The organism is Arcticibacter sp. (assembly GCF_053551015.1).
In genome coordinates, this window is the sequence record NZ_JBMQOB010000003.1 from 115344 (window position 1) to 309293 (window position 193950).

A 193950-nucleotide genomic window follows, 5' to 3' on the forward strand; every position below is an offset into this window, starting at 1 on the left:
TGCCTAAGAGGTTTTCAAAGATCCACCCTAAGTACAACACACCCGGCTTTGCAACGATTATTACAGGTGTCGTGGTTGCGGTACCTGCCCTGTTCATGAACTTAACTGAAGTTACGGACCTGACGAGTATAGGCACCCTATTTGCCTTCGTCCTGGTATGCGGAGGGGTGCTGGTCATGGAAGAAGACATAGAACACCGTCCCGGCAGATTTAAGATCCCCTATATCAATTCACGTTATATTGTTCCCGGACTGTTTATCGCAGGGATAGCTGTTTTTCACAATGATATTTTTGAATTATTCAGATATACCGGCGACTGGCATACCTATAAGGACAACATCCCTTATTTCCTGTTCTTCGTCCTGGCCCTCGTGATCTCTGTGTTCTCTTTCCTGAGACAATTTTCATTGATCCCCGTGCTTGGTCTTCTCAGCTGTTTTTATCTGATGACGGAGTTGGGTTGGGTAAACTGGCTCCGGTTCCTGATCTGGCTAGGGATTGGACTGGTGATCTACTTCTCTTACAGCTATAAGAACAGTAAGCTGCATCAGGATCCTGCTGAGTAAATAGTAGTGATTTTGGATAAGCAGTGGTCTGCTTAAAATAAGGAAAGCCGGGATTCCGCTCTTAGTTTCTAGAGCGGAATCCCGGCTTTCCTTATTTGGATGTGCAGTGACTTAGTCTACGCGGGTAAGGTGTACTGTATCGGTGTTGGTGACAATCAGCGGAACCTGTTCAACAGTTACAAAGCTCAGATCCAGGCCGAAGCCCTTCTCTTCTGATAGTCCAAAACGCTTCAGGATAAAGTAGTAGGCCATAGTAAGACGCTCGAGCAGGCTCAGGCGGTTGGACCGTGACAAGACTTTTTCGAGAACAACAAACCGGAAGTCGCCCACAATATGGTGCTTGTTCAATGAAGGGTACTTACTGGTGATATCAATCTCTCCGTTTCTGACCAACTCTTCAACAACGAGCCTGAACAGCACGTTGATACGTTGCTCAACTCGGAAACCAAGTCGGAAGTCGATGCGGATCAGCTTTTCAGGGATCAGAAAGTCCACCTTATATTCCAGTGTGTATGGTTCATCCGTCACATCCACGTGAACGAGCCAGTAGACGTCAGCCCTTTTGGGTTGCTTCTGCAGGATGGAATACATGATTTTAGCTTCAATCTCCGACTTAAAGTTGGCGCTGGTAAGATAAATTAGCTGTGAAGAATATTTAGGAACGCTGGAATCTTCGCTCAGATCGCTGATGATCTCATAGTAATCTTCAATCTCCACGAACTTCACGTAACGGTTCTTGATCCGTCGTGCTGCGGCCCATGACCACATCACGGAGAAGATGACCATAGACAGCATGATGGTAAACCATCCTCCATGGAAGAACTTGGCCATATTCCCCACAAGGAAGACCAGTTCCAGAAGCCCATATATCAAGGCGAAAATAACGATGAAATACATCGGAAATCGCTTTCTCATGAGATAGACCGACATGAGAATTGTGGTCATGATGAAGGTGATGGTGATAGCAAGTCCGTATGCACCTTCCATGGCAGCAGATTTCTTAAACAGGAGGATCACCACGATACATCCCGCCCACAGGATCCAGTTCATCGAGGGTACATAAAGCTGACCTTTCTGTATGGAGGGATAGTTGATTCGCACTTTTGGCCATAGATTGAGACGTACCGCCTCGGAAATAAGCGTGAAAGATCCGGTGATCATCGCCTGGCTGGCTATACACGCAGCAAGGGTAGCGATTCCGATACCATAGGGAATAAACCAAACGGGCATAATGAGGAAGAAAGGGTTGCTACCCTCTCCCAACGTTGCACCCTGATGCTGCCAGAGCCATGCGCCTTGTCCGAAATAGTTCAGTAAGAGACAGGTTTTAACAAAAACCCAGCTGACACGAATATTTGCACGGCCGCAGTGACCCAAATCCGAGTACAGCGCTTCAGCCCCTGTAGTACACAGGAACACCGCACCGATGATCAGTAATGCGCTCGGATTATCGTAGAGGATATGCCATGCATAGTAGGGGTTTATCGCTTTCAGGATAAACGGCGAATCGAACACATAAATAGCTCCGAGTACCGCCATGGATCCAAACCAGAGAAACATGATCGGTCCGAATGCCCTACCCAAATGTGAAGTACCGAACTGCTGAATGATAAAGAGCAGCGTAATAATCACCATCACGATCGGCACCGTAGGGAGGTCTTTTGAAAAGATCTGCAACCCTTCGACAGCTGAAGAGATGGTAATTGGTGGGGTGATCATACCGTCTGCCAGAAGAGAGGCTCCTCCAATCATCGCGGGGAACACGAGCCAGCGTGCTCTCCTCTTGACGAGGGAGTACAGCGAAAAAATACCACCTTCACCTTTATTATCAGCTCGTAATGTAATGATTACGTACTTGATAGTGGTTTGAAGGGTAAGCGTCCAGAAAATGCAGGATAGCCCGCCGAGAATAAGATCTGTACTGATAATTCGGTCTCCAATGATCGCTTTGAAAACGTAGAGAGGCGATGTTCCGATGTCGCCGTAGATTATGCCTAAGCTAATAAGCAATCCGGCGGCGGACAGTCTGTGTAGGTCCTTGTGATTTGCCACTTAAATGATTTAAAATGGATGCAAAAGTACAAATGATATTCATTTAAACAATGTTGATTTAGAATGGTTTATTTTATAATTTTCTACTGTAAATCAGACCTTTGTTAAATAGTGTTAAAAAATATTTTCCATAGCCTGCATTATGTTTAAATTATTAGTTTTGTTAAAGGATATATCATATGAAAAAAATCTACCAAGTCTCTATACTTTTTTACTTTATGTTACTGGGGGCCAACGCCTTCGGATCACATAAATTCTATATACGAATGACCGAGCAATCTGACTCCGTAAAACGTGCGCAGCAGAAAAGCTCTTCGAAGATCACTGACACGCGTCCGAACCGCCCGTCGAGAAGTGATATCAAACTAAGCATGACACCTTTTAAGCCAGCCTCTGCTTCTTCCAAGACAGGCTCTGACTTTAAGCTATTGAATAATGTTAAGGTTTCTCCGAATCCTGCGGAGGATCAGATCACGATATCGTATTCGCTTTCCAAGGAAACCACCGTGACCATTAAGATTATGGATGTTTTGGGAAATGAAATCGCCACACTATTGTCTCAGCGACTTCCTTCAGGTGATCAGAACCATAACTTCAACATCGCTTCGCGACTGAACAGCGGGTATTATTTTATACGCCTGATTGCGGGTAGTGAAACGGTCATTAAGAGGATTTCCATCCTTTAAATAGGTAGCTGCAGACCGCGGCTCATGATTATTTTCTTAATTTCGGCTCAAGATCATCATTGAGCATATCCTGCATGCGATTTTGAATATGCTCATGAAATCGTCATGACATTCACAAACAGATATATCCATGAAAATTATTGCTGTAGGTAGAAATTACGCAGAACACGCGAAAGAGCTTAATAATCCTGTTCCGGGCGTGCCCGTTATCTTCATGAAGCCGGAAACGGCGATTTTAAAAGACAATAAGCCTTTCTACCACCCTGAGTTTTCAAATGATATCCACTACGAGCTGGAGATCGTGCTTAAGGTTTGTAAAGAGGGTAAATACATCAGCGAGAAATTTGCATCAAATTATTATGACGAGATTGGCTTAGGCGTTGATTTCACGGCACGTGATATCCAGTCGGCACATAAGGAGAAGGGACTACCGTGGGAGCTGGCGAAAGCCTTCGATAACTCGGCGCCCATCAGTCGCTTTATCCCTAAGAGTTCTTTTGCGGATCTGTATGATCTTCATTTCCATTTAAACCTAAACGAAAAAACTGTCCAATCTGGTCACACAAAAGACCTCCTGTTTTCGTTTGAAAGGCTGATAGCGTTTATATCGCAGTATATCACGCTTAAAAAGGGCGACCTTATCTTTACCGGCACTCCAAAGGGCGTGGGGAAGATAAACGTAGGTGACCGCCTTACAGGGTATTTGGAAAATGAAAAGCTTCTTGATTTTGAGATTAAGTAACACACACAGGAGAAAAATAGTATTTGGATTTCTTTCTATCATTCTATCGGTTCCGTGTTTAGCACAAACACCGACAACCCTCTATCCGAAGACGGATTTCAGGATGCCATTAGACCTCGCCCCCTCCCTATCGGGATCGTTCGGCGAGATCAGGCCCAATCACTTTCATTCAGGTTCTGACTTCCGCACAAACCAGCGCGAAGGCTATCCGGTATATGCTGTCTCCGATGGATACGTATCGAGGTTACGGGTGCAGGTTGGTGGATTCGGAAACGCCGTTTATCTGAGGCACCCAAATGGCTATACGACTGTGTATGCACACTTGCAGCGTTTCAATCCACAGATGGAAAGGACGCTTCTTGCTCATCAGTACCGTACAAAAACGTATGGTGTAGACATCCCTCTGATGCCGATCGAGATACCGGTTAAAAAAGGCGACATCATTGCCTGGTCTGGAAATACAGGCGGGTCGGCAGGGCCACACCTGCATTTTGAGGTGCGGGACAGCAAAACGGAGGAGACAGTGAATCCTGAACTCTTCGGCATTCATGTTCCTGATAATATCCGGCCAACCATCGCCGGCCTTTATATGTACAGGCTTAATGGAAGGCCCTTTGATGAAAATTCGGTCCGACAGTACTTTTCGCTCGTTAAAAATGGCAGCCGCTATACGCTGAACAAAACGCCGGTAATCAACTTCAGCGGTGATATAGGATTTGGAATCAGTGCATATGACATTCAGGCTGCAGGGAATAAGAACGGGGTTTACTCCGTAGAGCTGCAGATGGACGGGCAGACTATCTACCTGTCGGAGATGGAGCGCTTTGCATTTGAAAACAGCCGTGCTGTGAACTCGCACATGGATTACCCCTTCCGGATGAAATCAGGCACGACCGTGATCAAGGGCTTTGTGGAACCCGGTAATCCGCTGCGGATATACAAAACCCTGGTGAACAACGGCATCATCAATGTGACCGATGACGGCATCCACGACATGAAATATATTGTGAAAGATGTTTCAGGTAATACCAGTACGCTGGACTTTCGCATCCAGTACAATGCAAAGTCGGTGATCAAAGGAGATGAACCGAAATCAGTACAACTGTTTCGATACAACCAGGAGAATACTTACTCTACCCCCAGGATGAGTATCCGGATTCCAAAAGGCGTGTTATACAACGACCTGAATTTCCGCTATACAGAAGGATCAAAATCCGTCTATTCCTCGGTCCATCAGGTACACAGCCCACTCATTCCCTTGCATAGCAATTATGAATTATCGATCAAAGCAGACTCTTCTATGCCGGCACGTCTTCGAAACTTCGCAGTAATCGTGGATGCCAGGGGCATTTATCAGGGCGGGACCTTTGAGAATGGATTCGTGAAAGCCAATCCAAGGGTATTCGGCAATTTCCGCATTACGGTAGACACGGTGGCTCCTGTGATTACGTCGCTGAATCTGAAAAATGGAATGTCTGTAGCAGACTTGTCTAAGTTCAGCTTCAAAATCTCGGATAATTTGTCGGGAATCCGTAGCTTTAATGCTACTATTGACGGGCAGTGGGTCTTAATGGAATACGACCCTAAACGCGCCCTGACCTGGCATACGCTTGACAAGTCGCTGGCAAAAGGGAAGCATCATTTCCAATATGTGGTGATTGACATGAAAGGTAACTCGAAGACATTTAACGCAACGTTTTATAAATAAGATTATGGCAGAATTGAAAGAGGGCGATGCAGCTCCACAGTTTACAGCAAAAGATCAGCATGGTAACTCCGTGTCACTAAGCGATTTCGCCGGCAAGACAGTCATCTTGTATTTTTACCCAAAAGATGATACCCCCGGCTGTACGGCAGAGGCCTGCAATTTCCGGGATAACTACCACCGGCTGCAACAGGAAGGTTATGTTGTGTTGGGTGTCAGCACGGACGATGAAAAGTCGCACAAGAAATTTTCCACCAAGTATGAACTGCCTTTTACTCTGCTTTCGGATGACGATAAACAGATTGTTGAAGCATACGGTGTTTGGGTGGAGAAGAATATGTACGGAAAGAAGTCAATGGGAACAGCACGCAAGACATTTGTGATATCAGCGGATCAAACTATCAGCAAGATTATCAACAAAGTAAACAGCGCAGATGCGTCACAACAGGTTCTGGATCTGATTAGTGAGAGTTAACATTTAATCCTCTTTTTTAACGATCTGATACATAATATCTGATACGTAATTCCTATTTTAGGCGCTTTCAAAATAGATATGAAAGCAGATATTGAAAAACTAACCGGCATTGCTACTCAAGTCCGTCGGGATATTGTTAGAATGGTACATCAGTGCCAATCAGGCCATCCTGGCGGTTCATTAGGTTGCACCGACTACTTCGTTGCTCTTTATTTCCATGTATTGAAGCACAATCCTGACTTCAATATGGATGGCAAAGGAGAAGACCTATTCTTCTTATCAAACGGACACATTTCACCAGTTTGGTACAGTGTACTTGCACGTTCAGGATACTTTGATCCTGCAGAACTTGCTACCTTCCGTAAAATAAATTCACGTGTTCAGGGTCACCCTGCAACTCACGAGCACCTTCCGGGAATTCGTGTAGCTTCAGGTTCTCTGGGTCAGGGACTCTCAGTAGCGATTGGAGCTGCTCTTGCTAAAAAGCTTAACAATGATGACACCCTGGTTTATACGCTCCATGGCGACGGCGAACTTCAGGAAGGTCAGATCTGGGAAGCTGCATTGTTTGCTCCTCACAACAAAGTGGATAACCTGATCTCTGCAATTGACGTAAATGGTCAGCAGATTGACGGACCTACTGATAAAGTTCTTTCACTTGGCAACTTACGCGCGAAGTGGGAAGCTTTCGGCTGGGATGTTTTAGAGACGAACGGTAACGATATGACTGAGCTGATCTCTACTCTTGAGTTAGCGAAGAGCAGAGCCTTCCAGGGTAAACCGATCATGATCCTGATGCACACCAATATGGGTCACGGTGTTGATTTCATGATGGGCTCTCATAAATGGCATGGTGTTGCCCCTAATGATGAGCAGCTGGCTCAGGCACTTGCACAACTTGGAGATTCTACCAACGACTACTAGTCATATATTAGAGATACTGAAATGAAGAAATATACTTTTACAGATAAAAAAGATACACGTTCTGGTTTTGGTGCCGGACTTTTAGAAGCTGGTAAGAAAAACCCTAATGTTGTTGCCTTATGTGCGGATCTAGTGGGATCTCTCAAGATGGAAGCTTTCATCAAAGAATTCCCTGAGCGCTTTGTTCAGGTGGGTATTTCAGAAGCCAACATGATGGGTATGGCGGCTGGTCTGACCATCGGAGGAAAGATTCCTTTCACTGGTACATTTGCGAACTTCTCTACAGGTCGCGTTTATGACCAAATTCGTCAGTCTATCGCGTACTCGGATAAAAATGTTAAAATCTGTGCATCTCACGCTGGTTTAACACTGGGTGAAGATGGTGCTACTCACCAGATTCTGGAGGATATCGGCATGATGAAAATGCTTCCTGGTATGACCGTTATCAATCCTTGCGATTATAACCAAACCAAGGCTGCTACTGAAGCTATAGCTGAGTATGAGGGTCCTGTTTATTTAAGATTTGGCCGCCCGGTTATTCCTGTGTTTACTGATCCTGATCAGAAGTTCGAAATTGGCAAAGCATGGATGGTTAACGAAGGTGCAGATGTTAGTATTTTTGCTACCGGACATTTGGTATGGGAAGCGATCTTAGCAGGAGAAAAACTGGCTGAGATGGGCATCGATGCTGAGATCATCAATATCCACACCATTAAACCGCTTGATGAAGAGGCTGTACTGAAGTCTGTTGAAAAAACAGGCTGTGTAGTTACTGCTGAAGAACACAACCGTTTGGGTGGATTAGGCGATAGCATTGCTCAATTGCTTGCGCAGAACAACCCTACTCCTCAGGAGTATGTTGCGGTGAACGATTCTTTCGGAGAAAGTGGTAAGCCTGCTGAACTGATGGCTAAGTACGGACTGGATGCAGATGCAATTGTAGCTGCTGTTCAGAAAGTAATTGCAAGAAAGAAAAAATAATCACTTAGTTCTGCGGCTGCTCTGCTGCCCGGGATAAGGATATAAAAAAGGCTGCCAGGATAATTCCAGGCAGCCTTTTTCTTGTTTATACAGGTAGCCTACTCTGGCTGGTCGATCCAGATACCGTCTGCTTTGATAATTTCTATTAACTCGTCGAGGGCATTTTCCTTGTTCACGCTCTTCTTTACTACTTCTTTTCCCCGGTATAATGTAATCTTACCAGGGCCCATTCCTACATAGCCATAGTCAGCATCTGCCATTTCTCCGGGGCCGTTAACGATACATCCCATAATGCCGATCTTCACTCCTTTCAGGTGACTTGTACGGCTGCGAATCATCTGCGTGGTTTCCTGCAGGTCGAATAGCGTACGCCCGCAGCTCGGACAGGAAATATACTCCGTTTTCGAGATCCTGGAGCGGGTTGCCTGAAGGATACCGAAGGCTGTGCTCACAATGACTTTAGGAGACACCTGATCAGACTCCAGCCATATACCGTCGCCAAAGCCATCAATTAACAGAGCTCCAAGATCCGTAGACGCATATAGCTGGAAGTCTGATTCCAGCTTACTCATCTCCTCTGTTGAGTCGAAAGAAGACAGGTATGAACGTTTTGTAATAACAGGCGTCCTGATATTCAGGTTCTCCAGACCAAAGAAGAATTGCCGCTGATCTGCCATTCCGTGTTGCTGATCTGTCACAAGGACAAATACCAGTGTATTATCTTCGGAAATCAGCTTCAGCACTTCAGGACTTAGGGCCAGATCTTTGTAGCTCACATATACCAGGTTGAGCGCGGCATCGCGCTGTGAAGCTTGCTGATATTCTTCCAGCGTATATAGAGGATGACAGTTTTTCTTCTGTGCAAGCGTGATCCAGGTGGTATAGTTATACAGCTGCTTTAAATTGCCCGGCATGGTAAAAGATGGAAGTTTATCTGCCAGATAAACAAAGTCAACAGACTGCTCGGCCATATTGTACTTGTCGAGCAGAGGCGAATACAGATAGCCGGCTGCCTGCAGAACCTGCGGATCCATGAGGCTCTGTTGCGACAGATCCAGAATGACGCGGGGAACCTGATGACCACCGATAAAGGTATTCAGTTCTTCTGATTGACGTTTGTTGTACTCATAAGGACTGAAACCGATTGGCGCAATGGATACTGGCAGCTCTGAGGAGCTCTGCACAGTTCCTTTCTTGTACCTGTTAGCAAGAGCGATGGCAACAGGCGCTTCCAGCTCAGGATCTTCAGTTAGAGAGACACGGATCGTATCGCCCAGACCATCTTCAAGCAAAGTACCGATTCCTACAGATGATTTGATCCGGCCATCTTCGCCATCACCAGCCTCAGTTACTCCGAGGTGGAGCGGATAGTTCATACCCTCTTTGGTCATGGTCTCTACGAGAAGCCTGTATGCCTGAACCATTACCTGAGGGTTGCTGGCCTTCATGGAGATAACGAGGTTGTAATAGTTGAGACTTTCGCACATCCTCATAAACTCCATAGCGGATTCAACCATCCCTCGTGGAGTGTCGCCATAATAGCTCATGATGCGGTCAGACAAAGAGCCGTGATTGGTACCGATGCGCATGGCCGTTCCATATTCTTTGCAGACTTTTACAAGCGGTGCGAATTTCTTATAAATACGCTCCAGCTCTTCCTGGTATTGGGAAGCAGTATATTCAAGCTGATCGAAACGTTTCTTGTCTGCATAGTTTCCGGGGTTAATTCGTACTTTCTCTACGATTCTAGCGGCAGCCTCGGCTGCATTAGGCGTAAAATGGATATCAGCAACAAGAGGAACGTTATAGCCGCGATTGCGAAGTTCTTTCTTGATCTCGGCAAGATTGTTAGCTTCCTTAATGCTCGGCGCAGTAATGCGAACGTACTCACAGCCGGCGTCAACCATGCGAATGGTTTGCTCCACAGTACCCAGGGTATCCATCGTGTCGGTGGTGGTCATACTCTGGATCCTGATGGGATTGTCCCCTCCCATAGGTATGTCACCGATCGATACTTCCCGTGTAATGAACCTCGAATAAGAGGTTTGCGAGTTACAATAGAGGCCGTTAAGTAAAATCTTGCTTTCTGTAGAATTCATATAAGTAAAATCACACAAAAGTAATGAATTATCTTCTTGTATGCAGCCCAATTAAGATACCATGAGATCTCGCTGACTTAGGTATAATTTGTGTAAAGAACTTATGCAACAATATTGCATTATGCTTATTATTTATACATTTGCGACATGGGAACAGAAACGCTTACGAACAGACTTGACCGGATCGGGATGACAGCTTCCACTTTTTGCGCCATCCATTGTGCCGTCGTTCCATTTGCGTTATCTACATTACCGCTTTGGGGACTTGGCTTCCTGGCGGAAGAGTGGGTCGAACTGAGCATGATCGGTGTGGCACTCGTAATAGGTGTCTGGTCTTTAGGTCTTTCCTGGAGGAAGCACAGGAAGGCTGCAGCGCTGATAATTTTCATCTTTGGGCTGGGCTTTATCGCTTCAGGGCATGCATTTGGACATGGGAGTACAGAACATCTTTTCCTTCCGGCAGGAGGATTGCTTATGGCGTTGGCCCATTATCTCAACTGGCGATTTACACTGGGCCTCCTGAGAGATCTGAATTCTGAAAAGAACAGCAATATTACGAGCTAAGTGACTAAAAGTGCATATTTGTTGCTATATTAACAATATGCATGGCTTTCGTCTGCATTGAACGAAAATAATCAATACGTAATGATCATCGCTCAATCTGTTTCGCACTCCTATTCTCCGGACCATACCCTCTCCTTCAAAGACTGGCACATTTCAGAAACAGAACAATGGTTGCTTCTGGGTGATTCGGGCAGCGGCAAGACGACACTTATCAATATCATATCCGGTTTACTTAAGCCCACAGGAGGAAAAGTGATTATCAAAGAAACTGACCTCTATCTACTGAAGGATAAGGATCGGGATCATTTCCGGGGGCAACATATCGGCATCATCTTCCAAAAGCCACATCTGATAAAGAGCCTGACCGTGATGGAGAACTTATTCATTGCGCAAAGCTTTGCCCTTCTGAAGGAAGACAAACCAAGGGTTGAGGAGGTACTCAATTCACTGGGTATAGTACACAAGAAAAATGCGTATCCTTCCGAGTTGAGTTACGGCCAGTTGCAGCGTGTCTCAATAGCGCGGGCAGTTATCAACAAACCCACACTGCTGATCGCAGATGAACCTACGTCAAGCCTTGACGATCGTAACGCGGGGACTGTTATCCAGCTATTGGCTGAGCAATCCCGCATAAATGGCTCCACACTCGTAGTTTCGACGCACGACCAACGGGTAAAAGACAGTTTTGACAAGAAGTATATACTATAATGAGTCCTTTAAAGATTAGCTGTAAAAGCCTGGCATCGAACCCGATGACCTCTTTGCTGAACATTCTGCTTATTGCCTTCGGGACCGGAATTTTGACTATTTTATTGTTGGCTTCCAATCAGATCAGCAATAAGCTGGAAAGCAACTCAAAAGATATAGATCTCGTAGTAGGAGCTAAAGGAAGTCCGCTTCAATTGATCCTAAGCAGTATCTTCTACGTTGATTTTCCTACGGGTAATGTGCCGCTGAAGGATGCTAATGCGCTAGCCAGTCATCCCATGGTCAAGAGAGCAGTACCTTTGGCACTAGGCGACAGCTATAACGGATTTAGAATTGTAGGAACGGATACCAGTTTCATCAACCTGTATTCCCTGCAACTGGAAAGCGGAAAGTTCTGGAACGGAAATTTTAGCGTAACGATCGGCTCCGAGGTTGCAAGAGCCCTGAATATAAAAGTAGGAGATACCTTTCACGGCGCTCACGGCCTCACCTCCGGTGGTGATACGCATGCTGAACATGCGTATGTAGTAGCCGGGGTTCTAAAAAAACAACAAAACGTATCCGACAACCTGATCCTGACCGACATTCCCAGTATCTGGAATATGCACGGGTCAGAGGAAGCACACAGCGATGAAGCCCATCATGATGAGGGTGACCATGATCATACCGCCCATGAAATGACAGGCAGGCGCCCCGGTACCCAGCGGGAACTGGTTGCTGGAGAGCACGCCGACGATAAGGAAATCACATCATTGCTCATTCAGTACCATTCTCCGATGGCAGTAGTGATGTTCCCCCGCCTGGTGAACCAGTCGACGAATATGCAGGCTGCCTCTCCTGCTCTGGAGACGGCGAGATTATTTTCCCTTATCGGTGTTGGTGTGGATACCCTTCAATGGTTTGCTATCCTTATTATGCTCATTGCGGCAATCAGTGTCTTCGTCAGCCTCTTCAATTCGCTCAAGGAAAGGAAATATGATATCGCTGTGATGCGCGTCATGGGTGCATCAAGATACAGGATCTTCCTTATTGTTATTCTTGAGGGAGTGATCCTGAGCCTACTCGGAGCCATAATCGGCATTGCTATCGGACATATCGTCCTTCATCTGATAGGCAGCTTTCAGGAGACCAGTCAAGCGAGGTTATCGGGAATGATCTTCATCTATAAGGAGGCGTATATTATGTTGGCAGGACTAATTATTGGAATTATCGCCTCGATACTACCGGCAATTCAGGCGTATCGACAAGACATCGCAGCCATTTTATCAAGAGGATAAGGGTGGAGCTATCCAGAAAACAGGCTTTTCGTTACTTGCGCGACTTAGGCGCTTTATACCTGGCGATCATGAATACAGGCGCCTCACTCCTATCAGGCCGAATCTCGATACGTTGACCCGATGAATTAGCTCTTATGCTCATCGAAATCGCGGTAATTATTGATCATGACGATCTTGATGAGGTCTGCGGCTGAACCTTCGGGGGATGGTCAGGACGGAAGAAATGTGTACACCTCCTAAGTGAAACTCGAAGCCTAGGAATAGAAGGAAAATATTTGGTAATTTTACATCGAAGGAAAACCAACCATGCAGGGAAAATTCGATCAGTTACTGGAAAAACATAAGTTGAAAAAGACGGCCCCACGGTTCAGTGTACTCGAGGTGCTATCTAGCAGGGATGTAGCCACTTCGCAGCCTAATCTGGAAGAAATTCTGGGGAAGGAAGTTGACCGGGTTACCCTCTACCGTATACTGAAGACCTTCGAAGAAAAGGGAATTATCCATAAAATCATCGATACAAACGGGACGGCGAATTACGCAGTATGCCACTCTTCCTGTACAGAACATCAACACCGGGATGAGCACCTGCACTTCAACTGTACCGTGTGCAAAAAGGTGTATTGCTTAAACGATGTTCATATTCCCGCGTTCAATTTACCTGAGGGCTTTGAAGCCAGCACCATTAATCTGGTAGCCAGCGGAGTTTGTCAGGCCTGCAAGACCCAGCTACAATAAGCGATCTTTCACAACAAGCGTTTTAGCCAGGCGATCGTGCCAGCATTGTTGTTTCCTGTTGAAAAATCCAGCTATATAACCTATTCCCAGGCTGAGGGTGGACAACAGCTTGTAAACATTTCGCAGAAAACTCTGCGACAGGCTGATTTTCCCCGCGTCTTCCCGGATCACCTTTATTCCAAGAAGCGACTTTCCGAACGTTCCTCTCCTGTTTGAGGCCTCCATGAAGACATTCATCAGAAACTTGGCAAAAGGGATTACCGGCAGAAAGCTAAGCGTTATAGCCACCTTCAGGTATTGCGTCTCGACAAACGACACAACAGTAAGCACAATGACGAGATAGAATGTAAGTATGATGCCATAATCGATCAATGCAGCTAACAAACGTACGTCAGGAGAAGCAAAATATTGGGCCTCTGCTTTCGTTAGCTGGAATCCGAGCAACTCGCACAGCTCCGGAATTTCATGCGCCTCTTTGTAGTCACTCATTCCGCCTTTCTTTACGAACGTGTCTTCAGTGAGATTCATGCTCTTCATCTCCGTGAGACTAAACGGCCCCTGCGGCTTACCCTGGATTACAACAATGTAGGCATCTTCCATGCTAATACCTTTCGACCCTGAATTTTGACAATCCCCCTTCCAGGTTGATCATGATCTTCTGTTGCGCAGAAGTAAAATTGGTTGTTTGATACACGTTTTCGGATACTTTTTTGAATCCTGCAAAGTCATGGGAAGAGAGACCTGACTCCGTTTTAATTTCACAGCCAGCAGATTCAGGAACTGCAATCGTGATCTTGGAAACGCCAGATTCCACATCTACTGTAGTGCTTTTGTTCAAACTCCCGAGCTTAATATCAAATTTGGCAACTCCACCTTCGAGCTTAATCTTGCGGATCTTGTAATGAGTGAGGTCAAAGTTAGACTTCCCTGCTCCTGTCTCGAGGTTGATATCCCATATCGGCTCGGGATTCAGGGTCATGCGCACTTCGTTGGAGGCTGATTTATTCATGTCCCACTCAGTTTTTCCAGTCATCTTGAAGTCGACTGTTTCAGTACTATCTGTAGAGAATTTGAAAAGTGAATAGTTCCCGACCTTCTTTTTCACCTTAGCTGTAAAGAGCTCAGAAGAGGTGTCCCTGAGGATGAAATGCGTCGCTCCGCCTTCAATGTTTAAGGTAGCATTCCGGGTGCCTGCTATAAAGGGCTCCCTGAAAAAATTTGTTTTCTGAGTATCCGCCGATGAATCAGAGGCGTCATCATCTGCCGTCCAACTGCTTGCGTCCTCACCTTGATCATTAATACCTTTATAGCCTATAAATCCAAGCAGAACAATCGTGATTAATACAGTAACCATTCCTCCCGCAACGGAGCGCGAGCTGGCAAAGAGCATATTTACACCGATTAAAATAAATATCGCAGGCCAGAACCGCCAGATGACGGACCATTCGAAGTTAATAACGTTGAAGTTCTCAAGAAGCAGGAGGCCGCCCAGAAAGAGTAATACAATACCCCAGATAATTCGTTCAGTTTTCATATATCCTTAAACTAGAGGCTGATCGCCCGGCTGATCATTCGATTTAAAAGTTTCATTCTTTCGGGTAGAACGTCTGCCCGGATTTGCCAAAAATACAACACCAATGATAATGAATACAAGTGGCCATAATTTGCTCAGGTCGAACCAATCCGGCACAAAGCCAAATTCTTCAAACAGGAAGTATATTCCGAGTGCAACGAAGACCATTCCCAGTACAGGGGTAGCCTTCGACTTTGGCTTGGTACGCGGCAATCCCGGATCGCTGTCCAGAGGGGCCTGCTCGTCAACTCTATAGTCGGTATGGAAGGTTTGAAAATAAGGCTTTGCAGGAACCACAATCCAAAGTATCAAATACACTAACACACCAGAGAGACCCATTATTACCATCAGTAAAAAAATCAGTCTGATCCAGATAACATCTATTTCGAAATACTCGGCGAGTCCTGCGGCCACACCGGCCAGCACTTTGTTACTTTCGTCCCGCTGCAATTTCTTTTCCATATTCGTCAGTCTTTACGTTTATCTATTAGAGTGAGGGACGGAAAATTTGTTACAGCGTAACTACTATAATTCCAAAACTCCAGGCTGATCAACAACCCTGAAGGCCATTAAAGCCTTCGCCACCACCCCGTCGCAATTATTTAAAACATCAATTAGAAGTGCGTGTTGTAGCATAAGCCGAAAATGCAGCGGGAAGCATGCCGCAAATTGCTACATTAGCTGGTATATTGAACTAAATAAATACACTAACACTATATGTTCACAGACTTCGGAAGATATATCCTTCTCCTTAAAGCCGTATTCAAGCGTCCAGAACAATGGAAGATCTACTGGAAAAACATATTTCACGAGATGGTTTATATCGGGGTTAACTCTATTTACCTCATCGGCATCATCTCTATCTTCGTTGGTGCCGTTATGACTCTCCAAATCGCTTTCCAGCTTCAGAGCGACCTGATCCCAAAAACTATTATCGGATCCGTAAACCGTGACTCTGCCATTCTCGAACTTAGCCCAACGATCAGTGCCCTGGTGCTGGCAGGCAAGATCGGATCGGCTATTTCCTCAGAAATCGGAACAATGAGAGTTACCGAACAAATCGACGCACTCGAAATCATGGGGATAAACACGCCCGGATATCTCATTATGCCCAAGATTATTGCCGGTGTAACCATGATCCCCCTGTTGGTGATCATTTCTATTGCATTGAACATCATCGGAGGATATATTGGAGGGACATTCTCAGGAGCGATCACTGGAGCTGACTACTACCGGGGTATCACAGAAGGTTTTAATCCATATACCATCGTAGTGTCTCTGGTAAAAGCATTTGTTTTCGGTTTTATCATCACCTCCGTTTCTGCATATCAGGGCTTCTACGTTAAAGGAAGTGCGCTGGAAGTTGGCCGTGCCAGCACCAGCACAGTTGTAATCAGCTGTATTTCCATCCTGTGTGCAGATTATGTGATTACTGATTTGTTATTATGATTGAGATAAAGGACATCCACAAGTCATTCGGCGACAACTACGTACTTAAAGGAATATCAGGAAAGTTCAACGATGGCCGCAATAACCTGATCATCGGGGGTTCCGGCTCCGGAAAAACCACCCTGCTCAAGTGTATGGTAGGCTTGCATGAACCAGACGAAGGCTCCGTTCTTTATGACGGACGCGACTTTACGCGCCTATCCAATCAGGAACGTATCGAAATCCGAAAAGAAATAGGAATGCTCTTCCAGAATTCTGCCTTGTTCGATTCCATGACGGTAGAAGAGAACATCATGTTTCCGCTGAATATGTTTACTTCTCAAACGAGGGAAGAAAAGCTTGAACGGGTAAACTTCTGCCTGAGTCGCGTAAACCTGGAAGACAAAAACCAACTCTATCCATCAGAACTCTCCGGAGGGATGAAAAAGCGTGTGGGTATCGCCCGGGCCATATCCATGCAGCCCAAGTATCTTTTCGTGGATGAGCCTAACTCCGGACTGGATCCTCTTACGTCCATTGTTATCGATGAACTCATCAATGAAATTACCGAAGAATATAACATGACAACGGTCGTTGTAACTCACGATATGAACTCGGTAATGGGCATTGGCGAACACATCCTGTTTCTTGCGGACGGGCGAAAAGAGTGGGAAGGATCCAATAAAGAGATCGCTCATACCGATAATCCCAAGGTCAACGACTTCGTCTTTGCCAGCAAATTTGCGCAATCAGCGAAAGATAAGCTTTGAGTCGCCCTCCTTGGAGCAGTACAGGCTGGTTATGAAAGGAGCAGTCGCGATGATGTGCTGATTATAAGTTTAGGTATGCCACCGATAATTAGTAATTTCGCGGAATAAATATTCCCAAACATCAGCATGATCTCATTACTTACGCCTGCGCACTGGAAAGATTACGAACTTATTGACTGCGGAGACTTCGAAAAACTAGAAAGATTCGGCAACATAGTCCTTATTCGTCCCGAGCCACAGGCCGTTTGGTCAAAACAACTTCCGGAATCCGAGTGGCAGAAAAGGCATGATATACGCTTCAAAGGGCGCTCAGCAACTTCCGGTGAGTGGGTCAGAAAGAACACCAAAGCTCCCGACCGCTGGCATATCACTTACAAAAACACAGACATTGAGATTAAATTCCGGCTGGGCCTGACATCATTCAAGCATGTCGGTATATTCCCAGAGCAGGCTGTAAACTGGGATTACATTTCAGAAACTATTAGAAAATTCAGTACTCCACAACCTAAGGTCTTGAACCTTTTTGCCTATACGGGCGGTGCTTCTTTAGCAGCACGGGCAGCAGGTGCCGATATCACCCACGTAGATTCCATCAAGCAGGTGGTTACCTGGGCGAACGAGAACCAGGAGATATCTGGACTGAAAGACATCCGTTGGGTAGTTGAAGACGCCCTCAAGTTTGTTAAACGCGAGATTAAGAGAGGCCGGAAATATAACGGCATCATCCTCGACCCGCCTGCATACGGTCATGGCCCTAACGGAGAGAAATGGAAGCTCGAAGATCATATCCTGGAGATGATGAAAGACGTAGCTAACCTGCTTGACGAAGAAGAGCACTTCATGATCCTCAATACCTACTCGCTGGGCTTCTCCTCTGTGATAGTCGAAAACCTGATCAGAGACGTCGTAAAAAAACCTGCTAACCTCGAGACAGGAGAGCTCTATCTGCAGGCAACTGCCGGAAGCAAGCTTCCTCTCGGCGTTTTTGGTAAACTTCGTCAGTTCAAGGGCTAAGCTAAACCCGGGCCGGCTGTTTTAATTGAAATCTTTTGAGTAATTTGGTGAAATTTATTATTTATCTAATGATCAAGAGGTACTCCGTTTTACTACTACTTACAACAGGAATTTTCACACTGGGATGCAGTGAAACTAAAAGCAACGGCAACAATAAACAGTCGGCCACCAAATCAACAACCGAAGCAACATCAGAAGAAACAGCTGAAGCAGCACCTACCAGCTCTTCACTCGATACGGCAGCTTACAACCGGAAGAATAAAGAGCTTGCCAATGGCGATACATCAGGATACTGGCCGGTTAAGAACCAACCCTATCCGGTTGACGGAGCCATTCTTCCATTCAAACGTGTGATTGCCTACTATGGCAACCTCTATTCAAAAAGAATGGGTGCTCTCGGTGAATATGCACCGAAAGAAATGCTTTCACGCCTGAATGCAGAAGTTAAAAAATGGGAAAAAGCAGATCCAAAGACACCTGTACAACCGGCATTACACTATATTGCCGTTGTTGCGCAGGGAGATCCAGGTAAAGATGGAAAGCACCGCTTCCGCATGCCTGAAAAACATATAGACTCCGTTATCAACATGGCGAAGTCGATCAATGCCATTGTATTCCTTGATATTCAGGTGTCCCTGAGCACGATTCGTGAAGAGCTGCCTCTGTTCGAAAAATATTTAAAGCTACCCAATGTACATTTAGGTATCGACCCTGAGTTCTCTATGAAGGCCGGTGCGAAGCCGGGTTCAAGGATCGGAACCTACGATGCCGCAGATATTAACTATTGCTCTGACTATTTGGCCAAACTGGTAAAAGCAGACAAGCTACCTCCAAAAATTCTGGTTGTGCACCGCTTTACACGTAAGATGGTCACTAATACACAGAACATCAAACTTCGTCCCGAAGTACAAGTTGTTATGCACATGGATGGATGGGGAGAGCCTGAACTTAAGAAAGGCACTTATCGTCACTTCATCTTCCCAGAACCTGTTCAGTTTACCGGCTTTAAGTTGTTCTATAAGAATGACCTGAAAAAAGCACCTAACAGACTGATGACTCCTGAAGAGCTGCTGAAGCTGAAACCACAGCCTGTTTACATTCAGTACCAATAAAGATACAAAGGTTTTAAACCTTGTAAGATCAGAACTGTTTAAACTATTATGGCACTAGAACAAGCAACATTTGGCGCCGGGTGTTTTTGGTGTACCGAGGCGGTGTTCCAGGGACTTAAAGGCGTAAGTACATGCACTTCCGGCTACATGGGAGGGCATACTGACAATCCCACATATAACGATATTTGCGGGGGGGATACTGGTCACGCTGAAGTGATACAGGTAGACTTTGATCCTGAACAGATCAGCTATGAAGAGCTTCTGCTGATCTTCTTCAAGACGCATAACCCAACCACGCTGAACCGTCAGGGAAATGATGTAGGCACGCAGTACCGCTCCGTGATATTCTATCACACGCAGGAGCAGAAAAGAGCAGCTGAAAATATGATGGATCAGCTTACCAAACAGAATGTATTTGACAGGCCTATCGTCACTGAGGTAGTTCCCGTATCTGAATTCTATAAAGCTGAAGATTACCATCAGAACTTTTTCGCAACGAACCCTTCCAAGGCATACTGCGTATTCGTAATACAGCCGAAGCTGGATAAGTTCACAAAAGAGTTCAAGGAGAAACTAAAAGAACAGTCCTCCTAGCAAAAAAAGCAAAAAGCCGGTGTCTAACGAAACCGGCTTTTTTTGTTATCAGAACAGTCCCAGCTGTCCCTTATCATCTATATCGTCGGGATTGGTAATCTCCAGCTTGATGTCCTTTGCACCCTTCTTCGTGTCATCTGCTTTCGGCTCGCCGTCTTCCACAGCATCCTCATCCGGGCTATGCTGCGCAACTTCTTTCTCCGCAGCATCGTCAATCTTCTCTGCCTTGATTACCTCCTGAAGCGTCGTATCCGGCACAGGGTCCGGAACATCCTCCTCATCATCGTGCTCCGCAATCAGTTGGATATCCTTAATGTCGTAAGGTGAAAGCTTATTTCCCTGAGCTTTCATCCCCTTCACATCGATCACGTCAGCGAGGTTTACTTCAAGATGCTCAGAAGTCTGACTCTTTCCTTTCAGCACTTCCAGCGTAACGACAGGCTGTGCAGCTCCCGAAATAAGACGAAGCTTCGATCCCGGCTCTTCGCTGATGATGCTAACGGTCTTACCAACCGAAATATCATCAAACGTGAATCGCTTCACATAATAGTTCTTCGATTTTCCATCATAATGTACAACCGTATAAACTTTATCTGCATCATATTTTTCAATCAGCAGCATTTTATCGTCAAAGTGATTCGTCAGGTCAAATGAGCTTAATTCATACACACCCGATGCCATAACCGTCAGGATCTTATCCGGACCGTCAAACTCACCGAGATATTGCCCTCTTCCATCAACATTCAGTCGTTTCAGAATATCGTCATACCAAATCTTACGACCAGAGAGTGTTGATATCCCCTTCGATTTCAATAAGACTTTCTTGATCGGGTATCGGGTCACAATATTCCCCATAGAACTGCGGCCCTTTATAGCGATATCCGCGAAGTTAACCTCCAACTGTAACTTCTTCAGTTTGGAATGTGGCCGCAGCTGAATAGTAACCACCTCCGCTTCTCCATTTGGATTTGCGGTGAAATAAAGCATCTTCGAGCCCTTCGTGCCTTTTGTCAGATCGTACTCTTTGTCGCGCGTCACACCCAGCACCGCAAAGCGCTTGATGTAAGACGTACCCGATTCGCCATCCTTGTAAATCATGTTGTATATCGTACGCTCATCCCCTTTTTTGAAAACGGCTACATGCACGATACCTTTACCAACAAACACTTTATCCTGAACTTTAGTCACCAGGAAGCCGCCCGCCTCTCTGAACACGATGATCTCATCCAGATCAGAACAGTCGCACACAAATTCATCCTTTTTCAAACCGGTACCGATGAAGCCATCTTCCTTGTTCACATACAGCTTCACGTTCGCCAGAGCAACCTGCGCAGCCTCCACACGATCGAAAGTCCGCAGCTCCGTTTTCCGCTCCCTTCCCTTACCATACTTCTCCCTGATTCGTTCAAACCAGGCAATCGCATAGTCCGTCAGATGCTTCAGGTGGTGGTTCACTTCCTTGATGCCTGCGTTTAACGTCTTCAGTTGCTCGTCGGCCTTCTTCACGTCAAAACGCGTAATGCTGCTCATCGGCTTATCGATCAGTCGCTTGTAATCATCCGGCAGGATCTCCCGGTAAAACTGCGGGAAGAAAGGTTCGAAAAGTTCGTTCAATACCTGAACAACTCCTTCGAAGGTCCCTGAGTTCTCATATTTAGGATGCTTGTACATCCCCTCCTGAATAAAGATCTTCAGCAGTGATCCAAAAAATATCTTCTCCTTCAGTTCCAGCAAGCGGATTTCAAGCTCCCGCTTCAAAAGATTCTTTGTGTTCTCCGTATTCTCAATCAGTATATCGTTTACACTGAGGAAATGGGGTTTATCGTCACGTATAACACAGGTATTCGGCGATATAGAAACTTCGCAGTCTGTAAAAGCATAAAGTGCATCAATGGTCACATCGGGAGAAATACCCGGCGCCAGCTGCACAATGATCTCTACGTTCTGCGCAGTGTTATCTTCAATACGCTTGATCTTGATCTTGCCCTTATCGTTGGCAGATATGATGCTGTCGATCAGGCTACCCGTAGTCGTCGTAAACGGAATTTCGGTAATCGCCAGTGTCTTCTTGTCACGCTCCTCTATTTTAGCGCGGACGCGGACCTTGCCACCACGCTGCCCCTCATTATAGTTGGAGCAGTCGGCCATACCCGCAGTCGGAAAGTCAGGCATCAGATCAGGCCGCTGACCCTTCAGAACCCCTATGGAGGCATCTATCAGCTCAATAAAATTATGCGGAAGGATCTTTGTTGCCAGACCCACGGCAATACCTTCGGCTCCCTGCGCAAGCAAGAGCGGAAACTTCACCGGAAGGGTAATAGGCTCCTGATTTCGTCCATCATAGCTCGCCTGCCACTCTGTGGTATCCGGATTAAAGAGAACCTCGTTGGCAAACTTGGAGAGCCGGCCCTCGATATACCGGGGGGCAGCAGCAGAGTCTCCCGTCATCGGATCGCCCCAGTTACCCTGCATGTCAATCAGCAGGTTCTTCTGGCCGATCTGCACCATGGCGTCCCCAATCGAGGCGTCACCATGCGGGTGGTACTTCATCGTATTTCCGATCACGTTAGCCGCCTTATTGAAGCGGCCATCATCCATTTCCTTAAGTGAATGCATGATCCGCCTTTGAACAGGCTTCAATCCGTCATTTATATGCGGTACAGCGCGGTCTAGAATAACATAGGATGCGTAGTCAAGAAACCAATTTTCATACAAGCCGTTAATGAGTGTAGCATTTTGTAACTTATCTTCATTCTCATTCGTGTTAATTGATTCGTCGCTCATTCTATTAATAAAGATCTCTGGAATGCCGTAAAGATAGCAGTTTTAAATGAAAGACCCAGCCCACAGCGGCCTGGCGAACCGCCTATAAACAAAAAAACCCGGCGCAGGCGCCGGGTTTTTTATACGTATTTGAACTACTCTTGCGTAGTATCCTTGTTGCCCTCAGGCAACTGCGGTTCTTTCTTCTTTTTCGAATGCTCAGCCTTCGGTGAGATCGTGATCGCGTCTGTTTCCTTGTTGTAGTCCACTTCCATAACCTGACCCTCTGCAAGCTCTCCCTTCAGAATTTCTTCTGCAATCGGATCTTCCAGATGCTTCTGGATGGCTCTTTTAAGCGGACGCGCACCAAACTGCGAGTCGTAACCTTTCTCGGAGATAAACTCCTTGGCTCCGTCAGTAAGAGCGATTTCAAATCCTAAAGAGTTGATTCTGGAGAATAGTGATGAAAGTTCAATATCAATGATCTTAAAGATGTTCTCTTTAGACAGTGAGTTAAACACAATCACATCATCAATACGGTTCAGGAACTCAGGCGCGAAAGCACGCTTCAGCGCGTTTTCAATCACTCCTCTGGAGTGCGTATCTGCCTGCGACGACTTGGCGGTTGTAGTGAAACCTACACCTTGTCCGAAGTCTTTCAGCTGCCTTGCACCGATATTCGATGTCATGATAATGATCGTATTACGGAAGTCCACCTTGCGGCCCAGACTGTCTGTTAACTGACCTTCATCAAGCACCTGTAGCAGGATGTTGAATACATCCGGATGTGCCTTCTCGATCTCGTCAAGCAACACAACCGAATATGGCTTGCGGCGAACTTTCTCCGTCAGCTGACCACCTTCTTCATAACCTACGTATCCCGGAGGCGCACCCACTAAACGGGATACCGCGAATTTCTCCATGTACTCACTCATGTCGATCTGAATCAGTGAATCTTCACTATCGAACATAAAGCGTGCAAGCTCCTTAGCTAATTCTGTTTTACCCACCCCGGTCGGACCGAGGAAGATGAATGAACCGATAGGCTTGCGTGGATCTTTCAATCCAGCTCTCGTACGCTGAATAGCCTTCGTCAGCTTTTTGATCGCGTCGTCCTGTCCGATGATCCTTCCGGCCATCAGCTCAGGCATTGCCAGTAATTTCTGACTGTCGGTCTGTCCCACACGTTGAACAGGAATACCTGTCATCATGGATACTACCTCAGCCACGTTATCTTCCGATACGGTATATCGCTTGGTTTTTGTTTCTGCCTCCCATGCAGTTTTTGCACGGTCAAGCTCCTCCAGTAAATGCTTTTCGGTATCACGAAGCTTCGCCGCTTCCTCATACTTCTGACTACGTACCACGCGGTTCTTTTCCAGCTTGATCTCTTCGATCTTCTGCTCAATATCGATGATATCCTGAGGCACATGAATATTAGTCAGGTGCACCCTTGAACCGGCTTCATCCAAAGCATCGATCGCCTTGTCCGGCAGGAACCGGTCTGTAATATATCTCGATGTCAGACTAACGCAGGCGTTGATCGCTTCCGGAGTATACGTTACACCGTGGTGCTCTTCGTATTTCTCCTTGATCCTGTTCAGGATTTCGATGGTCTCATCCGGAGTAGCCGGCTCAACCATTACCTTCTGGAAACGACGATCCAATGCGCCATCTTTCTCAATGTACTGACGGTACTCATCGAGTGTGGTTGCTCCCACACATTGAATTTCGCCACGCGCCAGTGCCGGTTTAAACATATTGGATGCGTCAAGCGAACCTGAAGCACCACCTGCACCAACAATTGTATGAATCTCGTCAATAAACAGGATCACGTCTGGCGACTTCTCCAGTTCATTCATGACAGCCTTCATGCGCTCTTCAAACTGACCACGGTACTTGGTACCCGCAACCAGAGATGCCAGATCCAGCGTAACCACACGTTTGTTAAACAACACACGCGAAACTTTACGCTGTACAATCCGCAGGGCAAGACCTTCTGCAATAGCAGACTTACCTACCCCTGGCTCCCCTATCAGAATAGGGTTGTTTTTCTTTCTACGTGATAAGATCTGCGAAACGCGTTCGATCTCTTTCTCTCTTCCAACGATCGGGTCGAGCTTTCCTTCTTCAGCGGCCTTAGTCAGGTCACGTCCAAAGTTATCAAGTACCGGTGTCTTGGATTTGATGTCTGATACCTTTTTAGGCTGACTGAAAGAAGATTCTTCCTCGCGGAAATCATCATCTCCCGCAGCAGAGCCAGAAGCCTCATCTCTGAAACCATCCCTGTTTTGCTCTACCTCTGCCTTAAATATATCGTAGTTGATGTTGTATTGCATCAGGATCTGCGAAGCGATATTATCATCATCGCGCAAAATTGACAGCAATAAATGCTCTGTACCAATCACATCACTCTTGAAGATTTTCGCCTCCAGGTAAGTAATCTTTAAAACTTTTTCAGCCTGCTTGGTTAAGGGAATGTTTCCCAGATTTGCAGTAGTGCCAGAAGTTCCTTTAACCGCATCCTCAATAGTTCTCCGCAAACGCGCAGTATCTACAGCGAGTGATTTCAAAACTTTTATAGCCATACCATCTCCCTCACGGATTAGCCCAAGCAACAAGTGCTCTGTACCGATGTAATCGTGCCCTAAGCGAAGAGCTTCCTCTCTGCTATACGAAATAACGTCTTTGACACGGGGTGAAAATTTAGCTTCCATTTAATAACCTTTCTACGTGTTGAACGTCCTAATGTATCAATTTGTTTCATCAATACAACCGACGTGTTTGTAATAATTTAATCAACAATTAAGCCAATTTTTTGAAATTGCCGGGGATACTTACAAGATAATAAAAAATTAGAGCAAAACACCCGGATTAACGATATTCGCAGATTATTAAGCAATAATGGCAGACGAAAAAATAATCTTTTCAATGGCTGGGGTGAATAAGATTTACCCTCCCCAAAAACAGGTTCTCAAGAATATATATTTGTCCTTTTTCTACGGCGCCAAGATCGGCGTAATAGGTCTGAACGGATCGGGAAAATCTTCCCTCCTGAAGATCATCGCGGGACTGGAGAAATCGTATCAGGGAGAGGTTGTATTCTCACCCGGTTACAGTGTAGGCTACCTGGCCCAGGAGCCTCAGCTTGATCCTGAAAAGACTGTGAAGGAAGTAGTAATGGAAGGTGTGTCCCAAATTACCGCAATCCTGAACGAATACGAAGAAATCAACGAGAAATTTGGCCTCCCTGAAGTCTATGAGGATGCCGATGCTATGGATAAACTGATGGCCCGTCAGGGTGAACTTCAGGATCAGATTGATGCACTGGGTGCATGGGAACTGGATTCTAAACTCGAGCGTGCGATGGATGCACTGCGAACTCCTGACCCTGAAGCAAAAATAGCCAATTTGTCAGGAGGTGAACGCAGACGTGTAGCACTTTGTCGCCTTTTACTCCAGGAACCGGATGTTCTCCTTCTGGATGAGCCTACTAACCACCTGGATGCTGAGTCGATCGACTGGCTGGAGCAACACCTGAAAAACTACAAAGGAACCGTCATCGCTGTAACGCACGACCGTTACTTCCTCGACAACGTTGCCGGCTGGATTCTCGAACTTGACCGTGGTGAAGGTATTCCATGGAAAGGAAATTACTCGTCATGGCTGGAGCAGAAATCCAAACGCCTGGCACAGGAGGAAAAAACCGAGAGCAAGCGTCAGAAGACCCTCGAAAGAGAGCTGGAGTGGGCAAGAATGGCTCCTAAAGCACGTCACGCAAAATCAAAAGCCCGTTTGGCCAATTATGAAAAACTGGCTTCTGAAGAATCAAGGGAGAAAGAAGAAAAGCTGGAGCTCTTTATTCCGCCGGGACCTCGCTTGGGTAACATCGTTATCGAAGCGCAGAATGTTAGTAAGGCTTATGGCGACAAAATTCTGTTCGATAACCTGAGCTTCTCCCTGCCGCCAGCAGGTATTGTAGGGATTATTGGACCAAATGGTGCAGGAAAAACTACGCTTTTCCGTCTCATTACAGGACAGGAGACTCCCGACAGCGGAACCTTCCGCGTAGGAGAAACTGTTGCTCTCGGATATGTCGACCAGATGCACAATGACCTGGATCCTGAAAAATCTGTTTGGGAGAACATCACCAACGGTCAGGAAACCATTTTATTGGGCAACCGCCCGGTCAACTCACGTGCTTACGTGTCGAAGTTCAACTTCAACGGAGCTGACCAGCAGAAAAAAGTCGGCGTTCTTTCCGGAGGAGAGCGTAACCGCGTGCACCTCTCTATCACCCTGAAGAAAGATTCCAACGTACTGCTGCTCGATGAGCCGACCAACGACATTGACGTGAACACGCTTCGCGCACTGGAAGAAGGTCTCGAAGGCTTCGCAGGATGTGCAGTAATCATCTCCCACGACAGATGGTTCCTGGATAGAATCTGTACACATATCCTGGCCTTTGAAGGCGACTCGCTGGTCTACTTCTTCGAAGGAAACTACAGCGACTATGAAGAAAACAGAAAGAAACGTCTCGGCGATACAGGTCCGAAACGTATCAAATACAAAAAGCTGACTGCTTAACAGCAAGAGGGCCGGTTGATCAACCGGCCCTCTTCTTTTTTATATGATCTGGCTTTCATAAAGCAGCCTGCCCTTCTCGAGCCGTCCGCTGGTATCCAAAGCCCAAGCGGTAAGATAAACGGAGCCGTCCGTCTCAAAGCGCATCTTGAAAAAGCCCTTACTTTTTTCCCCGAACCTCAGGTGCTTTCCGGACTGCACCACGTACTTCACCTTCGATCCCGAACCACTCACAATGAAGTGATTCTTATCTTTCCGGATATACTGGAGATTGTGCTCATGCCCCGCCGCATAGATCAGGTTGCTATACCTGGCCAGAATCTCCTTCAGCTTTCCGCGTAGTTTCCGGTATCGCGGATGCGCAATGTCTTCCCTTGCCCCCAGGAACCTCCGGTAAAGCGGAATCAGCGATCCCAGTCCAGGCAGCGGAATCCAGGCATCCTGATCGTAAATGGTCAGCGGGAAGATATGATGCTTCAGCTTGAACTTGCCACCGTGAATGGCATAACTGTACACGGGATGATGTCCAATGACCAGCAGATGCTTGCGGATATTGGCGTCCAGAATAGAAATCAGTCTCTCGAAAAAATCATCTTCCGAGGAAATACCGTCGTAGCACTCTGAATCAAGAGAGCGCACCCCGCGTTGCATCCACCACTGCGTATCGATGGCCACTACCGTAATATTATCGTTCAGATCGAATGTCTCCGGTCCCGGACACCCACCTTTCGGAAACAGTACCTTCTTACCAAAAAGCTTCTTCAGGTACTCATCCTGCCTCTCGATATACTCGAGACCATTATCCCTTCCCTTGTTCCAGTCGTGGTTGCCCGCGATAAATGCCACATCCCCATGATAGTCTTTTAATGCATCGAAATGGCGGTTCAGGACACCCTCAGCATTCTTTCTCAGAATATTTCCCTGAGGAGGCAGTCCGCGGGGATAAATATTATCCCCCAGGAAGATCACGGCAGAAGGCTGCTGAGGACTCAGGTGTGCATTTAACATCTGAAATACAGGATCAGGACGGGATAGCGAGATATCGCCCGTATCGCCGATCAGGATAATTTCGTAAGGGGTAGCAGAGGAGGTTTGAAGCAGCATGCTTTTGTAACAGTCATTACAGCCTATTTGTTGCGCTTAAAACGCATACAGCGCAGCCCCTTGATCCCAAACAAACATCAACAGAAACTTGCCGAAACCAAAAAAGGGCTTAGATTTGAAGAAAATATAAACCATACGTTGTAAGTTAAGTTAACATACGTAGGTCATCCTGACAACAGCGTGCAGGATGTAAAAATGCAAACAAGTACACGATTACAAATTCAACATGTTAAACTTATACCGCCAGATAATAAGTAATAACCTGAACAATACTATCTTTGAGGAGCTGCCGGAAGAATGGCTGGAGAGGATCTCTCCGGACGTAAAAACTGAGCTGGTTCATGGCTTCTATAATGCGGGAATACTCACCATCAACCTTTCTGATTTCAACCGCAACAACTTCTACCAACATACTATCAGGCCTCAGTTTCAACATTACTGCGAAAGTCTTTATCTTCAGCTTGCCCCTATCTTACAGCGGTGCCTGCGTCGTATGTTCCTCGGCTTTAATGAAAATCTTGCTGAATATAAGGTGGTTCTTTTTATGGAAGGCGATGACGAAGATCAGCTTGAACCCGTGAAGTTCAATATCGACATTTTCTGATCAGGAAACATGCTTGCAGGTGAAGAAGAACTCTGCACCCTGTTCCAGCTTTGAGTGCGCCCAAATGCGCCCCCCATTTGCCTGAACGAATTCTTTGCAAAGCATGAGGCCAATTCCCGTCCCTTTTTCGCCGTTTGTTCCGTCATTTCTAAGGTTGAATGTCTCGAACAGCTGTTCGGCGTCCGATTCCTCCATTCCCTTACCATAATCTTTTACGGAGATACAAACCATTCCATCGTTTACTGTCGACTTAAGCTCGATCAGACTGTCCGGATAAGAAAATTTAATGGCGTTGCTGATCAGGTTCCGAAGAACAAATCCAAAATGATCGGGGTCTGCAGATACCTGTAACGTTTCCGGAATTTCACTCACCAGCGTTAACTTCTTTGCTGCACAGGCCGCAAAGAAAAAATCCCTGTTCTGTTGTACAACTCCGGCTACTTCAAAAACCTTTCCCTTCACCCGTACACCCTGAATCTGCGTCTTTCCCCATTCAAGCAAGGAATCGAGTGTAGATAAAGAAACTTCAGTATGCTTCTTTAGTATCTGAGCGATCTCTTTCAGCTCGTTGGGTTTAAGCACGTCGTTCTCCATCAGGGTCAACATCTGTACAACTGATCCCATCGGCCCCCTCAGATCATGGCCGATGATAGAGAAAAGCTTGTCTTTAACTTGATTGGATACTTTCAGGCGCTTATTAAGTCTTTGCATGTTATACAAAGAGAAATAAACCACCATCAGCATCACGATCACCAGCACGGCTACAGTAACACCGACATTACGTTGCAGTGTTGTCTTTCCGCTCAGTGTTTCGAGTGTTTTTATCTTCGCCTTGCTCCTCTCCTTGTCATACTCTACCTGCAACCTTTCAGCAGCACGCTTTCTGTCCTTGTTAAACAAAGAATCATCAAGTGCACGTTGCTTCTGCGAGATCAAAAAGGCGTCTTTGTAGTTCCCCTGTTCCTCGTATATTCCGATGTAAGCTTCGTATATTTCAGATAATAAGAAAGCGTGACCGATTGATTCTGCAATTTTTCGCGATTTGTCCAGAAGACGCAGTGCTTCGGTAAAATTCTTTCTATCTACATAGATAGCCGCAATGTTGATGAGTACCTGCGATTCTTTCTCGGGAAGTCTGAATTGCCTGGCTTTCGCTAAAGACCTTTGATGAAAACTCAATGCTGTATCCGGAGATCCGAGATGCTGATACGCATTACCTGCATTCGTCAGCGAAGAGATATAAAGATCGGCATGAACAAGGCTGTCGGCATGCTGAACGCCCGCGATGAAATACTTCAGCGCCTCTCTCATATTCCCTTTTTTTGCATATACCACGCCGATATTATTCTGAAGAGATAATGAAGAACTTACCGAGGGTGCTGCTTTCAGCAAAGCTTTCCCCTTCGTGTAGTATTCAAGCGCCTGATCCAGATTTCCACTTTGCTCATTGATCAGCCCAAGTTTGATATAGGCATCGAACATACCCTTCTTGTTGCGCGTTTTTTCGAAGATCCTCAAAGCCTGCAGAATATAGGAAGTCGCCTCAGGAAAGTGTCCGCCTTTTCCGGTAATCGTCCCCAGAGTGAGGTAGCTTAAAGCAATACCTTCCTGATCTCTGATCCTTTCAAATCCGGTCAAAGCTTCCTGGGCAAACTCTTTCGACAAAGTTAAATTTCCATGAGCGTGGTACACGGAGGCCAGGCGGTTCAGCAAGGTGTATTCTCCCTTATGATTTCTGGTTGCACGCGCAAGCGCAAGTGCCTGAGATGCATAGTGAACTGAGGAATCATAATCTGACGACATGTAGTAGTCAGTCAGCTCAGTATAGACCTTGATTCTGGACGTATCCGATCGTGCCTCCTCTAGCTCCCGAAGTAAGCCGGTGGGCGTCTTACTTGCTATGGCTAAGGCACTTAGAAGCGAAAAACATACCAGAAAAAATAGCCTCATGAATCAGATTGCCAATTGATTAACTCAAACAATAATTGACACTCAAGTATAATAGTTTATCCCGCAATATCCTACAAAAAATCGAACTAAAATGATAATATTTAACAGTCTCGTAAAGTTTATGACTTCAATCATGCCCAATCACGCGGTTGGATCATTTTTTCCCAGGTAAAAAGCCGCGATGTTTGTATCAATGATTGTTGCTACCCCAAGCAACTTTTTTCATAGGTAGATGTAGGGTCAGGCGATAACATATTGCCTGACTTTTTTTATGCCCATATTTTACAAGCGATTGACGGCCTGAATACATCTTTACTTTATCTTTGCCGCATATTATGAGCAAGCACGGAAGAATATTAGTAGCAATGAGTGGCGGAGTGGATAGTTCCGTAGCTGCTGTCATGCTACATGAGCAGGGATACGAAGTGATAGGTCTTACCATGAAAACGTGGGACTATGCCTCGTCGGGCTCTTCATCTAAAGAAACAGGCTGCTGCAGTCTGGACTCCATTAACGACGCCCGGTCTCTGGCTGTAGGCTACGGGTTCCCTCACTATATTCTGGACATCAGAAATGAGTTCGGTGACTTTGTGATCGACAACTTCGTTGACGAATACCTGGCTGGCAGAACACCCAACCCTTGCGTGCTATGCAATACGCACATCAAATGGGAAGCGCTCCTGAAGCGTGCCGATAAACTCGATTGCGAATTTATCGCCACCGGCCACTATGCTAATATTCGCTTACAGGACAGCGGACGCTATGTGATTTCCAAAGGTAAAGACGAAAACAAAGATCAGTCTTACGTCCTCTGGGGTGTATCTCAGAAAAACCTTGCCCGTACACAGTTCCCACTCGGAAGTTTCACCAAAGCAGAGATCCGGCAGATGGCCCTTGATATGGGACAAACGGAACTCGCAAAAAAAGGAGAGAGCTACGAGATTTGCTTCGTACCGGATAACGACTACCGTTCATTCCTGCGTCATCGTGTAGATGGCCTTGAGCAAAAAGTAGCCGGTGGAAATTTCGCCCTTAGCGATGGCACCATCGTTGGTCAGCATCAGGGATACCCTTTCTATACCATCGGTCAGCGTAAGGGCCTCGGCATTGCCTTCGGTCACCCGATGTTTGTTACCGAGATATTGCCGGAAAGCAATACGGTTGTTCTAGGCACTCAGGAAGAACTGAAGAAAAGCGTTGCTCTGGTAAGAGGTCTTAACTTGATCAAATATGAAAGCATCCAGCAACCTTTGGAAGCCATCACCAAGATCAGATATAAGGATGCAGGTGCTAACAGTACCATCGTGCAGGAAGACGGACTGATGAAAGTGGAGTTTCACCATGCAGTATCGGGAATTGCACCCGGACAGTCTGCGGTGTTCTACGAAGGCAATGACTTGCTAGGCGGAGGATTTTTGCTGTAAGGCAATTAATTCGCAAAGTATCAGTCAAAAATCGCCCAATTTCATCATCAAAACGGCCTTTCTCAACTACCCAAAAGATAATTCTATTTTGCATTGGGTTGATTAATGTCTTTCTTTGCAGAAAAACCAATCTTCTGAATGGCAAAAAATTTACTAATCGTTGAGTCCCCTGCTAAGGCAAAAACCATTGAAGGTTATTTGGGTAGCGACTTCATGGTAAAATCCAGTTACGGGCATATCCGTGACCTGGTGAAGACCGATGATGCAATAGATACTGAAAATAACTTCACACAAAAATACGAAGTACCGGCCGACAAAAAGGCCGTTGTAAGCGAATTAAAGAAGCTTGCAAAGGACGCCGAAATGGTCTGGCTCGCATCCGATGAGGACCGCGAGGGAGAGGCTATTTCGTGGCACCTGTTCGAGACCCTGGGTTTGAAGGACGAAAAAACGAAAAGAATTGTGTTTCATGAGATCACGAAGCCTGCCATATTAAAGGCTATCGAATCGCCCCGTACTATCGATTATAACCTGGTTCATGCTCAGCAGGCCAGACGCGTACTCGACAGACTGGTTGGTTTTGAGCTCTCACCCGTTCTATGGAAGAAGGTCAAACCCTCTTTGTCAGCCGGCCGCGTACAATCCGTTGCCGTGCGCCTCATAGTAGAACGTGAAAGAGAGATCAACAAGTTCAATCCCACCGCAGCATACAAGATCACTGCGATCTTCAATACCGGGAAAGTAAGAGAATTCTTCAAGGCAGAACTCCCGGAACGCTTTGAAACAGAGCAGGAAGCCACGGCGTTCCTCCAGGCTTGCAAAGATGCCGACTTCAAGGTCAGCAGTGTAGAAAGCAGGCCGACAAAAAGAAACCCCGCCCCCCCGTTTACTACCTCTACCCTTCAGCAGGAAGCAAGCAGGAAGCTGGGTTTTTCGGTTTCAAGGACTATGACCGTCGCGCAGCGTCTGTACGAGTCGGGAAAGATCACCTACATGAGAACAGACTCGGTGAACTTATCTGATACCGCACTCGAAGCCGCAACACAAGAGATTAAAAGCGCTTATGGTGACAAATACCATCAGCACCGCAAATACAAAACGAAGGCCGCGGGAGCGCAGGAAGCACACGAAGCGATCCGTCCTACTTACTTCGATCAGCATACCATCGATGGTGACCATTCTGAGAAACGCCTTTACGAATTGATCTGGAAGCGTGCAATCGCTTCACAGATGAGTGAGGCCCAATTTGAGAAAACTACCGCTAAAATCACCATATCGAACCGCAAAGAAAACTTTGTAGCCAACGGAGAGGTGATGAAGTTTGACGGATTCCTCAAAGTATATATGGAATCCCAGGACGATGATCAGGAAGTGAACCTGGATGAGGAAGCAGGAAATGCGATCCTCCCTCCTCTCACAAAAGAACAGTCAGTCATTCGCCACGAGATTAAAGCAACGGAGCGTTATACCCGCCCTCCTGCCCGCTATACCGAGGCAAGCCTGGTAAAGAAACTCGAAGAGCTGGGAATCGGACGACCATCCACTTACGCACCGACCATCTCCACGGTTCAAAACAGGGGTTATGTAGTGAAGGAAGACCGGGAAGGAAAGTCGAGAGACTTCTGTGTATTTACCCTAAACGGCCCCGAGTTGGTTAAAGAAACCAAAACGGAGATTACAGGTGCCGAGAAGTCGAAACTTTTTCCGACTGATATTGGCGCTGTAGTAAACGATTTTCTGGTGCAGCACTTCAATGGCATCGTCGACTTCCACTTTACAGCAAGCGTTGAAAAGGAATTCGATGAGATAGCCAACGGACTGAAAAACTGGACTGAAATGCTCAAGTCGTTCTACAATCCCTTCCACAAGGAAGTGGAGAACACGATCCTGAACGCAGAAAAAGCCAGAGGAGAACGCGACTTGGGTCTTGATCCGGAAACCGGCAAAAAGGTTTCTGTTCGCATCGGCCGCTTTGGTCCATTCGTACAGATCGGCGAAACAGAGGGTGAAGAAAAACCGCGTTATGCCAGTCTGAGATCCGGACAAATGATCGAATCGATCACCCTGGAAGAAGCGATGGAACTCTTTAAACTTCCTAAAAAAGTCGGTGAGTTTGAAGAAAAAGACATGACCGTAGCAATAGGTCGTTTCGGACCATACGTCAGACATAACAGTGCCTTCTACTCCTTACCTAAAGGTGTTGATCCGCACTCCGTAACCGAAGAAGCATGTATCGAGATCATTCTCGAGAAGCGCAAGAAGGACGCCGAAAAGCTGATCAAAACCTTCGAGGAAGACCCTACCGTGAAGATCCTGAACGGAAGATGGGGCCCCTACATCGAGTACGGTAAGGCAAACGTCAAGATCCCGAAAGATAAAGAAGCTGCATCACTTACATTTGAAGAGGTGAAGGCCCTTGCAGAAGCTGCAGAAAAAGAGCCTAAAAAGACCACCAAAAAATTCGCGAAAAAGAAATAGGAAATAGCTCAGTCTAAATCTGAAAAGAATATGAAGAAAGATCTTCCCGAAAACCTTGTTCAGGACATCGGCATAGCCGTTGTCCTGGAAAGCGATAGTCCGCAGGGCCGGTCCTGGAATGTCTATTTGATCAATCTGAAAGACACACCCCTGCAAACGGTGCTGATATCTTCCAAAGGATATGGGCTCAAAGACGGGGTCGACGTGAAGACATCGGTTCTGAGGCATTCAATAGGCGATATTCCCGCGAAGACTACCGCGCGCGTGGAAGCCATCGATGAGCAGGTTTTCGGACTCACTAACGAGTACCTGCTCAGCTTCTACATCGGGAATGAGATCTATGATAAGAAATATATCTTTGTTCCTGAGAGTATTGTTGAAACCAACATGGTAAGAATTCCCCTGCTGAATAAACCGGGTATCCTTATCCTCTAAGATATACCATCATATGCCCTGGCTGCTGCCAGGCAGCACTTTTCAAGTATCTGGCGGGAGAGTTCCCTGCAGTTCAACGGATCAGCGTCGAATCAGGCACCTGCCAGTTACAAAACCATGGCGACCCGAAGAGCCTTTTGTCCTTCAGCAAATAGAACCCTTTCCAAAGCGAAACATAGATCAAAATCCTTAACTTGCTACCGAAAGGTCTCACAGCTTAAATAACCATGAACTTTATGGTATATCCATACGTTGTGATTACATAACACATTTACAAAATGGCGAAGAAAAAATCCAACCATCTGATAGTTGTTTTCACGCAGCTTATCACTGATATATTGGAAAAAGGGGGCAACGCTCCCATGAATTATAAACAAATTGCAGCAAAGCTTAACCTGACCGATCCCGAGTCGCGGGAAACAATACTGGTGGTTTTGAAAGAAGAAACCCGGAAAGGGATCTTCATCGAGCCGCAGAAAGGTAAATTTCAATTAAAAGAGCTCAAGACAATCATCACCGGAAAAGTATCGATGACCAGCGATGGTTCGGCCTTTATTACCCCTGATGATGAGTTTGAAGAAGACATCTATATCGCACCACGAAAAGTGGGCATCGCACTGAACGGCGATAAGGTTAGGGCCTACGTGTTCTCTAATCGTAAGGGAAAGCGTAAAGAAGGAGAAATCATCGAGATCCTCGAGAGAGCGAAAATGGAGTTCACCGGAATCGTTAAGATAAGCGGCGCTTTTGCATTTTTTATTCCCGACGACCGTAAGATGCTCCGCGATATCTTTATCCCGCTGGAGAACCTCAATGGCGCTGAACATGGCGTAAAAGCAGTGGCCAAAATCACGGACTGGCCCGATGGCGCCAAGAATCCTGTCGGTACGATCACTACGGTTCTGGGTGTGCAGGGCGAAAATAACACCGAAATGAGCGCCATCCTGGCGGAATACGGTTTTCCACTCTCTTTTCCAGATGATGTGGAAAAAGAAGCAGAGGCTATACCCGACGAGATATCGGAAGAAGAAATTGCAAAACGCCGCGATTTCAGGGATGTCCTTACCTTCACCATCGACCCCGCCGACGCGAAGGACTTTGATGATGCTATCTCCTACCGGGTGCTGGAGAACGGAAATTACGAGATCGGCGTCCATATCGCCGATGTGTCGCACTATGTGCGTCCGGATACAGCGCTTGACAAAGAAGCATTTGAGCGCGGAACTTCGGTTTATCTGGTAGACCGGGTTATCCCGATGCTGCCTGAGCGCTTATCGAACGGCGTTTGCTCACTGCGGCCCAATGAAGACAAGCTTTGCTTCTCTGCCGTGTTTGAAATGGATGAGAAGGCCAACGTAATCGAACAGTGGTTTGGTAAAACCATCATTCATTCCAACAGGCGTTTCAGCTATGAAGAAGCACAGGAGGTCATTGAGGGAAACTCAGACGAGCTGAAGGACGAAATACTGAAGCTGAATGAGCTGGCATACATCCTTCGGGAGCGCAAGTTTAAGCAGGGTGCCATTAGCTTTGAGACTTCAGAGGTGAAGTTTCAGCTGGATGAACAGGGCAAGCCTATCGGTGTCTATGTCAAGGAGCGCAAGGATGCTCATAAGCTGATTGAAGACTATATGTTGCTGGCCAATAGGAAAGTGGCAGAGTTCATTGCCAAAAAAGGCAAGGGCAAAAAGAAATACACCTTTGTTTACCGCGCCCACGATGCGCCGAACGAGCAGACGCTTATGGGCTTTGTTCAGTTTGCCGCACAGTTTGGTTATAAAATCAGCATGAAGTCTGACCGGGATATTGCCCGTTCGCTAAACCACCTGATGGCCGACGTGGAAGGTAAAAAGGAGCAGAACGTACTGACACATCTGGCGATACGCTCGATGGCTAAGGCGATCTATACCACTAAGAAATCGGGGCACTATGGTCTGGCCTTCGACTATTATACACACTTCACCTCCCCCATCCGCCGCTTGCCTGACGTATTGGTGCACCGCTTGCTGGAACGCTACCTGGAGGGCGGCAATTCTGCCAACGAAGAGGAGTATGAAAAGATGTGTGTGCATGCTTCGCAGATGGAAAAAAAGGCGGCCGACGCTGAGCGGGCGTCCGTGAAGTACAAGCAGGCTGAATATCTGCAGGAAAATATCGGCAAGGAGTTCACCGGTATTATCTCGGGAGTAACCGAATGGGGTATGTTCGTAGAGATTGAAGAGAACAAATGCGAAGGTATGGTGCGCCTGCGCGACATCGCCGACGACTTTTATGTACTCGACGAGAAGAACTACTGTATCATCGGCCAGCGCAAAAAGAAAAAGTACCAGCTGGGTGATGAAGTGAGGATTCTGGTAAAGAAGGTGGATCTGGCCAAAAGGCAAATTGACTTTAAATTACTTCAATAAATTATACATGTATTCTATTACACAACTTCAGGACCTGATCAACAAACAGATTGTTGAAAAGAAGTATCCTGTTACGCCTGCGGAACTGTATGATCCAATCACCTATATCATGTCTCTGGGGGGCAAGAGAATGCGCCCTGTGATGACAATGATGGCTTGTGACATGTTCGGCGGACACATTACTGCAGCGCTTGAGCCTGCCCTGGCTGTTGAGCTTTTTCACAACTTCACCCTCATGCATGATGATATCATGGATAAGGCTCCTTTACGACGCGGAAAATCCACTGTACATTCTAAGTGGAATGACAATGTAGCGATCCTCTCGGGGGATGTGATGCTGGTGGAAGCTTATAAGACACTGGTGAATTCGGTAGACGGCGCCATTCTGAAGGATGTGCTGACGGTGTTTAACGATACAGCAGCAGGTGTGTGTGAGGGTCAGCAGACGGATATGAACTTCGAGCTGATGGGAGACGTGAGCGTTGCACAGTATCTGGATATGATCAGGCTGAAAACAGCAGTATTGCTGGGTTGCAGTTTGAAGATCGGTGCGCTGATCGGCAATGCCAATAAAGAGGATGCTGATCATCTGTATAACTTCGGTGTCAATATCGGAATAGCCTTCCAGCTTCAGGACGATATCCTGGATGTGTACGGTGATCCTGAGAAATTTGGCAAACAGGTGGGCGGCGATATTCTTGCCAATAAAAAAACGTTCCTGCTGATAAAAGCAATTGAATTGGCGGAGGAGCTGGATAAGGAAGAGCTGCAATACTGGCTGAATGCAAAAGAATGCGATCCTGCAAGTAAGATCAGCTCGGTCACGGCCATCTACGACCGACTGGGCGTACGCCAGCTTGCTGAAGATGAGATGAACCTCTACGCGCGCAGGAGTTTGTCTGAGCTCGCCAAGGTTCAGGTAAATGAAGAAAACAAGCAGCCGCTGGTGGACTTTGCGGGACAATTGCTGATACGTGAAACCTAATGGGTTTCACACGTATACCTAAAATAAAAAAGGTCCTTGCTTCAAATGAAACAAGGACCTTTTTGTATATCGTGTACTTTGATTACTCTGCTGTAGCAGGAGCTTCAACAGGAAGTACAGAAACGTATGATCTGTTATCAGCTTTCTTTCTGAATACTACTGTACCGTCGATCAGAGCGAAGATCGTGTGATCTTTTCCTAAACCAACGTTTTTATCTGGGTGGTGTTTAGTACCACGCTGACGTACAATGATATTTCCAGCAATAGCTGCCTGACCACCGAAGATCTTAATACCTAAGCGTTTGCTATGTGATTCTCTACCGTTATTCGAACTACCAGCGCCTTTCTTGTGTGCCATGTTTTCTTATATTATGAACTGATCGCTCAATTCAGGTTATTATTCTGTTCTTGGATTATTCTGTTAATTACAAAGTAATACCAGTGATCTCAATTTTTGAGAACTGCTGACGGTGACCGTTCTTCTTCTTGTAGCCTTTACGACGTTTTTTCTTGAAGACGATTACTTTATCTCCTTTTAAATGAGACACGATCTTAGCTGAAACCTTAGCTCCTGTTAATGCGTTTGCACCAACTTTGATGTTACTTCCGTCTGCAGCTAACAATACCTGGTCAAATTCAACACTAGCGCCTTCTTCTCCTTGTAGACGATGTACAAAGATCTGCTGGTCTTTTGCAACCTTGAATTGCTGTCCGGCTATATTTACTATTGCGTACATTGTTAGTTAATTAGTTTTTTTTAAATGAGGTGCAAATATAGCCATTAAATATATACCGCGCAAATGTTATAACAATTGATTTTAAAAGATGCCCGCTATAAGTAAGCTTCATCTACAAAGTGTAGGAACATTCCACGGCCTGAATGACATATCTCCTTCAGAGGACCTTGATAACCATGCAATTGTAAAACGAGAATGATTTGGCACAGCTTTAGTCCCTACAGGTACAAACATCACTATCATATAACGTTCCATTCATCCTGGAAGTCTAGTTACGAAATAAAAATCAACCTTTCTAAGCCCCTTTAACAGGGGCTTTTTTGTTTTGAGCAAGTTAAGCGATGTGCATTTCAGTAATATTTCAGATATTCCGGTACTAAATAACACATATGATACAAGTAAACGAATATTTTGACGGGGCTGTTAAGTCTCTCGGCTATGCTACCGAACAAGGGAAATCAACAATCGGAGTAATTGAAGAAGGCGAATACGAGTTTGGAACGTCCAGCAAGGAAACGATGCAGGTAATCGAAGGAGAACTGATTGCATTGCTGCCCGGTGATGCCGAATGGAAGTCATACACAAACGGCCAGTCATTTGATGTACCTGCGAACTCCAGCTTCAAAGTAAAAACAAATCGACAGAGCTCTTATCTGTGTACATACCAATAAACGGCGGAGAGGCTCTGACCTCTCCCCTAAAAATAAATCTCATCGGCAAGCCGGTAGGTATTGCAATGAGCCTCCACGATATCAATGATCTTGTGCGAATATCCGCCCCCCATACTAACCTGAACGGGCACTCCCCTTCTTTTACATAGAGCAAGCACCATCCGGTCGCGCATCTTGCAGGCTTCCCGGCTCAGGGCCAGATGTCCGAGTTTATCAGTAGCCAGCACATCCACACCAGAAAGGTAGAAGACGAAATCAGGTGCCACCTTGTCGAACAAGGGCTCCAGATGCCGGTCCAGAATCTGCAGGTACTCCTCGTCACCCGTCCCAACCGCCAGCCCGATATCCAGATCAGACTGCTCCTTGCGGAAAGGAAAGTTTTTTTCAGCATGCATGGAAAAAGTAAAAACCCGGAAATTATTCCGGAAGATTTCCGCCGTACCGTTCCCCTGGTGCACATCCAGGTCTACAATAAGTACGCTGGAGGCGATTTCCCGGCTCAGGAGGTAGTTTGCTGCAATAGCCTGATCATTGAGCAGGCAGAAGCCTTCGGCCCAGTGAGAGCCCGCGTGATGCGTGCCACCAGCCACGTTAAAGGCGATACCATTCTCCAGCGCGTAGTGACAGCCCTCGATAGTACCTTGAACGATACAGCGCTCACGGTCGACGAGTGAGCGGCTTAAAGGGAAGCCGGACCTTCTGATCTCGGCGGGACTGAGGTTCAGGTCGCGCAGCCGCTCCCAGTAATCGCGCTGATGGCTGAGCAGTACCACCTCATCGGTGACCGATCCGGGGGAAAACAGGTTTTCCGCACAAATCAGTCCCTCGTAGATCAGCTGTTCGGGTATCAGCTCATACTTCAGCATCGGAAACCGATGTCCTGCAGGCAAAGGGTGGGAATACTTAGGATCCCAGGCAATCTTCAACACATTCTAAAGTACAAAAGATATGGAAAACCTGCAGGCGTCCCCGTATGTTTAACGCTACGAATGCCACATAAGGCAATTTTTATCTAAGTTTGTTACTCAATAGACATACACAATGGAATTTAAGTTAGGAGAGTTTGTTCGTTTCGTAGACGAGAGAATGGAAGGCTATGTCACCCGTATCATAAGCAACGATATGATCGGCGTGACCGGGGAGGATGATTTCGAAATTCCTGTTTTAACCACGAAAGTAACCCGGGTACACGGACATAAATATGCAGATGCCGCACAACAGTTTGAGGCTGAAGCACCGGTATCGTCTGAGACCTTTGAGAAGAAAGGAATATTCCTGGCCGTTGTGCCCGATCCGAACAAGGCATCGGTAGTACACTTCCATCTGGTAAATGATACGTCATTTCAACTGCTTGTCACATTGGTGACCGATAAGGCGGGCACCTCCAAAGGAGAGTTTGCCGGCAGCATACAGGCACATAGTGCAGTCGAAATCTATTCGACCAACTTATCCGATATGAGTATTTGGCCCGAATTTATCATCCGGGGTTTGTATTTCTCTAAATCCGGTGTGGAAATTCCAGAGGCTATTCAGTATACAGAAAAGTTCAGGGCCAGGGATTTCGCTGGCGCGAAGAAGAAAGTAGCACGCCTGAATAAAGAAGCCTGGGTATTCCGCATAGATGAAGACGAGCTGGTGATCGATGCAGAGAAGCTGAAGGAGAGCTTTTTCAAACCGGTAGCAGAGAAAAAAGTGGTGGAGAAGCCTTCGGCTGAGATCGACCTGCATATTGAAAAGCTGAGGGATGACTATCAGTTCCTGAGCAACACTGAGATACTGAAGATCCAGATGGATCATTACAAAAAAGCATTGGATGCCGCGATTGTACACAAGCTCCCTTCCATCACCTTTATTCATGGAATTGGCAACGGCACCCTGAAGCAGGAGATCCATAAGACATTGGGCCGCAACAATCAGGTTAAAACATTTTTAGATGCCCGTAAAGAGAAGTTTGGCTACGGCGCTACCGAAGTTATTTTAAAATAGTTTAAGAGTCCACCATGACGCAGTTTGAGACGAGAGCAGATGTCCCATCAAAGAAGAAGTTCTTCTACCCCATTCACGAGCCCCTAAGAGAGTATTTGGTTAAATATAACCGTGAGGTCAAGCTTCCGGTACAATATTCTGACCTGTTGCGCTTCCAGTTCAGCACTCCCCTGCTGGATAAGGCAGGGAACGATACGCTGTGGCAAACGGTGTACTACGACCAGTCGGAGATGAACGAGCTGTTCCCTAACCTAACCTATATATATGCGCTGATGAATGCGGACGGCGACATGCAGGTGATGGAGCATTTGCATATTGCGCAGATCGACTACTGCACCTTTGGTAACTCCAAACCTTTCCGCATCCGGGTAATGAACCGGTTTAACGACAACTATGACTACTTCTATGTGAAGGTGGCAGATGCGTCGCGGGTATATGGCATTGAACTGGAGCATATCCTTTCGCCAAATCGTATCACTTACCTGACGGATAACAGTACGCTTATCGAGGAACACATCTCCGGGCTACCGGGGGATGTCTTTATCCAGCAGCGTACCAATACCTCCAAGTTCAACCAGATCCGAATCTGTAAGGAGTTTGTGAAGTTCAACGAGCGTTGTTTCATACGTTTGCTGGGCGACATGCGTTCTTACAACTATGTGGTGCACATTACTCCCGATATAGAGGGTAACCAGTACCGGATCCGGGCGATTGACTTCGATCAGCAATCGTATGAGGGGCGCAGGAACTTCTACCTTCCGCATTACTTCAAGGAAAACAACAAACTGGTGCAGCTGGGAATCCAGCACATGGACAAGACCACCATGAGACAATATCAGGAAGAAGAGCGGAGTTTGATCAACAGCAGGATGAAACTGGTGCACTACCGCCTGAAGGATGTACTCGCCGTGATGAAAAATCATGAGATCTCTCCGAAGGAAAAAGTGGAGCGACTGGCAGGCGAATTATTGGATTATCACAAGAAGGGATCCTTCAAAAAATGCCGCACAATGGGCGAGTTGGTGGAGGAACAGCTCATTGTATTCTTCGAGAAGAAGCAAATATGATCAGGGTCACACTTTTTTGATCAAAAATATCTCAAGTCACATTGTTATTTATCGCGATTTAACTCAAAAAACTGCGACACCTTGATGGTTAAAAACCTAAAATTTGCAGGATTTTCAAAGGTAGTTATCCATCCTTGAATTTCGGTTAAAAGTGTAGCTGAGAGGTGCAAAAACAACCTTTTGCCCTCTATATTTGTTTCATAATAAACAAAGAACAACTAATACTAAATATTATGAAAACTTTAAATTCTATATTCGCTGCACTGTTAATTCCTATTCTTTTCACTACTGTTGGTTATGCAAAAGTGGACAAAGGCTATCTGACTATGGATTACGCAATTAAGACCTATGTAGAGGCCGTAACCATGGGAAAAGTTAAAGGAGTTGAGGAAATTCTGGATAACAATGTTAAGTTCACCCTTGCACAAGGCAACAAAGTAATTAACTATAACAAAATGGAGTTAATCAACTCCCTGAAGATTTCGGAAAACATTAACCAAAACTGCAGGACTGACTACTCCATCATTGAAAAAGGAGATGCTCAGACCATTGTTAAAGTAAAGATGGATTATGAAAACTTCTCTAAAATCAATTATGTAACTATTTCCAATACAGATCAGGGTTGGAAGATAACTAACGTATCAAGTGTATATAAATAAGTAATCATCACCATTACAAAATAAAAGGGCTGACTCATTAAATGAGTCAGCCCTTTTATTTTGTATAAGCAGTTTTTTCAAACAGCTATCAGGCTGCAGGCTCTTCGACCGCTTCGGTGGGTTCAACCACTTCTGGTAGTAAGAGCGTGTCGTCCTTTTCAACCCGGAGGTTAGCCACGATATGCTGCTGACGTGAGGGGGTATTTTTACCCATGAAATACTGCAGAAGTGACTGGTTATTGGAATCTCTCAGGATGACAGGATCCAGGCGCATATCTTTCCCGATAAAGAGCCCGAACTCGTCAGGGGATATTTCACCCAGTCCTTTGAATCGGGTGATCTCCGGCTTGGTTCCAAGCTTCGCGATGGCGTTTCTACGTTCCTCATCACTGTAACAATAGATCGTTTCTTTTTTGTTCCTTACGCGGAAAAGCGGCGTCTGCAGGATAAAGACGTGTCCGGCTTTTACCAGATCGGGAAAGAACTGAATGAAGAAGGTCATGATCAGGAGGCGTATGTGCATCCCGTCGACGTCGGCATCTGTGGCAATCACAATATTGTTGTAGCGTAAGCCTTCAAGACCGTCTTCAATATTCAATGCATGCTGCAGAAGATTAAACTCTTCATTTTCGTACACAATCTTTTTCGTCAACCCGAAACAGTTGAGTGGCTTACCCTTTAGTGAGAAAACGCCTTGTGTCATTACATCACGCGACTTGGTGATCGATCCACTGGCTGAGTCCCCCTCGGTGATAAACAGGGTGGTTTCCTGCTTGCGTTCGTGGTTATCATCAAAGTGGATCTTGCAGTCACGTAACTTACGGTTATGTAACGACGCTTTTTTAGCACGCTCGTTAGCCAGCTTCTTGATGCCCGCGATATCTTTACGCTCACGCTCCGACTGGAGAATCCGCTTGAGCATGGCATCCGCAACCTGTGGATATTTATGAAGGTAGTCGTCCAGGCTCTTTTTTACGAAGTCGTTAACGAAGGCTCTAACGGTAGGACCATCAGGACCGACGTTCAGGGAACCCAGCTTTGTTTTGGTTTGCGACTCGAAGACAGGCTCCTGCACACGGACAGATATGGCCGCTACAATAGATGCCCGGACATCAGAAGCATCGAATTCCTTTTTAAAGAACTCGCGGATGGTCTTTACCACGGCTTCACGAAATGCAGCCTGGTGGGTACCACCCTGCGTCGTATTCTGTCCGTTTACAAAGGAGTAGTACTCTTCGCCATATTGTTGCGCATGCGTCATCGCCACTTCGATATCCTCTCCTTTCAGGTGGATGATGGAATAACGGATGGTCTCCGCATCGGTATTCTTAACAAGGAGGTCATGAAGCCCCCTTTCAGAAAAATATTTCTTCCCGTTAAAATTGATAACCAGACCCGCGTTCAGGAATACGTAATTCCAGATCATGTTTTCAATAAACTCGGGAATGAATCGGTAATTACGGAATATGGTATTATCCGGATGGAAGGTAATCGCAGTACCGTTCCGTTGCGTGGTTTCCTTTTCCGGTTCATCGCGAACGATAGCACCCTGGCTGAACTCGGCGATCTTGGTCCGTCCATCGCGATAAGACTGTACAACGAATGTGGATGACAAAGCGTTAACAGCCTTTGTACCCACACCATTCAATCCTACGGATTTCTGGAAAGCACGGGAATCGTACTTACCACCCGTATTGATCTTCGATACACAGTCGATCACCTTACCTAATGGGATACCCCTTCCGTAATCGCGAACGGAGACTTTGTGCTCGGAGATGTTTACGTCGATGGTACGCCCGGCGCCCATAACGAACTCATCGATGGAGTTATCAATGATTTCCTTCAGTAATACATAGATACCATCATCGTACGCAGATCCGTCACCCAGCTTTCCGATATACATGCCCGGTCTGAGTCGGATATGCTCCTTCCAATCGAGGGACTTTATACTGTCTTCACTATACGTATTTGTTTCCGCCATAATATTATCCGGTATTTGTTTTACAAAAATAGAAATAATCACTTCGTTCAGGCACCGACTTGTCCTTTTCATTATACACCTGCGCCATTTATGAATCTTTCAGTACAATACCGTCTACAAAAAGTTACACTATTGGTACATGCCCAGGGCCGTTTAAACGCCGGTTTAGCTTTTTTACGCTGTAAACCTGTGTTTATTCGTTTTTGGTACAGTATTCGCAAATGACATAGTATAACACAAAGAAATATGGTTGTTGTAAATAAATTAAATATTCCAAAGAAGGATCAGGCTGATGACCACGGGAAAGAAGAACTCTCTTGGGAAAATCCATCGAACCCTGAAAAGGCTTCTGATAACCGCGACATCGAACAACTGCAAAGACAGAAGAGAGAAGCCGAGTTAAGAAAAAATAATTTATCCGATACCGAAGAAGCTTAACATATTCCTTAACCTTAAACTAATACTATGAAAACTGTAAAAACCGCTCAAATCATAAGACTAAAAAGAACTGAAGAAAGTGAATCAACACAAGTAAGCCGTGAGGCTGCTGTTTTAGGCAAGATCAAAGACCGCTTTATCAAGACCATGATTCCTTATTCTCAGTGTTTTTTAATTGCATAATTTAAAATATAAAGATCTTACAAATCGTTCTTTTTCCCTCAGTTAAACAACGAGAAAGTCCCGCGTCGCGGGGCTTTCGCTTTTTACAGCCATCTGGTGTTAAAACGTATTGCCAAAATACTTAGTACATTGATGCCAAATTTTGTAATTTTGCGGCATGCTGAATGAGAATTTAGACCCGGATGCAGACAGGCTCTCTTCTATAGATCGCGATATTGAGAAAGTACTCAGGCCCCAGGCGTTTGAAGACTTTACCGGGCAGTTCAAGATCCTGGAAAACCTCAGGATATTTGTACAGGCGGCAAAATTACGCGGCGAGTCTCTCGACCATGTTTTGTTGCACGGCCCTCCCGGGCTGGGAAAGACTACTCTCTCCCATATCATTGCCAACGAAATGGGGGTCAATATCAAGATCACTTCAGGACCTGTTCTCGATAAACCAGGAGATCTGGCAGGCTTACTGACCAATCTGGAGGAAGGCGATATTCTCTTTATCGACGAAATACACCGACTGAGTCCCCTTGTGGAAGAATACCTGTATTCGGCAATGGAAGATTTCAAGATCGACATTATGCTGGAATCGGGACCCAATGCACGCTCCGTTCAATTATCCTTAAATCCGTTTACACTGGTTGGTGCGACCACACGATCCGGACTTCTTACTGCACCCCTCAGGGCGCGTTTTGGAATTAACTCCCGTTTGGAGTATTATGATGCGAAGCTGCTGACTACCATTGTGCTCCGCTCCTCGTCTATCCTGAAGACGCCGATCAGTGATGAAGGCGCCTATGAAATTGCCCGGAGAAGTCGCGGTACCCCCCGTATCGCGAATGCCTTATTGCGTCGTACGCGTGACTTTGCCCAGATCAAGGGAAATGGAACCATCGATACCGAGATTGCAAAGTACGCTCTTAACGCCCTTAATGTAGACAGCCATGGTCTTGATGAGATGGATAATAAAATCCTGACCACAATCATCGATAAGTTCAAGGGAGGACCCGTTGGACTTAAGACCATTGCAACCGCGGTTGGAGAAGATGAAGGCACCATCGAGGAAGTATACGAGCCTTTTCTGATACAGGAAGGATTCCTGATGCGCACTTCGCGGGGACGGGAAGTTACGGATCTCGCCTACAAGCATTTGGGCCGGCTGAGACCTGGTGGGGCACAAACATTGTTCTGAGCTGAGCAGCACACCCGATCTTGTCATTTTTAAATGGTACATTTGCAGCCATTAATTTTATAACGTTATAGCCCCCAGGGCTTCCTTTGAAACAATGAGTGTCCATCCAGAAATAGAAAAAAGAAAAACCTTCGCCATCATAAGTCACCCCGATGCAGGAAAAACAACGCTGACAGAAAAGTTCCTCTTGTTTGGCGGTGCCATCAATACTGCCGGCGCGGTTAAACGCAACAAGGCTAATCAGAATACCACCTCCGATTTCATGGAAATCGAAAAGCAGAGAGGTATCTCCGTAGCCACTTCTGTGATGGGCTTCGAATACAAAGGCAAACGAATCAACATTCTGGATACCCCCGGACACAAAGACTTTGCTGAAGACACCTACAGGACCCTTTCGGCAGTGGATAGCGTTATCCTAGTTGTTGATAGTGTTAAAGGGGTTGAGGAACAGACTGAGAAGCTGATGGAAGTTTGCCGGATGCGGAATACGCCTGTGATCATCTTCATTAACAAAATGGACCGGGAGGGAAAGGATGCATTTGATCTGCTGGATGAGCTGGAGACCAAGCTGACGATCAGCGTTTGCCCTCAGTCATGGCCTATCGGACAGGGTCATACTTTTAAGGGCGTCTATAATATCTATGGAAATCAGCTGAACCTGTTTGAATCAGACAAGTCGAAAGTCACAGAGCCCGTTATTCAGGTGAAGGATCTTTATGATCCGGTACTGTCAGAGTATCTTGCCGAGAAGCACCTGGACAAGCTGAAAGGCGATCTGGAGCTTACTGAGGGAATATATGGACCACTGGACAAGGAAATGTACCAGGAAGGACTACTCGCTCCTGTATTCTTCGGAAGTGCGATTAACAATTTCGGGATACGCGAGCTGTTGGATACTTTTATCGACATTGCTCCAAGTCCCGCGAGCAGGGAAGCTGAAACCCGGATGGTCTTCGCAAATGAAAAGAATTTTACCGGTTTTGTATTTAAGATCCACGCCAACCTGGACCCTAAGCACCGTGACCGTATTGCGTTCCTGCGTATCTGTTCAGGAAAGTTTGAGCGGAATAAATTTTATATCAATACCCGTCTGAGTAAGAAACTCAAGTTTTCCAACCCGATGGACTTCATGGCCAATGACAAGACCCTTGTGGAAGAAGCATGGCCCGGAGATGTGGTTGGTCTGTACGACAGCGGTACCTTCAAGATCGGCGATACCCTTACCGAAGGCGAAGAACTGCAGTTCAAGGGAATACCAAGCTTTTCTCCGGAGATCTTCAAGGAAGTGGAGAACCGGGATCCTCTGAAGTCTAAACAGCTTGAAAAAGGCATTCAGCAGCTTACTGAAGAAGGCGTTGCTCAGCTCTTTGTTCAACAGCCAGGAAACCGCAAGATCATTGGTGCTGTGGGAGCACTTCAGTTTGAGGTAATCAACTTCAGGCTGGAACATGAATATGGTGCCAAGTGTGCATTCAGACCACTTTCCTTCTCCCGATCCAGCTGGATCACCGCGAAGGATAAAAAGAAGCTGCAGGAAATTATGCAGAGACGTTCGTCTCATATCGGATTCGACAAAGACGGCAACCCTGTATTTCTGGCGGATAATGACTGGGCCATCAATCTGGCCAAGCGTGACTTCCCGGATGTGGAGTTCCATACAACCTCTGAATTTAAGCGCTAGCATCCGGTAACGTAATAGTTTTAATACGTTAGCAAATCATAGACCTGTATGGAGCTGGTTTTTATATATTTGTATCTCAAACAGATAAGGAAGAAAAGCGTTTAAGATAAAGTATGAAGCCCACTCTTGGAAAGTTTACAATACTGATCATTCTGATCTTTGCCGTACTTGAAAAGTCCGGGGTGTCTGCTATGTCCCTTATCATAGCAGATACTACTCCAGCTTTGGAGAAGATTCTGTCTGATTCAGATGCGGGCACCAAAGAGGCGGAGAGTGTGAAAGAATCTACCGTGAAGGAAGTGTGGGTTCCAATGAGCGGACAATTTTCCCCTTCTCCGGTTTGTAAAAGTCTTTTCAGACAGCCTTCTATCAGCAGGGATGACCGGGAGCTGTGCTTTTATCCAGCTATTCCTACCCCTCCTCCCAACTTTTCATAAGACTCATTTTCTTTAGGCCCGCTGTTCAAGCCGGGCTCATTTTTCCGGGTGTACTTTACCCGGAGTGGATAACTATAAATACACGTTTACTTTCTACACAATTACATCATGAAACAATTCAATTGGAAAAACGGATTATTCCTAATGGGACTTCTTTGCATATCTGCTGGCGCTTCTGCACAAACAAACTCGGTAAACAACACCGACCTTAAACAGAACGCACAGCCATTGACAAACTCTTTGTCGTACATCGAACAGCTGCAGCCTGTATCGTTTGAATATGATAAGAACCAGGCAGCAAAGCTGAAGCTACCTTCAGGACAGCAATATGGCTTCATCGCAGAGGATGTTCAGAAAGTACTTCCAGCCATCGTTAAGAGTCAGAAAAAGATGGTTCCTGCAGGTAAGAACGCGTTCAAGACCACAGAGATCAAGAATGTAGAAACAGAAAGCCTGATCGCACTATTGGTTGCTTCAGTAAAGGAGCAGCAGGCAGAGATCGAAAAGCTGAAGGCAGACCTGCAGTCTTTAAAATCAATGACCGCTAAATAATCAAAATAGCTATTTCTTAACCGACTTCTTGTATGCAATAACCGCATTTGAGAGGTCGGTTACTATTTCAGTCTGCCCCTCGGCAGATCTCATATATTCTTCTTCGCTGGGGCTGCTCAGAAATCCTATCTCCGTTAACACCGCCGGCATAGCCGCTCTAGCCAAAACCGCCAGGCTTTTCTCATGAACGCCGCGGTCTATGCGACCTGATTTCCTGTATTCTTTTTGGATGAGGCTCGAGAAGCTGATACTCTGCGTACGGTATGCATTCTTCATGAGCGACAAGATGATATAGCTCTCCGGATCACGCGGATCATAACCGGCATAATTCTTTTTATAGTCCTTCTCAAGGAGGATAGACGCGTTTTCCCTCAGAGCAATATCCTGTTCATCCAACCTTCCGAAACCAGATACGAATGTCTCCGTTCCTCTTATGGAAGCACGGTTACGTTTATTGAGCGGCATGGAATTGCAGTGAATGGAAATGAAAAGATCAGCTTTGACCTTGTTGGCAAGACCTATGCGCTCATAAAGCGGAATAAATTTATCGGTAGTGCGGGTCATGACGACCTTAACACCTTTTGCTTTTAGCTGGCTGCTTAGTTTCAGGGCTACCTTTAAGGCGATATCCTTTTCCTTGGCATACTTGCCTAAGGCACCACTATCGTGCCCACCATGACCGGCATCAACAACAACCGTGAATGTGGGAGCCAGACTTTCAGAAGATTCGCCGAGGATAAAATTTGGGAGGAGTAAAAGTAGAAATGCTTGGAAGATAGATTTAATCATGTGCGATGCAATTCGTTAATGATAAAGGCGCAAAGATATAGATATCTCTATAAAATGCGCCTTTAAATCAAAAAACACGAACTTTCGCTCCTATTGCTGACGGATAATTCCGTCTTGTAACATCTTTTGAGCGATAACTTTCGCATAGTCCTCTATAAAATTGTCGAGGCTTGAAGGGTTGCTCGTTCTGGACTGAGCCGACCAGATCAGGTCGCCGCTTTTGCTGTCGAAAACGTTCGTTTCTAGGTAATACTCTTTTTCCATGGATACGAATCCGGGATCATAAAAGCCGCCATACCATCCGCGGTATCCCCAGTAGCCTCCCCATCCCCATGGACCATAATAGGGCCTGTTGTAGCTCTGGCGAGTCTTTTTGTCGACTACTGCATTAGTGACGATAATGTCGCTGTCGAACGTTCTGAGTTTCTTCAGGAAGGCATCTTTGTCTTTGCTGTTTTTGCTATCCATACTGGGTGGAAAGGCATCGAGGCTTTTGGTCACAACAACACCCGGACCGCTTAGAATTGCTGCCAGCTCACTCTCTACTTTCTGCTGAGCAGTCAGATTATTAGTTAAAGAGGCAACGAGAACTTTTTGATAGGCAATGGTTTTACTCTCCGGTTTCTGCCAGACCCCCAGGATTTGCGTAGAGGTACCGCAGGCGCTTAGAATAAGCACCGCGGCCATTAAGATCAGGAATTGGTTATAATGCTTTTTCATGTGTGTATGTTTATATGTATTAATTACGACGGCGGGACATGAATGTTATGCCGTAGCTATTATTTTACTTTACAACAACAAGGTATCAATACGATGAGCCTGAACGGTTTGCGCACTGGGCGACCAGCTGAATATGGTAAAGACCCCATCCTGGGAAGCGACCAGTGCAATGGCGTCGTGCTGGTCATGTACAAATTGCGCGGCTGAAAGATGTCGGGTACCTCCTATTTTTCCGGGGTGAACGGTTGCGGCTTCCCCTCCTACTACAGGCTCAATCAGTGCTACCTTCTCCAGTCGCGTGCTCGTTTCAGCAATGCTGATCTTAGCACCGAAGGCGATCAGCTCATGCTGATCATTCACGATTGTGGCTCCGTCGATGGCGGTAAGTCCGCCCAAATTATCCACCTCTCTGTTCAGCAAACTTTGCCATACGCTCTCGCTCCGGTCGACACCTTCCTTCCATACCATATCTGCCAGTCCGCTGAAAGGGGGATCAACAACATACTGCATGGGTTGAATGATGGAATGTTTCCAGGTGGTATTTCCGGTAGGAACAACCAGCAGGATTCCGCCCTGACCATGGGCACGCATAGAAACGGCGAGCTGAATCAGGACATTTACAGAGTGGTTGACAAATGCGGACAGATCAAGCAGGGCCTTAACTATGGGCGGGCAATCGGTATGTTTAACACATGAATCATCAACGACCTTGATCTGATCTCCTTTGAGAACAGCTACGTTGGAGTATTTTCCGAAGCCACACATACGCCGGTGTTTGATCACCAGCAGACCCGGCTCAGACACATCAAGTACAAAGCAGAAATTAGGCAGTCTGATGGTGGTTCCCCAGATGTACAGGCCATTTTCATCATACCATACGCCAAGATGGACACCCGGACGTTCAATGCCTGGAGCAAGCTTTGTAAGTACAAGCGGGGTCAGCGCCTGGCGGGTACCGAAGAGCAGTGCATTTTCAACCTGGTCGGGAGGAAGAAATGCGATAGATATGCGCGGACTGCGCCCCTCCTCCTTTCGAAGGCTCGCCCAAAAGGCTGCGTCTATAATCGCTTCGATATAGTCAGCAGGCGGGTGAAGGGCCAGGTCTGCGGCTCCTTTTCCAGCTGCAGTACTCAGATGATGCGCAAAGTGTTCCTCGACGGTTGCAGCTACTGAACGAGCTGCCTGGTAAGTTGATTCATAAGCTCCGACCATCTTATAAAAATAAGTTATTTGTTTACTATTTCTGCAAGTTGTATAGATATCTGGACAATTTTACATTAAGGAGAACATCCGGATAATAAAACGGAACACTTTTTCAACTGCTGTTTTATTTTCTTGCAATATTTAGATGCTCCCCATCAGCATCTTAGCGAGGAATGGCTAACATGCAGTTCCTGATTAAACCATTTTGGCATCATTCTGTCTATAACATATATCAACGAACGAATAATTATGAAAAGAATATTCATTATGCTGGCTTTTGCATCAATAGTTGTTGCATGCGGCACGAACAATAAGCAGGAAGCAAACTTACAGGCTCAACGTGATTCATTGAAGATGATAAAAGACAGTCTACGTCTTGACAGCTTCGAGAGAGCTTCTGCAGCATTAGAAGAAGAAAAAAGACTTGAAGCTGAAAAGAAGGAAATCGCTGCGACAGCTGCAGCAGCCGCTTTAGCGTCAAGACCAAAGAGCACTCATACAAATTCTGTTCACTATGTACAGTCTCCTTCCGGTGGTACAGCTACTGCTACGCCACAGGCACAGAAAAAAGGATGGAGCTCTGCAGCTAAGGGTGCCGCAATTGGTGCTGGCGCAGGAGCTGTGACAGGTGTCCTGGTTGATAAAAAAGATGCACGTGGTGCCATTATCGGTGGTTTAGTTGGTGCAGGTACCGGCTATGCTATTGGACGTGCAAACGACAGAAAAACAGGAAGGGTTCAGAAGTAACATTCTTTACTTTTTTAATATAGAAAGAGCCGGCCCCATAAAAGGCCGGCTCTTTCTGTTTATATGTATTTTGAAATGGCTGCTGCCATTTCCGATGGGCTGGAAGTTTTCCTGGACTACCGGCAGGTACAGGTCTATAACTGGATAGAAGTATTATCCCACGGACCATGAATATAAGAGCTCAATACTGAAGAACTGCAGACGCTTTTAAGCTTCCCGATATGTCCATTCGGGATGCCAAGGCTCGTAAAGCTTATTATGTAAACAAACAACGCCTGGCTCTGGTGAACCAGGCGTTTTGCTTTTAGTCTTAGCAGGCTGCCACTTAGTTGGAGACTATCACTGCATCTATTTAACGGTATAACGGTAGAGATACCGCCCGATGTTACCTTCGTTATCCATTCCCTCGATAATCGCCCGGTATGAGCCCTTACCATCGGCATTGAAGAACTCGACTGAGGCATTGCCATTTTTATCTGTAGTGATCATTGGATCCCAGAATATGGTGGTGCGAAGATCTGCACTGATTACTCCTTTTCTCGGACCATCATATTTCGGCGAATAAAACTGTTTTACCTTACGGTATCCCAGCGGGGTAAAATCAACTACATTGCTCTTAGGCAGCAGGTCTGCCAGATCGCCAGGCTTTAGTTTCAGTTTCTCGACCTTCTTGGTGTTAACAACCAGCACACCGTTCGTGTTATACAAGCGGTTTACTGTACCCAGATCATCTTTTAAGAAGATCTCGACTGACTCGACCTCTGAAGAAGCAACGGAATTCAGTCCCACCACATCTATAGGCATCCCGTTCAGGAAGATCTGCACAGGGGTGCGGCGGCCAGCATTATAGTCGCGGTTCACATAGAACTGCTCATCGGCAAAGATCAGGCCCATCGCTGATGTCTTCAGGCAGTTAATCAGGAGCGGACAATCTTTAAACCGGCTGCCCTCGATCAGATGATCGGGCATCATACTGAGGCCGCTCAATGAGGAGTGGTCTGCGTGACTAGGACGTTTTACAGGAGTCCGGGCTTTGACTACAACCTCTTCGAGAAGATTCTCCGTGCGGTACTGACGCTTGCTGTTTTCCAGATAGGGACTCAATAAGCTGTCGATATTGACCACCTCATCGGCAATATTGTGGTTCTGAGTGATTGCAGGGAAGGCTGCTCCGTCAACCATGATCATCATGCTTCTGGAGTTGATGTTGTTTCTGGCACTCAGGATGGCTTTAGAAGAATCAGGAAAGTCGAGGTTGCTGAATCTGAACCGACCATCTGCATCTGTCAGAACGCTGAGGGAAATATTCTTATCAGGAATGCTCAACTGCATATTACCCTTATTTACCGGCATCCCGTTCATCATACGAAGGGTTCCGGTGATATCCATACCTTGCTCGGGCATGAAGGATATCGGCGGATATTTATCGTTCAGGTAGTTCTCGTACTCAAAAGCGCGATATCCCTGAGTCAGCATAAGCAGGTCGAGATGTTCACGTTTTTTATCATCCTGCTTATTGAAATAATAGTTAGGAAGCTCAATATAGCCTTTAAGATCAGACTTGAGCAAGAGGCTGCTAAGTATGGAAATCTCGGCATCTTCATTGAACGGCACCTTGGTCTCGTCGACTACGGACAAGGAATACGTCCCAGGAAGCACATTTAGCGGGTTCTTTGCTGATATGTTGAGTTTCACCTTCTGCTTAGGCAGATAAGAAGGCTTATCGCTGCTGAGCTGAATAGTGAAAGGGTTGCTGTGCTGAACAAAGGTAATACGTTCGCTCAGGGGCATACCTGAAGAGGTAAAGAGGGTAATCTGAACAATCCCTGTTGGAAACTTATTTTTAGGAACCAATGCATTATAGACCTGGCTTTGCAGTTTAGTCTGGGCGGCATAGCAGATGGCCCCTGCGCTTTGAGCAACGATATAAAAGGCCTTGTTGCGATAATTCTCAAGAAAGTTATTGCTGGCAGAGATGCGAACGGATAGATTAGCTGTGTCAGCATTGTTGACCGCAATGCTGATGCCTTCAGTAAGCGCTTCAGGGATCTTATAAGTTCCCTTCGATCCGTCAGCAAAGACGGCATTTGCCACGTAAGTCTTGTTCAGCTCGGGAATAAAGCTTACAGCACCCATTCCCAGATGCTGGGAGGCGAAGTCGATTACTTTTTTACCGGTATTATCGACGATCTCCCCTTTTACGCCAATGCCCAAACCATTTGACTTAATCGCTTTGAAGGCGAACTTGGTGGTCAGGCCGGCAATGGCAATCCCTCCTTCCGGGAGGAACTGGATATCATTGGTGACCAAAGCAGCCCTCAGAGGGAAATTGCTGGTGAGGTTCTTGTCTTCAAGGGCCAGAACGGTTTCTAATACCCCGGCATCCAGCAATGCCTTATTGCTATTTGAGACAGAGAGCGTGAGGTAGCCATTCTGGTCGGTTGTTCCCCGTCCTTTGCTGATGGTCTCGAATTTGGAGTCTACTTTCCAGCTGACTTTACGGTTGGCATAAGGCTTACCCTGATCGTCTTTGAACTGAACTTTGACGTTGATCTGAGCTGACTTATCAGACTGTGATCCATTAAGCTGGATATTGGTATATAGCTTTTTATTGAGTGTATTCCCTACTGTCACCGTTTTAGAGAAAAAGTAGGCTTCCCCAAAGTTGAGCATCCAGTTGGTATAGGCTCTGAACTGATAATTACCTTGCGAATAGTTGAGCGGCGCCAAGGTAAGGTTCCCATGCGCAACACCATTCGACACCGGCAGCTTAATGGTCTCAATCAGGGAATCACGCTCGTTGATCACATCAACATAAATAATCTTACTCAGATGCGATGGCTTACGCAAGCGGCTGGCGATGTAGGCTTTAAACCAGATTGTATCGCCTACGGCATAGTAGGGCTTATCAAAATGTATATGTGCGTTTTCCGGGGGATAATGTTCCGAATATTTGACGGCCTTCTCGATGATGGTGTTCAGACTCACGCTGTCGTCCTGCGCAGAGGCGGAGAACTGAAACAAAAGACTGAAAAGAAGGAGCAACCAGGATTTTTTTATGAAATTCATCAAAGTAAATAAACAAATTGGAGCCTAAAGATATTCAATTATGGTCTAGCATACCACAGGAAGACAACGTTTAACATTTTTTCACATTCGTATGATCCGTTTAGGGCTTTCTATAGCCATTTTGTTACCTGCCCTATTGAGCATCTTTTCCGCTCCTACTTACCACACCTGGCTGTCGGCCGTTCTCGTTACAGAGTTTCCGCTGATATTCATGGCGATAGCATTTGTTCTGATCCTCATGTCCAGTATCACAGAGCGGTTTAAAACGGCAGGAACCGTTATTTCTGTTATTGCGCTGGTGCTATATGCGAGTCCAGTTGCCCGTGCTCTGCTGATTAGCGATAATCTGAAAACAGAACTTCAGCAGGCTTTTAAAGGCAGGGACTTTGTGGCTCCTTCAAGCCATCCGTTCAGCTTCTGGAAACTGGCGATGCGGGGAGATGCAAGTGCTGCGTACAAAACGCTCAGCTACAACCAGGATTCTGAAGCGCCCTTAACGCTGGATTTCTACCAATCGGATAGTTCGGCTTTACGCCCCTGCGTGATCGTTGTACATGGTGGATCATGGAGCAGTGGAGACAGTCAGCAACTTCCGGAATTAAACACCTACCTGGTGAGCAAAGGATATCACGTGGCTACAGTAAACTACCACAAGGCACCCGAATGGAAAAGTCCGCAAGCGGTGGAGGATGTAAGAAACGCTGTCGCTTATCTGAAATCGAGAGCTGCTGAACTCCGGATAGACACAAGCCGCTTTGTGATCCTCGGTCGTTCGGCGGGTGCACAGATTGCGCTGATGGTAGCCTATCAGCACACCCTCCCTGGAATTAGGGGGGTAGTCAACCTGTATGGACCAGCGGATATGGTATGGGGCTATAGCAAACCGGCAAGCAAGTGGGTGATGGACTCGCGGGCAGTTATGGAAAACTATTTGGGCGGGACTTATAGGGATGTACCGGATAACTACCGGACGGCCTCTCCTATTGAATATGTATCGGCAGAGAGTCCGCCCACGCTCATCATCCATGGAAAAAACGATGTGCTGGTGGCCTATGAGCACAGCACGCGCCTGGCTGCGAAGCTGAGAAAAAATGGAGTACCGCACTTTCTGCTGAAGCTTCCCTGGGCCACACATGGTTTTGACTATACCTTGAATGGCCCTGGTGGCCAGCTTTCTACATTTGCCATTGAGATGTTTCTCGATAAGATTCTCATGTAGCACAAAAAAGTTTGTAATCCATTGATTTATATTTTTTTTATTTACCTTTAGTTCTTTAATAATAAATACAATGCAAGAAGGAACAGTAAAATTTTTTAACGAGACAAAAGGTTTCGGATTCATTAGACCAAGCTCAGGCGGCAGCGAAATCTTCGTTCATTCTTCTGGCCTTATCGATAGCATTCGTGAGAATGATACCGTTAGCTACGAAGTTGAGCAAGGTAGAAAAGGTCTAAATGCGGTTAATGTAAAAGTAATCTAAAGATTAACATCATATATCGTATAAGCATCCGGCTCCTCCGGATGCTTTTTTTGTTTATATACCTTAGTGATTGGATCTATCGGCGGTTCACCTGAAACATAGAAGCGATCCCTACCCTGATACCATTGTCCCGATGGTGCCCATCTTCGAACGATGCGGCAAGCTCAATTCTGAATATCCTGAACACATTGTCGAGCGAGTAGCCTAATTCGTAATAGTGCGGTGAATACTTTGTTTTGAGATAGTTAGCAAAGATACTTTCTTTTAATCCCGCCAGTCTGACCTCCGGAATGCGGGTAAACAGCAGCTTTCTTAATTGATAATAGATATTTCCTGAGAAATAACTATCGTCTGTGCTGTAGTTATAGTAATCCAGCAAGCGGAATGCCCCCGCCGGCTTCAGGCTCCCCAGAAAGGTCCGGTTCGCATCGAAGTGTTTATAGTCCATGAAGTAGGTCTTGCTGTTATTCGGGAATGCTCCAGCCCTGAGCTCGAAGCTCAAGGTAGAACCCAACCCTGCAGGAAAAGAGTGGTTAACGCCCAGCTCAACTTGATCAAAGTCTACCTTACTATCCGCTAAACCTTCTATCCCCTTTTTATACATCAGTAGAAACTCGGGTGATCTGCTCATGATCGGCACCTTCTTTCCATTGTACATCCGGTAGGCTTCACCCGGCCGGTAGCGCAGCAATATGTCGGCAGTAAGAGCATTATGCGTTTCAAATCCGGTAAAAGGCAGCTCGATATTCTGTGGTCTGTTGGATGTATAGTCGCGCGACTTCCTGTTGAAGAAACTGTAGTCGTTTGTATTATGCAGCTCCTTTCTTCTGGCGAACTCCGCACCCACCTGCAGCGACAGGAAGGTTGACGGCTTATATGAATAGGCAGCACGTAAATAGCCTTTTTCATATATCTTCATGAAGTTCCTGCGGGCGATTAATGAGGTAATTGAATTGATGAGGGGATGAATAGGATCCTCAGGATTGAACTGGCTAACGAAACGCCCGCCATCCACAGAGAATTTATGCTGCATCGTGCCGTAAGCGAGGTTCGCCTTCGCATAGAAATCCTGGCTGCTGAATCCATATCGAAGCGCCGGAGCAAAGTTCAGCTGACGGCGACTGTTGCTGAACTTCTTCTGAAGATCTGCGCTGAGGTTGATATTGAATCCCTCTACGGTATTATAGTAAAACTGTGTAAAAGTAGGCTGCACGCTTATTCTGGTGAGACTGTCTATTTTAAATTCGCCGCCCGTAAGCAGCTTCAACAGACCGGGCTGCGCCTTCGAGCGGTCAGAGCTATCTTTTTCTGCCCCCTTAATCGATTGAGCACGCGCTACAGAATCATCTCTGCGGTAGCCTTGTATTTCCTTTTGGGTCAAAGGAGCAGAGCGTTCTTCGTTCCAATAGGTCGAATCTCTTTTGTAAGCCAGTGAATCGGTATCTATTGATCTTTCCGCAAGAATCTTCGGATCCTTTTGCTGCCTGAGACTTTCTTTCTCGTATTCATCAATCATCTTACGGAATTGCTTCCTGGTAAGTGACGGATTTGTTTGAGCTGCTATGGGTTCCCCGGGTGTCTGTGCACCGGCGAGTACAGGCAGAGCTTCTGTTTCCGCTTTAAGCTTTTCGTCGAGCACTACTTTAAACTGACTGCAGCTCGCAATGTATTTATAGTGCCCGGCAAAGCCAAGAACATTACCTGCAAACTCGTATTGATGATGCACGGGAAGCCAGAGACGTGGAGCTACTTCAGCAAAGTTCTGCTTGACAAGAATCGGGAAGCCCAGGAGGCTGGTACGCAGGTTTACACTGTGTATTGCCCACTCATCCTCAATAATGTATATATGACCGTCAAAAATATTATCTCCTTTGGATCTGGGAATTACCCTTATTTTATTAACAATATCCTTCCCTTCTGTAAAGCTGCCCTCATACTGGAAGTCATAATACCGGAATGCTGACCTGGAAAGGGGCGACTGGATGTTAGCTACTTTGTCCTGGTAAAAAGTTTCGCTGATGAACATGGACGGAGATCCGACACCTGTGTTCTCACCGGAACTGCGAACTGCGAGAACCTTCTCCGTAACCTTATCCGGCTGGGAGAAGCTAACGATGCTGACCGATTCTGAGGTATAGGCTTCGTTCAGCTTCACACCTTCTTTCTTCAGCTTACCCTTAACGAAAAAGGGAGCTTTCAGGAGTTCTCCGGTACCCTTTACATAAACCTTCATCTGATAACTTTTGTACTGAAGCCGATGAAACTTACTTCTGGCAATCGCATTTCTGATGATGGTATAGGCATAGTCCTGCTTCCCGGCCTTAGCAACTTGTACCTCCTGAAGCAAATAGCCTTGAACCTTCAGAGAAAAGTCTTTCTCTGACCAGCCTTCCTGCACGTCGACTACTGCCTCCTGCGATACATAACCTATGTTCTGAACCCTGATCTTGTAGCTGCCACTGGGTAACTTGACCTCGTACTCGCCGTTCGCATTGGCTGAGGTGCCCTTCTGGCTGTCTGTCAGAAAAATGGATGCGTAAGGTAGAGGTTCACCGTTTGCACCCCTTATTTTCCCACGAATTCCCTGTGCGGAAGCGGATAGAGATAAGATTGTCAGAACAAGCAGGAAAGTGAAGGGTTGATATAGTCTAAAGTTCATTAAGGGCAGGCGCTAATTCAATGATTTCTTAATCTGGGTTAAGTTGCCCTAACAATATAGGGAGTATTTTTGTATATCATAATTAACAAAGAATAATTACATCATTAAAAAAATAAAAACCATGGCAACTAATTGGAAAATCGACCCTACTCACAGTGAGGTTCAATTCAAAGTAAAACACCTGATGATCACTACGGTAACAGGTAACTTCAACGAGTTTGATGCAAGTGCAGTGACAGAAGGAGATGACTTCTCATCTGTTTCTTCTGTAGACTTTACGGCTTCTGTTGAATCAATCAGCACAAACAACAGTCAGAGAGATGAGCACCTCAGATCGGCAGACTTCTTTGATGCAAGCCAATTCCCGTCGCTCACCTTTAAAAGCACTCGCGTAGAGGCTGATGGCGATGACTATACCGTGTATGGTGATTTAACTATCAAAAACACCACCAAGCCTATATCCCTGAAAGCGGAGTACGGCGGCATTGTTGTTGATCCGTATGGACAAACCAAGGCTGGGTTCACAGTTTCTGGAAAGATCAGCAGAAAAGAATTTGGTCTGACCTGGAGCGCGGTTACTGAAGCAGGACAGGTTGTTGTAAGTGACGACATCAGACTGAATGCTGAAATCCAGTTCGTTAAGCAAGCTTAATCATGATATCAAAGACACGTCGGTGATGAATAAAAGTCCCGACGTGTTTTATCTGACAACAGCGGACTCACACACGTAGGTGGGAATTATTCCCGTCCGTGCGATGATGGAGTTCAGGTCCTGAGGCAAAGTATTTCCAGTTAATACCAGCGCGGTATCAAGACCAAATTTATTGCCTCCGAGGATATCGGTATGCAAGGTATCCCCCACCATCAGTATCTCCTTTCTACTTATAGCGATACGTTTTCGGATTTGTTCATATGCGAACATAAACATCTGAGAGTCGGGCTTTCCAAAGTGGATAAAGCCTCGCCCCAATATTGTTTCCAGCATGGCAGCCACTCCTCCTATTGCTATTGCCACCTTATTTTCGTTAACCGGGTAGGCAAAGTCTGAGTTGGCAACAATCACCGGTATTGTTCTTCTACGCAGCAGATTAATGGTCTTGTTCAGATCAGCACACCAGTCGAAACCCTCATCATCCAGAAACAGGAGCGCTGTCACTTCGTGAATGTTGTGATCATCAATAGCGCTAACCGGTAAGGTACGCAGGCCGGAAGTCTCAATATAGTGGGCCGAATTGGGTGTACCCAGATAAGCCACTATCCCACCGGGTACCTGGAGATCAAGATATTCCTTCGCGAGCGTACCCGATGAAATGATGCGCTTATGGGAAATTTCGGTGAGGCCAAGTCTGTGATAACCTGCAGCTAACTGCTCAGGACTCCGCGACGCATCGTTCGTCACGATATAATACTCCTTGCGCTTTTCCTTAAGCAGCTCAAATGTTCTTTCAATACCAGGAACCAGGCCATTGTAGTTCTTCAATACGCCGAACGCATCAAAGAAGACGACCTTATATTGGTCCAGGATAGAATCAAATTCGACAATTTCACTCATACCGTTTATTTAAGGTTCAAGGCTGCTATTAGTTTTTCGGGATCAAAGTCCCGGTCTACCGAAGGCAAATAAATATCCAGTGCTTCCGCCTGCAGTTTAGATGCATATTGTTCGTTGAAGAAATAATTACCGTCTTTGATAACATAGTTCAGTATAAAGAACCGGTAGACTTCCCTTAAAAACCGCAATTCGACTGCTGTTAATGGATTCACTTTATGGTATTCTTCCAGAAAGATAATGAATCGCTCTTCATTTAGCGGATTAATCAGATAACTGAAGACGGTTTTGTCACCAGCATCGGATACTACGCGACTGAAGAAATAAAAATCCATCATTCTCGTGCTCATCCTGAACCAATCGTAGTCCCATCGCGAATAGAGTTTTAAATTAGGCGTTACCGAGAAGTTTCCGATATTCCAATCGATAAAAACCGGAATGGTTTCAAATGAGCCCGCGTTATAAAGCTGCCGGTTCTTGATAAATATGTCACAATGTTGCCTGATCAGCTCAATTTGTTCAGCACTAAAATGCTTCTTAAACTTAGCAGAGCCCAATTGCTTCAGCAAAGTGTTTATATCCGTGCTCAATGTCTTTGACGACTTGGGAAGCACCCTGCTCACCCTCGAACAGGCCCTGTGGAACTTCCCTATCTGATATCCTAACTTGCGGATGTGCGATTCGTCCAGTCGCTTGGGCAGTCTGTTTTGCACCCGGGTAGGATTGTAAAACACCACCCAGGCATCTGTCTTTCCGGTCTTATAACGATATGTATAAACGCGGTTATTTTTTAATAAAGATTTGGCGAGGAAATTCTCGAAGGGATAAAGCAGGTTATTAGCCAGGGAGTGTATGATCCGGTGATCCTCCTTGAAATGGTCATATTTCCCGAAGTACGATAACTTGGCAATAACTATATCATCATCTTCAAATACAATCCTGAAAACATGATTCGTAGATACCATTGCGCTGATATCCTGAATCTTTCTGATGGTCTTCGTAGGATCATAATCTTTCCATGCCTTTTTTATAATTCTGGAATAGTCCATTCAGTACATCTTATTAAATAATCTCGAAATAGCGCTTCAATTCCCAATCGCTCACGTATCTGCTTTGCTCCTTACACTCCCAAAAGCGCGTTTTGCTGAAGTGATTGATGAACGCGGAACCGAAGAGCTCCATGGGAAGAGGCGACTTGCTCATGATCATTGTAGCGTCGTAAAGATTCTCCGGGAGCTTATCCAAACCTTGGGTATAGGCATTTCCGCGGGTAGCAGGAACATGTAAGGGTATCCTGTTTTCGATGCCGTATAAACCAGAAGCGAGAGATGCCGCTAAAGCGAGATAGGGGTTCGTGTCAGATCCAGGAATACGTGTTTCGAGTCTCGCAAGCTTTTCATTTTGATTGATTACCCGCAGGGCGGTAGTGCGGTTATCGAGCCCCCAGGATACAGTTGTCGGAGCCCAGGCAGCTTCTACAAGTCTTTTATAGCTATTGATGGTTGGAGCATAGAAAGGCATAATGTAAGGAAGACAATACAGCTGTCCCGCTATATAGTGTTTAACCAGGTCGCTCATCTTGTCGGGATCCTCTTCATTGAAGAAAAGATTGCTTTTCTTCTCCAGATCCCACAAGCTTTGATGAATATGACCGCTACAACCAGGAAGCTGCTCATTCCATTTGGCCATAAACGTGGCCATCAGACCATGCTTGGCCGCTATCTCCTTTACGGATGCCTTAAGCAGCACTGCCTTATCAGCTGCAGCCAACACTTCGTCATGTATTATCGCAGCTTCATAAACCCCCGGACCTGTTTCCGTATGCAAGCCTTCAAGCGGCACATCGAACTTTCCAAGTTCGTTAAAGAGATCGTAGTAATATTCGCTGTTCTGAGATGGCCTTAATACCGAATATCCAAACATTCCGGAACTGAGCGGATTCAAATTTCTGTAATGCTTTCCTGCGATGGTTTCCGATGTCTCCTTGAAATTAAACCACTCAAACTCCTGTGCAAACTCCGCATGAAAGCCCATATCAGTACACTTCTTCTGCAGCCTCCTGAGCAGAGTTCTGGGACAAACCTCGGCAGCACCCTGATCCGTTTGGCTGAAGTCGGCCAGGAAAAACGGCAAATCATTCTGCCATGGAATAAAGCGCATGGTCGATATATCAATGAAGCACTGCTGGTCGGGAAAGCCGGAATGCCAGCCGGTGGCATCAATATCAGTATTAAGGGCATCTGCACTGTCCCAGCCAAATGCGACATCACAGAAGCCGTATCCGGACTGAAGACCTGCAATAAACTTTTCTAAATGGATAACCTTGCCTCTTAGTACGCCATCGATGTCTGCAAAAGCAAACTTAACTTTGTCTGTATTTTTATTCTTTAAATACTCAATGATCTGGTTTGTGTCCATGTAGAATGTATCGGGTAGAACTTAGTAATTATATAAAGGTATTAAGGAAAAGCGGAAAAATAAGGCAAAAAAAAATCCCCTGACAGAATCAGAGGACTTTATTGTGTATAGAGTATTAGGCTTCTACAGACTTAACCGTTTTAATAATTCTAGCTGCTACTTTGTATGGATCAGCTGCAGAATTCGGACGACGATCTTCAAGATAACCGTTCCATCCTTTTTCTACTGTGAATAAAGGAATACGGATAGATGCACCTCTGTCAGATACTCCGTAGCTGAAGTCGAAGATAGATGCAGTCTCATGTTTACCAGTCAAACGTAAGTGATTATCGGCTCCGTAAACGTCGATGTGCTCCTGAACAACCGGGCGGAATGCTTCACAGATCTTGTCGTATGTTTCTTTTTTGCCGGCAGTTCTCAACAAAGTGTTAGAGAAGTTTGCGTGCATACCAGATCCATTCCAGTCAAGTGTTCCAAGAGGTTTGCAATGCCAGTTGATTGATACTCCGTATTTCTCCCCGATTCTTTCAAGAAGATAACGTGCTACCCAGATCTGGTCTCCAGCTTCTTTAGCTCCTTTAGCGAAAATCTGGAACTCCCACTGTCCTGCTGCAACTTCTGCGTTGATACCTTCAACATTCAGACCGGCTTCAAGACAAACGTCAAGGTGCTCTTCCACGATATGTCTTCCGAAAGCGTTCTTAGCACCTACTGAACAGTAGTAAGGACCCTGAGGACTTGGGTAACCTGCTGCCGGGAAGCCAAGAGGCTTGCTGGTTTCAGGATCCCAAAGGAAATATTCCTGCTCAAAACCAAACCAGAAATCATTATCATCATCTTCGATAGTTGCACGGCCGTTAGACTCATGTGGCTTGTGATCTGAAGTTAAAACTTCACACATTACCAGGTAGGCATTCTTTCTCTGTGGGTCAGGACAAATAAATACTGGCTGCAGTACACAATCAGAAGAACCTCCCGGTGCCTGCTCGGTAGAAGAACCGTCAAAGCTCCAAAGCGGGCAATCTTCAAGTTTGCCACTGAAATCCTTTTCAATCTTAGTTTTGCTACGCAGGCTTTGAGTCGGTTTGTAACCATCCAGCCAGATGTACTCTAATTTAGTTGCCATTTTCTATTATGTCTGAATATTAACTTAAATAAATATTTCTTTTACTGTGTATATTTTAATTTCTAACACGAATGTACATTTAAATTTATTTTTTTTGAAAAAACTCCACTTTTTTTTCAAAAAAAGTCAAACATCGAACAAAAACCACATCAGAACACAAATTAGAGCGGCAAAACAAGTTCTCAACACTTAAAAACGACGCTCAATCCACCAACAGACGAGTTATTCAACGAAAACGCTTATAAATTTACGCTTTTAAGGTATCTCATCAAGCCATCCCCAAATAAAGACAATAGCTGCTCTCCGGACTGTAAGCACAAAAAAAGAGACTGTCTCATATATCATGATCACTCTCTTTTCGTTCCGGGTGAGATTAGCGGCACCCTCTATAAATTCTCTGGTCTTGTTGAGGTCTGTCCAGAGTTCCGCGTGTAACGAATAAAGGGGCTTCTTGAGGCTTCCACGTGACCTGATTCAGCGTGTAACAACGGTGACCCCGCCTTGCAGCCACGGTGTAGCCACGTTTTGCCGGAAAAAGGTGGCTACACCGTGGCTACACCGTGCTTACAATGTGGCTATACACCTAAGTAAGTCACTACTTACTGTCAGCTTGGTTGCCGCTTAGAATAGACACGATGACCTGCAGTTGTAGCCGCTGCGGCATCAGAGCTTCATCAACTGCAATGCGCTCTGATATGAGAAAAATCAGCACAGAAATGAACGTAAATAGCATAAATATCCTACGCAGAACTTATGAATCGAATCTGAAAAGCCCTTAAACGAAAAAGAGGGTAATCATGATCTATGATATACCCTCTTTCTGTACTTCCACTAAATTTTCTACATGAATCCGAGCTCCAGCTGAGCTTCTTCACTCATCATGGTTCTGTCCCATGGTGGGTCGAACGTAATTTCAACCCTAACTTCTTTAACGCCCTCTATATCCGAGAGACGTCGCTCAACATCCTGAAGAATCTGGTCGGCAACCGGACATCCAGGCGCTGTGAGGGTCATTACCACTTTCACTATACCATCGGTCTTCGTGATTAACTCGTAAATCAGCCCCAGCTCATATATATTCACCGGTAGTTCGGGATCAAAGACCGTTCTAAGCCTTTCGATAACCTGATCTTTTATACCTGCAGCATCGTTAATAATCATGACATCAAGCTTTTAATGAATTGTAAGCAAACGCATACATCTTAATCTGTTTCAACATGGAGAGTAATCCGTTTGAGCGCGTAGGAGATAAATGCTCTTTTAGGCCAATACGATCAATGAAATACAAGTCGGCATTCAGAATTTCGGCAGGCGAATAGCCGGATAAAACCTGAACAATAAGATTGACCAGTCCCTTTGAAATAATCGCATCACTATCAGCGGTGAAAAAGATTTTTCCATCTTTCATTTCCGGATAAAGCCAAACTTTAGACTGGCATCCCTGAATGAGGTACTGATCCTGTTTGTACGACTCATCAATCAAAGGAAGCTCCTTTGCTGAAGTGATGATGTGTTCATATTTATCTACCCAGTCGGTAAGAAACTCAAACTCATCAATCAATTCGTCCTGCTTCTCATTTATAGTCATAGAAATTAAATTAAAATTCCAATAGCCCGTTTTAAGCTACTGATGAAGATATCCACCTCTTCACGGGTATTATAGACGGCGAACGACAAACGTAAGGTTCCGGGGATATTATAGAAATCCATAACCGGCTGCGTACAATGATGACCTGTACGAACAGCAATACCCATTTTGTCGAGCAAAACACCAATATCATAAGGATGAGCACCCTCCACAACCAAAGAGATGGCACCAGCCTTTTGCGCAGCGTTACCGACGATCTTCACCTCCGGCATCTCCAGCAATTTACCGGTTGCATAACTCAATAAATCTGCCTCATGGCGCTCGATATTTTCCAGCCCAACTTCCTTGATGAAATCCAAAGCAGAAAGCAGCGTAATCGCGCCTTCTATGTGAGGAGTTCCCGCTTCAAATTTGAACGGAAGGTCATTATATTCTGTGGCTTCGAAAGTGACGGTTTTGATCATATCGCCCCCTCCCTGGTAAGGCGGAAGCTTGTTTAACCAGGCCTCTTTTCCATAAAGGATACCAATTCCCGTCGGACCGTACATTTTATGTCCCGAAAACACCAGAAAGTCGCAATCAAGATCCTGAACATCAACTTCTCTGTGCTGAACAGCCTGAGCCGCGTCAAGCAAAACCGGAATATTACGTTCATGTGCCAGCCTGATAATCTCTTTAACAGGGTTCACTGTACCCAGGCTATTCGATACATAGGTTAGCGCCACGATCTTAACACGGTCATCCAGCAGCGCCTCATATTGATCCATCAGCAGTTCGCCAGCTTCATTCATCGGAATGACCTTTAGCGATGCACCTTTCTTTTCGCAGGCCATCTGCCAGGGAACGATGTTAGAATGGTGTTCCATCGCCGAGATGAGTACCGAATCACCAGGCTCCAGAGCGTATGATCCGAAAGCATCTGCTACCAGATTAATACCATCTGTGGTTCCCTTCGTGAAAATGACTTCATAAGGATGTGCAGCATTGATAAATTCCGCTACTGCGTTCCGTGTAACCTCATAGGCGTCTGTAGCTTTCTGACTCAGAAAGTGTACTCCCCTGTGGATATTACTATTAATCGTAGAATAATAGTCGGTTATCGCTTGAATAACAGCATAGGGCTTCTGCGTGGTTGCCGCATTATCAAAATACACAAGCGGTTTACCGTAAACACTTTGCTGCAATGCAGGAAAGTGTTTACTAATAGGTTCGCCTTTATATAACAGTGATGTTTCTTTCTGATCTGTAAATGCTTCCATGGATTCTTTTTTCAAACTGTACAAAAATTATGCAACAGTAAGATTCTCACTCCGAAGTTTTTTAAACAGCAAGTCTGACGTATATTCCTGCAATGCCGGAATAGTAAGTCGGTCAAGCACTTCGAAAACAAACGACTGCATGATGATTTTCTTAGCTGATTCTTTACCGATACCTCTTGACTGCAGATAAAACAACGCTTCATCATTCATCTGTCCGATAGTTGATCCGTGAGAACACTTCACATCATCAGCAAAAATCTCAAGCTGTGGCTTACTGTTTACAGTCGCATTGTCGCTCAGCAGAAGATTGTTGTTTTGCTGAAATGCGTTGGTTTTTTGGGCATCCTGACGGACAAATACCTTACCGTTGAATACCGCATGTGAACTGTCCAGTAATACCCCTTTGTACACTTCATTCGTATTACAATAAGGCGACTGGTGATCCACCAGCGTGTGGTTATCCACATGCTGATTATCCGTAAGGATATAGGCTCCAAGCAAGTTCGTTTCTGTCCCGGTACCCTGAAGCTGAAAGTTCAGGTCATTTCTAAGCAAGCTTACCTCGCTAAGAGAAATATTCGAGTTATTTACTGTACTGTTACGTGCCTGCAACACTTCCCTGTGCTGAACAAAATATGTGTTCTCACAAAGTGTATTGATCATGTGGGTATGCAAAATTGCAGACTCATGAATATCCTGTTCGCTCACATAGCTGATAAACAATGGCAGAACCACCGATTCAGAATGATACGTTTCAACTACAGTCGCCTCACTATGCTGTTCAGCGACGATAAGCATACGGTAAGGAATAAATTCCGGACGCTCATTAACTGTGAACACATGCGACACATGTACCGGCTTTTCAACCACCACATTCGGAGCAACATGTAAAACACTGATCTCGGTAAAGAAAGCAGTATTCAAAGCCAGCATAGAAGAATCTTCTTCAGCAGCTATCGTACCGATCCTTTCTGCAAACCTAGGCTCCGCAAGGGCAGCTGTGGTATCGTAAAAGGTAATTCCTTCAGGAAGTGCATCCGACAATTCAGGAGCGTACTTTCCATTCACAAGAACGATATGAGCAGCCTCCAGGTTCTCGATCTTGTTTGTATTGCTAACGGTATGACTATGATCAATGGTCCATTGCAAATCGTCTTTCAATGCTGAAGTAAGGCTTGTAAATTTCCATTCTTCGTTCTTTCTGGTAGGAAAACCCAGTTCCTTAAACACAGAAAAAGCATGATCACGTTTCTGAGTCACACTAAGAGGCTCAGAAGGCAATACCGTTGACTGCTTTTGTTCAAAACGAGCAGTCAAATAATTATAAAACTTATTATACAATCCCTGTTTCATGTTGTGTTATCCAATCATACCCTTTTTCCTCTAACTCAAGCGCCAGTTCCTTCGTTCCGGATTTGATAATCCGTCCATCATACAGGATGTGAACAAAATCAGGCACGATGTAATCAAGTAAGCGTTGGTAGTGGGTAATGATCACAAAAGCGTTGTTTTCACTGCGAAGCTTGTTTACACCGCTTGCAACGATACGTAACGCGTCAATGTCGAGTCCAGAGTCAGTTTCATCAAGAATAGCAAGCTTTGGATCTAACATCGCAAGTTGCAGAATCTCATTACGCTTCTTCTCACCGCCGGAAAAGCCTTCATTCAAAGACCTGTTAACCAACGAAGATTTAAGTTCAACAAGCTCCTGCTTATCCTTCAATAGTTTCAGGAAATCTTTAGAGCTCAACTCAGGTAAACCTCTGTAGGCACGGATTTCTGCAAGTGCAGTTTTAAGGAAGTTGATGTTGGATACACCCGGAATTTCTACCGGATACTGAAAAGCAAGGAATAATCCCTCACGGGCACGGTCTTCAGGAGCCATATCCAATAGATCCTTTCCGTCCAGTAATACTTCACCCTCACTTACCTCATACTCTTCTTTACCTGCCAGAACGGACGCTAATGTACTTTTACCAGATCCGTTAGGACCCATTATCGCGTGAATTTCGCCAGCCTTAACCTCAAGATTGATCCCTTTAAGGATCTGTTTTCCTTCAATCGAAGAATGAAGATTATTTATATTAAGCATGTTTTTATTAAAATTTATCAAAATAACTATCCAACGCTACCATCAAGCGAGATAGCCAACAACTTCTGAGCCTCTACAGCAAACTCCATCGGGAGCTTATTCAATACTTCTCTTGCATAACCGTTGACGATCAGAGCAACAGCCTTCTCGCTGTCAATTCCTCTCTGGTTCAGATAAAAGATCTGGTCTTCACCAATCTTTGAAGTCGTCGCCTCATGCTCTACGATAGAACTGCTGTTCTTTCCTTCAATGTAAGGAAACGTATGAGCACCGCAACGATCACCGATCAGAAGTGAATCACATTGAGTAAAGTTACGTGAATTTACCGCATTAGCATGGATAGACACCAGGCCCCGATAACTGTTATGACTCGTGCCGGCTGAAATACCTTTGGATATGATCCGGCTTTTTGTGTTCTTTCCAAGGTGGATCATCTTCGTTCCTGTATCAGCGATCTGCTTGTTACGGGTAAGAGCCACTGAGTAGAATTCTCCTGATGAGTTATCACCCTTCAAAATCACACTTGGGTATTTCCAGGTGATAGAAGAACCAGTCTCAACCTGAGTCCAGGAGATCTTAGAGTTGTTCCCTTTGCAGATACCTCTCTTGGTCACAAAGTTATAAACACCTCCTTTACCGTCTTTATCACCAGGATACCAGTTCTGAACAGTAGAATATTTGATTTCAGCATCATCAAGCGCAATTAGCTCCACAACCGCAGCATGCAGCTGGTTTTCATCACGCCGTGGCGCTGTACAACCCTCCAGATAACTTACATAACTACCCTCGTCAGCAATAAGCAAGGTACGTTCAAACTGACCACTGTTCATTGCGTTGATACGGAAATAGGTTGATAACTCCATAGGGCAACGAACGCCTTTAGGAATATAGGCGAACGATCCGTCTGAGAAAACTGCCGCGTTCAATGCGGCAAACAGGTTATCGTTCGCAGGAACCACAGTTCCCAGATACTTTTTCACCAGCTCAGGATGATGTTGCACGGCTTCGCCGAAAGAACAGAAGATAACACCGATCTCAGCAAGCTTGTCTTTGAAAGTAGTTGCAACAGATACACTATCAAATACAACGTCAACAGCAACTCCTGAAAGCATTTTCTGTTCATCTAAGGAGATGCCCAGTTTTTCAAACGTTGCCAACAGCTCCGGATCCACTTCATCCAAACTGTTCAGCTGCTTTTTCTTCGGCGCTGCATAGTAAGAGATAGCCTGAAAATCCATCTCCGGAAATTCAAAATTCTGCCAGTCAGGTTTCTCCATTTCCAGAAAACGCTTCAACGCTTTCAGGCGATACTCCAACAGCCATTCCGGTTCATTCTTCTTTGCAGAGATGAAACGTATGGTGTCTTCGTTCAAGCCCGGAGGTAAGATCTCCGTCTCGATATCGGTAGAGAACCCGTACTCATATTCACTCGTGGCAAGTGTTTCTAATAACTCTTGGTCTTTACTCATAGCTTAACTTATTAAACCTATTTTCCAATCCAGCGATTTTGTTCTCACAAAACCCCTCAAAAAAAATTCTGGCTTTTTATTTAATACAAAGTTACTACTTTTGCATTAAACAAGTAAAAACTTGGAAAATATTTATGCGAACAAATAGGTTCTTACAACTTTTAAAAACAAGGGGGCCTCTAAACGCCAAAGCCATCGCCAGTGAACTAGGGATGACGAGCGAGGGAGCACGTCAGCACTTGATTAAACTCACTGAAGACGGCCTCTTAAAGCCCAGCTCCATTTCGAATGGTGTTGGAAGACCTGTGCAAATATATGAACTTACAGAATATGGACACGCCCATTTTCCCAACAACCATGCAGCCCTCAGCGTTGAGCTTCTACAGGCTATTAAAAACGAATTGGGAGAAGAAGCGCTCGAAGTAGTCCTCGTAAAACGTGAAACCGAAGCGGTTAAAAGATATGCCGAGCTATTGAAGGACGAAAAAGACCTTGCCTCTATTCTTAGAAAATATACCCAAATCCGCTCGCAGGAAGGCTATATGGCTGAGTGCATCACGGTATCTGAGCATGAGTTCACCTTACTCGAAAACCATTGCCCCATTGGAGCTGCCTCAAGTGCATGTTCGGGTTTCTGCCATTCTGATATGAAGATTTTACAACAGGTATTGGGCCCTGAGGTAAACATTGTTCAGGAGCATACCATTGCCCGCGGGCAACGTATATGCTCCTACACCATCAGACTACCTGAAAAAAAATGACATTTAAATCAGTTTTCTGGCGGGTTCTATCGCTTTCAGCTGCTTCACGGTAGACAGAGGATCCTGTGCACTGAAGACAAAGTTTCCGGCAACCAGAACATTCGCTCCGGCTTCCAAAAGCAAGGGAGCATTATCAATATTAACGCCTCCATCTACTTCAATCATCAGGTCGTCATGAATGCCGGCCGATAATTCCCGAAGAGCTCTTATTTTCCTATAGGTCTGCTGAATGAACTTCTGGCCACCAAAGCCTGGATTTACCGACATAATTAATGCCAGATCAATATCCTGCACAATGTCCTCCAGCAGAGATACAGGGGTATGTGGATTCAAAGCCACACCTGCTTTACAACCCAGTTTTTTTATCGCATCAATTGTTCTGTGCAGATGCACGCAAGCCTCATAATGAACAGTAATGACCGAAGCACCTGCATTTGCAAAAGCTTCAATATAGCGGTCGGGATCCGTAATCATCAAATGTACGTCCAGAGGCTTCTTAGCATGCTTCCTGATCGCTTCCACAACCGGAAAGCCAAATGATATATTAGGTACGAAAACACCATCCATAATATCAACATGAAACCAATCGGCTTCAGAGCTATTCACCATTTCTATATCACGCTGCAGGTTAGCAAAATCCGCTGCAAGTACCGAAGGAGCAATAAGATAATTCATGAGTCAAAGATAATCTTTCACCAGCTTTTTCGGTCCCCAAATTTGGTTTCAGCCGAAAATGACTGCCGGCAGCTCTGCAGCAAAAGGCTCATCTAATCGAATATTCCTATATTTAAGCATTTTCAGGCCAACAAAGCCGAAACGCATAAAAAGAATTTCATGATGTCAACTATCTCCAGCCAGGACGCAATCGCTCTAGAAGAAAAATACGGTGCTCACAACTATCATCCCCTGCCTGTGGTTCTTGCGAAAGGCTCCGGTGTACACGTATGGGATCCGGAAGGAAAACGTTATTTCGATTTTCTATCAGCGTACAGCGCCGTCAATCAGGGGCATTGCCACCCCCGCATTATCCAGGCCCTGACGGAGCAGGCACAGCAGCTGACCCTCACCTCCCGTGCCTTCTACAGTGTAAAACTCGGGGAATGTGAGAAGTTTATAGCTGAATTTTTCGGCTACGAGAGGGTGCTCATGATGAATTCTGGCGCAGAGGCTGTTGAAACAGCGATTAAACTAGCCCGGAGATGGGGCTACGTCAAAAAGAATATTCCCGATCAACAGGCAACCATCATTGTTGCAAGCGAAAACTTCCATGGCCGTACAACAGGGATCATCTCTTTTTCTTCAGACCCTGATTCTACCAGGAACTTTGGCCCCTACATGCCGGGGTACATCACCATACCTTACAACAACCTTCAGGCTCTTGAAGAACACCTCTCCAATCCTGCTATCTGCGCTTTCCTGGTTGAGCCTATTCAGGGGGAGGCAGGAATCAAAATACCTGATGAGGGCTATTTAAAAAAAGCCTACGAGCTTTGTCGCAAACATCAGGTTTTATTTATAGCAGACGAGGTACAGACAGGCATCGCCCGCACAGGGAAACTACTTGCCTGCAATTATGAAGATGTTCGTCCCGACGTTCTCATCCTGGGAAAGGCCTTGTCGGGAGGCGTCCTCCCCGTTTCGGCGGTTCTTGCAGACGACGAAGTTATGCTGACGATTAAGCCCGGGGAGCATGGCTCCACATTCGGTGGAAACCCTCTGGCTTGTGCCGTCGCAATTGAAGCACTGTCGGTGGTCAGAGACGAGAAGCTGGCTGCAAATGCTCAGCTTATGGGTGATAAATTCCGCACGGCGCTGTCTGAGCTTAAAGCCCGTTACCCGCAGACTATCTCTGCTGTACGAGGCCGGGGACTGCTAAATGCGGTTGAAATCCTCCCTCAGGAAGACGGACGAACCGCCTGGGATCTCTGCGTCGCATTGAAGGACATGGGGTTATTGGCTAAACCCACCCATGGCCATATTATCAGGTTTGCTCCACCGCTTGTAATTACCGATGAACAGATGGCGCAAAGCCTTCAAATAATAGAAAGAACACTCGAAACTTATACCACATCCTGATGTTAATCATACATCCGGTTTTAGTGGTATTATATGAGAAAACATCTTTCCGTTCTAGCTTTCATTATCTGCCTTACGTCAGCAAAAATAGCCCAGGCACAGTCCGTTGATTCCATCCTGGGCATGAGTCAGGAAATCCTGCAAAAAGAACGTATTTTTAGTGTCAAAGGAATAGGAATGGCCTTCCCTATCGGGGGAGTTGCCGACGTCCTGCGTCCCCGATTTTCCTCGTCTATCGGGCTGCAGATCCTTGCCAAGAACAGGAAACACTTCCTGTATCCATCCCTCGATTATCTGAACTACAAATACGACCAGATCAACGTAGATCCCGATTACGATTACAAGACCAGAAACGCCAACGCAACCTTCTATATGGGGAGCATCGCCTACGGATACATGAAGAACATCAAGAAGTTCCGGATCTTTGGCTCTGCAGGTGTCGGCGGCGGTATTGTAAACGAACCCAGATCCCGGATTGATGAAGCCGCAGGAGAGATCATCCACCGCAATAAAAGCAGTTTCTCGGGGATCGTCAAACTGAATACCGGCTTTGACTACGGTAAAAGAAGATTCAAATTCTTCGCAGAGCTTAGCTATATGCAGAATACAAAAAGAATTCAGGGACACAACCTTCAGACCTTCGCCGTTAATGTGGGTACCAAGACCAATCTATTCAGGCTGGCAAAGAGCATAGATGACATTCGTAAAAAATAAACGCAAAATACCGTTGTAGCTCTCGCTTTTTAAATGCAACTTTGTAGTATTAACTTTTTACTCCAAAAATGAAGAGAGTTTGCAGTCTTGTATCGTTTATCATGTTGGTGACGCTCGCGTTCATCCAACTGGTGCAGGCTGTACATCAACATCATGACGCTGTTCATTTCACCAGGCACACAGAAAGCAGCTCACATGAAGATCTGCAGCTCGCAGATGCCAAGTGCTTTCTTTGTTCCTTTCATTCAAACACCAATACCAATCCAGCCCTTCTACCGTCGGTGCTTACAATCAGCACCTACATGGTCCGCCACGTTCTGCAACAAGCGGAACTAAGCACGACCATCAGAAAGGCCTACACCGGAACCTCGTACAACAAAGGACCTCCCTCAGTCCCCCTGTTTTCACTGTAACACATATCTGCTGTCCTCAAGGGCATCTTACGACATTTTCGTCATCCGGAACATAATCACATATGAAACTTAGGGTATTTATATGTATTACCCTCTTATGTCATGGTCTGTCATCTGCAGCCCAGGACAAGGGAAATACATCATGCGCTCATACAATCAGCGGCCTCGTATCCGATACAGATACAGGGCAACCGATTTCGGGAGCAACCATTCAACTGGAAACAAAGAGTGGACTAAGCACAAGCGAAGGCACGTTTTCGATCAATAATCTGTGCACAGGCAAAGTACTGATTACAGTCAGTGCCAGAGGCTATAATTCTTTCCAGAAACAAGTCCGCATCAAACAGTCCGAGCGATTGACCATCTCCCTGCACAGGCAAGACATTAAGCTGAATGAAGTGGAGATCACCGGTCACCGCTCCCCGGCACCTACGTCGAATGCTGCTACATCAATAGGCGGAGCAGAACTGGATCGCACACGTGGAGGCAACCTGGCCGAAGCTATCAAAAGCATCAGCGGAGTCAACATGCTGCAAACGGGAAGCACCATTTCCAAACCGGTCATTCAGGGTCTGCATAGTAACCGCATCTTAACGCTGAACAATGGCATTCGTCAGGAAGGTCAGCAATGGGGAGCCGAACACGCTCCTGAGATCGATCCTTTCATCGCCCGGCAAATCACCGTGATCAAGGGGGCCGAAGCGATTCGCTACGGAGCCGAAGCTATTGGTGGCGTTGTGCTGGTTGAACCTCCTTCCCTACCCCGTACGCCCGAATTACGAGCTGAGCTAAACCTTAGCGGGGCCAGCAATGGCAGAGCGGGTACTGCCTCGGGAATGATCTCAGGTGGCCTGGCCAGGCTTCCCGGCTTCGGATGGAGAATCCAGGGAACAGCCAAACAGGCGGGTAACCTGCAATCTGCAGACTACTACCTCGAGAACTCCGGGATGAAGGAGATGAACTTTTCCGCTGCCCTGGGCTATAACTCAGACCATCTGGAGACAGAAATCTATTATAGCCACTTCCAAACGGAACTGGGCATCTTCAAAGGAGCCCATTTTGGCAACCTCAGTGATCTCCAGGACAGAATAGCGTACGGCCGACCACTTTTCGATGGTAGCTTTACCTACAATCTCGAAGCACCGCTGCAAAAGGTAAGTCACGACCTCGTTAAACTAAAGTCCCATTTCCATCTTGCAAACGGAGCTTCTGTGAACGCCATCTACGGTTTCCAGTATAACAATCGCCAGGAATACGATCTCCGGAGAGTGTTGAATGCAACGCCTTCGCTCAACCTGCAGCTATACTCCCATACCATCGATCTGAATGTAGAACAGATGAGCGAGTCGGGTCTGAAAACCACCTTCGGATTCAATGGATTGATGCAGGTCAATAACAACGTTCCCGGAACGGGCATTACTCCGATGATCCCCAACTATGATACCCATGGTGCAGGACTTTATGGCCTAGCGAAACTATTCAGACGGAATTACGAATTGGAAATAGGTGCCCGTTACGATTACAGGAACCTGGATGCGTTGGGATATAACCGAGACGGAGACCTGTACGGCGACAAGCACAATTTCCACAATGTATCAGCTTCAGCCGGAGCGGTACTCCATCTGAACAATCACTTTCACCTCCGCACGAATCTGGGAAGTGCATGGCGACCTCCGGCTGTGAGCGAGCTCTACAGCGACGGGCTCCATCACGGCACAGGATCGTACGAACGGGGCGATCAGAACCTGAAGAGTGAACGTGCACTTAAATGGATCAACTCCATTGAATTTGAAGCAGACAGATTCAGCCTGAACGTAGATGCCTATCTCAATTACATCTACGATTATATCTATCTGAGCCCTTCTGCCAGCTACTTCGAAAACATACGCGGAACGTTCCCAATCTACAACTATAAGCAGACAAATGCACGTTTCGCGGGACTTGATCTTACAGCAAAAGCTCAGGTACTGCCGTTCGCAGAATATGAACTTAAAGGCTCTGTTGTAAAAGCCAGGGATGTACGCAATGACAGCTATCTTCCCTGGATCCCATCAGACCGCTTAGACAACAGTCTCAGGTTTAAACTTCCTGAATTCGCACAGCTTTCAAGCAGCTACCTCCGGATTCAACACCAGTTCGTGGCCGAACAAAAGAGATATGACGAAGGATCGGACTATACGCCACCTCCATCGGCTTACAATCTATTCAACCTCGACCTTGGCACTCAGATGAAGATAGGAAAGAACAACCTCTCCCTGAACGTGTCAGCCCAAAATTTAACAAACAAGCTTTATAAGGAATACCTGAACCGGTTCAGGTACTACGCACATGACACCGGCCGTAATTTCATTTTAAGAGCTACATACAGAATCTAAAACACAGAAACATCATGACAACAAAAAACAACATACTCGCCTTCACATTCATCATCCTGTCAGCTTTATTCATCAGCTCCTGCAGTAAAGACACCCCTCAGCCAGAAGTAGAGCAGGAAGAACCAGACCGGGCATTGCTCACATTCACCAAACTGGATGCAAATGGCAATGAAACACAAACCAAGGTGACGGTAGATTTCGATGGACTGTCCCACGATCATGATCACGACCATGCTCATGCAAGCAGCGCGACAGTTTCAGCAGAAGACGAACACGATCACGCTCATGCACACATTCATCTTGATGCTAATTCCACGTATCGTTTACAGATTGAGATGTACAGAGCGGGGCAGATGATCAATAACGAGTTTATCAAAGCTGCCGACGAGCATCAGTTCTTTTTCTTCGCAAAAGACGAAGCCGGAAAGCCGGTGTCCAACATCTTCACTTACGTGTACGAAGACAAAGACCAGAATAATCTTCCTATTGGCCTCAAAGGTAAATTCACCACACTGGGTGCGGGCCAGGCAGACATCCAGGTTATCCTAAGTCATGGCCTCGATAAGTACAAAGTTCCCGCAGGTGTTTACAATTATGACAAGTACTCACTCGTCGGCGACACAGATATGGATCAAACATTCGATCTACATATAGAAGCTGAATAATTTTCTGCTGCACCAAAAGAGAAATGCCTTGTAAACTCAAGGCATTTCTCTTTTGTACTTACAGGAAACTGCTGCTACAGATCTCAACAAACAAGCCAAACAAAACCAGTCTACCTCCACGGTGTTGTATGCTGACACCCTATTAAACCAATAATAGTGAGCGGCATCAACCTCGAAAAAGCAGAACAACTCTCTAATGCTGCAAAAGCTAAAGCAAGACAGATCGGCGTCCCCATGAATATCGCTATTGTCGATAAGAAGCTAGCTCGTTTCATTTTACAGAACGGACAGTACTTGGTTGGGCTCAGTGGACATTCGATCAGGAAAGCTAAAACCGCCCGGTTCGTTAATATGAATTCTGGGGAGATTGGAAAGTTATCTCAACCAGGAGGCCCCCTATTCGTAATTAAACATTCCAAAGGCGGGCTTATTATATTTCCCGGGGGGTAGAGCGCTGAAAAAGGACCAAGCGGAATCTTGGACTAATGACCGTTAGGCATAGATTTTAGTAAGTTGCCCTGTCCCCTTCCGGCGATAGAAATATTGTTATTTAAAATAATTCTTAATAAGGCTTAAAAAGGAGTAAAATACTCGTATTATTGCCTTAATTTAAAATCATTCTAAATAATATGCTTAAACCCCATACTCTTATTATTTTCCTTTTTTGTTTCCTGACGTCCGGAATAGCCCTTGCACAACAGGAAATTACCCTACATGGCTCAGTGAAAGATTTGGATGGCCAGGCCTTACCCGGAGCGGCCATTGTTGTCGAAGCCACAAACTACAGTACTACAGCCGACAAGGAAGGCATGTATATTTTGAAATTAAAGCCCGGTACTTACAAATTTGTTTATTCATTCGTGGGCTTCAATAAAGTCACCAAGACTATCAATAGCAGTGATCTTAGTGAGCTTCATATACGTATGCAGGCGGCTACATCTTCTCTCCAGCAAGTAGAAATCGTTGGCCGAAAAGAGCAGAGTTATAAAACCACAAGGTCTTTTATTGGAAAAGCGGAGACTGATCTGAAAGATATTCCGCAGTCTGTTTCCTATGCCAGCAAAGAATTTATAGCTGACCGGGGATTGACACGAGTGGGAGATATTGTGAGGAATTTGAGTGGTGTAACCCAGGCGAGTTTTTATGATGACCTTACTATAAGAGGATTCAGAGTAAACGGTCAAACTAATACCCAATTGATCAATGGATTAAGAACGAGCACCGGGTTTTGGAAACAGCCCCTCGCAAACTACCTGGAGCGTGTGGAAGTGCTTAAAGGACCTTCTTCGGCACTTTTCGGGAACGCTAGCCCGGGTGGAGTAGTAAACCGTGTAACAAAAAAGCCATTGGACGAAACCCGCAGGTCTGTAAACTTTTCATTGGGAAGTTTCAATACCTTTCGAGCGTTAGCTGACTTTACGGGGCCGGCAAGTAAAGACAGTTCGCTGCTCTATCGTCTTAACCTGGGATATGAGAATGCGGGGTCATTTCGCGATCTCATGTTTGATAAGAACATTGTTATTGCACCGTCACTCACTTTCTTACCCACGGATAGAACAAGTGTTAATTTCGACTTGGTTTACAATGACTCGAAAAGCAGGCTGGACCGGGGACAAACCCTGTTCGGCAGCTCAGATTTAAATTCTACACAGCAATCCTTATCGCTCAATACGGCAAATGATTACATGAACGAACTTACGTATAATGTAACTGTGTCTATTAATCATAGAATTACTGACAATTTCAGTGTAAATGCTGCCTATATCAAGACCGGCTACGAAGAAGATCTATATGAGCATCGTACATCGGGTACCTATGGAGTCGATAAAAACGGTGCAGCTTTGAATAATATGGCGGGAATGATGATCATTTCGAGAAAGCGAAAACGATATATTGACAATTTATCCGGATACTTTAACTACAAGCCGAAGACAGGAGTCGTAAAACATAATATTGTAGCAGGTTATGATTATGGCAGCGAAAAACTACCTGTAGGAAGTTCGCAGATGAGTGCTGGAGGATACTTGAACAAAACAAGGGACACAGTCATCAACAGGTATGTAGCTAAAGACAGTCTCAAATATGCACGGGATAGAAACGGAGCTCCTATTCCGAATGTCCCTCATTTTAACCTGTCAGATCCTTTAGGTTCACAGAAGATGATTGATGACAGTAAATCTGTGTTTACAAAAGGTGAGGTGGCACCTACTTTTTATTACCTGAATGCTGTCTATCTTCAGGATCAGCTTACCATAGGCAAACTTCAGGCTTTGATAGGTATCAGGTATGAGTATTATACTGATTTTGCCAATTATAAACTGGCCATTGAGGAGGAAACACATTCTGAAGCGTGGCTTCCCAGACTGGGACTCGTATATAGCCTCACTCCGAACATTAATCTTTATGGAAGTTATGTAGAAGGCTATAACCCACAAACTGCCTCTACTATAGCCAACCCCGAAGCGGGAGGGCCTTTTGATCCGCTAAAGAGCAATATGATCGAGTTTGGAACGAAAACTTCCTGGTTCCGTGATCAGCTTACGTTTTCTGCGTCGATTTATGAGATACAACAAACAGGGGCATTATATACGATTACAGGAAGTAACGCACTCAGACAAATTGGTGATGAAAAGTCCAGGGGGATAGAATTGGACGTGACGGGCCGGTTGTTGCCCAACCTCAGCATTATGGCTTCCTACTCCTATAATGAAGCTAAAATAGTGGAGAGCAGTGATCCTGGTGAAAAAGGCTTACAAAAACCAAACGCTCCAAAAAACACTGCCAATATATGGTCCAGGTATAGCATTGCCAAAGGGCCTTTGAGAGGTCTCGGCATTGGGGCCGGCTTCAATTTTGTCGATAAGCGGAACTTGAATTATGACAGTTCCCTAGCTCCTGAAGAACAGCTGACCATTCCAGGGTTCACCTTGCTGAACGCGGCGGTATATTATAACGTTGGAAAAATGCAGTTACAGCTAAACGCCAGCAATATTGGAAATAAGAAACACTGGGTTGGGGGGTATGACTATTTCCGTATTTTCCCTGGTAATCCGGAAAGTTACCTTTTCTCTTTAGGATACTCTTTTTAACAGTGAATAGTCATTTGCATACAAAAAGTCAGGTGATGCGAAAGAGCAAGCCTGCAAAGTCGGGATTTAGAAAGATAGTGGGCTGGCTCCATCTTTGGGTAGGCCTCGTTACCGGCCTGGTGATTTTCATCGTATCGTTAACGGGCTGCATATTCGTCTTTGAAGAGGAGATTTTCGATACTATCCATTCCGAAATCACTCAAGTAGCAGAAACTGGACCGCAAAGGCCCGTTTCTGTTCTTTTGGCGGCTGCTCAGGAACAGCTGGGAGAACACAGGCCTATCAACAATCTCATCGTATCTAACAAACCGGACAGAAGCTTCATTTTTGAAGCCTCTGGTGACCGTGAGCCGGAAGAGTGGGGCTTTTTTTACTTCAGTCAAGTTGACTATATAGACCGCGTGTTTGTAAATCAGTATACAGGTAAGGTTCTGGGGGTAGTAGATGTTAAATATGAATTTTTCCACATCGTTGAGCAGGTACACAGGCAGCTACTGTTGACCAGACCTGTTGGAAGGTTTATTGTAGGAGTCAGCACGCTGATCTTTATATTCATGTTACTTAGCGGGATTGTATTATGGTGGCCGAAAAATTACAAGCAGCTTAAGAGGAGCATCAAAATAAAGTGGAATGCCCGTTGGAAGCGGATTAACTACGATCTGCATAACAGCGTCGGGTTTTATGTTCTTCCATTCGCCTTGCTAATTGCAGTGACAGGCTTGGTGTGGTCATTTAACTGGTGGGAAAATGGCATATATCAGTTGCTTGGTGGTAATGATAAAAAGCTGTTCAGAAGGGAACTTCCAGCCCTTGTTTATTCTTCCGCTGATACATCGCTGAACAAGTGTGATTTGATATTTGCAAAGCTTAGGAAAGAGGTCAACGGCGATTGGGAGCGTATGGTTCTTAATTTTCCGAGCGAAAGCAATAAGCAAGTTATGGGATTCGTACACACTACGAACAATAAAGATGGCTGGAAAGGAGCCAGCTACTTTTATTTTGATGGTCGGGATGGCCGCTTATTTGACTCGTTGCCGCATGAAAAGAAGTCGCTGGCCATGAAGTGGCGGAATTCAAATTATTTTATCCATACGGGAGGGATATATGGCTTATGGTCACAGGTGTTTGCTTTCCTGGCAAGTCTCGTGTGTGCCAGCTTACCCGTTACAGGATGCTTAATATGGTGGGAGAAGCGTAGAAAATGCGGAAAAAGAAAAGCCTTGTAGGATAAACACCTACAAGGCTTTTCTTTTTATTCGTACTGAAGGCGGGAATCGAACCCGCACTCGCTTTAAGGCGAACAGGATTTTAAGTCCTGCGTGTCTACCAGTTCCACCACTTCAGCAGGTTAGAAACCTTTTTAAACTTAAATCCCTTCTCGGTAGGGAGAAGGGATTTAGAGCGAAAGACGAGATTCGAACTCGCGACCCCGACCTTGGCAAGGTCGTGCTCTACCAACTGAGCTACTTTCGCATTATTTGGTGTTTATCGCAACGTTGTTCCGTTTTGATGATGCAAATATAGAGAGAAAAACGCTTCTGTCAAGCCTAAAAGTCATTTTTTTTTAAACTTTATAGTAATTCATTGACTTTCAGCACATCAAAAATTAAGTCATTTTCATACCCCCTCATCAAACCATACTGAATCAGCTTATTTTTTCTTCTGAAGGCATCGCCTTCATGAATCTGCCCGGCTTTTTTGGCTAAAATAACCCTCAGCGTCTCCAGATAATCTTCATCATCGATCTCATTGAGCGCTTTTACAATCAGCTTATCTGATACCTTTTTTGCTTTCAACCCCATTCTGATCTTGATCCTCCCCCATTGCTTCATCCTGAATTTCCCGAGAGCGTAACTGCGGGCAAACCGTTCTTCATTCAAAAAGTTATTCTGAATAAGCTCCGAGATCAACTCCTCCACCTCATCACTCCTCAGCCCGTAATCATACAGCTTATTGCGGACCTCCTGCTGCGACCTTTCCTGGTACGCACAATAATGCTCCGCCTTCGCAAGCGCAGTCTTCTTATCAAGGATTTTTTTTACCGGTTTGTCGAAATCCATTCGCTTTTTATAATTCGTAAAATTATCATTCAAATCGCAAAAATTGCGGAAATTAGCACCGAAATGTATCATCCTGAATATTCGGTTCAACATATCCAAGAAATCATCCAGGCCGAAGGGGTTACGCCCGATCCTAACGCAGTTATCCGCACCCTTGCCTTTGACAGCAGAAAGCTGGCCGACGAGAAATTCACCCTTTTCTTTGCACTCAAGGGCCGCAGGAGCGGCGAGACATATATAAAGCAAGCGTACGACTCAGGGGTACGAAACTTTGTGGTCAGAACAGACTACAAGGATACAGACGCATGGCCCGGGGCCAACTTCCTTTTCGTAGACCATCCTGTGCAGGCATTACAAAGCTTGGCGGCAGCCCACCGGAAACAGTTCAACTATCCGGTAATCGCCATCACCGGAAGCAATGGTAAGACCATTGTGAAAGAATGGCTTTACCAGCTGCTTCGGCACAACAAAAAAATCGTACGTAGCCCTAAAAGCTACAATTCACAGATTGGGGTGCCACTGTCCGTATGGAACATGACTGCGGAGCAGGAGCTCGGCATCTTCGAAGCAGGGATATCCCTGCGCGGAGAAATGGCTGCCCTGGCCAATGTGATTCAGCCTACTATTGGTGTGCTGACCAATCTGGGTGACGCGCACAATGAAGGTTTCGGCAGTAAAGCTGAAAAGCTTGAAGAAAAGCTAAAGCTCTTCAGCCAGGTCGACCTCTTCGTTTACTCTCCCAGATACATACCTGATGAGAACATCAGCCTTCCCGGCAGGAAACAATTCAGCTGGGCATTCAACCAGCCAGCTGACCTTTGCATTACTCATCAGGAGGATAGTCCAAGTGGCGGTACTACCCTGACTGCATCTTTTCAGGGACAAACCATGTCCTGCCAGCTCCCCTTCAGAGACGCGGCTTCTTTGGAAAACGTGGTTTGCTGCTGGTCCGTCCTGCTGGCCCTCCATTATAAGCCCTCTGACGTTACGCAATGGTTGGAAAAACTTCATACCGTGAACATGCGGATGGAGCTCAAAAAAGGAATAAACAACTGCTCCGTCATTGACGATTCCTACAGCCTTGATCTTTCTTCGCTCAGCATCGCGCTCGACTTTTTGAATCAGCAGAAACAGCATCCTAAAAAGACTTTGATCCTTTCTGATATTCCTGAATCGGGTATTTCTTCGGAAACATTATACCGCCAGGTAGCTGATCTCTTGCGCAGCAAGGACGTTGACAGACTCATTGGCATTGGTCCGGAAATCTCCTCCTTCTCCGGTCTCTTTTCGCTGGAACAGCAGTTTTATGAAAGCACTGCTTCGTTCCTGTCAGATATGCCGCAGCTGCGGCTGAATAACGAAGCTATTCTGCTGAAAGGTGCCCGCCGTTTCGAGTTCGAACATATCAGCAAGGCTCTCACCCAGAAAGTTCATGAAACTGTTCTCGAGATCAATCTCAGCGCTCTGGAGGCTAATCTGAATCACTATAAGGCGAAACTGAAACCGGGAGTAAAACTCATGGCCATGGTTAAGGCCTTTTCCTATGGCAGTGGCAGCTACGAGATTGCCAATATCCTCCAGTTTAATGGAGTTGACTACCTGACGGTTGCTTACGCTGATGAAGGGGTTTCACTGCGACAAGCGGGCATTACGCTGCCTATCATGGTCATGAATCCCGACGTGGACGGCTTTGAAACCATGATCGACAACAATCTGGAGCCTGAATTATATAGCTTAAGAGTTCTTCGAAACTTTCTGGACGCGCTTTCATCCTCCGGCCGCACCGGATATCCCGTACATATCAAACTCGATACGGGCATGCACCGCCTGGGTTTTATTCCCGATGAGCTTGAACCGCTGCTGGCACTCATTTCCGGGGAACCTGGCATAGCCGTAAAAAGTGCTTTCTCTCATCTTACCAGCAGTGAAGACCCTGATTCTGATCATTTCACACGTCAGCAAATCAAGTTGTTTTCTGAGATGACCACCCGGCTCGAGTCTGCGCTTGGTTATTCAATCATCAAACATATTGCTAATACTTCTGCCATCAGCAGGCTTCCTGAAGCTCAGTTCGGCATGGTTCGCCTGGGCATAGGTTTATATGGAATTGACAGTTCGGTATCCTCCATGAAGTCGCCCCTGCATACTGTGGCGCGCCTGGTAACCTGCGTATCTCAGATCAAAGAATTGCGCAAGGGCGATACTGTTGGCTACAATCGCCGTGGAGTGATGCTCCATGATGGCAAAGTAGCAACCGTAAAGATCGGTTATGCCGACGGCTATGACAGAAAGCTCGGCAATGGAGTGGGACATATGCTGATCAATGGGCACCTTGTTCCCACGATAGGAAGCATCTGTATGGACATGTGCATGCTTGATGTCTCCGGCGTCGATGTGGAAGAGGGAGACGAGGTGATCGTCTTTGATGGCGAGCACACCGTGAGTCATATAGCAAGACAGCTGGAAACCATCCCCTACGAAGTGCTAACCGGCATATCTCAGCGGGTCAAACGCATCTATTTCTACGAATAACGTATATATTTCTATAAACTGTAATTTACACCCGGCCTCTTACGTCATACATAAAATGAATACACTCTTTAAAGCCTTAATCAACTACTTCATTAAAGGGATCCTTGTAGTCGTCCCTATCGGTGTGGCGATATTTCTGGTGTTCTGGATCATCGCAACCCTCGACAAGCTATTGAATCTTAGCGGTGCGATCTGGGTAGATGCCAAAACGGGTGAACCGATTTACGTCCCTGGATTGGGAATACTGACCGTTGTCGTCATTATTCTTCTCGCAGGGATCATCGTAACCAATCTCATCACCGAACCCATCAAGTTGTGGTTCAACCGTTGGTTCAAGCGACTTCCATTATTCAACATCCTGTATTCTTCCGTAAAGGACCTGACCGAAGCGTTTGTTGGTGATGAAAAGAAATTCAACGAGCCTGTTATCGTAGAGATCAACAACCATGGCCTGAAACAAGTCGGTTTTGTCACAAGGAAAGACCTGTCCAAACTAAAGCTCCATGGCAATGTAGCTGTGTACTTTCCGTTTTCTTACTCCTTTGCTGGTCAGCTGGCTATTGTAAAGGCCGAAAATGTGGAACCACTCAACATGAGTGCCAGTGAAGCCATGAAGTTTATTGTATCGGGCGGTGTCAGCGGAGGGGATTAGACTTCCACCTTATTCCGTTCTGATCTGATTCCAGGCATCCGACTGTTCGATCTGTTTTCCTATCTCGGCCAGATAATCCAGTGGAATCAGGTCTCCTGTAACCCAAACAAGTCCGGAGTCATCCTGATGAGGCATAATATCGCCTAACTTAGACATACCCTTGAAGACCATGTACGTCTCGTCCTGTGGTATAATGGTCAGCATTTCACCTTCTATATAGATCTCAAATGGTTCTTTTTCTTTCATAAACTTATCTTTTCTGTTGATTTCGACGGGCACTTCCTTGTAGATCTTAATCTCCATCTGCCCGTTGCGAAAGGTCTCCAAAGTATTAGCTGGAGCCCCATGCCGGGGGCTATCGTTCAGCATTTCGCTGTGTTTACCGTTATCAGGCATTTTAGCAAACGCTTTGTCTGCCTCCTCTCCCGCCCCACTATTAAGCAATTCTTTCCGGTATGAGGGGAGCGATTGGAGAGTTTCCTCATTTACCGGCGGAACCACAATCAGCATCTCAGACTCTTTTAGATCAACTGCATCCAGGGGGACAAGCACACTCTTGGTCTTTATGCCGAAGTCGTTGTCCGCCATGTTCACCAGCAGGTATCGTACCTTCATGCTTTCCGGCGAAAAGATCAGGTCATCGACATGGCCAATCTTCTCTCCCGCGGCATCTGTCACCCACCATCCGTTAACCTTGGGCTGCGATGGCACAATTTCATATTTACTCCCATTCAAATGCTCCAGCAATCTGTCTGATGATCGAATATCTTCCTGTGCCATCGTCTTACGTTTGAGTACGTTAATCCTTCACATTAGTCCGGTCAGGGCCTCCGTTCATGAATGTCTGATATTGATTGCAACTTCTCAGAAAGAAGAACAGGACGAGCATCACGACCAATGCAAGCAGTATCCGTGGCCACCAGCCTCCTCTTCTTTTCGGTTGAACATCTAAATCAGCCATGTTATAACGCGCCTTTATTAAATGCATCCACGTCGGTCTTCGATGCTGACCGGTCAACCTCCCTGGCTGTAGTACCCGGAGCCTCCTGGCGGAGCCTCATTCCCTCTTCCAGTCTCCGGTCAATTACGCGGCTACGGAGTCGGGAATCATCCTGTACTGCCGTGCTCAGATCTGCACGTTCATCCAGGTCCGCAGCACCGTAGTTATCCAGGATGCGCGCGGCAGCATCTGCTTCATCTCTTCCTTCAGCATGGACCGTCACAACCGTGCCGTTCCGCCCCGCCTCTGTATAGCGGGAGGCTTCGCTTACACTGTGACCAAAAAGACCTCTGAAGAAGTCCCCTATCGGGTCTTCCACCTGACGATCTGCTTCAACAGCAAGGTCTGTCGCGGCACCCTGTGAGGTTCTGATATCTATATTCTCCCGGCCAAAGCCGTTCGCCGCGAGATATTCAACGGCATCCTGAGCACGGCTAGAGCTCGTAAATATTCCAATAACGGTGTGTGACATAGTGATGTTTTTAAGATAGACAATAAGGTTTTTACCATAGGGGCTCAACATCCGTCCCCAGATTGCTCTGGCTAACGGATACAACTTCCCTTTTGAGGGTCTCTTTAACGGGAACGACGGTTTCCTTTTTATTTTTGGTGATATGCAGTTCTTCCACAAGCATCAGACGCTTCTCTACAACGAGCACTTCCTTTACCACTGAGACTATGGTCACGTCGCCCTCTTGTCTGACTGCTGGAGGTGCAACGTCTACATATTCATTCAATTCTCTTCTTTCTACTGAAACTTCCTCTTCAATCACGGGCACGTTCTTGAGTGCCTTTTCTTCAAAGACCCTTTTCGACACCAGCACACTGCCGGTTTCTACGTATTCCCTCCCTGTTTCGAAATTGCTATTGACTTCAGGGACGACAAGGGAACGATCCTCTGCCAGATCAACATCTAAATAATTATTCTCTTCTAGTATATCTCTCTTGTCTGCCATATTATCTATGTTAATTATTTGTCAATAACAGTAAAGACCTGAAAATGTGTAGATTTTCGGTAAAAAAAATAAGCCTGCACAAAAGAGGCAGGCTTTCTATTAACCCATTGCATAAGTAAAAAAAACATCCGAACTTTAATATACAAGCACCTAACTAATTAGAAATCATGAAAAAACAGGAATACTAAATCACCATTGATGCGTCCCCTAAAAAAGTATGGAATGTGCTTCTTGGTACCGACACCTACCCGCAGTGGACATCGCCATTCTCCCCTTCTTCCCAGGTAACGACCGACTGGCAGCAAGGCAGCAAAGCCATTTTTCACGATGGATCCGGTCAGGGAATGGTGTCAGAGATCGTCATTAACAGACCCTACGAATACCTGTCTATCCGCCATTTATCTTCTCTGAAAGAAGGAGAACAACACGACGATAATACCATCGATTCATGGGCAGGCGCGATGGAGAACTACACCCTGCAACAGACAGGCGGCAAAACGAAGTTACTGATAGAGCTCGACGTCACTGATGAATTCGTTGAGGAGATGAATACCATGTGGCCCAAGGCTCTGAACAAGGTCAAAGAACTCTCGGAAGCATCACACTCCGACACCTGATGCATTTGTAATCTAAGGTAGAAAATCAGGTAGCTTTTCCCTTGTGCTCCCAGTGATCCTTGATCACCTGGCCACTCTGATCATGCTTAAGCCGTCTTGCAAACCGCTCGCCCTTTACATTCCCATTCGCATCTTTTTTGCCCATGAATAGCAAAACAGGCCTGCCCTCCTCATCTGTCTTGAACGCCAGATCGTAGCGCTTATAGGTTTGCTCCACCATCGCGTCCGGTTCATACACCTTATTCAGGATCTTCATAATCGGCTCACCCAGTTCCATCACGATGCATTTAAAGATCCGTCATTCTCGTCATCACTCTCCTGATTCCGTAAGCTGTCTTCCGGACTGCCGTTATCGACATGCTCCACCGGTGGACTCCCCACCTCTTCGCGATTTTTCTTTTCATCCGGATGCAGACGATCCAATTGGTCAGTCTGGTTAGCACCCGACAGGATATCTTCTCCTGTATTTTCGCGTCTTTTCAATTCTTCCTGAGGAACAGAACCTGGCTGGTCCTCATTCTGTATGCTTTCTGTTATATCAGCCATTGCTTTATCGTTTGGGATATAACAAACCTGACGAAAAGGAGTTCGCGGCAAAAACACCTGTTTTAAACGGAAAGTACGTGGCAAACCCGCACCAGTATGATCAGTCGGTTCTAATCATACCGAAATGACTGTTTCAGAAACCAGTTCAGTTGCGGTATATCAATATACAGTAGTGCCATCAGCACACAAACAAACACTACCACGAAACCCATATACTTCCTCTCGCGGTGCAGCTTTTCGGGACCTTGCACCACCGAGTCTTTTCTTAAGCCAATGTGTAAATACCAGGAGAACAATACGGCAAAAAATGGAAAGCTCAGGAGGAGCTCAATCCTGTATTTAATCAGGAAGATCCCCAGAAAAAAGGCCGACACGAGGGCATAAAAGAACATCGAAATCAAGAGACTATTTTCCGTGTAGAACCTGAAAGATCTGCGGTAAAGTCCTGCCTGTTCCGGATTATTGATAAACCGGTACTCTGCACAGCGCTTTGTTGCCATCAGAAATGCCCCGCCCATCCAATACGCGAGAACAATGCTCGACGGTGGAATAATAACTCAGCTAAAGTCGTAGATATCCTTTGGCAGCAGCTCAGCAGGCACAAAGATGAACCAACCGAGGGCAAGTCGGATGGGATTATTAACAGATTCTGAGAGCACGTCCAGATACACCCTGTCCTTAGTGCGGAACGGTTTAACGTTATACATCACCCCCATGAAGAGGAGAAATGCTTCAAGAAGCACGAACGGCAAGTTGATATAGGAGGCCAGGACGAGCCCAGACACGGCAAGAAAAAGCCATTGCATAAACACATAGTACGGATTAAGCACCGTCTGTACGCCACTCCTGAATTTCTTCACCGGATGAAAGCGATCGAACTGAACATCGAGATACTCATTGATGACATAGTTAGCCGAGGCAATCAGACAAGTGCATGCAATCCCACTCAGTGCTTTCAGGAAGAAACCCGCATCGATAGGCGTCTGGTAGACCAGATAAGCGAACAGCATGCCCGGAAGCATGAAGATGTTCTTAAACCAATGGTCCGGCCTCGCGATCGTTACGTACTCATGCAGCCCTGCCGCCTTTAAGGATACACCATCTTCCACCAGAGTAGAAACAGGAGTATGGCTTGTTTTCATAATTTGATATTATTCGTTTTGAGATCAGAAAGTTGTGTGGTCAGATTCTTGAAGAAGTCGAAGGTTTTCAGGTGTCTTTTTTGGATAATTAAATAGGGCATCCCGGCACGTATAGCACATTCACCATCCAGCTCCATACGGTCACCAATGAACAAGCACTCGTCCCCGCTTACATTCATCTTGTCTGCAATGTGCAGCAGTCCACAGGGATCAGGCTTCAGCCGGTCTACCTCAGCATCGGTCGAGGCGACTGCCATGTCAACCTGTAAGCCCATTGCCTTCAGCTTTTCCTCGGCTTTATAGTCGGAGTAGATGGCAATCCGGATATCATTCTCCCGCAGGGCTGCGAAAAAATCGTGGATTCCGGGAAAGACGCATTCCGCCAAAAACTGATTTGGGAAATCGAATATCCAACGTTCTATCACAGGTTTGATCATACTCACCGGATAGTTCACTCTTTCTGCACACCAGATATACTGTGCGAGCTCCAATCCACTACCGGCATAGCCTGCATTTCGCTCCCTTTCCTTCCTGAAGTACACGAGTACTTTCAAATCATCGATCTTCCAGGGACGTAGAGCGTAGTACTTCAACAAGCCCAAAAACACCTTCCTCCTAAGCTTAGACTGCAAATACAGCGTCCCATCTACATCCAGAATAACGACCTTCACTTTGTCCCATCTGACCATACCTTTCATTTAGAATCCTCTTTACAATTTAGGCATTAGGGGAGGTCCTGAATTCGCTCTGCAAGGATTGTTACCGCGAGGTAATGGATTTTGTATAAAGGTGTGTAACAAAGAGATCAATTAAATAGGCATCTTTAACAATAGCCCAAAAATCTTCAATATGCCTTATTCAAAACCCGCGGAGCTTACGAAAGACGCCCCTGCCCGGCCGGAGAGGGGGCTGTCAGCTCCCAAATACATTTTATATACGCTGCTACTACTGGGCATAGTATTTCGGGGTTTTCACTTCCTGGATAACAGATCTTTGTGGCTTGACGAGATCTATGTGGCCCTGAACGTCCTCTCTTCTACCTTCCAGCAGCTTACTGCTCCTCTTCTCGAATACCAGCAAAAAACGCCGATCGGATTTCTCTGGATGGTTAAGTTCTCTGCAATCCTCTTCGGTGATCAGGAACAGGCTTTGCGTCTGGTGTCTTTGCTCAGCGGAATCGCTGCTCTCTGCTTCTTTGTCCCCGTATGCCGCCATTGGCTGAGACCGACAGGACAGATCGTCGCCTTGGGAATCATGGCGGTAGCCCCTCCCCTGGTCTATCATGCAGTGGAAGTGAAGCAGTACAGCATGGAGCTGCTCGCCACGGTACTCTGCCTCTGGCTTTTTGTACGCTTCAATGGAAAGGAAGAACCACGTGACAGGATTCTATGGGGTATGGCAGCTGCAGTCCTTTGGTTTTCGTACTCCTCTGTGTTCATTCTGACGGGAATAGGCGCAGCAGTATGCCTGCACCTGCTCTATAAACGAGAATGGAAGAACCTCTGGCGCACATGCCTGCCTTTTTCAATCTGGTTCTTCAGCTTCGCTCTCCATTATGCACTCATCACCAGTAAACAAAACAGCGAGGAATGGCTCCTCTACTGGTTCAGGCACTACAACAGCTTTATGCCACGCTGGTCGCCCGATACACCACAATGGCTGATACATCATCTTTATACTATGCTCGACTACCCACTGGGCCTGCTTTGGAACTTCAACAACGCTGAAAACACCATCCTCCGGACAATCCTCAAGATGTCGTTCTTGCCCATTGCGATGCTGCTTACGGGGATTTATGCCTTTTCCAAGACAGACAAACAGGCACTCCTGTTAATGGTTCTTCCCTTCGTGCTTACTCTTGCGGCTTCTGCCCTGGAGCTGTATCCCTTTTTGAACGCCTGCTGGTGTTCCTGTCCCCTCTTGCCTTCCTGCTGATTGCCCGGGGATGCGACCATGCTATAGCAACCATACCTGTGCTGCGGAAGGGAAAATACATCCTGCCATTCCTCCTCTTGCTGGGTGGATTCAGCGCCTCCACTCAGGAGATGATCAAACCGGACGTCTTTGGCCGCTACAAAAAGTCTTACCAGAAAGAAGCATTACTGTACGTGAACGAAAATTTCCGGGAGGGCGACGTCGTCTATGTTTATTGGAATATGAACTACGCTTACCGCTACTACAAGAAAGCCTATCAGCTGCGGTACAATGCAATAGAAGGCAGCGATGTCAAATTCGAATCTGTCAGCCCCTCGGACTATATCCAGCATCTGGAGCCCGACTTTACCAAGTTTAAAGGAAACAGGCGGGTGTGGGTTGTCTATAATAAGAAACTTTGGAATGATATCGGAGAGATAGAAAGCAAACCCGACTGGTACAACCATTCGCAGCCCGGAGAGTTCCTGTACAGGGCACTCAGGAGCCGCGCCACTGAAAAGGCAAGCAAGGTCTTCCCTGAAGTGAATGTATCCCTGTTCGACTTTAGCTCCGCTCGGTGATCTCCACCCATTTATAGCGCACCGCACCCGGCTTCGGTTCAATAGGCGCATCGTGACAATCTGCCCAGGCCTGCGTAAAAGAAGCACCGAAATAGAGGATCAGAGAAGAGTAAAACACAAACAGAAGGAGAAGTACGATGGCTGCAGAAGCGCCGTATAAACTCCCGATATTACTCTGAAGAAGTAATACGCGCAGCAAGAACTTGCCGATATTGAAGAGTACGCTGGTAAAAAGCGCACCTGCAAAAGCGACATTCCAGGATGGCGTACCGTCGGGCAGGTACCTGAAAATGATCACGAACCAGGCCGTCACGACTACGATGGAGAAAATATAGCTAAAAATACTGTTCAGATACTCCGCCAACCAGGGTAACAAACCTTCCACCACCTCCTTCAGGTAGGTCTGCATTCCTTCCATGAGTATAGCAAGCAGAAAGAGGAAACCGGTAAACACGATGATGATGAGTGCCTGCCACCTTGATCGCATGGTCCCGCTGAACCGCTGCTTCGCCACCATCTTGATTTTCCAGACCTGATTGATCGAGTCCTTGATAATCTTGAAGAGATTCGTAGCCACAAAGATCAGAATGACCATACCCACAATAGTGATATACTCATTACTCGCCATATCTCTGATCGCTCTCAGGGTGTCGGTGATCTGGACAGTACTGCTCCGCCCGATCACCATAGAAAGGTTTTTAAACACCTCACGGATAATCTGCTCATTTACGATCAAACCTAACACCTGGGTGATGATCACCAGAATGGGTGGCAATGCAAATAGGGTGAAGAACGCTGTCGCCGCAGCCATTCGCAGAGGATCGTTTGCCGAAAACACCTGAATAGCCTGCTTCAGAGGTTTTAAAATACTGGTTACTAGGAGGGTTTGTTTCAATCTTTCTTTGATTTTCTAAGCTACGCTGGTGCTGATCTTCTTCAACAGATGCTATATTAATCCGTTTTCAGTCAAATTGTTCCCGCAGGCTTCAAAAATAAGAAATAAGAGGTTTGCAAGCGGGAGGAGAAAGATACTACTTCTTTTCCACCTTGCTTCCAACACTCAGGTTCAGGTTGACGGCCATACCTAATGAATGCAGTCTGACATGCCCGTAACCTATATCCGCAACCGGTATTTTCAGGTAAGGCTGAAATCCGATTCCCAACTTGTTGTTTATACGACGTACATACCTCGCATCCAAATTAATCACACTAAAAGCATGTTTATTCTTGTTGCGGATTGAATAGTCATAATCGCCCAGACCACTCTGCTGAGTGTACGTAAACCGGTAGTCTTCTCTCAACATCAGATAAGAGGATACACCAGTTCCTACCGTTACCGTATTCCTGCCTTTGTTAATCAAGGTATAGCTCACATTCAAAGGCAGATCCAGCACCCGGCAATCGGTATAGACTCTCTCCGGGATATAGGGGTAAGACGCTTTATTTTCGGGATTATAACTACTGAAATCACTATCATACAGCTTCTTGGCATAAATCGCCCCGGTGCTCAGACTCCATTTTTCAGAGAGAGCCACAGTCAACAACAAACCATAGTCGCTCCCCACCCGGGCCTCCTTATAGTTGTTGATGCCGTTCAAAGCCGGAGCATACATCACGCTGATACTCAGTGGAACCTTCAGGCCACGGCGTATCTCAAGGTTTTCCGCCGCGAGATAGGTCTCTTCCGGAGCCCGGACTCCCGCTATGCGGATCTCAGGCAACGGCAATGACTTTACATCGCCGGGCACCACGGGCTGGCTCAGCAGCCCGTGATATTCCAGCGATCTCCTCTCAGTCCATTCGTTAGTTAACTCTTTCTGATGCCGGCCGCTGGTCTCCTGCTTCGCGAAGGCTTCACGATTTCCGGCCGATACAGCTTTGGGCACCAATATCTTCGAACCTGGGGAGCGCAGCCCTCCCGGCTCGCCGGCAGGCCCTACTCCGGTGATTGATCCGTTTTCCGGAGCTTTGTTCCCCGGCGACTGCTCTGTCTGCCCGGCTTTTCCCTCAGTTGTCTTGCCTTGCTTCGCAACCGGATTTGCCGGCACCTCCAGATCTTTATCCCGGGTCAGTACCCAGGTAAGTAATACCAGGAGCATCGCAGCAACGGCCCCAATCCGCTTTACCCACATCATCCTGCGCGTGCCAGCATCATGCTTATCGAGGCGACTCGCCAGCACAGACCAGTCATCCTCCAGCGAAGCTGAATGATCACGGTCGGGATCTAACCCATCCCTGAACATATGCTTAGGGTTGTCGCTACTCATCTTGTGCCCGGTTTTTATTAACAATCACATTTTTATCTGGCTGCCGCAAGGCAACTACTTTCGCTTCTGTATGCTGATCTTTGAGCTTAGCCGAAGCATGCAAAGACACCAGTTCCTGAAGCTTCTTTTTTGCTTTGAACAAGTTTGACCTGGACGTTCCTGCACTGATCTTTAACATTCCCGCAATCTCCTCATGCGAGTAGCCATCAATTTCATACAAGTTGAAAACCATCCGGTACGCATTAGGAAGCCTCCGGATCACGGCCAGCAGATCCTCATAATCCAGCTGATGCTCGGCAGAGATATCACTTTCCATCGCGTCCGCATGATCCAGATCCTCCATAAAGGCGACCTTCAGATTGGTCCTATAGTAGTCGATGGACGTATTATGCATGATCCTACCTAGCCAGGCTTTAAAAGGCCTCGCCCGATCGAATTTAGCAAGATTTAAGAAAGCTTTGAAGAAGCCGTCGTTCAATACTTCCGAGGCTTCATACCGGTTGCTGGTATAACGCAAACAAATGTTCATAGCAAAGTTATAGAACTCCTGATAGAGTAGCTTCTGACTATTCCGGTCGTTTTTTAAACATCCGTCCAGGAGACGCAATAACCTTTCTTCCATTGAGGATATTTACCAGCTGGCTTGTACGCGTTTTCGAGAAAAAATCCAGTTAACCGTTTTCATTTGTTCTTAGACTGAAATAAACTAAATGTCCGTGAAATGCTGAAACCCCAGCGAAACTCGCCATCGCCCCAGGAGGTACTTGTATTGGGAATAAATTGGTTCTCCAGAATAGCAGCAGCATTCGTAAAGATCATGTTGAAAACGTGTCCGCCTGTCTCAATTTCCAGTCCCACCCCGAGCGGATTGTGAAATTTGAAACCCTTCTGATCTTTGAAGTAATCCTTGCTTTCCTTAGTTCTGAAGTTATGAAAAAAATCAGCAACAAAAGCCATTCTTTTACTAAATCTTAAGCGTCCGCCCAGCCCTATGGCCATGCTGTTATTCATATCCATAAAAGGAACATAATTGCGCCTGACGTAGGTTGGCGTGAGCGCAAGGGAAAGCTTATCGCTGAACTTTCGTGCGATAATAACCTGAGTGATATAGCTCATCCGGTCACCGAAGCTAGTAAAGGCAGCGTCGGACGTCACCTGATCGAGCTTGTGCATCGTGGAAACCGCAGCATCTCCAAATAAAGTCAGCGACAGGGGTACGTGGTCATCCTCCGTCTGATGCAGCACCCTGTACTTCATGTTCACATAAACAATCTGTCGCTGGTTTGTACCGGTACCATTGGGCGCTCCTTTCACCCGGCCAAAACCTGCACTCCATTTATCAGAGATTCCATAGTTGAACCCGATCAGGATATCGGAAGAATTATCCAGACCGAAGAAATTCTCCACTCCTCCGTTCGACCCGGCTATATCCCCAAACCGGTGCATGACCATAAAGATCAGATCGTGCTTGTTCACCGTTTCGTTGGACTGCCCGTTGATGATATGGGGCGACTTAAATGTGCCGATCACCGGCACGTGCTCTTCCATAGTGGAGTCGCTCACGAGCTTACTTAAGTCATCCTGCGCATTCGAAACTGCGAAAAAGGCACAGCTAAAAAGAAGAGAAAGCATGAATTTCATAGTCGCTGATTTAAGGGTTTCTTGTCTATTTCGTTTGAGCTGAAGGTCCATAAACGGCAGAGACCTGTACATCCACGATCTCGGCAATGTTTCTTATCACGAGTGAAGGAATTTTGATACGGTGATCTTCCAGTTTCACCGGGAACTTCGCATTCGCGGCGATGCTACCGTTCGAGACCTGTAGTTCACCTCTCACGCTGTAATCTTTGATCACTCCGTGGATATTCAACTTTCCCTGAACGGTGACCGGGAATGTGCCATCCTTCTTTGGATCGATATTCTCCAGAACATTGCCTTTGAATTCGGCCACCGGATACTTTTCACTCTCCAGATAGTTCTCATTGAAATGCTGCTTCATCAGACTTTTTCTGAATTCAAACGAACGGATCGGAACTTTGAAATAGATTGCCCTGCTGGAAACGTTCAGAGCAGAAACACCTTTATCGGTCTTCGCGCTGATATCTTCCATCGGCGCTTCCGAGAAAAAGCTGAATGCCATTCTGCGCGCAACATAAAGGTCCTGCGACCAGCCTACCAGGGGCCAGCCGAACAGGATTAAGAAGGTGAGTCCTATTTTCATATCGTTCGTTTTATAGCCCCTCGGGACTGCAGTTTCCTATCCATGCATTAAGCGAGTCGCGGGTAGATTTGGGCAGAGGAGCCCTCCCCATCGGCATGTCGGCCTGATCAGAAATCACCCTGGCGGGAAACTTATCGACATAAGCTCGCACACCTGCATAGCTGGTAAAGTTCCCCGGTCCCATGGAGTTGCCCCCTTTGTGGCAGGCACGTGTGCAATTGATAGCAATGACATTTTTCACGTAGTTTTCATACGTGACATTCATCCCGGGAAATGCAGGTTTGCACCCAGTTTGCGGAGCTTCCTCTTCGCTCTCCGGCGCCGTCTTTGTACAACCGTAATAAAGGATCAGTAAAACAGCAGTAAGTTTCAGGTATCTTTTCATTGGGTTCGTTTTTCATTGCTGGTGGGCGAAAGCCCGGTATATTCAGTCGCCAGGAGGAACATACCGGGCAGATCAGCCGAACTGGCCATACACTTAATATCCGGAACCTGCTCCCGACATACTTGGTGCGGTGCCGCTCTTCATCATCGTGGCGATCACTTCACCACCCGGATAGTTCTGGCTGTGGATTTGGGAATATATCTTTCCGGCATTCAGATCGTTCACCTGTTCGATGGTGAGGATAGCCTTGCCCGAAGCTGTGCCGCTCATTCCATTGGAGTGTTCTTTGATATCAATGATGATCGGTCCGGCATCATGAAAGTGCATACCTACGGCATTACTGCTTAGTCCGGTCCAGCTCAGCTCGTACGAAAGTTCCCTCGTCAGCGGGTTGAAAACAGCCGTGGTCGTTCCAGTGGCTGTGGTCACCACGTTATCTTTCGACTTGACGAAGCTGCCGGAATAGGTAATATTGGTTGGCGGACTGCTAGAATCATCATCTTTGCCACAGGATAAGCAGCCTACAGAAAGAAAGAGCAAAATAAAAGGAAACACCTTTCCTCCTACAACATCAAACGCTTTTTTCATGGTCTTGAGTTTAAGATTTGAATCATGTTATTATCAAAGAAGGATTTGATGCTGCAGCACATCTATTTACGTTACGGAGCGCAAACAGCAGTTGCTGCCTGGCGAAAAAATATTTTATTTTTTTTGATGCTGATCGATAAGGAAGAATGATGGGCCGTTCTTTTAAAAGTGCATTTGCTAAATCCAAGGGGGACTTGCGGACCGGACGTCAGACGAACCCGCGGGTGGGATAAGAAGCGGCATTGAGCTTGCCCTCCTTCATCTTGTGCATGGTTTCTTCTACCTGCTCTCCTGCTTTTTTTGAATACTTTGCCATATGCTATCGTGTAAGTTTAACCTTGTAAATTTTCTAATCATAGATCACCGCAGAGCTGGATAGGTTTACCCAATTGATGACGACCGAATGAGATAACAAGAAAAACACTTCAGGCAAACAAATGCCCGAAGCTTTTTCTTTTATACTGAAATAAACTACTAGCTATGGAAAATCAGGAATTGAACAACAACGAGCTGCCGGAAGAAAATACCGGATCTGCAGAGAGCAGGAATGATACGACAGACGCAGGTGATGATACCATCGGAGAGAATACCGAGCTCACGCCGCTGGCGCAGGAGATTCTCAAAGACGAAGATAAGCGTGTAGAGTCAAAAAAGAATTCGGAAGACAAGGATCCTTCCGAAAAGAATGGATAAAAAAAGAGGGCATGGAATCATGCCCTCTTTTTTTATCCATTCTACCTAGCGGCTTATTATAACCGACTTTGCCGGCTCAAATACATCTACAGGCAGAATAGCGCCCTGCTCATCAAAACGCATCGGTGAGATACAGGTTTCGCGGTTATAGCCGTTACCTCCAGGGATTCTAAACCGGTGATAGGCAATGTACCATTCGTCTCTTCCGGGTACTTGTACCACGGAATGATGTCCTGCTCCTTTTACAATACCTTCTCCTTTCAACACCGGATTCTTCCCAGCCTTTACAAATGGCCCCATAGGTGAATCGGATGTGGCATAAGCGACTGAATAACGCGGATCGCGCGTGTCGTACTCTGACCACATCAGGTAATATTTTCCTTTCCTTTTGAACACGAATGCTCCTTCGTTATATCCTTCGGTCTTGAAGCTCTTCAGTTGAGCCGGATCAAAAGAGATCATATCATCGTTCAGCTTGACCACATGGCAGCTGCCTTGTCCGAAATAGAGATATGCGGAACCATCATCGTCAACAAAGACCATGGGGTCGATCATCTGACCTTTGTAGGTTGCTCTGGGGACCAGCGGTTTACCAAGCGGATCTTTGAAGGGACCTGTCGGCTTATCGGCTACGGCTACGCCGATGTTGACGTCCGCAGAGTAGTAGTAATAATACTTGCCGTTCTTCGTGGCGATAGCAGGCGCCCATGCCCGCTCTTTCGCCCAGCTGAGATCCTTCTTAAGGTCAAGGATGGTACCTTCTTTCTTCCAGTTGACCAGATCTTTGGATGACCACGCCGTAAAATGGTCGGACATCCAGCCTTCGGTGCCATCGGTGGTTGGATACAGGTAGAACTTATCGCCAAAGGCTGCAATGTGCGGATCCGCATAAACTCCCGGCAGCACTGCTGAAGGGACGCTCGCGTTATTCAGGTGCCTGTACATCTCGGAAGCGGCCAGGAGAAATGCACCTACGCCAAAGTCGGCTGTGGAGTTTCTGTCGACCACCTGACCGGGGATGGCGCGCTCACCTATAGGCTGAACGAAGCCGATCTTCCCGTCGGCCTGCAGGGCCTGAGTGCTGAGGTAATTCCATGCTTTGCTGACCACCGGCATGTATTCCTGCTGGTCAAGAATGCCATTGTTGATCCCCCATAACATGCCGTAGGTAAAGAATGCGGTACCGCTGGTCTCCGGTCCGGGAGCATGTTCAGGATCCAGCATGCTCCTCGTCCAATAACCTTCGGGTTGTTGAGAGCCTTTAATGGCCTGGGCCATGTCCTGGAACCTGCTGAGATATTCATTCCGATGGGCGTCATTATAGGGCAGGTCTTTCAATACCTTGGCGAGTCCCGCAAACACCCAACCATCTCCCCTGGCCCAGAAATCCTTTTTGCCGTTCGCACTTTTATGCTTAGGATAGACGTATTTCGCATCACGATAGTAAAGCTTTGCCTCCTGATCATACATGATGCTGTTGGCGTAGCTGAGGTATTCGTGGAGCTTCTCCAGATAGAGCTTATTGCCGGTTACCTGATGAAGTTTGGTCATCACCGGCATAACCATATACAGGCCGTCTGCCCACCACCAGTAATCCTTGTTAGGGGTACTCATCTGGTACTCCATAACTTCAATAGCACGCGCTATCTTCTTTGGGTCCTTGTCGAGTTTATACAGATCAATATAGGTCTGAAAGCAGATCTGCCAGTCGCCAAACAGCACATACTCGTCCTTCTCCCCGTAATTGTACTTCCACTCGGCTTTATTATCTGATTTGGCTCCTTTCCATTGGTTTGCCTCTGCCCACTTTTCTGAGTACTTCCGATATTCTTCGTTCTTCGTAATCGCATAGGCTTCCATGTTGCCGGTATGATAGGCGGCCACATGCCAGAAGGCGTTTCCAGGTTCAGGATGGGTATTCTGCCAGTACCGGTTCACGCGGTTGATGATCTCCAGGACCTCCCCTTTGGAACCTGCGAGTGACTGCTGGCTGTGTTTCTTGACAGCACAGGAGCTTAACACAAGCAAAAGGGCCAGGCTGACATTTAATACGAGTTTATTCATGGTCACATTGTTATAATTGAGTGTAAGGCGTCTCCCGCCCGCTTATTCTTGTTGGATTGCCTTTTTTATTTCAGGTGAAGTGCATGGTCGGCCGGAACATCCTGCCCATTCCATACTTTAGCAGATGTCCAGGGTTCAGCCTTCGCTGACCAGAACTCATCTTCCGGAGACAAGCCAAGAGGCAGGAGGATATCGGCGCAGAGATAGAGGCTTCCGGTGGTGATATAAAAGTCTCCCAGCCGTGGCTGACTTCCATATAATCCGATGGTTAGCCAACCGTCTTTGGTGAAGGTGTCGGCTCTTTCAAATGTTTTACGGATAACAGCCGTCAAAGCGCCTCTGACCTGGGCAGGTTTCAAAGAATTTGGGAGACTCTTGCGATACGCCACGTCTGCCAGGTGGTGAAAAGCTCCGCCGCGGTAGGTAATTGATCGACCTGTGACCGGAAAGCTACCGTCGGCATTAATAAAGCGCTCCTGATGCTCTGCAAAGCGTTGTGTGATCTTGCCGAAATCCGCCTTGTACCAGTTGTACCTGTCGTTCTTTTGATTGATGACCTCCAGAATAGCCGCCATATAGGGTTGTATCACGTAGCTGTTGTAGTAGTCGAGGCTGAACTGCATACCGTCCGAATACATTCCGTCTCCCGTATACCAGTGTTCAGCGAATTCCCGAATGCTGTACTCTATCCTGACATCGTCATAATCCATTCCGTATTTACAGAAAAAAGCTTCAATCATTCCTGAAAAAAGGATCCAGTTGGTATAAACGGGAACGGTCTTGCGAGTGGCAAGCAGTGCCGTTTGAACCTGTTGCTGTACCTGCTTATCCAGGTTCGTCCAAAGCCAGGGACAGCGGATAAGCCCCAACGCAAAGAACGAAGCATCTACCAGCGGCTGTCCACCCTCCCACTGCAGATAGTCTTTTGCGGCCGGATTAACCGCGTTGGCGATAGCTTTAAGCGCCCATTCACGATATTGATTCCGCAAGGCCTGTTCTTCCGTGGTACCACCTTCGGCATTCAGCCAGGGAGCTATCCCGCTTAATGTTCGTCCGAACGCTTCAAGATAGGCTACTTTGGTGCGTTGTGCCTTGTTGTCGATACGGTCGGATAATATTACCCGCATGTTCTGCTTCAGCTTGTCAGCAGCCAGGTTCTGCAGAACGGGCCGCGATACGCGGTCAAGGTGACTGAGCCAAAACTTCCTGTCGTCAGTTTGAGCGTGCCTTTTGGTTTGTGCCTGGAGGGTGGTGTTCAGGAACAGCCCCAGGGTGAGGAAAAATAATGTTTGGAACTTCATTGTCTTAGAGGTTGCTTGGTAAGCGATAGGCAAGATATCAATATCCGCACAGTTTTTACAATTTCCAGCTGTCGTACCATGTAATACTCAACCCATCGTCCTTGACTTCTGCCGGAAGCCAGAGATACCGGCTATCTTTTAAATCCTTGGGATTCCATTTATCAGCCATAAAGATGAACTTGTTCTTCTTTCCCTGGACGGGTAAAATAAAGGTTGACTGTCCGCCAAAGGTCGTGGCAGCATCAGGACCATGCATCGGATCTCCCTTATCTTCCCAGGGGCCCCATATCGATGATGCGACATGCACACTCGCCCTATTGGGTGCCCATCCGGTGCATCCACTCGTGATCATGTAATACAGGTTGTTTAGTCTGAAAATCGCTGGAGCTTCACGATGCTGGCTGAACAGCAGCTTGTCTTCTGTTGTAGGGCTGAGATAGTCGCCGGTCAGCTTTGCAATGCGCAGATCATAGTTATCTCTTGAAGAATAGATGTGATAAGCGGTTCTGTCATGATCGACAAACAGCGTCATATCTCTGGACATGTTACCGTTTGGACGAAAACTTTTCAGAAACTTAAATGGGCCTGTTGGGCGATCACTGATCGCCACTGCTGCACGGGCCGCGTCGTATCCCTGTCCTTTTAGTTCCAAATGGAACCACATGACGTACTTTCCTGTCTTCTCATTGTAGATCACTTTGGGGCGCTCCATCAGACAGCCTCTGGTAATGTCGCTCTCCGGAGATTCGTCAGGGGAGAGCGCCAGACCTTCGGCCTTCCAGTTATAAAGATCCTTAGAGGAGTAAACGTTCACTCCTTCGGAAGCACGTTGGCCGCGTTTTTCTCCGTACCAATAGTAGGTGCCCCTGGAAAAAAGCACGCCCCCGCCGTGAGCATTTATGACTTCTCCCTGAGTGTCCTTCCAGATGATCCCAGGCGAAAATTGCTTTAATGTTTGGGCAGCTGCCGGTGTTGATACGGCCGCGACAAGCAGTGTGAGGACGGTAAGATGTAGTTTACACATGATGCCATCGGCATTAGTAACACTACTCCTGATATTAACCTGACCAAAGCCTGAAGTATAAGAAAACAGCAGGGTTAAAAGAGACACCTTGTCTTTTATCCTGCGAGAGAGACGCCTTAAAATTCCTTTCATAAGATCTTTTGTGGAGGTTCAGTAAGATGCAAGATCGTAAAGCGAAACATTTTTGAAAGGGGGGTAAATGGCATAGTTAAGGGGACCATCAGATAATGTTCATGAATAATCTCGTCAAGTGAGGGCTTTGGGGGGAGCACAACCAATTTGCTGCAGACACTCCACGCACAAAAGAGAAAACCTAAATAGGATAAACTACATATCGATATGCCATCATGACATATCCCGTTATATACTTTTCATATAATCAGATCATTGAATTCACATACATATACAATTAATTTATCGTTAATCCCTAGCCTTTACCTGGATCAAACTCCAGAACACAGACCGGCTGTGCCGCCACTTCGGCTTTTCCTTCTCCGTCTACCTGCGTTACATTCTGCAGAAAAAGGTTCAGGATTTTCCTTTTTTCCCATAGCTCGGTATCGAATGTTGGCTCCCAGGAGCCAACCGAGGCTGATGTGAGATCACTCACGCTCCAGCGCTTTCTTTTGAGGTCGTTTATGCGGAGCGCAGACACCTTGCTACCCCGTTCTTCATCCCTGAAAACCATGAGAATAGCAGCCCTGCGGCCGGAGCCTGTGACCATTATCTGCGGACGTGAGATGGGGATTGCCTTGGTGCCCGCACCGCTCAGGCTGAAGGCAGCCTTGCGGAAGCATGGAGAGATCGTTTGCCATTTCTTGCCATTGTGGTAGATGATATGGTATTGCGGGACCCTTGATCCAGCCTCTCTCCAGTAGGTCGCGATGTATGGATTCCCTGCTTTGTCATTTGCCATGGACGTCTGGTTGATCAGCTCACTTTTTTGTGGAATTAAACAAGCATATTCAGCTGATTCTTTAGTAATTGGGATTCTGTATTGCTCCCCTGTAGACTTCTCCCATGTACGTCCGCCATCCCTGGATCGGGCATAAGCCATGTCGTGATTGCTTGCTACATCGGGGGTCTCTCGCCAAACCCAGGAGATGTGCATGGTGCCGTTGCGGTCGATCGAAGATTGGCAGTAGGCGTTGCGTTTCCCCTCTCCATCGATGAGGTTGCGATGAAGCTGAGTCCACGTTTTCGTACCCTTGTCGTACCGGTTGACCACGAGGTCGCCTTTCCCCGAAGCACCGTTCCGGTATAGGAACAGGAGGTTTCCATCAGCAAGTTTGTAGAACTCCGGATAGGTGACATTCTGCTCGACCAGCCCCGTCATTTGCATTTTTTCAGTCATCTCCAGCGAGCCCGGAGCTATGCTCCTGCAGTAGCGAAGCGGATGGCCGTGGTGATCCCAGGACATGTGGAGATAACCATCGCCGTCGACCATGATGCTGATCGAATTGTGGGCGTCGGCCGCATTACCGGTATAAGGTGTTTTTTTAATTTTCCAGCTATCCTCCCCCTGGCGGCGTTTGCCGAGGATGACGTTCATATCCTTGTCATAATAGGCGACAAACTGGGTATCGCGCCAGCTGACCAATGAGTTCTTACGAAAGATCACGGCGTTGACCGAGTTATTGGCCCAGCCATCGCCTACATAGCTGAGATTGACATTCTGCCCGAGCTTCAAATCCTGGGCGTACAACATTTCCAAGCCTGCGAACAGCAGCGGAATCAAGGCAATCACGCGGCTGCCGAATAGGTTTTCGATCGAGAAGAAGCCACCAGGGGCCGAACTCTTGCCATACAACGCATTTCTAGCTGATTTAAGCGCATTTTGCACTCGAAGAGAGCACTTACGCGTTCTGAATAAAAAAGAAGCTCTCAAGGCTTTAAATTTAACTTCAACAATACACTCTGGAACTACACTCCAGAGTGACCGGCGTATGCGTGATTTGATGACCATCATTCGAATACCATGACAAATCCACCTGCGGGTTTCACTTTCAAGCTTGTTGTACGGGAGGGCACAACATCGGATTTCGCGAAGGATAGATCCTCCTCTCCGTCCGTGATCATCTTTCCTGTACCGGGAATGAATGACAAATCGAGAGTAAACTCCCTGCTTTCCTTTTCACCGTTTATACCGGCTACATACCAGCGATTTCCGGACTTCCGGGCGATGACCACCCGCTTACCCGGGAAGCCATCGATGAAGCGAACGTCGTCCCATGTAGAGGGAAGGTTCCTCAGATGCTCCTTCACATAGTCGGGGACATGTGACATACCTTCAGGCGTTTCTGCCAGATGCTGAATTCCTGAAGTAAACAGAATGGGAAGTGCAAGTTCAAAGCCGTTGGTCGTTTTCCGTTTAATATTCGGAATCTTATGCAGGACCATCGGAGTGTAATCCATCGGGTCAAATACATTCCTGGTGAAGGGAATAGTGGTACAGTGGGCAGGTTGCATATCTTCTGCTTCCTGAGCAAAGGTGCGAAACTCCATACCTTTGACTGACTCCATGGTCATCAGATTGGGGTAGGTAATCTGCAGTCCCCTCGGCAAGGTTGTTCCATGAAAGTTGACAAGGATCTTGTGATCTGCTGCGTCCTTGAGAATGTCGAGATAGTATTGCATGAACGACTGGCCATCTCCGCCGAAGAAGTCAATCTTCACACCCTTGATCCCCATCTTCTGCAGTTTGGCAAACTCCGCTCTGCGGCTTTCCCTGGTGAGCATCATATCACGCGGTGTAAAGGGAGCGCCATTCCAGGCTCCTGCCGAGTTATACCAAAGGAGCAAGCCGACCTTCTTTGTCTGCGCATATTCCGCGAGCTCGGCGATCTTTTCATATCCGATCCGCTTATCCCATTCCGCATCGATCAGGAGATACTCCCAGTTCATATCGGCGGCATAATCTATAAAACGTTTCTGCACATGATAAACGGTAGAATCATCTTTCATGAGCACCCAACTCCACGCAGATTTCCCGGGTTTGATATAGGAAAGATCGAGCTCCATAGTCGGCTTAGCCACATCTGTGCCCAGACTGGATTCGACGATAGTCTTGAGACTTCCCAGCGCGATGATCCGCCAGGGAGTGTACCAGGGCAATTTTGATGCGGGGAGCAGTGCTGCTCCCGGTGAAAACACTTCGGGCGATTGCGGGAAGCCGATGCTATACTCCCCTCCCGGAGAGTCGGGTTTTAACCTGGTGCCCGCGTAGTTCCCCTCAGAGGCAGATTCGGTGATAAGTACCCAGGTATCGCCATTCTGAAACAAAGCAGGGAATACCCAGCCTGCCCGGATAGGAGACTTCCTCCCTACCGGAATTCCCTGCTCGTAATTCTCTTCGTAAGATGGATTGGTGCGCTCCCATCCGGTTTGCGCATCGGCCATGGGCTGCAGCCAGCCTCTGGCACTTCCGGGAAAATTGAAGGAGCTTACTTCGTTCGTGATCTGTTTGATGTCTGCCGATTGTCCCGGGAAATAGTACCGGAAAGCGACGCCATCATTTGATATGCGGAAGATAATATCCAGGGGTTTCCCTGCGCCGTTGCTTAAATGGAAGACTTGTTGTTTGGCGACATAACGGTTAATACGGCGCTTTCCGACAAGCGTTTCATATTGTCCAGCTAAACTTTCGATACCGGATGCGGAGCTCAGCCGAAGCGCCCGTGTGTAGTCGCCATCCGAGCGCACCAGGCCAAGCTTTGATGTTTCGATGGCCTCTACATTGTTTCGTGAAACCGCGTAGCTGGGTTCACCTTTACTGTTCAGAGTAAAAGTCAAGACGATCTTGTCGTTCGGACTCGATAACTTGAAAGTCTTGACCTGCGCCATAGCGGATGACCCGGCCAGCAGCAGGAAGAAGCTGAATCTCCGTAGCTCTTTAATCATTATCATTGGGTTGTTAAATCTTTAGTCAAGTGTGACCTCAGGCCAGCCTAGAGTGTCCCATTTTAGGGTTTTGATCTGCAATTTGGGCTTACCGTTATCTTTTGCATCATAGCCATGATAGATCAGATAGTCGGTTCCATCAAAGCGGCAAACGGCATTATGGCCTACGCCATGCCAGTTGGCGTTACCTGCGAGGAGTAATGTACCGCCTGCTGTGCGCATATCGCGTCCTTCCTTATCAAGGTAGGGTCCTTTTACGTCTCGGGACCTCCCTACAACCATCTTGTAGGTGCTGTTGACCCCTTTGCAGCAATAGTCTATCGATGCAAAAAGGTAATAATACCGGTTTCTCTTAAAAATGAAAGGCGCTTCGATCGCGTTGCCACCGGCGTCGGGAGGGTTGTTGTCTACTGCCGGGGGATTGGCCAGCTGGTTTGGATCCATTTTCCTGCTGGCGATCGTAGGAAGATGAATGGTGTCGCCCAACACCTGAAGGCGGTCTTTGCTCAGTTTAACTAGCTTGAGTCCGTCCCAGAAGGAGCCGAAAGACAGATAAGGGTTTCCTTTGTTGTCCGTGATCAGGTTGGGATCTATCGCGTTCCAATTTGTAATTCCAGGATAAGACTGGATGATCTTCCCTTTATCGCTCCACTTGAAATCGGGACTTCCGGGATCCAGTGTCTTGTTGACAGCGAGGCCGATACAGGACGTATTTTTACCGAATGCGGATACGGAATAGTACAGATAGTAGAGCCCGTCGGCGTAACTGATATCGGGAGCCCAGATATGGTTTCTGAAGCCGGGCACTGCTGCTACTGCCCAGGATGGTGCTTCTTCAAAGACCTGCTTTTCACGCTTCCAGCTTTTCATATCGGAAGATGACCAGACTGCGATTCCCCGCCCTGTGCAGAACAGGTAGTAGCGATTTCCGGCCTTGATCATGACAGGGTCATGAACCGAGATGTCAGTTTCAAGGTCCTGCCCTCTTAGGACAAGACCTGAAAACAGACAGATAAACAGAACGAGAATCTGTTTTCCCATGATATTTTAGATTTTAACCCGAACCATATTTACCGAATATGGATTCAGATCGAGATTGATCTTCTTATTTTTGATCGCGATGGATGATACCTTAGGACTAATTGCCTCGGGTACTTCAAGGGAATTCACGGCATTCAGATCAGCGCTACTCAGCACGGTTAAAGATCCTTTACCCTGCACTTTACTAAGTCCGTCGATCACAAAGGATCCGCTTTGCTTTTTACCTGAGGAATTTACGACCTTCAGGATAAGCTCATTGGTTTTACGGTCTATAGTTGCAGATGCATAATATCCGTCTTGTCCGGTAACAGCCTTATTATCCAGAAGCACAGGAACGACATCAGTACCCCTATTCAGAGAAAAAAGCTTCTGCACCTGATAGTTCGCTGTTCCATAAGAACGCAGGTTATCTACCCAGATCAGATCGGGCGTCCACTGCCAGCCTTCTGCATGAGCAAATAAGGGCGCATAAGAAGCCATGACTACAACATCGGCGTTGCGCTCCAGGCCGGTCATGAAAGCCGCTTCAGACATGGCGCATTGCCAGTTGTTCTTGTTATCGGGACTGGCAATCCTTACGCTTTGTGCCGCATACTCCCCTGCGAAGATCTTAGGGCCTTTACGATCATAATTATCATAGCGGCCTGCATTCTCGAGGAACCATTGCGGTGCTCGGTAATAATGCTCGTCGATAATGTCTGCATTCATTGCCCTCAGCTCTCTATCAAGATAGTCGAACCTGTCTCCGTTTGGATCTGTTCCTGAACTATTCACGATCTTTATATCGGGATATTTGTCGTTGATGGCTTTGGTAAATACTTTAAGACGTTCAATATACTGAGGTCCCCAGTTTTCATTACCGACACCGATCATGGTCATTTTAAACGGCGCGGGGTGCCCCATTTCAGCACGCTTCTTCCCCCAGACAGATGTGGCTGGCCCATTGGCAAACTCAATCAGATCAAGCGCATCCTGAATATAGGGTTGCAGCTCATCGAGAGGAACTACTTCTGCCGTATTGAACTGACAGGCCATTCCTGCATTCAGAATCGGCAGCGGAGCGGCACCGATATCTTCACAAAGCTGGAAATACTCAAAGAAGCCGAGGCCAAAAGACTGGAAATAATCCGGTGCTAGCCTGTGCTTAAACTCGACGTTCCAGCGGTTGATGATCAGCTCGCGGTCTTCGAGGTTTCCAATAGTTTTTTTCCATTGAAAGCGCTCGTCAAGTGTGCGGCCTTCCACGATACAACCTCCGGGAAAGCGGAGGAAGCCAGGCTTCATATCGGCAAGCAGTTGCACCATGTCGGCGCGCAGACCGTTCTTTCTTCCTTTCCAGGTATCTCTGGGAAATAAGGAGATCATGTCAAGGTCCATCCCTCCTTTGTCCGCCAGCATGATGTTCAGGCTGGCTTTGGGCACGGTAGTCTTTGCTACAAAGGTGGCCGTGTATTTAGCCCAGTTCGTACTCGTTGGTTTAACGGTAGCGGTACCGACCACGGCATTCTTTTCATCCACCAGTTCAATGAGGAGGTTTCCTGTGCTGCCCTCATGCTGCCGTGCGAGAACAGAGAAGTCGTACTGCATGCCCTGCTTGATCCCCATTCCTTTGAAGCCCTCGTTGGCGAGACCGTAACGACCGGAGCTGGATTTCAGCTGCACATAGCGTCTGTTGGCAGGGTTTACATTTCCGCGATTCTGATACAGCGCTGTTCCTTCGGCATTTTGGTCTTTGATCTCTTTCCAGCCCATACCGGCGACATCGAACTCGAAAGACCTGTTCTTAACCAGTTCTGCATAGAGGCCACCGTCGGCACCCTGGTTGATATCTTCAAAGAAGAGCCCCCACATGGTTGGAGCAACCTGAGCCTTTACCTCATTGGCTTTAATGGTAAAGACCTTTGCACTCTGTGCGCTCGCCGAGCTTGTTGCGCAAGAAACCAGAACTGCCCCCATTGCGAGCAGTCTGGTATATCTATCTATCTGTAAAATCATATTGGTTTTATTTGAGTGCAAGCTCAACCACTGACAGCGGAGGAAGCTCTGCTTTCAGTTGATTGCCGCTCTTCTTAGCTCCCTTGAATTGGGCAGCTACGATCTTGTTAGGATTGGCGAACGAGTTGTAGTCGTTGAATTTAGCAGAGGTAACAATGCGTCCGCTAACATTCGACCACTTAAGTCCGTTCAGCGCGGTATTGATGCTGATCTTCTTTTTAGGATCCAGGTTGACGAGAGTAATGTGAACCACGCCATTGGAGTCAATAGATGCGGAAGCATTTACTGCCGGGATCTTATTACCTGCAAGCTCATAGTCAGGGCTCTTAAAGTTAAGCGGAATCAGTTTGGCGTCCATGTGACCCTTATAAAGGTCGAAAACGTGGTAAGTTGGCGTCAGGAGCATCTTTTCCTTCTCGGTGAGGATCAGAGCCTGCAGCACGTTTACAGTTTGTGCAAGGCTGGCCAGCTTTACCCTGTCTGCATGGTTATTGAAGATATTCAGTGTAGAACCGGCAATAAGCGCATCGCGCATACTGTTCTGCTGATACAGGAATCCAGGATTGGTTCCAGGCTCAACATCTGTCCATACACCCCACTCATCTACAGCCAAAGCAACTTTTTTCTGAGGATCGTATTTATCCATCACCGCGGAGTGCATTCTAACCAGGCTATCCATAGCAAGGCCGTTCTTCATGGTCTGGAAATATTCTTTTTCGTCAAATGCGGTTGCAGAACCTTTCTTACCCCAGTTTCCGGTAGGCAGAGTATAATAGTGCAGGGATACGCCCCACATATCGCGCCCCGGAATATTCTTCATCAGCACTTCAGTCCAGTTTACGTCCCATGAGTTGGCACCGCTGGCAATTTTCTTAAGTGTAGCACCAGGGTAATTTCGGGCGTAAGTAGCATAGCGCTTGTACAGGTCAGCATAATACTCGGGGGTCATGTTACCACCGCAGCCCCAGCTTTCGTTTCCTACTCCCCAGAAGCTTACTCTCCATGGTTCGGCTCTGCCATTCTCTTTGCGGAGGTTGGCCATTGGGCTCACGCCATCAAAATTCAGGTATTCTACCCATTTAGCCATCTCTTCGACCGTACCACTACCTACGTTACCTGCGATATAGGGTTCGCACTCAAGCAAAGCACATAGTTCAAGGAATTCGTGGGTACCGAAGCTATTGTCTTCTACGACGCCACCCCAATTGGTGTTGACCATTTTAGGGCGCTGTTCGCGGGGTCCGATACCGTCGCGCCAGTGGTATTCGTCGGCAAAACAGCCTCCCGGCCATCTTAGATTGGGCACTTTGATCTTCTTCAACGCATCCACGATATCCAGGCGAATGCGATCTTTCTTCGGAACGTTCAGTGCCGGATCTACCCAGAAGCCGTCGTAAATACAGCGACCAAGGTGCTCAGAGAAGTGACCATAAATGTCTCTGCTGATAACGGTTTTTGCATTAGCGGTGTTGACGTCGATCGTCAGTGCGCTTTGTGCGTTCGCAGTAAGGTTAACGCCCAAAAAGGCGATAAGAAGTGATAGTGAGGTTTTTTTCATCAGTTTAAAATTGGCCCGGGACTCGATTTAATAAGGCGGGTTGGTTAGATTCTTTGATTTTTTAGTTAGCGAGACTAAGGTAATTTAAAATTCTAGAAGCGTCAAGTAAACAATTAATTACAGAATCTAAGGAGGATACAGCAGAAAATTTTCTGCTGTATCCCGGAAATTGTGCTTTTATTTCAACGCAATTCTCTCCACCGGAGAGTACGCCAATTCATTGACCCCGGCGGTCTTAACCCCCACCCTGACGTAGACGGCGTCGAGCGAGGTTAATGCCGCAGGGATGGTCACATTCATGCTAACCGGCTGGCCGGTGTTAGGAATCGCAGATGCCTCGACAACCGTGCGGGCACTTTGATTCACATCGTCAACCAGAGCCGTTCTGAACACATATAGTCTGACCGATTCAAGGGCATTAGCCGTGCTGACGGTCTGCAGGCTCGCAGTGGCAGTGATCGTGGCACCGTTTCTCTGAAAGGTAGCACTCTTCACGAAGGTATAGGGAGTGACCGGAACATCAACCACAGTGTTGCCTCGCACCTGCACGTCGATCGAATCTGTATTACTGAGCCAAGGCCCCCCGTTTTGTCTAGTCATTTTATAATCCCCATCAAACAGCCGGGCTGAATAGGTACCGTCGGGAGCCACAAACACGCGTATTTTGGAGAAAAATGCGTATCCATGTTGCCAAAGTTCCAGCTGGACAGCATTTGATCTGACACCGATGGGTTGGCCTTCGAAAACGACCCTTCCCGTAAGGAGTGATTCGGGTTCATCGTAATTGTCTTTTTTACACCCGTAGCCTCCTGCTAAGGTGATCAGCAGGAGTGAGTATATATATGCCTTAAGTCTCATAGCCGATTAGTTAAATGGATTTTGAACAATTTTTGGATTATTGTTGATAACGGACTGGTCGAAAGAGGAATAATAATTGAAGTTCTGGAAGAATCGCGGCGCCCGAAAGCGCGGAGCAACCATCTTCACAAATACGTACTTCCCATCGCGGGCAGGGTCGCCGGGGCGGACCACGCGGTATGGATACAATGCGTACACCATGTCTTGTGGGTTGTTAACATTACCAGTCCAGACCTTATCGGCTTGTCTCCAACGCTTAAGGTCCCAGACGCGATGATCTTCAAAGGCGAGCTCATTGCGACGTTCATTTCTGATCCGGTCTAATGTCAGGGTAGCGACAGTCAGACTGTTCTGTGGAAAACCGGCGCGGGCGCGAAGAGGATTGATATAGGTCAGCGCATCAGCCGGTCTTCCTAATTCAAATGCGGCTTCTGCAGCATTCAAATGAATCTCGCCGAGACGGAACCAAACCCACCAAACGTCACTTTGAATACCACGGGTAGAAGCTCCTCCATTTGCATCAACATACTTGCGCAGGTAGAAACCCGTGTTGGATACTTCTTGTATCGATCTGTGCGGCCCTGAAGCAGCGATCAACAGCTTGTTATCTGTATAATTCGCACCCAGATCAGGGCCTTCAATAGTTCTGTACGCATTGGTTGCAGCATCCCATTGCATGACACCTGCCTGCATACTCACCGTCAAACCTCTGAATGGAGCTCCGGGATAAATGACCGTTCCATATAAGCGGGCATCTTTGTTCGCGAATATGTCGGTGGTGCTGTTGTAGTAAATATAGTCTGTGTTCGCTGCATTGCGGGTTCTTAACTCACCACTGCTTCCATCCAGATACTCATAGCTTTCGACCAGATTCAATGACGGAGCTATACTGGATGAACTTAAGTTATCTTCTCTAATCCCTCTTGCAATGTTCTCGTAGGTGAAAAAGTGCTTTTTAGCCTTAGAGGTCAGGAAGTCCCTTACAAAGATCACCTCAGGGTTATTTGCTTTTTTAACTACAGCCTCGTAGAAGTTTTCCCCCAGGTTTGGATTGCTGTTATACAAGGAGTATGGTCCTGATAGCACTTCAACAGAGGCTTCCAGCGACTTTTGAAAGTAGTCGTTTGCCCTAGAGGCCGGGATTCCAACTTCCCCACCGGGAGTAACGATATTGGGAGTTAATAAGGCATTGTACTTCGCTATGGAACCTGCATACAGCATTGCTCTGCTTTTTAAGGCCATGCAAGTAAACCTGTTGGCTCGCGTGTTACTAGTACCGTTTCCGATGTCATTTTTGATAGCATCAAGCTCAGAAGCAATGAAATCATATACCTCCTCTTCTTTAGCGCGGGGTTGCTGCAAGGATGCCGGATCACCTCCAAAGTCATAGATCAGCTGGGTAGTGATCAAAGGGACTCCGCCCATCCGCTTTACCATCTCGAAATAAAGGTATGCCCTGATGAACCTCAGCTCGGCCTTGGTCTGTGCCCTTTGCACCTCTGTAAGTGTGGCACTCCCGTATTTATCAACATATTCGATGGAGAGATTCAGGTCGCGAACGAAAGTATAGTCGTATAATCTCCAGCGGCCTCTATCATAGTTCACTATTCCATTTCGGGGTTCTTCATTTGAACTACCAGACCACATGGCGTCATCGTAGTCAGCCATGTTTCTCCACTGCGATCCCCCTTGATCGTTGAGCCCCATATCTGTAGGAAGCCGGTCATAGAAACTGGCCAGCAGTCCCGTGATGAGCTTGGGGTCTTTCCACAGCTGTTCATCGGTAACAATATCCGTAGGTTCCCTCTCCAGATAATCTTTTTTACAAGCACTCACACTAACTGTTAGCAGAAAGCCGAATATGATGTATTTCGTTATATTTTTCATAATATGATCCTATAGAGTCAGATTAAAGCCAAACGTATAGATCTTTTGCTGAGGATAAATCAAGCCGTTAGTAGCTGAAATTTCTGGATCTACTTCGTAGTCTTTCACGTTGTCAAAAGAGAACAGATTAGAGCCATTAACGTATATTCTCAGTCCGGAGATACTGGCCCTCTGAAGTAATGCTTTGGGAAAACTATAGCCCAGTTCCAGATTCTTCAGTCGGAAATACCGGATGTTGGTTGTCCAGAAGTCGTTTCTGAAATTGGCTCCTCTGTTTACGTCATCATACAGCAGGGCGCCAGGGACGCGAAAAACAGATAAGTTGGTAGCATCTTTTCTGAGCGCCGGATAAGTTCCCGCTATCCATGGACTGGTTGGATCATAAGGATCAGCACGGTGCCAGCGGTCTGTTAACATATAGGCAGGCGAGTTCCCGTTGTTTTGAAATGGAAACTTCAATTCCCAGTCGCGATAGTAGGTCTGCATGCCAGCTCCCATGAAATCAAATGCGAGGGAAATACCCTTCCAGGTTACACGACCGTTTACGCCATAGTTGAAATAAGGCAGTGCACCTTCAGCATAACCGATCGGTTTTTCATCCAGCTCGTTGATCAGTCCGTCCTTATTCAAATCTTCATAAATCAGATCTCCGGGGAGCAGAGTTGTGTTACCCTGGCCGTCAATATTGACCGGGTGATCGTTTATTTCCTGTTCGGACTGGAATCGGCCTATTATGTGATGCCCCCAGTTGACGTTCTGCCAGCGCTCTGTTCTGTCATTTCTATACTGATCATATGAATTACCAAAACGCGGTTTATAGATGTAATCGTCCTTCGTACGTCCGAGAGTAGCATTACCACCTATAGAGAAATCGACTGCTCCGATCTTGTTGCTGTGAGTAATGAATCCATCCATCCCCTGGCTGATATCGGAATTGAGGTTCTCATCAGGTAAGGTATATCCCACCTCGCTTGGCAGTATCACATCGTAGCGTCCGGCGGGAAGCCCCGAACGCTTGCGCCGGAACAAGTCAAACTGACCGGTAAAGTTTCTCAATACGGTAAAGTCGATACCGATATTCGACATCTCATTTTCCACCCATGAAAGCGTGGTAGTAGGCAAACCCCTTGGTCTTACGCCGTTGTAGAAAGCACCATCAAGCACCGCATTTCCCCGGTTTACGTTATATCCTCCGAGGTATGCAAATGCAGAAGGTGAATAGTATGCACCATTTACATCCTGCAGGGAGGTACCGGTCTTACCATATGAAACCCTCAGCTTGAAGTCGTTTACCGTTTCTTTGAAGATATTCTTAAAGAAGCTCTCTTCAGAAAGTCTCCAGCCTACGGACACGCCTGGAAAGAAGCCAAAGCGGCTACCTGACCTGTAAAGAAAGGAACCATCGTAGCGTGCAACGGCCTCGACGAGATATTTCTTTTTGAAATCATAATTCAAACGCATTGCATAACCCTCGAAGGCCTCTTCGTAGTGGGTGTCGCCGAGATAATCCAGATCAGCAAAGAGCTGTGTTTTGATGATGTTGTTCGGAGGAACAGAGTGCAAGGCGATATAATCGTTCGTTGCCTCTTTGCGTTCAAAAGCTACCAGAGCAGCAATGGAATGCTCTTTTATCTGTTTGTTATAGTTGACCTGGAATTGAGCGAATTTGGCAATTACATTCCGTTTGTGTCTTTCACGCCATGGGTTCTGGTTTCCATAAAGTGCTCCGTTTTCTGCACGATCATTATAAGTATCTGTTGCAGGATCATAAATATAGGCCGGATAGGTATATTCAAATCCTTCGAAGTCTTCGTTACTGTAATCGTATGAATACAGTCCCTTCACTGAAAGGCCAAAGTCAAAATCGTATTGTGCGTTGAATTTGGCACCTCCACCACGTGTGACATTGTCAATATATCCGGTGATATCATTTGTATACGTGGCCGGGTTTACGTTCACGTTGTGCGTCTGGTTGATGTAGTTCGGATTGTTATTGGCGTACGCGGTTTCTGTTGGCCACATACTTCCGATACTGAGGAGTGGGTTGAAGAAATCATCAAGACCAGGAACTCCCACATTGTGGCGATCCTCAATTCTACCGCTGATCTGCGCCCCTACTGTAAGTCCCTTTAAGATAGTGCTCGAAATATTTGCCTGAAGGTTTGTTCTGTTGAAATTGAAATCCTTCAGGGTAGCATCTTGATTCAGGTGACCCAGAGACAGGTAGTAAGTTGATTTCTCCGTTCCCCCCGATGCATTTGCGGTGACATAATACTGGGGCACGTTCGGCCTGACGACAAAGTCGTAGTAATCGTTATTCTGATATCCGGGCTCTACACCTGCCTGCCATTTAGCGAGTTCTTCAGGTGCATATAGATTGGCTGGATTACGCCCAAGATTCTGCTCTGACTCTAACCTGCCCAGCACGTACTGACCCGCGTTACCCGGTCTCGGATATCTGGTAAAATTCTGGAGGCCGTAATAGCCTGACACCCCCAGGCTAGGCTTATCACCCCTTCTGCCTTTTTTGGTGGTTACCAGCACGACGCCATTTCCTGCAGCCAATCCATAGATGGAGGCCGAGGCATCTTTTAACACGGTGATGCTCTCGATATCGTCGATCCCGAGCTGGTTAAACGCGTTAACGCCCGAAATGCCGGTATTGTATCCGAAGACGTCGGTGCCATTGCTAGTACTATACGCCACTCCGTCGATCACATACAGCGGATTTCCGAGGTTACGTATCTGAAGACTTGATCCGTTTCCGGGACGTGCGTCAGAAGTACGGGCGGTAACTCCGGGAATCTTTCCTACAAGGGCACTTGTTGCTGCAACAGCAGGCGTCCGCACGATGTCGGCCGATTGAATGTTACTGATAGCACCTGAGATGGTGGCCTTCTTTTGGGTTCCGTAGGCGACGACAACAACCTCTTCCAGGGCTTCGCTACCTGCGCTGACCAGCTGCACGTTAATCACACTCTGGCTTCCTACAGTTACTTCTTTGTTCTGGAACCCGATGTACCGGAACTGCAGAACGGAAGATGTAGCAGGCACACTAAGTGTGTACCGCCCGTTCGGATCGGTCTGGGTTCCTCCTTTTACATTTTTAATTGTTACCGTAACTCCAACGAGCGGCTGATTGCTCTCGTCGGTCACTCTGCCGGACACATTGGTTTGGGCAGACGCCACAGATGACAGCAGGAACAGCGTCATCATGAGTATCCATTTCGATTGCAGTTTGTGGTACCAATGTCCACCCACAACGCGTATACCAGGAAACTGGGATACCTCTGGTAGTTTTCTTTGCATAGTTCTTTTGATTAGTTTGAAGTTTGTACATTTTGAAGAACTGAATTTTAAAATGCTGAGGTTAATCCATATTGTCTATTTCATAATGCTTTGATTGAGTGGTGAGGGGCTTGGTTGGTTAATTTATAATTGTTTCTTAATAGGAAATGCCTCAATAGACCAGAACGGAATAATTGCCATAGGCTGTTTGCAATTTGGTTTTACAATTGGTAGTTATATACTAATATACTAAATATTAATAATCTGTAATATGTCCATTTAGCGTTAAAATAACCGTTTTTCTTTGGTCCGCCCGGAGGATAAAATGTCCCCGAACATCCCTCAAAACAAGAGCGAAGCTCCACGAGATCAAGTCAACGAATGACACTCACAAATAGAGGTATTTAACATCTAAGAAACTTTCAATAACGTTTCAAAATTTCTACATATCGTATCAAATTGATTGCACGTTCTTCAGAAACTGAATCCGAGGGTAATGTAAGGTAGAGTTCCTTCTTTAGAAAAACCGACGAGAGCTTGTATGAGCATGCGGTTTGCGGGACTTATATAGGCGCCACCTCCATACCCATCATGCCATTCGGAAGAGCGCTCGCGGGGCACCCAAACGCGCCCAATGTCGTTGAAAGCAATCAATCCGATAGAACCGGGTAAGAGATAAGAAGAAAAGCGGAGTACGCGCATTCTCAGTTCAAGATTATGATATAACATGGAATGGCCAACAAAGCGGTTAGTGCGGAATCCTCTTAAGTTCCGTTCTCCCCCCAGACTCATTTGCTGAAAGAACAAGGGGTCGCCGATAGAGCTGCCGCCTCCGATCCTGTTTGCCAATACGATGGAAGAATCTTTCAACGCAAGATAAAAACCCACCTCCGATGAGATCCGACCGTAGGAACGGGAACTTCCATTCAACTGAGTTTTGGCAGTCAGCTGCGTCGACCAGTAAGTACCCCGGTGAGGGATCAGGGCATCAGCTCGGGTATCAAAGATCAATCCTGCTGAAATCCCCGTAAAAAGACGTTCCTGATATATCCCTTCTTCCGGGAAGCTCGCGTTGAACGCATTGAAGAATTTAGCTGTATTATTTGAGGCCTTGCTGGCGTAGTACTCTGAACTAAGTCCGAGTTCCGCGTCCCAGGAACTGCCCAGTTGCCTTTTCAATTTCAAATCGGCAGTCAGGTAGTCGAACCTGTTTCTATAAAAAGAAATATCGCGATCATCATCCCGCTGATAAATTGAGGCGTTCCCCAGGCCGAAGAAATTGCCTACATGATGCGGGCCAAGGGAACTGATCTCTAGGTTCAGGTCATTTTTACCGATGAGACTTTTGAAGTCTGCTTCATAGCGGAAAGCCCAGGATTGTCGACCGGTTGAATAGCTGGCCCCAAATTCCTGCCGTTTTGCGTAGGGGGATTTTCTGAAACCCTGTACTTCATTCATAAAGCCGGCGGACAGGAGCAAGCCCTGATCAAAGCCATAGTTAAGCAGGAAAATGGGTCCGGAGCGGTTATAGACAAAACTCCGGGGATCAAAGGCGTGAATAGCTGTGTCAGAAGATGTTTTTAAACGAACGCCACGGCGGCGAGACATTGAACCTGCGGCATCCTCTCCATCGTAAATGAACAACTTGTTTGCTCCTGGATGAGTTTGGGGGATCAGGTATTCGTCTTTATCCATTCCACCGATCAGGCGGACTTTAATTTTTGAAACGGCCTGACCGCTTGTTTGATATACGTCCTCTCCTGCCACTCCGTAGATACGGATCTCGCTGGTTGAATCCTGACGGAATGTACGCTCGTAAAGCTTCCTTCCGCGGGTACCGTCTTTTTTCTTATTATCAATTCGGATATTGACCTTCCCGTTCTCCAGGTAATTAACATCTACAAACTCCCGTTTTTCAGACATAGGAATATCTATCGTTCTGCTTAAAAACGAATAATACTCCAGAGCGAGCGGCATGAGGTTATCTCTCCGTTGTTTTAGCAGCGGAAGAAGGTGCCTGCCACTCAACTTGAAAATGGTATCTGGCATTTTACTCATAGCCTCTTCCAACAGCTGATCAGTTAGACGGCTTTGCACCAGTCTGACCTCCTTAACCCAGTCCTCCTGGTTTACTTGGGTAAGAAAGAAACGATCAAAATACCGGGCATTATAATTCCAGGTTTTAATGTCGCGAATGGTGCCGCTATAGGGTTGGATGTTGGATTTCAGCCATTCGTGAGACAATATCCAGGGCAGCACACCTGATGTCTTGTAAAAGACCTTATCCCTGTCTCGGGGGATAGGTGTGTAAACAGATTCGCCTTGTTTCTTCTGTTTGTCCCAACGCCAGTTATCCTCATGGCGATCCCAGTCGCCGACCAGGAAGTCGAGTAACCTCGCTCTGAGTACAAGCTTCTGTCTGACTTCCGTATCATTATCCTCCAGGAGCTTTTGCTGAACCTTTAGGGTGTTGTCTGTATCTGCCGATTCGAAAGGTTGTCGACTCTCAAAGAGGTAGACGGCGTTGGCAAAGTCTTTTCGGTATTCACCTAACCGGGGATCGTCTCCAACGTAGACTAACTCGGGACTTGCGTGCGGAAGCGATAGTGCGGCAGCGAGAGGAGGCACGACCAGGGCGCCGAAGGGATGGCCTGTTGATACCTGGTCCTGTAAAATATCTTTTGCTATGGTGGGTTGCAGATCCAGGGGCAACCCTCTTTCCGGATACTTCTGTACCGTTCTCAGGACCCACTCTCGTCCGCTGTTGTCGACAAGACGAAGTGATCGGGTCTGCATCCCTCCTCCTGGTTTCACAATTTGCATTCCCCCGTGCTCCTTGCTCAGATTGAGCACTCTGATCTTTACCGGAGTAGCCCATAGCTCTCTGTAGTTCGATCCCAGCCAGAACTTGTGAAAGCCCCCTACCTGATTGTATTCAGGTGCTATCGCCGTTTTGATACTGTCAGACGACTGAGCATTTGCAGAGATCGCGGAACACTGAAATACAAAGAAAAAACAGAAAAGAGGAAGGTAGCGCATCATCGTGCCTGTGAACTTTAGTCCAAAGCTAACAAGAAGATTTCAGATTAGTTTTTCTCCCATTCATCAGCATTTTTAATCCCCAGCTTCCCAGGCTGAAAGACCGGGTCAAGGCCCTGTTTCTTCTGACTTGCGTAGTCTTTGAGTGCAAGCATAGCCGGCTTCCGCAGAAGAAATATGGCGACAATGTTGAGCCAGGCCATTATTCCAACCCCGATATCACCCACGGCCCATGCTGCCTCCGCGGTCTTGACTGAACCATAGAATACGGCAAGAACAATAATCAGCCGCAAAGCCCAGACCATCCATTTGTTCTTTTCATGTTTATCCAGATAACTGAGATTTGTTTCTGCTATATAATAATAGGCCATGATTGTTGTGAACGCGAAGAAGAACAAGGAAATGGCCACGAACCCACCTCCTATAGGCGGGAAGTAGGTATCTACCGCGCGCTGTGTAAACTCAGGCCCAACGGCTACTCCCGGCATGTTTTCAACAAGAAATCCTCCATCTGGATTCAATACATTGTATTGACCAGTGAAGAGGATCATGAATGCGGTTGCTGTGCAGACAAAAAGAGTATCTATGTAAACCGAAAAAGCCTGAACAAGCCCCTGTTTAACCGGATGTGAGATTTCAGCCGCAGCAGCTGCATGCGGGGCGGTTCCTTGCCCCGCTTCATTAGAGTAAATACCGCGCTTGACGCCCCAGGAGACAGCCATTCCGAAAATACCACCAAATGCGGGTTCAAGGTCGAATGCAGAGCGGAAGATCAATCCGAACATCGCAGGAACTGCGGTAATGTTCATGCAAATGATGATTACGGCCATCAGGATGTAGGCCACTGCCATAAAGGGAACAACTATCTCAGCCACCTTACCGATCCTCTTTACACCTCCGCAGATGATCAGAGCCAGGAGGCCTGCAACGCCTGCTCCCGTGATTGCCGGCGATATATGAAAAGCGTTGTGAATACTCGTAGCGATGCTATTGCTCTGCACTCCGGGAAGAAGAAGTGCCGTGCTCAGGACAGTAGCTAAAGCGAAGACTACAGCATACCATTTGATACCGAGTCCTTTTTCTATGTAAAAAGCAGGTCCACCCCTATATTGCCCATCTTTAACCTGTTTATAGATCTGCCCAAGAGTAGCCTCTATAAACGCCGAGGCGCTTCCGAGGAAGGCGATGGTCCACATCCAGAAAATGGCACCCGGGCCTCCCATTGCTATAGCGGTAGCTACTCCGGTAATATTACCCGTCCCTACCCTACCTGCAATCGCCATACTGAACGCCTGAAAAGAACTCACTCCTTTTTCGGAAGACTGTCCGCTGAATAAGAGCGAAACCATGTCCCGCAGATATCTTACCTGCAGAAATCTTGTAATGATAGAAAAATAGACCCCTGCACCAAGGCAGAGAATGATTAGCGCATCACTCCAGACAATACTATTAACGTTGTTGATAAATTCTTCTAACATTCGATTTAAATGAGTAAAACTGATCCCCGATTAACCAGTTGTACTTTAAAGAAAAGAAAATTATCCTAAAAACAGCCGGCAGATGGCGGAATTCAATAAAAAAAGATCACACCAGGGTGCATTTTTACCGAATTTACATGAGCAGTATGAAAGATATGAGCGCAGAAGGCAGAAAAGGCAGCGACCTCCAGACGATCGCTGCCTTTTATATTCAAATGTTTCTTTGAAGCTTCAGCTGCTCAGGCAAACATCAGGAATGCTGGCCTTCATGGATACCTTCGGCAAATTCCTCGCACATCTTTTTATTGAATGCTGGAAGATCTTCAGGAGTACGACTTGTTACAAGCCCCTTATCCACAACTACCTCTTTGTTAAGCCAGTTAGCACCTGCATTGATCAGGTCTGTTTTAATTGAGGGATATGATGTAAGATCACGGCCTCGAACGACATTTGCAGAGATCAGGGACTGTGGTCCGTGGCAGATTGCCGCAACGGGTTTTCCGGCTTCAAAGAATTCAGCAATAAACCGGATAGCCTGATCATCCATTCGTAACTGGTCAGGATTGAGCACCCCCCCAGGTAAAACAAGGCCGTCGTACTCACTCGCACTGACCTCTGAAACATGTTTATCTACAGGGACTTCCATGGACCAGTCATGATCCTTCATTGCCTTAACCTTATCTTTCTGTGGTGATATGATGTGGACCGTAGCCCCGGCATCTTTAAGAGCCTGCATGGGACTTGTGAGTTCGACCTCCTCGAAGCCGTTCTCTGTAAGAATAGCAATGTTGCGATTACTTAGTGTTTTCATATGTTTTCCGTTTGGTATTAGTATGGGTAAGAATGCACCTAGGTAACTACATATCTGGCGTGAGAATGTTTAAGATCATTTACAATAGGTAAGGTTACCAAACGAAAAAAGCCATCCCTTGGATGGCTTTTTATTAAATACGTTTTCTCGGCCGTTTACCACCGACCCGCTCTCCTGGTCTGGTAACCTTTTGATAGATCTTTGGTTTGGCTTTATATTCAATCTTCCTTGCCGCCGGTTTAGGTGGCGCTGGTTTTTCCTTTTTACGATCATCCGCATACGTCACACTAATGACGTCCTGGTCTATACTTGCTTCGTGTAGGCTCTGGAGTGCTATACTCGCTTCTTCCTCATTTGGCATTACAACAAAACCAAACCGTCGGCTTATACCGGTATGCTTATCTCTAACAATATTGACGGATTCAACTGTTCCGAATTGTTCAAAGATGTCTTTTAACTCGATTTCTTCTAAATCGCGGGGAAATCCGCCTGCAAATAACTTAACCATTACTTATGTATGTCTTCGATGATGGGGTTTAGTCTCGTTTATACTGAATAACAATGATGATTGTTACAACAAATGTGCTTTTACAAAAATAATACAATAATATCCATGAAACGCGCGATTTGACGTGAATATTGTAGAATTTAACTTATATGATCACTATTTTACAATATCGTCGCGCAGTATTATTAGCTCTGCGTGAAAGGATTGGTTACCTTTGCCCTACAAAGATAATCGTATTCGTTGTTAGTCATGTTTAAAAACTTCATAATTATTTTATCCGTTCTCTTATGCACGGGAATTTCGGCGAAAGCCCAGCATGTCGGTGATATTCCTTTAATGACCAAGACCTGGGAGCTGATTGCAGACCGGACGTACAAGCTGAATAGCAAGAAAGTATGGGCTCCATCATTTCCGACCGCGCTCAAAGCACTTGAAAATAAGGTATTGGAATTTCCTGGTTACATTATACCCGTTAAGGCCGGCATGACGCACTCCATGTTTATGCTTTCTGTCCTTCCGACTGAGCAATGTCAGTTTTGCGGAGAAGGCGACGTGCCGGCAATGATCGAAGTGCATGCGAAAAATGGCGTGCGTTACAGCGACAAGCCCGTAAAGATAAAGGGAAAACTAATTTTGAATGAGTCAGGTGATTACAGATCAGAATTATTTCTGATGGATGCTGAACTTATAAAATAGAAAAGGCGGTTGCTGCTTCCGCAGAACCGCCTTTTCACTGTTAGACAGAAATTATTTGCTTAAGTTGAAGCCGTAAGCTACACGCAGAGCCACCTGTTTGGTGCTGCTGTACTTGGTATAATCTTCGTATCTCACGCCTAGATCTAACCCGTTAGCAAAACCCCAACCAATTGCTGGTGCCCATACAAATGAAGTCTCAGCTCCTTTGTTGGTACCGAATCCCGCACCAATTTCTCCACCTACGTAGAAATTAGGAGTAACGAATACTTTGACACCTGCTTTCAATGGGATCACTCCATAATCATCAACCACCTGATCGAAATCATCTTTCGCGAAGAAGTTTGTATAACCAGTGGTCAATGTTGCAGAAACAGGACCGACAAAGTCTTTCTGAAGCTTCAGGTCACCTCCTAATACTAATCCATAAGGATCGTCGGTTGCAACACCTGCATTTACACCTACTCCTAATCTCCAGGCTTGTGAATCCTGTGCTTTTGTATCTGTAGTAAATAATAACGCGCCTAAAGCGAAAGCTGCCGCTGTAAATAGTTTAAATGACTTTTTCATATGTTCTTATTTAATGTTTGTACGCTATTTGGGACAATTTGCATGCCAATTTGAATAATACTCACCCTCGCGTGCTCTCCGAACCTGAAATCCGTTCATTATAAAGCATTTCCTATAAAAAAACTTTTTAGGCATTTATTCCGATCAGTTGTCTATAAATTAAAATTATGTTGGCTGGGTTATACACTCTGTTGTTTCCAGAGACATCATCTTTGTTTTTTGATTGCTGCCTGACTTTGATCCCAGTCAGTAGTCTTACTTTTGGAAAAAGTCATATCTATGAATAAACATCGTACCGTGAGTATCCTTGGGTGTGGATGGTTCGGCTACCCTCTTGCTAAGGAGCTCATTTCAGCAGGTTACGCGGTAAAAGGATCAACCACTACCCTTAGTAAAATGATAAAATTGCAGTCTGAAGGAATTGACGCTTACCTGATAGATCTGGACGCTGAAGAGATCGGGTTCGGTAATTTTTTCGATAGCGACATATTGATTATCGGAATACCACCGGGAATGAGGTCGGGAAAGGGAGACCGTTATGCCGAGAAGATTGGCCGGGTTGCGATGCAATCCAGAGCAACAGCTATTAAGCAAGTCATCTTCATCAGTTCGACCTCAGTTTTTTCGGACATGAACCACGTTATCGAAGAAAGTGAAGTGCCGGCGCCGGAGACTGCTTCCGGGCTCGCTATACTATCAGCTGAAAAACTTCTGCTAGATTGCTCGTGGTTTGAGACAACCATCGTCAGATTTGCAGGCTTGATTGGTCCTGAACGTGATCCGGGAAGATTCTTCGCAGGTAAGACAGACATTGCCAATGGCAGGGCTCCTGTAAATCTGATTCATCAGAATGATTGTATCGGAATAGTTATGTCTATTATTCAACAGGAAGCTTTTGGGAATATCTTTCATGGAGTTTCGCCCGAGCATCCCACAAGAAACGAATTCTACACAGCTGCAGCGTCACGATCCGGACATATCCTGCCACACTTTAAAGATGAACTCCTTGGCTGGAAGATCATAGATAGCAAGAAAGTACCTGAACTATTGAAGTATACATTCAAAAAAAAGCTAATGACATGAGACGTAATATCAGCGGTACATACTTTTATATCAGAGAAAGCTCCTTACTTTTGTGCCGACAATAATAACACATGATAAATAAGACGACTATTTTAACCGCCGCAATTGCACTGGGCTCATTCACGAGCCAGATTGCATACAGCCAAACAAGCAAGATGAACCCATTTTTCAAGACATACACTACCCCTCATCAGGTACCACCTTTCGACCTCATCAGAAACGAGCATTTTAAACCGGCTATTCTGGAAGGTATCAAGCAACACGAGTCGGAAGTCAATACTATCGCAAATAACCCGGCAAAGCCTACTTTTGAAAACACAGTAGTAGCGCTCGATAAGGCAGGAGAATTATTAAACAGAGTAACATCTGTATTCTATAATTTGAATTCGGCAAATACAAACGATGAGATACAAACTATTGCCCGTGAGGTGTCTCCTGACCTGGCTTCACATAGCGACAATATCATCTTAAATCAAAAATTATTTGGGAGAGTCAAAAATCTTTGGGATAACAGAGCGTCTTTAAAGTTGAGCCCGGAACAGACGAAGCTTCTGGAGAAAACTCACAAGTCATTTATCCGGAGCGGAGCCAACCTGAATGACTCAGACAAGGCGAAGCTGAGAAAGATTAATTCAGAGCTGTCGTTGTTAAGTTTGAAATTCGGGCAGAACCTGCTGGCTGAAACAAACAAGTACAAGCTGGTAATTGACAAAAAGGAAGACCTGGCTGGTTTGCCAAATGAGCTGATTCTTGCTGCGGCAGAGACTGCAAAGGCACAAGGACAGGAGGGCAAATGGGTCTTCACCCTCCAAAATCCAAGTGTTATGCCTTTTCTGCAATATGCTGATAAGCGCGAACTCAGAAAACAGATCTGGCAGGCGTATACTCAGAGGGGAGACCAGAACAACGAACATGACAACAAAGAGGTAGTCAGATCGATCGTGAATCTTCGTATGGAGAAAGCGCAGCTGCTCGGCTACAAGGATCATGCGAACTATGTATTGGAGGAAACGATGGCAAAGACTCCTGAAAATGCATACAAACTACTTCATCAGCTGTGGAAGCCTGCTTTGAGCGTTGCTGAACGTGAGGCTTTCGATATCCAGAAAATGATTGACGCATCAGGCGAGAGTTTCAAACTTGCTCCGTATGACTGGAGGTATTATGCTGAGAAGGTGCGTAAGGAAAGGTTTGATCTGGATGAACAAGAGTTAAAACCTTACTTCAGTCTGGACAAGGTACGTGAAGGTGTGTTCACTGTTACGCAAAAGCTCTATGGCCTGCAGTTTAAAGAAATCAAAGACATACCAAAGTACCATGAAGAAGTTGCTGCTTATGAAGTGAGAGAAGCAGATGGAAAGCTGGTCGGCGTATTATACACAGACTTTTTCCCAAGGGCCTCAAAGCGAGGTGGTGCATGGATGACTTCATATAGCTCACAGAAGATGGAGAAGGGAAAGCGTGTTGCTCCTGTGATCTCAATTGTATGCAATTTCTCCAAGCCTACGGGAGATGCTCCTGCTTTGCTCACGTTTGACGAGGTAACTACATTCTTCCACGAGTTCGGTCATGCTCTTCATGGGTTATTATCTAACGTAAACTATGAAAGTCTTGCCGGAACATCCGTATCCCGCGACTTCGTTGAGTTACCTTCACAGATTATGGAGAATTGGGCAGCAGAGCCAGAGGTATTGAAAATGTTCGCGAAACATTACAAGACTAATGAAGCCATTCCAGATGCTTTGATCAAGAAATTGCAGAACGCAGGAACGTTTGATCAGGGATTTGCAACTACAGAATATCTGGCTGCCTCACTCCTCGACCTTGATTTCCATACGCAAACAGCTGCGCTAAAAGAAGATATTTCCACGTTTGAAAGTAATTCGATGAAGAAAGTGGGGCTCACTGATCAAATCATCCCACGTTACAGAAGCACATATTTCAATCATATCTTCGCCGGTGGTTACTCAGCTGGGTACTACAGCTACATCTGGTCAGGAGTTTTGGATACAGACGCATTTTCGGCTTTCAAGGAAACGGGCGACCTGTTTAATCCTGAGAAGGCAAAGAGCTTCAGGAAGAATGTTCTGGAGAAAGGCGGAACCGAAGATCCTATGGTATTATATAAGAGATTCAGGGGTGCTGAGCCAGGAATTCAGGCATTATTGAAAAAAAGAGGCCTTGATATTCAACCAGATAAGAAGCCAATTTAAAATAAACTTCAAATTTCATCTAATTTTCATGTTGCTGCTTGTTCTTTGATTAAAAGCAAGCGCAACATGAAAAAGATAACATTAACTCTCGCCATTTTATTCACACTGATCACTGCAGGAACTTTAAAAGCACAGGTTAGTGTAAATGTCAACATAGGACAACCCGCCTACTACTACATGCCCGACGTGGGCGCCTATTATCATGTAACTGAACGAGTCTACTATTATCAGGATAGAGGACGTTGGGTTCACCGATCGCATCTCCCGGGCAGATACAGAAATTATAATGTATATAATGTAAGGCATATCGAGGTTCATGAGCCAAGACCTTATATGAGACACAGCTATTACAAAGACCGTTATTCACGTCCGTCAAGAGACCGATACTCCTACGAGAGAGGAGGCCGCAGGGGTGAAGTAAGACACTATAAAGGTAATCACGGAAGAGGTAATGGACGTGGACGTGGCCATGGGAACCATAGATAATCAGGCTCCGGAAACTGGGAACAGCAACTTAAATGTTGTACCCTGATTGAGCTCTGACTCCACTCCGATCTCGATGTGGTGGTAATTAGCAATAGTCTTGCTGATAGCCAGCCCGAGACCGTAGCCCCCTGAAGACCGCTGAACATGCACTTTTTTAAACCGGTTAAAAATCAGGGGGAGATCGGCTGGTGAGATACCTATACCCGTATCGCTAATCATCAGTTCATAACGATGTTCCAGGGTGTATCCATCTGTAATCCTGATGGATCCCTTCGGAACATTGTATTTTATTGCGTTATTCAAAAGATTATAAACCAGCTGAAAGAGCAGATCCTTATTACAAGGCGAAAAGAGAAATGATTCATTCAGGTTAATCTCAATTTTGATCTCGTTACCGATAATACGATCTTCAATTTCGGAGACAACTTGCTGAACAAGCGCCTGAACATTAACCTCCTCTTCAAGAACATATTGGTCGTTTTCTATTCGGGAAATCATCAATAACGAATTCACAATCCGGCTCAGCCTGCTTACTGTTGTCATTAGCTCTGAAAGCTTCTGCAGGTTCTCCTCGCTTATGTCCTCTTGAATCATCAAGTTTTCAATTTTGCTTTTAAGAATACTGATCGGAGTCATGAGCTCATGCGAGGCATTTGCAGTAAACTCCCTCTCCTTTTCAAAAGCTTCTCTCACCTGATCCATAAGGCTGATAAGCGAGCTATCCAGATACTGAAAATCTGCAGTTGTCGTCTTGACAGGGGTCGCATTTTTCGTAAATGGAAAAGTCTGTTTGACCAGTTTTGATTTAATAATCTGTTGCAGTGGCTTAAGCAAATAACGGGTATATAACAGATCGATTATTGTGGATAATATGGTCAAACCGATTAGAAGGTATAGTGCTATGCGCTGTAAGGGTCTGTTATATTCATGTATAGAGGTGAGCTTCTTTCCTACTTCGAGCAGGTAGGTTTTGCCGTCTTCCTGAAAGGTATAGCTTAAAACTCGATAGACGAGCGTATCCCGCTCCACAAGTCGCCTGCTTGTCTCAATCGTATCGATCTGCAGGAGGGGCGAAGGCTCTAAAGATATATATTCTTCCTTCAGCATTGTATAGCTACCATAGCTACTGTCACCGTCCAGATAGTAGTTAACTCCATTACGGGCGATAGATTCCATGACCGCGTCCTTCTGCTCCTTGAGTTTGTAGTTTGTATAATCAGACGCGATCCTCTCAACTATAAAGGGCAGGAGTATAACAAATAGCAACACTATCCCCAGTTTAGAGAGCGTAATGGAAAGAGTTAATTTATTGAGCAGCTTCACACTTGTTTCCTGATTTTATAACCTACTCCTCTAATTGTTTCCAACCATTCGGTACTTGCGTATGCGCCTAGCTTCTTACGGACATTCTTTACATGTGCATCTATATAGTTCGACTCATTGTCATCTTCGACGAAATTACCCCATATATGTTCGCTAAGCTGCATTCTGGTAAGTGGGCGGTTTTTGTTCAGGAGGAGGTAGCTCAACAGGTCAAATTCTTTTCTGGATAGTTCAATCTCGGTATCTCCATGACGAACAACCCGCCTTTGTATGTCGACCAGAAATTCACCTATAGAAACTTCAGAGTTATTGAGTCGGTATTTTCTGCGGGCGATGGCTTGCATTCTCGAGTGAAGCTCGGGCAGAGAGAATGGCTTCGACAGGTAATCATCCGCCCCCAGGTCAAGCCCCGTGATGCGATCTTCCGTCTTGCCTCTTGCAGTGAGAATGATATAAGCAGCATCGGGATTGAGCTTTTTTGCTTCGAGGAGAAGCTTCAGTCCGTCCATGTCGGGAAGACCAAGATCAAGCAAGATAAAATCATACTGATTGGCAGACATATACTCCAAAGATGAACGAGCGGTATGTGCCATATCACATATATAGAAAGACTTTTTCAGAAACGACTCTATCTCAAACGCCAGAGTCTTTTCGTCCTCAACTAATAGTACCTTCAAATTAATGCATTTAAGTTTATCGGCGTCCTTTCCCTCTTACCGGCTCCGGTTTGTCCTGCTTTCTCGATTTAGGGACTTCTTTGACCGGTTTACTTGACCCCCGCCCTTTTTGTGTTTGTTCAGATCTCCCTCTACCGCCGCCTTTGCGATCCTGCAGAACCTCTCCACGAGCACTAAGGCCATTGCTGGAAATGAAAGCTATAAGCAGCATATAGTAAAAGATCCTTTTCATAGATTGTTTAACCACTAATACAAAGTTCATCAATTTTTGCTTAAATACCTATCATTAGGGCATTTCTTGGCACATTACCACTCGTTTTGATTTAATTAACATTTCTGTAAACACAATGAGTACAAAGATGTTAGTGATATAACAAAAGAAAACAAGTCATGAACTATAAAAAGTATTTAAACGGACGTCTGTCTGACGATAACGATTCAGCGAAAATCATTGCTGCTTTGCTGGCCGGTGTAGCTGTAGGTGCTGCGATAGGAATTTTATTTGCTCCGGATAGTGGCTCTGAGACAAGGAGTCAAATTTCTGACAAGGCAAAAGACTTGGCAAGTTCTGTCAAAGACAAAGTGCAAACCGCAAAAGATTCACTATCAGTAAAAGCTGACGAATTGAAGAATTCAGCAAATGATGCTTTAGGAAAAGCGAAAGAGAAATACTCTAAGGCGACGAATGACGTAGAGGATTCAGTCGAAGGAGGCATCTAATTAGTATATAAAAAAATCCCCGGACTATCCTCCGGGGATTTTTTTATGCGTTAAGTAGTGCACGGTCAAGATGAACATACCCACCATCGACATATGTTATTTGCCCGGTTGTATGACTTGAAAGTGGCGATAGCAAGAAAGCTGAAGCATTACCAATTTCCTCCAGAGTCGTCATCCTCTGGCCTAAGGGAATATTAGACACAATAGATTTCAAAGCTTTTTCGGGATCTTCAACAGTTTGAATCCAGCGCTCATAAAGGGGCGTCCAACATTCTGCAATAACGATCGCATTGACCCTGATGTTGTATTTGAGCAGTTCGACAGCCCACTCTCTTGTAAGTGCATTCCTCCCTCCATTAGATGCTGCATACCCCGAAGTTCCTCCTTGTCCCGTATCAGCAGTCTTCGAACTGATATTGAGAATGGCACCTTGCGTTTTTTTAAGATATGGAACGGTATAATGAGCCATCATATAGTAGTGAATAAGGTTTTTGTGCAGTGAAGATATGAAGGAATCAAAATCCCCACTTTCTAAACCTACCCCGTCATTCTCTCCGGCGTTGTTGACAAGTCCATCTATACGTCCGTAATTCTCATAAATAGCCTCGACGGCTTTTCTACAAGCGTCAGGATCTTTCAGATTTGTCTCAATCTGAAAAGCGGAACCGCCCAGGTCCTCGATTTCCACGATGGTTTTAAGACTTTCAGAGGCGGTCCTGCTCACAATAGCAGGTATTGCTCCCTCTCGGGCAAGTGCCATGGAAATACCCTTTCCTATTCCCCGTGCACCTCCGGTAACAATAATTACCTTGTCTTTTAATTTAAGATCCATAATTGGTTGTTTAAGATGCTGCTTTTAAATCTAAGGTGCCTGATATGCTTTAACGGTCTGTCTGGAAGTGCCCAGACCGTCAATCCCAAGCTCAACCACATCACCGGGTTTTAAATAGACCGGCGGGGTAAAGCCCAGACCCACTCCTGCAGGTGTACCTGTAGAGATTATATCTCCCGGAAGGAGCGTCATAAACTGACTGACATAAGAGATCAGGAAAGGTATTTTAAAAATAAGGTTGGCGGTAGTTCCGTCCTGCATCATTTCACCGTTCACTTTCAGCCAGAGGCGGAGGTTATTGACGTCTGCGATTTCATCTGGTGTTGCCAAAAAAGGACCGGTCGGAGCGAAGGTATCACAACCTTTACCTTTGTCCCATGTCCCGTTGCGTTCAAGCTGAAAAGCCCGCTCGGAAACATCATTATGTAAGGTATAACCAGCAATGTACTGCTCAGCATCAGCCTCTTCTACGTACGAAGCCTTCTTACCAATGACTACAGAAAGCTCCACTTCCCAATCTGTCTTCTCAGAATTCTTAGGGATGATAATATCATCGTCAGGACCGGCAAAGGAAGTACTAGCCTTCATGAACAAAATGGGCTCCGACGGAAGGGCTGCCTTTGTTTCCGTTGCATGATCAGCATAATTCAACCCAATGCAAATGATCTTAGACGGACGTGCGACGGGTGGCCCGATACGCTCGGAATCAGGAATAACACTTAGCTTGCCTTCATTCTCATCTAAAAATGCCTTTAGCCTTTTGAGTCCATCATTGCCGAAAAAGCTCTCGTTATAATCTTCTCCGAATGCAGAGGTGTCGTATTTGATATCATCCACAATAACTCCGGTCTTTTCTTTGCCGGCAGTTCCGAATCTTATTAATTTCATCTATAGTTAGTTGTTAAGTTTAATAAATCCTCCGTCAATATGGTAATCATTACCTGTGATGAAACCAGCTTCATCCGAGCAAAGATAAAGAGCAAGGTTAGCTATTTCTTCAGGCTTCGCCATTCTTCCGATAGGTTGGCTCGCTGATAACTTTTCAAACATCTCCGCCTCATTTCCAGGGTAATTCTTTGAGATAAATCCATCCACAAAAGGGGTATGAACCCGGGCGGGCGATATCGTATTACTTCGTATGTTGTCATGGAGATAATCCCTTGCAACAGACATGCTCATAGAATGTATCGCTCCTTTACTCATTGAATAAGCGAAACGATCAGGAATGCCCACGGCTGCAGCGATTGATGCCATGTGTAACATACATCCCCCGCCACTTGCTTTCATGATTGGCACTGTTGCGTATATACAATTATATGCACCTTTAACATTTACCTGAAAGACTCTTTCGAAATCAGATTCTGAGCATTTCTCGACACTTCCGACATGCGCGATTCCTGCGTTGTTTACAAGAATATCGATATTTCCGATCTTTTGGAAGGTTTTAATTACATCTTCCTGATTGACCACATTGAGCGCATAAGCCTTCGCGTTTCCACCTTCTGCCTGTATAACTTCGGCAACCTGCCTTCCGGCATCCTCAGAAAGATCAATGATGTGCACAGTGGCTCCTTGTCGCGCAAATACTTCTGCGATGGACTTTCCTATACCGCTTCCGCCACCTGTTATGACGGCATTTTTATGCTTTAAACTGAACATTTTTGTAAATTATAGTGATACCCCTCTCTTCCAGGGAATAAAGTCGTCCTGACCCAGGGCTACCGCTTTCGGAATGATTTCTCCACTAGCAACCTGAATGACATAATCGAGCATACGTTCTGCAGCTTGTTCAATGTTTTCTTTTCCTTCAATGATTGTCCCGCAGTTGATGTCAATGATATCAGGCATTCGCCTGGAGAGCGCCGTATTGGTAGATATTTTCAAGACAGGCGCTACGGGATTTCCGGTGGGTGTCCCGAGCCCGGTCGTAAACAGCACGATATTTGCGCCCGCGCCAACGACAGCTGTTGTACTTTCCACATCGCTCCCTGGCGTGCATAGCAGGTTTAAACCATCTTTTTTAACTTTCTCTGGATAATCCAACACGTCTGCAACCGGCGATGTACCTCCCTTTTTAGCTGCACCTGCAGATTTGATAGCATCTGTTATGAGTCCGTCCTTGATATTTCCGGGAGAAGGGTTGGCATAAAAGCCTGAACCATCAGCTTCAGCCCTCGCATTGTAAGTTCGCATCAGATGCATAAACTTGTTGGCGAGATCTTCATTTGTGCAGCGATCGCTCAGCTCCTGTTCCACGCCACATAATTCCGGAAATTCGGCAAGAATGACGCTACCACCCTGCGCAACTAAGATATCGGAGAGCCTTCCAAGTGTAGGGTTAGCAGAGATTCCGGAGAATCCATCCGAGCCTCCACATTCGAGTCCGACACAGAGCTTAGACAAGGGTGCCGGCTCTCGCTGGCTTTTATTTGCTTCAATCAGGCCTACAAACGTTTGTTTCAATGCCATTTGCAACATTCTCTCCTCCGTACCTATTTGCTGTTGCTCCAGTATAAACAGAGGCTTTGAAAATTCCGGATCTCTTTTTTCTATTTCGTCCCTCAGAATGCTTGCCTGTGCATGTTGACATCCGAGACTTAATACCGTAGCACCTGCAACATTCGGATGGGTAATATACCCCGCCAGAAGTCCGCAGAGGGCGTCTGAGTCCATGCGAGTGCCTCCGCATCCTAAGCCATGTTGCAGATACTTAATTCCATCTACATTTGGAAAAACTTTGCTCGATTGTTTCGTATCGAAAGAAGCTTCGAGATCGGCATCGAGGATCTCAGCGGCGGTCTTCCCTGTCTGATACATACTGAGGATTGATTCGACCTCTGATTCATATCCTTTTGGTTTTTTAAAGCCTAACTTCTCCGTCAATGCTTCTCTGATCATATCGACGTTCCGATTTTCGCAGAACACTAGTGGTATGATCAGCCAGTAATTTGCAGTCCCTACGCTCCCATCTTTACGGTGATAGCCCAGAAATGTAGCAGACTCAAACCGACCTGCTTCTGGCTTTTCCCAGCTAGTCTTACGCGCTCCCAGTGTAAATTCTCCGGAAGCATGCTGTACATTTTCGACTGTTAGCGCGGCACCCCGGAGGATCGGCTCAGATGCCTTTCCAACAAGGACACCATACATCAGAATGGCATCACCTGGCGCTAAATCTGTTAAGGCGAACTTATGCTTCGCACTTACATTTGTGGTGAGGTAAAATCTTGATGTTCCAAATTCGATTAACGTTCCTTTCGGAAGGTCCACTAACGCAACAAGAACATTGTCTGCACTATGGATCTGAATATATGTGTATTCCTCGGCTTCTTGCATCAGCTGTTTAATTGGTTCTACAAATTAATAATAAGATACATGGATATAATTCCCTCCTATTGTCCTATTGTTAAAGAAAATTGTCCACTTCGGACTCTTTCATGGTCATTTCTGAATATATTAGCTGATATCTATCAGAGATGAAACCCAGACTGCTTAAAGTTTCAAAGGGCGCTACGCATTCTTTCAGCGCCAGAAAAGACGTAAGCCCTGAGATAAACAATCAGTGGCACTATCATCCGGAAATTGAACTTGTATACTTCAAAAGCGGATCAGGAACCCAGTTTGTTGGCGACTCTATCAGGCCCTTCCAATCTGGCGATATCGTTCTAATCGGTTCAAATCTGCCCCATCACTTTCGGTTTGATGACACCTACTTTGATCCAATCGGGAGCGCAGAGACTGAGATTTACGTAGTGCACTTCAGCGAGGATTTCTGGGGTAAGTCTTTCTTAGAACTGCCCGAAAACAGAGTACTTAAAGACCTGATCAGCCGGTCTGACCTTGGGCTACATCTCGCCGGACTGCCCGACCATTTTGCACTCCCGCTCATTGAAGATATTGTGGAAGCGGAAGGGCCAAGGAAAATTATTTTACTAATGCAAATCTTGTCAAACATTGCAGACACTGAGTCGGCCGTAACGCTTGCATCGATAGGATTTAAACACACTGTCTCACTCTCCCGGAAGGACAGATTACAAGATATCTACAATTATTCCATAGCGAACTTTCGCCAAAAGATTGAGTTGCAGAGCGTCGCTGCCATTGCAGGAATCAATCCAACCTCATTTTGTAAATACTTTAAGTCGCGCACCGGTAAGACCTATTCAGGCTTCATCAACGAGATTAGAATTGGATATGCGTGTAAACTGCTGATGGAAAACAAAATGAGTGTGAAGGAAATCTGTTATGAAAGCGGATTTTCCAATTTCACCAGCTTCCATTCACACTTCAAAAATACGATGGGGAAAAGCCCGCTGAGCTATCGCAGAAGCATCATCGGAAACCAGGGCTAGACCATTTTTGGTAAGAGGTTCTTCTTTATAAATGTGGCGCTTCTGGTGATACTTTCGTATGGGTCTATAGAGAAGTTCTCCTGCTCAACAAACACGTTCTTTAAACCAGATACCCCAGATGCCGCGAAAATCTTTTCGAAGTTAATGGAACCATTCCCGACTTCAGTATTGAGTGAGGCATTTTTTTTGTCCATATCTTTCACGTGCCATAGTTCGAAGCGGCCCTTGTTTTGATTAAACAGTTCGAGCGGATCCCGGCCGGCACGCACTACCCAGTATAGGTCCATCTCAAACTTCACAAGCTTGGGATCAGTTTCCCGAAGAAGAATATCGTAGCCCGTTGTTTCGCCATATTGCTGAAATTCAAAAGCATGATTGTGATAAGCTAACTGAAGATTAGCGGCTTTACATATTTCTCCGGCACGATTAAATCTTTCGGCTAATTTTTTATAATCATCGGCAGACGTGCGGTACTTTTCATTGATATAGGGAATCGTTAGAAACTGATGCTTCAGTGCAGAAGCTGCTTCAACATTGGCTTTGAGCCGGTCCTCCCTGGACTGCGGGGATAAAAATTCATCAAAATCATAGTGCCCACTAATAGCCTTTAGGTTATTCGATTCCAAAATCTCCGAAAAAGCCTGAGGTGTATAGTTCCAAAAATGTGATTTAGGATCATATCCGAAAACTTCGACTTCCCTGTACCCAGCCAGGGCTACTCGTTCAATGACCTTCACCACACCCTTCGGGATCTCGTCCCTTAGCGTATACAGCTGCAGACCTACTTGCTTCTGAGGACTAGCAACGGCGCAAGAAAATTGAGGAAGAATTATGGCACCGGTAGCAAGTACTGCCACCTGTTCAAGGAAAGATCTTCTATTAATCATGTTCTTTATATATCGCATATTTGAATTGCCTTTCGTAGAGAAGCAATCTTATCGGGCTGTGAGGGTATAAACTCCTGCGCAACATACCCTTTGAATCCGGTTTCTTTAATTGCTTTCATTATAGCTGGATAATACAGCTCTTGTGTTTCGTCGATCTCGTGCCTTCCCGGCACACCTGCAGTATGGTAATGAGCAATAAAGGGATGATAATCACGTATGTTCTGGATCACATCACCCTCATTCACCTGCATATGATAGATATCATATAGAAGCTTGAAATTCTCCGAGTGGAGTGCTTGGGCTAGTTCAGCTCCCCAGGCTGTTCGATCACATTGATAATCCTTGTGGTTAAGCTTACTGTTCAGTAGCTCCATTACCAGCACGACGCCGTGTTTTTCAGCTAAGGAAAGAACCTTTTTGATTCCGGTAACGCAGTTTTTTAAGCCGGTTTCATCATCCATTCCCCGCCTGTTTCCGCTGAAGCATATCAGATTTTTATAACCCGCTTTTGCAACGCGGGGAATCATATCTGCGTAATTATCTATCAGCCTCTCATGATAAGCTACAGTGTTCCATCCTTCGGTGAGGCTGATCTCTGCTCCGTTACACATGGAAGAATCCAAATCATACTTTTCCAGGACGTCCCACTCTTTAGGGCCGACCAGGTCTATCGCCTTCAGACCTAAGCCTTTCCCTACCTTACACAACTCGTCGAGGCTCATATCATTAAAACACCACCGGCAAACGGAATGATTGATATTACCCTTCAATGCGGACAACTGTTCCTTTGAAGTTGTGGATGCGGCACAAGTCTGTGTCATGGATAAGGTGGTTAATGTAGCTGCGCCCGCCAGGATCGTCTTTATCGCAGATCGTCTCTCGTTCATGATAGTGCGTTAATTTCAGTTTGCTTTACAGATACTTTCTTTTCTTTAAAAAAGACAAGAAACAATAAGAGCACCAAGGCTGCAACCGACGCTGGAACAAGCCAGATCATCCTCCAGTCGTGCCCGTCAGAGGTCGCGAAAGCGTCAACTATGGGACCCGACACCAATGACCCGATCATCATTCCGACTCCGTAAGTAGCCAGTGTAATCATTCCCTGGGCAGCACTTTTAAACCGTTCACCTGCATGGGAATCCGTATAGATCTGACCTGTCACGAAGAAAAAGTCATAACATACGCCATGCAATACAATGCCTGCAAGAAGCATCCAATAGTTTTCGTCGATGTTTCCGAACGAGAAAAACAAATAACGAAGTACCCATGCCGCCATGCCGATAGCGAGCATATTCTTGACTCCTAAACGTATAAAGAACACAGGTATTAGCAGCATAAATAACGCTTCAGAAACCTGACCAAGTGATTGTACAGCCGCCGCTGATTTCAGGCCTGCTTCGTTCAGGTACAAATTCGTAAAATTATAATAGAAGGCTAGCGGGATACAGATAGCTACTGAAGATAAAAAGAACAGAAGATAAGACCGATTGTTCAGCAGCTTTAGTGCGTCAAGGCCCAGTATTTCATTAATACTGACTTTACCTTCACGCTTTACCGGAGGTGCCGGAGGTAGTGTAAAGCTCAGCAAGCCAAGAACGAATGATGCTCCTGCTGCCATCTTAAAGGTTAGCAATAATGAATTCGTTTGTTCCCAGCCTAAATACCCGATCGTCAGCCCTGCTACAATCCACCCTATGGTTCCTAGTACCCGCACGGAAGGAAACTCTCTGGCAGGATTGCTCATCTGTCTGAACGATACTGAATTCACAAGTGCCAGTGTAGGCATGTACACAATCATATAGACCACAATCAGCGGAAAAAAATTTTCGAACGCCGGTGCCTGTGACGCGAGCCACAGTATTACACTTCCTAAAAGATGTAATACCCCTAAAATTTTTTGCGCAGCAAAAAAGCGATCAGCAATAAGACCTATTATGAAAGGCGCAATGATTGCCCCGATGGACTGAGTCAGATAAGCTAAGCTGATCTGGGTGCCTGACGCACTAAGTTCTTTCACGAGGAACGTACCCAGTGTAACAAACCATGCGCCCCAGATAAAAAATTCCAGGAACATCATGGTAGATAGCTTTATTCGGTTGGTTAGTTTCATACTTTGTGTTAGGTCTATAGTTTTCTAATCCGAATGTTTCGATACCAAACCTCATCGCCATGGTCTTGCAAGGCGATCTTCCCCTTTCGATATATCGAGAATCCCGGCATTGATGCAAACTTGCTTTTCGAAATCAACTCCTTCCAGTTTTGATCCCATAAAGTTGTGGCTACGACTACCGTTCCATTGAGCCTGAACTCAAGTCTTCCTTTATCACTAATGATATCAACCCGATTCCACTCGCCAGGAAGCTTAACCGTTTCCTTTGAACATGCAATCAGATCATAAAGATCACCCGCCCGATGTTTATGAATTTTACCGTCGGGATGACCATCATTGTCGAGCACCTGCATTTCAAGCCCGGTATTGTAGGTTTCAGGATATTTGCTCGCGTCTTCTTTTACATAAAAGATGATTCCGCTGTTCCCCTTAGAAGATATCTTCCACTCTAATTGCAAGTGAAAGTTATCGTATTCCTGATCAGTAACAAGATCACCTCCCGAAGCTCCTCCTTGTTTGGCAGCGGCATCAAAATGCAATACTTCGTTTTCAGCTTTCCATGCAGCTCCAGCCGTCGGCTTCCCATAGGAATGCCATCCATGTAGCGACTTGCCATCAAAAAGGACTTCCCAGGGGCCATCCTGCTCAGAACTGGTTTTTGCGTTTGTGCATCCGATAACAGCCATCATGGCTACTGCCGATAAAGAGAGAGCGTTCATAATTATTTTAGTGAGAGTATATAGCGTACCATTTCTTTAGCATCAGCCTGCGAGATGGAAGGGTGCGGAGTCATCGGGATATCTCCCCAAACACCACTGCCTCCTTCGATAATCTTCCGGGCAAGCATATCAATATTCTTATCTGATGCTTCATATTTCTTTGCCACGTCTACGTAGGCAGGACCAATGATTTTGATCTTTTCCTTATGGCAACTCAGGCAGTCAGACGACGAGATCAACTCTGCACCCTTTTCGAAAGATCCAGACGCAGGTGCTCCCGCGTTACGATTCGTTCCGATGTCGTTTACGTTGGTATCAACCTCCGACTGACGGGTGGCAGCAGCCATATCTCCGGCACTGACGGAATCTCTGTTGTTTCCTGATTCAGATGGACTTCCACAAGCACTTACCACGGCCGCAGCCAGCAAAAAGACTATTTTTTTCATGTAATTTATATTATGGTAAGCCTAAAATACGTCTATTTAGCTTTCCATCCATATCACTTCCGGCAAAATCATCGAAAGCCTTTTCTGTCACACGAATGATATGGTCGCTGATGAATTTCGCGCCTTCTTTCGCACCATCATTTGAATTCTTTAGTGCACACTCCCATTCCATTACGGCCCAACCATCAAAGTCATAGGCAGTGAGCTTACTAAAGATTGCTTTGAAGTCCACCTGCCCATCGCCGGGAGAGCGAAACCGTCCTGCCCGGTTCACCCATGACTGATAGCCCCCATAAACCCCTTGTTTCCCAGTGGGAAGAAACTCTGCATCCTTAACATGAAAAGCTTTTATACGTTCATGATAATGATCAATATAGGAAAGGTAATCCAGGCATTGAAGTACAAAGTGGGAAGGATCATAAAGGAGGCAAGCCCTGGGATGATTGTTAACTTTCTCCAAAAACATCTCATAGCTAATGCCATCGTGAAGATCTTCACCGGGATGTATCTCGTAGCAGACGTCTACACCACACTCATCAAACCTATTCAAAATGGGTAACCAACGCTTGGCAAGCTCCTTGAAACCTTCCTCCACAATTCCTTCAGGCCGCTGCGGCCACGGATATAGCATCGGCCACAGCAAGGCCCCGCTAAATGTTGCATGTGCTTTAACACCGAGGTTCGCAGATGCTCGCGCCGCATACATCAGTTGCTCTACGGCCCATTCCTGACGCAACGAGGGATTATTTCTGTATTTTTCCGGAGCAAAGCCATCAAATAACGAATCGTAAACTGGATTAACAGCAACCAGCTGTCCTTGTAAGTGAGTGGACAATTCGGTAATTTGAAGACCTTCGTCCTCCACTATTCCCCTGATCTCGTCTGCATAAGTTTTGCTCTCTGCCGCCTGTTTCAGGTCTATAAAGCGACTGTCTGTAGTTGGAATCTGGATACCTTCAAAACCGAGGCTTTTAGCCCACTTACAAATTGAACTTAGGCTATTGAATGGCGCCTCTGCGCCGATAAATTGAGCGATAAAAACTGCTGGTCCTTTGATTGTCTTCATATTTCCAAGCTAAATGACGACCATTTTTGATCTGACTTACCTGATCGTATAACATTTTCAATGAAAGCCATACCCCTCACTCCCTCCTCTATTCCCGGAAAGTCAAGTTGTTCCGGGGACGGTTGTTGCGAAGCCAGACTGGCCTTTATCGTTTGCGCGAAGTTTCGGTAAAGGTTAGCAAATGCTTCCAGGTAACCTTCAGGGTGCCCTGCCGGGGTCCGGGTGTTCTGACCCGCGAATGAACTTAAATACGAACCTCCTGTCCTGAGCAATTGAACTGGCTTATCGGCCATCATCAATTTGAGTGTATTCGCATCAGACTGCTGCCACTCCAGGCCTCCCTGCTGGCCATAGACTCTTATTTTGATATTATTTTCTTCTCCTGAAGCTATCTGAGTCGCCATTAATACCCCACTCGAACCATTAGAGAACTTCAGAAGCACCGCGCCGTCATCGTCGAGTTGCCTGCCTGCAACAACAGTATTTACGTCTGCACACAATTTTACTACCTGTAAGCCACTAACGTATTCAAGCAGATTGAACGCGTGGGTACCTATATCACCCATAGCTCCCGCAATACCGCTTTTGGCTGGATCTGTTCTCCAGGAAGCCTGCTTATTGTCCCCGGATCCCTCCTCGAAACGACTTAGCCAACCCTGTGGGTACTCCACGTAGATTTTTGTTATTTCCCCAAGTTTTCCGGAAAGAACAACCTGCCTGGCCTCCTTAACCATTGGATAGCCCGTGTAAGTATGGGTAAGGCAAAAAAGCCGGCCGGTTTTCTCGCAGATCTTTTTCAGTTCAATTGCTTCTGCCAGCGAGAATGTTGCAGGCTTATCGAGAATGACATGGAAGCCATTCTCCAGAGCCAGCTTCGCCGGCTCGAAGTGCAGGTGATTAGGTGTTACTATGCTGATAACCTGCACACGTTCCTCTGCTGAAAGTAGCGCCTCCTCCTCAATAAGTTGTCTGTAACTCGCATAGATACGCTTCTTCTCGAGTCCCAGGGTACTGCCCATCGATGCTGACTTCTCAGCATCGCTACTAAACACCCCACATACCAGCGAATATTCATCATCCATCCTGGCGGCAATCCGGTGAATAGCTCCGATAAAAGCTCCCGGTCCACCACCAATCATACCCAACCTTAATTTCATATTGCCCATGCTCTGTCGCCTTTCTTATAGGGTGTACAACCATCATAGCGCCCGGGAACGGGATTATAGCGGAGAGCTTGGGTAGCCCCCACTTCGGAAGTGAAATACCCGAGCAACGTGAGCTGCTTCATCATCGCAAAATAGTGGTTAGGTGCCTCCGGTTTTTTACTTGCAGCAAAATCTCTCTGCTGTTTGTCTAATAAAGTTAAAAACTCTGTTCGTTTTACTTGATCAGCATCTATAAAAGACTGTTTATACTTGTTCTCAAATTCTTTCTCTAAAGCCGACAAACCATCTTTGAACACCTTCTGATCTTCTTTGGTGTAGCAATCTTTAACCATCACGTTCATAAATTGTCCAACCTTAGCTGCCTTTGCACCAGGCGTTGATGTTTGCGGAAGTATGGTTTCAGCGATCTCATCCAGCAAGCTAATTTGATCTGTGTCGAGTAGTTCAGACCCGCTTTTTTCCGTTAAATTACAACCCAGGTTCATGAATAGTTCAGCACCGAGCACAGTTCCGCCCATAATCCACGCAACTCTCGCTATAGCTTCTCTTCTGTTCATCTTTTTCAGTTTGCTTTAAATATTGCCCTTTTTCAACTCCCTGACAGCATAATCTGCCGCACGTGCGGTAAGGGCCATGTATGTCAGTGATGGATTAACACAGCTGGCTGATGTCATACAAGAGCCGTCAGTTACAAAGACGTTGGGTGCATCCCAAACCTGATTCCATTGGTTGAGAACAGAAGTTTTCGGGTCCCGCCCCATGCGTGCCGTTCCCATCTCATGTATACCCTGCCCCATGGCATAGCCTGAATCGTAGGTATTAACTTCTTTGATTCCGGATATTTCCAGCATCTCTTTTGCATCGAGCATCATATCTTTCCGCATCGCATGCTCGTTAGCTTTTATCTCACAATCGATTGCAAGCACAGGCAACCCCCATTTATCTTTTATACTGCTATCTAATGAGACTCTGTTCTCATGATAGGGCAGAGTTTCGCCAAACGCACCTAAGCCAATTCGCCATTGTCCGGGTTCGCATAAAGCATCTTTGAATTCTCCTCCTATATTAAATTCGGCAATCTCCCGACCCCAGTTGTCTCTGCTGGCACTTCCCTGGTATCCGAAACCTCGCAAATAGTCACGCTTCTCTCCAAAAAGATTCCTGAACCGGGGTACATAGATACCATTTGGTCGCCTTCCGTAATAATATTTGTCATCATAACCCTCTGCGACCCCTGAGGCTCCACATCTGAAATGATGATCCATCAGGTTGTGTCCCAACTCTCCACTACTACTACCCAGTCCCCCTTCCCAAACATCCGTAGCCGAGTTCATGAGAATCCAGCTCGAATTCAGTGTTGATGCACAAACAAATACGATCTTTGAATTAAATGTATAGGTTTGATTCGTCTGCGCATCAAGAATTTCAACTCCTGACGCCTTTTTCGTTTCTTTATCATACAGGATACGGGTAACAATTGACCATGGACGAAGGGTCAGATTACCTGTAGCAACAGCCGCTGGCAGAGTGGCCGACTGAGTGCTGAAATAGGCTCCGAACTGGCATCCTAGCCAGCATTTGTTTCGGTATTGGCAATTTGTTCGATGTTGATGTTTGGCTGTTAGATTAGCGCTTCTACCAATAATCATCGTGCGGGCATTCTTATAATGTGATCTGATACGTGCAGCGACATCCTTTTCAACACAATTCATGTCCATTGCCGGTAAATAATCACCGTCAGGTAATTGAGGTAACCCGTCAGCATTCCCGTTTATACCGGCAAAACGCTCGGCATAGCTATACCAGGGTGCTATGTCCCGATAACGGATAGGCCAGTCGATAGCGATACCTTCTTTCGCATTAGCTTCAAAGTCGAAATCGCTAAACCGATAGCTCTGCCTGCCCCATGTAAGGGATCGTCCTCCCACCTGATACCCCCGATACCAGTCAAAACGCTTTACTTCAACATAGGGACTTTCCTGCTCATTTACCCAGAAGTCAAGGTTTGTTTCATTCAGGGGATAATCCCGCTTTAACACAGGATAGTTATCAATCATCTCCTGGGTTCGTCCCCCTCTGTGTTCAAATTCCCAGGGCGCTTTGTTCGCATTGACATAATCCTTAACATGCTGAACGTCCCTTCCCCTTTCCAAAAGCAGTGTCTTCAGTCCTTTTTCAGTAAGTTCCTTAGCTGCCCACCCGCCTGAAATGCCTGAGCCGATTACAATCGCATCGTATGAATGGTTAGCCATTTGGTTGTGATATTTAGGTATAGTTTCGATCGTCTGCATGCCACAGTCAGCCCGCGCTTCACCCCCTTACAACGTAGATATGCTTAGATTTAAATTGGTTAATAAACAGCGGTCTTTCCATGTCTGGAATACCCTTGTGCCCTAATATAAATATTAAAAAGATTTATCGGAGTAAATTGAGCAAAAAAAATGCTTAGAGTATCAATCTTTCGTGATGGACGTCATTTTTAACTATACCAACCATCAATAGATTAGCATCCATAACAATAAGCCTTATGCACAGTCATCCATTGATCCAGAGACTAAATCAATTTTGCAGCGTTCCAACAGAGCTAATCCCTGAACTACTCAGTTCATTTAAGATCCTGGAACTTCCGAAAGAAAAAGTGTTTTTGAGGGAAGGGTTCACTAATCGCAATGTCTATTTTCTTCACACTGGTATAGTAAGAAGATATTACATCTCGCAGCTAGGGCATCAAAAAACGATCGCTTTTATAACAGAAAATAGCTTCTTCACAGATCTTGAAAGTTTCGAAAAGAGAAAGGGGTCACTCTCAACTTTTACAACTGAAACAGATTGCATCATTTACAGCATTGACTATTTCAGACTCATGGCATTGATGGACGGGAATAAGGAAATCCGTGAAGGCTTCGCCAAAATGAGAGACTTCTTTTCCGGACTTGCAGAAGACAAAAAAGAATTCTTAGCATCAGAGCCGCTAGAGAACCGCGTAAAGATGCTGATTGCAGAACTACCCCAGGTGATTAAGAGCTGCCGAAAGAAGGATATCATTTCCTATCTGAGAACAAATAGCCAAACCTACAATTTCATACTCAAGAATTTATTGTTAGGGCATCCCTAAAAGCGCCAAAAACATTCGATTGTATTAAGTATTTTAGCTTCTCACAATGCTGATTTATGAATACAGACATCTGGGCTTACCCGATAGGCCGCTACAAAGCACCGGAAACTTTTACTCTGGAACTGATCAATACATCTTTGTCGGTCATCCGGGCAATGCCTTCCTGGCTTGACGTCTGTATAGAAAACCTGGATGAGGGGCAACTGAACACCTCTTATCGCCCTGGAGGGTGGACGATAAACCAGGTAATCCACCATCTGGCAGACAGCCAGATGAATGCATATATACGGCTCAAGTTGGCTTTGACAGAAGACAACCCGGTCGTAAAACCCTACAATGAAAAACTTTGGGCTGAACTTCCTGATAACAACACGGTGCCTGTTAACGTGTCTATTACACTTCTCCATGCCCTTCACAGACGCTGGAGCGACACATTGACGTCCATGACGGACAATGACTGGCAGAGATCATATTTCCATCCCGAGTCCAAAGAGCATGTCGCTATGTGGCAGATGACTGCTCATTATGCATGGCATAGCCGGCACCACATGGAACAGATAAGAGGACTTCGGGAGCGGAAAGGCTGGTAGGATCAATGAAACGTAACGTTCTACCCATACTAGGGACCTTTATTTTAATCCTTCTGCTTCTAAATTGGTATGTACTGAGCGGTATTCGGGTGCTGATAAATGATCCAACGGCCATAGCCTGTTTTCTTTCAGCAGTCGGTCTGGTACTTCTATCTCTTCCGCTTGCACTTGTCCGAATACGCAGCACAGGTATGTCAGGCATTTCGAAAACAATCGCCCACGCCTTTCTGCTCCTCGTGATAAGCGAGCTGGTATTTGTTTCTATTCTACTCCCTTCTGATATTTTTCGAGGAATAACCGCACTATACAGACTTCTGATAGACAGGCAGCTAGTCTTCCCCGAAAGAAGTGTGTATGTCATTGAATTTGCGCTTACCTTATCCTCGTTAAGCTGTCTGCTGTTCATCTATGGAATAGTCCGGGGAAAGTATGCTTATCGGGTCATCAAACATGATCTCTACTTTGAGGACCTCCCTCCTGCCTTCGATCAATTTACAATTCTTCAGATATCTGACGTTCACGCGGGAAGCTTCGGCAATAAGAAAGCTGTATCTAAAGGCATCGATCTCATTAATGCGCAACAAGCTGATCTTTTTGTTTTCACAGGAGATCTGGTAAACAACAAAGCTTCTGAGATCCGTCCCTGGATAGATCTCTTCTCAAAAATAAAGGCGCCTCTCGGACAGTTTTCCGTTTTGGGAAACCACGACTACGGCGACTATATCCAATGGCCTGACCCGATAACAAAAACCCGAAATTTGCAGGAACTTAAAGGTTATCATACCCAACTCGGATATAAATTACTGCTTGATGAGCATGTTGTTTTACAAAAAGATGATCAGGAAATTGTTTTGGCAGGAGTCGAAAACTGGGGTGTAGGCTTTGGCGAACGGGGCGACGTAAAAAAGGCGTTAAATGGGGTTAAACCCGGCGCTTTTAAAATCCTGCTGTCACATGACCCTACACATTGGGAAAACATCATAAGAAAGTATCCGTTGAAAGTCCACCTTACACTCGCGGGTCACACCCATGGAATGCAAGTGGGCCTCGAAGCGCTCGGTATAAAGTGGAGTCCGATAAAGTATCGTTACCCCCATTGGGCAGGAATTACCAGCTTCGACGGACGCTTCCTTAACATAAACAGAGGCTTCGGCTTTCTCGGCTTTTCAGGAAGGGTAGGTATATGGCCAGAGATTACATTCATCACACTGCGAAGAGGGAGTATTCAGAAAGGCTAAAAAGATAACTCGCTGAATTTTACGTTGTATTTACAGTTATTACACAGTTTTTAACTTAGAATTGTTATCTTTGCCGCAATGTTTACAGCCGTAACTACAATCCAATCAAATTATTCAGACTATTTACTTGAAAATAACTGCAACCTTGTGCGGTCTTTTCCGTTGTAAATGTTATAACAATAATTGAGATAAGCAAAATAGTTTACAATAATTTCCGTTAGATGTAACGACCGCGTTGTACTAACACATTTGATAAAAAATGAGACAACTTAAAATATCCCAATCTATTACCAATCGTGAATCCCAATCCCTGGATAAATATCTTCACGAAATCGGAAAAGTAGATTTAATTACTGCACAAGAAGAAGTAATCCTTGCACAGAAAATACGTGAAGGTGATCAGGCTGCATTAGAACGTCTGACCAAGACGAATCTACGTTTCGTTGTTTCTGTGGCAAAACAGTACCAGAATCAGGGATTAACATTAGGTGACCTTATCAATGAAGGAAACCTGGGACTTATAAAGGCGGCCAAACGCTTTGACGAAACCAAGGGCTTCAAATTTATTTCTTACGCTGTTTGGTGGATCAGACAATCTATTCTTTCAGCTGTTGCTGAGCAATCACGTATAGTACGTCTTCCTTTAAATCAGATAGGTTCATTAAGCAAGATAAACAAGGCTTACTCTAAGCTTGAACAAGAATACGAGCGCCAACCTTCTCCTGAAGAATTGGCCGACATCCTTGAAACTACAGTCGACAAAATATCGGATTCTTTGAGCAATGCTGGACGCCAGGTATCTATGGATGCGCCTTTCGTACAAGGAGAAGAGAACACTCTATTGGACGTCATGCAAAGCGACGATCCTGGAACTGACAGTGATTTAATCAATGACTCGCTCGCAATGGAAATCAGCCGTTCATTGGCTACGCTTTCTGAACGTGACCGCGAAGTATTGATCCTATTCTTTGGAATTGGTAGCAATAACCCGCTTTCGCTGGAGGAGATTGGAGAAAAGTTCAATTTAACAAGAGAACGCGTTCGTCAGCTAAAAGACAAGTCTCTTCAGCGCCTGAAACACGCATCCAGAAGTAAGATTCTACAATCTTACCTATAACATTAAGGTATATACAACAATAACAAAGAGCCGGGATTTACATTTCGGCTCTTTGCATTTGTAGCCTTTTATGATATTTATCCAGTAGAGCAACCAAGTCCGGAATATTTATTGGCTTTGATATATGGTCGTCCATGCCAGAAGTAAGACACGCATCTTTATCCTCCTTCATTGCGCTGGCTGTCAAAGCAATGATTATCGGTTGCGGCAATGCTTCCTGAGATCGTATCCGCCGCGTTGTAGCTAGTCCATCGAGCCCCGGCATCTGTACGTCCATCAGAATCAGGTCAAAGCTTCTTTGTTCCATTACATCGAGCACCTCAAGTCCAGATTCTACAATAACGGGAGAATAGCCCAGCTTATTAAGAATCCTGTTAATGAGCATCTGATTGATCTGATTATCTTCTGCAACTAAAATATCCATCTTATGTGTCTCTGCGAAACCTCCGTCCAGAGCCACCCCTCGTTGTTTGCGAAATGGATTTACCTCACCACTGCAAAGTATCCGCTTGATGACCTTCGCCAATACGCGCTGCTTTACTGGCTTCGTAAGAACATCACAGAATAGGTCAGGGTACTTCTTCGCCGAATCATCCCCCATAGAGGTCAGTAGAAGTAGCGGCAGAGACGGGATACGCTCTCTTACCTCCAGAGCGAAACCAACTCCATCCTTCTCTGGCATCTGCATATCCGTAATGATGAGATCAAACTCTTCTTTCGTGATAATATCCAAAGCGTCAAAAGCGCAGTCGGTACATATGACGTTCAGATTCCACTGTTTTAACTGTAGACTCAGTACCTTCAGGTTTGTGGCATTATCGTCCAGGATGAGGATCTTTTTACCTTCGATCGACGTAGGCGAGAGATCTTCCTGCCGGCCTTGCTTACCTTGTTCACAGACCATGTCGAATGAAAACGTCGACCCCTCCCCCAATTTACTTTTCACACTGATCTCACCGCCCATCAATTTAACCAGTCGCATGGAAATCGCTAGACCCAGTCCGCTCCCCCCGTACTTACGGGTAGTCGACGAATCGAGCTGCGAAAATGCATTAAACAAATTGGCCTGAAATTCCTCAGGGATGCCGATGCCTGTGTCCGACACTTCGAAGACAATACGCAGTTTCCCACCACACAAGTTCTCGCCCTTCCTTACATCAAGAAATACCTCTCCGGATTGTGTGAACTTGACAGCATTGCCTACCAGATTGATCAATACTTGGGTGAGTCGCTGATCATCACCTATAAACGACTCTGGCAAGTCTTTATCAATATGAACAACGAGATCGATACCTTGTTGCGCAGCTTTCCAGGCAAACACATCCATCACATCCTCAATTGCCGTACGGAGATGAAATTCGTGGGGATCAAGCTCCATTTTGCCCGATTCAATCTTCGAAAAATCCAAAATGTCATTGATAACCGAAAGCAGATTTTCTCCACTGCTTTTTATAGTCCTTGCGTATTCACGCTGTTCAGGATTCAAGTCGGTATCGTAAAGCAGAGATGCCATTCCCAACACCCCGTTCATAGGCGTGCGAATTTCATGACTCATTGTGGCAAGGAACACACTCTTTGCTTGATTAGCTTTATCTGCCTCTTTTCTGGCTTCGGCTTCTTGCTCCTTCTGAATATTCAGTTTCTCATTAAGCTCATGTAAATAGTTTGCCTGCTGCTGAATCTCTTCAGCTTGCGACTGCAATTCCTCATTCGTCGCCTGGAGCTTCTCAGACTGTTCCTGAATTTCCTGCGCCTGGGCATAAACTTCCCTCGTACGCTGCTTAACCAGGCGTTCCAGTGCCGCCTTCTGCATCTTTATCACCTTAACCCTTAGTCGGTACAAACCATATATGGCGACGCAACCCATAATGACCAATAAACTAATAAACCACCAGGATTTCCAGAAAACTGGAACGACCCGTATCTGAATAGTGGCGCCGTGCTCATTCCAAATTCCTTCATTGTTCGACCCCTTTACAATGAGCGTGTAATCACCCTGCGGTAAATTAGTAAAACTGACCGAACGTTGACTTCCAAGGTGGATCCAGCTATCGTGAAGACCTACCATTTTATAGGCATACTGATTGTTCTCAGGTGCGATAATATTCAGGGCAGCAAACTCAAGTGAGAAAGTAGACTGCTTTTCATGCAAGACAACATGCTTGGTCTCTGTAATATCTTGTTTCAGGGGGGAGCCTTCGTCACGGTGGCTCGTAAGCTTGTTCAGGATACTAAAACCAGTAAATACGATTTTAGGAACAGCCGTATTGGTAGCGATTTCATTGGTCCTAATCACATTAAAACCATTAATACCTCCAAAGTAGATAGATCCATCCGAGCTTTTAAGTGTAGCATCCTGTTTAAATTCCAGTCCCTGAAGGCCATATGCAAGGCCGTAGTTCGTCACCTTACCGGTCATCGGCTGATACCTGCTCAACCCGTTGTTGGAACTGATCCAGAGATCGCCTGCCTGGTCTTCCACTATACCATGTATGTAGTCACTGGCAAGTCCCTTCTTCCTGCCTAGCAGCGTAAACTTGCCCGATTTCCGGTTAAATAAGTTAATCCCTCCACCGGCGGTGCCAATCCATAGGTTCTTCCTGGAATCCAGCAGAAAGCATGTTACGATATTATTACTCAACGACTCATTATCTTCGTTACTATGCTTATATCGCTTGAAAGCACCAGTCTTCACGTTCAGGAAATATACACCCTGCTCTGTTCCGAGCCACATATTGCCGTCTGTATCTTCAGTGATCGTATAGATCAAAGCCTCGTTCATCTTCTGCAAATCCCGCGGAATAGAATAGCGCGTTATTCTTTTTGTCTTCTTGTTGAACTGGTTTAGTCCACCTGCCCAGGTAGCCAGCCAGACATGATCGCGACTGTCAACAAAGATTTTAAATATCCGGTTATCAGATAGCGAATTTGGATTCTCAGGATCCTTCCTGAAGTTGCTGAACTTTCCTGTTTTGATATCGAGGATGTCCAGCCCCCCATCAAATGAGCCAAATGCCATAGAATCCCTGCCGATCTTCGCCACGCAATAAACGTTGTTATCGCTTAAGCCATTTACAACATTCTTTTCAGACCGATAATGCTTGAATTCCTTTCTTTGAGGATCAAAAACATCGACCCCGCCCTCTGTAGCAATCCATATTCGTTTATTGTCGTCTTCTGCAAAGCCTTTTACACCGGGGTTTCCGAGACTGTTTACACGATACGGGATAGGTTTGTAATGAATAAACTTATCGGCGTTTCTTGTGATGTAACTTACCCCGCCGCTGTTTGTACCTAACCATACTATACCTGCGGGATCATGAAAAATAGTGCGAACAATATTGTGAGAGATAGTGCTTTCATCGAAGCTATCATGTTTGTACTGCTCATATTTGTCGTGGAGATAGTCATAGATAATCAGTCCGTCCGATTCAGTTCCAATCCACAATCTTCCATCACGACCCATTTGCATGGCGATAAGATTGTCACTCGGCAGACCCGAGCCGGGATGCCGTTTGCTGATACTTACAAGATGACCATTATGCTGGTCAAGTTTAGAAAGTCCCCTGCCTTCATGTGCAACCCAAATAAAATCATCCTGCCCTTTTACGATTCCCTTGACCGATCCGACTATCTGCCGACCGGCTTCCATGGCTGTTAAATACCTTCTAAACTTCCTGGTCTTCAGATCTAGCCGGTTCAAACCCTTCGTTGTTCCGAACCACACATATCGCTCATTAAATTGCGTGATAACGTTGATGTCGTTGTTACTGATCGAGTTTGGATCGGCATTGTCATGAAAGAAGCTTTCGAAACGATTTTTTTCGGGACTGAAAAGAAAGAGCCCTGCTTTGGTACCTATCCACATACGTCCATCACGATCCTGAAGAATCGTCTTCACATATGTATCTGTTTTGTAGGGCCTGTAATGTTTAAAAGTATCACTGACCGGATCGTACAAGTCAAGACCTGCTGACGTGCCCACCCACATCCGTCCTTTCGGGTCTACGTAAACAACACTCACATAGCTGCTGCTCAGGCTGGTTTTATCCTCCCTGTCATAGTGATAAGTTTTGATCTGATACCCATCATAGCGGTTCAGGCCATCACGTGTGGCAAACCACAAAAATCCTCTCTGGTCTTTGACTATACTGGTCACATTACTCTGCGAGAGACCGCTCTTGGTCGTAAGCCGCTTAAATGTGAATGTATCTTGCGCATAGCAAGAGAAGATTGTCAGAAAGCATAATACGAACGTACAAAGGTTTTGATAAAGGCTAGGACGTTTAGACATGTCTATAAATTAGCACCCGGATCTCATGTAAAATCCGGTGTGCCAATATACACATTTTTACACGTTTAACTTGTCAATGCGAACCCAATCCATACCCGCAGCTTCAGCAGCTTCAACGCCTGCCCGGGCATCTTCAAACACGAGACAAGCCTCAGGTTCAACCCCAAGCAGCTCTGCAGCACGCAAGAAAGGATCAGGATAAGGCTTACCGTGAGCAGTTTCTCCGGCACAGACCAAAACCTCAACCTTCGAGGCGATGCCCAGCACGTTAAGTGTTTTTTCAATTGCTTCCCTGGATCCTCCTGAAACAACCGCAATCTTGATTCTACCGGCATGCGCAAGCAAATGATCTACTACATATTGAACTGGCCTGGTACGTTCAATATACTCGTTATAAAATATTTTATATTTTTCTTTTTCGAAATGCTGCGGATCAAAGTTTGATCCATAACGCTCATTGATCTTTTCTACGACTCGTGGAATCGGAAGTCCCGCGAATTCATCGATGATCGCTGGATCTATCGTTACTCCCCCACCTACGGCTACCTGAACGTACGACTCCTTATGAGCGCCCATATTATCTGCGAGCGTACCGTCGCAATCATACAAGAAAGCTCTATAATCACCTTTGCTCAACTCAGTAAGCTGAGCCAATTTCAAATCATTTTCAATCATATTTATAATACTTCCGCCAGCTGCTTCAAACTGTCTACCGTTGCAATCTGACCATCCTGCACTTTTCCAAATCCGTAAGAGACAAATATAAAAGGCACTCCTGCTTTCTTGCTCGAATCGTAATCGCCCTGAGTATCCCCCACATAAACGGGAGCTTTCAACTGATGGTCGTCGACAATGTCGCGGATGTTATCTGCTTTCGGGCGGCTTTTCGTGCCATAGCATTGATGCCCCGCGAAATAATCGTGAAGTTTATAATAATTCAGGAATGCTTCGATATATCCTGATTGACAATTGCTCACGATAAAAAGCTTATACTTCTCAGACAGGGCAGAGAGAGCGTCAACCAAGCCAGGGTATAAAATCCCTCCCCGGCTGTTTAGCACCTCAAGCTCTTTTTTTGCACACTTTGCTTTAAACTCCGCACGCTGCTCATCATTCAACTCCGGAAAGAGAAATTCGTATATAGCATCGTACGCCATTCCGGCAATTCCGCCAATGCTGGCTGCCGTAATATCATTTTTCACGTGACCATACTCTTCTTTGGCAGACTGCCATGCAGCAGCAACACCTTCAGTCGAATCCCAAAGCGTGCCGTCCAAATCAAAGATGATACTGTCAAACCGTTCCTTCAATGTAATATCCATGTTGCGGGCAAAAATAGGTGTTTGATACTGAAAACAATTGTTGATTTTTGCCAAAGGTTCTTACAACACCTTAATATAGAGTAAATATGACAAACGCCACTGTTAAAGCCCTCAATCAACTTCGCTTCGTAGGAATTGTTGAAGGAATATCTTATGTATTTCTGCTGCTAATTGCCATGCCATTAAAGTATATGTACGACTATCCAATCGTAGTAAAATATACAGGATGGGCTCACGGCATTCTGTTCGTTCTGTACATAGCCGCCGTATTTAAAGTAACTTTCCTGGCAAAATGGTCATTTGCCAGAGCGCTCAAATACCTTATTGCATCACTGGTACCCCTTGCCACTTTTTACCTTGATAAAGAACTAAAAAGAGAGGCCGAGACTTCAATGAAAAACAATTTCTCAACAAATTAGGTATCTTATACAAGATTAAGTTTAATTTTACCCGTACATACTAGTATTCCCCTTTACACGTTTTAGTATCAATGTATATTTTATTATTTTTTGTAGGTCACTGGTTCCTTTCTCTTTTTTTCCAGACCTTCTTTTTGCACCGATATGCTTCCCATAAGGTGTTCACCACAAGCAAGTTTTTTGAACGCGTTTTATATCTGATGACCTATATATGCCAGGGCTCTTCTTTCCTGAACCCAAGAGCATATGCAACTATGCACCGTGATCACCACGCTTTCAGTGATACGGAAAAGGATCCTCATTCTCCACACTTTTTCAAAGATGTGTTTCAGCTGATGTGGGCTACCGTGCTTACATTTAAAGATCACGTTAGGAGAACGCAAGATAAGGAAGCCAGAGGTTCTGCAGTCTATCCTGAATGGCCGATCATCGACCGTATTGGATCATCAATTGCCTCGAGATTAATGTTCGGAGCATTATATATTGCATTTTACATGGAATTTGCGACACATTGGTGGATGTACCTGCTACTGCCTATCCATTTTCTGATGGGACCGATTCATGGAGCAATCGTCAACTGGTGCGGACATAAATACGGATACGCAAACTTTGACAATAACGATCATTCAAAAAACACAACCCCATTTGATTTTCTGATGTTGGGCGAACTGTTTCAGAATAACCACCACCGATTCCCTAATAGCCCAAACTTTGGGTACCGTTGGTTTGAAGTGGACCCGATCTATCCCGTAATCAAATTCCTGCACTGGACAAGGTTGATCCGGCTGAGAAAAGCATAAGAAATAAAAAAAGGCGCTTAAACAAGCGCCTTTTTTTATTTGAGGAATTCACCGTACCATTTTCCTGAAGACTTAATGGTCCGCTTCTGTGTATTAAAATCAACGTGAATGAGGCCAAAGCGAGGATGGTACCCCTCAGCCCATTCAAAATTATCAGTCAGTGTCCACACGAAATAACCATCAACGGGACAACCCTCATCTTTTGCTTTTAGAAGCTGCTGCAAACTTGTCTGTATAAACGAAAGTCGCTCCTGGTCATCTACTCCCCCATCTCGCAGCTCATCTGGAAATGCAGCGCCATTCTCCGTGATATAAATTTTTTTAATCTGCTTATAGGCACTGTACTTCTTGATAATGGAATAAATCCCCTCGGGGTATACCTCCCACTTCATGGTGGTAAGCGGCACCTTCCTGTTCTCCGCCTTCACTAGTTTGGCATGCAAATAGGGTGTCAATAGAGAATACCTGACGATTTCACGCGTGTAGGTCTGAAGCCCTATAAAGTCGAAATCAAACGCCATCTTATCTTCATCGCCCGCTTGCATGTATTTGCGGATGCCTTTCAGTATACTAAGCTCCTCATCCGGATATCCCATTCCGAGGACCGGCTCAATCATCAAACGGTTAAACAATACATCTGCGCGCTTTGCTGCCGACACATTCCATGACTTCTGAGAATATGGCTCAATATGGGAACAGGAGAATGTGGTCCCTACTTCAGCTTGTGAATTGGCCGACTTCAATATTCTACCCCCGGCAGCCATGCTCAATACAGCATGATGCACCGCAGGGAAAAAATTCTTCAATCCTGTCTTTCCAGGTGCATGCACCCCAAGAAAATACCCGGCCCCGGTAAAAACCATGGGCTCGTTCATGACCATCCAATGATCAATTCGGTCACCAAAACTTCTTGCACATAGATCTGTATAATCAGAAAACCAGCCCACTATATCCCGGTTTGTCCAGCCACCCAGATCCTCCAATGCTTGCGGAAGATCCCAATGATATAATGTAGGCCAGGGATTAATTCCCCGTTCCAGGCTAGAATCTATCAGACGGTTATAAAAATCAAGCCCCTTCTGGTTAACGGTTCCCTTCCCTTCAGGTAATATCCTGCTCCAGGCAAATGAAAATCTGAAGTTGCCAATATGAAGAGCCTTTACCAGATCCAGATCCTGTTCGTATCTATTATAGAAATCGCAAGCCACCCGTGCATGTTGCCCATGAAGTATTTTCCCCTTCCGGGAACTGAAAGTATCCCATATAGAAGGGCCTTTCCCCTCTGCTGAGCAGCTTCCTTCAATCTGAAAAGCCGCGGTAGATACCCCCCATTTAAAACTTTTACCAAATTCGTCCTTATTCAATCCTCTCCTGTATAAACAAATTAAAGAATAGTTGAACCAAACTGATCGTCCACAGACCATTGCCCCGGCTCTTCTCTGCTGTGGTTATATACAACCGAATTAATAATTTCCTGCGTCATATCAGGATAGTCGACCGGGATAATCCTGCCCGACTCCAGCCAGGTCTGTATCGCTGGTGCATACTTATCTTTCAAACTTTTAATCACCGGCACGCCCATCTCACGCAATGCAGCAGCATTCAGGTGCTGCTCAAATTGGTTCTTCATAGGAATTACCAGGATCTTCTTACCCATATATAATGCCTCCGCTGGTGTCTCGAAACCTGCACCCGTCAGCACCCCTGCAGAACGGGCCATACTCCTGGTAAATTTCTCGTTATCAATCGGTTGAACGGTTATATTTTTAATGGTCAGCTTCTTCTTATTGTGTTTGGAAAACACATCCCACTGAACATCCTTAAAAGCCGAAAGTTGCTTAATGAGGCGGGCATCGTCATAAGCGGGCAAATAGACGGTATAATGACCATTGTCCCGAACCTCCTGCAGACGTACCTGACTTCTGATTACGGGTGTGTAGATATGCTCATCGTACGACTGAAAATGAAATCCGTGCCTGGCACTGGAAGGCGCGTAATTATTCAGAACGAGGTTTCCGATCATATCGCGATGCTCTGGCCGTGGCGCATTTGGAGATAATACTGCTGCCTGGTGACTTAGCGCTATACAGGGCTTGTTCTTCATATAACAGGCCCAGGCAGAGACAGGCTCAAAGTCATTGATCACCAGATCATAATCTTCTATAGGCAATGAATTGATGCCCTTTACCAGCCGTCGCAGATTAGCTTTTACTAAGGTCTTCCATAGGTTCACACCACCCGCTTTGCCGAAAATAAAGCTAAGACCCTTAAGTTTATACTTTACTTCAAAGGGTAGCACCAGGTCACATTGTATGCCACTAACCAGGATGTCCACTTCTCCCAATTGCTTTAAACATGGAACAACATCCATCGCCCGGCTTAAATGGCCGTTACCCGTACCTTGGATAGCATAAAGTATCTTCATAGGAAAAAGGAGCGTATCCTCGCACGAAAATAACGTTCTTTAAGATAATAATATATACAAACCGGATTTAATCGCATAACCGTTCTATTTGTACAGCAATTTACAGGGCCTATGTAAATTGAATATGTACTCAGGGTAATACTTGTATAAACAGCCTAACTACAGTGGTTGTTTATATAAACGCAGGGTATGTTCAATTACTTCCGGCAGCTCATCTTCGTAATGGCTCACGTATATCAAAGAGGCATTACTGTTTCTGCAGATGGCGTTAACCACCTGCTTGAAATGCGCTTGCTGACGTATATCCAGACCCTGACAAGGCTCATCAAAAATAAACAAAGGTGGGTTCTTAACCATCGCCCTGGCCAGCAAGCATAAACGCTGGCTACTGGCCGAAACATTCCGAAAGAGCTGCGACTCCTTTTCATTCACCCCGATTAGTTTTAACCATCTTCGTGCAATCTCTGCAAGCCTGGGGTTAGAGGGCCTGAACAGCCCAAGGGTGTCATAAAACCCCGATTCCACAACCTGTATGCAGGTCATTGATGATGGAAAATACTGAAAGAGCTCAGGCGACACGAAACCTATTTTCTTCTTAATGTCCCAGATGCTCTCTCCAGTCCCCCTTTTTCTGTCAAAAAGTACAATATCATTTGCGTAAGCCTGTGGATTATCACCATTGATCAAACTAAGCAATGTCGATTTTCCCGATCCGTTTTCACCCACAAGTGCCCAGCGGTCCCCCTGCCGGATGGTCCAGTCAACATCTTTCAGGATCACCGCATCTCCGTAGCGGATGTTGACTTGCTGCATACGAACAATGTATTCGAATGGCTCTTCAGCCTTCCTTCCAATTAGCTCTCTAAGCTCGGTCTCGTCGATAGTATTGCCTGAGCCTGTTCGCTCTTCGAGACCGGAAAACTCCGCCCTGCTCACATGCTTTTGAACTTTCCCTTCTCCCAAAATAGCCACATGAGTAATCGCTTCAGGGATTTCAGTAGGCGATGTAGCCATAATGATCCTGATACCCGACTCGTTGATCTCAGCGATCAAACGATTAAAATCTGCACGACGCTCTACATCAAGTCCCGTCAACGGATTATCAAGCAACAAAAGAATAGGGTTCTTCAACAGGGCAGCAGCCAGAAGGAGGCGTTTCGTTTCACCATTCGACAGCTTAATGATCTGTTCATCCTTCAGCTCTTCCAAATGCAATCTGGCTATCACCCGCTGCATCGTCCAATACGAATTCGCCCCCGGATGGTTCAGACCCGACAGGTAAGATGCAACGGTTGGCGCATCATCCGAATCAAAGGAATTATAGCGCTGCTGATAATAGAATTCAGTGGTATTAGACAAATTGCGGAAGCTGTGTCTGGAGGAAACGAAAGATATCCGTTTATGCCAGTTCAGTATAGCATCATCTGAATTCACCGGCCTGCTATCAAAATAAGTATGATCAATATGCCCGCTGGTAATCCCAAGCCTGCCGGCTATCGTCTCTAGTAAGGCACTCTTGCCCGACCCACTCTCACCAACCAACGCCCAGTTTTCACTATCTCTGATCGTAAAACTCAGATCTTTGAAAATGATCTGGTTCATACTTCTAACACTAACCTTGTCGAATTCCAGGATAATCTTCTCCATGTCAAACTTTGGGCTTTAACTTATTGAGAGAAGGCAAGAAACCGGTGATCACGCCAATCAGTGGCAGGAAAGAACAAATATAGAACACATGCTCAATACTCGTGGCGTCGGCCAGTTTACCAAGAAGCGCAGAACCAAGTCCCCCCATTCCAAAAGCGAAGCCGAAGAACAGCCCCGATACCATTCCTACGTTACCAGGAAGTAGTTCTTGGGCGTACACCAGAATCGCTGAAAATGCCGAAGCGATGATCACCCCGATAATAGCTGCCAGGACCCCTATCCAAAATAAACTTGCAAAAGGTAACATCAGCGTAAATGGCGCCGCTCCCAATATCGAGAACCATATCACATACTTTCTTCCGAAAGTATCTCCCAATGGTCCGCCTATCAACGTTCCCGCAGCTACAGAACCAAGAAAGATAAACAGGTAGAGCTGCGACTGCTGAACCGATACCCCGAACTTCTCAATCAGGTAAAACGTAAAATAGCTCGTCATACTCGCCATATAAAAATATTTCGAGAAGATCAGAACCAATAAGATGGCTACGGAACTCCAGATCTTAACTTTTGAGAGATTAGGTTTGACGTCCGCCGGATGATTACCTGCTGCCCGCAACACCAAATGACCTTTATACCACTTACCGATTCTGAACAAGATTATGATCGCCAGAACAGATACCAGGGTGATCCAGAGGATATTAAACTGACCGTAAGGAACAATGATCACTGCGGCTAAGAGCGGACCGACAGCGCTGCCGGCATTTCCCCCCAGCTGAAATATCGACTGAGCCAACCCTCTCTTTCCTCCAGACGCCAGATAAGCTACTCGCGACGATTCCGGATGGAAGATCGCCGATCCCACGCCCATCAGGCAAACCGCGGCCAGAATCGTTCCGAATCCAGGTGCGAGAGCAAGCACGATGAGCCCCGACAAAGTAAAGAGCATACCCGCCGCGAGAGAAAACGGCCTGGGCGTCCGGTCCGTATAGTACCCAATAAAGGGTTGCAGTATCGAAGCTGTAAGCTGTGAAGCAAATGTAATCAGTCCTATCTGCGCAAACGTCAGATTGAAATTCGACTTAAACATCGGATAAACCGCAGGCACAATAGCCTGCATCAAATCATTTAACAGATGAGTAAAGCTGATCGTAAATAAGACCGGAAAAGCTGTTTTATTAAGAATTTCCCTGGTGGAAGAGCCACCTGATTGTAAGACCTGTTCTTTCATAGTATTGTCTGGCAGCACACTCCCGCCCCGATAAGCGGCAAAAATAAGCAATTAAGACGTCTGGTCAACTTATGCGTCCTCCAAACTGAGAATACCTTCCAACCTGGCTATGATTTCTTCCGAGGGCTTTTGAACATAGATTCCGCTTCCCTGTCCTGCCCGCACGCCTCTCACAAACACATAAATCACACCCCCGAAATCGCGTTCGTAATCGAACTCCGACAACCGGGTATAGAGATACTTCTTAACCGCAAGCGTATACAAGAGGTATTGAAGATGGTAATTATTCTCATTCATAGCCTTGGCAATACTCTTCCTGTCATAGTCATCCACCGTATCACCGAGAAAATTTGATTTCCAGTCTAGTACATAGTATTTGCCATCATGCTCAAAAAACAAGTCGATCTTTCCGTTCATCAAACCCTCAAGGGAGCCTGGCGCATGAACATCTACAGTTACACTTTCGGTTGATAACGACCTTAGGTGGTAAGGATTAAATGCGGGGACAGTAAAGTCAAACTCCAGCTCATGGATCCGACGTGTAAAGTGGACACCGGATAATGAAAACTCCTTCCCTCCCAAGGGGATTACTGCATTCATCGCATGCGTGAGCAAGGTATACAGCATCACGGGCAGATCCTCATGAAGCCTCGGTGCAAAGCGCTTTATTGCCTGGTCGATCTTATCGCCCCATTTATCCTGGTCCGTAAAATTGATCGTCTCAAATAGAAAGTGGAGCATATTTCCCGTGTTTGCACCTCTTTGCAACTGGTTAAATATGAACTCGTCATAGGCATTCTTATGCTTTCTATAAACATACCGGGTAGAAGATTCATGCTGTACGTTCAACCGGCTATAGCTCATCCTGGTCCAGTTCTGCTGTATAAGCTGGAAATTGACCTGCGACTCTAGGACGAAGGGCTTCCATGCACGTTCACCCTTGCGGAAGGTATAAGCCTCCGCTAGCTCCGGTGCATCTTCAAACGCGATGAGCGATGCCCCTGAATTTTTAAGAACATGCGTAAACGCTTCGAGGGTAGAATTTTTCGAACGCGTATTCTTATAAACAAAGCACTTATATACCCCTCGTGTAATAGCCACATACAAAAGGCGGCGATTTTCCTGCTCTTCCTGCGAACTGATGAGTGTCATGTTGGTATCCGTCAGCTCCCGCTTCACTGCAGAAACATACTTCCGCATTTCAGGATGCTTGAAGCTGAATATCTCCCGCTTATCGAAAAATGTAAAGTCCAGGTAAGGTGCCAGTACAATATTGTATTCAAGCCCTTTGCTTTTATGGATGGTCACTATTTTTATCGCTTCATCATCACTCTCTACGCGTTGCAGATATTCGTCACCCTCAGTTTCCATACCGTCAATACCACGCTTTAACCAACTCAAAAGCTCCTGAGGGCTCAACATTTTAGACGACTGTACCTTGTGAAACAGCTCCACCAGCTGATACACATTCGTAATAATCCGCTCTCCGTTTTCCACATCGCCTTTAAGCAGATTCTGCTGCACATTAAAATCGGCGATAAAGTCCATAAGCGCATTATAGATTCCATCTTTCTCCCAGGTCGACTTGTAATGCCCGAAACGTTCAGTTGCCTGTTCTTCATCCAGAATCAGAAGATCTTCGGTCGACAAACCCGTCATTGGAGAAAGCAGTGCCCGGTTAATGGTTGACAAAGAAATGTTCAACATTGCATCCAGAATATAAAGCAGCTCCATAGCCTCTTCGGTCTGCAGCACCTTCGAATCTCCTATAGTGACAGCTGGAATATTGTATTTAGACAAAATTCGCTTCACAGCCTGTCCCTCCGAGTTTTTGCGAACCAATATTCCGATGTCCGAAGGTCGTACAGCCCGCTGCTGTCCATTCTTCAAAATAGCGTAGCTTGTTCCATCAAGCAGGGCCATCACCTGGGCAGCCACGCCATCGGCAATAGCATCTTTGTTCGGCAACTCAAAAACGCTCATTGGAACATCTTCCTGACCATCCCTGAGTAGCGTTCCTTTGGTATTCTGCACAGGAGAGTCTACGTGGATATATTCAATACTGTCTGCCGCTCCCTGAAAGTAAAATGTATCGAAGCCTTCAGTCGGCTGAAAGAATAAATTCATCGAAGCAATAAAGGCGGCTGATGAACGATAATTTGTGTTCATCGAATAACGTCGCTCTACCTCGTGAAAAGCCTGGAAATAGGTCTCGATATCGGCCTTACGCCAGGCATATATAGACTGTTTCGGATCTCCTATATAAAAAAGAATTGTCTCCTCTCCAAAAGCCTTCTGGAAAATCGCATATTGCAGGTCATCCGTATCCTGGAACTCGTCAATGAACACCGCCTTATATTTATCTCTCAGACCCTTTATCAGCGGATCCTGCTTTCTTACAACAAGAGCCTCATGCAAGTTCACAATCATATCATCGAACGACATCTGATTGCTTTGCATCTTAAACTCGCTGATGCCCCGCGAAATCTGGCCGATGGCCATACAATTAAAGCGGCTTATGACCTTGAAAACCTCTGCATTCCATTTTTCCGCAGCATCATCACACTCCGTCTGTCGCTCCAACAGATCCGGAAAGAGCTTCTGGATATAACCCGTGCCCTTCTTGCTGACAATGGCGTCAAGCAAAGCCTCCGGATTACCAAAATGCTCCTGCAAGCTCTTACGCGCATATGAATTGCCCATCGCTTTCTCCCTGACCTCTTCAGACCGCTCGCCCAGATGCTCAACCAAACATTGCCGAAGATCATCCTTACTGGCTTTCAGCTCCTTGAGCATCCGGAGTATTTCATCATGCTCATCTGCACAAAACGAATATTCGTCTTCTTCCCGGAACGACATGTAATGCTTACCTCCCAGGTGCTCCCGAACCACATTCAAAATGCTTTGTCTGCTTAAACCCACGTCAATCAGGTATTGAAGCAGCTCTGCAGGCAAGGTCGTAACCTCTTTCCTCCAGAATCTATTCACCTCATCCTGAAGAACAGCACTGGTATCCTGGAGGGTTTCCGCTCCGAAAAGCTGCTTAGTTTCAAAAGCGAATTGTGTGAGTGTCTGCTGACAGAAACTGTGGATGGTCAGAACCGATGTCTCGTCGAGAAATAACACCGCATCACGGAGCAGCTGCTCAACCTGTTCATCGCCATGTTCTTCCAATGCCTGATCGACGAGTTGCATGATCGTCTGATCCGCGATCGAATCTCCCTTCGCATATTTATACGCCGTACGGATAAACAGACGGATTCTTTCCTCCAGTTCAGCCACCGCAGCCTTCGTAAAGGTTACCATCAGCACCTCCTTTACCTGTAGCTGCTTCTCCAGGATCAGGCGGAGCATCAATATAGCAATAGAGTAGGTCTTACCCGTGCCGGCACTTGCTTCAATCAGATTACTTCCCTGAAGAGGAACCTGAGTAGCATCGAAATCTTCAAATTTATGAGTTGCCGCCATTCTTAAAATAAGTTGGAAATATTTCAGTTAAAGGCATCAGGATCGTCTCCGTGTGCCCGAGGAAGTCCTGATAGACCTCATCTTTAAAAAAGAATCCTTTTTCGAATTCCTTCATCGCATACGTGTCCCTGCATGGAAACATGCTGTCGCCGAACTTCTTCTTTACTGTCGTATTGAACTTCTCCCTCGTAAAACCGACAAACTCCTGAGGTTCCACATTAAAATCGGGGTAAAATGCAAGTAGCTTACGGTGACCTTCCTTATATAGTGCAACCAGCTCCGACAAGCTCGCTAAGGCTTCAGCCTGGCTCATCTCAGCTCCCTGATAGACCTGGCCCTTATTTGCCGAGACAAAAAAGAGCGACAATGCCTCACCCGCAGCGTGGGCGAAAAGATATTGAATGTAGGCGTCGATCAGATATTTCATTTCATGCTTCGACCATGATACATAAACAAGCATGTCTCCATAAACCTGTTGCAGGCTCCCCTTCAAAACGACACCTGAAAGTTCAATTTCCAGGGAAATGCTCCTCAGACAAGCGTCCCCAATACAATCCCGGAAAAGCGACTTTACCGGCAGCACCTCCTCCTCAAGCTGAGCCAGGGTAATCTCAGCCATACTCTTCAGGGGCAACCCACCCGTTTTCACCAGCTTTTGCCTCAGCGCATCAGCATCTATAGCTTCCAGGCTCAGTAAGTCTTGCTTCAACTGCCACTGCTGCAATTTATCCAGCTCAAAAAGCTCTGTCTCATCCATTAGCACCTTATCCACATGGTAATAGATACCCAGCACATCATTATAATAAGCCTTAATAGGATTTTTAAAGAAAGATACGAGCGAGCGTAGAGATACTTCTGTGATTTCCTTCACAGCATGCTGCTTTCCCCGACCGATCAGCGAAATGGCCGAGCCCTCATGCGTGATATAATTAAACAGTTGGCCCACCCCGCTTTGATATTTCTGACTGAAACTATGAAGGGGATGCTGCGTAATCAGATTCTCCTTAACAGAAGCGCTCTCCACCGTCCCCGATTCTATATAATCAATCAGTTCATCTATCACTGCTGAAGGCGGTAAGGATGTGTTATCACGTGCACTCTGCCCGATATAGCTGATATAAAAATATTGTTGAGCAGACAAGATCGTCTCAAGGAAAAGATGCTTATCATTCTCTTTCACATTCCGGTCTCCCCGCTTTCTGTCCTTTTCCAACAAATTGAAGCTCACCGGATTTTCCTTTCTCGGGAATTTATCAAAATCCATTCCCAGAAGCGCCACCACCTTGAAAGGTATACTCCGCATCGGAATGAGCGAACAGAAGGTAATGCCGCCCTGCACAAATGCTCCCGCTCTTGTCGAGCCGGAGATCGTTTGCAAGAACTTATAACTGAAAACTTCATAGCCGATCACCTCCTCTATCATCGGAGTCAGCAAATTGTATTTATTTAATTCAGAGAGCAGCAGCTCGTAATCCTCCTCCGTACCCTCTTCCGGATCCCATATCAGGTTCTCCAATACATCCTGCGTGTACTGCACCCAGCCCGCAATTGTTCTCGCCTGCCGCCGCCTCCGGACAAAGTCCATCAGCACCTCAATAAAGTGGCAAAAACGGATGATCTCATAAGAGGCAGAGCCTTCAATGCTGTCAAGAGGATAAAACCCATCCTCTCCTGTTCTGTATTCTTCATTTCCCAGCATACAGACTCCATACATCAGCCGCTGAACACCATATTTCCAGCTTACGTACACCGTCTCATCTACAGGACTACCCTCCATACCAAAGCGTATGTTCGCCCTGCCTACGGCAGAACGAATCAACTCCAGATCTGTAATCCCGAATCGCTTTCGGATATAGCTTGAGTCCAGAAGCTGAAGCACCTCCTCAGCACCGAAATGATCTTCGCTCAGAGAGAATAATGCATGTAACGCATTACTGACCGTATCTGTATTAGTGAAATTCTCGTCCGCTATCGTGTATTGAAACTTGTAAGGAACATTGCTGAAAACAGCTTTGATATAGGGGGCATAAGCATCAATATCACTCACCATGACCACAATGTCACGGGGCGACAACTCCTCTCCTCGTTTGTCCACCAAATGCACCAGATAATTGTATAAGGCCTCAACCTCCCTCGCGGGAGTAAAGCAGGAACTTATGGAGATTGAACCATCCAAAAGATCCTCCCCAAAAATCTCGTTCCGTTCCTCGCCTACAAGATTGTAAAAAACATCATGCTGAATCTTACCGAGGAGGGTATCAGGAGCAGGCTCCACAAGCTCAGCCTCTTCATAGACGTTCAGCATATCATCATTCTGAAAGAACAAATGAAACGTATTTTGTATCACCCTGCCCCAGCTAGTCAGCAAAGGATTACCTATAGCTTTCTCACTTAGCTCCGCAAAACCCTTCTTCTTCATCCAGGCAAGCTGCTTCTCACTCTTATCCTCAAACCAGTAAACCGCAGGAGCGGGATTCAGAATATGAAAGGAGAAGTCGATATAACGCGCAATCTCATAAAAAAGCGTCAGGTGATAACCTGTTGTGATGGACAATCCAAAGACATGAATTGCCGGCATATAGGTACGAAGCAGATCAATATGCTGTCCATCTCGCAGCGTTTGCAGAATATAGGCTCCTATGAGCGTCTTATCGGGCAATTGCCTGGCAGATAAATTCCTCGCTTTGATCCACAGATACTGCTGCCATTCGCCGCCCACCTCTGACAAGGCGGTCTCGTTCCACTTCATGATCATCTCCGGACGGTAAATCTGGTATTGATCAAACAAATCGGCCAGCTTATCTGCCAGGCCCATTCGCTTCAGGTCACTGTCAGGACCACTATGTTTATAATATCCGGAAACATCCGGGAACCTGGATATAAATTGAGGATCATCTAGCAAATGATAAATCAACCAGGATGTATTTTCAGCTGAAAGAGTCGTGCCTGACCCCTTGCCTCCTAATACATAATAGATTTGGTTAATCAGATCGCTTGGCTTATAGAACTGATAATTCGCCGCGATGCCCATATTTTCAGCAAAAGCGAGCTTCAGCCAGTTGTTCATCCCATCTGTTTGGGTAACGATGATGTGCGGCTGGAAAACACCCGATTGCTGTCTGCTGAGATCATAGCAAAGACTCTCTGCCAGCTTCGATAAAGAATTGGATACTTTGAAATACAAACCCATTTTACGCCTCCGTTAACTTTAATCTTTCTACAATACCTGAGGCACGTTCAACAAAGCGTTCGCAAGATCTCACGATCACTTCCTCAGACCCCTGCACCATCACAAACTCCCGAGCCCGCGTCACTCCTGTATACAGCAACTCCCGGGTAAGGATGGTGCTGTTCACATCGTCGGGTAACACCACCAGAACCTTCGTGAACTCAGAACCCTGGCTCTTATGGATGGTCATGGCGAAAACCGTTTCACAGTTGGTGATGAAACCCGGACTGTATGATTTAATCACCCCATCCTTGTCCTCGAACCAGGCATAGAGCACCCCATTTTCATCCGGGCGAATCAATCCAATATCCCCATTAAAGAGCCCCAGGTTGTAGTTATTACTGGTTACGATTATAGGGCGGTGCTCGTAAAATTCCTTATCTGCTTTAATCAGTCCCGCGCTCTCAAGATAACGCTCAATCTTCAGATTGACAGCATATAGTCCATTCGGGCCTTCCCTCATGGCACAAAGCACACGCAGATCATTCAGGCGTTGCAGAGCCTTTGCCGTGTCAGGCTCCCTGATATACCCTTCATAGGCGCTTATAAAATCGGTAAACCGGCTATCAGAATAAAGTGTATCGACTGCTACGTGCCTGTCGCCTTCCGAATGAATAAAACTCCTTACAACAGCAACATCATTGTTAATAATGGCTTTGCTAAATTTCCCGATACCTTCCTCATCTTTAAACCTGCGACTAAAGCGCAATTCGATCACCCGTTCAGCCAGCGGATGATTTAGGTTGTCGGCAACCGCGCCGCTATCTATCTGCGCAAGGGGCTCAGAAAACGAGTTAATCAGCGCTAATCTGTCCCTGCTGAAAACATTCAGCTTTTCCTGGGCGAGACACAAATCCCCGAATAAACTTCCCGCTTCCACAGATGATAGCTGATCTTTGTCGCCCAGCAAGATGAGACGGGTCTGCGGACCTATCGCATCCAGAAGCTTGGCAAACAAAGCGACATCGATCATGGACGATTCGTCTACAATGATCACATCGAGGTTCAATGGATTCTGTTTATGATGCTTGAAGAATGGAGAATCTGGAATATAACCTAACAGGCGATGAATGGTCGAAGGCTCGAGGTTTTGGAAAAAAGCGGTAAGTCCTTCACTATGACGAAAGTTTGCGGCCTTCAGAGATTCAGCCATCCGTGCAGCTGCCTTACCGGTAGGTGCCGCAAGGGCTACCCTCAACGACTTATTCAATGAATACAGAAGGGCCAGAACCTTGGCTACCGTGGTTGTCTTTCCTGTGCCCGGCCCTCCCGTTATGATAGTGAAGTTTTGCAGTACAGCATTTATTGCCGCAGCAAGCTGCCAGTTAGGCCGCTGCTCCGCCAGGTCGCTTTCATGGAATAACGCCAGAACAGTCTCACGTTGCAGCTCAAGTTCTTCTATTCTGCGGTTCTGAAGAGGCGCTTCCGTATCAATGAACGCCAGAATCCGCTGAAGGATCCGGCTTTCATACTGAAAATACCGGTGTAGGTAAAGTCGGTTGTTATGCAATACAAAAGGTTGATAACCCTCTGGATCAGTCGTTACAAGCTCTTCGTCTGCAAGCCTGTCCTGCTGTTGCAGAAAACCCTCCCAACCTTCGTGAAGACCTTCTTCTTCCTCCTTTAGCTGATCCAGGCGCAAACAAATGTGTCCTTCACTGAGCTTTTTAGATACCAAATAGATATAGGGTTCCAGGAACCGGCTTTTAAAATACGAGGCAAATTGAAGATGAACGTCTTTTAAGGTTTGCATGAAAGAGAGCTTGAGCCTGCAAAGCTACAAGGAAAGATTCACATTCCCGCTTCCGCTTACATTCACAGGGATACCTCCGCCGTTAACGGTTCCGGTCACGTGGCGCTTGTCTGTCGTTCCGTTGAAATTCTTCAAAGGACTCACCTTTACGGATTGTCCACTCACCTTTAGATCCAGCCCTCTGTTACCCGGGATACTCACATTGACACTTCCTCCGGATGTGCTTGCCGACAAATATTTACCAGGGTTTGCCACTGATACGTTTACACTCCCCCCGCTTGTCGACGTTTCCAGACTACAGGAAAGATCATCCAGATGAATACTACCGCCGGAAGTATGAGCTTTCAATTCTCCCGAGATACGGCTGCCCCGGATACTTCCACCGCTGGTGCTCGCCTGGATCGTCCCTTTCAGATCATTCAACGTCAAAGACCCACCCGATGTGGCTAGTGTCATCTCGCCTCCAGTACAGTTCTCTGCTCGGATACTGCCGCCCGAGGTCTTGCCATCAATATTCCCACGTAGATTACTCAACTGCAAACTTCCACCACTCGTCCTGAAACGCTGGTTACCATTCAAGTTGGAAAGACTGATGCTTCCTCCGCTCGTGCCAAGGTCTGTTACCACATTCCGAGGTACATATATCTTATATGAGATATTTAACTGACGTCTCCAGTTCACATGATTTTTCGACTTAGCTGTTACCTGCAGCTGATTATTTGCTGATGAGATCACCAGATCATAATCCTCTTTCAGCTTCTCCTGCAACTCTGACTTCGAAGCACCACCGAAGTTCATCCCCGAAGGCTTGACATAAACCTCCAGCCTCGCTTCCCCCTCACTCACCCCCGTCACAGTAATGCTACCACCCGAAGTACGTGCAACGACCTTGTTGATGGCCTGATTACTCAAAGACCTGGTGATAAGCGGATCTTTGTCCGCATTAAACTGAGCCCTGGCCGATACGGCCAAGCCAAAAGTCAAGAAGAGCACAACTAAATTTTTCATCTTATGGGATTAATATGGGTTAATTATTACGATTTAACTAGCACATACATAAGATGAAAAATTTAGGGGAAGTGTTACAGCTCTATGAATTAAAATCCACTGTCATCCAGAGCAAAAGTGTTCTTGCGGTTCTTCCAGGCTCCTTTGGTGAAGTCAGGGAACTCCTGAGGCGTATTTCCGTCAGCAATCGATTTTTCAGACAATGGAGTAATAACACTCATGGTCAATGAATCATAGATATCAATCGGCGTTTGCTTACGCTGCTTAACCGCCTGTACGAAGGCATTGAACACAAACCAGTCCATACCTCCGTGACCGGCACCTTCAGCCAGGTCCGCATACTTCTTCCATAAGGGATGATCGTACTTCTCAAACCATTCGCTGGCTTTATCCCATTCGTCGTACTTCTTAGACTTACCTTCAATATAGATGCTCTCATTGACGTCCATCCATATTCCTTCTGTTCCTTGTACACGGAAACCTAAAGAATATGGTCTTGGCAAATGAGTGTCATGCGATAACACCACCGTCTCCCCGTTAGCGCAGTTCAAGGTCGTCGTGATAATGTCGCCATTTTTAAACTTAATATTTGCATTCTTATGTTCGGGCGCAATCTTCTTGATATAAGCGTTCAATCCTGGAGATTTGGATGCAAATGATACCAGATTGGTAAAGCGGTTTCCCCGGTTGATGTCGATATAATTCATAACCGGGCCAGCTCCGTGCGTGGGGTAAATATCGCCATTTCGCTCTATGTTGTATTGTGTACGCCATTGTGCCTCTCCAATGCTATTGGCACCGAATTCTGCACCTCCGCCATAGAACTGCTTGCCATCGTTGAAGAGCACAGGTCTTAGGTCATGCTGATAGCCGCCCTCCAGATGGACAAGTTCACCGAATATGTTTTGGCGCACCATGTTCAACGCTGCCATCACATCCCGTCTGTAACATACATTTTCCAGCGTCATGTACGGCACCTTGGTTTCCTCATAAACCTTCAGAATATCCCAGTGATCTTGTGTCGTAATACCGGCTATAACTTCGCAGCCTACATATTTACCAGCGCGCATGGTGTCGATCGACTGATCTCTGTGAAACTCCCAGGGAGTCGAGATAATTACCGCATCGATATCCTTACGCTCGATCATTTTCTTATAAGCGTCAAGTCCTCCAGTATATTCAACAGGCAGCTTCTTTTTTGCCTCGACAAATTGTTGTCTGCAAAGCTTTAGTGAACTCTCCTGAATATCGCAGATTGCGACGATTTCAACATCAGAACGAAGCAAGCCTGCGCCGATATGACCTCGACCACGAAGGCCGACACCAATATAGCCCAGGCGAATTTTATCTCTATCCCTGGCGAATAACATCCCCGATGGCAAAATGGTAAGTCCCGCTATACCTACAGCGGCATTCTTAACAAAATCTCTGCGATCCATAGTAACAGTTTATATATTGAATAATGATGTGTTTAAAATTCTTTCCAATAATTCGACATTTCAGCGGCAACGATCCTGTCCAGTTCCTCCTTTTGTTCGTAGAGCAGTTCAAAGAGCCGCAGCTGTGCTTTCGTTCTCTGCAGGTTATGACCCTCGAACTTGATCTTAAAATACGTATCTCCACTGATATGATCCGTTAAAAAACGTACGGCCTGCATGTAGGGGAGCAAAAGAACACCCATAATAAGTGATCGTACTTCAGCATCGATCAGAAATCCGCCGGCCTCCTGCAGATATCCCTTTGTATATGCTTTGAAAAGCGGTATGTTAAGTCCAATTTTCTCCGGATCTTCTTCATCTTCAGCTCTTGTATTGACGATGGTCCGGATAGCGTCACCAAAATCATAGGCGACATAACCACACATCACCGTATCCAGATCAATTACGCACTGTGCCTCATCAAGTTCATTCAACAGCACATTGTTAAACTTGGTATCGTTATGCGTCACCCGTTTGGGCAAAGCAGACTGTTGCTGAGGCCGCTGAAAGTAACGCATCTCTTCTGCATGACCATCAATATAGTCCAGCTGCGCCCTTACAGCAGATACGCGTTTAAGAGGATCATCTTCGACAGCCTGCCGCAGAGCCGATAAGCGACTTTCAATATTGTGAAAATTCGGGATTACTTCATATAAGGTTTCTGCGCGCATATCGGATAACATATTCTGGAACCGCCCAAAGGCCTTACCTCCCTCGAACGCCTGCTTCGTTGTTTCCACCAGGTCGTAAGTTTTCGTATCCCGCAGAAAGATGCACATCCGCCAGTAACTTCCGCGGTTGTCCTGGTAGAAGTACTTTCCGTCTCTTCCCTCGATCAGCGTCATCACTTCCTTCTCTGCACAGCCGGACTCTCTCGCAGCGACCTTGCTCTTTAGATGATCGATAACCCGGCACATGTTGGCGGTCAGCTTCTCCACATCTGTAAAGACCCGATGATTGATCTGCTGCAACAAGTAATCCGGACCGTCTGCATCCGTGTTCTTTAGAAAATAAGTATTGTTGATATGCCCCGACCCAAATTTCTTCAGAGACGCGATATCAACCCGACAATTGAAAAAATCTGCAATCTCTGCTATGTTCTTTACACTTTGCACTACCGATGAGTTAATGTACTTGCTCTTAGTTAACTTTCACTGTATGGTTAAGCTTGTTATATCCTGTCGCTTCTTCCCATACATCTTCATTCGCTAATCGGATACTGTATTCCGCTCTTGTGGCCAGACTCTCATATACATCCGGTAGGTTGAGCAGCAGCTCATAATCACCCGGAGCCAGATCAGCAGGAACCTTAATACTTTCCTGGATCTGATGATTCCCTGAAAACCATTTACGAACATCCGATGCCAGGTCAAAAGAAAAGACTTCGTTATTCTGCTTATTGCGCAGCAGCAGCTTCGCCGTGCGTTTGTTGAACGGGGATGCATATCCTGCGTTCTTTAGATTGATGACAATAGTCATGGAGGTACCGCGGACTACCTGATCAGGGTATACTCCGTTTAACAGCACAAAACGGTAGCCTAGATTACGTTTAATATTATCCATACAGCCACCTGTCTGCCAGTCATTGTTCACGTTATTGTTGTAATGAGCATTCAGATAACTATAATGCATCGTGGCAAATTCCTGCTGCGCTTTACCGGCCGGCTCGCAGTCGTTAGCCGGACTGTAATCATCTGAGCAGGTTTCTCCCCCTACCGCAACATATTTGCTATCATCCGACATATAGCCGCGCAGCGCGTTAATAACAGAACCCGACGAAGTACGCGGTGACGTGCTGTTCCCATAATCTTCGTAGGTTCCAAGATCATTGGTACTCGCCAGAAAGCAGTCGTTATGATAGCCTATTCGTGCGCGATCAGCATTCGTAAACCCCTCTGCATCCGTCAACGCGGCACTGCTGATCGGTGCAGTTACCCCATAGAGGAAACGCTGCTTGATCTGCGGATAACGTACCTGCACCGTCCGGTCAGCCGGTACTGCATCAAGCATCGCACGTAGAACTTCTGCCCTGTCCAACCAGTTCTGATTCGACAAGCGGTTCTCCTGTTTTCCATTTCCCGAGGCATCACCAAAGAAGTCGCTGTAGTACTGTTCGCCCCAGGTTCCGATAAAGCCGAGCTGTACGCATGCAATCACATCCGCGTTTGCCTGCAACACAGGTTTAAGCTGGGCGATATGCGCCAGGACAACGGCTTTGGCGGCGTCTCCGTAAGGCGGACAAATAAATCCCTCGGGACAGTCGCCGCTCTTCTGTGTAACCGTGTACACAAACCGCGGGATCAGTTTAACGCCAGCGGTTCGTGCAGCCACCATATCCTTCTCCATATTGGTAAGAAACGCCGGGGCTATTGGTCCCCCTGTAGCATTATCCAGAATATAGTATCTGAATACCAGCGTACTGGTAACCTGATAGCCGGCTCCTTCCACGGTCTGTGTGTTCCGGTAGCCTTTCAATTCATCAGCATTCAGCTGAGTGAACCTGCTCGCATAGGTTTCAGAATAGCGATAGAAGCCTCTTTCCGGATTGGGGAAGTCAGCAGCACTTTCAACATAAGGCACCTTAACCTTTTCGATGTCTACCAACCTGGCGTCAGTATCTTTACATGACGTGGTAAGGAACAGGACAGGCATAAAAACACCCAAAAAGAACTTATTAAAACGGATTCTCATAATACGCACGATTAGAGTTTAAAGAATATCTTTTTTGTATATAACCAATAACACAGGCTCCATTCAGCCAACCAGGCAGTTAATGCAGATACAAGGGCCGCTATTTCCTTCGGAGTATCAAAGAATGTCTGCAGCATGCCTCCACTAAAGATGTTAATCGCCCCATTAACCCACTGCATACCTACCGTCTCGAAGAAGAGGTAGATGAAGATCGCGTTCATACCCATCACAGAGAATACCCAGGCGTATTTCACCTGATCTTTAACATCAACAAGCCAATAGATGAACGCCTGGATCAGCAGAACCCACCCTCCTGATGCGAGTACGAACGACGATGTACTAATACGCTTGATAATGGGCGTAACATTCAACAGATCCAGTCCATATCCGAGGAATAGAGCTGCGGCGCCGAATAGCAGCAGTGCCCTGATCTTGGATGAGGTAGTGGCCTCCGAAACGAGAAGCCTCCCCGTCAACACCCCCCATATGGTATGTGCGGCTGTGGGAATGATATTAATCGCTACCCAGCCATCACTGTTGATCTTCCCCATCAAAACGGTATCCATGTAAGCACCGAAGTTGTGGAACTCAACAAAAGGCTGATCAAATCCGGGCATTAGAATACTTCTGTAAAGTGCCTCTGTGATCACAAGCAAGGCGAGCGAAACAAATAGCTGCCATACAAAAGATGCCCTGATTATCAGATACGCAATGACTGTCGTAAATGCAAGCTGTGTAAGCACGTTCCAAAGCTCCCATACCAGCTCACCCTGATAAACGCAATGTAATGCGACGCCGCAGATAAACAATTTCAGGCTGCGCCATAATACATGCTTCAGGTTTGAACCCCAACTGATACCTTTTGCAGACTTGCGGCTGTAAGAGATATACATGGCAGCGCCAGCCATAAACATAAAGGCAGGCTGAACGAGATCCCAGAAACGTAGACCGTGCCATGGATGATGGAAGAACTGCTCCACTATCCCGGCGAAGGGCTGCACCGGACGGAGGTTATTAAACGCTACATACACCATGCAGCTTTCGGCGCATAACAACAACATGATCGCGCCACGCATCACATCGAGGGAAAGAACGCGTCCTCCATCGAATTGCTTAATCGTCCCCATGGTCATCTACTCACTCATGTCCAGACGGAAGCTCGCAGTCCCCTCATCAGGTGCGCTGCCCAATACCGCTGACCAGTCGCTCTTAATAGCCTGTATCGCAATCCTCAGTCCAGAGCCTGTCAATCCCTTGAGCTTTCCACGGGCAATGCGCATCTCAAATCTGACATTTGCACCGCTTTCACTGACCGTACCTACCTGGTATGCTTCGGCGATGCTCTGTTGAGCAAAACTGAAAGCATTCTGATCTGTGCTGTTATGATAGAAAATATCTACACCCGCGGTAAGCAGCTGCCCCTCTAGGAGTATATCGTAGCCACCTTCTGTAAAGGTACCTGTCAATAAGCCAGTAGCAGGGTTATTATCCGAATCGATATAAAAATCAAAAATATCGCCGTTTGCTTTTCTGCCCACCATATCGACATACACATACACATAATTCCCGTCATAATCCATCTTCACCTCATTGAACACACCTTTGGTTCCTCCGAGCGTAATGCTGTTGCTTACTGTAGCCCAGTCATCCAGCGTGTTGTCGTTGATCTTAACGGGAGTGGTTTTCGCTATACGCAATACAGTGGACGCTTCCACCATTTTTCCTTCTACGGTAGCATACAAGGTGGGCACATATTTGCCCTTTCCCGGATAAGTATGCGTTGGATTGGGTTCAGTAGATGTTTCACCATCACCAAACTCCCAACGGTAGCCACTTACTCCCGTTGTTTTCACCTTGAAAGTAGCCTGGTTGCCTTCAACGGCAACCTCATACAGCAGATCTGTTTGAATTTCCGATTCCTCTTTCTCGCAGGCGCTGAATGTACAGGCGACAAGCACAAAGGCAAACAGATATATATTTTTTATACTTCTTTTCATCGTCGTAAGTTTAAAGACATCGATCTATTAAGGATTCTGAACAACCTGAGCATTGCTAAGTACTTCATCGATGGGAATAAAGTAGATAATGCGGGGATTGGTATAAGGCACTACCATATTGGGATATCCGCTCGGAACACGACTTAAGTCGATATCCGTTTCCTTCAACCCGGGCAGGTGGTATCCCCAGTAAGTCTTATCCAAAGACCGCTTGTTTCTGAAAACGTCGAATGTGCGGTGACCTTCAAACGCCAGCTCAATACGCCTTTCCTCAAGCACAGCATCCAGTGCTGTATAGCCTGCTGGTAGCGCCCCATTGTACAATGCCCCTTCCAGTCCACGGTTTCTACGGATCTGGTCAAGATCGGTCAGTGCCGCAGCAGTTTGATTGAGCTTGGCTTTCGCCTCTGCCTTGTTCAGGTACATTTCAGCAAGTCTGAACATAATGGGTGAGCTCAGGTTGGGAGATCCATCCTGAAAAGAAAATTTGCTGATATAATACATCTCGATGCCGTTCTTTTTCTGCACGGTTCCGCTGGCATCTTTCCAGGGTACAATATAAGACCAGCGTACATCCTCCGGATGTTTTGACATCACACTCCGCAATGAAGCTGAAGCATATTCTTCACCCCAGCCGGAGTTCCCGTCCGAGTAGATCATAGACGCGATGGAACCAAACTTACCATAATCATCAGCTGCAGTAAAGGCGATACAAAAGATCGTTTCATTACTGCTTGTGGCCTTGGAAAAAAGTCCCGGATAGCTTGCCTTTGTCTCCAGTGCAAAACGACCGGAGTTGATCACCTGATTGGCATAATCGATCGCTTTCTGATTGTCCTCTTTATAAAGATTAACCCGCGACAGCAGCGCCCACGCCGCCTCCTTAGAAGCATATTGCACTCCTCTGGGCTGTGTCATCAGGCTCGCAGCTTTCTCCGCATCGGCAATTACGGACGCATAAACCTCTGCCACTGTCGAACGTGTTTTAACTGATTCATCATTCAAAGAGGTGCGAAGAATAATCCCCGGCGACTCCGGATCAATACTGTATGGCTTTCCGAAAAAGCGTACCAGGTTAAAGTGGCAAAAGGCACGAAGGAAGTAGCACTCACCGAGCAGCTGCTGCTTGGCAGGATCCTGATCGCCCGACTTTTCTACAGCATCAATGACCGTATTCACACCGGATATGATCTTATACGATACATACCAAAAATACCGGGTGTTGCCCTGTGAAGGCGAATGGCCCAAAGTGAAGCTATAGTACAGGGGGTCGGTAGTGACTTGCCCGTTAACAATGTCATCGCTGGCAAAGTCAGAAAGGTGATAAAATTGTCGCAGATACATGTTATTCTGATCAACAATCCCGTTGAAAGTGATATGATCCTTAAACAGGGCATACGCACCGTTTAATGCATTCGTTAATCCGGCTTGGGTTGTAACCAGCGTCTCTGTACTGGTGGCATCTGTTGGCAGAACGGAAAGATCCTTGCAACTGCTTGATATCATCAGCAACAGGATCAGTATGGCGGTTATCTTATTTTTCATTTCAAATAATTTACTTTACGCAGTGTACGCGGATGATTTAAAAGTTGCAGTTAATCGTAAATAGAAACTGTCTGTTGTTTGGATACTTAAAGTCTGAAACACCAGGTGTAACAAAGCCTCCCGGGGTGATAGTGGTCTGCGGATCTTGTCCAAGAAAGTCGGAGAAGGTCGCCACATTATCAGCGGTTACACCAATTGTGATATTTTCAAGGTTTAATCTCTTGGAGAAAGACTCAGGCAATGTATAGTTGAATGCGACGTTCCTGATGGTGAAATAGCTACCATTCCGAAGGTACCTTGTGGAGGTTTCCGTCGAATTAGCTGAGTTTTGAGGACTCGGCTCGGTTGCTCCCGTGTCACCCGGACCTGTCCATACCCGGGCATCGTCGGGTAGCCTGATCTGATTGTAATAGGGTTCATGACCGTCATTCATCATAAAACGCAGATTGTTGCTGAACACCTTATTACCATAATTGAAATAGGTATTCACACGCAGCCCAAAACTCTTATATCGGAAACTGTTGTTAAATCCACCCTGGAACTTGGGCAGTGCAGAGCCCGACTCCTGTATGGTCGCATCTGCGTAGTTCGCCGTCTTTTCACGTGCAACAGCTACGCCGGCATCGTTATAAATGATCTTTTCCCAGAGTGGTGCCCCTGTTTCGCTGTCTATACCAGCCCACTTAGGCATGTAGAACTCATACAGGTTTCCATCATTCCGGTAGATCTGCGAAATGCTCCAGGATCCTGTTTTGACAACATCTGCAGGCAATCCATAGATCTTGTTGTTGTTGAAGTTGATATTGAAATCAGTTACCCACTCGAAGTTTTTATTGGTGACGTTGATGGTATTCAGTCCAATCTCGATACCCTTGTTGATCACATTACCTGCATTCTCCCACCGGGTTTCAAAACCGACAGATAAAGGTTGCGATACCTCAAGAAGCAGGTTTTTAGTGTCGTTCTTATACACGTCAGCTGTCAGGCTGATGCGTTTAAACAAGCTGAGGTCGAAACCAATGTTTGTTTGATGCTTGCTCTCCCAGGTTAACAGCGGATTAGCCAACTGGTAAGGCACGGCCCCTACAAGGGAGTTGTACTGAGTCGTCAGCGAGAACAAACCCAGATACCGGGAAGCACCGATATCCTGGGTCCCTGTCACTCCATAGCTAGCCCGTAGCTTCAGATTGTCGATAACGCTGCTGCCTTTGAGAAATTCCTCATTGCTAATCAGCCAGGCACCCGAAACCGCTGGAAAGGAGCCATACTGTTTACTTTCCGGAAATGCAGAAGACCCGTCAACACGGAACGAACCCGATAAAATATAACGACCCTTATAAGTATAATTCAGCTGTGAGAGGAATGAGCGGAGCTCACTGCGATCGTTATAACCGTTCACGAGCTGCGTATTTGACGCCACGTTCAGGACCTTGAGCCCTTCAGGCAAGCCCCTGCCTGATCCCCCGGAAAACTCAGCCTTACCGCCTTCAAAGATCAGACCTGCAAGGCCACTAAGAGCATGATCGCCCAGATCAAAGTTAAATTTCAGCAGGTTATTGGATATACCCCCATAGTTCAGAGTATTGAGCTCATTGATATAGCCGTCGTTATGATAGGTTCCCGCTGCAACAGGGGAAACATAATTGACCGCCTTGTTAAATGCTGCAGACACCCTGTTGGTACTGGAAAAAGTCAGCCAATCCGTAATCCGGTAGTTCACCATAAAATCATAGTTCACATCAAACCCCTTGTATGTATGATCGGAATTTTCTACCGTATGAATCGGGTTGATCTTATCTCTGGACCACCATTTAAATGTGGAATTACCATCCACATACACCGGATTACCATTCTCGTCGTATGGATTATCCCAGGGCATATTCAGAAAGGAATAATACATATCCATGTAATCGTAGCTCCGCCCGGTAGAACCACTCAGGTTGATATTATTGCTTATGTCAAGTCTCTTAGAAAGATGGTATGTAGAGTTTGCCCGGAGGTTGACCCGCTGGAAGCCGGTATTGATGAACGTTCCCTTTTCATTGTAATAGGAGACGCCTGCATAGTAATCGTTCTTTTCAGTCTTACCGCTCGCAGACACATAGTAGTTCTGTACGGCCGCAGGCTTGAAAGACTCTTTTGCCCAGTCGTAATCCTGGTTCCGCAACTCAAGCGGACGCTCACTGTAGAACTTTATGAGGTCAATTTTGTACGAGTTGTCAGTCGCACCCACAATATAATCGCGGTAAAACTCTTTTTGGTAGTCGTACAATTCATTGCTGGTCATTAGATCCATCTTACCGAAGTCAGCTGTCCGGAACCCTCCGGTAGCTCTGACCTCAAAACGAGTCTTCCCTGTCTTAGCGCTTTTGGTAGTCACGATGATCACACCCGCATTCGCTTGCGATCCGTATAGAGCCGTAGATGCAGCGTCTTTCAGCACAGTAATAGACTCTACATCATTCGGGTCGTAGTTACCTCCGATGATACCGTCGACCACGTAAAGCGGACTTTGATTGGCGTTTACCGATGATACACCGCGTAGCCTGATCTCAGGAGCAGCACCCGGCGCACCCGAGCTGTTTACTACCTGAAGCCCCGCCACTTTACCCTGCAGCATCGTACCCACGTTATTAGCAGTGACGTCTTTCAGTTTCTCAGCCGAGACCACACTTACCGCACTCGTCAGCTCGCTCTGTTTCTTGCTACTGTAACCAACAACAACTACATCACTCAACTGAGTAACGTTGTCAGACAAAAAGATAACAATATTCTTTTGTCCCGCGCTCACCTCCACCTCCTTATTCAGAAAGCCAACAGAAGAAACGACCAGAGTGGCCCTGGCTGAGGGAAGAGAAATAACGAAGGTGCCGTCCGTGGAAGTGGATGCACCCGCTCTAAGGCCCTTGACCGAAATCGCCGCGCCCGGAAGCGGCTGCTGATCAGAGCTGGAAATGACTTTACCTGATACCGAATTACTTTGTGAAAACACCCGGGAGAATGTCATCAGGCAACAAAACAGGAGTAGAACTTTTTTCATACAGCGTTGGGTAGGGTTAGTCGATCAAATTCGATGGAATAACCTAAAGTTCTGCTAAAAAAGTCACTAAAAGAATGAATCTTGCCGGAAGAACAAGGACTGTGAACTACGCAAACGTTTGATTTGTTCGCGCAAACGTTTGACTAATCTTCAATATGGAAGATTACAACACGCTTTTTTCACACTTTTCTTAGTAATTAACCAATTCAGAGTCGATAACTTCCTGAAAATACGCGGGATTTGGCTCTCCGCCCTTATTGTTGGTCTCAATAAGTTTAAAAAGAAAGTCGGTTGCCTTTGAAGCCTGCTTATATGCGAACTGTTCTATCGAAGCGAGTGGCTTCGTATCCATATATTCCCAGATAGGTAAGTTAGCAAAGCTGATGAAGCTGATATCCTTGTTCACCTGCAATCCCGCTGTCTTTACGCTGGTAATGCAGTCGAGCAGTACATAATCGTTAAATACGATAACGGCCGTAGGCCTCTCCTCCAGATTAATCAGTCTTTCGATAGCTCTTATGTTGTCGTCTTTACTTAAGGTTGTCGATGTGATGATGTCATAATCGATTGAAAGATCATTTTGCTTCAGGCACTTGAAGTAAATCTCCAGCCGCTGAAGTGTAGCCGCCATCTTTGCAGGGCCATTGATCAGTCCGATCTTTTTGTGCCCCAATTCAACCAGCTCCTTAATCGCCTGAAGCATACCTGAATACAGATTACAAGACACAAAGTGGATATCCTTCTTCTGCGGAACCCTGTCAAAGAAAACAATGGGAATGTTGTACCTCTTTAAATTTTCAAAGTGCTCATACGTAGAGGTCTCCTTCGTTAAGGATACCAGGATTCCATCCACCCGGTGATCCTTCATATTCTCAACGATCCGCATCTCGCGTTCCACACTATCCAGCGACTGTCCAATGATCACGTTATAATTAAATTGTCCTGCAAAATCTTCTACACCAGAAAGAGCAGACGAAAAGAAAGGCTCTGCCAAACTCGGAATGATTACGCCGATGGTGTATGTTTTGCGCTCCTTGAAGTAGATGGCTGATTTGTTCACCTCATAACCGAGTTCCTTGGCTATTTTATGCACACGCATTGTTGTTACCTGACCGATACTCGGATGATCATGCAAAGCCCTAGACACCGTGGATACAGACACATTCAGCTTCTTGGCAATCTCCTTAATGGTAGGTAACTTGTTACTCTGCATAATAATTAAAAACGTTCATCCCGCCCTTAAATATAGCATATTTTCTGAGTCTCTAAGTCAGATTCAGCGATCTAATAGCTCAAAGACAGGTAATCTGTCGAGCCCAACGTTTTGATTAATAGTGCGGGGGCCGGTGAATAGTTTCCCCTTGTCATCCCTCCATTTACCCTTCGGTAAATGGATCTCCTTCAACGTCCCTTTTGTCATCACCGGAGCCACCAAATACTTGTTGCCAAGCATAAATTGCCCCTTCTCTTCGGAGAACCCCTGCGCAGGAAACACATACTCCATACTCCTCACAATAGGCTCACCGGTGGATGCCGACGCCTTTGCCAGTTCAAGGATGTAGGGGGTATATCCCTTGCGCAACTCTACCATGTTCTTCACGATCGCCAGGTTAGACTTTGAAAGTACCCGCCATGGAGCAACCGAGAACTGCATCATAGGCATCAAAGCCGAGCAGGCGGCGGAACGGACAATTAACTCCTGATCCAGGATCTTCGTATCCCGGAATGAACCAAATTCTCCGCCTCCAATCATATCCGGACACGTGAACTGATATCCCAGCAACCCGGCTGTGGTGATATGCGGAACAAGCTTCTGCAAATCCACCCAGGTATGCTGCTTATCCCGCAAGCGTTCAACCAAAGGCTCCCCGCCCATCTTCCACATGGCACGATACTCATTCAAAGGAAATTGCAGGCCAATCTCTCCCCACAATCTGGTGTGTTCATTGGGAGAAGCATCAGAAAATGAGACAGCATCCGCTGGGTAGAAATCGGCGTCACCCGCGTCAAATTTAAATCCGTCAATATGATATTGGCTGACCATATAGTTCAGGCGACCACTGAACCATTTTTTTGCGTCAGGATTCGTAAAATCCATCACTGCGCTATAGCCGTTCCACCAATTGATCAGGGCTGGCCTGTCTGCCTTTTTCCAGGTTAGAGCCTGATCTCCATTCCTGCTAAACAAAAGCAGCTTCTTACTCAGCAGCTCCCGAAAGACTTCCGTATCCGGCGACACAAACGGACTCACCCAAAGCATAACTTTAAACCCGAGCTGATGCAGCGTATCAACCATTGCCCTGGCATTATCAAAACGATCACTGCGAAAATCAAAGCGGCCATAGTAATCAGCCCAATTGTCATCGATCATGATTACTCCCGGCGGAAATCCATTCACCTTTATTGCCCTTGCATAGCTTAGTATATCCTTTTGATTCTGGTTGTACACCAGCTCAATCCAGGTATTATATTGAGGACGGCTAAAAAGCAAGGTATCAGGCAGCATCTTTTTAGCAGGAAAAAACCGCTTCGACGCATTCAGGAATGCATCCCGTACATTCATCCCTGAAGAATCGACAACTATCTTAGCTTTAGCATTCGTTATCACCAGTGCATTCTTGTCAAACGCAAACTCAAACGGCTCCTCGCTCCATACAAAGCGGCCATGCGTCGACAACAACAAAGGTGTAGCCTGGTTGCCCCGCACATCACCGTACATATTCAACTTGTAGCCGTCCTGAAAAGGCATCAAATGAGCTTCGTTAACAGCCCCTCCAAACCACTGTTCACCATCTTTAAGCGTAATCGACTGCGCACAAAGCAGGGTTGGTACAACTAGAAAACTGATGCTTAACAACAAACCAAATTTGCAGAGAGTTCTCATGTCCTTTTTATCTTAGTTCATCATCTTCTCGCCGACTGCCCCCTCAAGAATCTCAAAGATCCCTTCGTTTCTGAGGATGTACATCCCCAACCGTTCGTTCGATGCGCCATCCTTGATCTTGTAGGAAAACACGGGCCGGCCATCCGTAAATGAGCAATCGAAGCATTTTAAAACCACCCCTTCCACTCCTGCAAGATCAGGAATAATATCTACCAAATGGCTTGATACGAGAAAAGTGGAATGCTTTATTTTCGCCAGAGAAGTGATCAGCTGAATCGTTGCCTCGAACGCATCTTTGAGATTAGTCCCTCTGAATAATTCATCGAATATGACGAATAGCTTGCCTGGATCAGATAACTTCATTGCCGTATTGCGAATGCGCTGTGCTTCACTATAAAAATGACTCAATCCCTCGTGAATATTATCAGGCAAATTGATCGTAGTCACCAGCCCATTAAAAACCGGAGTTGAAAATCTTGTTGCCGGAACAGGGAAGCCGAGATGTGCGAGATAAACTGAGATTCCGATCGTCTTTAAAAACGAGGATTTACCTGCCATATTGGGGCCCGTCAGGAAGGTCACGTTTGATTGACTGCCCACTGTGAAGTCATTGCTGACAGCCCGGTTTATACACGGGTGAAACATCCCTTCACCGCTCAACACACTCTCCGAATCTCTGAGATAGTCCGCAAGGCACCATCCTTTTTCCTTTACCAGTTTGGACAGAGCTGTTGCCATATCAATCCTGTAGACCCATTGAACAATCTGCTTAAGAAGTAACTTTTCTCTTGCGCGGAACAAATTATCCAGGTAGCTCAGATCCCGGAAGCCGATATCTTTATCCGAATAAAGATTTCTTGCCACTACCTTGTCAGCTAACAATCTCTCTAGCTCATGCCCATCTTTCATGATCAGGTCTCCATTTATCTCATTCCGAACCTTTGCGCCAAAATCATTGAGCGATTTTAGCAAGCGAATGATGTCTTTTACTCCTGTTGTGATCTGATAATAATCCTGGCTGGGCGTAAATTTATAAGACCAATGATCATAAAACGCATCGATTGCATTATCTTTAAGACAGCTCCTGCTAAACTGAGAGAGGTAGAAATCGATGTTCTCCATTTGATACTTCTCCACTTCAAGTTCAATATTCCCCACGCAAAAGAATTGAAACAAATCCCTTCTCTGCTCAATTTCAACCAAATCGTTGAGTACTTCCTGCATAGTGGATTTCAGCAGTCTCTCTCCTCCAGATGTTTTGGTGTGGTTCAGGATGGAAAAAAGACTAGACTCCGGACTACTAAAGATCTCGAGATCGTTGTAGGTTTCTCTATCTATTACAAATTTCATAAGGCTATTCTATGACCGGAGTCCAACCTTCCAGGATATACGAAGGAGTGCGGTAATTTTTTAGCAGTTCTTTATCTTTCTCCGGATCAAGCTGACGCGAAGCAGCATGACGCCTGCTACTGTCTATCGGTTTACCATCCAGCGTGGTACTATTGTACTCCCAATACCGAATATCCTTAGTCTCATCCGCTACTTTGCCCCATCCTTCCGGCACTATTCCGTCCAGTTTACAGTCAATCAAAACAGCTTCAACAAACGGATAAGAAAACCCATTGCTGTTGGGTGCGCGGGCAATGGTAGTCTCCACATCACCAATAGTCCGCAAGGTGCAATTCAGGAGCACATTCCCATGATTAGCCTGCGTGTTCCGAACCCATAAATGAGGACCGTACGTAGATACAAAATCACAGTTCTCGAAAAAGACGGCTCCATATCCAAGCACGTTATCCCCAAAGCCCTGTATCTTCGAGTCCCGGACATAGATCGTACCGGTCGCCTGCAACGCGTCCCCGGAACCCTCAATATTCACCCCGCTTATGATGTTCTTTTTACCGATAACAAGAAGAGCTTCCGCCTGCGCCGGTTTTTCACCGAGAGACCTCAAAGTAAGATCCCGCAACTGAATCCCACGTGAGTTATGTATCGCAAACACAGCCCTTAAACTGTGGCTGCCATTAGACAGGGCCGGATCAGCACTCATCAGGCGGGTGTTAAAAACACCATTATTCGCATAGTTAATGATTACCTTTTCTCTGTCTTCACCTGCGAAAGTGATGTTTTCCTTATTTCTGAAGTAGACAATTTCATCGTAAATCCCATTCCTGATATGGATAGTCTTCCGGTCAGCATTTTTTTCAGGGATATAATCAACCGCCCCCTGAACGGTGCTGAAATCACCTGTCCCATTCGCTGATACAACATAGCTTTTCGCTGCAAGTGAGGGCACCTGCTTTTTTGTACCGAAAACCCACGCCTTCTTTCCTTTGAATCCCTGAAATGCGACATTGCTATTGGAAAACACCTCCGGGTCTATCTGTACATAATACGTTTTGTTGTATTTCAACTTGTTATTATGCGGGCAAATGATGGCCGACTGTCCCCTAACAATTACAGGATAAAAGTGGAATGCGTCAACTTCAAGAGTGCCCCCTATATAGTTTTTCTGATATACATGATTCTGGTTAGTATCCGGTTCTTTCACAGAATACATTTGATCCCCATATGAGTTATAAACCAAAGATTCGTACGGTGCGGGGGTGCGGGTGTTTTTTGGACCAGGAGGAATGCTCATATCGAGCATGTCCACCAACTCGTCGGTTGCATAATCATAGATCTTGATCTGACCTTTATTACGAATTTTAAAACTCCCGCTGAAAGTGAGAATAAGACGGGTGTCTGGGTTAACTTTTTCCGCCCCGTTTGCGGGGAACACATTAACAGCTACCTGGGCATGTAAGGAGGTACAAATGATTAATCCTATAAATAGAAGAGTGAGCGTTCTGAGAGACTTACACATGCGGAAATAATATCGGATTAGTTACCCTTGTAAGTTAATCATTATCTAATTACTTTTTTCATGGTGTGATCTTCCCTGAAATCAGCTGCGAAAACAAATGTGGTATTTTATGATTCAGGGCAACGAACAATCATTCCAAAATAAGCCGTCAGCCCCATCTATATCACATTGAAAATGAATCTGCTGTCAAGTATAAACTAAGAGTCCATTTGGAATACTGCCATAGGGCTTGACTTTTTGGTCGATATAGACCTCCCAAAGAGAAAACCTTCAGAAAACCCGAGATCGACAGAAACCTGCTATTATCATCCAATTTTTCGCTCGTCAACCATTGGATAGTGACACCAATTTTCTCCTTCCCCCTAATGCTTATATTATGTTCTTTTAAGTCAACTTTAATCCAGCCACTATTAGGGCCACTATCAAACAAGATGTCATCCCTTACCGGAATCAGCACAGGAACATCATTCGAAAGGTCGTAAAATTGCAGTCTAAATCGTACATTCTTAAACTGATTTCCACTAATATATATGTTGAAATCCTTCAATGTTATATTAGTATCAATTTTTAATACCATTCCGGTTTCCCGTCCAAGAGCATCGTCGACCTGCTGGCTACGAGGGAAGATGGTATGACTTGTTAAGCGTGCTACTCGTGAGTTACCGAATCGCTTTACCTTAACTTTCCCAGGTTTGATTTTAACTTCTTCCAGAAGAAATTCATCCTTCTCCAGAAACACCTCTTGGGACTTACCTACAGCTCTTCCAATTTTATCAATCGATAGCTTTTTTTCAATGAAACCAATACTGGATACAATTATCGTATCATTATCCTTCGACAATTTATCCATAGGTAGAATAAGTTTGAAGTAGCCATTTTCATTAGCCACAGTTCCAATATTTTTCCCTTTTACGCCAATTGTTGCAAAAGGAACAGCCTCCTTTCCATGCATCACCCGACCTTCAAAAACGGGGGTTTGCGCCGATATAAATCCAGAGAAAAAACAGAATACAAACGCAAGATATATATTCATCATACCCATAACTCTTCAGAAATAAATAATCATCCAAGCTTCACATATATGTATTAATTGATTGTTGAAACGAATAATAGGCCCAGATTGACCGACTACACCGACTCCTCATGTTCTTTATCGCTACCAGGTACATGATCGCTAATTTTCATATTACAGCTATATATTAAAACTCTCCCTTTCAACAGTTAGTGTTTAGATACTTATTCGGTCGGCTCATAATTATGAGCCGACCGGAGATAAGTGTTTGCAGATCGGATTATTTCTTCCGGAAATCCAAAGTAACTCAGAAGTTTTATTGCATTTCTCGTCTTGAGTACTCCCTTCTTGATTTTATGATCAAAACAGAGCCCTGTGTTATTCACCTCCTCGCTAAAATGATATAGATCGTAGCTTGAGTGTAGAAGAGAAGATAGCTCAAGATCGTGAGTGGATACAAAAACAATATTATTACCCCTACCTAAATATTCTAAGACGGCTTGTCCGGCTGCGATCCGTTCAGCAGTGTTAGTACCCTTAAACAGTTCGTCCATAACGAACAAGTTTACAGTTCCCGACTCATCTGAGCGTTCAATGAAATTATAGACTGATTCGAGTTCGCTCAGATAGTAGCTTTTTCCAAGAAGTACGTCATCGCTAATCCCAATCGAACTTGATACATTTAAGAAGCATGTCTCATACGATTTTGCACAAACAGTATGGATAGATTGAGCAAGTATCGCATTAAGTGCAACGGTTCGGATAAATGTAGTCTTACCCGACATGTTAGAACCAGTGATTAATACATTCTTTTCATTCGTATTGATACTGTTGGCCACACAATCCTTGATCAATGGGTGTACAATATCTTCAGCTTTTATCCGGGCTACCTGACCAAACTGCGGAATACAATAAAAATCAAGCCCTTGCCGATATGAAGCTATTGAAATACACGAATCGATTAATCCAATATACTTGTATAGTTCATGTATCTCTTCGCGAAAAGAAGAGGCTATCTTCATACACCTGTCTAACAAATTGATCTCCAAAAGAAATGTTATCTTAATATATTCCAATAATAACGCTACGAACGAAGAAAACTCATTGTGCTCATGGTTCTCGCTCGTTAACAAGAATTGGGTCAATTTTAAACTCTTGAACTTTTGATGGGCTTTCTCCAAATCAAAGAGACTTAAGGCGCCACCTAAATTCTCTATCTTCTTAGAAGATTCACTGAGTGCTACTATTTGAGCAAAAGGAGTCATGAAGAACCTCAACTTTGGCTTATTTTTGTAATGAACAATCAGATTAGCCAAGAACGAAACGGGAAGTAAAAGGTAAAAACTACCTGAATAATACATACCTAGCAGCACCAAAAGAACAGGTGTGATACTAAGAATGAACACAAACAGCCTATATTTTATAGGTTCTAACGCCCAGTCAAATATCAGATTTGGTATTGAATAGGTTAAATGCTTATTCAGTTTCCAAAGTTCTATTTGAGTCCTTAATCTAAGGTCGATATTGTTTTGAAACAGGCTAATAAGGATTTCTCGTTCCTTTAAAACATTTTCATCAAAAACAGGAGAATGTAGCAAAGAGTAAAGATACTGCTGCCCTACTCTAGACTTGCATCTATCGATCTTTGAGTACACCTCATGAAGATTCAGGTCTGAGGAGGTAGTTTTATCTACCGAGGGATGTTTTTCATTAGAAGCGCTCCTATGGTAAGCAGATATTTGGTTGAAGTCTCTGAAACGGGTATCCTCTTTGGACCAACTGCTTTTCAAACCTTTTAGAAGGCGCGATCTCTTCCAACGGATCAATACAAGAATAGCGGTTATGCAAATACCTAATATCAAAAATAATATAAAGTACCCCTGGTATATATCTATAAGCATCTTAAGTGAATTGTAACCCTCATAAGGTGGAAGTACAATATGGTGAGACTTTCAACCATAAAATGCCTCTACGCAGGGGCTATCCCTATTCCAGTAATTATAATTGCCGTAGTTATCTAATAGCCTGCTGCGGTTATGCGAGCGAAAGCCCTTTTTGAACCTGCACTTCTACTAATACCGTTCTTATCACCAGGGCTGCGTATTCTTCAGGCAATTTTACCATCCAAGTCAGCAAGCGATGCTGGATCCTTGAATTTTTAGGGAGATAAGCTCTCATCATTCTATAGATAATGGTTAGGTTTTAAAGTAAGAACATCGAGCTCAATCTTTTGCCGAGCTTAGCCCTTTGAATAAAGGTAATTATTTAGAATATTCTTTTTCAGAACACTTATATTATTAACACTAATTAACACCTGACCTACCTTTGGATCTTTTCCAAAATGCCTACTCCATGCTCACCGCTGCATGCGCGGAGCTACTTTCATAAAACAGCAACATCAGTTCCATACCGATGGTAAGGTGTCCCGTTAAGAAAGTAAGTATAACGAAAATCCTTTTAGTTGTAGGTATTTGGATTGCTCGTTGGTAATCGCTATACCTGCTACAACAGAAGTGAGATTAAAAATCTTATAACTTCATCCATATCTATAACATATAGAACAAGCCAATTAAAAAAACACTATCCCCATCAAAGCCGAACCAACCATGTGACACCACAATCCAGCACGAACTTGAGAGAGGCCAACTTCGCCAAATAGTACTAGATGTACATAAATCAGTAATGGAAATAATGAAATGCTTAATACCTTCATAATAACAGAGGTGGTTTTATCACGGAAAGCACCAATGACTATAACACTCCCCATTTTCGAGACCAAAAGTCTGGTAAGTTAAGTTAATATTTCGGTGTTAATGTTCCTGTATTAAGCGGCCTTTTGAGCTGTTGATTCATTGTAGCGATTGTTGGGTGATTGTTTGGTCGTATGGTGTGTCCTGGTATTATAATAATTGATGTACCGGGCCACTCCTTGCAGCAGCTCGGTTCCATTATCACATGGATTCAGATAGATGTAACCGTACTTGATGGATTTCCAGACCCGTTCGATCCAGATATTATCTGTTGCTCTTCCTTTGCCATCCATCGATATGAGTATCTGGTGTTTATCCAGACACTGAGTCCACAGCGCGCTGGTGTACTGGGCGCCCTGGTCGGAGTTTACGATCTCCGGCTTTCCATGTCTGCTAATGGCATCTTCCAATACCTGTTTGCACCATTTTGCATCCAGGCTATTGCTGATTCTCCAGCCCATGATTTTTCGGCTATATACATCGATTACAGCCGTCAGATACATAAAACCTCTTGCCATGGGAATGTAGGTGATATCCGTGCACCATACCTGATTGGCGTGGGTAATCTGCAATCCACGGAGCAGATAAGGCTTAATGAACTCGCGTAAACCCGCTTTGGTCAGGTTCTTTCTGCGATAGATCGTCTCTCTGCCCATGAGCTTAAACAACCTCCGGATCCGCTTAGGACCAATGGGATACCCGCGTTCTTTCAGATAGTAAACCATGGAAACCACCCCTTCTGTAGGATGCCTCATCAAATGCTTGTCCATCAGGGTCATCATTTTTACGTTCTCCGGCTTTTCTTCAACCGGACGGTAATACAGGCTACTGCGATTAACCGAGAGCAGATCACATTGCCGACGGACCGATAAACGCCGCAAGCCCGGACGGATATATTCCGAACGCTGCCTCATATTCCCATTTTGGCTGAGACTTTTTTTAAAAAGTCATTCTCCACTTTCAGTTGCCCGATCTGGGCGTAGAGTTTCTCCGTATCGACCGTTTCGCTCTCTTGGGAGGCAGATCCTGGACGATCGAACATACCCGGTAGCTTTTCTAAAAGCTCCGATTTCCACTTCGAAATAACGATCGGACTTACATCAAACTTCTTACCCAATTCGGCTAAAGTTTGATCGTTCTTAATGGCTTCCAAAGCCACTTTGGCTTTAAATGCAGACGTAAATTTGCGTCGGGTTTGCTTGCTCATCTCT

Annotated in this window: 169 protein-coding genes and 2 tRNA genes (1 of these 171 cut by a window edge); 64 read left to right on the forward strand and 107 right to left on the reverse strand. The window is 45.9% G+C overall.

Annotation, left to right across the window (positions count from 1 at the left end):
- On the forward strand, window positions 1-566 hold the end of the coding sequence (locus tag ACO1NU_RS00925) for an APC family permease (protein ID WP_448816564.1). 1159 nt of this gene lie to the left of the window's left edge; only the last 566 of its 1725 coding nucleotides appear in the window; the start codon falls outside the window, past its left edge; it ends in the stop codon at window positions 564-566.
- 111 nt (window positions 567-677) lie between these two features.
- On the opposite strand, the gene ACO1NU_RS00930 is transcribed toward ACO1NU_RS00925, so the two are convergent.
- Window positions 678-2618 (reverse strand): KUP/HAK/KT family potassium transporter, encoded by a 1941-nt coding sequence (locus ACO1NU_RS00930; RefSeq protein ID WP_448816565.1) that lies wholly within the window; start codon window positions 2616-2618, stop codon window positions 678-680.
- 179 nt (window positions 2619-2797) lie between these two features.
- Between ACO1NU_RS00930 and ACO1NU_RS00935 the strand changes: the two genes are divergently transcribed.
- From ACO1NU_RS00935 to ACO1NU_RS00960, 6 genes are all read left to right on the forward strand, one after another.
- Entirely contained in the window at window positions 2798-3304 is a 507-nt protein-coding gene (locus ACO1NU_RS00935) for a T9SS type A sorting domain-containing protein (protein ID WP_448816566.1), read from the forward strand.
- 130 nt (window positions 3305-3434) lie between these two features.
- Window positions 3435-4046 (forward strand): fumarylacetoacetate hydrolase family protein, encoded by a 612-nt coding sequence (locus tag ACO1NU_RS00940; protein WP_448816567.1) that lies wholly within the window; start codon window positions 3435-3437, stop codon window positions 4044-4046.
- A 103-nt stretch (window positions 4047-4149) separates the two neighbouring features.
- Window positions 4150-5754, forward strand: coding sequence for a M23 family metallopeptidase (locus ACO1NU_RS00945; RefSeq protein ID WP_448816568.1), 1605 nt, complete (start codon window positions 4150-4152; stop codon window positions 5752-5754).
- A 4-nt stretch (window positions 5755-5758) separates the two neighbouring features.
- Window positions 5759-6226, forward strand: a complete 468-nt coding sequence (gene bcp, locus ACO1NU_RS00950; protein ID WP_448816569.1) for a thioredoxin-dependent thiol peroxidase — start codon at window positions 5759-5761, stop codon at window positions 6224-6226.
- A gap of 78 nt (window positions 6227-6304) precedes the next feature.
- Entirely contained in the window at window positions 6305-7150 is an 846-nt protein-coding gene (locus ACO1NU_RS00955; RefSeq protein ID WP_448816570.1) for a transketolase, read from the forward strand.
- 21 nt (window positions 7151-7171) lie between these two features.
- On the forward strand, window positions 7172-8131 hold the full coding sequence (locus tag ACO1NU_RS00960) for a transketolase family protein (protein ID WP_448816571.1): 960 nt from the start codon (window positions 7172-7174) through the stop codon (window positions 8129-8131).
- A 98-nt stretch (window positions 8132-8229) separates the two neighbouring features.
- On the opposite strand, the gene ispG is transcribed toward ACO1NU_RS00960, so the two are convergent.
- A complete protein-coding gene (gene ispG, locus ACO1NU_RS00965) occupies window positions 8230-10230 on the reverse strand; it encodes a (E)-4-hydroxy-3-methylbut-2-enyl-diphosphate synthase (RefSeq protein WP_448816572.1) in 2001 nt (666 codons plus the stop codon).
- Between the two features lie 147 nt (window positions 10231-10377).
- Between ispG and ACO1NU_RS00970 the strand changes: the two genes are divergently transcribed.
- The 4 genes from ACO1NU_RS00970 to ACO1NU_RS00985 all read left to right on the forward strand — a co-directional run bounded on the left by ACO1NU_RS00970 (window position 10378) and on the right by ACO1NU_RS00985 (window position 13514).
- Entirely contained in the window at window positions 10378-10794 is a 417-nt protein-coding gene (locus tag ACO1NU_RS00970) for a MerC domain-containing protein (protein ID WP_448816573.1), read from the forward strand.
- Between the two features lie 81 nt (window positions 10795-10875).
- Complete coding sequence (locus tag ACO1NU_RS00975; protein WP_448816574.1) at window positions 10876-11502, forward strand: ABC transporter ATP-binding protein; 627 nt, start codon at window positions 10876-10878, stop codon at window positions 11500-11502.
- The gene (locus tag ACO1NU_RS00980) at window positions 11502-12779 is read left to right on the forward strand and encodes an ABC transporter permease (protein WP_448816575.1); all 1278 of its coding nucleotides are present in this window, start codon (window positions 11502-11504) and stop codon (window positions 12777-12779) included. Before ACO1NU_RS00975 ends, ACO1NU_RS00980 begins: the two co-directional genes overlap by 1 nt.
- 306 nt (window positions 12780-13085) lie before the next feature.
- The gene (locus ACO1NU_RS00985) at window positions 13086-13514 is read left to right on the forward strand and encodes a Fur family transcriptional regulator (RefSeq protein WP_448816576.1); all 429 of its coding nucleotides are present in this window, start codon (window positions 13086-13088) and stop codon (window positions 13512-13514) included.
- Here ACO1NU_RS00985 and ACO1NU_RS00990 read toward each other — a convergent pair.
- The 3 genes from ACO1NU_RS00990 to ACO1NU_RS01000 are packed head-to-tail and all read right to left on the reverse strand — an operon-like array spanning window position 13506 to window position 15549.
- The gene (locus ACO1NU_RS00990; RefSeq protein ID WP_448816577.1) at window positions 13506-14114 is read right to left on the reverse strand and encodes an RDD family protein; all 609 of its coding nucleotides are present in this window, start codon (window positions 14112-14114) and stop codon (window positions 13506-13508) included. The two genes, ACO1NU_RS00985 and ACO1NU_RS00990, sit on opposite strands and share 9 nt — an antisense overlap.
- 1 nt (window position 14115) lies before the next feature.
- Window positions 14116-15048, reverse strand: a complete 933-nt coding sequence (locus tag ACO1NU_RS00995; protein WP_448816578.1) for a LiaI-LiaF-like domain-containing protein — start codon at window positions 15046-15048, stop codon at window positions 14116-14118.
- Between the two features lie 6 nt (window positions 15049-15054).
- Window positions 15055-15549 carry a PspC domain-containing protein gene (locus ACO1NU_RS01000; RefSeq protein WP_448816579.1) on the reverse strand — a complete coding sequence of 165 codons (495 nt, stop codon included), beginning with the start codon at window positions 15547-15549 and terminating at the stop codon, window positions 15055-15057.
- A 255-nt stretch (window positions 15550-15804) separates the two neighbouring features.
- On the opposite strand from ACO1NU_RS01000, the gene ACO1NU_RS01005 reads away from it, so the two are divergent.
- From ACO1NU_RS01005 to msrA, 5 genes are all read left to right on the forward strand, one after another.
- Window positions 15805-16536, forward strand: coding sequence for an MlaE family ABC transporter permease (locus ACO1NU_RS01005; RefSeq protein ID WP_448816580.1), 732 nt, complete (start codon window positions 15805-15807; stop codon window positions 16534-16536).
- Window positions 16533-17285, forward strand: coding sequence for an ABC transporter ATP-binding protein (locus tag ACO1NU_RS01010; RefSeq protein ID WP_448816581.1), 753 nt, complete (start codon window positions 16533-16535; stop codon window positions 17283-17285). The genes ACO1NU_RS01005 and ACO1NU_RS01010 overlap by 4 nt, the downstream gene beginning before the upstream one ends.
- 126 nt (window positions 17286-17411) lie before the next feature.
- A complete protein-coding gene (locus ACO1NU_RS01015; RefSeq protein WP_448816582.1) occupies window positions 17412-18299 on the forward strand; it encodes a class I SAM-dependent methyltransferase in 888 nt (295 codons plus the stop codon).
- 68 nt (window positions 18300-18367) lie between these two features.
- Entirely contained in the window at window positions 18368-19411 is a 1044-nt protein-coding gene (locus ACO1NU_RS01020; RefSeq protein WP_448816583.1) for a hypothetical protein, read from the forward strand.
- Between the two features lie 48 nt (window positions 19412-19459).
- The gene (msrA, locus tag ACO1NU_RS01025) at window positions 19460-20005 is read left to right on the forward strand and encodes a peptide-methionine (S)-S-oxide reductase MsrA (RefSeq protein ID WP_448816584.1); all 546 of its coding nucleotides are present in this window, start codon (window positions 19460-19462) and stop codon (window positions 20003-20005) included.
- 48 nt (window positions 20006-20053) lie between these two features.
- Here msrA and ACO1NU_RS01030 read toward each other — a convergent pair whose 3' ends face one another.
- Window positions 20054-22789, reverse strand: a complete 2736-nt coding sequence (locus ACO1NU_RS01030) for a DNA gyrase/topoisomerase IV subunit A (RefSeq protein WP_448816585.1) — start codon at window positions 22787-22789, stop codon at window positions 20054-20056.
- Between the two features lie 134 nt (window positions 22790-22923).
- Window positions 22924-25485, reverse strand: a complete 2562-nt coding sequence (locus tag ACO1NU_RS01035) for an ATP-dependent Clp protease ATP-binding subunit (protein ID WP_448816586.1) — start codon at window positions 25483-25485, stop codon at window positions 22924-22926.
- A 187-nt stretch (window positions 25486-25672) separates the two neighbouring features.
- Between ACO1NU_RS01035 and ettA the strand changes: the two genes are divergently transcribed.
- On the forward strand, window positions 25673-27355 hold the full coding sequence (ettA, locus tag ACO1NU_RS01040) for an energy-dependent translational throttle protein EttA (RefSeq protein ID WP_448816587.1): 1683 nt from the start codon (window positions 25673-25675) through the stop codon (window positions 27353-27355).
- 39 nt (window positions 27356-27394) lie between these two features.
- On the opposite strand, the gene ACO1NU_RS01045 is transcribed toward ettA, so the two are convergent.
- Window positions 27395-28456, reverse strand: a complete 1062-nt coding sequence (locus ACO1NU_RS01045) for a metallophosphoesterase (RefSeq protein ID WP_448816588.1) — start codon at window positions 28454-28456, stop codon at window positions 27395-27397.
- A 226-nt stretch (window positions 28457-28682) separates the two neighbouring features.
- Here ACO1NU_RS01045 and ACO1NU_RS01050 point away from each other — a divergent pair, with 226 nt between their 5' ends.
- Window positions 28683-29060: a hypothetical protein gene (locus ACO1NU_RS01050; protein WP_448816589.1), complete on the forward strand. Its 378-nt coding sequence runs from the start codon at window positions 28683-28685 to the stop codon at window positions 29058-29060.
- Here the strand turns inward: ACO1NU_RS01050 and ACO1NU_RS01055 are convergent, their stop codons facing one another.
- Window positions 29061-31010, reverse strand: a complete 1950-nt coding sequence (locus ACO1NU_RS01055) for a tetratricopeptide repeat-containing sensor histidine kinase (protein ID WP_448816590.1) — start codon at window positions 31008-31010, stop codon at window positions 29061-29063.
- 335 nt (window positions 31011-31345) lie between these two features.
- Between ACO1NU_RS01055 and mnmA the strand changes: the two genes are divergently transcribed.
- The 5 genes from mnmA to ACO1NU_RS01080 all read left to right on the forward strand — a co-directional run bounded on the left by mnmA (window position 31346) and on the right by ACO1NU_RS01080 (window position 38740).
- Entirely contained in the window at window positions 31346-32434 is a 1089-nt protein-coding gene (gene mnmA / locus ACO1NU_RS01060) for a tRNA 2-thiouridine(34) synthase MnmA (protein ID WP_448816591.1), read from the forward strand.
- Window positions 32435-32572: 138 nt separating this feature from the next.
- Complete coding sequence (gene topA / locus ACO1NU_RS01065) at window positions 32573-34912, forward strand: type I DNA topoisomerase (RefSeq protein ID WP_448816592.1); 2340 nt, start codon at window positions 32573-32575, stop codon at window positions 34910-34912.
- 30 nt (window positions 34913-34942) lie between these two features.
- Window positions 34943-35347 carry a hypothetical protein gene (locus tag ACO1NU_RS01070; protein WP_448816593.1) on the forward strand — a complete coding sequence of 135 codons (405 nt, stop codon included), beginning with the start codon at window positions 34943-34945 and terminating at the stop codon, window positions 35345-35347.
- A gap of 278 nt (window positions 35348-35625) precedes the next feature.
- Window positions 35626-37755: a ribonuclease R gene (rnr, locus tag ACO1NU_RS01075; RefSeq protein WP_448816594.1), complete on the forward strand. Its 2130-nt coding sequence runs from the start codon at window positions 35626-35628 to the stop codon at window positions 37753-37755.
- Between the two features lie 7 nt (window positions 37756-37762).
- Window positions 37763-38740 carry a polyprenyl synthetase family protein gene (locus ACO1NU_RS01080; protein WP_448816595.1) on the forward strand — a complete coding sequence of 326 codons (978 nt, stop codon included), beginning with the start codon at window positions 37763-37765 and terminating at the stop codon, window positions 38738-38740.
- 82 nt (window positions 38741-38822) lie between these two features.
- Here ACO1NU_RS01080 and rpmA read toward each other — a convergent pair whose 3' ends face one another.
- Both rpmA and rplU read right to left on the reverse strand, forming a co-directional pair.
- Window positions 38823-39098, reverse strand: a complete 276-nt coding sequence (gene rpmA / locus ACO1NU_RS01085) for a 50S ribosomal protein L27 (RefSeq protein WP_448816596.1) — start codon at window positions 39096-39098, stop codon at window positions 38823-38825.
- 67 nt (window positions 39099-39165) lie between these two features.
- Window positions 39166-39477 (reverse strand): 50S ribosomal protein L21, encoded by a 312-nt coding sequence (gene rplU / locus ACO1NU_RS01090; protein WP_448816597.1) that lies wholly within the window; start codon window positions 39475-39477, stop codon window positions 39166-39168.
- 389 nt (window positions 39478-39866) lie between these two features.
- On the opposite strand from rplU, the gene ppnP reads away from it, so the two are divergent.
- On the forward strand, window positions 39867-40148 hold the full coding sequence (ppnP, locus tag ACO1NU_RS01095; RefSeq protein ID WP_448816598.1) for a pyrimidine/purine nucleoside phosphorylase: 282 nt from the start codon (window positions 39867-39869) through the stop codon (window positions 40146-40148).
- Window positions 40149-40174: 26 nt separating this feature from the next.
- Here ppnP and ACO1NU_RS01100 read toward each other — a convergent pair whose 3' ends face one another.
- Window positions 40175-41077 carry a histone deacetylase family protein gene (locus ACO1NU_RS01100; RefSeq protein WP_448816599.1) on the reverse strand — a complete coding sequence of 301 codons (903 nt, stop codon included), beginning with the start codon at window positions 41075-41077 and terminating at the stop codon, window positions 40175-40177.
- Window positions 41078-41189: 112 nt separating this feature from the next.
- Here ACO1NU_RS01100 and ACO1NU_RS01105 point away from each other — a divergent pair, with 112 nt between their 5' ends.
- From ACO1NU_RS01105 to ACO1NU_RS01115, 3 genes are all read left to right on the forward strand, one after another.
- Window positions 41190-42134: a Smr/MutS family protein gene (locus ACO1NU_RS01105; protein ID WP_448816600.1), complete on the forward strand. Its 945-nt coding sequence runs from the start codon at window positions 41190-41192 to the stop codon at window positions 42132-42134.
- A gap of 14 nt (window positions 42135-42148) precedes the next feature.
- Window positions 42149-43201 (forward strand): hypothetical protein, encoded by a 1053-nt coding sequence (locus tag ACO1NU_RS01110; RefSeq protein ID WP_448816601.1) that lies wholly within the window; start codon window positions 42149-42151, stop codon window positions 43199-43201.
- A gap of 233 nt (window positions 43202-43434) precedes the next feature.
- The gene (locus ACO1NU_RS01115; RefSeq protein ID WP_448816602.1) at window positions 43435-43860 is read left to right on the forward strand and encodes a nuclear transport factor 2 family protein; all 426 of its coding nucleotides are present in this window, start codon (window positions 43435-43437) and stop codon (window positions 43858-43860) included.
- Window positions 43861-43948: 88 nt separating this feature from the next.
- Here ACO1NU_RS01115 and ACO1NU_RS01120 read toward each other — a convergent pair whose 3' ends face one another.
- Window positions 43949-45841, reverse strand: a complete 1893-nt coding sequence (locus ACO1NU_RS01120; protein ID WP_448816603.1) for a DNA topoisomerase IV subunit B — start codon at window positions 45839-45841, stop codon at window positions 43949-43951.
- Window positions 45842-46087: 246 nt separating this feature from the next.
- Here ACO1NU_RS01120 and ACO1NU_RS01125 point away from each other — a divergent pair, with 246 nt between their 5' ends.
- The 6 genes from ACO1NU_RS01125 (at window position 46088) to ACO1NU_RS01150 (ending at window position 50315) form a co-directional block, all read left to right on the forward strand.
- Complete coding sequence (locus tag ACO1NU_RS01125; RefSeq protein WP_448816604.1) at window positions 46088-46279, forward strand: hypothetical protein; 192 nt, start codon at window positions 46088-46090, stop codon at window positions 46277-46279.
- 27 nt (window positions 46280-46306) lie between these two features.
- Window positions 46307-46462, forward strand: coding sequence for a hypothetical protein (locus ACO1NU_RS01130; RefSeq protein ID WP_448816605.1), 156 nt, complete (start codon window positions 46307-46309; stop codon window positions 46460-46462).
- 160 nt (window positions 46463-46622) lie between these two features.
- Entirely contained in the window at window positions 46623-47645 is a 1023-nt protein-coding gene (gene ruvB / locus ACO1NU_RS01135) for a Holliday junction branch migration DNA helicase RuvB (protein WP_448816732.1), read from the forward strand.
- Between the two features lie 94 nt (window positions 47646-47739).
- A complete protein-coding gene (locus ACO1NU_RS01140; protein WP_448816606.1) occupies window positions 47740-49326 on the forward strand; it encodes a peptide chain release factor 3 in 1587 nt (528 codons plus the stop codon).
- A gap of 113 nt (window positions 49327-49439) precedes the next feature.
- A complete protein-coding gene (locus ACO1NU_RS01145; RefSeq protein ID WP_448816607.1) occupies window positions 49440-49763 on the forward strand; it encodes a hypothetical protein in 324 nt (107 codons plus the stop codon).
- 108 nt (window positions 49764-49871) lie between these two features.
- Entirely contained in the window at window positions 49872-50315 is a 444-nt protein-coding gene (locus ACO1NU_RS01150; RefSeq protein WP_448816608.1) for a tail fiber domain-containing protein, read from the forward strand.
- Window positions 50316-50324: 9 nt separating this feature from the next.
- Here the strand turns inward: ACO1NU_RS01150 and ACO1NU_RS01155 are convergent, their stop codons facing one another.
- The 3 genes from ACO1NU_RS01155 to ACO1NU_RS01165 form a co-directional block, all read right to left on the reverse strand.
- The gene (locus ACO1NU_RS01155) at window positions 50325-51104 is read right to left on the reverse strand and encodes an N-acetylmuramoyl-L-alanine amidase family protein (protein WP_448816609.1); all 780 of its coding nucleotides are present in this window, start codon (window positions 51102-51104) and stop codon (window positions 50325-50327) included.
- 90 nt (window positions 51105-51194) lie between these two features.
- Window positions 51195-51824 (reverse strand): hypothetical protein, encoded by a 630-nt coding sequence (locus ACO1NU_RS01160; RefSeq protein WP_448816610.1) that lies wholly within the window; start codon window positions 51822-51824, stop codon window positions 51195-51197.
- A gap of 69 nt (window positions 51825-51893) precedes the next feature.
- Window positions 51894-53036: a putative sensor domain DACNV-containing protein gene (locus ACO1NU_RS01165; RefSeq protein ID WP_448816611.1), complete on the reverse strand. Its 1143-nt coding sequence runs from the start codon at window positions 53034-53036 to the stop codon at window positions 51894-51896.
- A gap of 240 nt (window positions 53037-53276) precedes the next feature.
- On the opposite strand from ACO1NU_RS01165, the gene ACO1NU_RS01170 reads away from it, so the two are divergent.
- Complete coding sequence (locus tag ACO1NU_RS01170) at window positions 53277-53774, forward strand: YMGG-like glycine zipper-containing protein (RefSeq protein WP_448816612.1); 498 nt, start codon at window positions 53277-53279, stop codon at window positions 53772-53774.
- A 348-nt stretch (window positions 53775-54122) separates the two neighbouring features.
- Here ACO1NU_RS01170 and ACO1NU_RS01175 read toward each other — a convergent pair whose 3' ends face one another.
- The gene (locus ACO1NU_RS01175; protein ID WP_448816613.1) at window positions 54123-56843 is read right to left on the reverse strand and encodes an Ig-like domain-containing protein; all 2721 of its coding nucleotides are present in this window, start codon (window positions 56841-56843) and stop codon (window positions 54123-54125) included.
- A gap of 91 nt (window positions 56844-56934) precedes the next feature.
- Here ACO1NU_RS01175 and ACO1NU_RS01180 point away from each other — a divergent pair, with 91 nt between their 5' ends.
- Window positions 56935-58062, forward strand: coding sequence for an alpha/beta hydrolase fold domain-containing protein (locus ACO1NU_RS01180; protein ID WP_448816614.1), 1128 nt, complete (start codon window positions 56935-56937; stop codon window positions 58060-58062).
- A 70-nt stretch (window positions 58063-58132) separates the two neighbouring features.
- Entirely contained in the window at window positions 58133-58324 is a 192-nt protein-coding gene (locus tag ACO1NU_RS01185; protein WP_448816615.1) for a cold-shock protein, read from the forward strand.
- Window positions 58325-58400: 76 nt separating this feature from the next.
- Here the strand turns inward: ACO1NU_RS01185 and ACO1NU_RS01190 are convergent, their stop codons facing one another.
- A complete protein-coding gene (locus tag ACO1NU_RS01190) occupies window positions 58401-60983 on the reverse strand; it encodes a DUF5686 and carboxypeptidase regulatory-like domain-containing protein (RefSeq protein WP_448816616.1) in 2583 nt (860 codons plus the stop codon).
- A 121-nt stretch (window positions 60984-61104) separates the two neighbouring features.
- Here ACO1NU_RS01190 and ACO1NU_RS01195 point away from each other — a divergent pair, with 121 nt between their 5' ends.
- Window positions 61105-61635 carry a YceI family protein gene (locus ACO1NU_RS01195; protein WP_448816617.1) on the forward strand — a complete coding sequence of 177 codons (531 nt, stop codon included), beginning with the start codon at window positions 61105-61107 and terminating at the stop codon, window positions 61633-61635.
- A 48-nt stretch (window positions 61636-61683) separates the two neighbouring features.
- Here the strand turns inward: ACO1NU_RS01195 and ACO1NU_RS01200 are convergent, their stop codons facing one another.
- From ACO1NU_RS01200 to sufB, 10 genes are all read right to left on the reverse strand, one after another.
- Window positions 61684-62535: an HAD-IIA family hydrolase gene (locus ACO1NU_RS01200; protein ID WP_448816618.1), complete on the reverse strand. Its 852-nt coding sequence runs from the start codon at window positions 62533-62535 to the stop codon at window positions 61684-61686.
- Between the two features lie 5 nt (window positions 62536-62540).
- Window positions 62541-63581, reverse strand: coding sequence for a hypothetical protein (locus ACO1NU_RS01205; protein WP_448816619.1), 1041 nt, complete (start codon window positions 63579-63581; stop codon window positions 62541-62543).
- 13 nt (window positions 63582-63594) lie between these two features.
- On the reverse strand, window positions 63595-64950 hold the full coding sequence (locus tag ACO1NU_RS01210; RefSeq protein WP_448816620.1) for a glutamine synthetase family protein: 1356 nt from the start codon (window positions 64948-64950) through the stop codon (window positions 63595-63597).
- A 115-nt stretch (window positions 64951-65065) separates the two neighbouring features.
- Window positions 65066-66076 (reverse strand): glutamine synthetase beta-grasp domain-containing protein, encoded by a 1011-nt coding sequence (locus ACO1NU_RS01215; RefSeq protein ID WP_448816621.1) that lies wholly within the window; start codon window positions 66074-66076, stop codon window positions 65066-65068.
- An 840-nt stretch (window positions 66077-66916) separates the two neighbouring features.
- The gene (locus ACO1NU_RS01220) at window positions 66917-67237 is read right to left on the reverse strand and encodes a metal-sulfur cluster assembly factor (protein WP_448816622.1); all 321 of its coding nucleotides are present in this window, start codon (window positions 67235-67237) and stop codon (window positions 66917-66919) included.
- A 4-nt stretch (window positions 67238-67241) separates the two neighbouring features.
- A complete protein-coding gene (locus ACO1NU_RS01225) occupies window positions 67242-67664 on the reverse strand; it encodes a SufE family protein (protein ID WP_448816623.1) in 423 nt (140 codons plus the stop codon).
- Window positions 67665-67669: 5 nt separating this feature from the next.
- On the reverse strand, window positions 67670-68923 hold the full coding sequence (locus ACO1NU_RS01230; RefSeq protein ID WP_448816624.1) for an aminotransferase class V-fold PLP-dependent enzyme: 1254 nt from the start codon (window positions 68921-68923) through the stop codon (window positions 67670-67672).
- A gap of 27 nt (window positions 68924-68950) precedes the next feature.
- Window positions 68951-70276 (reverse strand): Fe-S cluster assembly protein SufD, encoded by a 1326-nt coding sequence (gene sufD, locus ACO1NU_RS01235; protein ID WP_448816625.1) that lies wholly within the window; start codon window positions 70274-70276, stop codon window positions 68951-68953.
- On the reverse strand, window positions 70257-71015 hold the full coding sequence (gene sufC, locus ACO1NU_RS01240; RefSeq protein ID WP_448816626.1) for a Fe-S cluster assembly ATPase SufC: 759 nt from the start codon (window positions 71013-71015) through the stop codon (window positions 70257-70259). Before sufC ends, sufD begins: the two co-directional genes overlap by 20 nt.
- A gap of 26 nt (window positions 71016-71041) precedes the next feature.
- Window positions 71042-72484, reverse strand: a complete 1443-nt coding sequence (sufB, locus tag ACO1NU_RS01245; protein WP_448816627.1) for a Fe-S cluster assembly protein SufB — start codon at window positions 72482-72484, stop codon at window positions 71042-71044.
- A 134-nt stretch (window positions 72485-72618) separates the two neighbouring features.
- On the opposite strand from sufB, the gene ACO1NU_RS01250 reads away from it, so the two are divergent.
- Window positions 72619-73245 (forward strand): helix-turn-helix transcriptional regulator, encoded by a 627-nt coding sequence (locus ACO1NU_RS01250; RefSeq protein ID WP_448816628.1) that lies wholly within the window; start codon window positions 72619-72621, stop codon window positions 73243-73245.
- Window positions 73246-73248: 3 nt separating this feature from the next.
- Here the strand turns inward: ACO1NU_RS01250 and rpe are convergent, their stop codons facing one another.
- The gene (gene rpe / locus ACO1NU_RS01255; protein WP_448816629.1) at window positions 73249-73920 is read right to left on the reverse strand and encodes a ribulose-phosphate 3-epimerase; all 672 of its coding nucleotides are present in this window, start codon (window positions 73918-73920) and stop codon (window positions 73249-73251) included.
- 159 nt (window positions 73921-74079) lie between these two features.
- Between rpe and rocD the strand changes: the two genes are divergently transcribed.
- The 8 genes from rocD to ACO1NU_RS01295 all read left to right on the forward strand — a co-directional run bounded on the left by rocD (window position 74080) and on the right by ACO1NU_RS01295 (window position 83803).
- Window positions 74080-75321 carry an ornithine--oxo-acid transaminase gene (rocD, locus tag ACO1NU_RS01260; RefSeq protein ID WP_448816630.1) on the forward strand — a complete coding sequence of 414 codons (1242 nt, stop codon included), beginning with the start codon at window positions 74080-74082 and terminating at the stop codon, window positions 75319-75321.
- Window positions 75322-75354: 33 nt separating this feature from the next.
- Complete coding sequence (locus ACO1NU_RS01265) at window positions 75355-76035, forward strand: hypothetical protein (protein ID WP_448816631.1); 681 nt, start codon at window positions 75355-75357, stop codon at window positions 76033-76035.
- A gap of 68 nt (window positions 76036-76103) precedes the next feature.
- A complete protein-coding gene (locus ACO1NU_RS01270) occupies window positions 76104-76448 on the forward strand; it encodes a hypothetical protein (RefSeq protein ID WP_448816632.1) in 345 nt (114 codons plus the stop codon).
- A 62-nt stretch (window positions 76449-76510) separates the two neighbouring features.
- Complete coding sequence (locus tag ACO1NU_RS01275; RefSeq protein WP_448816633.1) at window positions 76511-78823, forward strand: TonB-dependent receptor; 2313 nt, start codon at window positions 76511-76513, stop codon at window positions 78821-78823.
- Window positions 78824-78837: 14 nt separating this feature from the next.
- Complete coding sequence (locus tag ACO1NU_RS01280) at window positions 78838-79488, forward strand: hypothetical protein (protein ID WP_448816634.1); 651 nt, start codon at window positions 78838-78840, stop codon at window positions 79486-79488.
- A gap of 156 nt (window positions 79489-79644) precedes the next feature.
- Entirely contained in the window at window positions 79645-79938 is a 294-nt protein-coding gene (locus ACO1NU_RS01285) for a GlcG/HbpS family heme-binding protein (RefSeq protein WP_448816635.1), read from the forward strand.
- A 179-nt stretch (window positions 79939-80117) separates the two neighbouring features.
- Window positions 80118-82577 carry a TonB-dependent receptor domain-containing protein gene (locus ACO1NU_RS01290; protein WP_448816636.1) on the forward strand — a complete coding sequence of 820 codons (2460 nt, stop codon included), beginning with the start codon at window positions 80118-80120 and terminating at the stop codon, window positions 82575-82577.
- A gap of 35 nt (window positions 82578-82612) precedes the next feature.
- A complete protein-coding gene (locus ACO1NU_RS01295) occupies window positions 82613-83803 on the forward strand; it encodes a PepSY-associated TM helix domain-containing protein (protein WP_448816637.1) in 1191 nt (396 codons plus the stop codon).
- Window positions 83804-83836: 33 nt separating this feature from the next.
- Here ACO1NU_RS01295 and ACO1NU_RS01300 read toward each other — a convergent pair.
- From ACO1NU_RS01300 to ACO1NU_RS01310, 3 genes are all read right to left on the reverse strand, one after another.
- Window positions 83837-83922, reverse strand: a tRNA-Leu gene (locus tag ACO1NU_RS01300).
- Window positions 83923-83977: 55 nt separating this feature from the next.
- Window positions 83978-84050 (reverse strand) — tRNA-Gly (locus ACO1NU_RS01305).
- A gap of 98 nt (window positions 84051-84148) precedes the next feature.
- Window positions 84149-84637, reverse strand: a complete 489-nt coding sequence (locus tag ACO1NU_RS01310; protein ID WP_448816638.1) for a regulatory protein RecX — start codon at window positions 84635-84637, stop codon at window positions 84149-84151.
- A 63-nt stretch (window positions 84638-84700) separates the two neighbouring features.
- Between ACO1NU_RS01310 and ACO1NU_RS01315 the strand changes: the two genes are divergently transcribed.
- Complete coding sequence (locus ACO1NU_RS01315) at window positions 84701-87169, forward strand: bifunctional UDP-N-acetylmuramoyl-tripeptide:D-alanyl-D-alanine ligase/alanine racemase (RefSeq protein WP_448816639.1); 2469 nt, start codon at window positions 84701-84703, stop codon at window positions 87167-87169.
- Window positions 87170-87224: 55 nt separating this feature from the next.
- Window positions 87225-87821 carry a DUF502 domain-containing protein gene (locus tag ACO1NU_RS01320; RefSeq protein ID WP_448816640.1) on the forward strand — a complete coding sequence of 199 codons (597 nt, stop codon included), beginning with the start codon at window positions 87225-87227 and terminating at the stop codon, window positions 87819-87821.
- Between the two features lie 9 nt (window positions 87822-87830).
- On the opposite strand, the gene ACO1NU_RS01325 is transcribed toward ACO1NU_RS01320, so the two are convergent.
- The 4 genes from ACO1NU_RS01325 to ACO1NU_RS01340 are packed head-to-tail and all read right to left on the reverse strand — an operon-like array spanning window position 87831 to window position 89777.
- Window positions 87831-88601: a PRC-barrel domain-containing protein gene (locus ACO1NU_RS01325; RefSeq protein WP_448816641.1), complete on the reverse strand. Its 771-nt coding sequence runs from the start codon at window positions 88599-88601 to the stop codon at window positions 87831-87833.
- A gap of 19 nt (window positions 88602-88620) precedes the next feature.
- Entirely contained in the window at window positions 88621-88782 is a 162-nt protein-coding gene (locus ACO1NU_RS01330) for a hypothetical protein (protein WP_448816642.1), read from the reverse strand.
- A gap of 1 nt (window position 88783) precedes the next feature.
- Entirely contained in the window at window positions 88784-89293 is a 510-nt protein-coding gene (locus ACO1NU_RS01335) for a hypothetical protein (RefSeq protein ID WP_448816643.1), read from the reverse strand.
- Between the two features lie 31 nt (window positions 89294-89324).
- The gene (locus ACO1NU_RS01340) at window positions 89325-89777 is read right to left on the reverse strand and encodes a DUF2382 domain-containing protein (protein ID WP_448816644.1); all 453 of its coding nucleotides are present in this window, start codon (window positions 89775-89777) and stop codon (window positions 89325-89327) included.
- 194 nt (window positions 89778-89971) lie between these two features.
- Here ACO1NU_RS01340 and ACO1NU_RS01345 point away from each other — a divergent pair, with 194 nt between their 5' ends.
- Window positions 89972-90394 carry an SRPBCC family protein gene (locus tag ACO1NU_RS01345; protein ID WP_448816733.1) on the forward strand — a complete coding sequence of 141 codons (423 nt, stop codon included), beginning with the start codon at window positions 89972-89974 and terminating at the stop codon, window positions 90392-90394.
- Window positions 90395-90419: 25 nt separating this feature from the next.
- Here ACO1NU_RS01345 and ACO1NU_RS01350 read toward each other — a convergent pair whose 3' ends face one another.
- From ACO1NU_RS01350 to ACO1NU_RS01370, 5 genes are all read right to left on the reverse strand, one after another.
- Window positions 90420-90671, reverse strand: coding sequence for a hypothetical protein (locus ACO1NU_RS01350; RefSeq protein WP_448816645.1), 252 nt, complete (start codon window positions 90669-90671; stop codon window positions 90420-90422).
- Window positions 90671-90940, reverse strand: coding sequence for a hypothetical protein (locus ACO1NU_RS01355; protein ID WP_448816646.1), 270 nt, complete (start codon window positions 90938-90940; stop codon window positions 90671-90673). The genes ACO1NU_RS01350 and ACO1NU_RS01355 overlap by 1 nt, the downstream gene beginning before the upstream one ends.
- Window positions 90941-91050: 110 nt before the next feature.
- On the reverse strand, window positions 91051-91440 hold the full coding sequence (locus ACO1NU_RS01360; protein WP_448816647.1) for a hypothetical protein: 390 nt from the start codon (window positions 91438-91440) through the stop codon (window positions 91051-91053).
- A 57-nt stretch (window positions 91441-91497) separates the two neighbouring features.
- Window positions 91498-92082: a UbiA family prenyltransferase gene (locus ACO1NU_RS01365; protein ID WP_448816648.1), complete on the reverse strand. Its 585-nt coding sequence runs from the start codon at window positions 92080-92082 to the stop codon at window positions 91498-91500.
- On the reverse strand, window positions 92079-92780 hold the full coding sequence (locus ACO1NU_RS01370) for an HAD family hydrolase (protein ID WP_448816649.1): 702 nt from the start codon (window positions 92778-92780) through the stop codon (window positions 92079-92081). Before ACO1NU_RS01370 ends, ACO1NU_RS01365 begins: the two co-directional genes overlap by 4 nt.
- Window positions 92781-92931: 151 nt before the next feature.
- Between ACO1NU_RS01370 and ACO1NU_RS01375 the strand changes: the two genes are divergently transcribed.
- Window positions 92932-94017, forward strand: coding sequence for a glycosyltransferase family 39 protein (locus ACO1NU_RS01375; protein WP_448816650.1), 1086 nt, complete (start codon window positions 92932-92934; stop codon window positions 94015-94017).
- A complete protein-coding gene (locus tag ACO1NU_RS01380) occupies window positions 93987-94577 on the forward strand; it encodes a hypothetical protein (RefSeq protein WP_448816651.1) in 591 nt (196 codons plus the stop codon). The genes ACO1NU_RS01375 and ACO1NU_RS01380 overlap by 31 nt, the downstream gene beginning before the upstream one ends.
- Here the strand turns inward: ACO1NU_RS01380 and ACO1NU_RS01385 are convergent.
- The 8 genes from ACO1NU_RS01385 to ACO1NU_RS01420 form a co-directional block, all read right to left on the reverse strand.
- The gene (locus tag ACO1NU_RS01385) at window positions 94561-95472 is read right to left on the reverse strand and encodes a YihY/virulence factor BrkB family protein (RefSeq protein WP_448816652.1); all 912 of its coding nucleotides are present in this window, start codon (window positions 95470-95472) and stop codon (window positions 94561-94563) included. The two genes, ACO1NU_RS01380 and ACO1NU_RS01385, sit on opposite strands and share 17 nt — an antisense overlap.
- A gap of 136 nt (window positions 95473-95608) precedes the next feature.
- Window positions 95609-96844: a hypothetical protein gene (locus ACO1NU_RS01390; protein WP_448816653.1), complete on the reverse strand. Its 1236-nt coding sequence runs from the start codon at window positions 96842-96844 to the stop codon at window positions 95609-95611.
- The gene (locus ACO1NU_RS01395; protein ID WP_448816654.1) at window positions 96837-97466 is read right to left on the reverse strand and encodes an RNA polymerase sigma factor; all 630 of its coding nucleotides are present in this window, start codon (window positions 97464-97466) and stop codon (window positions 96837-96839) included. Before ACO1NU_RS01395 ends, ACO1NU_RS01390 begins: the two co-directional genes overlap by 8 nt.
- A 59-nt stretch (window positions 97467-97525) precedes the next feature.
- A complete protein-coding gene (locus tag ACO1NU_RS01400) occupies window positions 97526-98485 on the reverse strand; it encodes a DUF5777 family beta-barrel protein (RefSeq protein WP_448816655.1) in 960 nt (319 codons plus the stop codon).
- Window positions 98486-98510: 25 nt separating this feature from the next.
- Window positions 98511-99065 carry a YceI family protein gene (locus tag ACO1NU_RS01405; protein WP_448816656.1) on the reverse strand — a complete coding sequence of 185 codons (555 nt, stop codon included), beginning with the start codon at window positions 99063-99065 and terminating at the stop codon, window positions 98511-98513.
- A 10-nt stretch (window positions 99066-99075) separates the two neighbouring features.
- A complete protein-coding gene (locus ACO1NU_RS01410) occupies window positions 99076-99450 on the reverse strand; it encodes a hypothetical protein (RefSeq protein WP_448816657.1) in 375 nt (124 codons plus the stop codon).
- Window positions 99451-99543: 93 nt separating this feature from the next.
- Window positions 99544-100038 (reverse strand): CHRD domain-containing protein, encoded by a 495-nt coding sequence (locus ACO1NU_RS01415; protein ID WP_448816658.1) that lies wholly within the window; start codon window positions 100036-100038, stop codon window positions 99544-99546.
- A gap of 208 nt (window positions 100039-100246) precedes the next feature.
- Window positions 100247-100354, reverse strand: coding sequence for a DUF6496 domain-containing protein (locus ACO1NU_RS01420; RefSeq protein WP_448816659.1), 108 nt, complete (start codon window positions 100352-100354; stop codon window positions 100247-100249).
- Between the two features lie 164 nt (window positions 100355-100518).
- On the opposite strand from ACO1NU_RS01420, the gene ACO1NU_RS01425 reads away from it, so the two are divergent.
- Window positions 100519-100731: a hypothetical protein gene (locus tag ACO1NU_RS01425; RefSeq protein WP_448816660.1), complete on the forward strand. Its 213-nt coding sequence runs from the start codon at window positions 100519-100521 to the stop codon at window positions 100729-100731.
- A 45-nt stretch (window positions 100732-100776) separates the two neighbouring features.
- On the opposite strand, the gene ACO1NU_RS01430 is transcribed toward ACO1NU_RS01425, so the two are convergent.
- The 15 genes from ACO1NU_RS01430 to ACO1NU_RS01500 form a co-directional block, all read right to left on the reverse strand.
- A complete protein-coding gene (locus ACO1NU_RS01430; protein WP_448816661.1) occupies window positions 100777-102795 on the reverse strand; it encodes a glycoside hydrolase family 88 protein in 2019 nt (672 codons plus the stop codon).
- A 65-nt stretch (window positions 102796-102860) separates the two neighbouring features.
- On the reverse strand, window positions 102861-104096 hold the full coding sequence (locus ACO1NU_RS01435; RefSeq protein WP_448816662.1) for a DUF2264 domain-containing protein: 1236 nt from the start codon (window positions 104094-104096) through the stop codon (window positions 102861-102863).
- 55 nt (window positions 104097-104151) lie between these two features.
- A complete protein-coding gene (locus ACO1NU_RS01440) occupies window positions 104152-105252 on the reverse strand; it encodes a glycoside hydrolase family 43 protein (protein WP_448816663.1) in 1101 nt (366 codons plus the stop codon).
- A gap of 295 nt (window positions 105253-105547) precedes the next feature.
- Window positions 105548-107089, reverse strand: coding sequence for a BNR repeat-containing protein (locus tag ACO1NU_RS01445; RefSeq protein WP_448816664.1), 1542 nt, complete (start codon window positions 107087-107089; stop codon window positions 105548-105550).
- A complete protein-coding gene (locus tag ACO1NU_RS01450; RefSeq protein ID WP_448816665.1) occupies window positions 107086-109020 on the reverse strand; it encodes a glycoside hydrolase family 97 catalytic domain-containing protein in 1935 nt (644 codons plus the stop codon). The genes ACO1NU_RS01445 and ACO1NU_RS01450 overlap by 4 nt, the downstream gene beginning before the upstream one ends.
- Before the next feature lie 21 nt (window positions 109021-109041).
- Complete coding sequence (locus ACO1NU_RS01455) at window positions 109042-110061, reverse strand: family 43 glycosylhydrolase (protein ID WP_448816666.1); 1020 nt, start codon at window positions 110059-110061, stop codon at window positions 109042-109044.
- Window positions 110062-110067: 6 nt separating this feature from the next.
- Window positions 110068-112056 carry an alpha-L-arabinofuranosidase C-terminal domain-containing protein gene (locus ACO1NU_RS01460; RefSeq protein ID WP_448816667.1) on the reverse strand — a complete coding sequence of 663 codons (1989 nt, stop codon included), beginning with the start codon at window positions 112054-112056 and terminating at the stop codon, window positions 110068-110070.
- A gap of 7 nt (window positions 112057-112063) precedes the next feature.
- Window positions 112064-113614: an alpha-N-arabinofuranosidase gene (locus ACO1NU_RS01465; protein ID WP_448816668.1), complete on the reverse strand. Its 1551-nt coding sequence runs from the start codon at window positions 113612-113614 to the stop codon at window positions 112064-112066.
- Window positions 113615-113791: 177 nt separating this feature from the next.
- Entirely contained in the window at window positions 113792-114472 is a 681-nt protein-coding gene (locus tag ACO1NU_RS01470) for a DUF3823 domain-containing protein (RefSeq protein ID WP_448816669.1), read from the reverse strand.
- A gap of 6 nt (window positions 114473-114478) precedes the next feature.
- Window positions 114479-116359 carry a RagB/SusD family nutrient uptake outer membrane protein gene (locus tag ACO1NU_RS01475; protein WP_448816670.1) on the reverse strand — a complete coding sequence of 627 codons (1881 nt, stop codon included), beginning with the start codon at window positions 116357-116359 and terminating at the stop codon, window positions 114479-114481.
- A 9-nt stretch (window positions 116360-116368) separates the two neighbouring features.
- The gene (locus tag ACO1NU_RS01480) at window positions 116369-119668 is read right to left on the reverse strand and encodes a SusC/RagA family TonB-linked outer membrane protein (protein ID WP_448816671.1); all 3300 of its coding nucleotides are present in this window, start codon (window positions 119666-119668) and stop codon (window positions 116369-116371) included.
- A 453-nt stretch (window positions 119669-120121) separates the two neighbouring features.
- Window positions 120122-122689, reverse strand: a complete 2568-nt coding sequence (locus tag ACO1NU_RS01485) for a BamA/TamA family outer membrane protein (RefSeq protein ID WP_448816672.1) — start codon at window positions 122687-122689, stop codon at window positions 120122-120124.
- Between the two features lie 44 nt (window positions 122690-122733).
- Complete coding sequence (locus ACO1NU_RS01490; protein WP_448816673.1) at window positions 122734-124164, reverse strand: alanine/glycine:cation symporter family protein; 1431 nt, start codon at window positions 124162-124164, stop codon at window positions 122734-122736.
- Window positions 124165-124414: 250 nt separating this feature from the next.
- The gene (locus ACO1NU_RS01495; protein WP_448816674.1) at window positions 124415-124975 is read right to left on the reverse strand and encodes a type 1 glutamine amidotransferase domain-containing protein; all 561 of its coding nucleotides are present in this window, start codon (window positions 124973-124975) and stop codon (window positions 124415-124417) included.
- A gap of 133 nt (window positions 124976-125108) precedes the next feature.
- A complete protein-coding gene (locus ACO1NU_RS01500; RefSeq protein WP_448816675.1) occupies window positions 125109-125483 on the reverse strand; it encodes an RNA recognition motif domain-containing protein in 375 nt (124 codons plus the stop codon).
- A 336-nt stretch (window positions 125484-125819) separates the two neighbouring features.
- On the opposite strand from ACO1NU_RS01500, the gene ACO1NU_RS01505 reads away from it, so the two are divergent.
- Complete coding sequence (locus ACO1NU_RS01505; protein ID WP_448816676.1) at window positions 125820-126179, forward strand: hypothetical protein; 360 nt, start codon at window positions 125820-125822, stop codon at window positions 126177-126179.
- 51 nt (window positions 126180-126230) lie between these two features.
- On the opposite strand, the gene ACO1NU_RS01510 is transcribed toward ACO1NU_RS01505, so the two are convergent.
- Entirely contained in the window at window positions 126231-126746 is a 516-nt protein-coding gene (locus ACO1NU_RS01510; protein WP_448816677.1) for a hypothetical protein, read from the reverse strand.
- A 279-nt stretch (window positions 126747-127025) separates the two neighbouring features.
- On the opposite strand from ACO1NU_RS01510, the gene ACO1NU_RS01515 reads away from it, so the two are divergent.
- The 3 genes from ACO1NU_RS01515 (at window position 127026) to ACO1NU_RS01525 (ending at window position 130528) form a co-directional block, all read left to right on the forward strand.
- Window positions 127026-127829, forward strand: a complete 804-nt coding sequence (locus ACO1NU_RS01515; RefSeq protein ID WP_448816678.1) for an SDR family oxidoreductase — start codon at window positions 127026-127028, stop codon at window positions 127827-127829.
- Between the two features lie 71 nt (window positions 127830-127900).
- Window positions 127901-130042, forward strand: coding sequence for a M3 family metallopeptidase (locus tag ACO1NU_RS01520; RefSeq protein ID WP_448816679.1), 2142 nt, complete (start codon window positions 127901-127903; stop codon window positions 130040-130042).
- A gap of 66 nt (window positions 130043-130108) precedes the next feature.
- Window positions 130109-130528: a hypothetical protein gene (locus tag ACO1NU_RS01525; RefSeq protein WP_448816680.1), complete on the forward strand. Its 420-nt coding sequence runs from the start codon at window positions 130109-130111 to the stop codon at window positions 130526-130528.
- Here the strand turns inward: ACO1NU_RS01525 and ACO1NU_RS01530 are convergent, their stop codons facing one another.
- From ACO1NU_RS01530 to ACO1NU_RS01540, 3 genes are read right to left on the reverse strand one after another with little or no spacing between them, the layout of a single operon-like run.
- The gene (locus ACO1NU_RS01530) at window positions 130529-131797 is read right to left on the reverse strand and encodes a sensor histidine kinase (protein ID WP_448816681.1); all 1269 of its coding nucleotides are present in this window, start codon (window positions 131795-131797) and stop codon (window positions 130529-130531) included.
- Window positions 131798-131847: 50 nt separating this feature from the next.
- Window positions 131848-132528, reverse strand: a complete 681-nt coding sequence (locus tag ACO1NU_RS01535; RefSeq protein WP_448816682.1) for a response regulator transcription factor — start codon at window positions 132526-132528, stop codon at window positions 131848-131850.
- 16 nt (window positions 132529-132544) lie between these two features.
- Window positions 132545-132790 carry a hypothetical protein gene (locus ACO1NU_RS01540; RefSeq protein ID WP_448816683.1) on the reverse strand — a complete coding sequence of 82 codons (246 nt, stop codon included), beginning with the start codon at window positions 132788-132790 and terminating at the stop codon, window positions 132545-132547.
- 128 nt (window positions 132791-132918) lie between these two features.
- Here ACO1NU_RS01540 and ACO1NU_RS01545 point away from each other — a divergent pair, with 128 nt between their 5' ends.
- A complete protein-coding gene (locus tag ACO1NU_RS01545; RefSeq protein WP_448816684.1) occupies window positions 132919-133248 on the forward strand; it encodes a YtxH domain-containing protein in 330 nt (109 codons plus the stop codon).
- A 43-nt stretch (window positions 133249-133291) separates the two neighbouring features.
- On the opposite strand, the gene ACO1NU_RS01550 is transcribed toward ACO1NU_RS01545, so the two are convergent.
- From ACO1NU_RS01550 to ACO1NU_RS01565, 4 genes are read right to left on the reverse strand one after another with little or no spacing between them, the layout of a single operon-like run.
- Window positions 133292-134080: an SDR family oxidoreductase gene (locus ACO1NU_RS01550; protein ID WP_448816685.1), complete on the reverse strand. Its 789-nt coding sequence runs from the start codon at window positions 134078-134080 to the stop codon at window positions 133292-133294.
- Between the two features lie 30 nt (window positions 134081-134110).
- Complete coding sequence (locus ACO1NU_RS01555; RefSeq protein ID WP_448816686.1) at window positions 134111-134968, reverse strand: fumarylacetoacetate hydrolase family protein; 858 nt, start codon at window positions 134966-134968, stop codon at window positions 134111-134113.
- A 6-nt stretch (window positions 134969-134974) separates the two neighbouring features.
- Window positions 134975-135739 (reverse strand): SDR family NAD(P)-dependent oxidoreductase, encoded by a 765-nt coding sequence (locus ACO1NU_RS01560; RefSeq protein ID WP_448816687.1) that lies wholly within the window; start codon window positions 135737-135739, stop codon window positions 134975-134977.
- Between the two features lie 9 nt (window positions 135740-135748).
- Window positions 135749-137413 (reverse strand): UxaA family hydrolase, encoded by a 1665-nt coding sequence (locus ACO1NU_RS01565; protein WP_448816688.1) that lies wholly within the window; start codon window positions 137411-137413, stop codon window positions 135749-135751.
- A gap of 140 nt (window positions 137414-137553) precedes the next feature.
- Here ACO1NU_RS01565 and ACO1NU_RS01570 point away from each other — a divergent pair, with 140 nt between their 5' ends.
- Window positions 137554-138429 carry an AraC family transcriptional regulator gene (locus tag ACO1NU_RS01570; protein WP_448816689.1) on the forward strand — a complete coding sequence of 292 codons (876 nt, stop codon included), beginning with the start codon at window positions 137554-137556 and terminating at the stop codon, window positions 138427-138429.
- Here ACO1NU_RS01570 and ACO1NU_RS01575 read toward each other — a convergent pair.
- The 9 genes from ACO1NU_RS01575 to ACO1NU_RS01615 are packed head-to-tail and all read right to left on the reverse strand — an operon-like array spanning window position 138426 to window position 147075.
- A complete protein-coding gene (locus ACO1NU_RS01575; protein WP_448816690.1) occupies window positions 138426-139316 on the reverse strand; it encodes a sugar phosphate isomerase/epimerase family protein in 891 nt (296 codons plus the stop codon). The genes ACO1NU_RS01570 and ACO1NU_RS01575 overlap by 4 nt on opposite strands.
- A gap of 5 nt (window positions 139317-139321) precedes the next feature.
- Entirely contained in the window at window positions 139322-140203 is an 882-nt protein-coding gene (locus tag ACO1NU_RS01580) for a hydroxypyruvate isomerase family protein (protein ID WP_448816691.1), read from the reverse strand.
- Complete coding sequence (locus ACO1NU_RS01585; RefSeq protein WP_448816692.1) at window positions 140200-141426, reverse strand: nucleoside permease; 1227 nt, start codon at window positions 141424-141426, stop codon at window positions 140200-140202. Before ACO1NU_RS01585 ends, ACO1NU_RS01580 begins: the two co-directional genes overlap by 4 nt.
- Window positions 141427-141440: 14 nt before the next feature.
- Complete coding sequence (locus ACO1NU_RS01590; RefSeq protein ID WP_448816693.1) at window positions 141441-142145, reverse strand: 3-keto-disaccharide hydrolase; 705 nt, start codon at window positions 142143-142145, stop codon at window positions 141441-141443.
- 2 nt (window positions 142146-142147) lie between these two features.
- Window positions 142148-142591 carry a c-type cytochrome gene (locus ACO1NU_RS01595; RefSeq protein WP_448816694.1) on the reverse strand — a complete coding sequence of 148 codons (444 nt, stop codon included), beginning with the start codon at window positions 142589-142591 and terminating at the stop codon, window positions 142148-142150.
- Window positions 142592-142601: 10 nt separating this feature from the next.
- Window positions 142602-143657 (reverse strand): sugar phosphate isomerase/epimerase family protein, encoded by a 1056-nt coding sequence (locus tag ACO1NU_RS01600; protein ID WP_448816695.1) that lies wholly within the window; start codon window positions 143655-143657, stop codon window positions 142602-142604.
- The gene (locus ACO1NU_RS01605) at window positions 143654-144823 is read right to left on the reverse strand and encodes a Gfo/Idh/MocA family protein (RefSeq protein ID WP_448816696.1); all 1170 of its coding nucleotides are present in this window, start codon (window positions 144821-144823) and stop codon (window positions 143654-143656) included. Before ACO1NU_RS01605 ends, ACO1NU_RS01600 begins: the two co-directional genes overlap by 4 nt.
- Window positions 144811-145380, reverse strand: coding sequence for a gluconate 2-dehydrogenase subunit 3 family protein (locus ACO1NU_RS01610; RefSeq protein ID WP_448816697.1), 570 nt, complete (start codon window positions 145378-145380; stop codon window positions 144811-144813). Before ACO1NU_RS01610 ends, ACO1NU_RS01605 begins: the two co-directional genes overlap by 13 nt.
- A gap of 15 nt (window positions 145381-145395) precedes the next feature.
- Window positions 145396-147075, reverse strand: a complete 1680-nt coding sequence (locus ACO1NU_RS01615; protein WP_448816698.1) for a GMC oxidoreductase — start codon at window positions 147073-147075, stop codon at window positions 145396-145398.
- Between the two features lie 275 nt (window positions 147076-147350).
- On the opposite strand from ACO1NU_RS01615, the gene ACO1NU_RS01620 reads away from it, so the two are divergent.
- The 4 genes from ACO1NU_RS01620 to ACO1NU_RS01635 all read left to right on the forward strand — a co-directional run bounded on the left by ACO1NU_RS01620 (window position 147351) and on the right by ACO1NU_RS01635 (window position 150883).
- Window positions 147351-147938 carry a Crp/Fnr family transcriptional regulator gene (locus ACO1NU_RS01620; RefSeq protein ID WP_448816699.1) on the forward strand — a complete coding sequence of 196 codons (588 nt, stop codon included), beginning with the start codon at window positions 147351-147353 and terminating at the stop codon, window positions 147936-147938.
- Between the two features lie 56 nt (window positions 147939-147994).
- Window positions 147995-148528 carry a YfiT family bacillithiol transferase gene (locus tag ACO1NU_RS01625; protein WP_448816700.1) on the forward strand — a complete coding sequence of 178 codons (534 nt, stop codon included), beginning with the start codon at window positions 147995-147997 and terminating at the stop codon, window positions 148526-148528.
- 5 nt (window positions 148529-148533) lie between these two features.
- Entirely contained in the window at window positions 148534-149766 is a 1233-nt protein-coding gene (locus ACO1NU_RS01630) for a metallophosphoesterase (RefSeq protein WP_448816701.1), read from the forward strand.
- Between the two features lie 259 nt (window positions 149767-150025).
- Window positions 150026-150883 carry a sigma-70 family RNA polymerase sigma factor gene (locus ACO1NU_RS01635; protein ID WP_448816702.1) on the forward strand — a complete coding sequence of 286 codons (858 nt, stop codon included), beginning with the start codon at window positions 150026-150028 and terminating at the stop codon, window positions 150881-150883.
- 37 nt (window positions 150884-150920) lie between these two features.
- On the opposite strand, the gene ACO1NU_RS01640 is transcribed toward ACO1NU_RS01635, so the two are convergent.
- Genes ACO1NU_RS01640 through ACO1NU_RS01650 form a run of 3 tightly spaced genes read right to left on the reverse strand, consistent with a single transcriptional unit; the run spans window position 150921 to window position 156499 of the window.
- Complete coding sequence (locus ACO1NU_RS01640) at window positions 150921-155177, reverse strand: two-component regulator propeller domain-containing protein (protein ID WP_448816703.1); 4257 nt, start codon at window positions 155175-155177, stop codon at window positions 150921-150923.
- Between the two features lie 57 nt (window positions 155178-155234).
- Window positions 155235-155852 carry an HAD family hydrolase gene (locus ACO1NU_RS01645; protein WP_448816704.1) on the reverse strand — a complete coding sequence of 206 codons (618 nt, stop codon included), beginning with the start codon at window positions 155850-155852 and terminating at the stop codon, window positions 155235-155237.
- Between the two features lie 2 nt (window positions 155853-155854).
- A complete protein-coding gene (locus ACO1NU_RS01650) occupies window positions 155855-156499 on the reverse strand; it encodes an HAD family hydrolase (RefSeq protein ID WP_448816705.1) in 645 nt (214 codons plus the stop codon).
- Between the two features lie 86 nt (window positions 156500-156585).
- On the opposite strand from ACO1NU_RS01650, the gene ACO1NU_RS01655 reads away from it, so the two are divergent.
- Window positions 156586-156918 (forward strand): DUF3817 domain-containing protein, encoded by a 333-nt coding sequence (locus tag ACO1NU_RS01655; protein WP_448816706.1) that lies wholly within the window; start codon window positions 156586-156588, stop codon window positions 156916-156918.
- 71 nt (window positions 156919-156989) lie between these two features.
- The gene (locus ACO1NU_RS01660; RefSeq protein ID WP_448816707.1) at window positions 156990-157718 is read left to right on the forward strand and encodes an acyl-CoA desaturase; all 729 of its coding nucleotides are present in this window, start codon (window positions 156990-156992) and stop codon (window positions 157716-157718) included.
- Between the two features lie 35 nt (window positions 157719-157753).
- On the opposite strand, the gene ACO1NU_RS01665 is transcribed toward ACO1NU_RS01660, so the two are convergent.
- The 23 genes from ACO1NU_RS01665 to ACO1NU_RS01775 all read right to left on the reverse strand — a co-directional run.
- Window positions 157754-159082 carry a GH1 family beta-glucosidase gene (locus ACO1NU_RS01665; RefSeq protein WP_448816708.1) on the reverse strand — a complete coding sequence of 443 codons (1329 nt, stop codon included), beginning with the start codon at window positions 159080-159082 and terminating at the stop codon, window positions 157754-157756.
- A 20-nt stretch (window positions 159083-159102) separates the two neighbouring features.
- Window positions 159103-160143 (reverse strand): glycosyltransferase family protein, encoded by a 1041-nt coding sequence (locus ACO1NU_RS01670; RefSeq protein ID WP_448816709.1) that lies wholly within the window; start codon window positions 160141-160143, stop codon window positions 159103-159105.
- Between the two features lie 159 nt (window positions 160144-160302).
- Window positions 160303-161790 carry an ATP-binding cassette domain-containing protein gene (locus ACO1NU_RS01675; protein ID WP_448816710.1) on the reverse strand — a complete coding sequence of 496 codons (1488 nt, stop codon included), beginning with the start codon at window positions 161788-161790 and terminating at the stop codon, window positions 160303-160305.
- 1 nt (window position 161791) lies between these two features.
- A complete protein-coding gene (locus ACO1NU_RS01680; protein ID WP_448816711.1) occupies window positions 161792-163018 on the reverse strand; it encodes an MFS transporter in 1227 nt (408 codons plus the stop codon).
- A 69-nt stretch (window positions 163019-163087) separates the two neighbouring features.
- Window positions 163088-166486: an exodeoxyribonuclease V subunit beta gene (gene recB / locus ACO1NU_RS01685; protein WP_448816712.1), complete on the reverse strand. Its 3399-nt coding sequence runs from the start codon at window positions 166484-166486 to the stop codon at window positions 163088-163090.
- Window positions 166470-169676: an exodeoxyribonuclease V subunit gamma gene (gene recC, locus ACO1NU_RS01690; RefSeq protein WP_448816713.1), complete on the reverse strand. Its 3207-nt coding sequence runs from the start codon at window positions 169674-169676 to the stop codon at window positions 166470-166472. The genes recB and recC overlap by 17 nt, the downstream gene beginning before the upstream one ends.
- A gap of 1 nt (window position 169677) precedes the next feature.
- Window positions 169678-171468 (reverse strand): exodeoxyribonuclease V subunit alpha, encoded by a 1791-nt coding sequence (recD, locus tag ACO1NU_RS01695; RefSeq protein ID WP_448816714.1) that lies wholly within the window; start codon window positions 171466-171468, stop codon window positions 169678-169680.
- Window positions 171469-171492: 24 nt separating this feature from the next.
- Window positions 171493-172476: a DUF4097 family beta strand repeat-containing protein gene (locus ACO1NU_RS01700; RefSeq protein ID WP_448816715.1), complete on the reverse strand. Its 984-nt coding sequence runs from the start codon at window positions 172474-172476 to the stop codon at window positions 171493-171495.
- An 89-nt stretch (window positions 172477-172565) separates the two neighbouring features.
- Complete coding sequence (locus tag ACO1NU_RS01705) at window positions 172566-173915, reverse strand: Gfo/Idh/MocA family protein (RefSeq protein ID WP_448816716.1); 1350 nt, start codon at window positions 173913-173915, stop codon at window positions 172566-172568.
- 32 nt (window positions 173916-173947) lie between these two features.
- Window positions 173948-175069 (reverse strand): phosphotransferase enzyme family protein, encoded by a 1122-nt coding sequence (locus ACO1NU_RS01710; protein WP_448816717.1) that lies wholly within the window; start codon window positions 175067-175069, stop codon window positions 173948-173950.
- A 25-nt stretch (window positions 175070-175094) separates the two neighbouring features.
- A complete protein-coding gene (locus ACO1NU_RS01715) occupies window positions 175095-176645 on the reverse strand; it encodes a DUF4832 domain-containing protein (RefSeq protein ID WP_448816718.1) in 1551 nt (516 codons plus the stop codon).
- 11 nt (window positions 176646-176656) lie between these two features.
- Window positions 176657-177772 carry an acyltransferase family protein gene (locus ACO1NU_RS01720; protein ID WP_448816719.1) on the reverse strand — a complete coding sequence of 372 codons (1116 nt, stop codon included), beginning with the start codon at window positions 177770-177772 and terminating at the stop codon, window positions 176657-176659.
- Window positions 177773-177778: 6 nt separating this feature from the next.
- Window positions 177779-178642, reverse strand: coding sequence for a PKD domain-containing protein (locus tag ACO1NU_RS01725; RefSeq protein ID WP_448816720.1), 864 nt, complete (start codon window positions 178640-178642; stop codon window positions 177779-177781).
- A 27-nt stretch (window positions 178643-178669) separates the two neighbouring features.
- A complete protein-coding gene (locus tag ACO1NU_RS01730; RefSeq protein WP_448816721.1) occupies window positions 178670-180187 on the reverse strand; it encodes a RagB/SusD family nutrient uptake outer membrane protein in 1518 nt (505 codons plus the stop codon).
- A gap of 37 nt (window positions 180188-180224) precedes the next feature.
- A complete protein-coding gene (locus ACO1NU_RS01735) occupies window positions 180225-183227 on the reverse strand; it encodes a SusC/RagA family TonB-linked outer membrane protein (RefSeq protein WP_448816722.1) in 3003 nt (1000 codons plus the stop codon).
- Between the two features lie 190 nt (window positions 183228-183417).
- Entirely contained in the window at window positions 183418-184440 is a 1023-nt protein-coding gene (locus tag ACO1NU_RS01740) for a LacI family DNA-binding transcriptional regulator (RefSeq protein WP_448816723.1), read from the reverse strand.
- A gap of 63 nt (window positions 184441-184503) precedes the next feature.
- Entirely contained in the window at window positions 184504-186111 is a 1608-nt protein-coding gene (locus ACO1NU_RS01745) for a glycoside hydrolase family 31 protein (RefSeq protein WP_448816724.1), read from the reverse strand.
- Between the two features lie 12 nt (window positions 186112-186123).
- Window positions 186124-187461 carry a MutS-related protein gene (locus tag ACO1NU_RS01750; protein ID WP_448816725.1) on the reverse strand — a complete coding sequence of 446 codons (1338 nt, stop codon included), beginning with the start codon at window positions 187459-187461 and terminating at the stop codon, window positions 186124-186126.
- A gap of 4 nt (window positions 187462-187465) precedes the next feature.
- Window positions 187466-188977 carry a pectinesterase family protein gene (locus ACO1NU_RS01755; protein ID WP_448816726.1) on the reverse strand — a complete coding sequence of 504 codons (1512 nt, stop codon included), beginning with the start codon at window positions 188975-188977 and terminating at the stop codon, window positions 187466-187468.
- Between the two features lie 163 nt (window positions 188978-189140).
- Entirely contained in the window at window positions 189141-190013 is an 873-nt protein-coding gene (locus ACO1NU_RS01760) for a carboxypeptidase-like regulatory domain-containing protein (RefSeq protein ID WP_448816727.1), read from the reverse strand.
- Window positions 190014-190213: 200 nt separating this feature from the next.
- Complete coding sequence (locus tag ACO1NU_RS01765; protein ID WP_448816728.1) at window positions 190214-191890, reverse strand: MutS-related protein; 1677 nt, start codon at window positions 191888-191890, stop codon at window positions 190214-190216.
- A 923-nt stretch (window positions 191891-192813) separates the two neighbouring features.
- A complete protein-coding gene (locus ACO1NU_RS01770; RefSeq protein WP_448816729.1) occupies window positions 192814-193653 on the reverse strand; it encodes an IS3 family transposase in 840 nt (279 codons plus the stop codon).
- A partial coding sequence (locus ACO1NU_RS01775) for a transposase (protein WP_448816730.1) occupies window positions 193650-193950 on the reverse strand: 301 nt, incomplete at its 5' end. The genes ACO1NU_RS01775 and ACO1NU_RS01770, both read right to left, overlap by 4 nt.

What these genes read in the sequence shown, in the direction of transcription:
- sufD (WP_448816625.1), bottom strand. Translation starts at nt 70,276, where the DNA reads ATGAAACAGGGATTGTATAATAAGTTTTATAATTATTTGACTGCTCGT.
- ACO1NU_RS01565 (WP_448816688.1), bottom strand. Translation starts at nt 137,413, where the DNA reads ATGCAAGAAGCCGAGGAATACACATATATTCAGATCCATAGTGCAGAC.
- ACO1NU_RS01200 (WP_448816618.1), bottom strand. Translation starts at nt 62,535, where the DNA reads ATGAGTGAAATTGTCGAATTTGATTCTATCCTGGACCAATATAAGGTC.
- ACO1NU_RS01210 (WP_448816620.1), bottom strand. Translation starts at nt 64,950, where the DNA reads ATGGACACAAACCAGATCATTGAGTATTTAAAGAATAAAAATACAGAC.
- ACO1NU_RS01600 (WP_448816695.1), bottom strand. Translation starts at nt 143,657, where the DNA reads ATGAAGACAATCAAAGGACCAGCAGTTTTTATCGCTCAATTTATCGGC.
- topA (WP_448816592.1), top strand. Translation starts at nt 32,573, where the DNA reads ATGGCAAAAAATTTACTAATCGTTGAGTCCCCTGCTAAGGCAAAAACC.
- bcp (WP_448816569.1), top strand. Translation starts at nt 5,759, where the DNA reads ATGGCAGAATTGAAAGAGGGCGATGCAGCTCCACAGTTTACAGCAAAA.
- ACO1NU_RS01365 (WP_448816648.1), bottom strand. Translation starts at nt 92,082, where the DNA reads ATGAAAACAAGCCATACTCCTGTTTCTACTCTGGTGGAAGATGGTGTA.
- ACO1NU_RS01420 (WP_448816659.1), bottom strand. Translation starts at nt 100,354, where the DNA reads ATGGCAAAGTATTCAAAAAAAGCAGGAGAGCAGGTAGAAGAAACCATG.
- ACO1NU_RS01670 (WP_448816709.1), bottom strand. Translation starts at nt 160,143, where the DNA reads ATGAAGATACTTTATGCTATCCAAGGTACGGGTAACGGCCATTTAAGC.
- ACO1NU_RS01000 (WP_448816579.1), bottom strand. Translation starts at nt 15,549, where the DNA reads ATGGAAAAGAAATTGCAGCGGGACGAAAGTAACAAAGTGCTGGCCGGT.
- ACO1NU_RS01140 (WP_448816606.1), top strand. Translation starts at nt 47,740, where the DNA reads ATGAGTGTCCATCCAGAAATAGAAAAAAGAAAAACCTTCGCCATCATA.
- ACO1NU_RS01730 (WP_448816721.1), bottom strand. Translation starts at nt 180,187, where the DNA reads ATGAAAAATAAGATAACCGCCATACTGATCCTGTTGCTGATGATATCA.
- ACO1NU_RS00985 (WP_448816576.1), top strand. Translation starts at nt 13,086, where the DNA reads ATGCAGGGAAAATTCGATCAGTTACTGGAAAAACATAAGTTGAAAAAG.
- ACO1NU_RS01315 (WP_448816639.1), top strand. Translation starts at nt 84,701, where the DNA reads ATGTATCATCCTGAATATTCGGTTCAACATATCCAAGAAATCATCCAG.
- ACO1NU_RS01050 (WP_448816589.1), top strand. Translation starts at nt 28,683, where the DNA reads ATGTTAAACTTATACCGCCAGATAATAAGTAATAACCTGAACAATACT.
- ACO1NU_RS01610 (WP_448816697.1), bottom strand. Translation starts at nt 145,380, where the DNA reads ATGAACAGAAGAGAAGCTATAGCGAGAGTTGCGTGGATTATGGGCGGA.
- ACO1NU_RS00980 (WP_448816575.1), top strand. Translation starts at nt 11,502, where the DNA reads ATGAGTCCTTTAAAGATTAGCTGTAAAAGCCTGGCATCGAACCCGATG.
- msrA (WP_448816584.1), top strand. Translation starts at nt 19,460, where the DNA reads ATGGCACTAGAACAAGCAACATTTGGCGCCGGGTGTTTTTGGTGTACC.
- ACO1NU_RS00970 (WP_448816573.1), top strand. Translation starts at nt 10,378, where the DNA reads ATGGGAACAGAAACGCTTACGAACAGACTTGACCGGATCGGGATGACA.
- sufC (WP_448816626.1), bottom strand. Translation starts at nt 71,015, where the DNA reads ATGCTTAATATAAATAATCTTCATTCTTCGATTGAAGGAAAACAGATC.
- ACO1NU_RS01455 (WP_448816666.1), bottom strand. Translation starts at nt 110,061, where the DNA reads ATGGGAAAACAGATTCTCGTTCTGTTTATCTGTCTGTTTTCAGGTCTT.
- ACO1NU_RS01320 (WP_448816640.1), top strand. Translation starts at nt 87,225, where the DNA reads ATGAATACACTCTTTAAAGCCTTAATCAACTACTTCATTAAAGGGATC.
- ACO1NU_RS01760 (WP_448816727.1), bottom strand. Translation starts at nt 190,013, where the DNA reads ATGATGAATATATATCTTGCGTTTGTATTCTGTTTTTTCTCTGGATTT.
- ACO1NU_RS01635 (WP_448816702.1), top strand. Translation starts at nt 150,026, where the DNA reads ATGAGACAACTTAAAATATCCCAATCTATTACCAATCGTGAATCCCAA.
- ACO1NU_RS01415 (WP_448816658.1), bottom strand. Translation starts at nt 100,038, where the DNA reads ATGAAAAAAGCGTTTGATGTTGTAGGAGGAAAGGTGTTTCCTTTTATT.
- ACO1NU_RS01425 (WP_448816660.1), top strand. Translation starts at nt 100,519, where the DNA reads ATGGAAAATCAGGAATTGAACAACAACGAGCTGCCGGAAGAAAATACC.
- ACO1NU_RS01595 (WP_448816694.1), bottom strand. Translation starts at nt 142,591, where the DNA reads ATGAAAAAAATAGTCTTTTTGCTGGCTGCGGCCGTGGTAAGTGCTTGT.
- ppnP (WP_448816598.1), top strand. Translation starts at nt 39,867, where the DNA reads ATGATACAAGTAAACGAATATTTTGACGGGGCTGTTAAGTCTCTCGGC.
- ACO1NU_RS01080 (WP_448816595.1), top strand. Translation starts at nt 37,763, where the DNA reads ATGTATTCTATTACACAACTTCAGGACCTGATCAACAAACAGATTGTT.
- ACO1NU_RS00960 (WP_448816571.1), top strand. Translation starts at nt 7,172, where the DNA reads ATGAAGAAATATACTTTTACAGATAAAAAAGATACACGTTCTGGTTTT.
- ACO1NU_RS01625 (WP_448816700.1), top strand. Translation starts at nt 147,995, where the DNA reads ATGAATACAGACATCTGGGCTTACCCGATAGGCCGCTACAAAGCACCG.
- ACO1NU_RS00935 (WP_448816566.1), top strand. Translation starts at nt 2,798, where the DNA reads ATGAAAAAAATCTACCAAGTCTCTATACTTTTTTACTTTATGTTACTG.
- recC (WP_448816713.1), bottom strand. Translation starts at nt 169,676, where the DNA reads ATGGGTTTGTATTTCAAAGTATCCAATTCTTTATCGAAGCTGGCAGAG.
- recD (WP_448816714.1), bottom strand. Translation starts at nt 171,468, where the DNA reads ATGCAAACCTTAAAAGACGTTCATCTTCAATTTGCCTCGTATTTTAAA.
- ACO1NU_RS01715 (WP_448816718.1), bottom strand. Translation starts at nt 176,645, where the DNA reads ATGAGAATCCGTTTTAATAAGTTCTTTTTGGGTGTTTTTATGCCTGTC.
- ACO1NU_RS01360 (WP_448816647.1), bottom strand. Translation starts at nt 91,440, where the DNA reads ATGGCAACAAAGCGCTGTGCAGAGTACCGGTTTATCAATAATCCGGAA.
- ACO1NU_RS01230 (WP_448816624.1), bottom strand. Translation starts at nt 68,923, where the DNA reads ATGGAAGCATTTACAGATCAGAAAGAAACATCACTGTTATATAAAGGC.
- ACO1NU_RS01395 (WP_448816654.1), bottom strand. Translation starts at nt 97,466, where the DNA reads ATGGAAGAAAGGTTATTGCGTCTCCTGGACGGATGTTTAAAAAACGAC.
- rplU (WP_448816597.1), bottom strand. Translation starts at nt 39,477, where the DNA reads ATGTACGCAATAGTAAATATAGCCGGACAGCAATTCAAGGTTGCAAAA.
- ACO1NU_RS01170 (WP_448816612.1), top strand. Translation starts at nt 53,277, where the DNA reads ATGAAAAGAATATTCATTATGCTGGCTTTTGCATCAATAGTTGTTGCA.
- ACO1NU_RS01700 (WP_448816715.1), bottom strand. Translation starts at nt 172,476, where the DNA reads ATGAAAAATTTAGTTGTGCTCTTCTTGACTTTTGGCTTGGCCGTATCG.
- ACO1NU_RS01720 (WP_448816719.1), bottom strand. Translation starts at nt 177,772, where the DNA reads ATGGGGACGATTAAGCAATTCGATGGAGGACGCGTTCTTTCCCTCGAT.
- ACO1NU_RS01475 (WP_448816670.1), bottom strand. Translation starts at nt 116,359, where the DNA reads ATGAAAAATATAACGAAATACATCATATTCGGCTTTCTGCTAACAGTT.
- ACO1NU_RS00955 (WP_448816570.1), top strand. Translation starts at nt 6,305, where the DNA reads ATGAAAGCAGATATTGAAAAACTAACCGGCATTGCTACTCAAGTCCGT.
- ACO1NU_RS01550 (WP_448816685.1), bottom strand. Translation starts at nt 134,080, where the DNA reads ATGGATCTTAAATTAAAAGACAAGGTAATTATTGTTACCGGAGGTGCA.
- ACO1NU_RS01220 (WP_448816622.1), bottom strand. Translation starts at nt 67,237, where the DNA reads ATGATTATTAACGATGCTGCAGGTATAAAAGATCAGGTTATCGAAAGG.
- ACO1NU_RS01660 (WP_448816707.1), top strand. Translation starts at nt 156,990, where the DNA reads ATGTATATTTTATTATTTTTTGTAGGTCACTGGTTCCTTTCTCTTTTT.
- rpmA (WP_448816596.1), bottom strand. Translation starts at nt 39,098, where the DNA reads ATGGCACACAAGAAAGGCGCTGGTAGTTCGAATAACGGTAGAGAATCA.
- ACO1NU_RS01400 (WP_448816655.1), bottom strand. Translation starts at nt 98,485, where the DNA reads ATGAAATTCATGCTTTCTCTTCTTTTTAGCTGTGCCTTTTTCGCAGTT.
- recB (WP_448816712.1), bottom strand. Translation starts at nt 166,486, where the DNA reads ATGGCGGCAACTCATAAATTTGAAGATTTCGATGCTACTCAGGTTCCT.
- ACO1NU_RS01190 (WP_448816616.1), bottom strand. Translation starts at nt 60,983, where the DNA reads ATGAACTTTAGACTATATCAACCCTTCACTTTCCTGCTTGTTCTGACA.
- ACO1NU_RS01355 (WP_448816646.1), bottom strand. Translation starts at nt 90,940, where the DNA reads ATGGCTGATATAACAGAAAGCATACAGAATGAGGACCAGCCAGGTTCT.
- ACO1NU_RS01655 (WP_448816706.1), top strand. Translation starts at nt 156,586, where the DNA reads ATGACAAACGCCACTGTTAAAGCCCTCAATCAACTTCGCTTCGTAGGA.
- ACO1NU_RS01055 (WP_448816590.1), bottom strand. Translation starts at nt 31,010, where the DNA reads ATGAGGCTATTTTTTCTGGTATGTTTTTCGCTTCTAAGTGCCTTAGCC.
- ettA (WP_448816587.1), top strand. Translation starts at nt 25,673, where the DNA reads ATGGCAGACGAAAAAATAATCTTTTCAATGGCTGGGGTGAATAAGATT.
- ACO1NU_RS01545 (WP_448816684.1), top strand. Translation starts at nt 132,919, where the DNA reads ATGAACTATAAAAAGTATTTAAACGGACGTCTGTCTGACGATAACGAT.
- ACO1NU_RS01615 (WP_448816698.1), bottom strand. Translation starts at nt 147,075, where the DNA reads ATGGCTAACCATTCATACGATGCGATTGTAATCGGCTCAGGCATTTCA.
- ACO1NU_RS01650 (WP_448816705.1), bottom strand. Translation starts at nt 156,499, where the DNA reads ATGGATATTACATTGAAGGAACGGTTTGACAGTATCATCTTTGATTTG.
- ACO1NU_RS01155 (WP_448816609.1), bottom strand. Translation starts at nt 51,104, where the DNA reads ATGATTAAATCTATCTTCCAAGCATTTCTACTTTTACTCCTCCCAAAT.
- ACO1NU_RS01510 (WP_448816677.1), bottom strand. Translation starts at nt 126,746, where the DNA reads ATGAAAAAGTCATTTAAACTATTTACAGCGGCAGCTTTCGCTTTAGGC.
- ispG (WP_448816572.1), bottom strand. Translation starts at nt 10,230, where the DNA reads ATGAATTCTACAGAAAGCAAGATTTTACTTAACGGCCTCTATTGTAAC.
- rocD (WP_448816630.1), top strand. Translation starts at nt 74,080, where the DNA reads ATGATGTCAACTATCTCCAGCCAGGACGCAATCGCTCTAGAAGAAAAA.
- ACO1NU_RS01195 (WP_448816617.1), top strand. Translation starts at nt 61,105, where the DNA reads ATGGCAACTAATTGGAAAATCGACCCTACTCACAGTGAGGTTCAATTC.
- ACO1NU_RS01110 (WP_448816601.1), top strand. Translation starts at nt 42,149, where the DNA reads ATGACGCAGTTTGAGACGAGAGCAGATGTCCCATCAAAGAAGAAGTTC.
- ACO1NU_RS01555 (WP_448816686.1), bottom strand. Translation starts at nt 134,968, where the DNA reads ATGAAATTAATAAGATTCGGAACTGCCGGCAAAGAAAAGACCGGAGTT.
- ACO1NU_RS01515 (WP_448816678.1), top strand. Translation starts at nt 127,026, where the DNA reads ATGAATAAACATCGTACCGTGAGTATCCTTGGGTGTGGATGGTTCGGC.
- ACO1NU_RS01310 (WP_448816638.1), bottom strand. Translation starts at nt 84,637, where the DNA reads ATGGATTTCGACAAACCGGTAAAAAAAATCCTTGATAAGAAGACTGCG.
- ACO1NU_RS01070 (WP_448816593.1), top strand. Translation starts at nt 34,943, where the DNA reads ATGAAGAAAGATCTTCCCGAAAACCTTGTTCAGGACATCGGCATAGCC.
- ACO1NU_RS01175 (WP_448816613.1), bottom strand. Translation starts at nt 56,843, where the DNA reads ATGAATTTCATAAAAAAATCCTGGTTGCTCCTTCTTTTCAGTCTTTTG.
- ACO1NU_RS01755 (WP_448816726.1), bottom strand. Translation starts at nt 188,977, where the DNA reads ATGTGTAAGTCTCTCAGAACGCTCACTCTTCTATTTATAGGATTAATC.
- ACO1NU_RS01015 (WP_448816582.1), top strand. Translation starts at nt 17,412, where the DNA reads ATGATCTCATTACTTACGCCTGCGCACTGGAAAGATTACGAACTTATT.
- ACO1NU_RS01125 (WP_448816604.1), top strand. Translation starts at nt 46,088, where the DNA reads ATGGTTGTTGTAAATAAATTAAATATTCCAAAGAAGGATCAGGCTGAT.
- ACO1NU_RS01605 (WP_448816696.1), bottom strand. Translation starts at nt 144,823, where the DNA reads ATGGGCAATATGAAATTAAGGTTGGGTATGATTGGTGGTGGACCGGGA.
- ACO1NU_RS01120 (WP_448816603.1), bottom strand. Translation starts at nt 45,841, where the DNA reads ATGGCGGAAACAAATACGTATAGTGAAGACAGTATAAAGTCCCTCGAT.
- ACO1NU_RS01295 (WP_448816637.1), top strand. Translation starts at nt 82,613, where the DNA reads ATGCGAAAGAGCAAGCCTGCAAAGTCGGGATTTAGAAAGATAGTGGGC.
- ACO1NU_RS01005 (WP_448816580.1), top strand. Translation starts at nt 15,805, where the DNA reads ATGTTCACAGACTTCGGAAGATATATCCTTCTCCTTAAAGCCGTATTC.
- ACO1NU_RS01585 (WP_448816692.1), bottom strand. Translation starts at nt 141,426, where the DNA reads ATGAAACTAACCAACCGAATAAAGCTATCTACCATGATGTTCCTGGAA.
- ACO1NU_RS01265 (WP_448816631.1), top strand. Translation starts at nt 75,355, where the DNA reads ATGAGAAAACATCTTTCCGTTCTAGCTTTCATTATCTGCCTTACGTCA.
- ACO1NU_RS01630 (WP_448816701.1), top strand. Translation starts at nt 148,534, where the DNA reads ATGAAACGTAACGTTCTACCCATACTAGGGACCTTTATTTTAATCCTT.
- ACO1NU_RS00940 (WP_448816567.1), top strand. Translation starts at nt 3,435, where the DNA reads ATGAAAATTATTGCTGTAGGTAGAAATTACGCAGAACACGCGAAAGAG.
- ACO1NU_RS01150 (WP_448816608.1), top strand. Translation starts at nt 49,872, where the DNA reads ATGAAACAATTCAATTGGAAAAACGGATTATTCCTAATGGGACTTCTT.
- ACO1NU_RS01735 (WP_448816722.1), bottom strand. Translation starts at nt 183,227, where the DNA reads ATGAAAAAAGTTCTACTCCTGTTTTGTTGCCTGATGACATTCTCCCGG.
- ACO1NU_RS01340 (WP_448816644.1), bottom strand. Translation starts at nt 89,777, where the DNA reads ATGGCAGACAAGAGAGATATACTAGAAGAGAATAATTATTTAGATGTT.
- ACO1NU_RS01560 (WP_448816687.1), bottom strand. Translation starts at nt 135,739, where the DNA reads ATGTTCAGTTTAAAGCATAAAAATGCCGTCATAACAGGTGGCGGAAGC.
- ACO1NU_RS01205 (WP_448816619.1), bottom strand. Translation starts at nt 63,581, where the DNA reads ATGGACTATTCCAGAATTATAAAAAAGGCATGGAAAGATTATGATCCT.
- ACO1NU_RS01575 (WP_448816690.1), bottom strand. Translation starts at nt 139,316, where the DNA reads ATGATTAATAGAAGATCTTTCCTTGAACAGGTGGCAGTACTTGCTACC.
- ACO1NU_RS01290 (WP_448816636.1), top strand. Translation starts at nt 80,118, where the DNA reads ATGCTTAAACCCCATACTCTTATTATTTTCCTTTTTTGTTTCCTGACG.
- ACO1NU_RS01270 (WP_448816632.1), top strand. Translation starts at nt 76,104, where the DNA reads ATGAAGAGAGTTTGCAGTCTTGTATCGTTTATCATGTTGGTGACGCTC.
- ACO1NU_RS01215 (WP_448816621.1), bottom strand. Translation starts at nt 66,076, where the DNA reads ATGGCAACTAAATTAGAGTACATCTGGCTGGATGGTTACAAACCGACT.
- ACO1NU_RS01485 (WP_448816672.1), bottom strand. Translation starts at nt 122,689, where the DNA reads ATGATGCGCTACCTTCCTCTTTTCTGTTTTTTCTTTGTATTTCAGTGT.
- ACO1NU_RS01130 (WP_448816605.1), top strand. Translation starts at nt 46,307, where the DNA reads ATGAAAACTGTAAAAACCGCTCAAATCATAAGACTAAAAAGAACTGAA.
- ACO1NU_RS01115 (WP_448816602.1), top strand. Translation starts at nt 43,435, where the DNA reads ATGAAAACTTTAAATTCTATATTCGCTGCACTGTTAATTCCTATTCTT.
- mnmA (WP_448816591.1), top strand. Translation starts at nt 31,346, where the DNA reads ATGAGCAAGCACGGAAGAATATTAGTAGCAATGAGTGGCGGAGTGGAT.
- ACO1NU_RS01640 (WP_448816703.1), bottom strand. Translation starts at nt 155,177, where the DNA reads ATGTCTAAACGTCCTAGCCTTTATCAAAACCTTTGTACGTTCGTATTA.
- ACO1NU_RS01440 (WP_448816663.1), bottom strand. Translation starts at nt 105,252, where the DNA reads ATGAAAGGAATTTTAAGGCGTCTCTCTCGCAGGATAAAAGACAAGGTG.
- ACO1NU_RS01105 (WP_448816600.1), top strand. Translation starts at nt 41,190, where the DNA reads ATGGAATTTAAGTTAGGAGAGTTTGTTCGTTTCGTAGACGAGAGAATG.
- ACO1NU_RS01010 (WP_448816581.1), top strand. Translation starts at nt 16,533, where the DNA reads ATGATTGAGATAAAGGACATCCACAAGTCATTCGGCGACAACTACGTA.
- ACO1NU_RS01520 (WP_448816679.1), top strand. Translation starts at nt 127,901, where the DNA reads ATGATAAATAAGACGACTATTTTAACCGCCGCAATTGCACTGGGCTCA.
- ACO1NU_RS01020 (WP_448816583.1), top strand. Translation starts at nt 18,368, where the DNA reads ATGATCAAGAGGTACTCCGTTTTACTACTACTTACAACAGGAATTTTC.
- ACO1NU_RS01045 (WP_448816588.1), bottom strand. Translation starts at nt 28,456, where the DNA reads ATGCTGCTTCAAACCTCCTCTGCTACCCCTTACGAAATTATCCTGATC.
- ACO1NU_RS01705 (WP_448816716.1), bottom strand. Translation starts at nt 173,915, where the DNA reads ATGGATCGCAGAGATTTTGTTAAGAATGCCGCTGTAGGTATAGCGGGA.
- ACO1NU_RS01250 (WP_448816628.1), top strand. Translation starts at nt 72,619, where the DNA reads ATGCGAACAAATAGGTTCTTACAACTTTTAAAAACAAGGGGGCCTCTA.
- ACO1NU_RS01675 (WP_448816710.1), bottom strand. Translation starts at nt 161,790, where the DNA reads ATGGAGAAGATTATCCTGGAATTCGACAAGGTTAGTGTTAGAAGTATG.
- ACO1NU_RS01725 (WP_448816720.1), bottom strand. Translation starts at nt 178,642, where the DNA reads ATGAAAAGAAGTATAAAAAATATATATCTGTTTGCCTTTGTGCTTGTC.
- ACO1NU_RS01460 (WP_448816667.1), bottom strand. Translation starts at nt 112,056, where the DNA reads ATGATTTTACAGATAGATAGATATACCAGACTGCTCGCAATGGGGGCA.
- rnr (WP_448816594.1), top strand. Translation starts at nt 35,626, where the DNA reads ATGGCGAAGAAAAAATCCAACCATCTGATAGTTGTTTTCACGCAGCTT.
- ACO1NU_RS01680 (WP_448816711.1), bottom strand. Translation starts at nt 163,018, where the DNA reads ATGAAAGAACAGGTCTTACAATCAGGTGGCTCTTCCACCAGGGAAATT.
- ACO1NU_RS00945 (WP_448816568.1), top strand. Translation starts at nt 4,150, where the DNA reads ATGCCATTAGACCTCGCCCCCTCCCTATCGGGATCGTTCGGCGAGATC.
- ACO1NU_RS01335 (WP_448816643.1), bottom strand. Translation starts at nt 89,293, where the DNA reads ATGTCACACACCGTTATTGGAATATTTACGAGCTCTAGCCGTGCTCAG.
- ACO1NU_RS01280 (WP_448816634.1), top strand. Translation starts at nt 78,838, where the DNA reads ATGACAACAAAAAACAACATACTCGCCTTCACATTCATCATCCTGTCA.
- ACO1NU_RS01430 (WP_448816661.1), bottom strand. Translation starts at nt 102,795, where the DNA reads ATGAATAAACTCGTATTAAATGTCAGCCTGGCCCTTTTGCTTGTGTTA.
- ACO1NU_RS01165 (WP_448816611.1), bottom strand. Translation starts at nt 53,036, where the DNA reads ATGGTCGGAGCTTATGAATCAACTTACCAGGCAGCTCGTTCAGTAGCT.
- ACO1NU_RS00990 (WP_448816577.1), bottom strand. Translation starts at nt 14,114, where the DNA reads ATGGAAGATGCCTACATTGTTGTAATCCAGGGTAAGCCGCAGGGGCCG.
- ACO1NU_RS01390 (WP_448816653.1), bottom strand. Translation starts at nt 96,844, where the DNA reads ATGAGTAGCGACAACCCTAAGCATATGTTCAGGGATGGGTTAGATCCC.
- ACO1NU_RS01740 (WP_448816723.1), bottom strand. Translation starts at nt 184,440, where the DNA reads ATGCAGAGTAACAAGTTACCTACCATTAAGGAGATTGCCAAGAAGCTG.
- ACO1NU_RS01470 (WP_448816669.1), bottom strand. Translation starts at nt 114,472, where the DNA reads ATGAGACTTAAGGCATATATATACTCACTCCTGCTGATCACCTTAGCA.
- ACO1NU_RS01445 (WP_448816664.1), bottom strand. Translation starts at nt 107,089, where the DNA reads ATGATGGTCATCAAATCACGCATACGCCGGTCACTCTGGAGTGTAGTT.
- rpe (WP_448816629.1), bottom strand. Translation starts at nt 73,920, where the DNA reads ATGAATTATCTTATTGCTCCTTCGGTACTTGCAGCGGATTTTGCTAAC.
- ACO1NU_RS01465 (WP_448816668.1), bottom strand. Translation starts at nt 113,614, where the DNA reads ATGAAAAAAACCTCACTATCACTTCTTATCGCCTTTTTGGGCGTTAAC.
- ACO1NU_RS01350 (WP_448816645.1), bottom strand. Translation starts at nt 90,671, where the DNA reads ATGGAACTGGGTGAGCCGATTATGAAGATCCTGAATAAGGTGTATGAA.
- ACO1NU_RS01495 (WP_448816674.1), bottom strand. Translation starts at nt 124,975, where the DNA reads ATGAAAACACTAAGTAATCGCAACATTGCTATTCTTACAGAGAACGGC.
- ACO1NU_RS01490 (WP_448816673.1), bottom strand. Translation starts at nt 124,164, where the DNA reads ATGTTAGAAGAATTTATCAACAACGTTAATAGTATTGTCTGGAGTGAT.
- ACO1NU_RS01540 (WP_448816683.1), bottom strand. Translation starts at nt 132,790, where the DNA reads ATGAACTTTGTATTAGTGGTTAAACAATCTATGAAAAGGATCTTTTAC.
- ACO1NU_RS01765 (WP_448816728.1), bottom strand. Translation starts at nt 191,890, where the DNA reads ATGCTTATAGATATATACCAGGGGTACTTTATATTATTTTTGATATTA.
- ACO1NU_RS01330 (WP_448816642.1), bottom strand. Translation starts at nt 88,782, where the DNA reads ATGGCTGATTTAGATGTTCAACCGAAAAGAAGAGGAGGCTGGTGGCCA.
- ACO1NU_RS01325 (WP_448816641.1), bottom strand. Translation starts at nt 88,601, where the DNA reads ATGGCACAGGAAGATATTCGATCATCAGACAGATTGCTGGAGCATTTG.
- ACO1NU_RS01225 (WP_448816623.1), bottom strand. Translation starts at nt 67,664, where the DNA reads ATGACTATAAATGAGAAGCAGGACGAATTGATTGATGAGTTTGAGTTT.
- ACO1NU_RS01620 (WP_448816699.1), top strand. Translation starts at nt 147,351, where the DNA reads ATGCACAGTCATCCATTGATCCAGAGACTAAATCAATTTTGCAGCGTT.
- ACO1NU_RS00995 (WP_448816578.1), bottom strand. Translation starts at nt 15,048, where the DNA reads ATGAAAACTGAACGAATTATCTGGGGTATTGTATTACTCTTTCTGGGC.
- ACO1NU_RS01035 (WP_448816586.1), bottom strand. Translation starts at nt 25,485, where the DNA reads ATGGAAGCTAAATTTTCACCCCGTGTCAAAGACGTTATTTCGTATAGC.
- ACO1NU_RS01505 (WP_448816676.1), top strand. Translation starts at nt 125,820, where the DNA reads ATGACCAAGACCTGGGAGCTGATTGCAGACCGGACGTACAAGCTGAAT.
- ACO1NU_RS01750 (WP_448816725.1), bottom strand. Translation starts at nt 187,461, where the DNA reads ATGAAATTTGTAATAGATAGAGAAACCTACAACGATCTCGAGATCTTT.
- ACO1NU_RS01570 (WP_448816689.1), top strand. Translation starts at nt 137,554, where the DNA reads ATGAAACCCAGACTGCTTAAAGTTTCAAAGGGCGCTACGCATTCTTTC.
- ACO1NU_RS01370 (WP_448816649.1), bottom strand. Translation starts at nt 92,780, where the DNA reads ATGAAAGGTATGGTCAGATGGGACAAAGTGAAGGTCGTTATTCTGGAT.
- ACO1NU_RS01435 (WP_448816662.1), bottom strand. Translation starts at nt 104,096, where the DNA reads ATGAAGTTCCAAACATTATTTTTCCTCACCCTGGGGCTGTTCCTGAAC.
- ACO1NU_RS01145 (WP_448816607.1), top strand. Translation starts at nt 49,440, where the DNA reads ATGAAGCCCACTCTTGGAAAGTTTACAATACTGATCATTCTGATCTTT.
- ACO1NU_RS01480 (WP_448816671.1), bottom strand. Translation starts at nt 119,668, where the DNA reads ATGCAAAGAAAACTACCAGAGGTATCCCAGTTTCCTGGTATACGCGTT.
- ACO1NU_RS01525 (WP_448816680.1), top strand. Translation starts at nt 130,109, where the DNA reads ATGAAAAAGATAACATTAACTCTCGCCATTTTATTCACACTGATCACT.
- ACO1NU_RS01030 (WP_448816585.1), bottom strand. Translation starts at nt 22,789, where the DNA reads ATGAGCGACGAATCAATTAACACGAATGAGAATGAAGATAAGTTACAA.
- sufB (WP_448816627.1), bottom strand. Translation starts at nt 72,484, where the DNA reads ATGAGTAAAGACCAAGAGTTATTAGAAACACTTGCCACGAGTGAATAT.
- ACO1NU_RS01180 (WP_448816614.1), top strand. Translation starts at nt 56,935, where the DNA reads ATGATCCGTTTAGGGCTTTCTATAGCCATTTTGTTACCTGCCCTATTG.
- ACO1NU_RS01275 (WP_448816633.1), top strand. Translation starts at nt 76,511, where the DNA reads ATGAAACTTAGGGTATTTATATGTATTACCCTCTTATGTCATGGTCTG.
- ACO1NU_RS01500 (WP_448816675.1), bottom strand. Translation starts at nt 125,483, where the DNA reads ATGGTTAAGTTATTTGCAGGCGGATTTCCCCGCGATTTAGAAGAAATC.
- ACO1NU_RS01185 (WP_448816615.1), top strand. Translation starts at nt 58,133, where the DNA reads ATGCAAGAAGGAACAGTAAAATTTTTTAACGAGACAAAAGGTTTCGGA.
- ACO1NU_RS01745 (WP_448816724.1), bottom strand. Translation starts at nt 186,111, where the DNA reads ATGAGAACTCTCTGCAAATTTGGTTTGTTGTTAAGCATCAGTTTTCTA.
- ACO1NU_RS01160 (WP_448816610.1), bottom strand. Translation starts at nt 51,824, where the DNA reads ATGAAAAAGCATTATAACCAATTCCTGATCTTAATGGCCGCGGTGCTT.
- ACO1NU_RS01580 (WP_448816691.1), bottom strand. Translation starts at nt 140,203, where the DNA reads ATGAACGAGAGACGATCTGCGATAAAGACGATCCTGGCGGGCGCAGCT.
- ACO1NU_RS01645 (WP_448816704.1), bottom strand. Translation starts at nt 155,852, where the DNA reads ATGATTGAAAATGATTTGAAATTGGCTCAGCTTACTGAGTTGAGCAAA.
- ACO1NU_RS00975 (WP_448816574.1), top strand. Translation starts at nt 10,876, where the DNA reads ATGATCATCGCTCAATCTGTTTCGCACTCCTATTCTCCGGACCATACC.
- ACO1NU_RS01410 (WP_448816657.1), bottom strand. Translation starts at nt 99,450, where the DNA reads ATGAAAAGATACCTGAAACTTACTGCTGTTTTACTGATCCTTTATTAC.
- ACO1NU_RS01375 (WP_448816650.1), top strand. Translation starts at nt 92,932, where the DNA reads ATGCCTTATTCAAAACCCGCGGAGCTTACGAAAGACGCCCCTGCCCGG.
- ACO1NU_RS01770 (WP_448816729.1), bottom strand. Translation starts at nt 193,653, where the DNA reads ATGAGGCAGCGTTCGGAATATATCCGTCCGGGCTTGCGGCGTTTATCG.
- ACO1NU_RS01405 (WP_448816656.1), bottom strand. Translation starts at nt 99,065, where the DNA reads ATGAAAATAGGACTCACCTTCTTAATCCTGTTCGGCTGGCCCCTGGTA.
- ACO1NU_RS01450 (WP_448816665.1), bottom strand. Translation starts at nt 109,020, where the DNA reads ATGATTAAAGAGCTACGGAGATTCAGCTTCTTCCTGCTGCTGGCCGGG.
- ACO1NU_RS01590 (WP_448816693.1), bottom strand. Translation starts at nt 142,145, where the DNA reads ATGAACGCTCTCTCTTTATCGGCAGTAGCCATGATGGCTGTTATCGGA.